This is a genomic window from Paraburkholderia phymatum, from assembly GCF_038900715.1.
Taxonomy (GTDB): Bacteria; Pseudomonadota; Gammaproteobacteria; order Burkholderiales; family Burkholderiaceae; genus Paraburkholderia; species Paraburkholderia phymatum_A.
In genome coordinates, this window is sequence record NZ_JAYMRZ010000004.1 from 1 (window position 1) to 230,686 (window position 230,686).

201 protein-coding genes and 4 pseudogenes (1 of these 205 cut by a window edge) are annotated in these 230,686 nt (G+C 63.0%); 111 read left to right on the forward strand and 94 right to left on the reverse strand.

The window, feature by feature from the left end:
- A partial coding sequence (locus VSR68_RS42775; protein ID WP_342944118.1) for a DUF5372 family protein occupies positions 1-87 on the reverse strand: 87 nt, incomplete at its 3' end.
- 7 nt (positions 88-94) lie between these two features.
- On the opposite strand from VSR68_RS42775, the gene VSR68_RS08725 reads away from it, so the two are divergent.
- From VSR68_RS08725 to VSR68_RS08735, 3 genes are all read left to right on the forward strand, one after another.
- Positions 95-676, forward strand: coding sequence for a LysR substrate-binding domain-containing protein (locus VSR68_RS08725; RefSeq protein WP_428983476.1), 582 nt, complete (start codon positions 95-97; stop codon positions 674-676).
- Positions 677-1,008: 332 nt separating this feature from the next.
- Complete coding sequence (locus VSR68_RS08730; RefSeq protein ID WP_342939449.1) at positions 1,009-1,521, forward strand: response regulator; 513 nt, start codon at positions 1,009-1,011, stop codon at positions 1,519-1,521.
- A 515-nt stretch (positions 1,522-2,036) separates the two neighbouring features.
- The gene (locus tag VSR68_RS08735; protein ID WP_342939450.1) at positions 2,037-2,540 is read left to right on the forward strand and encodes a hypothetical protein; all 504 of its coding nucleotides are present in this window, start codon (positions 2,037-2,039) and stop codon (positions 2,538-2,540) included.
- A 44-nt stretch (positions 2,541-2,584) separates the two neighbouring features.
- On the opposite strand, the gene VSR68_RS08740 is transcribed toward VSR68_RS08735, so the two are convergent.
- Positions 2,585-2,722, reverse strand: coding sequence for a hypothetical protein (locus VSR68_RS08740; protein ID WP_342939451.1), 138 nt, complete (start codon positions 2,720-2,722; stop codon positions 2,585-2,587).
- A gap of 242 nt (positions 2,723-2,964) precedes the next feature.
- On the opposite strand from VSR68_RS08740, the gene VSR68_RS08745 reads away from it, so the two are divergent.
- Positions 2,965-3,432, forward strand: coding sequence for a response regulator transcription factor (locus VSR68_RS08745; protein ID WP_342939452.1), 468 nt, complete (start codon positions 2,965-2,967; stop codon positions 3,430-3,432).
- A 14-nt stretch (positions 3,433-3,446) separates the two neighbouring features.
- Here VSR68_RS08745 and VSR68_RS08750 read toward each other — a convergent pair whose 3' ends face one another.
- From VSR68_RS08750 to VSR68_RS08770, 5 genes are all read right to left on the reverse strand, one after another.
- Positions 3,447-3,626 (reverse strand): hypothetical protein, encoded by a 180-nt coding sequence (locus VSR68_RS08750; RefSeq protein WP_342939453.1) that lies wholly within the window; start codon positions 3,624-3,626, stop codon positions 3,447-3,449.
- A gap of 47 nt (positions 3,627-3,673) precedes the next feature.
- Positions 3,674-3,856 carry an ATP-binding protein gene (locus tag VSR68_RS08755; protein WP_342939850.1) on the reverse strand — a complete coding sequence of 61 codons (183 nt, stop codon included), beginning with the start codon at positions 3,854-3,856 and terminating at the stop codon, positions 3,674-3,676.
- Positions 3,857-3,863: 7 nt separating this feature from the next.
- The gene (locus VSR68_RS08760) at positions 3,864-4,760 is read right to left on the reverse strand and encodes a hypothetical protein (RefSeq protein WP_342939454.1); all 897 of its coding nucleotides are present in this window, start codon (positions 4,758-4,760) and stop codon (positions 3,864-3,866) included.
- 58 nt (positions 4,761-4,818) lie between these two features.
- A complete protein-coding gene (locus tag VSR68_RS08765; protein WP_342939455.1) occupies positions 4,819-4,962 on the reverse strand; it encodes a hypothetical protein in 144 nt (47 codons plus the stop codon).
- Between the two features lie 73 nt (positions 4,963-5,035).
- Complete coding sequence (locus VSR68_RS08770) at positions 5,036-6,439, reverse strand: glycosyltransferase family 4 protein (RefSeq protein WP_342939456.1); 1,404 nt, start codon at positions 6,437-6,439, stop codon at positions 5,036-5,038.
- 829 nt (positions 6,440-7,268) lie between these two features.
- On the opposite strand from VSR68_RS08770, the gene VSR68_RS08775 reads away from it, so the two are divergent.
- On the forward strand, positions 7,269-7,604 hold the full coding sequence (locus VSR68_RS08775; protein ID WP_342939457.1) for a hypothetical protein: 336 nt from the start codon (positions 7,269-7,271) through the stop codon (positions 7,602-7,604).
- A 124-nt stretch (positions 7,605-7,728) separates the two neighbouring features.
- Here the strand turns inward: VSR68_RS08775 and VSR68_RS08780 are convergent, their stop codons facing one another.
- Both VSR68_RS08780 and VSR68_RS08785 read right to left on the reverse strand, forming a co-directional pair.
- Positions 7,729-8,001 carry a hypothetical protein gene (locus tag VSR68_RS08780; protein WP_342939458.1) on the reverse strand — a complete coding sequence of 91 codons (273 nt, stop codon included), beginning with the start codon at positions 7,999-8,001 and terminating at the stop codon, positions 7,729-7,731.
- Between the two features lie 986 nt (positions 8,002-8,987).
- Complete coding sequence (locus VSR68_RS08785) at positions 8,988-12,086, reverse strand: acetoacetate--CoA ligase (protein ID WP_342939459.1); 3,099 nt, start codon at positions 12,084-12,086, stop codon at positions 8,988-8,990.
- A 1,629-nt stretch (positions 12,087-13,715) separates the two neighbouring features.
- Here VSR68_RS08785 and VSR68_RS08790 point away from each other — a divergent pair.
- Entirely contained in the window at positions 13,716-15,539 is a 1,824-nt protein-coding gene (locus VSR68_RS08790) for a hypothetical protein (protein WP_428983477.1), read from the forward strand.
- Between the two features lie 540 nt (positions 15,540-16,079).
- The gene (mdtD, locus tag VSR68_RS08795) at positions 16,080-17,483 is read left to right on the forward strand and encodes a multidrug transporter subunit MdtD (RefSeq protein ID WP_428983478.1); all 1,404 of its coding nucleotides are present in this window, start codon (positions 16,080-16,082) and stop codon (positions 17,481-17,483) included.
- A 17-nt stretch (positions 17,484-17,500) separates the two neighbouring features.
- Here mdtD and VSR68_RS08800 read toward each other — a convergent pair whose 3' ends face one another.
- The gene (locus tag VSR68_RS08800; RefSeq protein ID WP_342939462.1) at positions 17,501-18,418 is read right to left on the reverse strand and encodes a LysR family transcriptional regulator; all 918 of its coding nucleotides are present in this window, start codon (positions 18,416-18,418) and stop codon (positions 17,501-17,503) included.
- 189 nt (positions 18,419-18,607) lie between these two features.
- On the opposite strand from VSR68_RS08800, the gene VSR68_RS08805 reads away from it, so the two are divergent.
- From VSR68_RS08805 to VSR68_RS08815, 3 genes are all read left to right on the forward strand, one after another.
- Positions 18,608-19,567: a hydroxymethylglutaryl-CoA lyase gene (locus VSR68_RS08805; protein WP_342939463.1), complete on the forward strand. Its 960-nt coding sequence runs from the start codon at positions 18,608-18,610 to the stop codon at positions 19,565-19,567.
- Positions 19,568-19,575: 8 nt separating this feature from the next.
- Positions 19,576-20,727: a CaiB/BaiF CoA-transferase family protein gene (locus VSR68_RS08810; protein ID WP_342939464.1), complete on the forward strand. Its 1,152-nt coding sequence runs from the start codon at positions 19,576-19,578 to the stop codon at positions 20,725-20,727.
- 115 nt (positions 20,728-20,842) lie between these two features.
- Positions 20,843-22,288 (forward strand): MFS transporter, encoded by a 1,446-nt coding sequence (locus tag VSR68_RS08815; RefSeq protein WP_342939465.1) that lies wholly within the window; start codon positions 20,843-20,845, stop codon positions 22,286-22,288.
- A 96-nt stretch (positions 22,289-22,384) separates the two neighbouring features.
- Here the strand turns inward: VSR68_RS08815 and VSR68_RS08820 are convergent, their stop codons facing one another.
- Together VSR68_RS08820 and VSR68_RS08825 are read right to left on the reverse strand one after the other, a co-directional pair.
- The gene (locus VSR68_RS08820) at positions 22,385-24,562 is read right to left on the reverse strand and encodes a malate synthase G (RefSeq protein WP_342939466.1); all 2,178 of its coding nucleotides are present in this window, start codon (positions 24,560-24,562) and stop codon (positions 22,385-22,387) included.
- A 47-nt stretch (positions 24,563-24,609) separates the two neighbouring features.
- Positions 24,610-25,026, reverse strand: a complete 417-nt coding sequence (locus tag VSR68_RS08825; RefSeq protein ID WP_342939467.1) for a heme-binding protein — start codon at positions 25,024-25,026, stop codon at positions 24,610-24,612.
- Between the two features lie 346 nt (positions 25,027-25,372).
- On the opposite strand from VSR68_RS08825, the gene VSR68_RS08830 reads away from it, so the two are divergent.
- The 8 genes from VSR68_RS08830 (at position 25,373) to VSR68_RS08865 (ending at position 32,045) form a co-directional block, all read left to right on the forward strand.
- Positions 25,373-26,137, forward strand: a complete 765-nt coding sequence (locus VSR68_RS08830; protein ID WP_342939468.1) for a fumarylacetoacetate hydrolase family protein — start codon at positions 25,373-25,375, stop codon at positions 26,135-26,137.
- A complete protein-coding gene (locus VSR68_RS08835; protein WP_342939469.1) occupies positions 26,134-26,892 on the forward strand; it encodes a fumarylacetoacetate hydrolase family protein in 759 nt (252 codons plus the stop codon). The genes VSR68_RS08830 and VSR68_RS08835 overlap by 4 nt, the downstream gene beginning before the upstream one ends.
- 17 nt (positions 26,893-26,909) lie before the next feature.
- The gene (hpaE, locus tag VSR68_RS08840) at positions 26,910-28,367 is read left to right on the forward strand and encodes a 5-carboxymethyl-2-hydroxymuconate semialdehyde dehydrogenase (RefSeq protein ID WP_342939470.1); all 1,458 of its coding nucleotides are present in this window, start codon (positions 26,910-26,912) and stop codon (positions 28,365-28,367) included.
- 43 nt (positions 28,368-28,410) lie between these two features.
- Positions 28,411-29,274 carry a 3,4-dihydroxyphenylacetate 2,3-dioxygenase gene (gene hpaD / locus VSR68_RS08845; protein ID WP_342939471.1) on the forward strand — a complete coding sequence of 288 codons (864 nt, stop codon included), beginning with the start codon at positions 28,411-28,413 and terminating at the stop codon, positions 29,272-29,274.
- A 20-nt stretch (positions 29,275-29,294) separates the two neighbouring features.
- On the forward strand, positions 29,295-29,693 hold the full coding sequence (locus VSR68_RS08850) for a 5-carboxymethyl-2-hydroxymuconate Delta-isomerase (RefSeq protein WP_342939472.1): 399 nt from the start codon (positions 29,295-29,297) through the stop codon (positions 29,691-29,693).
- Positions 29,694-29,775: 82 nt separating this feature from the next.
- Positions 29,776-30,579, forward strand: a complete 804-nt coding sequence (gene hpaH, locus VSR68_RS08855; RefSeq protein WP_342939473.1) for a 2-oxo-hept-4-ene-1,7-dioate hydratase — start codon at positions 29,776-29,778, stop codon at positions 30,577-30,579.
- A 9-nt stretch (positions 30,580-30,588) separates the two neighbouring features.
- Positions 30,589-31,395, forward strand: coding sequence for a 4-hydroxy-2-oxoheptanedioate aldolase (gene hpaI / locus VSR68_RS08860; protein WP_342939474.1), 807 nt, complete (start codon positions 30,589-30,591; stop codon positions 31,393-31,395).
- 35 nt (positions 31,396-31,430) lie between these two features.
- A complete protein-coding gene (locus VSR68_RS08865; protein WP_342939475.1) occupies positions 31,431-32,045 on the forward strand; it encodes an HAD-IA family hydrolase in 615 nt (204 codons plus the stop codon).
- Between the two features lie 5 nt (positions 32,046-32,050).
- Here the strand turns inward: VSR68_RS08865 and VSR68_RS08870 are convergent, their stop codons facing one another.
- Both VSR68_RS08870 and VSR68_RS08875 read right to left on the reverse strand, forming a co-directional pair.
- Positions 32,051-33,031, reverse strand: a complete 981-nt coding sequence (locus tag VSR68_RS08870) for a helix-turn-helix domain-containing GNAT family N-acetyltransferase (RefSeq protein WP_342939476.1) — start codon at positions 33,029-33,031, stop codon at positions 32,051-32,053.
- Between the two features lie 75 nt (positions 33,032-33,106).
- Positions 33,107-33,703, reverse strand: coding sequence for a molybdopterin-dependent oxidoreductase (locus VSR68_RS08875; protein WP_342939477.1), 597 nt, complete (start codon positions 33,701-33,703; stop codon positions 33,107-33,109).
- 238 nt (positions 33,704-33,941) lie between these two features.
- Here VSR68_RS08875 and VSR68_RS08880 point away from each other — a divergent pair, with 238 nt between their 5' ends.
- Both VSR68_RS08880 and VSR68_RS08885 read left to right on the forward strand, forming a co-directional pair.
- Positions 33,942-34,358, forward strand: a complete 417-nt coding sequence (locus tag VSR68_RS08880) for a cupin domain-containing protein (RefSeq protein ID WP_342939478.1) — start codon at positions 33,942-33,944, stop codon at positions 34,356-34,358.
- A gap of 118 nt (positions 34,359-34,476) precedes the next feature.
- Positions 34,477-35,328: an alpha/beta hydrolase gene (locus VSR68_RS08885; RefSeq protein WP_342939479.1), complete on the forward strand. Its 852-nt coding sequence runs from the start codon at positions 34,477-34,479 to the stop codon at positions 35,326-35,328.
- Positions 35,329-35,346: 18 nt separating this feature from the next.
- Here VSR68_RS08885 and VSR68_RS08890 read toward each other — a convergent pair whose 3' ends face one another.
- Positions 35,347-35,862 (reverse strand): GNAT family N-acetyltransferase, encoded by a 516-nt coding sequence (locus VSR68_RS08890; RefSeq protein WP_342939480.1) that lies wholly within the window; start codon positions 35,860-35,862, stop codon positions 35,347-35,349.
- A gap of 311 nt (positions 35,863-36,173) precedes the next feature.
- Here VSR68_RS08890 and VSR68_RS08895 point away from each other — a divergent pair, with 311 nt between their 5' ends.
- Entirely contained in the window at positions 36,174-37,553 is a 1,380-nt protein-coding gene (locus VSR68_RS08895; RefSeq protein WP_342939481.1) for an MFS transporter, read from the forward strand.
- 99 nt (positions 37,554-37,652) lie between these two features.
- On the opposite strand, the gene VSR68_RS08900 is transcribed toward VSR68_RS08895, so the two are convergent.
- Together VSR68_RS08900 and VSR68_RS08905 are read right to left on the reverse strand one after the other, a co-directional pair.
- Entirely contained in the window at positions 37,653-38,621 is a 969-nt protein-coding gene (locus tag VSR68_RS08900; protein ID WP_342939482.1) for a LysR family transcriptional regulator, read from the reverse strand.
- 166 nt (positions 38,622-38,787) lie between these two features.
- Complete coding sequence (locus VSR68_RS08905; RefSeq protein WP_342939483.1) at positions 38,788-39,867, reverse strand: tartrate dehydrogenase; 1,080 nt, start codon at positions 39,865-39,867, stop codon at positions 38,788-38,790.
- Positions 39,868-40,043: 176 nt separating this feature from the next.
- Between VSR68_RS08905 and VSR68_RS08910 the strand changes: the two genes are divergently transcribed.
- From VSR68_RS08910 to VSR68_RS08920, 3 genes are all read left to right on the forward strand, one after another.
- A complete protein-coding gene (locus tag VSR68_RS08910) occupies positions 40,044-40,229 on the forward strand; it encodes a hypothetical protein (protein ID WP_342939484.1) in 186 nt (61 codons plus the stop codon).
- A 139-nt stretch (positions 40,230-40,368) separates the two neighbouring features.
- Positions 40,369-40,854, forward strand: a complete 486-nt coding sequence (locus VSR68_RS08915; protein WP_342939485.1) for a universal stress protein — start codon at positions 40,369-40,371, stop codon at positions 40,852-40,854.
- Positions 40,855-41,134: 280 nt separating this feature from the next.
- A complete protein-coding gene (locus VSR68_RS08920; protein ID WP_342939486.1) occupies positions 41,135-41,443 on the forward strand; it encodes a DUF1840 domain-containing protein in 309 nt (102 codons plus the stop codon).
- Positions 41,444-41,470: 27 nt separating this feature from the next.
- Here VSR68_RS08920 and VSR68_RS08925 read toward each other — a convergent pair whose 3' ends face one another.
- Positions 41,471-41,917 carry a universal stress protein gene (locus tag VSR68_RS08925; RefSeq protein ID WP_342933934.1) on the reverse strand — a complete coding sequence of 149 codons (447 nt, stop codon included), beginning with the start codon at positions 41,915-41,917 and terminating at the stop codon, positions 41,471-41,473.
- A 384-nt stretch (positions 41,918-42,301) separates the two neighbouring features.
- On the opposite strand from VSR68_RS08925, the gene VSR68_RS08930 reads away from it, so the two are divergent.
- The 4 genes from VSR68_RS08930 to VSR68_RS08945 all read left to right on the forward strand — a co-directional run bounded on the left by VSR68_RS08930 (position 42,302) and on the right by VSR68_RS08945 (position 46,281).
- Positions 42,302-42,820 (forward strand): Phasin protein, encoded by a 519-nt coding sequence (locus VSR68_RS08930; RefSeq protein ID WP_342939487.1) that lies wholly within the window; start codon positions 42,302-42,304, stop codon positions 42,818-42,820.
- A gap of 360 nt (positions 42,821-43,180) precedes the next feature.
- Positions 43,181-43,924 (forward strand): acetoacetyl-CoA reductase, encoded by a 744-nt coding sequence (phbB, locus tag VSR68_RS08935; protein WP_342939488.1) that lies wholly within the window; start codon positions 43,181-43,183, stop codon positions 43,922-43,924.
- Between the two features lie 301 nt (positions 43,925-44,225).
- Complete coding sequence (locus tag VSR68_RS08940) at positions 44,226-44,384, forward strand: hypothetical protein (protein WP_342939489.1); 159 nt, start codon at positions 44,226-44,228, stop codon at positions 44,382-44,384.
- A gap of 241 nt (positions 44,385-44,625) precedes the next feature.
- Positions 44,626-46,281: an alkaline phosphatase family protein gene (locus VSR68_RS08945; RefSeq protein WP_342939490.1), complete on the forward strand. Its 1,656-nt coding sequence runs from the start codon at positions 44,626-44,628 to the stop codon at positions 46,279-46,281.
- 76 nt (positions 46,282-46,357) lie between these two features.
- Here the strand turns inward: VSR68_RS08945 and VSR68_RS08950 are convergent, their stop codons facing one another.
- Both VSR68_RS08950 and VSR68_RS08955 read right to left on the reverse strand, forming a co-directional pair.
- Entirely contained in the window at positions 46,358-47,497 is a 1,140-nt protein-coding gene (locus VSR68_RS08950; RefSeq protein WP_342939491.1) for a hypothetical protein, read from the reverse strand.
- 78 nt (positions 47,498-47,575) lie between these two features.
- Positions 47,576-47,839: a hypothetical protein gene (locus tag VSR68_RS08955; RefSeq protein WP_342939492.1), complete on the reverse strand. Its 264-nt coding sequence runs from the start codon at positions 47,837-47,839 to the stop codon at positions 47,576-47,578.
- 789 nt (positions 47,840-48,628) lie between these two features.
- On the opposite strand from VSR68_RS08955, the gene surE reads away from it, so the two are divergent.
- Complete coding sequence (gene surE, locus VSR68_RS08960; RefSeq protein ID WP_342939493.1) at positions 48,629-49,411, forward strand: 5'/3'-nucleotidase SurE; 783 nt, start codon at positions 48,629-48,631, stop codon at positions 49,409-49,411.
- 8 nt (positions 49,412-49,419) lie between these two features.
- Here surE and VSR68_RS08965 read toward each other — a convergent pair whose 3' ends face one another.
- The gene (locus VSR68_RS08965) at positions 49,420-50,325 is read right to left on the reverse strand and encodes a helix-turn-helix transcriptional regulator (RefSeq protein WP_342939494.1); all 906 of its coding nucleotides are present in this window, start codon (positions 50,323-50,325) and stop codon (positions 49,420-49,422) included.
- A 306-nt stretch (positions 50,326-50,631) separates the two neighbouring features.
- On the opposite strand from VSR68_RS08965, the gene VSR68_RS08970 reads away from it, so the two are divergent.
- The 14 genes and pseudogenes from VSR68_RS08970 (at position 50,632) to VSR68_RS09035 (ending at position 64,861) form a co-directional block, all read left to right on the forward strand.
- Positions 50,632-51,480 (forward strand): helix-turn-helix transcriptional regulator, encoded by an 849-nt coding sequence (locus tag VSR68_RS08970; RefSeq protein ID WP_342939495.1) that lies wholly within the window; start codon positions 50,632-50,634, stop codon positions 51,478-51,480.
- Positions 51,481-51,776: 296 nt separating this feature from the next.
- A complete protein-coding gene (sctV, locus tag VSR68_RS08975; RefSeq protein WP_342939496.1) occupies positions 51,777-53,972 on the forward strand; it encodes a type III secretion system export apparatus subunit SctV in 2,196 nt (731 codons plus the stop codon).
- A complete protein-coding gene (sctS, locus tag VSR68_RS08980; protein ID WP_342939497.1) occupies positions 53,969-54,247 on the forward strand; it encodes a type III secretion system export apparatus subunit SctS in 279 nt (92 codons plus the stop codon). Before sctV ends, sctS begins: the two co-directional genes overlap by 4 nt.
- Positions 54,247-56,346, forward strand: a complete 2,100-nt coding sequence (gene sctC / locus VSR68_RS08985) for a type III secretion system outer membrane ring subunit SctC (protein ID WP_428983479.1) — start codon at positions 54,247-54,249, stop codon at positions 56,344-56,346. Before sctS ends, sctC begins: the two co-directional genes overlap by 1 nt.
- On the forward strand, positions 56,327-57,736 hold the full coding sequence (gene sctD / locus VSR68_RS08990) for a type III secretion system inner membrane ring subunit SctD (protein WP_342939498.1): 1,410 nt from the start codon (positions 56,327-56,329) through the stop codon (positions 57,734-57,736). The genes sctC and sctD overlap by 20 nt, the downstream gene beginning before the upstream one ends.
- A 178-nt stretch (positions 57,737-57,914) precedes the next feature.
- Positions 57,915-58,130, forward strand: coding sequence for a hypothetical protein (locus tag VSR68_RS08995; RefSeq protein ID WP_090870907.1), 216 nt, complete (start codon positions 57,915-57,917; stop codon positions 58,128-58,130).
- A gap of 149 nt (positions 58,131-58,279) precedes the next feature.
- Entirely contained in the window at positions 58,280-58,777 is a 498-nt protein-coding gene (locus VSR68_RS09000) for a hypothetical protein (protein ID WP_342939499.1), read from the forward strand.
- A 3-nt stretch (positions 58,778-58,780) separates the two neighbouring features.
- Positions 58,781-59,731 carry a type III secretion system inner membrane ring lipoprotein SctJ gene (sctJ, locus tag VSR68_RS09005; RefSeq protein WP_342939500.1) on the forward strand — a complete coding sequence of 317 codons (951 nt, stop codon included), beginning with the start codon at positions 58,781-58,783 and terminating at the stop codon, positions 59,729-59,731.
- A gap of 79 nt (positions 59,732-59,810) precedes the next feature.
- Positions 59,811-60,482 carry a SctK family type III secretion system sorting platform protein gene (locus VSR68_RS09010; RefSeq protein ID WP_342939501.1) on the forward strand — a complete coding sequence of 224 codons (672 nt, stop codon included), beginning with the start codon at positions 59,811-59,813 and terminating at the stop codon, positions 60,480-60,482.
- The gene (sctL, locus tag VSR68_RS09015; protein ID WP_342939502.1) at positions 60,464-61,093 is read left to right on the forward strand and encodes a type III secretion system stator protein SctL; all 630 of its coding nucleotides are present in this window, start codon (positions 60,464-60,466) and stop codon (positions 61,091-61,093) included. The genes VSR68_RS09010 and sctL overlap by 19 nt, the downstream gene beginning before the upstream one ends.
- Positions 61,090-62,463: a FliI/YscN family ATPase gene (locus VSR68_RS09020; protein ID WP_342939503.1), complete on the forward strand. Its 1,374-nt coding sequence runs from the start codon at positions 61,090-61,092 to the stop codon at positions 62,461-62,463. Before sctL ends, VSR68_RS09020 begins: the two co-directional genes overlap by 4 nt.
- Positions 62,456-62,965, forward strand: a pseudogene (locus VSR68_RS09025) (hypothetical protein); the annotation flags it as partial. The gene VSR68_RS09020 and the pseudogene VSR68_RS09025, both read left to right, overlap by 8 nt.
- A gap of 38 nt (positions 62,966-63,003) precedes the next feature.
- On the forward strand, positions 63,004-63,807 hold the full coding sequence (gene sctT / locus VSR68_RS09030) for a type III secretion system export apparatus subunit SctT (RefSeq protein ID WP_342939504.1): 804 nt from the start codon (positions 63,004-63,006) through the stop codon (positions 63,805-63,807).
- Between the two features lie 22 nt (positions 63,808-63,829).
- Entirely contained in the window at positions 63,830-64,861 is a 1,032-nt protein-coding gene (locus tag VSR68_RS09035) for an EscU/YscU/HrcU family type III secretion system export apparatus switch protein (protein ID WP_342939505.1), read from the forward strand.
- Between the two features lie 7 nt (positions 64,862-64,868).
- Here the strand turns inward: VSR68_RS09035 and VSR68_RS09040 are convergent, their stop codons facing one another.
- From VSR68_RS09040 to VSR68_RS09055, 4 genes are all read right to left on the reverse strand, one after another.
- Positions 64,869-65,744 (reverse strand): lytic transglycosylase domain-containing protein, encoded by an 876-nt coding sequence (locus VSR68_RS09040; protein ID WP_342939506.1) that lies wholly within the window; start codon positions 65,742-65,744, stop codon positions 64,869-64,871.
- The gene (gene sctR / locus VSR68_RS09045) at positions 65,741-66,409 is read right to left on the reverse strand and encodes a type III secretion system export apparatus subunit SctR (protein WP_342939507.1); all 669 of its coding nucleotides are present in this window, start codon (positions 66,407-66,409) and stop codon (positions 65,741-65,743) included. The genes VSR68_RS09040 and sctR overlap by 4 nt, the downstream gene beginning before the upstream one ends.
- Entirely contained in the window at positions 66,402-67,613 is a 1,212-nt protein-coding gene (sctQ, locus tag VSR68_RS09050) for a type III secretion system cytoplasmic ring protein SctQ (RefSeq protein WP_428983480.1), read from the reverse strand. Before sctQ ends, sctR begins: the two co-directional genes overlap by 8 nt.
- A 270-nt stretch (positions 67,614-67,883) precedes the next feature.
- Complete coding sequence (locus tag VSR68_RS09055) at positions 67,884-69,587, reverse strand: metallophosphoesterase family protein (RefSeq protein ID WP_342939508.1); 1,704 nt, start codon at positions 69,585-69,587, stop codon at positions 67,884-67,886.
- 482 nt (positions 69,588-70,069) lie between these two features.
- Between VSR68_RS09055 and VSR68_RS09060 the strand changes: the two genes are divergently transcribed.
- Positions 70,070-70,375 (forward strand): hypothetical protein, encoded by a 306-nt coding sequence (locus tag VSR68_RS09060; protein ID WP_342939509.1) that lies wholly within the window; start codon positions 70,070-70,072, stop codon positions 70,373-70,375.
- Positions 70,376-70,419: 44 nt separating this feature from the next.
- Here VSR68_RS09060 and VSR68_RS09065 read toward each other — a convergent pair whose 3' ends face one another.
- The 3 genes from VSR68_RS09065 to VSR68_RS09075 form a co-directional block, all read right to left on the reverse strand.
- Complete coding sequence (locus VSR68_RS09065; protein ID WP_342939510.1) at positions 70,420-71,226, reverse strand: alpha/beta hydrolase; 807 nt, start codon at positions 71,224-71,226, stop codon at positions 70,420-70,422.
- 6 nt (positions 71,227-71,232) lie between these two features.
- Positions 71,233-72,738: a type I glutamate--ammonia ligase gene (gene glnA, locus VSR68_RS09070; protein ID WP_342939511.1), complete on the reverse strand. Its 1,506-nt coding sequence runs from the start codon at positions 72,736-72,738 to the stop codon at positions 71,233-71,235.
- Positions 72,739-72,801: 63 nt separating this feature from the next.
- The gene (locus VSR68_RS09075) at positions 72,802-73,017 is read right to left on the reverse strand and encodes a hypothetical protein (RefSeq protein ID WP_342939512.1); all 216 of its coding nucleotides are present in this window, start codon (positions 73,015-73,017) and stop codon (positions 72,802-72,804) included.
- 257 nt (positions 73,018-73,274) lie between these two features.
- On the opposite strand from VSR68_RS09075, the gene VSR68_RS09080 reads away from it, so the two are divergent.
- The gene (locus tag VSR68_RS09080; protein WP_342939513.1) at positions 73,275-74,039 is read left to right on the forward strand and encodes a ParA family protein; all 765 of its coding nucleotides are present in this window, start codon (positions 73,275-73,277) and stop codon (positions 74,037-74,039) included.
- A gap of 64 nt (positions 74,040-74,103) precedes the next feature.
- On the opposite strand, the gene VSR68_RS09085 is transcribed toward VSR68_RS09080, so the two are convergent.
- Both VSR68_RS09085 and VSR68_RS09090 read right to left on the reverse strand, forming a co-directional pair.
- Positions 74,104-74,535 carry a hypothetical protein gene (locus VSR68_RS09085; RefSeq protein ID WP_342939514.1) on the reverse strand — a complete coding sequence of 144 codons (432 nt, stop codon included), beginning with the start codon at positions 74,533-74,535 and terminating at the stop codon, positions 74,104-74,106.
- A 183-nt stretch (positions 74,536-74,718) separates the two neighbouring features.
- On the reverse strand, positions 74,719-75,495 hold the full coding sequence (locus VSR68_RS09090) for an NAD(P)H-dependent oxidoreductase (RefSeq protein WP_342939515.1): 777 nt from the start codon (positions 75,493-75,495) through the stop codon (positions 74,719-74,721).
- An 85-nt stretch (positions 75,496-75,580) separates the two neighbouring features.
- Between VSR68_RS09090 and VSR68_RS09095 the strand changes: the two genes are divergently transcribed.
- The 3 genes from VSR68_RS09095 (at position 75,581) to VSR68_RS09105 (ending at position 79,557) form a co-directional block, all read left to right on the forward strand.
- On the forward strand, positions 75,581-76,474 hold the full coding sequence (locus VSR68_RS09095; protein ID WP_342939516.1) for a LysR family transcriptional regulator: 894 nt from the start codon (positions 75,581-75,583) through the stop codon (positions 76,472-76,474).
- Positions 76,475-76,732: 258 nt separating this feature from the next.
- A complete protein-coding gene (locus VSR68_RS09100; RefSeq protein ID WP_342939517.1) occupies positions 76,733-77,728 on the forward strand; it encodes a ferritin-like domain-containing protein in 996 nt (331 codons plus the stop codon).
- Positions 77,725-79,557 (forward strand): glycoside hydrolase family 35 protein, encoded by a 1,833-nt coding sequence (locus tag VSR68_RS09105; RefSeq protein ID WP_342939518.1) that lies wholly within the window; start codon positions 77,725-77,727, stop codon positions 79,555-79,557. The genes VSR68_RS09100 and VSR68_RS09105 overlap by 4 nt, the downstream gene beginning before the upstream one ends.
- Here the strand turns inward: VSR68_RS09105 and VSR68_RS09110 are convergent.
- The 8 genes from VSR68_RS09110 to VSR68_RS09145 form a co-directional block, all read right to left on the reverse strand.
- Positions 79,544-81,505 carry an enterotoxin gene (locus VSR68_RS09110; RefSeq protein WP_342939519.1) on the reverse strand — a complete coding sequence of 654 codons (1,962 nt, stop codon included), beginning with the start codon at positions 81,503-81,505 and terminating at the stop codon, positions 79,544-79,546. The two genes, VSR68_RS09105 and VSR68_RS09110, sit on opposite strands and share 14 nt — an antisense overlap.
- Positions 81,506-81,517: 12 nt before the next feature.
- Positions 81,518-81,832, reverse strand: coding sequence for an antibiotic biosynthesis monooxygenase (locus VSR68_RS09115; protein WP_342939520.1), 315 nt, complete (start codon positions 81,830-81,832; stop codon positions 81,518-81,520).
- 82 nt (positions 81,833-81,914) lie between these two features.
- Positions 81,915-83,171, reverse strand: a complete 1,257-nt coding sequence (locus VSR68_RS09120) for an MFS transporter (protein ID WP_342939521.1) — start codon at positions 83,169-83,171, stop codon at positions 81,915-81,917.
- A 12-nt stretch (positions 83,172-83,183) separates the two neighbouring features.
- Positions 83,184-84,431, reverse strand: a complete 1,248-nt coding sequence (locus VSR68_RS09125; protein ID WP_342939522.1) for a YbfB/YjiJ family MFS transporter — start codon at positions 84,429-84,431, stop codon at positions 83,184-83,186.
- 78 nt (positions 84,432-84,509) lie between these two features.
- On the reverse strand, positions 84,510-85,220 hold the full coding sequence (locus VSR68_RS09130; RefSeq protein WP_342939523.1) for an SDR family NAD(P)-dependent oxidoreductase: 711 nt from the start codon (positions 85,218-85,220) through the stop codon (positions 84,510-84,512).
- A gap of 138 nt (positions 85,221-85,358) precedes the next feature.
- Positions 85,359-86,285, reverse strand: coding sequence for a LysR family transcriptional regulator (locus VSR68_RS09135; protein WP_342939524.1), 927 nt, complete (start codon positions 86,283-86,285; stop codon positions 85,359-85,361).
- A gap of 161 nt (positions 86,286-86,446) precedes the next feature.
- Positions 86,447-87,070 (reverse strand): ubiquinol-cytochrome c reductase iron-sulfur subunit, encoded by a 624-nt coding sequence (gene petA, locus VSR68_RS09140; RefSeq protein WP_342939525.1) that lies wholly within the window; start codon positions 87,068-87,070, stop codon positions 86,447-86,449.
- The gene (locus tag VSR68_RS09145) at positions 87,067-87,549 is read right to left on the reverse strand and encodes a carboxypeptidase regulatory-like domain-containing protein (protein ID WP_342939526.1); all 483 of its coding nucleotides are present in this window, start codon (positions 87,547-87,549) and stop codon (positions 87,067-87,069) included. Before VSR68_RS09145 ends, petA begins: the two co-directional genes overlap by 4 nt.
- A gap of 365 nt (positions 87,550-87,914) precedes the next feature.
- On the opposite strand from VSR68_RS09145, the gene VSR68_RS09150 reads away from it, so the two are divergent.
- The 14 genes from VSR68_RS09150 to VSR68_RS09215 all read left to right on the forward strand — a co-directional run bounded on the left by VSR68_RS09150 (position 87,915) and on the right by VSR68_RS09215 (position 100,727).
- The gene (locus tag VSR68_RS09150; protein ID WP_342939527.1) at positions 87,915-88,154 is read left to right on the forward strand and encodes a hypothetical protein; all 240 of its coding nucleotides are present in this window, start codon (positions 87,915-87,917) and stop codon (positions 88,152-88,154) included.
- Positions 88,155-88,207: 53 nt separating this feature from the next.
- On the forward strand, positions 88,208-89,413 hold the full coding sequence (locus tag VSR68_RS09155; RefSeq protein WP_342939528.1) for an MFS transporter: 1,206 nt from the start codon (positions 88,208-88,210) through the stop codon (positions 89,411-89,413).
- Positions 89,414-89,646: 233 nt separating this feature from the next.
- The gene (locus VSR68_RS09160) at positions 89,647-90,333 is read left to right on the forward strand and encodes a GntR family transcriptional regulator (RefSeq protein ID WP_342939529.1); all 687 of its coding nucleotides are present in this window, start codon (positions 89,647-89,649) and stop codon (positions 90,331-90,333) included.
- A 281-nt stretch (positions 90,334-90,614) separates the two neighbouring features.
- Positions 90,615-91,202, forward strand: a complete 588-nt coding sequence (locus VSR68_RS09165) for an amino acid synthesis family protein (protein ID WP_090865848.1) — start codon at positions 90,615-90,617, stop codon at positions 91,200-91,202.
- Positions 91,192-92,103, forward strand: a complete 912-nt coding sequence (locus tag VSR68_RS09170) for an alpha/beta fold hydrolase (RefSeq protein ID WP_342939530.1) — start codon at positions 91,192-91,194, stop codon at positions 92,101-92,103. The genes VSR68_RS09165 and VSR68_RS09170 overlap by 11 nt, the downstream gene beginning before the upstream one ends.
- The gene (locus VSR68_RS09175; protein ID WP_342939531.1) at positions 92,096-93,088 is read left to right on the forward strand and encodes a flavin reductase family protein; all 993 of its coding nucleotides are present in this window, start codon (positions 92,096-92,098) and stop codon (positions 93,086-93,088) included. The genes VSR68_RS09170 and VSR68_RS09175 overlap by 8 nt, the downstream gene beginning before the upstream one ends.
- A gap of 22 nt (positions 93,089-93,110) precedes the next feature.
- Complete coding sequence (locus tag VSR68_RS09180) at positions 93,111-94,154, forward strand: LLM class flavin-dependent oxidoreductase (RefSeq protein WP_342939532.1); 1,044 nt, start codon at positions 93,111-93,113, stop codon at positions 94,152-94,154.
- 27 nt (positions 94,155-94,181) lie between these two features.
- Complete coding sequence (locus VSR68_RS09185) at positions 94,182-95,654, forward strand: aldehyde dehydrogenase (protein WP_342939533.1); 1,473 nt, start codon at positions 94,182-94,184, stop codon at positions 95,652-95,654.
- Between the two features lie 43 nt (positions 95,655-95,697).
- Complete coding sequence (locus VSR68_RS09190) at positions 95,698-96,012, forward strand: NIPSNAP family protein (RefSeq protein ID WP_342939534.1); 315 nt, start codon at positions 95,698-95,700, stop codon at positions 96,010-96,012.
- A 74-nt stretch (positions 96,013-96,086) separates the two neighbouring features.
- Positions 96,087-97,118 carry an ABC transporter substrate-binding protein gene (locus VSR68_RS09195; RefSeq protein ID WP_087738298.1) on the forward strand — a complete coding sequence of 344 codons (1,032 nt, stop codon included), beginning with the start codon at positions 96,087-96,089 and terminating at the stop codon, positions 97,116-97,118.
- 86 nt (positions 97,119-97,204) lie between these two features.
- Complete coding sequence (locus VSR68_RS09200) at positions 97,205-98,089, forward strand: ABC transporter permease (RefSeq protein WP_152759383.1); 885 nt, start codon at positions 97,205-97,207, stop codon at positions 98,087-98,089.
- A 1-nt stretch (position 98,090) separates the two neighbouring features.
- Entirely contained in the window at positions 98,091-98,885 is a 795-nt protein-coding gene (locus tag VSR68_RS09205; RefSeq protein WP_342939535.1) for an ABC transporter permease, read from the forward strand.
- A gap of 28 nt (positions 98,886-98,913) precedes the next feature.
- Entirely contained in the window at positions 98,914-100,011 is a 1,098-nt protein-coding gene (locus tag VSR68_RS09210; RefSeq protein ID WP_342939536.1) for an ABC transporter ATP-binding protein, read from the forward strand.
- 8 nt (positions 100,012-100,019) lie between these two features.
- The gene (locus tag VSR68_RS09215) at positions 100,020-100,727 is read left to right on the forward strand and encodes a GntR family transcriptional regulator (protein ID WP_342939537.1); all 708 of its coding nucleotides are present in this window, start codon (positions 100,020-100,022) and stop codon (positions 100,725-100,727) included.
- A gap of 37 nt (positions 100,728-100,764) precedes the next feature.
- On the opposite strand, the gene VSR68_RS09220 is transcribed toward VSR68_RS09215, so the two are convergent.
- Positions 100,765-102,330: a methyl-accepting chemotaxis protein gene (locus tag VSR68_RS09220; RefSeq protein ID WP_342939538.1), complete on the reverse strand. Its 1,566-nt coding sequence runs from the start codon at positions 102,328-102,330 to the stop codon at positions 100,765-100,767.
- Positions 102,331-102,576: 246 nt separating this feature from the next.
- Between VSR68_RS09220 and VSR68_RS09225 the strand changes: the two genes are divergently transcribed.
- Positions 102,577-103,053, forward strand: a complete 477-nt coding sequence (locus VSR68_RS09225) for a RidA family protein (RefSeq protein WP_342939539.1) — start codon at positions 102,577-102,579, stop codon at positions 103,051-103,053.
- Between the two features lie 99 nt (positions 103,054-103,152).
- On the opposite strand, the gene VSR68_RS09230 is transcribed toward VSR68_RS09225, so the two are convergent.
- Complete coding sequence (locus VSR68_RS09230; protein ID WP_342939540.1) at positions 103,153-106,764, reverse strand: indolepyruvate ferredoxin oxidoreductase family protein; 3,612 nt, start codon at positions 106,762-106,764, stop codon at positions 103,153-103,155.
- A 101-nt stretch (positions 106,765-106,865) separates the two neighbouring features.
- Between VSR68_RS09230 and VSR68_RS09235 the strand changes: the two genes are divergently transcribed.
- Positions 106,866-107,771 carry a LysR substrate-binding domain-containing protein gene (locus VSR68_RS09235; protein WP_342939541.1) on the forward strand — a complete coding sequence of 302 codons (906 nt, stop codon included), beginning with the start codon at positions 106,866-106,868 and terminating at the stop codon, positions 107,769-107,771.
- A gap of 20 nt (positions 107,772-107,791) precedes the next feature.
- On the opposite strand, the gene VSR68_RS09240 is transcribed toward VSR68_RS09235, so the two are convergent.
- The 8 genes and pseudogenes from VSR68_RS09240 to VSR68_RS09275 all read right to left on the reverse strand — a co-directional run bounded on the left by VSR68_RS09240 (position 107,792) and on the right by VSR68_RS09275 (position 118,219).
- Positions 107,792-109,234 carry an MFS transporter gene (locus tag VSR68_RS09240; protein WP_342939542.1) on the reverse strand — a complete coding sequence of 481 codons (1,443 nt, stop codon included), beginning with the start codon at positions 109,232-109,234 and terminating at the stop codon, positions 107,792-107,794.
- A gap of 43 nt (positions 109,235-109,277) precedes the next feature.
- On the reverse strand, positions 109,278-111,242 hold the full coding sequence (locus tag VSR68_RS09245) for an aconitase family protein (protein WP_342939543.1): 1,965 nt from the start codon (positions 111,240-111,242) through the stop codon (positions 109,278-109,280).
- A gap of 94 nt (positions 111,243-111,336) precedes the next feature.
- A complete protein-coding gene (locus tag VSR68_RS09250) occupies positions 111,337-112,230 on the reverse strand; it encodes a LysR family transcriptional regulator (protein WP_342939544.1) in 894 nt (297 codons plus the stop codon).
- A gap of 239 nt (positions 112,231-112,469) precedes the next feature.
- Positions 112,470-112,733 (reverse strand): hypothetical protein, encoded by a 264-nt coding sequence (locus VSR68_RS09255; protein ID WP_342939545.1) that lies wholly within the window; start codon positions 112,731-112,733, stop codon positions 112,470-112,472.
- A 350-nt stretch (positions 112,734-113,083) separates the two neighbouring features.
- Entirely contained in the window at positions 113,084-113,254 is a 171-nt protein-coding gene (locus VSR68_RS09260; protein ID WP_342939546.1) for an EAL domain-containing protein, read from the reverse strand.
- 44 nt (positions 113,255-113,298) lie between these two features.
- Positions 113,299-113,760, reverse strand: a pseudogene (locus VSR68_RS09265) (GAF domain-containing protein); the annotation flags it as partial.
- A gap of 552 nt (positions 113,761-114,312) precedes the next feature.
- Positions 114,313-115,104, reverse strand: a complete 792-nt coding sequence (locus tag VSR68_RS09270) for a 4'-phosphopantetheinyl transferase family protein (protein ID WP_342939547.1) — start codon at positions 115,102-115,104, stop codon at positions 114,313-114,315.
- Between the two features lie 16 nt (positions 115,105-115,120).
- The gene (locus VSR68_RS09275; RefSeq protein WP_342939548.1) at positions 115,121-118,219 is read right to left on the reverse strand and encodes an acetoacetate--CoA ligase; all 3,099 of its coding nucleotides are present in this window, start codon (positions 118,217-118,219) and stop codon (positions 115,121-115,123) included.
- Between the two features lie 334 nt (positions 118,220-118,553).
- Here VSR68_RS09275 and VSR68_RS09280 point away from each other — a divergent pair, with 334 nt between their 5' ends.
- Complete coding sequence (locus VSR68_RS09280) at positions 118,554-118,973, forward strand: ACT domain-containing protein (RefSeq protein ID WP_342939549.1); 420 nt, start codon at positions 118,554-118,556, stop codon at positions 118,971-118,973.
- A gap of 52 nt (positions 118,974-119,025) precedes the next feature.
- On the opposite strand, the gene VSR68_RS09285 is transcribed toward VSR68_RS09280, so the two are convergent.
- Positions 119,026-119,925, reverse strand: a complete 900-nt coding sequence (locus tag VSR68_RS09285) for a LysR family transcriptional regulator (protein ID WP_342939550.1) — start codon at positions 119,923-119,925, stop codon at positions 119,026-119,028.
- Positions 119,926-120,129: 204 nt separating this feature from the next.
- Here VSR68_RS09285 and VSR68_RS09290 point away from each other — a divergent pair, with 204 nt between their 5' ends.
- Positions 120,130-121,296, forward strand: a complete 1,167-nt coding sequence (locus VSR68_RS09290; protein WP_342939551.1) for a mandelate racemase/muconate lactonizing enzyme family protein — start codon at positions 120,130-120,132, stop codon at positions 121,294-121,296.
- Between the two features lie 33 nt (positions 121,297-121,329).
- Here VSR68_RS09290 and VSR68_RS09295 read toward each other — a convergent pair whose 3' ends face one another.
- Entirely contained in the window at positions 121,330-122,220 is an 891-nt protein-coding gene (locus tag VSR68_RS09295; RefSeq protein ID WP_342939552.1) for an aldo/keto reductase family oxidoreductase, read from the reverse strand.
- Between the two features lie 98 nt (positions 122,221-122,318).
- Here VSR68_RS09295 and VSR68_RS09300 point away from each other — a divergent pair, with 98 nt between their 5' ends.
- Positions 122,319-123,236, forward strand: a complete 918-nt coding sequence (locus VSR68_RS09300) for a LysR family transcriptional regulator (protein ID WP_342939553.1) — start codon at positions 122,319-122,321, stop codon at positions 123,234-123,236.
- A gap of 123 nt (positions 123,237-123,359) precedes the next feature.
- Positions 123,360-125,066 carry a dihydroxyacetone kinase family protein gene (locus VSR68_RS09305; RefSeq protein ID WP_342939554.1) on the forward strand — a complete coding sequence of 569 codons (1,707 nt, stop codon included), beginning with the start codon at positions 123,360-123,362 and terminating at the stop codon, positions 125,064-125,066.
- A 254-nt stretch (positions 125,067-125,320) separates the two neighbouring features.
- On the opposite strand, the gene kdgD is transcribed toward VSR68_RS09305, so the two are convergent.
- From kdgD to VSR68_RS09335, 6 genes are all read right to left on the reverse strand, one after another.
- The gene (gene kdgD / locus VSR68_RS09310; protein WP_342939555.1) at positions 125,321-126,238 is read right to left on the reverse strand and encodes a 5-dehydro-4-deoxyglucarate dehydratase; all 918 of its coding nucleotides are present in this window, start codon (positions 126,236-126,238) and stop codon (positions 125,321-125,323) included.
- Between the two features lie 152 nt (positions 126,239-126,390).
- Positions 126,391-127,740 (reverse strand): glucarate dehydratase, encoded by a 1,350-nt coding sequence (gene gudD / locus VSR68_RS09315; protein WP_342939556.1) that lies wholly within the window; start codon positions 127,738-127,740, stop codon positions 126,391-126,393.
- 32 nt (positions 127,741-127,772) lie between these two features.
- Positions 127,773-128,906 carry a lactonase family protein gene (locus tag VSR68_RS09320; RefSeq protein ID WP_342939853.1) on the reverse strand — a complete coding sequence of 378 codons (1,134 nt, stop codon included), beginning with the start codon at positions 128,904-128,906 and terminating at the stop codon, positions 127,773-127,775.
- A 52-nt stretch (positions 128,907-128,958) separates the two neighbouring features.
- Positions 128,959-129,852 carry a 2-hydroxy-3-oxopropionate reductase gene (locus VSR68_RS09325; RefSeq protein WP_342939557.1) on the reverse strand — a complete coding sequence of 298 codons (894 nt, stop codon included), beginning with the start codon at positions 129,850-129,852 and terminating at the stop codon, positions 128,959-128,961.
- A gap of 39 nt (positions 129,853-129,891) precedes the next feature.
- Positions 129,892-130,677 carry a 2-dehydro-3-deoxyglucarate aldolase gene (gene garL / locus VSR68_RS09330; protein ID WP_342939558.1) on the reverse strand — a complete coding sequence of 262 codons (786 nt, stop codon included), beginning with the start codon at positions 130,675-130,677 and terminating at the stop codon, positions 129,892-129,894.
- A 412-nt stretch (positions 130,678-131,089) separates the two neighbouring features.
- The gene (locus VSR68_RS09335; protein WP_342939559.1) at positions 131,090-131,848 is read right to left on the reverse strand and encodes a FadR/GntR family transcriptional regulator; all 759 of its coding nucleotides are present in this window, start codon (positions 131,846-131,848) and stop codon (positions 131,090-131,092) included.
- 450 nt (positions 131,849-132,298) lie between these two features.
- Here VSR68_RS09335 and VSR68_RS09340 point away from each other — a divergent pair, with 450 nt between their 5' ends.
- Complete coding sequence (locus VSR68_RS09340) at positions 132,299-133,429, forward strand: GGDEF domain-containing protein (protein WP_342939560.1); 1,131 nt, start codon at positions 132,299-132,301, stop codon at positions 133,427-133,429.
- 50 nt (positions 133,430-133,479) lie between these two features.
- Here the strand turns inward: VSR68_RS09340 and VSR68_RS42780 are convergent.
- Positions 133,480-133,808: pseudogene (locus VSR68_RS42780) on the reverse strand (YqcI/YcgG family protein); the annotation flags it as partial.
- 174 nt (positions 133,809-133,982) lie between these two features.
- Between VSR68_RS42780 and VSR68_RS09345 the strand changes: the two are divergent.
- Positions 133,983-135,197, forward strand: coding sequence for a GGDEF domain-containing protein (locus VSR68_RS09345; RefSeq protein WP_342939561.1), 1,215 nt, complete (start codon positions 133,983-133,985; stop codon positions 135,195-135,197).
- Between the two features lie 211 nt (positions 135,198-135,408).
- On the opposite strand, the gene VSR68_RS09350 is transcribed toward VSR68_RS09345, so the two are convergent.
- The 11 genes from VSR68_RS09350 to VSR68_RS09400 form a co-directional block, all read right to left on the reverse strand.
- On the reverse strand, positions 135,409-137,202 hold the full coding sequence (locus VSR68_RS09350; protein ID WP_342939562.1) for a hypothetical protein: 1,794 nt from the start codon (positions 137,200-137,202) through the stop codon (positions 135,409-135,411).
- A 546-nt stretch (positions 137,203-137,748) separates the two neighbouring features.
- Entirely contained in the window at positions 137,749-138,792 is a 1,044-nt protein-coding gene (locus VSR68_RS09355) for a YncE family protein (protein WP_342939563.1), read from the reverse strand.
- A gap of 134 nt (positions 138,793-138,926) precedes the next feature.
- The gene (locus tag VSR68_RS09360; protein ID WP_342939564.1) at positions 138,927-139,631 is read right to left on the reverse strand and encodes an MIP/aquaporin family protein; all 705 of its coding nucleotides are present in this window, start codon (positions 139,629-139,631) and stop codon (positions 138,927-138,929) included.
- Positions 139,628-140,122: an arsenate reductase ArsC gene (locus tag VSR68_RS09365; RefSeq protein ID WP_342939565.1), complete on the reverse strand. Its 495-nt coding sequence runs from the start codon at positions 140,120-140,122 to the stop codon at positions 139,628-139,630. Before VSR68_RS09365 ends, VSR68_RS09360 begins: the two co-directional genes overlap by 4 nt.
- A gap of 28 nt (positions 140,123-140,150) precedes the next feature.
- Entirely contained in the window at positions 140,151-140,642 is a 492-nt protein-coding gene (locus VSR68_RS09370; RefSeq protein WP_342939566.1) for an ArsI/CadI family heavy metal resistance metalloenzyme, read from the reverse strand.
- Positions 140,639-140,974 carry a metalloregulator ArsR/SmtB family transcription factor gene (locus tag VSR68_RS09375; RefSeq protein WP_342939567.1) on the reverse strand — a complete coding sequence of 112 codons (336 nt, stop codon included), beginning with the start codon at positions 140,972-140,974 and terminating at the stop codon, positions 140,639-140,641. Before VSR68_RS09375 ends, VSR68_RS09370 begins: the two co-directional genes overlap by 4 nt.
- 78 nt (positions 140,975-141,052) lie before the next feature.
- Positions 141,053-144,166 carry an efflux RND transporter permease subunit gene (locus VSR68_RS09380; protein WP_342939568.1) on the reverse strand — a complete coding sequence of 1,038 codons (3,114 nt, stop codon included), beginning with the start codon at positions 144,164-144,166 and terminating at the stop codon, positions 141,053-141,055.
- Positions 144,167-144,207: 41 nt separating this feature from the next.
- On the reverse strand, positions 144,208-145,272 hold the full coding sequence (locus VSR68_RS09385; protein WP_342939569.1) for a metal transporter: 1,065 nt from the start codon (positions 145,270-145,272) through the stop codon (positions 144,208-144,210).
- A complete protein-coding gene (locus tag VSR68_RS09390; RefSeq protein WP_342939570.1) occupies positions 145,269-146,657 on the reverse strand; it encodes a TolC family protein in 1,389 nt (462 codons plus the stop codon). The genes VSR68_RS09385 and VSR68_RS09390 overlap by 4 nt, the downstream gene beginning before the upstream one ends.
- A gap of 80 nt (positions 146,658-146,737) precedes the next feature.
- Positions 146,738-148,051, reverse strand: coding sequence for a HAMP domain-containing sensor histidine kinase (locus VSR68_RS09395; protein WP_342939571.1), 1,314 nt, complete (start codon positions 148,049-148,051; stop codon positions 146,738-146,740).
- The gene (locus tag VSR68_RS09400; RefSeq protein ID WP_342939572.1) at positions 148,041-148,730 is read right to left on the reverse strand and encodes a response regulator transcription factor; all 690 of its coding nucleotides are present in this window, start codon (positions 148,728-148,730) and stop codon (positions 148,041-148,043) included. The genes VSR68_RS09395 and VSR68_RS09400 overlap by 11 nt, the downstream gene beginning before the upstream one ends.
- Positions 148,731-149,010: 280 nt before the next feature.
- Here VSR68_RS09400 and VSR68_RS09405 point away from each other — a divergent pair, with 280 nt between their 5' ends.
- Both VSR68_RS09405 and VSR68_RS09410 read left to right on the forward strand, forming a co-directional pair.
- Positions 149,011-150,558, forward strand: coding sequence for a methyl-accepting chemotaxis protein (locus VSR68_RS09405; protein ID WP_342939573.1), 1,548 nt, complete (start codon positions 149,011-149,013; stop codon positions 150,556-150,558).
- Positions 150,559-150,775: 217 nt separating this feature from the next.
- Positions 150,776-152,305 carry a CHAD domain-containing protein gene (locus VSR68_RS09410; RefSeq protein ID WP_342939574.1) on the forward strand — a complete coding sequence of 510 codons (1,530 nt, stop codon included), beginning with the start codon at positions 150,776-150,778 and terminating at the stop codon, positions 152,303-152,305.
- A gap of 81 nt (positions 152,306-152,386) precedes the next feature.
- Here VSR68_RS09410 and VSR68_RS09415 read toward each other — a convergent pair whose 3' ends face one another.
- Positions 152,387-152,677 carry a hypothetical protein gene (locus VSR68_RS09415; protein WP_342939575.1) on the reverse strand — a complete coding sequence of 97 codons (291 nt, stop codon included), beginning with the start codon at positions 152,675-152,677 and terminating at the stop codon, positions 152,387-152,389.
- A 322-nt stretch (positions 152,678-152,999) separates the two neighbouring features.
- Between VSR68_RS09415 and VSR68_RS09420 the strand changes: the two genes are divergently transcribed.
- The 3 genes and pseudogenes from VSR68_RS09420 (at position 153,000) to VSR68_RS09430 (ending at position 155,590) form a co-directional block, all read left to right on the forward strand.
- Entirely contained in the window at positions 153,000-153,158 is a 159-nt protein-coding gene (locus VSR68_RS09420) for a hypothetical protein (RefSeq protein ID WP_342939576.1), read from the forward strand.
- A gap of 98 nt (positions 153,159-153,256) precedes the next feature.
- A pseudogene (locus VSR68_RS09425) lies at positions 153,257-154,414 on the forward strand (diguanylate cyclase domain-containing protein).
- A gap of 144 nt (positions 154,415-154,558) precedes the next feature.
- Positions 154,559-155,590 (forward strand): XdhC family protein, encoded by a 1,032-nt coding sequence (locus VSR68_RS09430; protein WP_342939577.1) that lies wholly within the window; start codon positions 154,559-154,561, stop codon positions 155,588-155,590.
- 28 nt (positions 155,591-155,618) lie between these two features.
- Here VSR68_RS09430 and VSR68_RS09435 read toward each other — a convergent pair whose 3' ends face one another.
- The 12 genes from VSR68_RS09435 to VSR68_RS09490 form a co-directional block, all read right to left on the reverse strand.
- Positions 155,619-156,551 (reverse strand): LysR family transcriptional regulator, encoded by a 933-nt coding sequence (locus tag VSR68_RS09435; RefSeq protein WP_342939578.1) that lies wholly within the window; start codon positions 156,549-156,551, stop codon positions 155,619-155,621.
- A 192-nt stretch (positions 156,552-156,743) separates the two neighbouring features.
- Positions 156,744-158,309 (reverse strand): UbiD family decarboxylase, encoded by a 1,566-nt coding sequence (locus tag VSR68_RS09440; protein WP_342939579.1) that lies wholly within the window; start codon positions 158,307-158,309, stop codon positions 156,744-156,746.
- A gap of 61 nt (positions 158,310-158,370) precedes the next feature.
- Complete coding sequence (locus tag VSR68_RS09445) at positions 158,371-159,096, reverse strand: enoyl-CoA hydratase/isomerase family protein (RefSeq protein WP_342939580.1); 726 nt, start codon at positions 159,094-159,096, stop codon at positions 158,371-158,373.
- On the reverse strand, positions 159,086-161,437 hold the full coding sequence (locus VSR68_RS09450; RefSeq protein WP_342939581.1) for a xanthine dehydrogenase family protein molybdopterin-binding subunit: 2,352 nt from the start codon (positions 161,435-161,437) through the stop codon (positions 159,086-159,088). Before VSR68_RS09450 ends, VSR68_RS09445 begins: the two co-directional genes overlap by 11 nt.
- A complete protein-coding gene (locus VSR68_RS09455; protein WP_342939582.1) occupies positions 161,434-161,955 on the reverse strand; it encodes a (2Fe-2S)-binding protein in 522 nt (173 codons plus the stop codon). Before VSR68_RS09455 ends, VSR68_RS09450 begins: the two co-directional genes overlap by 4 nt.
- 58 nt (positions 161,956-162,013) lie before the next feature.
- The gene (locus tag VSR68_RS09460) at positions 162,014-162,475 is read right to left on the reverse strand and encodes an SRPBCC family protein (RefSeq protein ID WP_090865914.1); all 462 of its coding nucleotides are present in this window, start codon (positions 162,473-162,475) and stop codon (positions 162,014-162,016) included.
- Positions 162,476-162,502: 27 nt separating this feature from the next.
- The gene (locus VSR68_RS09465) at positions 162,503-163,315 is read right to left on the reverse strand and encodes a xanthine dehydrogenase family protein subunit M (protein ID WP_342939583.1); all 813 of its coding nucleotides are present in this window, start codon (positions 163,313-163,315) and stop codon (positions 162,503-162,505) included.
- Positions 163,316-163,398: 83 nt separating this feature from the next.
- Positions 163,399-164,163: an alpha/beta hydrolase gene (locus tag VSR68_RS09470; RefSeq protein ID WP_342939584.1), complete on the reverse strand. Its 765-nt coding sequence runs from the start codon at positions 164,161-164,163 to the stop codon at positions 163,399-163,401.
- Positions 164,164-164,166: 3 nt separating this feature from the next.
- Entirely contained in the window at positions 164,167-165,513 is a 1,347-nt protein-coding gene (gene fahA, locus VSR68_RS09475) for a fumarylacetoacetase (RefSeq protein ID WP_342939585.1), read from the reverse strand.
- A complete protein-coding gene (locus tag VSR68_RS09480; protein WP_428983483.1) occupies positions 165,510-166,052 on the reverse strand; it encodes a VOC family protein in 543 nt (180 codons plus the stop codon). The genes fahA and VSR68_RS09480 overlap by 4 nt, the downstream gene beginning before the upstream one ends.
- Before the next feature lie 59 nt (positions 166,053-166,111).
- Positions 166,112-167,299, reverse strand: coding sequence for an FAD-dependent monooxygenase (locus VSR68_RS09485; protein WP_342939586.1), 1,188 nt, complete (start codon positions 167,297-167,299; stop codon positions 166,112-166,114).
- Positions 167,300-167,524: 225 nt separating this feature from the next.
- A complete protein-coding gene (locus VSR68_RS09490; protein WP_342939587.1) occupies positions 167,525-168,103 on the reverse strand; it encodes a UbiX family flavin prenyltransferase in 579 nt (192 codons plus the stop codon).
- Positions 168,104-168,418: 315 nt separating this feature from the next.
- Between VSR68_RS09490 and VSR68_RS09495 the strand changes: the two genes are divergently transcribed.
- The 14 genes from VSR68_RS09495 (at position 168,419) to VSR68_RS09560 (ending at position 183,475) form a co-directional block, all read left to right on the forward strand.
- Positions 168,419-169,510, forward strand: coding sequence for a porin (locus VSR68_RS09495; protein WP_342939588.1), 1,092 nt, complete (start codon positions 168,419-168,421; stop codon positions 169,508-169,510).
- A gap of 260 nt (positions 169,511-169,770) precedes the next feature.
- Complete coding sequence (locus VSR68_RS09500; protein ID WP_342939589.1) at positions 169,771-171,165, forward strand: MFS transporter; 1,395 nt, start codon at positions 169,771-169,773, stop codon at positions 171,163-171,165.
- Positions 171,166-171,269: 104 nt separating this feature from the next.
- A complete protein-coding gene (locus VSR68_RS09505; protein WP_342939590.1) occupies positions 171,270-172,607 on the forward strand; it encodes an MFS transporter in 1,338 nt (445 codons plus the stop codon).
- A 302-nt stretch (positions 172,608-172,909) separates the two neighbouring features.
- Positions 172,910-173,614 carry a GntR family transcriptional regulator gene (locus tag VSR68_RS09510; RefSeq protein ID WP_342939591.1) on the forward strand — a complete coding sequence of 235 codons (705 nt, stop codon included), beginning with the start codon at positions 172,910-172,912 and terminating at the stop codon, positions 173,612-173,614.
- A gap of 34 nt (positions 173,615-173,648) precedes the next feature.
- Positions 173,649-174,479, forward strand: coding sequence for an SDR family oxidoreductase (locus tag VSR68_RS09515; RefSeq protein ID WP_342939592.1), 831 nt, complete (start codon positions 173,649-173,651; stop codon positions 174,477-174,479).
- 24 nt (positions 174,480-174,503) lie between these two features.
- Positions 174,504-175,436, forward strand: coding sequence for a 3-keto-5-aminohexanoate cleavage protein (locus tag VSR68_RS09520; RefSeq protein ID WP_342939593.1), 933 nt, complete (start codon positions 174,504-174,506; stop codon positions 175,434-175,436).
- Positions 175,437-175,451: 15 nt separating this feature from the next.
- Positions 175,452-176,237 (forward strand): N-acyl homoserine lactonase family protein, encoded by a 786-nt coding sequence (locus VSR68_RS09525; protein WP_342939594.1) that lies wholly within the window; start codon positions 175,452-175,454, stop codon positions 176,235-176,237.
- A 27-nt stretch (positions 176,238-176,264) separates the two neighbouring features.
- Positions 176,265-177,392, forward strand: coding sequence for a sugar ABC transporter substrate-binding protein (locus VSR68_RS09530; protein WP_342939595.1), 1,128 nt, complete (start codon positions 176,265-176,267; stop codon positions 177,390-177,392).
- Between the two features lie 25 nt (positions 177,393-177,417).
- Positions 177,418-178,956 carry a sugar ABC transporter ATP-binding protein gene (locus VSR68_RS09535; RefSeq protein ID WP_342939596.1) on the forward strand — a complete coding sequence of 513 codons (1,539 nt, stop codon included), beginning with the start codon at positions 177,418-177,420 and terminating at the stop codon, positions 178,954-178,956.
- Between the two features lie 37 nt (positions 178,957-178,993).
- Positions 178,994-180,856 carry an ABC transporter permease subunit gene (locus VSR68_RS09540; RefSeq protein WP_342939597.1) on the forward strand — a complete coding sequence of 621 codons (1,863 nt, stop codon included), beginning with the start codon at positions 178,994-178,996 and terminating at the stop codon, positions 180,854-180,856.
- Positions 180,857-180,868: 12 nt separating this feature from the next.
- Positions 180,869-181,093 (forward strand): hypothetical protein, encoded by a 225-nt coding sequence (locus VSR68_RS09545; RefSeq protein WP_342939598.1) that lies wholly within the window; start codon positions 180,869-180,871, stop codon positions 181,091-181,093.
- 18 nt (positions 181,094-181,111) lie between these two features.
- Complete coding sequence (locus VSR68_RS09550; protein WP_342939599.1) at positions 181,112-182,062, forward strand: 3-hydroxyacyl-CoA dehydrogenase; 951 nt, start codon at positions 181,112-181,114, stop codon at positions 182,060-182,062.
- A gap of 70 nt (positions 182,063-182,132) precedes the next feature.
- Positions 182,133-183,035, forward strand: coding sequence for an SMP-30/gluconolactonase/LRE family protein (locus VSR68_RS09555; RefSeq protein ID WP_342939600.1), 903 nt, complete (start codon positions 182,133-182,135; stop codon positions 183,033-183,035).
- Between the two features lie 290 nt (positions 183,036-183,325).
- A complete protein-coding gene (locus VSR68_RS09560; protein WP_342939601.1) occupies positions 183,326-183,475 on the forward strand; it encodes a hypothetical protein in 150 nt (49 codons plus the stop codon).
- 122 nt (positions 183,476-183,597) lie between these two features.
- On the opposite strand, the gene acpA is transcribed toward VSR68_RS09560, so the two are convergent.
- Positions 183,598-185,343 (reverse strand): acid phosphatase, encoded by a 1,746-nt coding sequence (acpA, locus tag VSR68_RS09565; RefSeq protein WP_428983484.1) that lies wholly within the window; start codon positions 185,341-185,343, stop codon positions 183,598-183,600.
- A gap of 472 nt (positions 185,344-185,815) precedes the next feature.
- The gene (locus VSR68_RS09570; protein ID WP_342939602.1) at positions 185,816-186,019 is read right to left on the reverse strand and encodes a DUF2970 domain-containing protein; all 204 of its coding nucleotides are present in this window, start codon (positions 186,017-186,019) and stop codon (positions 185,816-185,818) included.
- 320 nt (positions 186,020-186,339) lie between these two features.
- Here VSR68_RS09570 and hcp point away from each other — a divergent pair, with 320 nt between their 5' ends.
- Positions 186,340-188,007 carry a hydroxylamine reductase gene (gene hcp / locus VSR68_RS09575; RefSeq protein ID WP_342939603.1) on the forward strand — a complete coding sequence of 556 codons (1,668 nt, stop codon included), beginning with the start codon at positions 186,340-186,342 and terminating at the stop codon, positions 188,005-188,007.
- Between the two features lie 53 nt (positions 188,008-188,060).
- Complete coding sequence (locus VSR68_RS09580; RefSeq protein ID WP_342939604.1) at positions 188,061-189,098, forward strand: 2Fe-2S iron-sulfur cluster binding domain-containing protein; 1,038 nt, start codon at positions 188,061-188,063, stop codon at positions 189,096-189,098.
- 43 nt (positions 189,099-189,141) lie between these two features.
- On the opposite strand, the gene VSR68_RS09585 is transcribed toward VSR68_RS09580, so the two are convergent.
- The gene (locus VSR68_RS09585; RefSeq protein WP_342939605.1) at positions 189,142-189,867 is read right to left on the reverse strand and encodes a GntR family transcriptional regulator; all 726 of its coding nucleotides are present in this window, start codon (positions 189,865-189,867) and stop codon (positions 189,142-189,144) included.
- A gap of 288 nt (positions 189,868-190,155) precedes the next feature.
- Between VSR68_RS09585 and VSR68_RS09590 the strand changes: the two genes are divergently transcribed.
- Genes VSR68_RS09590 through VSR68_RS09600 form a run of 3 tightly spaced genes read left to right on the forward strand, consistent with a single transcriptional unit; the run spans position 190,156 to position 194,104 of the window.
- Positions 190,156-191,499: a cation:dicarboxylate symporter family transporter gene (locus VSR68_RS09590; RefSeq protein ID WP_342939606.1), complete on the forward strand. Its 1,344-nt coding sequence runs from the start codon at positions 190,156-190,158 to the stop codon at positions 191,497-191,499.
- A gap of 24 nt (positions 191,500-191,523) precedes the next feature.
- Complete coding sequence (locus VSR68_RS09595; RefSeq protein ID WP_342939607.1) at positions 191,524-192,690, forward strand: mandelate racemase/muconate lactonizing enzyme family protein; 1,167 nt, start codon at positions 191,524-191,526, stop codon at positions 192,688-192,690.
- A 43-nt stretch (positions 192,691-192,733) separates the two neighbouring features.
- Positions 192,734-194,104, forward strand: a complete 1,371-nt coding sequence (locus VSR68_RS09600) for an adenylosuccinate lyase family protein (RefSeq protein WP_342939608.1) — start codon at positions 192,734-192,736, stop codon at positions 194,102-194,104.
- A 16-nt stretch (positions 194,105-194,120) separates the two neighbouring features.
- Here the strand turns inward: VSR68_RS09600 and VSR68_RS09605 are convergent, their stop codons facing one another.
- The gene (locus tag VSR68_RS09605; RefSeq protein WP_342939609.1) at positions 194,121-195,185 is read right to left on the reverse strand and encodes a LacI family DNA-binding transcriptional regulator; all 1,065 of its coding nucleotides are present in this window, start codon (positions 195,183-195,185) and stop codon (positions 194,121-194,123) included.
- Between the two features lie 195 nt (positions 195,186-195,380).
- Here VSR68_RS09605 and VSR68_RS09610 point away from each other — a divergent pair, with 195 nt between their 5' ends.
- Both VSR68_RS09610 and VSR68_RS09615 read left to right on the forward strand, forming a co-directional pair.
- Entirely contained in the window at positions 195,381-196,745 is a 1,365-nt protein-coding gene (locus VSR68_RS09610) for an MFS transporter (protein WP_342939610.1), read from the forward strand.
- 94 nt (positions 196,746-196,839) lie between these two features.
- A complete protein-coding gene (locus VSR68_RS09615; protein ID WP_342939611.1) occupies positions 196,840-198,003 on the forward strand; it encodes a mandelate racemase/muconate lactonizing enzyme family protein in 1,164 nt (387 codons plus the stop codon).
- Positions 198,004-198,052: 49 nt separating this feature from the next.
- Here VSR68_RS09615 and VSR68_RS09620 read toward each other — a convergent pair whose 3' ends face one another.
- Positions 198,053-198,844, reverse strand: a complete 792-nt coding sequence (locus VSR68_RS09620) for a phytanoyl-CoA dioxygenase family protein (RefSeq protein ID WP_342939612.1) — start codon at positions 198,842-198,844, stop codon at positions 198,053-198,055.
- Positions 198,845-198,900: 56 nt separating this feature from the next.
- The gene (locus tag VSR68_RS09625) at positions 198,901-201,249 is read right to left on the reverse strand and encodes a PAS domain S-box protein (protein ID WP_342939856.1); all 2,349 of its coding nucleotides are present in this window, start codon (positions 201,247-201,249) and stop codon (positions 198,901-198,903) included.
- A 496-nt stretch (positions 201,250-201,745) separates the two neighbouring features.
- On the opposite strand from VSR68_RS09625, the gene VSR68_RS09630 reads away from it, so the two are divergent.
- A complete protein-coding gene (locus VSR68_RS09630; RefSeq protein WP_342939613.1) occupies positions 201,746-202,363 on the forward strand; it encodes a hypothetical protein in 618 nt (205 codons plus the stop codon).
- A gap of 22 nt (positions 202,364-202,385) precedes the next feature.
- On the opposite strand, the gene VSR68_RS09635 is transcribed toward VSR68_RS09630, so the two are convergent.
- Entirely contained in the window at positions 202,386-202,754 is a 369-nt protein-coding gene (locus VSR68_RS09635; RefSeq protein ID WP_342939614.1) for a hypothetical protein, read from the reverse strand.
- 198 nt (positions 202,755-202,952) lie between these two features.
- On the opposite strand from VSR68_RS09635, the gene VSR68_RS09640 reads away from it, so the two are divergent.
- Positions 202,953-203,510 carry a hemerythrin domain-containing protein gene (locus tag VSR68_RS09640; RefSeq protein ID WP_342939615.1) on the forward strand — a complete coding sequence of 186 codons (558 nt, stop codon included), beginning with the start codon at positions 202,953-202,955 and terminating at the stop codon, positions 203,508-203,510.
- Positions 203,511-203,600: 90 nt separating this feature from the next.
- On the opposite strand, the gene VSR68_RS09645 is transcribed toward VSR68_RS09640, so the two are convergent.
- A complete protein-coding gene (locus tag VSR68_RS09645) occupies positions 203,601-204,191 on the reverse strand; it encodes a hemerythrin domain-containing protein (protein ID WP_342939616.1) in 591 nt (196 codons plus the stop codon).
- A 155-nt stretch (positions 204,192-204,346) separates the two neighbouring features.
- Here VSR68_RS09645 and VSR68_RS09650 point away from each other — a divergent pair, with 155 nt between their 5' ends.
- Together VSR68_RS09650 and VSR68_RS09655 are read left to right on the forward strand one after the other, a co-directional pair.
- Positions 204,347-206,650 (forward strand): FdhF/YdeP family oxidoreductase, encoded by a 2,304-nt coding sequence (locus VSR68_RS09650; protein ID WP_342939617.1) that lies wholly within the window; start codon positions 204,347-204,349, stop codon positions 206,648-206,650.
- Between the two features lie 598 nt (positions 206,651-207,248).
- Positions 207,249-211,424: a CheR family methyltransferase gene (locus VSR68_RS09655; protein ID WP_342939618.1), complete on the forward strand. Its 4,176-nt coding sequence runs from the start codon at positions 207,249-207,251 to the stop codon at positions 211,422-211,424.
- Between the two features lie 139 nt (positions 211,425-211,563).
- On the opposite strand, the gene VSR68_RS09660 is transcribed toward VSR68_RS09655, so the two are convergent.
- A complete protein-coding gene (locus tag VSR68_RS09660) occupies positions 211,564-211,872 on the reverse strand; it encodes a hypothetical protein (RefSeq protein WP_342939619.1) in 309 nt (102 codons plus the stop codon).
- Positions 211,873-211,909: 37 nt separating this feature from the next.
- On the opposite strand from VSR68_RS09660, the gene VSR68_RS09665 reads away from it, so the two are divergent.
- Positions 211,910-212,914 (forward strand): chemotaxis protein CheB, encoded by a 1,005-nt coding sequence (locus VSR68_RS09665; protein WP_342939620.1) that lies wholly within the window; start codon positions 211,910-211,912, stop codon positions 212,912-212,914.
- Between the two features lie 128 nt (positions 212,915-213,042).
- Here the strand turns inward: VSR68_RS09665 and VSR68_RS09670 are convergent, their stop codons facing one another.
- Positions 213,043-213,564 carry a hypothetical protein gene (locus VSR68_RS09670; RefSeq protein WP_342939621.1) on the reverse strand — a complete coding sequence of 174 codons (522 nt, stop codon included), beginning with the start codon at positions 213,562-213,564 and terminating at the stop codon, positions 213,043-213,045.
- A gap of 75 nt (positions 213,565-213,639) precedes the next feature.
- A complete protein-coding gene (locus VSR68_RS09675; protein ID WP_342939622.1) occupies positions 213,640-213,882 on the reverse strand; it encodes a hypothetical protein in 243 nt (80 codons plus the stop codon).
- Positions 213,883-214,249: 367 nt separating this feature from the next.
- On the opposite strand from VSR68_RS09675, the gene VSR68_RS09680 reads away from it, so the two are divergent.
- From VSR68_RS09680 to VSR68_RS09720, 9 genes are all read left to right on the forward strand, one after another.
- Positions 214,250-214,558 carry a DUF4148 domain-containing protein gene (locus tag VSR68_RS09680; RefSeq protein WP_342939623.1) on the forward strand — a complete coding sequence of 103 codons (309 nt, stop codon included), beginning with the start codon at positions 214,250-214,252 and terminating at the stop codon, positions 214,556-214,558.
- A gap of 602 nt (positions 214,559-215,160) precedes the next feature.
- On the forward strand, positions 215,161-218,412 hold the full coding sequence (locus VSR68_RS09685) for an efflux RND transporter permease subunit (protein WP_342939624.1): 3,252 nt from the start codon (positions 215,161-215,163) through the stop codon (positions 218,410-218,412).
- A complete protein-coding gene (locus tag VSR68_RS09690; RefSeq protein WP_342939625.1) occupies positions 218,405-219,640 on the forward strand; it encodes an efflux RND transporter periplasmic adaptor subunit in 1,236 nt (411 codons plus the stop codon). The genes VSR68_RS09685 and VSR68_RS09690 overlap by 8 nt, the downstream gene beginning before the upstream one ends.
- Before the next feature lie 38 nt (positions 219,641-219,678).
- A complete protein-coding gene (locus tag VSR68_RS09695) occupies positions 219,679-221,142 on the forward strand; it encodes an efflux transporter outer membrane subunit (protein ID WP_342939857.1) in 1,464 nt (487 codons plus the stop codon).
- A 112-nt stretch (positions 221,143-221,254) separates the two neighbouring features.
- The gene (locus VSR68_RS09700; protein WP_087737510.1) at positions 221,255-221,941 is read left to right on the forward strand and encodes a heavy metal response regulator transcription factor; all 687 of its coding nucleotides are present in this window, start codon (positions 221,255-221,257) and stop codon (positions 221,939-221,941) included.
- The gene (locus VSR68_RS09705) at positions 221,938-223,404 is read left to right on the forward strand and encodes a heavy metal sensor histidine kinase (RefSeq protein ID WP_342939626.1); all 1,467 of its coding nucleotides are present in this window, start codon (positions 221,938-221,940) and stop codon (positions 223,402-223,404) included. The genes VSR68_RS09700 and VSR68_RS09705 overlap by 4 nt, the downstream gene beginning before the upstream one ends.
- A 132-nt stretch (positions 223,405-223,536) precedes the next feature.
- Positions 223,537-223,725 (forward strand): hypothetical protein, encoded by a 189-nt coding sequence (locus tag VSR68_RS09710; protein WP_342939627.1) that lies wholly within the window; start codon positions 223,537-223,539, stop codon positions 223,723-223,725.
- A 241-nt stretch (positions 223,726-223,966) separates the two neighbouring features.
- On the forward strand, positions 223,967-224,482 hold the full coding sequence (locus VSR68_RS09715) for a DUF3280 domain-containing protein (protein WP_342939628.1): 516 nt from the start codon (positions 223,967-223,969) through the stop codon (positions 224,480-224,482).
- A gap of 201 nt (positions 224,483-224,683) precedes the next feature.
- Positions 224,684-225,793: a cytochrome D1 domain-containing protein gene (locus VSR68_RS09720; RefSeq protein WP_342939629.1), complete on the forward strand. Its 1,110-nt coding sequence runs from the start codon at positions 224,684-224,686 to the stop codon at positions 225,791-225,793.
- Between the two features lie 369 nt (positions 225,794-226,162).
- Here the strand turns inward: VSR68_RS09720 and VSR68_RS09725 are convergent, their stop codons facing one another.
- Together VSR68_RS09725 and VSR68_RS09730 are read right to left on the reverse strand one after the other, a co-directional pair.
- On the reverse strand, positions 226,163-226,945 hold the full coding sequence (locus tag VSR68_RS09725) for a polysaccharide deacetylase family protein (protein WP_342939630.1): 783 nt from the start codon (positions 226,943-226,945) through the stop codon (positions 226,163-226,165).
- Positions 226,946-227,004: 59 nt separating this feature from the next.
- Positions 227,005-228,099 carry a glycosyltransferase family 4 protein gene (locus VSR68_RS09730; protein ID WP_342939631.1) on the reverse strand — a complete coding sequence of 365 codons (1,095 nt, stop codon included), beginning with the start codon at positions 228,097-228,099 and terminating at the stop codon, positions 227,005-227,007.
- Between the two features lie 676 nt (positions 228,100-228,775).
- On the opposite strand from VSR68_RS09730, the gene VSR68_RS09735 reads away from it, so the two are divergent.
- A protein-coding gene (locus tag VSR68_RS09735; protein ID WP_342939632.1) for a hemagglutinin repeat-containing protein crosses the window boundary here: on the forward strand, positions 228,776-230,686 show its beginning. The gene runs 7,293 nt beyond the window's last position; the window shows 1,911 of its 9,204 coding nt (coding positions 1-1,911); its start codon is at positions 228,776-228,778; its stop codon lies off the right edge, out of view.

Below are 230,686 nucleotides of genomic sequence, written 5' to 3' on the forward strand. Positions count from 1 at the left end.
GATACCCGAGACGCGTCGCCTCTTCAGCACCGGAAAGCGTTGGCCCTTAAGCGGATGAAATGGATGACAGATCTCCGCCCAACCCAAATGCTCGTTGAGCGCTTGTGCAGTTCGCGCTGACCGTCTCCACGATATTGGATATCCCGTTTGCAGCGAACAGTTTTTCGAGGAGAACTATCGGGGGAAAAACCTTTCGGCGCTTGATTTGCTGAAACACCCGACATTGAGCCTCTCCCCCCTTGGCCGAACGCACCTCGGTGAGCACGTCGACTGGCGCGTGTGGCGAAACTGGTTCCAGCAAGGCGATGTCGGAGAGCAGTTAATAGAAGACGAAAACTTCGAAAGCAACGACTATCGCCTACTTGTATCTCAAGCGGAAGCTGGCGAAGGCACGTTACTGGGGTGGCACCATCTGATTCACCGCCAGGTCGAAGAAGGCCGTCTCGTAAGACCCGTTGAGCAATGCCTGGTCTTCCATGACAGGTATCACCACCTGGTCACACATAAGAGCGCACTGGAACGAACGGAATACCGGCTTTTCCGAGTCTGGATCGCGACGGAGGTCGAGAAGATGCTGTCCAGCTGGCGCGAGCCGGAGGAAGCGCGCGTAGTTGACTCCAGCCTTTCATCAACACCGGTTGAGCGACGGGTTGCTTGTGCGGAGCGGTCGCCCTAATGTCCGATCGATGCTGCGGGCGAATGACTCTTGATGGCCGCATCCGGTCCGCGTCGAACGGGAGCAGTGGTCCATCCTTGCACAATCGGCATCGGGTATTCTGTTCGACGCGAGCCGTGCGACGCTTGTCCAATGCGTCGCGCAAGAGATAGTAAGCGACGGCCAACCAGAGTGGCGTGCACGAAACCGGGATTGCGCGCGCCTTGTACCTTTTACGCTATTTGGCGAAAAGTATTCGGACTGCGCCGCCTTATCGTGTGCGCTGTTGGATTTCAATAAAGGGAATACGAAATGCTCAATGAAGCTGTTGAAGACAGCCAGGGAGCAGTGCCGTGTTTCTCATCCTGTTGGTCGACGACGATGCAAAATTCCTCCTCGCGCTCCGGACGGTGCTTGAAGGAGAAGGTTATCGGGTTCTAAGTGCACCCGACGGGAAAGTGGCCGTTGCCACAACGATGCAGCAGCGACCGGACCTCATTGTGACGGACTGGATAATGCCGCGCGTCGATGGAGTCGCATTCTGCCGATGGCTCAAGTCACGCCCCGCGACCAATAGCATTCCCGTCGTGATGTTGTCGGCTGCGGTGCTTCCGCTTGCACCCGAGCCCCCGTGGAACGTCTTTCTCCGCAAGCCGGTATCCACTGAGTGCCTTCTGGGAGCAATTGCGAGCCTTCTGGACGAACGGGTACGGCTCTTCGGTCGATTCGGTCAGTCTACGCCCGCCTGGAACGAGCCGCCGGTGACGGACGCTCGCGTGCCGCAGCGCACGCACACTAACGAACAGCAGGACCCATGTCTTACTGACGCGATAGCCGGGCGAAGTCCTCACGCGAAGCCGGTTTGATGGGCAACCGTCGAAATCGCTTTCACCGTTTTCACGCAAATCTGACGCCGTGTATTGCGCATGCCGCCCGTTGCCGAAGACGTCGTGCCGGTTCGCGGACGTCTGTGCCCGGCATTTGACTTTCAATGAGGGCAACATCCGGCGTGAACACGCCAGGAGCGCTGACGCGTCCAGCGCGCTTTGCGCGCGTCTCTATCTACGGCTTGCCACATGCCGCAATCACATCTGCGCCACCAATCTCGTTCCACACGGCGGCCGTCGCAATCGCAGTTCCTCGCGATAGCGAATTCACGGCCACGCCAGGCACGGCGCATGCGACGTCGGTTATGCGGCGGGTGCCCGGAAAACCCGCTTTCCGGTACTCCTCGTCAGGGCGCGTCGAATTCGATGGCGACTGCGTGGCGTTCCAAGTGCCTCATTTCCTTCCTCAAGAGACGCGTAACTCCAGCCGTGCAAAGCGGCGGATAGTGCCTGTCTATTCCTCGACGGGACTATTATCGATTTGGAGTTACATCATGAAGGTCATTTTCGCCATCTGGCGAGCGCTCTGCCTGGTCGGCAAGATCTCTGTGCACGTGGCGGTATTTTTCCTCTGGTCTGCGATTGCCGCAGGCGCCGGCTGGATGCTCGTGCATCTGCCGGATGTCTGGTATGTACATCTCGAGAACCAGTCGAGCACGAGCTTCGCTGTTGCCGCCATCACGTCCTACGCCATCGCTGCCGGCGCGCTCTTTCTCGCATTCTCCTGCGGCGCCCTGCGGATGCTGGCGGACGCATATACGGAAATCCTGCTCTTCGCGCGCCAACGGCGCACGCAACGCGCAGTCTCCGCACAGTCCCGTCCGTCAGCACGTGGTCGGTTGAATTCGAATACTCGTTACGTCAACCAGCAGCCGCCAGAAAAAGGCAAGGGACCGGAACTCGATGTTCGTCCGCGCACGACGAAGAACTCGTTGCCGCCGATATCGGTCGATGTCGTGCAAAAAGGTGGGGCCCTGACCTCACAAACAAATAAATAAGCCCCGGAGCACGACGCTTCAAGGGTTTTGTACTGAGCGGGATACTACACAGCGACCAGGAAAACCACGGTCGCCGACGTATCGCCGAGTTCCGATGCAGTGACCATTAGCGAATCGGAGACGGGAAAGCCGATTCGTGCTCCGCGGGTGGACCCGGCGCTATCGACTGTCCAGATCATCATGACTTGCGAATCCAGAAATCCGCCCCGACTACGAGTATTCGCTTTTATTCGCAAGCCATTTCCCGCAACAGCATTGCTACGTCAATTGCACCGCCTGCACGGTCGTCGAGCGGCGCAACACCAGCCACTGGCACACGATGGACGAGGCTAATCATCGCCGGTCTGGCGACGTGGACGCAACGGTGGTACGGTGTCATTCTGGTACAGCAAATGCTGCCGTTTTGACGGGTTGGAGTTCTGACTTGCACCGCCCCGTGATTACGATTCTGCTCGTCGACGACGATACAAAAATCCTTCAATTGCTTCGAATAATTCTCGAAGCCGAAGGCGGCTATCACGTGCTGACCGCGCCAGATGGGGAAGTCGCTGCTGCCATCATCGATGATGCAATGTCTCGATTGCCCGACCTCATCGTGACGGACCGGATGATGCCACACGTCGACGGAGTCGCATTGTGCAGGTGGCTCAAGGCAGACCCCGCGACAGCCAGCATTCCAGTCGTGATGCTGTCGGCTGCGTTGCTTCCACTTCCCTCAGAGCCGTTGTGGAACGTGTTTCTCCGAAAGCCGATATCCATCGCGCGCCTTCTGGAAGTGGTTGCGAGCCTTCTGGACGAACGGGCAAAGCTCTCCGGTCGATTCACGCACTCCATGAACGAGCCGCCGGTGACGGGCGCTGGCGTGCCGCAGCACACGCACCCAAACGAATAGCGGGGTAGGAAGCCTCACTGGCGCAATACGTCGGCGAGCTCTTCGAGCGAAGGCGGTTCGACAAGACAACCGTCGAAATCGCTTTCGCCGTTTTCACGCAAATCCGACGCAGCATCCCAGGTCAGTGCCACCAGACGGGTCGACGCGCATTCTGCCCGATGCCGAAGTCGCCGCGCCAGTTCGTAGCCGTGCATGCGTCACTCCAGTTCCTTTGTTTTCGCCTGCGCTGAATATGGTCACTTCATCCTGCACAGGCATTGACGGGATATCTCACCACCGAAAGCCCGTGGCGCAAGCCACCTTCCGCACGCATGCGTGCGGAAGGTGGCTGAGAAAAAAAGTCAAAGACACGCGGTAGCATGTCCGGCGCGATGCCGATGCCGTTGTCACGCACGATTACCGTGACGTCCCTGCGCAAACACATTGCATAGCTAAGGCCCAACCGTAATCAGGAGCGTGATGTCCACGACGTAATCCGGCGGCGGGGCTCCTGGCCCGAAGTCTCCCGCCAGATAATGGAACCTGCCGCCATAGTGAATGGTGTGTGAGCCTGTTGGCAGGGGCTTCAGAAGCAGGTAGTAGCCGTCAGCTACAGCCGTGCCGGTTCCGTAAACATGTTCCGGTAATCCAAAAACCCAGCGAAGCGCCGCCGTAAATGTGAATTGATCGGTGGCGACGCGATACGCCGAAACATCGGTGACGGGCGCGTTGTCGATAGTGACGAACAAGTCTTGAATGCGGTCAGCAAAGCGGTCGGCAATGACCCGTTCGCCCGCCGCCGTGCCTGGAGTGTAGGTGCCGGGGGGCAGCAGTGTCGAAGAAAAAGTATCGAGCGTCGCAAGCAAGAGCGACGTGCCCGCAGGAATAACGTTCGCGGACTGGTCACAAGTCTGCGGCGTGTTGGGTACGCTGAGCGCGTGAAAGTACGAACTGGGCGTGGCCCAGTACCAGACCTTACCGCTTTGCCCGGATGAAATGGGACGGGTACAGCTAATTAGTGGGTTTGGAAAAAACGGGCCGTTGTCTATCATGTTCACCCACTGCCAGAAGGAGACCACCCACTGGCGGTAGGTTTTCCGCTCGAAGCGTGCATAGCGGGGAACGACTTGATGATTTGCTGACCCCGCATGCGCGGCGGAGTTGTTGACGGCGGCATCGACGGAGTTGATGACTGCGTGGTTGGCAACTGCCGGGCTGGCTGCACCATCGGTGCCGTCCCCGCCGCATCCAGTGAGCGCGACTGCGATCGTTGCGATGATCGCCGACAATCGCAATACCCCCTTGACTCGTGAAATCAGGGGCGCGAGGTCATGATCTGTATCGTTCATCACGCTCTCCTACCGGTCCTACCTGCTTCGTTGCCAGCCGATCGCGTTGTGTGAACAGTTATAGCCCATCGTTAAATGCAGCGCCGGACAAACGAGTGGCGGCCTTTGCCAGACTTTTCCAGTTGGCGCGACCGGCTCGTTCTGCGAGTTGCTTGAGGTGATGGTAGCGTCGATTGAGCGTTGCGCCGGAAATATCGAGCATCGCGTGTTCCTGACGGGAACACCCGTAGCCGGATTGCGAGACCCTCTACGCCACCTGTGATCGTAGCGGCGAGCTATGCCGCGGCGCCTCTACTACGGACGAGAGACGTCGCTGCTCCGGTGAGCGAATCGGTGAGCTCGATAACATTCGTCGCGAAGAGCGTGGGTGTCCAGCCACGGACTGTTGAAACGGCGTTTTGTGAGAATCGCTCTCGCAACGCGTCGTCCGTAGCCAGTCGTACAAGCCGGTCGGCCAGGGCTTCTGCGTCGCCCGGCCGGACGATGAAGCCGTTGATACCGTCGAGCACCAGCTCGTTTGCGACGCCGCAGGTGCTGGTTACGATGGCAGGCTTCGCTGCGGCGAACGCCTCGCTGATGCACAGGCCCCATTGATCGTACGCGCTCGGCAGCACGGCAAATTCGGCGAGTGAATACAGGGCTGGCATTTCGCGGCACGGGACGCAACCGAGGATCTGTATGTACCTGCTCATGCCTAGTCGATCGATTGCATTGCGGATTTCCGGGCCGCAAGGCCCCTGTCCCACCAGCAGCAGGGACAGTCCCGCCGCATGCAACTGTGACTGACAGAATGCCTCGATCAACAGTTCGACGTTCTTGCGCCTTATGAACCGGCTGACACAGATGACGTAGCGCGCGGGAAGACCAAAGTAGCAACGAATTGTCGATGCGTTCTCGAGGGCTGCGCGTGAAGCCGCTGAAAAGTACTCAACGTCAATTACGTCGAAGCCGATTCTGGACCGGCTCATCGGAACTCCTAGCGATTGCGCGTAAGCGCGGTGTTTTTCGCCGGCTACCAGCGCTCCGTCAAACCCCGAAACTAACACCTTCTTCAGGCGCTCCTTGAGCGCGTATCGCCTGCCGTCATCGGCTTTTGAGTCCGACATGTAGATCAGCGTAAAGCGTCTTCCCAAGGCTTTCAGTAACCGCAGGAAAAGCGAATAGTACGTGCTGTAGCCAAGCGTCACGACCACGTCGGGTCTGCATCGACGCAGCGCCGCAAGCAATCCGATACCGACGCGCCACCAATGACGATCTGCCTCGCCGGCATCTTCGACCAGCGTGACAGCGTCCCGCGGGAAGCCCTGGAAGAATGCGATGCGGCCCTCCTGTGGAAAACCATAAGCGCCAGACCGACCGAATACCTCGACAAGGCAGACCTTGTCTCCGCGAGCGTCCGCAAGTTTTGCAAGCGCTTCGTAGCGTGGGACGTGGTAGTCGCCCAGATTGCCGATGACGAAAAGTAAACGCATTAGAACAGTACAGGCACGGTTGAACGACAGGGAACGTTCAACATGACGCAACATGCAGCAGAAATCCTGCCTGGGGTGCGTGCCGCAGACACGGTGGCGAATGCGCGCGCCAACACGCGACTGATCGCGATCCTGGGCGGGTGCGCTGGTGAAATCGCGGATCGGAAATGGGCGCACAACAGCCCAGCGGCGTTCGGGCTCTGACACGCGATGGATTTGCCGGAATTCTGATACCCGTTATCAAACTCGTAGACAGACGCTGCAAGAACACCGGCGCCATTTGACATCGTTGAAAAGCACTGGGAGCGGTGTCTGCCCGAGTGCGTGTTGCGGAGTGGGCGCGTACAGACTGGCCACATACGTACCGACTGTCGCGATATATATGGGTCCGCGGTTATTCGAAATGACAACGCGCGCGTTCGATCAGTGCGGTAGTAAAAGCGTGTCGGTCAGGTCTGAATGGACGGCTTGACGCCCGGGGGTTGCAGGCTCGGCCATGGCTCGTGCCAGATGAGCCTCGTTTGCATTGCCCGTAATGAGCACATGCATTCCTGTCGCGCGGATGAGTTGTGCGGCCGTTTCTCCGAAGTACTCAGTGGGATGGCGGCGCGATTCCGCGCTGGGACCTGGGTGCATGCATCGCGATAAACCGCCGAACGTGATCGAGGCCGCCGCGCGCGAGTTTTACCGCGGGATTGGCGTAATCGTGGTGACGCGGGCTGATCCGCATAAGCGCATCGTTCACCACGCCTCATGCAAATGCTGCGAGGCTTTCGCGATGCATCGTCCTTTGTAGTGCACGACCACGAGTGCAGCACGATGAAGATCCGCGGCGTGAGCAGTCGGCATTTGCGCCAATGCTTCACGCCGGACGTCGCGGCCGTTGTCGAGCAGGATCGTCTTGCATCCGCCGACGCTACCCGCCCCAACTGAGATATTCGCATCCTGCTGCGCAACGCTCGACGGCGTGTACTGGTGTCCGCATTATCCGATAGAACGCACGGCTGAAAGAGCATGCGATGCGCCGAGAATGCGCGTGTCCTCCGTTGCCTTCGATGCACGCAGCCTTTTATTTTTACGTGCTGTCGTGAAGCGCTACGGCGATCCCATATTTACAACGCGACGTGTAAAAAGCGCCGCGCACGCGCGCGAACTGCAAAGCGCAGCGGATGAAGTTCTTCCTGTGGGGTACTGCGTTCCGGGTCGATTGCCACTCGGCGCGATCAGTCTTGTGCTTCGTTTCGATGTGCTTTATATCGGGTGCGAGCACTCTGCCAGCGATGGCTCCCATCTTCACGCCTGGCAGCTTGATCATCGAATCGTCGGGCTTCGCATCCTGTCGAACGTATGCGCGACCGTCCCGGCATCATGAATCAGCGCGTGGGATTCCGAGCCATCCGATCACGTCGAATGCGGCGCGCGGGACGGACCCGATCCGGCCCTGCCACGCGCTGTGCCTCAGCTCGATGGGCGAGCGGTGCGGACGTGCGTCGCGTTCATGGGCGTCTTCTCGCGTAAGCGTCCCGCAGCGCCCACATGGTCCACAGGTCGACCGCACGCGAAGCCGCCGTCTTCAAAAAATCGCTGCTGCTGTGTGGATGCCGGTGCTGCATCATTGCGACATGCTGGCCGTACAGATAACCGGCATGCCACTGTTCCGCGTCGAACATCGCTTCGCTGGCGATGTATGGGCACTCGCATGCCCGGCCAGCAAAGCCTGTTTCGTAGCCCTCGCTGAAGCTACGGTCATAGAGCTTCGCCTCGGTCAATCGTGCTCTCCGTAATACGATGGAAGGTGCTGCCATCCGGCGAATTCGTCGCCGAATGCAGTCCAGAATTGCCGGGCGCCCACGACATGCTGGCGAGCACTCCCGGTGTGCGGCGTGACCCGCTTGCCCTCGTCCGCGATGGTGCCCAGCACGTCACGCGGGGATGACCTGGACGCCGCTTAACGTCCTCGTAGTCGTCGTCGAACTGCACCTGCGGCTGCAGCGTCCTGGAGTAAAGGTTGTCGATCAGCCGAAACGCATTCGCGGCACACAGATCGTCTGAAGGCGGACAGCCAACGGACGCGTTCGAATGCTGCGCTGAGTGCGGCGCGCTTAGGGACATCACGCAGCTCACGGTCCGCACTCGCTCGGACGCTGCTATGTGACCACTATCCGCTGGAGCGGCATAGCGGCCGCAACCTGAACGCGGCACTAACCTGATCGTCGGCGACATTTGCGATTTCATTGAGCGCGTCGAACTCACCGACTGGCCGACTCTCGTCGCATGTCGCGTAAGCGTGACTCAATCGAACGAGCATCGCTCGTTCCTGGTACGCTGAGTCCCCGCAGAATCGCCAGCGCGAGCATTGTGCGCTAGCGACAATGAAGAGCGGCCTTGGAGCGCCCCCCGCACAGCCCCGGGGCTTACCGCTCTGCGTTAAGGTGAGCGTGCTGTCGCGCCATGCGCGAGCGCGTTCTCCAGAGCGAACTCACATATGAACAAGCAGGATCCGACGGGCAGCTGACAGGCGGCGTGTTCGGCATGGCAGCTTATTACGGGAACGTGGTGTACTACGGCGCGGTCGGCGACAACCTCAAGGCTTTCCCAATCACGGCGGCTCGCCTTGCGACAACGCCGTCGTCACAAAGCCCGGGCAAGTTCCCCTATCCGGGCACGGGCCCGGATCAAGTAGTGAAAGAAACGCCGAATCTCGTGCGATTCGCCGCTGTGACGACATCGTGCTGCATGCCAAACGCCCGCCGTGTCACATGTTCGCCAATACCTTGTCCAGCACCGCCGCGACGGCCTGCAGATTCGGTTCGACGAGCATGTCGTAATGGCTACCGGGTACCTTGGCAATCACCAGACCGCCGCGCGCGACGCGCTGCCACAAAAGCATCGGATCGCCACGCTCGTCCAGCCGCGTCGTTGCGCGCACGTACAAGATCGGTCCAGCGTTGTAAGGGGGCGGCCGGTAGCGGGTCATCGCCTGTACCAGTGTTTCGCGCACCTGTCGGAGCGCCGGCGGATAAGCCGCGATCGTCGCGTCCGGCCGCACCCTCGCGTGGCCGAGACGCATTTGCACGTGATCGGCTCCAACGATGAGCCGATCGGCGAGATAACCGGGCATCCGCGACGCAGGCACCGCGCGCAGCTTGCGCCATTGGCCGCGTAGCCGGCCGTAGCACTGGCGCATCCATGCGCTCCACGGCAGCCATCGCTCGTACACGTAGGGATCGAGCAGGCACAGCAGTTCGACTTCGTCACCAGCGCGCCGTAGCTGCTGCGCGATCTCGAACGCGATCAGCCCGCCGAGCGAATACCCCGTCACCGAGTACGGCCCATTCGGCTGGACGGTGCGCATCTCGTCGATGTAGCAGGCAGCCATCTCTTCGACGCGCCGCTGTGTCGGCTCCCCTCCGTCAAGGCCGCGTGCTTGTAGCCCAAAGACGGGGCGCGGGCTGCGCAGTGCCTGTACCAGCGCCCAGCATTCCATCACCGAGCCGCTCAAGCCATGCACGAAGAACAGCGGTGGTCCGGTTCCATCACGCACGGGCACCAGAATCGGCGACGACGGCCGCGGTGCGCCATCTTCGATGATCCCGGCGAGGCGTGCGATCGTCGGCGCGATCACCAGCGTCGCGAGCGGCATCGTGTAGCCCGTCGACTGACGTACTTCGGCGAGCAGCCTTGCTGCGAGCAGCGAATTGCCACCCAGTTCGAAGAAGTTGTCATCGCGACCGATCGGCGCAAAGTCGAACAGCTTCTCCCAGAGTGCCTGCAAATGTCGTTCGAGTTGCTCGCGCGAGTTGCCGGCTGGCGGGAGCTTTCGAGTCGCCAGCTTGAGCGCCGGATGGTTCCGGATCGCATCGAGGCATTCGGGATTGCGCAGCGCCGTGGCATTGATGGCCGGCATGCCGTTGACCGCATCGCAGGCAGATCGTTCGGATAGCTTGCCGTTGTGCGTGACGGGCAATGCATCGACTGCGATGATCCGGTCTGGAACGTGCGCGGGCGATGCGTGGTGCGCGAGATCGCGGCGTATCCGGGCGACCAGCGTGCCCGTCAGCGTCACGCCATCCTGCAGCACGAGCAGCAGCACGATGCGCGAGTCAGGCGGTTGAGCGCGAGCGTGATCGGCCGATGCGTCGCCTTGCTTCTGCTCGACGACCATCGCTTCGCGAATCTCCCGCATATCGTTCAGCACGCGATAGATCTCGGCGGGAGCGATCTTGCTCCCGCGCACATTCAGTATGCCGTCGGAACGGCCATGCAGGCGGGCCGTTCCTTCAGATGAAAACTCGATCAGATCGCCGTGCGTCCACACACCCGGGTTACGGGAAAAATAGGCCGCGTGAAAGGCCGTGCCGTCCGTGTCGCCATAAAAGCCGAGTGGACGCGACGGAAACGGATTGATGCAAACGAGTTCGCCGATTCCGTTAGTGCGCGCTCCCTGATCCCACGCCTGCACGTCGAGCGCAAGACTCTTGCACTGGGCTTCGCCTGCATAGACCGGCAAGTCGGGATTTCCAAGCACGAAGCAGCCGAGGATATCGGTGCCGCCCGAAATCGACTGAAGCGGCAGCGGCTTCACGTGATCGCGTACCCAGTCGAACTGCGTGTCGTACAGCACCGCGCCAGTCGACATCATCGTGCGAAGCGCGCGTGGATCGAACTGCCGGCCTGGCTCCAGGCCCGCGTCCTCGCACATCTTCAGATAAGCGGGGCTCGTGCCGAACACGGTGACACGCTCATCGGCGACGAGACGCCACAACACATCGATGGTGGAGATCGGTCCATCGTAGGTCACGATTTCGACGCCCGATGCAAGCGCCGACAACTGCCAGTTCCACATCATCCATGCGCAAGTGGTGTGGAAGTACATCCGGTCGCCGGGCCGCAGGTCGCAGTGCAGCCGATGTTCTTTCAGATGCTCCAGCAGACTGCCGCCGGCGCCGTGCACGATGCACTTCGGCCTGCCCGTCGTGCCCGAGGAGAACATGATGAAAAGCGGATGATTGAACGGGAAGCGCGGCCATTCGAAGCGCGCGGCGTCGCCCCCGTCGATCAGTTCGACAAGCGAATGGACACGCTGGCCGATCGTGCCCGGCAGGGCATTTGCGTCATCGAGACAGACCAGTCCCTTTAGCGATGGCAACGCAGCCGTCAGCACGCCGACTTTATCCGCCACAGGCATGCCCGTGTCGAAATCGCGCGCTGCGGTGTGCGCGAACAGTAGACGAGGCGCGAGTGGCGTGAAGCGATCGAGGATCGCGTCGACGCTCATTTCGGGTGCAGCGGACGAAAAGCTCGCGCCGAGCGCGGTCACTGCCAGCGCGGTCACAGCTGCGTCAGCGTCGTTGCGCATGATCGCGACCACGCGGTCCCCTTCGCGCAGTCCCAGTTTCGAAAGCGCGTGAGCAAGGCGCGCGACGCGTTCGCGCAGTTCGCCGCGCGTCAGGCGTACACGCTTTCCATCGGCGTGACATGCGGTGATCGCGGGTGCAGTGGACGGTGCCACGGACAGGTTAAGCAGATTGGCAGCGTAGTTGACTTGAGCCTCGGGAAAGAAGCATGCATGCTCACAGTCGTCGCCGACGCAAACCGGCTCGATGCTGCCGGATAGCTCCAGCCCTTGCGACCACTCGACGAAGCATTGCCAGAAGGTGCGAAAGTCTCGCACCGAGAAATCGTGTAACGACTGGTAGTTATTAAAGGCTTTGCCAGTGCGCGCCTGAAGCGCTGCAGCAAATGCCGTCAATTGTGATGTTACCGGGCGCTCGGACGTTTGCTCATAAATTGGAGTACGTCCTGTGGTGACGCTTGCGCACTGCAACGCGTCGGACAGGTAGGAACGAGCCATTGAACGCTCCCTATCAAATTTTTTTGTTGTAATCGGCCTCGTCGCACGGGCACTGAATGCACCGGTTCGACATTCCACGCGGAGGAAGCCGTCGCAGTGCATTGCCGACTGCATTGCCCGTTTTTCGCGCGGCGTGTACCGGTGACTGAGCCCCGCATCAACTGTGCCCACACGCGATGGTTGCTCTCTAGCGGCTCTACATCGCTGTGATCAGCGTCAGTGCGATAGCGCCGGAATTTGCGCGCGAATCGGGTGCCTTTGATTCCAGTGCAATTTGCGACGTTGATGGCGTTGTCTATGTGTGATGCGCGCTTGCGACACCGCGCCTTTAGAATGCCACATCAATTCAATCGCTTGTTCTCTGGGTAGCCGCTTACGTCCGGCGGACGGCGACACGCGTCGCACATGAGACCATCTCTCAGTGGGAAGGGATCGGTGTTCATGTCGCGTCCACGTACGGAGTACATTTCTGCTGCACATGATGGCGGCTGAAACCGGGTGGCGATATTCGATTTAATTTACTTAGCATGACTATAAGAATTCTGATTTACGATTTATTCGACCCTTATAAATATAAAGGGGATCAAATAACTATTTATATTAATATTAGAAAATGGATTTGCTTTCCTTGAGAAGATATCCAGGCCGATGACAGATGTGTCTTTTCTCCGGGACTTTGAGGCAGATCGCCCCCGCGGGCACCATATGTAGAAAATGGGAGGACCATTTCAACGCTCATCATTGGGATCAATCCTTTTCTGCGCTGAAGCGGGTTAACACTACCTGCATGAAGCGCTTATAATTCGTCTGCCCGTGAAGACTTCCGTAACTAATGCCGGATCAGCATTGAAGCTGCCGTCCATGGCGTAATAGGTGCCGAAGAGGGCATTGCGTGTAGCCAGACATCGTTTCGCCGTGAAAACATGGCGAATGAGCGGGATCTAGATGTCTGGTTGTCAATTCCTGCGCCGGTTTCTTTACCGCAGAAACCCGACGCACGGATCTTGGCTGTTCAGTTGCAGAGTTGCGTTGCAGCGTCTTCGAACCGTTAAGGTTCGCTGACAGTGTCGTGTCGACAAGGAAAAGCGAAGGACGTTTCTGATCCGTCAGTCATCCTATGCGCTTGTCGACCGCGATGCGCGCGATGGACGATGGCCGCCGTAACGGCCCTCCCGACTCGCGTCACAAATCAGGTCGTCTGAGTTGCCATTCACCCGCCGATGCGTGCTTCGTCGCTCGTACGGCGGATCGATGGCATGTGCAGACATGTCGGCTGTAGTTCACGCATGAGGTGCGTAAGGCGAGCGCTGCTCGCGTTGCGAGGAATGATTCTTCGAGCGTGTCTGATTTAGTTGAGCAGTAAGGAGTACGTAATACTAGGCGGCGGCTGGCGGAGATTTGCGGGTTTGGGCGTTTTGTGCGCTCGTGCGAACGCTGGGAGACGCAGGCGGCTCAGGCAATTGACGTGGGCTGACGCGTCCTCCAGCGCACTTCTCCTTCTATTTGATAACGCGAAGGCGGGAAAAGACTCCGATCGATCTTGCCAGACCTCGGAGACACTGCTTTCAGCGAAACATACGGACAATGATGAGATATTGGAAACTAGTGGGGGTTGCATCGGCAACTGTGTTGGCATCGTTTGGTGCGGAACACGCGCAGGCTCAAGGCGTCAGCAGCTCGACGCTCTCATGCGGCAACGCGGCGCAACAGGCGGGCGGCACCGCGAACGGCCTGATCTCGGCCGACACGCCGACCAGCGACGGGCTGCGCGTATTCCAGAACAACACGCCGTTCAAGCTCGCGATCACGACAAACGCGCCGAACGCGGATACCGTCGTGTGGTCGATTGCCGATTCGAACGGCGCGATCAAGACGCAGGGCAGCTTCCCCGTGAACTCCGGCGTGCAGACCAACACGATTTCCTGTACGTCGACGTGGTCGGGCTACGGTGCGCTCACGGCCACGCTGCGCGCGAGCGGCGGCACGCTGCCGCACAGCGGCACGCGTCCGACGGGTATCGCGACGTTCGGCGTGCTGCCGAACCTCACGCCTGTGCTCGGCACCGTGAACTACGCGCATCAGGATCAGCACCGCTTCGGCATGCAGGGCTTCAACGGCAACATCGCCGCGCTGCACGCACTCGGCATCTCGTGGACGATCGACGACCGTCAGCAGTCGACGATGGAACCCAACGGTCCGAACACGTACACGCCGAACGTGAGCGACCTCGATGCGTTCTACAAGAACAACCCCGACCAGATGCGCATCGTGCGTCTTGACGGTATCCCCGGGTGGAATTCGAAGACGGGTCAGTACACCGACAGCTACTACGCGCCGAAGGATATGACCGCGTTCCAGAACTTCATGGCGAAGGTCGGCACCGACACGAGCCTGATCCGCGCGGCGAACTATCCGAAGCAGCAGAACAACTACTATCAGGTGACGTGGGAGCCGAGCCTCGGCTGGGCCGATAGCGACGCGAACTTTGTCGCGATGTACAAGGCCGCCTATCAAGGCATCCACTCGACCGATCCGAACGCGGTCGTGATGGGCACGGGCAATCCGTTCGCCTCCAACTGCGATACGTGTACGACGGGCTATCTGAAGAAGTTCGGCGCGCTCGGACTGTGGAATTACATCGACGCGGTTTCGACGCACGGCTACTGGAACGCGGGTACGTATCCGGCGCATCCGCCTGAGCTGCAGGACTCGGACCCCGATCCGGCGAACCAGGCCAACGCGCTCGACAACCAGATGAACCAACTGCGCTCGGTGATGCAGGCCGGCAAGCCGAACATGAAGTTGTTCTTCACGGAAGCGGGCACGAGCTACGACCCGGGCATCAACTACGGCCCGACGACGCCATCGCAGAACCAGCTGTTCGCACATGCAGCCGTTGGTGTTCGCTCGCACATCATCGTGCTGGGCGGCGGCGCGCAGGTGACGACGCTGTTCTTCGGCCCCGACTATCCGGGCGAAGTGGGCTACGGTTCGTTCTTCGACCTGAACAACGCGCAGGGCGCATTCGGTGCGTCGAACCTGTCGCCGAAGCCTGAAGCGATGGCCTTCGCAACGATGACCCGCGTGCTGGACGGCACGAACACGCTGGGCCGCGTCAAGGGCACGCCGGGGGGTACGTTCGCGTATGCCTTCCAGCAGCTCGGCGACGGCAAGGTCGTGACGGCCGCATGGGCGCACAGCAACAGCCAGTGGCCGACGAGCAACGGCACGTACAGCCAGACGTATTCGACGGGCTACTCGCTGCAGGTGGACAATCCGGGTACGTCGGGCAACGTGACGAAGATCGATGGCTATGGCAATACCACGACCGTTCCGTACTCGAACGGCCAGGTCTCGCTGACGCTGACGGAAGTGCCGCAGTACATCGTGTCGAACAACGCGACCGTTGCGAAGGACAATTCGACGGTTCCTGTTGGCTACACGGGCCAATAATCGCTGCAGTCATCGACGACGAAGCTGCCGCTGAAATCTGGCGGCAGCCTGTTTCCTTCTGTATGGAATCCGCGCCAAAGCGGAGGCTCTACGCCGCGGCATCGTGAACGCGATTGCTGGCAATCCAGGCATGGCAAAAAAATCGGTTAATCGTCGAGTTTTCTTTTGCCATTGCCTTTGCCAATGTTGCTGGCGGCAGCCGCTAATCTGGCTTCGACAACCCCAAAAATGGATGAGATTTAGTTTCGCGGACTGCTGCGGCAGTTCGTGACGGTCGCGAACGTCTTGAGCCAGAGAGGATTGAGCATGACGCATTGTCATCGGCTTTCGCGATGACAATCAGTGTCATCAGGCGACTTCCCGATTGCCATTGAAATCGATACCATGACGGCTGATGTGAACGAATCGGCCACGAGGAAACATAGCGGACCCGATTCGGCGAAACGCCCGTTTCCGAGGTGCAACTACCGCGAAGCCGAAACACGTACGTGCTGAACGCAGATGCCTGAACGGCCGGGTCGCACCTCTGCGAATTTCATCATGACCCGGGATTCCTCACACACCGCGCTACTCTGGATCGTCGCCGCTGCATTCTTCATGCAGACGCTGGATACGACGATCGTCAACACCGCGCTGCCTTCGATGGCGCAAAGCCTGCACGCATCGCCGCTTGCGATGCAGCCGGTCGTCGTCGCGTACACGCTGACCATGGCGCTGCTGACGCCCGCATCCGGCTGGTTCGCGGATCGATTCGGCACGCGCCGCGTCTATTTCGCCGCGATTCTCGTCTTCGTGCTGGGCTCGCTGTGCTGCGCCGGCGCGCATACCCTCGATCAACTCATCGTCGCGCGCGTGCTGCAAGGCATCGGCGGCTCGATGCTGCTGCCCATCGGACGGCTTGCCGTGTTGCGCCGGGTGCCCGGCGACCAGTACGTGTCGGCGCTGGCATTCGTGTCGGTCGCGGGACAGGTCGGGCCGATCGTCGGGCCGACGCTCGGCGGCTGGCTCACGCAGTCCATTTCGTGGCACTGGATTTTTCTCGTCAACGTTCCCGTCGGCGTGATCGGACTCTTCACCGTGCAACGCTATCTGCCGCACGATCACGCGACGCATCCGCCGCCATTCGATTTCATCGGCTGCGGACTGCTCTCGCTCGCGATGATCCTGCTTTCGCTCGCGATCGATCCGCCGATGAGCACGCATCGCATCGAATGGTCGGCGGGTCTCGCGGTGGCCGGCGTCGTTGCCGCGCTCGCGTACATTCCGCACGCCCGCTCGTTCACGCGGCCGCTCTTCAGACTCGCGCTGTTCAGCGAGCCGAACTTCAGCGTGGGTCTCGTCGGCAATCTGCTGTGCCGGATCGGATCGAGCGCGGTGCCGTTCATGCTGCCGCTGTTGATGCAGGTGCAGCTCGGCTACTCGCCGTTGCGCTCGGGTCTGATGATGCTGCCCGCCGCGATTGCGGGCACCGTCTCGAAGCGCTGGATCGCGCCGCTGATCAGGCGCTTCGGCTATTCGGCGTTTCTCGCCGTCAACACGGTGATCGTCGGCTCGACGATCGTCGCGTTCGCGCTCGTGTCGAAGCACTCGGCGCCGTTGCTGGAAATCGTGCTGCTTACCGTGTTCGGCGCGGCGAACTCGATGCAGTTCGCCGCGATGAACAGCGTGACGCTCAAAGGTTTGTCGCACGCGGACGCGGGCAGCGGCAACAGCCTCTTCTCGATGGTGCAGATGCTCGCGATCGGCCTTGGCGTGTCGATCGGCGGCGGGCTCGTCAACGTGTTTTCCGCGCAATGGGGCTCGGCGTCGACAGGCTTCATGCTCAGCTTCGTGTGCGTCGGCCTGGTCACGCTGCTGTCGGCGCTCGTGTTCCGTCGACTCGACTTGCCGCCCGCGCAGCCTGCCGTCGCGGCGCGGGCGCGCACGGCGCGCACGGCGCGCTGATCGTGCGGCGCTCGATATCAATGGGCGTCGTGCGTATGCCGCGCCCGCACGACGAGATGATCGACCATCCGCTGCGCCGCGGGCTGTAGCGAGTCGAAATCGCGAAAGCACACGACGAACTTCCGCTTCGCCCATTCGTCCGTCAACGGAATCACGCGCACATCGAGAATGCGCGCATACGTATCGCCGACTACTTGCGGAATCACGCTGATGCCGAGCTTCGCGGCGACCACGCGAAACGCCGCATCGAAGTTCGACACGACCGCCCTGTACGACACCGTGCCGCCTGCTCGCGCGGCGGCGCGTTGCATCATCATGTGTACGGCCGTCGACGGCGGCAGGCCCACATGTTCATAGCCTAGCGTCTCCGCGAAGCGAAGCGTCGAGCGTTTCGCGAGCGGATGGTCCGGATGCACGGCGAGCGCGAGCCGGTCCTCGCGATACGGTCGATGCTCGAGCCCTTCGAGATCCACGTTGTCCCAGCACACGCCTACGGATGCCGCGCCTTCGCGCAGCCGCCGCACGAGATCGTGCGACAGCCACTCCTCGACATGCACGCGGATGTTCTCGTGCGCGGGCATGCTCATGAACGACGCGACATCGTCGAGCAGGCTCTCCGCAATCGCCGACGCCGACGCGCACACGCTCACGCTGCCGCGCAGGCCGCTGCCGAATGCGGCGATATCGCTCGCGATCCGGTCCATCGTGAACAGCACGTTGCGCGCGTGTTCGAGCAGCGCGACGCCGGCGGGCGTCGGCAGCACGCCGCGTCGCGAGCGCGTGAAGAGCGGCACGCCCAGATCGCTTTCGAGCTGCGCGATCCGCTTGCTGACGGCGGAAGGCTCGATATGTTCGTCGTGCGCGGCGCGCGCCATGTTCTTGTGCTCGCAGACGGCCACGACGAGCCGCAATGTTTTCAGGTCGATGTCGCGCAACGGTTGTCTCCTGTCGGCGCCTTGGCGCCCTGGCGCGTTGCTCTGGTCCGAGCCAGAGGGTCGCGCTGCGTTTCCATTTCGGAAATCTGACACTTCCAAAATAGCGCTTTATGTATCGGATGGAATGTCTAAAGTTAGCACAACGCCGGCATTCGCAAAGACCGGCATGCAACACTGGAGACACCCTCGATGCCCTCATTCCCCTCCCGCGTCGTGATCCGCGAAGTCGGCTTGCGCGACGGGCTGCAAAGCATTCAGACCGTTCTTCCCACCGAAAAGAAGATCGAATGGATCGCCGGCGCGTATGCGGCCGGTCAGCGTGAAATCGAAGTCGGTTCGTTCGTGCCCGCGCGCCTGTTGCCGCAACTCGCGGACACGGCGGAACTCGTCGCGTATGCGAAGACGCTGCCCGATCTGTTCGTCTCGGTGCTCGTGCCGAACCTGAGAGGCGCCGAGCGCGCGATCGACACGCAAGCGGACCTGATGCTCGTGCCGTTGTCCGCGAGTCGCGAGCATAGCCTTGCGAACCTGCGCAAGACGCCCGACGAAGTGATCGCCGAAGTCGCGCGCATCCGTGCCGCGCGCGACGCTGCGGGCTCGAAGACGCTGATCGAAGGCGGCATCGGCACTGCGTTCGGCTGCACGATTCAAGGCATCGTCGACCAGGCCGAAGTACTGCGATGCATGCAGGCGCTGCTCGATGCGGGCGCTGACCGCGTGAGCATCGCGGATACCGTCGGCTATGCGAATCCCGCTGCCGTGCGCGATCTGTTCGAGAAAGCGCGGCGCATGGCGGGCGAGCGTTTCTGGTGCGGACACTTCCACGACACGCGCGGCCTCGCGCTCGCGAACGTATATGCCGCGCTCGAAACGGGCGTCGCGCGCTTCGATGCGACGCTCGCCGGCATCGGCGGCTGTCCGCATGCGCCTGGCGCGAGCGGCAACGCATCGACCGAAGACCTCGCGTTCATGCTCGCGGACATGGGCATCGAAACGGGCGTCGACATCGAACGGCTGCTGACGTTGCGCGCGAAGGTCGCGCAGTGGCTGTCGAACGAAACGCTGCACGGCACGCTATGGCTTGCGGGTCTGCCGAAGACATTCAACGGCGGTGCGAAGCGCGCCGCGAATCCCATCGTTACCGCATGAGGTTCAACATGAGCACATCCAGCCAGCTGCCTCTCGAAGGCGTGCGCGTCATCGAATTCACCCACATGGTCATGGGGCCGACGTGCGGGATGATCCTCGCGGATCTCGGCGCCGAAGTCATCAAGATCGAACCGCCCGGCGGCGACAAGACGCGAAAGCTGCCGGGCCTCGGCATCGGCTTCTTTCGCACGTTCAACCGCAACAAGAAGAGCGTCGTGCTCGACATCAACACGCCCGACGGTCACGCAGCCGCTGAAGAGCTGATCGGCCAGTGCGACGTGATGCTCGAAAACTTTCGGCCGGGTTTGATGCAGAAGCTGGGCCTCGACTACGACACGCTGTCGAAGAAGTTTCCACGCCTGATCTACGTATCGCACAAGGGCTTTTTGCCAGGCCCTTATGAAAAGCGGCTCGCGCTCGATGAAGTCGTGCAGATGATGGGCGGCCTGTCGTATATGACGGGACCGGCGGGGCGTCCGCTGCGCGCGGGCACGTCGGTCAACGACATCATGGGCGGCATGTTCGGTGCGATCGGCGTGCTGGCCGCGCTGCGCGAACGCGATTTCACGGGGCGCGGACAGGAAGTGCAAAGCGCGCTGTTCGAGAACTGCGTGTTCCTCGCGGGCCAGCACATGCAGCAGTACGCGATGACGCACGAAGCGCCGCCGCCGATGCCGTCGCGCGTCTCCGCATGGAGCGTGTACGACGTGTTCACGCTCGCGAACGGCGAGCAACTGTTCATCGGCGCGGTCAGCGACAGGCAGTTCGTCACGCTGTGCGATGTGATCCACCGGCCCGATCTCGCGAGCGAGCCGCAATTCGCGGACAACGCGATGCGCGTGGCCGTGCGTCCCGAACTGCTCGCGCGTCTTGGCGACATCCTGAAGCACCATCGCGCCGATGAACTCGCCGCGAAGCTCGAAGCAGCGGGCATTCCCTACGCGCACATCGTGCGCCCCGATCAACTGTTCGACGATCCGCATCTGAAGCAAAGCGGCGGACTCGTGCCGATGCAAACCGACGACGGCGGCACGACAGAAGTGGTCCTGCTGCCGCTGACGATGGGCGGGCGGCGTCCTGGCGTGCGTCAGGCGCTGGCGAAAGTCGGCGAGCACACGCAGGAGATTCTTTCGCGGCTGACGGGGCGCGCCACCGCGTGAGCGCGTCGATGGCCGCGAGAACGCAACCCATACCAACTGACATCAACGAAGCATCGACCATCAGGCATCCAATTCAATCCGACAACCGATGGCGCATTTCAGGAGACAGACAACTATGCAGCGCACGATACCCGCGGCAGCGGACAATCCCCCGTTTGCGCCCTCCGAAACGCAGACCAATCTGCGCGCGGCGGCGGCATTGTCCGCGCGCATGGACCGCTTGCCCGTCACGCGTTACTTGTGGATGCTCGTCCTGCTGATTTCACTCGGCGGATTCTTCGAGGTCTACGATCTGATCTTCACCGGCTACATCGCGCCGGGGATGGCGAAGAGCGGTCTGCTCAAGACGACGACGGATTCGTTCTTCGGGCTTCAGGGCATCGCGGGTTTCATCGCGTCGACGTTCGCGGGGCTGTTCGTCGGCACGTTCTGCTTCGGGTGGCTGCCGGACCGTTTCGGGCGCCGCAAGGTGTTCACGGTGTCGTTGCTATGGTATTCGGTCGGCTCCGCCATACTGGCGTTTCAGCACACGCCTGAAGGGCTGATCTTGTGGCGCTTCATCACGGGCATCGGTGTCGGCATCGAAATCGTGACGATCGACAGCTACGTCACCGAACTCGTGCCGCAGCACATGCGGGGCCGCGCGATGGCGTTCAACCAGGCCGTGATGTTCGCGGCCGCGCCCGCCGCGGCGATTCTGTCGTACTGGCTCGTGCCGACCACGTTCGCCGGCATCGACGGCTGGCGCTGGGTCGTGCTGATCGGCTCGGCGGGCGCGGTGATCGTGTGGTTCATTCGTCTCGTCGTGCCGGAGAGCCCGCGCTGGCTCGCGAGTCATGGGCATGTCGAGAAGGGCGATCGCGTGGTCAGAAAGATGGAAGCGATGGCCGCGCGTCAATCGGGCCGTGCGTTGCCGGCGCCGCTGCCTGCCGTCGAAGTGCCCGCGCATCGACGCGCGTCGCTTGCGGAATTGTGGCAGCCGCCGTATCGCTCGCGGCTCATCATGTTGATCGTCTTCAACTTCTGCCAGGCGATCGGCTATTACGGATTCGCGAACTGGGTGCCGACGTTGCTGATCGGTCAGGGCATCACGGTGACGAAGAGCTTGCTCTACTCGTTCATCATCGCGATTGCGTTGCCTTCGGGACCGTTGCTCGCGATGCTGTTCGCCGACAGGCTCCAGCGCAAATGGCTGATCGTCGGCTCCGCGTTTGCAGTGGTCGTGTTCGGGCTGCTGTTCGGGCAGATGAAAGCCGTCGTGCCGCTGATCGTGCTCGGCGTCCTCATCAGCCTCGCAGGGCAGACCATTTCCGTTTGCTATCACGCGTACCAGGCCGAGCTTTTTCCGACGCGCATCCGTTGCCGCGCAAACGGAATCGTCTATTCGGCGAGCCGCATCGGCGCGATGATGTCGGGCTTCGTCATCGCGCATCTATTGCGGGAGTTCGGCGTCGCGGGTGTGTTCGTCGGCATTACCGCGTGCATGATCGTCGTGATGATTTCGATCGGCGGATTCGGGCCGAAAACGAATGGCGTCCGGCTCGAAGAGCTTTGCCATTGAGGTCGCTGCGCGCTAGTCGCCAAAAAATGAACGCCGGCCGGGTCTTTGGAGACCCGGCCGGCGTTTTGTCGTCACGCAATGGCTAAGCGCAGGGAATTACGCGTGGCCTGCCTTCAGTTGCAAACGGAACTTGTGCAGCAACGGTTCCGTGTAGCCGCTCGGCTGCGCGCAGCCTTCGAATACCAGCGCGCACGCCGCCTTGAACGCGATCGAAGCATCGAAGTTCGGCGCCATCGGCTTGTAGTTCGGGTCGCCTGCGTTTTGCTGATCGACGACCTTCGCCATGCGCTGCAAGGTTTCCTTCACGAACTCCGGCTTGACGACGCCGTGACGCAGCCAGTTCGCGATGTGCTGGCTCGAAATGCGCAGCGTCGCGCGGTCTTCCATCAGGCCGACGTTGTGGATGTCCGGCACCTTCGAGCAGCCGACGCCCTGATCGATCCAGCGCACCACATAGCCGAGAATGCCCTGTGCGTTGTTCTCGACTTCCTGGCGGATCTCGTCGTCGTTCCATTGCGCGCGCTCGACGACGGGAATCGTCAACAGCCCGTCGAGCAGTTCGTCGCGCGCGCTCGCGAAGTCCGTGCGTTCCAGTTCCTTCTGCACGGCCTGCACGTCGACCTGATGATAGTGCAGCGCATGCAGCGTCGCGGCCGTGGGCGAGGGCACCCACGCCGTGTTCGCGCCCGCCTTCGGATGACCGATCTTCTGTTCGAGCATCGCCTTCATCAGGTCGGGCATCGCCCACATGCCCTTGCCGATCTGCGCGCGGCCGCGCAGGCCCGCAGCGAGACCGACGAGCACGTTGCTGCGCTCGTACGCGGCGATCCACTTGCTCGACTTCATATCGCCCTTGCGCATCATCGGGCCGGCTTCCATCGAGCTGTGCATCTCGTCGCCCGTGCGATCGAGGAAGCCCGTGTTGATGAACGCCACGCGCGCCGCTGCCTCGCCGATACACGCGGAGAGGTTGACGCTCGTGCGGCGCTCTTCGTCCATGATGCCCATCTTGATCGTGTTGCGCGCCAGCCCGAGCAGATCTTCGACGCGCGCGAACAGCTCGCTCGCGAACGCGACTTCAGCGGGGCCGTGCATCTTCGGCTTGACGATGTAGATGGAGCCCGTGCGCGAGTTGAGCTTGTGCGTGCGGTCGTGCAGCGCGCACAGCGTCGTGATGACGGCGTCGAGAATGCCTTCGGGAATCTCGCGGCCGTCGCGATCGACCACGGCCGGGTTCGTCATCAGATGGCCGACGTTGCGGATGAACAGCAGCGAGCGTCCATGCAGCTTCACAGGCTGACCGTTCGCGCCGTGATACTCGCGGTCCGCGTTCAGGCGGCGCGTGAACGTCTTGCCGTTCTTCGTGACTTCTTCCGTCAGCGTGCCGACCATCAGGCCGAGCCAGTTGCGATAGAGCTGCACCTTGTCGTCGGCATCGACGGCCGCAACCGAGTCCTCGCAGTCGATGATCGTGCTGACGGCCGCTTCCATCAGCACGTCCTTGACGTGCGCGGGATCGGTCTTGCCGATCGAATCGTTTGCGTCGATCTGGATTTCGAAGTGCAGGCCGTTGTGCTTGAGCAGCACGGCCGACGGCGCGTTCGCATCGCCCTGATAGCCGACCAACTGCGCTGGGTCTTGCAGCGCGGTCGCGCCGCTCTTCAGCGCGACGCTGAGCTTGCCGTTCTCGACGCGGTAGCTGGTCGCGTCCTTGTGCGAACCGTTCGCGAGCGGCGCGGCATCGTCGAGGAACTTGCGCGCATAGGCGATCACGCGCGCGCCGCGCACCGGGTTGTACTTCGCGCCGCGCTCGGCGCCGTCGGTTTCGTCGATGGCATCGGTGCCATACAGCGCGTCGTACAGGCTGCCCCAGCGCGCATTCGCCGCGTTCAGCGCGTAACGCTGGTTCGACAGCGGCACGACGAGTTGCGGGCCCGCCTGCTCGGCGATTTCGCGGTCGATGTTCTCCGTGGTGGCCTTCACGCTCGCGGGCGCGGGCACGATATAGCCGATGCTTTCGAGGAAGCTGCGATACGCGCGCAGGTCGCGCACCGGGCCCGGATTCGCGCGATGCCATTTGTCGAGTTCGACCTGCAGGCGGTCGCGTTCGGCGAGCAGCGCGCGGTTCTTTGGCGCGAGGTCGTGCACGATGGCATCGAAACCGGCCCAGAATGCGGCGCTATCGACACCGGTTCCAGGCAGGGCTTCCTTTTCGATGAACTGTTCGAGGTTCGCGGCGACCTGCAATCCGTCGCGTTGAGTCATTTGGGTCATGGGCTGTTCCAAGAGGGGCGAGATTTCGACTAGCTTCGGGGCGGCGTTCAACCATTCGCAGCGGTGGCAACGGCCGCGGCACCGGCCTTTGCCACTTGCGCATCCTGATCGGCCTTCACGCCGGAAACACCGACGGCGCCGACCACCTGACCATTTACCACAACGGGAACGCCGCCTTCCAGCGTACCCGAGAGCGGCGCGCTCAGGAATGCGGTGCGGCCGCCGTTGATCATGTCTTCATACTGCTTCGATTCGCGGCGGCCCAGCGCGGCCGTGCGGGCCTTCTCAGTCGCGATGTAGGCACCGATCGGCGCGCAGTTGTCGAGGCGCAGCAGCGCGAGTTGATGGCCGCCGTCGTCGACGACGGCAATGGCCACGGCCCACTGGTTGCGCTCGGCTTCGGCGCGCGCCGCTTCGATGATTTTCGTCGACTCGGCGACCGTCAGAACGGATTTTGTCTGCATGTTGCGTTTCCTGAAACGATTGAGGTGACTTCCATCTACAGACCGGTCGCGAGTCGCGGATCGACATGACAGGCGGCGCACACACGCACGATTTACGCGCGAGCGAGGTCCAGTCTTATATATGACTTGGGGTCCATTGTTCCGCGTTCCTGGCTGCTTGTCGACTGGGTGGAACACTGGTCTTACCAGTTTTTTCTGTCCCCATGTACGGCCCTGCGATGACGCAGCAAGGGCACGCAAGCGCCGCGCCAGGGAAAACCCGTGTCGGCCATCGATGCGCTTGACCATCGGTTGAGCTGCGCGAATACTACTAAGATATTAGTGAATCGACGGATGCAGCCAGGCCATGTTCGTAATCCACGATCACCGGATTCATCTCGAAAGCGAGTCGCTCGCACGCGATGTCGATGCGCCCACTGTGAGCGCGCTGCTCGCGGATGGAAAGACCTGTCGCCCGCCCGTGGGCGGTGCGGTCTATGGCACGTTGCTGAACGATCGTGCCGCGCTCGATGCGTTGGGCGACGCCGTCCATGCTCCGCCGTACAAGGCGCCGCCGAAAGCGCCCGTTCTGTACGTGAAGCCGCGCAACACGCTGGCAGGGCACGGCGCGCAAGTCGTCGTGCCTGACGATGAGCACGGCGTGCAAGTCGGCGGATCGCTCGGCATCGTGATGGGGCGCACCGCGTGTCGCGTGAGCGTCGACCAGGCGCTGGAATTCGTCGCGGGATACACCGTCGTTGCGGACCTTTGCGTGCCGCACGCGAGCGTTTATCGGCCGTCGGCGCGGTTTCGCGTGCGCGATTGCTTCTGCGTGATCGGTCCCGCCGTGATCGCGCGACGGCACGTGGCCGATCCGGATGCGCTGCGTATCGCGATCAGCATCGAAGGAAAGCGCGCTTTCGAAGCGAGCACTTCTACGTCGATTCGCAACGTCGCGCGATTGATCGCCGACGTCACCGACTTCATGACGCTTTCCCCCGGCGATGTGCTGACGTTGGGTGTCCCGCATGGTGCGCCCGTCGCGCACGCCGGCGACAACGTGAGCATCGCGATCGGCGCATGGACGCCGTTGCGTTTCTCGACGACGTCGAAAGAAGGAGGCGAACGATGATGCGCGGCCGTGTTGCGTATGCAGGCGCCATTCACGAGGCGTATCCGCACGAGCGGGGCGTTCGGCTCGCCGATGGCCGTGTCTGTCGAGAAGAAGAAATCGTGTGGCTTGCGCCCATCGAACCCGGCACGATCTTCGCGCTCGGTCTGAATTACGCGGAGCACGCGAAGGAACTGCAATTCTCGAAGCAGGAAGAGCCGCTCGTGTTTCTGAAGGGGCCGGGCGGCGTGATCGGTCATCGCGGTGTGACGCGCCGTCCGAACGACGTGACGTTCATGCACTACGAGTGCGAACTCGCCGTGGTGATCGGCCGGTCGGCGAAAGAAGTGAAACGCGATGAAGCAATGCAGTACGTTGCCGGCTACACGATCGCGAACGACTATGCGATCCGCGACTATCTGGAGAACTATTACCGGCCCAATCTGCGCGTGAAGAATCGCGATGGCGGCACGGTACTCGGCCCATGGTTCGTCGATGCCGCCGACATTGCGGACGTCAGGCAACTCGAGTTGCGCACCTACGTGAACGGCACGCTGCAACAAAAGGGCAATACGCGCGATCTCGTTACCGACATTCCCGAGCTGATCGAATATCTGAGCGGATTCATGACGCTCGCGCCCGGCGACGTCATTCTGACGGGCACGCCGGAGGGCGTCGTCAATGTGAATGCGGGCGACGAAGTCGTCTGCGAGATCGACGGCCTCGGCCGTCTCGTCAACGTGATCGTTTCCGACGCGGACTTCAACCGCGACTGACTGTCTGGGACCTGCCAATGCGAATCGAACATCTGATCAACGGCCAATCGACGCAAGCGCGTGACTACTTCGAGACCGTGAATCCGGCGACGCAAGAAGTACTGGCCGAAGTCGCGCGCGGCACGGGCGAAGAAATCGACGCGGCTGTGCGCGCTGCAAAAGACGCGTTTCCCGCATGGGCCGCGAAGCCCGCAGCCGAGCGCGCGAAGCTCGTGCGCAAGCTCGGCGAACTGATCTCGAAGCACGTGCCCGAGATCTCCGACACGGAAACGCGCGACACGGGCCAAACGATTTCGCAAACGCGCAAGCAACTCGTGCCGCGTGCCGCCGACAACTTCACGTATTTCGCGGAGATGTGCACGCGCGTCGACGGCCATACGTACCCGACCGATTCGCATCTGAACTACACGCTGTTCCATCCCGTCGGCGTGTGCGCGCTGATTTCGCCATGGAATGTGCCGTTCATGACGGCCACGTGGAAAGTTGCGCCGTGTCTCGCGTTCGGCAATACGGCTGTGCTGAAGATGAGCGAGTTGTCGCCGCTCACGGCGTCGATGCTCGGCAATCTCGCACTCGAAGCGGGCATTCCCGCGGGCGTGCTGAACGTCGTGCACGGTTATGGCAAGGAAGCGGGCGAACCGCTCGTCGCTCATCCCGATGTACACGCCGTTTCGTTCACGGGTTCGACGGCGACGGGCAATCGCATCGTGCAGACGGCGGGCCTCAAGAAATTCTCGATGGAACTGGGCGGCAAATCGCCGTTCGTTATCTTCGACGACGCCGATTTCGAGCGCGCGCTCGATGCCGCCGTGTTCATGATCTTCTCGAACAATGGCGAGCGCTGCACGGCGGGTTCGCGGATACTCGTGCAGAAATCGATCTACGGGAAATTCGCTGAGCGCTTTATCGAGCGCGCAAAACGCTTGACCGTTGGCGATCCGCTCAACGAGAGCACGGTCATCGGTCCGATGATCAGCCAGGGGCATCTTGCGAAAGTGCGCGGCTATATCGAGCTGGGGCCAAAGGAAGGCGCGACGCTCGCGTGCGGCGGACTCGATGCGCCATCGTTGCCCGACGCACTGAAGAAAGGCAATTTCGTCGCGCCTACTGTATTCGTCGATGTCGACAACCGCATGCGCATCGCGCAGGAAGAGATCTTCGGGCCGGTCGCGTGCCTGATTCCGTTCGACGACGAAGCGCACGCCATTCGCCTCGCCAACGATATCTCATACGGCCTGTCGAGCTATGTATGGACCGAGAACACGGGTCGCGCGCATCGCGTGGCGGCAGCAATCTCGGCGGGCATGTGCTTCGTGAACAGCCAGAACGTGCGCGATCTGCGACAGCCGTTTGGCGGCACGAAGGCATCGGGTGTTGGGCGCGAAGGCGGCACGTGGAGCTATGAAGTGTTCCTCGAACCGAAGAACGTGTGCGTGTCGCTTGGATCGCATCACATTCCGCGCTGGGGCGTTTGAACGATTCAGCGTCGCATGAGATTGAAGCAAAAAGGAGACCGCGATGGGCAAGCTCGCACTGGCCGCCAAAGTCACGCATGTGCCTTCGTTGTATCTGTCCGAACTCGATGGGCCGCACAAAGGCTGCCGCCAGGCGGCCATCGACGGGCATCATGAAATCGGTCGGCGTTGCCGCGAACTGGGTGTCGATACGATCGTCGTGTTCGATGTGCACTGGCTCGTCAATAGCGAGTACCACATCAATTGCGCGCCGAAATTCGAAGGCATCTATACGAGCAACGAACTGCCGCATTTCATCAACAACATGGCGTATGCGTATCCAGGCAATGTCAGGCTTGGCCAGCTGATCGCCGAAGCCGCGAATGAAATGGGCGTGAAAACGCGTGCGCATAGCGAGACCTCGCTCGACCTCGAATACGGCACGCTGGTGCCGATGCGTTACATGAATTCCGATCAGCGCTTCAAGACGGTATCGATCGCGGGGTGGTGCATGTGGCACGACCTGCCGACGAGCGCGCGCTTCGGACTCGCGGTGCGCAAGGCCATCGAGGAACGCTACGACGGTACCGTTGCGATTCTCGCGAGCGGTTCGCTCAGTCATCACTTCGCGAACAACGGCACGGCCGAGCAGTTCATGCACAAGGTGTGGGACCCGTTTCTCGAACAGACTGACCGGCACGTCGTGTCGCTATGGGAGAAGGGCGACTGGAAGACCTTTTGCGGCATGCTGCCGCTCTACAACGAGAAATGCTGGGGCGAGGGCGGCATGCACGACACGGCGATGCTGCTCGGCGCACTCGGTTGGGACCGCTACGAAGGCAAGGCCGAAGTGGTGACGCCATATTTCGGCAGTTCGGGCACCGGCCAGATCAACGCGATTTTTCCCGTGACGCCGTTGCCGGCCTGATTGCTCGATGGAGTCTGAACGTGCCACATCTCACGCTCGAATACAGCGCCAATCTGGCGAGTAACGAAAGCATCGGCGCGCTGTGCAGAAAGCTCGCGCAAAGCCTCGACGCGCAACGCGAGAACGATCAGCGCGTTTATCCGCTCGGCGGCATACGCGTACGCGCGTTGCGTTGCGAACAGTATTGCATCGCGGATGGCAGAGAAGATGCCGCTTTCTTGCATGCGAACCTGAAGATCGGCGCGGGCCGCTCGGAAGCCGTAAAGAAAGCGACAGGCGACGCGCTGTTCGATGTCATCAAGCAGCACTTCGCCGAAGCATTCGAAAAGCAGGGCCTCGCGCTATCGCTCGAAATCAGCGAATTCAGCGAAGCGGGCACGTGGAAACACAACAATCTGCATGCGCGCCTGAAGGGGTGAGCGCGACTGCTTTGCATGGGACCGGAGTAAGCGCTAAAGCGCCAACTCCGGCCGACAGCTTTGCATGGAACGGGACTTGATCATGCTAGACCAGACGACTATTCGCGAACTCGCCGCGCAGCTAGACCACGCCGAGAAAACGCGCACGCAATTGCGGCATTTCTCGGCGGCCTATCCGGAGATGACGATCGAAGATGGATATGCGATCCAGCGCGAATGGGTAAAGATGAAACTGGCCGAAGGCCATGTAATCAAGGGGCGCAAGATCGGCCTGACGTCGCGCGCGATGCAGCGCTCGTCCCAGATCGACGAGCCGGACTATGCGCCGCTTCTCGACAGCATGTTTATCGAAAGCGGCCGGGACATTCGTGCGGATCGCTTCATCGCGCCGCGCGTCGAAGTGGAACTGGCGTTCATTCTCGCGAAGCCGCTCAAGGGCCCCGGCGTGACGCTGTTCGATGTGCTCGACGCGACGGCATACGTGACGCCCGCTGTCGAGATCATCGATGCGCGCATCGAGCAGTTCGACCGCGAGACGCGCGCGCCGCGCAAGGTCTTCGATACGATCTCCGACTTCGCCGCGAACGCGGGCATCGTGATGGGCGGCCGTCCCGTGCGTGCGATGGATATCGATCTGCGCTGGGTCGGCGCGTTGCTGTACAAGAACGGTGCCGTCGAAGAGAGCGGCCTCGCGGCGGCTGTGCTCAATCACCCGGCGACAGGCGTTGCGTGGCTCGCCAACAAGATCGCGCCGTATGACGAGAGCCTCAATGCAAACGATGTGATACTCAGCGGCTCGTTCACGAGTCCCATTCCCGCGCACGCCGGCGATACGTTTCATGTCGATTACGGCCCGTTAGGCGGCATTGCGCTCAACTTTGTCTGAGAGCCCGCTATGGAACGTGTCCAGAATCGCTTCAAGCGCGCATTGGCCCAAGGCAAGCCGCAATTCGGCTTGTGGGCGGCGCTTGCCGATGCATACGTCGTCGAAGTGCTTGCGACGGCGGGTTTCGACTGGCTGCTCATCGACAACGAGCACGCGCCCAATGACGTGCGCAGCACGCTTGCGCAATTGCAGGCAGTGTCGTCGTATCGGTCGCATCCTGTCGTGCGGCCGGTGAAGAGCGATGCAGCGCTGATCAAGCAGCTGCTCGATATCGGTGCGCAGACGTTACTGCTGCCGATGATCGATACCGAAGAACACGCGCGAGCGGCCGTCGCGGGGACGCGTTATCCGCCGCTAGGCGTGCGCGGTGTCGGCAGCGCACTTGCGCGGGCGTCGCGCTGGAACCGTGTGCCCGATTATCTGGCCACCGCTTCGGACGAGTTGTGCGTGCTGGTGCAGGTCGAGACGCTGCAAGGGCTGTCGAATCTGGATGCGATCGCGAATGTCGATGGCGTGGACGGCGTATTCTTTGGGCCGGCGGATCTGAGCGCATCGATGGGTTTTCTCGGCAAGCCTGGCGAACCCGTCGTGCGCGAGGCGATTCGCGAGGGCATTCGCACGGTGCGCGCAGCGGGCAAGGCGGCGGGCGTGCTCGCGCCGGACCGCGCGTTCGCCGCCGAATCTCTGGAAGCGGGCGCGACCTTCGTCGCCGTTGGCACCGATACGGGTCTGCTCAGCCGCGCAGCCGCCGATCTTGCGTCCTCATACATCGGCGACGAGAGGCGCGCGGATACGACGGAGAAGGGCGGGTACTAGCGTCGCGTGGATGCGTTCGATGCGGAGGCGGCACCATGACGTCATCGATCAAGCTCGTGCTCTTCGACATGGAGGGCGTGTTGTCACATTACGACCGCGCCGCGCGGACCAATCGCATGTCGTCGATCACGGGCAAGCCGCACGAGGCCGTTCGCCACGCAATCTGGGGCTCAGGGCTCGAAGCGCGCGCCGATGCGGGCGAGATCACCGACGACGAATATCTGCTCGAACTCGGCAATCTGCTGGGTTGCCCTGTCAGCCGTGACGACTGGCTCGTTGCGCGCCACGCGTCGATCACGCCTGACGCTGAATCGCTCGCCGTCGCCGCGCGAATTGCAACGCGTCACAAGATCGCCGTGCTGACCAACAACTGCCGTCTCGTCACCGATCACATCAGCTATCTCAACCCGCCCGTTGCGCGACTCTTCGGCGCGCATGTTTATCCGTCGGCTGCATTCGGCGCGGCGAAGCCGGCGGCCCAAGCGTATCTCGGCTGTGTCAGCCATCTGTGCGTCGAGGCGCGCGAGACGCTTTTCATCGACGACTCGGAAGCCAACGTCACAGGCGCAATCGACGCTGGTTTGCACGCGTATCAGTTCGTCGACGCGGATGCGCTGTCGCGAGAGCTTGCGCGCTTCGATCTGCTCTAGCGCTGCTATCGAGGCGATTTCACGCGCCGGATGAAACGCTGTTCGACGACCGTCTTTCCCCACTGCGTGCCTTCCGCCTCTTCGGCCAGCGTGAAGCCGAACGCCTCATACAGATGACGCGCGGCGTCGAGGCCCTTGAACGTCCAAAGGTAAGTTTCGTCGAAGCGTTCGTCGACGAAGGCCATCGCGCGTGTCATCAACTGTCGGCCGAGACCCGAGCCGCGCAGCGAATCGTCGACGATGAACCAGCGCAGGTGCGCGATGCGCGTCGATGGGTCCAAGTCGATGGCGACCGACGCAAGCGTGCGCGCGTTGTCGACGACGAGCCACAGTCCCTTGTCGGGATCGGGCAATGATTCTGCGAATGCCGCGAGCTCTGTCGCGACGCGCTTTTCGAAGAACACGCCGAAGCCCGTGTGCTGCGAGTAATAACGCCCGTGAAGACTCGCGACGTCGCCGATGCAGCCAGGGTAGTAGCCCTCGACGATCTGCACGTTCGGCGCCGATGGCGTCTGACTCTCCTTGGCATCGTTGTCCTGCGCGAGCGCGCTCGCATACAGCGACAGCGCGCGCACCAGCGCCTGTTGATCGGAGGGCGCGAGCTTGCGCAATGCGCTCGATACCTGATCGGTTGCGAACTTGTCGATTTTCTTGCGCAACTGCTGGCCTGCTCGCGTCAGGTGAAGCTCCGACGAACGCGCGTCCTCGCTCGATGCCGTGCGCTCGACGAGCCCCGCCGATTCCAGCTTCGCGATCTGTCTGCTGGCGTTGGACTTGTCGAGGCGCAAAAGATGCGCAAGATCTCGCGCCTGCATGCCGGGAGTCGCGCCGATTTCGAGGATTGCGTGCACGGCCGATGGCGCCAGATCGCTTTCCGCGAGCGTGGAGCGCATGAAGCCGAGCTCGCGAACGAGCTTGCGCGAGAACTCCCGCAATTCGAGGATGGTCTTGTCGCGCGATTGAGACGGTTTGTCGATGATATCCACCACAGCTCCTTGAGTTGCGCTTCGCAACTACTATAGTTGCGAAGCGCAACTTATGCAAGGAGTGTGATTTCGCCTCTAGGCCTCGCCCACCTGTATGTGATAGAGCCCCCACGGACATAGCACGAAGCGGTCTTTCAGTGGCTTTGTCGCGAGTTGCGCAATGTTGTCGGCGTCGTAGATCGCCCATAAAGGACCGAGCCCGCCCAATGGCATCGGCTTGTCGTCCATGTGAGTCGCGACGATGAATTTCCACGCACGCACGTTGTCGAGCGTCGTCAGCACCGTATAGCCATCGACTGCGCGCAATGAAATCCTGGTGTCGCCGGAACTGGATGCGCCCGCCTGTTCAAGCACGTTCGTCAGCAGTGGGCCGCTCAGCGTGTGCTGCTTCGCGTCGTATTCGATTGTCGGCTTGATCGTCACGGCGGGCAGGGCGGCGACGGACGGATAATCGAACGTATAAGCCTCGGGGAATTTAACCAGTTGCTTCGCCATCAACTGATCGAATGCCGGATCGAGTGCGCCGCGATTCGTGCGCTTGATCGCACCCGACACGGTCAGGATTGCAGACGCCGCCGCGCAAGCGGGATGCTTCGTGTTCGTGGCGGCGAACGCAGGCGTCACGGCTGCGCCGAATGCAGCGGCGCTGGTCAGGAACTGACGTTTGTTCATGTTCATTTGCTCCGCTGATGAGCCTGTGTCCAGGCGATTGCCGGTCGCAGCGAAAGTCCGCGCTCGCGTGCGCGTCTCATGATGCTCTGCGGTTATTACAGGCGCAACGTCAAGGCCGCAGTCGCCAAACTTTTTACCGATACCTGACGCGGTAACGCGTCGGCGTAGAATCGAATCGCATTGGATGCGGCTTTTCATTCAATCCGCGCCCATTCCACGGAACCAGGGAGGATCGCGCATGGAAGACGAATCGCAAGGCGAACTGGCGCCTCTCGTCGTGGTGCATCCTGACAGGGAGATTGCAACGAGTCAGCGACTGCCGTATTTCGTGGGTATTTCGGCCACGACGGCGGGCGCGCAGGCGTTGTCGATGCACCTGGTCGTCGTCCCGCCTGGCGGACACGCCGAACCGCACATTCACAGCGGCTACGAAACGGGAATCTATGTTCTGGAAGGACGTGTGGAAACGCGTTATGGGCCGGGCTTGCGTCAGTCGGTCGTAACGGAAGCCGGGGACTTTCTCTTCATTCCCCCCGGCGTGCCGCATCAGCCTTTCAATCTCAGTACGACGACGCCGGCTCGCGCGATCGTTGCGCGCAATCATCCTGAAGAGCGCGAGCAGGTCGTGCCCTACGATCCGTCGAGCGCGCCGTAGCAGCGCGCGCAAGAGGTATCAGAAAAGCTGAACGATTCGATGCGGATTACGCGTTTTTCTTACGCTTGCGATTGCGGCATAGTAGTCACACGACGACTTACCCGAGACTGTGACTGCCATGAACATGCGAACCGACCACGCGTTGCTGGCCGATCCCCAACTGAGCTTCGCGAATGTCGCATCGGGCATCTGCATTCCGTACATCGAACGCGGCGCGGGTGAGCCGGTGGTATTCGTCCACGGATCGCTGTGCGACTACCGCTACTGGGACGCGCAGATCGCGCCGCTGTCCGCACGTTTTCGCTGCATCGCTCCGAGCCTGAGCCACTACTGGCCCGCTGCCGATGCGTGCATTCAGAACGATTTCAGTTGGCATGCTCACGTCGCCGAACTGGCGGAGTTCATCGACGCGCTCGATCTCGCGCCCGTTCATGTGGTGGGTCACTCGCGAGGCGGGTGCATCGCGTTTCATCTGGCGCGCGAATATCCGCGTCTTGTCAAAACGCTGACGCTCGCCGATCCGGGTGGGCCGCTGCAAAAGGATGGCGTGCGCGAAGCGTCGCTGCCCGCTGCCACGAACGCGTTGCGCGCGAAAGTCGCGGGCATGATCGAAGAGGGTATCGTCGAGCCGGGACTCGAACTGTTCGTCGATTCCGTCAGCACGCCCGGTGCGTGGAAAAAGAGCACAACCGCCTTTCGCACGATGGCGCTCGACAACGCGAGCACGCTGCCCAAGCAGTTTTGCGATCCGCTGCCCGCCTATTCGCGCGACGCGGCGGCGGAAGTGACGTGCCGGACGCTGCTCGTCGATGGGCAAAAGAGTCCGCGCATGTTCCGCAATAACGTCGACTCGCTTCAAGAATGGATCTATCTCGCGGACCGGGGAACGATTGCGGGCGCATCGCACGGCATGAACGTCGCCAGCCCGGCTGCCTTCAACCGGATGCTTAGTTCATTCATCGACTATTGACGGCCGCAGACGGCGCGCTCATTTAAGGCGCAGCATCATCTCGACTTCACGATCCGTATCGTCGTCGATTCCGTCGGCGCACGGCTCGTTTTCAACCGCCTCGAATCCCGTCGATTGGTAGAGCGCGATTGCGCCGGCGTTTTCGGCGTCCGTATTCAGCGCGATATGGGTCAGGCCCATTGCGCGCGCGTGATCGATGGCAGCAGCGATCAGTTGCCGCGCGACGCCGTTCCTGCGATGCGCCTGCGCGACGAACAAACCCCACAGAAAGCCCTTTTGCTGCACGGGACGCAACGGATAACGCCTGAGCCCCGCCACGGCGATGAGCGTGGCGCCGTCGAAGGCGCCGAACACGATCTGGTTCGACGTTGAACAGATACGCGCCTCGATTTCATCGAGAGAGCGTTTTCCCTCTTCCTCGCGCGTGGACGCGAACGCGTGAGGCGCTTCGTCGATAGCGCACAGGCGCAGCGACGCGTAGGCGATTGCATCGCTCGCACACAGCGGGCGAATGTGAGGGCGAAGTCGGTTCATCGCGCGATTTTAAGGCACGGATACGCGGATCAGCCGGCGATACTCCTGAAATTCCGCAACATACGTCGTCGTATAACATATGTCTGCAAGCTCTTCTCAAACCCCTTGATCGCGAACAGCCTGACATGCTAAGAATCTGCGGAGTGCACTTGAAATGAAGGCCTTGACCCAAAATGTTCAGGGTAAACGCGTTATTGCAAAAATCAGTGTGTCGCTTCATTCTGTCATCAGACAACCTATAAGCATGTGCTTTCATCTCACGGTTGCGAATCTTGCCGGCATGACGCCGGTGCGTCAGGAGGAGACGATTCATGGCCAACGTTGTGCAAGGCGTGTCCGTGGCACAGAAGACGCGAATCCGCTATGGGATCGTCGCGATGCTGTTCCTTGTCACGGCCGTCAACTATGCGGACCGTGCGACGCTTTCGATGGCGGGCACCGCAATGTCGAAAGATCTCGGTCTCGACGCGGTCGCCATGGGCTTCATCTTTTCCGCGTTCGGCTGGTCGTATGTGATCGGTCAATTGCCGGGCGGCTGGCTGCTCGACCGCTTTGGATCAAAGCGCGTTTACGCGGCTAGCATTTTCATCTGGTCGATCTTCACCGTATTGCAGGGCACGGTCACTTACCTGAGTATTTCGCTTGCAGTCAGCACGCTGTTTGCGCTGCGCTTTCTCGTCGGCTTGAGCGAAGCGCCGTCGTTTCCCGCCAATGGCCGCATCGTGGCCGCGTGGTTTCCCGCCGCCGAGCGCGGCACGGCTTCTGCGATCTTCAATTCCGCGCAGTACTTTGCGACGGTGATGTTCGCGCCGATCATGGGCTGGGTCACGCATCGCTTCGGCTGGCCGTATGTCTTCTATTTCATGGGCGCAGTGGGCATTGTCGTGAGCATCGCGTGGATGAAGACGGTCTACAGTCCCAAAGATCATCCACGCATTAGCCGCGCAGAACTCGACCACATCACGGAGGGCGGCGCGCTCGTCGATATGGATGGGCCGAAGAAGCGCAACATCGCCGACGAAGTGCCGATGCGTGAATCGAATGTCGCTGCGCAATCCACCGGCGAAGCGCCGAAGTGGTCATACGTCAAGCAGTTGCTGTCCAACCGGATGCTGCTCGGCGTTTATATCGGCCAGTACTGCATTACGACGCTCACGTATTTCTTCCTGACGTGGTTCCCTGTGTATCTCGTCAAGGAACGTGGCATGTCGATTCTCAATGCAGGTTTCGTTGCCGCATTGCCTGCCGTGTGTGGATTCATCGGCGGCGTGCTTGGCGGGATCTTCTCCGATTTCCTGATTCGCAAGGGATGTTCGCTAACCGTCGCGCGCAAGGTGCCGATCGTGGTAGGCATGCTGCTGTCGACCAGCATGATTGCGTGCAATTACGTCGACTCGTCGGCTGTCGTCGTGGCGATCATGGCGTTCGCCTTCTTCGGCAAAGGGCTGGGCGCGCTCGGCTGGGCCGTTGTCGCGGATACCTCGCCGAAGCAGATCGCCGGTCTGAGCGGCGGCATGTTCAATACGTTCGGCAACATTGCCGCGATCACCACGCCGATCATCATCGGCTATATCGTCAAGCTGACGGGATCGTTTAGTGGCGCACTGGTGTTCGTCGCTTGCAATGCGCTGGTTGCGATCGTGAGCTATCTGCTGATCGTGGGTGAAATCAAGCGGGTGGAGTTGAAGTGATCTTCTGAATGCCCACACTTCGGTTCGACCGATTGCGGGCATTTCGCGCCTGGCCAAAAACACGCGCTCGCTAGCATCCGCATCAATAGTCGCCAACACTTAGCCGAACTTCAGCCCCGTCTGTCTCATCGCCTCTCGCAAACCTAATTGCGGGTACTTCTTCGCGATGATGCGCATATCGTTGCGCGTCTCTTCAATGAGCCAGTCGCGCAGGTTCGCAACGATCTGCCGCAACGGTTTATTGGCCGGCGTGAGAAGACAGCAACGCCAATCCGTCACGATCACTTCGTGCTCGGCGGGCAGCAACGCGCCTTGTGCGAGCCAATGCGAGACAACCTCGAGCCTGCCGGGCGCGATGCCCTGGCCAAGCAGCGCGGCTTGCACTGCGCTTGAATAATCGGCGAAGCTCACCGTACCCGCGATACGTCCATTTCCGACGAACGCGCTAAAGCGTTCGTGCCAGCCCTGCTGTTCGTCGTCCGTTACGATCAGCGTGTCGCCTTGCGTGCGGCCGGCGCTCGCGCGAACCGTTTCCAGATAGCGCTGATTGCAGACAGGCAGCAACGTTTCCGGCATCACGAACACGGCGTGCTCGTCGATCTCGCTGTCGTGCAGAAAGCGCATGCCAAGATCCACATCATCGAGCGGCCCGTCGCTATGCGCGCATATCAGTTGAAACCGCAAATCGATGTGAGGGAAAGCCTGCTTCACGCGGCTCATGCGCGGCATCAGCCAGTGCGTTGCGAAGCCCGTCGATACGGACAGCATGACCGGCTCGGCAACCGTCGCGCGATCCTCGATCTCGCGTATTGCGCTTTCGATGCCATCGAAGCCTTCCGAAATCGCGCGATACAGAATCTTGCCGCTTTCCGTCAATTCGATGCCGCCGCGCACGCGTTCGAACAGACGCACGCCAATGTGGTCCTCCATGCGCGCGAGCATGCGGCTCACGGCCGGCTGGCTTACATCGAGTTCCTGCGCGGCGTGCGTGAAGTTGCGGCAACGGGCGGCCGCTTCGAACACGAACAGCGCATTGGCACTCGGCAGTTTCTTGCGAAGGCTTGGCATGATGATGCCTGATCCATCGAGTTTGAAATCGCTGTCGCGATGCGCCCGACGCCTGCTGCGGTGAGCGATCGCGCGTCGATGAATTCGCCGCCGCGAAACGATTTTCCCGGCGCGCGTCCTCTGTCATAAGAGCACTCGCGCGCGGATGGAGTTCAATCGGGCGCAATCACGCAAGCCGATGCGCAATCGCGGCGCCCACTTCCGCCGTGTTGGCCTTGCCGCCGAGATCGCCCGTATGCGGGCCGTCCTTCAGCACGCCCCCGATGGCGGCGAGAATCGCGTTGTGCGCTTCGCGTTCCTTGCCCTGGCCGTTGCCGAGAAAATCGAGCATCATCGCCGCCGACCAGATCATCGCGATGGGATTGGCGATACCCTTGCCCGCGATATCGGGCGCGGAGCCGTGCACGGGTTCGAACAGCGACGGGAACACGCGGTCGGGATTCATGTTCGCCGATGGCGCAATGCCGATCGTGCCCGTGCAGGCCGGGCCGAGATCCGAGAGGATGTCGCCGAACAGATTGGTCGCGACCACCACGTCGAAGCGGTCGGGGTTCAGCACGAAGCGCGCGCACAGAATGTCGATGTGCTGCTTGTCCCATGTAACGTCGGGATAGTGCGCGGCCATTTCGGCGGCGCGCGCGTCCCACCACGGCATGCTGATCGAGATTCCGTTGCTCTTCGTCGCCACCGTGATCTTCTTCGCGCGGCGCTGCGCGAGATCGAACGCGAATTTCAGCACGCGCTCGGAGCCCTTGCGCGTGAAGATCGACTGCTGCATCACGAATTCGCGCTCGGTGCCTTCGAACATCGTGCCGCCCACCGACGAGTACTCGCCCTCGGTGTTTTCGCGCACGATCATGAAGTCGATGTCGCCCGCCTTGCGGCCGGCGAGCGGCGACGGCACGCCATCGAACAGACGCGCCGGACGCAGGTTGATGTACTGGTCGAACTCGCGGCGGAATTTGAGCAGCGAGCCCCACAGCGAGATGTGATCGGGCACGGTGGCGGGCCAGCCGACCGCGCCGAACAGGATCGCATCGACGCCATCGAGCTGCGCCTTCCAGTCGTCCGGCATCATCTGGCCGTGCTGGGCGTAGTAGTCGCAACTGGCCCACTCGATGTGCTCATACGCGAGGCCGATGCCATAGCGCTTGCTGACGACATCGAGCGCGCGCAGTGCCTCGGGCATCACTTCCTTGCCGATGCCGTCGCCGGGAATCACTGCGATGCGATAGCTACGGGTCATAGTTGCGTCCTCGTTGGGAAGGGTTGGGAATGGATCGGCTTCGGTCAGGCGATATGCGCGAGAGCAATTAGTCTATTCGATTCGCCATTTGCGCACTGCCGCAAAACGCGTGTAACCGGCGGCTTCAATGCGTCCTATCATGGTAATGACAGTATTCATCAGCGCAGGAGCACACCATGCCCTCCAAGCCGTCTGCTGAGCCGACTGACAAGCCTCTCGACCCCGCGCACACCCCAACCGGCACGAAACGCAAAGCCGCCGCGCACGCCCCGGTGAAACCCAAAGACAACGACAAGCTCGATGCCGACGCGGCCGAGCCCGAGCCGCACGAGCATCTTCCGAGCCGAAGCGACGACAACTGATCCGGCCACAAGCGTCGATGCCTTTCGCAACGAATCATGTGGCGAGCCGTGGAGACGATCAAATGCGCTTGCCGGCGATCGACGAATTGTTGCTGACGAATCGAAGCCTTTGCCGGTTCGAAACCGATGGGAGCAGATCATGCAGAACGTACTCGTAGGCTATGACGGGTCGCCGTCCGCGCGACATGCCGTCACTTTCGCGGTCGATCTCGCGAAGCGCTTCGACGCGCGGTTGCACGTTCTCGTCGTCGCACGCGCGCCCGATTGGGGTGCGATAGAGCTGGAACGAAAGGAGATGATCGACTACGAGTTGCGCCACGCAAACGAAGTGCTCGACGAGATCAAGGCGAAGCTCGTGTCATCCGGCGATCAGGCCGAGTTCGATCTCGTGGTCGGGCAGCCGGCGAAGGAGATCGTGCTCTATACCGAGCAACACGGTATCGATCATCTCGTCGTCGGCCATCGCGGACACACGCCGTTCGACCGCTGGCTGATCGGCTCTGTCGCGCGCCAAGTGCTCGCCTATGCACCGTGCGCCGTGACGATCGTGCGCGATCCGGCGTCGATGAAGAAGCGTCGCGCAAAGAGCGAACAACGTTCGACGGAAGACGCCTCGTTCTTCTGAGCGCAACGCCCACCTCGGAAGATCCGGCTCTTCGCCGCGTGCTTACGTCTGATCAACGGACGCGCTTTGAAGCGTCATATCCATTCCCGCTTGAATAGATCACAACATGATATAAGATGAAAGGAAGCCTTCGAGCGGCTGTCGAATGAGCGGGGACTTTGCTGTCGTTACGGACGGGAACAGTCCGCACGGCAAGATCCACTACCTCCATGGAGAAGAGAGCAGTCTCCGCACCAGGGCAACCGCTACGAAGGCCTGTTTTTTACAGGGAGAAGTAGCCTTGCTCGTCACCTTCCAGTCACCAGCAACGCCGGATGTCGTCATGCTTCGCGACCTCGCGCAGTATCTGCTCGGGTTGATCGGCAAGCGTCTCGACCGTCAGGGTGTGATCGTGCATGACGATTTGCCGGAAGCGATCCGGCGTCTCGAAGCTGCAATCGAAGACGATGCTCAGTCAGGTACGGTCTACGAAACGCCGGCATCGCATGCCGATCATCACAAGTCGGGTCTTTCACAGCGTGCATGGCCGTTTCTCGACATGCTGCGCGAAGCAAAGCGGCAGGACGCCGATATTCTGTGGGGCTTGTAGCACCTGTTGTGCGCGCTCCGTGACGATTTAAGGCGCGCTATCCGGCGAAACCTCGAAGAGAATGCCGCAACCGACGCGATCCAGCAGTTGCGCATGCCGCTCGCCCGTCCACCAGCGCGCGAAAGGTCCGAGGTGATGATGTCCGATCACGATGAGATCGGCGCGAAGCTTGTCGGCCATCGTCGCAATGCGGTCGACGGGATCGCCTACGCAGAAATGTCCTGTCGCGTTCACGCCGCACGCCGATAACCGCTCGATGCCGTCGCTCAACACGCTGCGTGCTGCCTGCTCGTCGATCTCGAAGGCCATCGAAGAAAGAACATCGTACCCGCTCGACCACCACGACGAATCCACGACCGACAGCAGATGCGTTTCGGCTCCGAGCTGATGCGCGAGCGCCGCTCCACTGCGAAGCGCGCGACGTCCTTCGGGCGTTCCGTCGTAGCACAGCAGAATGCGTTTGAACGGGATCACTTCGACACTCCCTCACTCGCGGGCCATTCGAGAGTCACTTTCGATTCTCCGTGACGTTGCCTCCCTTCTTCGCGAGGCGAACGGCCTTTGCTCCGAGTATATGTCACGTTGTGAGGTAAGCGGGTGCTGAGCACCGCTGCGCAAGCGATGCGCTTTAGGGGTTCGATCGTCGGGGACATGTAAAAGGGGCCATCTACAACCCAGGGTAACTACCGACAAGACTGTTTAAAAATTGTCAAATGATGTGTTTAGAATGTGGGTTCTAATGGTGCTTCGCACAAGCAAGCACTTAATTACGAACATTCATGCGAATCGCATAGCGCAGCGCGGCCCCGCTGTGCATGTGACATCGAATGACTTAGTAATACTAATGGAGTCTCGTCAATGAGCATTCGGAATTCCGAAGGTGTCATTTCGGCGTGGGAGTCGGGCATCTCCGCTCTCAACGCGTGGGCCAATCCCGTCGTTCTGGAATTGCAATCGGTCGCGGAACTCAATCTGCGCACGATCAACGCCGTGAACGAGGAGGCACTGAAAAGCCTGAGCACGATCGGCAGTACTCGCACTGCATTTCAATGGAATACGCCGGGCGAACTGGTAAGACTATTTGCGGACTACAGCACTGAATTGGGCCGCATCGTTTCGCGGCTGAATGACAGTCTGCAGGACGTTGCGCGCGCTCAGGCCGAGAAGAATGAAGTACTGGCGCGGTCCATGATGGAAACGTTTCAGTGCCGTGCCAATGCGGCTTCGGCGCCGCTGACGTCGGTATTCCAGACGATGCTGTCCGCCGCGCCGAATCCCGAAGCGGATGCCCGCCAGGAAGCCGAACAGGCGATCGCGGCCGCGCGCGTCGATCGTCCCGTATCCACCGCCCGTTCCCGCAAGGCGGTTGTCGATTAATACTACGAATTCCGGCGTTGCCTTGCGCAATGCACGTTGTGTCGCCTGCATGACACACGAATCACGTATTGCGTATTCACGCAGTGCAGTTTGATTGCGAATTACCAGAAGCAGGTATCAGAAGCAGGTCCGCGAGCCGCAAACGACTCGACGGGCCCTGTCGATTCGACCGATGCGCGCGGCTCACGCCGCGGCAACCACCGACACGCGACGTCGCAATGAATAGCGAACGCGCAGGCCAACGCAAAGCGAACGGCCCAATAAAAGGACCAGTCGGGGAGACCAGTCAACGGCTGCAACTGCGAACCAGTCATTGACGATCGGGAAGTTTCGCAATGAAAAGTCTGATAGGTGCAAAGGATGACTAATCGAATTGCTTTGGTTACGGGCGGTATGGGCGGTCTTGGTGAGGCCATCAGTATTCGTCTGCATGACGCCGGCTATCGCGTGATCGTTACGTATTCGCCCAGCAACAAGGGTGCGGACGAGTGGCTTGCCGCAATGGAAAAGGCTGGCCGCGCATTCTATGCCGTTCCCGTCGATGTCGCCGACTATGACTCGTGTCACGAGTGCGTCGCGAAGATCACGGCAGAGATCGGCCCCATCGATATCCTCGTGAACAATGCCGGCATTACGCGCGATATGACGCTGCGCAAGCTCGACAAGGTGAACTGGGATGCCGTCATGCGCACGAATCTCGATTCCGTCTTCAACATGACGAAGCCGCTGTGCGAAATGATGGTGGAGCGCGGCTGGGGACGTGTGATCAACATTTCTTCGGTGAATGGCTCCAAGGGTTCGGTCGGACAGACCAACTACGCTGCGGCGAAAGCGGGCATGCACGGCTTCACGAAGTCGCTCGCGCTCGAAGTGGCGCGCAAGGGCGTGACGGTCAACACGATTTCGCCCGGCTACCTCGCGACGAAGATGGTCACGGCCATTCCACAGGAAGTACTCGACACCAAGATCCTGCCGCAGATCCCCGCTGGCCGTCTCGGCAAGCCGGAAGAAGTGGCCGCGCTCGTTGCGTTCCTCTGCTCGGACGACGCGGGATTCATCACGGGTGCAAATCTGGCCGTGAACGGCGGCCAGCATATGAACTGATCGACAGAAAGCGACTAGAGAAAAGGCCCCGTTCGAATCGAATGAAGCGGACCGAGGGCCCATCAAGAAGGAAGAAGTGGTGGAGACAAAACAACAGTTGTATCAATGCCGGTGCACGAATCGCGTCGTCGTCGTGAACCGGACTTTCGGGCCGCGAACACCCGCAGATCGCGATGCGGGCCGATACCGCGAACTCGTATTCGAGCAGTGCATGAATGCCGCTAACTGTCCGAAGTCGGGCCAATGCCCGCTTTGATCATGCAGCGAAGTACTGCGAGAGTGTTTGCTACAGGGGATGGCAATGAACGAAACATGGATTGCAATCGCGCTAGGCGCGACCGTGCTGCTGTTTGCGTTGCTGTCGATGGTGCAGCACTACCGTCGCGAGCGAATGCGCGCGGAATTACTGAAGAATCTCGATCATCATAGCTGGTGTCGTTTTTCGCGCATGCGGAGGTAGGCCGGTTCTTTGTTCTGGTTTGCAAGGTACTTCAATCGTATTCATGCCATGACGAGAAGTCGTGAATGGCTGCGAATGCCGACGCAAATCAGAACAAAAGTCCGGACCAGATAATCTGATTTCGATTCTCAGGCTTAGGGCAAAACGAAAGCCGCGCTTCATCGTGAGGTCGCATTGAACGTGCACATTACCGCTGCCGTAGCAATTGGTAATCTGGACTGGACATCACGTGAGGTGAACAATGAATCGTCTCTTCAGATGGGTTGGAGCGGGTGCCTTATTGAGTTTGGTGATTTTGCCGGCAGCAGCCGCGCAGGCGGACAACGCGCAAGGTCATGATCAAGGCAACCAGGGCAATGCAATCAAACATGTGCTGCTGATCAGCGTCGATGGTTTGCATGAGCAGGATGTCGCGCGTTGCATCGGTGCGAATACTTGCCCGAACCTCGCGCTACTGGCGAAGTCGGGTGTGACTTACACGAATGCCTATACGCCGGGCTTGTCGGATTCATTCCCGGGACTCGCCGCGCTGGTCACGGGCGGATCGCCGAAAACGGCAGGCCTCTTCTATGACGTGTCCTACGACCGCAGCTTATATGCGCCTGAGGATACCGGTTGCACGGGCAAGCAAGGCTGGAACGTCGTATTCGATGAAACGACAGGCATCGATGCGCAAAACGGTGGGGCGCTGATTCATCTCGACGGTGGTGGCGCATTCAATCCCGATGCGATTCCGCACGCGAAGGTCGGCAACAAGTGCGTGCCCGTCTATCCGCATGACTACATCAAGACGAATACGATCTTCGAGGTCGTGAAGCAGCACATGCGCGACTCGCACACGGCATGGGCCGACAAGCACGCGTGGGGCTACGACTGGCTGAATGGACCGTCAGGCCGCGGTGTCGACGATCTTTCTCGCACTGAAATCAATTCGATCAATCCGGCGACGGGCAATGACTATACCGATGCCTATCAGAACACCGAGATCTTCGATAACTTTCACGTCAATTCGATCATCGACGAAATAGACGGCAAAGATTCGACGGGAAAGCGCGATGCACCTGTACCGACTCTATTCGGCACGAACTTCCAGACGTTGAGCGTTGCGCAAAAGGCGACGGTCGCGACGGGCGGCGGTTATCTCGATGCGAGCTTCACGCCTGGTCCGCAGGTGACGGCGGCAATCGCTTATGTAGACGATGCGCTTGGCAAGATGGTCGCGGAGTTGAAAGCGCGCAATCTGGCGAGCTCGACGATGATGATCGTGACGGCGAAGCACGGACAGTCGCCGAGCGATCATACGAAGCTCGTCAAGAACGGGGACACGGTGACGGCGCTGCTCGAAGCGAACAACTACCTCGATCCGAAGGGCAACTTTGGTCAGAACAACAATGCCAAGGCGCTGAACGATGGAACGGGTCTGGTAGGAACGGGCTTCGTGCAAACGGATGACGTCGGGCTTATCTGGTTGCGCGATCAGAGCCAGGTGCAGGCCGCTGTCGCGACGCTCAAGGCGAATCTGAGCTGCAACGCGCCGGGTATCTGCGCGGACGGCCCGCAGGCGTATATCCTGTCGGGAGCGCGCCTCGCGTCGATGTTCGGCGATCCGTCGAATGGCCGGACGCCTGACATCATCGTGCAGCCGAATCCCGGCGTGATCTACACGACGAGCCAGAAGAAGGATGAAGAGCACGGCGGCAACGCACCGGATGACAGTCATCTTGGCCTGGTCGTGTCGTTCCCGGATGGTCACTTTCATGGTGAGCGCATCGGACGCCATGTGACGACGACGCAAGTTGCGCCGACTATTCTTCGCGCACTGGGACTGAACCCGAACGAACTGCACTCCGTCAAGGTTGAAGGCACGCCGGCTTTGCCCGGACTCGATGCCAACTGATCATCATCGGTAGCCCGGTTGACGTGCGGCGTATGTTCTTTTGTCTGCCGCACGTCTTTTTCGTTTCAGCGGGCGATCACTTCGTCGAGAACACCGAAATGCCGCCATTCGGGAATGCCGCGGCGCCAGGCTGATAAGGCACATAGACCTGGCCGAGGCTGCTATCCACTGCAACCGAATGCGCGCCCGTTCCCACTGCGACCGTGAAGAGCAACTTGCGCGTCGCGCCGTCGATCACACCCATTTGCGGACTGAAGCCCGATGACGCGGCCGTGCCACTTGTCACATAGTGACGCGCAGGCAGGAAATAGCGATTCGACGCGGGATCGTATGTCACCTGGTCGACGCCGCCAAATGGAATCGATGCGAATTGAGCGCCCGTGTTGCGATCGAGTATCAGCGTGATCAACGGATCGCCCGCAGACGGATCGCAACCGATCAGCACGTCGCTGTTAGGGCCGAGTGCAATTCCCGAGGGCCCACACTTGCCGAGCGGAAACGACTTGCTGACGATCGGCGCGTTCGACGTGACAGAACTCGCGGTAATGACGTCGAGTTGGCCGTCGGGATTGGCCGCTGTTCCGTCGTTATTGATCAGGAAGTTCTTTGAGGCCGGATCGTACGTGCAAGCCTCGAGTCCCGAAGAACCGTTGAAGACAAGTTTCGACACGACGGCTTGCGTCGTCGTCGAGATGAAGGTCACGTATGGCGGCGATTCGCCGGGACTTGCGAACATCACCAGATGGTCGTCAGGATCGTAGCAGCCTTCGTCGACGCGCGAGCCTGTGTTGCTGATCGTAATCGTCTTGAGGGTTTTCATCGCGGACGTATCGACGATCTTCACGGAATCCACATCGCCGACATACAGCGTATTCGCTCCCGTGATGCCGACGATACCGTCAGGTCCGGAAGCGTCGGTCGTCGCGCCTATGCCGGTGAAGCCGCCTTGAATCTGCGCAATCAACGCATTCGATTTCGTATCGACGACGTCGACGGATTTGTTGTTGCGGTCGGACAGATAGTATTTGCCTGCTTCCTCATAGCCGATGTCGAAGCTGAACGCGGGGCTCGATGCATTGGGCACGGCAATGTTGGTCAGCAGCTTGGGCGGGGTGGGTGTCGCCGCCGTCGGCGTCGAACTGGAGTTGTCTCCTCCGCCGCATCCGGCGATCACGGCCGTCGCCACGAGTAGAAAGGCCAGTAATGGTTTTTTCATCAGTGAGCTCCTTTGAGTAGCAGAAAACGCAGGTCAACGCCTGAGTACTTCGGAAAATCTGCCGGAGCGCCTCGATGTTCATTGCACACGCGGGCTCACGTTGTCGTTGAAGCGGCTGAATTGCCGTGCTTCGATCTGGACGTAAGGATGCAGAACGCGCGTTGATAACGCATCGAAAATAAATTGATGGTTTCCATATGAAAGTGCGAATGAATGTATGGATGCCGAAACATATAAAAACAGCAAACCGGTCGATTCAGTAAGTTTCCAGTGGGGAATGAAAAATTTGAAAATGATTTTGAGAAGCAATGCGCGATTGGGATTAGCGGACCGCTGCTGCATTGCCGCATTCCTTTTTATCGATTCGCGGACGTAGCATTGGCGATTCACGATCCATTCGTTCGGGTCGAATTGATGCGATGGCACATGGAATCGTCGGCACCCGGATGGTCCGATCCGCCACATCAGCCAGTCATCCGGCGTTGTAAGCCGTGGTTGTCCAACCGAAAGCGCCGCTAACGGCAGGCAGGGAGTCAAGTTGTGAGAGAAGCGTTCGACGCCAGGGAAAACGCCTGGCGTTGCGTTTATTCATCAAATGGATAAACGCACGTTAATCAGAAAGCACCGCTTCGTTTAATGAAATGAATGAATGACTGACGTAAAAACTGCTGTGAAATTTTCCCAAAGTATTAATGCATGGAAGATGGAGTTCCTTAAGCTTAATCTAAGATTGAGAGAATACAATTAGTGATTAAGACTCCGGCACATTCCCTCGCAGATTCCGGCGTCTTCTTGCCGGCGCTACCCGTGCCGGCTTTTTTGTCGATGTTTTTCGTAGTGAGCGGCACATCTATTGCCAATGGCGCCAACATAAAGCGCACCTCTCTGCTCATTTCCCGCTTTGCCAAATCCGTTTCCACTGGACATCAAGGCCATCGCGCATCGATGAATCGCGTACGGCTGAGGGAGCTTGCGTGCAATGTCCGCGATGCTCGTTCTTTGGTACGCTCTGCCCATCGCGGGTGCCTGAGTTTTCCAACGCAAACGCAAACGCCAACGCCAACGCCAACCCGAACGCAAACGGAAGCACAAGCCCGCGCAGACAACGCCACACATAAAGGAGATCCCTCGATGTCCGCTTTTGATTCGAAAGTACCGCGCGTTCTTCTGACCAATGACGACGGTATCGATGCGCCGGGTCTCGCAGTACTCGAAGCCGTCGCCGCCGAACTTGCCGATGAGGTGTGGGTCGTCGCACCTGAGCACGACCAGAGCGGCACGTCGCACTCGATCAGCCTCCATTCGCCGTTGCGCGTGAGCCGCCAGGGCGAACGCCGCTTCGGCGTCGTCGGCACGCCCGGCGATTGCGTCGTGATGGCCGTGCGTCATCTGATGCGCGATGCGCCGCCGACGCTCGTGCTGTCCGGCATCAATCGCGGCGGCAATCTTGGCGTCGAGACGATGTTCTCCGGCACCGTCGGCGCGGCGATGACGGGACTGCTGCTCGGGCTGCCGTCGATCGCGTTGAGCCAGACGTTCACGGACCGCGAGAGCGTGCGCTGGGACACGGCGCGTGCGCTCGCGCCCGGCGTGATTCGCCAGTTGCTTGCGATCGAGCACGACGCGCCCGTGTGCCTGAACGTCAATTTCCCCGATGTCGATGCATCCGCTGCAGGGCCGCTGACGCCGACGAGACAAGGCGTGGGACTTGTCCGGGATATCGAAGTGCTGCCGCAGGTCGACCCGCGCGGCCTCGAATATCACTGGCTGCGTTTCCAGCGCGGCCCGCGCGACAACGCTCCCGATAGCGAAACGGCGGTGGTCGCATCGGGGCGCGTATCGGTCACGCCGCTCTATTTCGATCGCACCGACGAGAACACCTATGCGAAGCTGGCGGCGTCATTGAATACATGAGCACCCGCTCAAATCAATTCCATCTTCGCCGTCAGATAAGTCAGTTCGATCCGGTTCGACACGCCGAAGCGCTTGCGCAGCTTGCGCAAATGGTAGTCGACGTTGTGCGCGCTGGTGTCGAGACGGCGGCCGATCTCCTTGTCGGATGCACCTTCTGCGATTCCCGTCAGCAGTTTCTGTTCGAATGCGGTGAGCCGGTTGGCGGCATGCTCGCGCGCGGTGGCGATCAGTTTCGGTGAACCGAACTTGTGTACGGACAGGCCGATCGACAGCGCCTGTTCGACCGTCGCGGACGTGATCCAGTCGCGATTGCGTCGAGGCGCGGTAAAGCTCATGAACGCATGCAGACGCGTGCCCGGCATCGCCATCGAATACATGATGCCGCTGCACATCGCATCGTCGCGCATTGTTTGCAGGAAATCGTCGAAGGCTTCGCGTTCGTCGGGCAAAGCAAGCCCGTGACGCTCGCCGTGTTGACGAAGATTGCGCAAGTCCCACACGATGGGCATGTTGCACATGCGCGCGCCGAACGTGCGCGGATCGACATCGAAGTGATGACGCTGCACATATTCGCCACGATACGTTGACGGCGTGAACGCCTCGTGCAAAAAGAGCCGTTCCACGCGATCGCTTGCGAATTCGAGCGCGAAGTACGCGAACGTCGAAAAGCCCGTCAGATGCAGCAGGCTCGACACAATGCGCGCGCGCTCCGCTTCGCTTTGCGCACTCGACAATATTTCGGCGACGCCAAGCCGCGGCGCATCCTTCTGCTCGACGGCAGCTGCTGTTGAATCGTTGTACCAGACCACGGGAATACAGCGCGCACTCAGCGCGGCATCGCCATTCGCGCATGCGGTCGCGCCTTGCGCAACGCTGCATGCGGAAGAATGTGGGCTCGACACGACTTCAGACATTGGCGCAGTCCTTGATGCGGCACCGCCGATTTCACGCAGGATCGCCAATCAACGGGCTTTTGCGTAGAGACCGCGCTGCGCGCGTGCAACAGCTAAACGAATGTTAGAGGCAAAAGGAGCAAGCACTAAAGGAAGCACTAAAGCATTCGGGGGCATTGTACATACGAAACCAGGCTCAAGTAATATGTCGCAGGACAAAGTGCGCTAAATGAAAAACGAATGTGCGCGATACATATAAAAGGCCGGTGATATATCGGGGTTCGAAGTGTTGTCAAACAGAACAAGAGAACGAGATAACGGCTCTTTATGACACCCCACGAAGGCGCGCCCATAGTCGAATGGTTTTCACAGGCGGATGTTCACGCGCATCGAAATCATTTGTCGTCACATCATGTCGCCGATGCGCGCGGCGATAGCAATGTCGTTATTACCGGCTCACAGATGGCAGCCGGAAAATCCGACCCGTTCGAACTCGATTTTTGTCAAATCCACGCGCGTATGCGCGCGGCCGGATTCAGCACGCTGAGTTACGGCGCATATGAAATGATTGGCCAGCGCGTATTGCACGCTTATGTACTGCGCGATCTCGCGCCCGTGTCTTTCGTGCAGGCTTATTTCGACGGCATGTGGTACGCGTCCGATCCGCGTTTTGCCGAAGTACAGCAAAGCGGCTTTCCTGTTGCATGGCGGCTCGATCGCATCGACGAAGAGGCGCAGCGCACGGGCGACCGTCGCGCACTCGCGCTCGCCGCATCGTTGCGGGCGCACGGGATGAATAGCGGCGTGATCTTCAGCCTGTCCGCGCCGCAACTCGATTTGAATGTCGGCGTCGGGCTCACTTCCGAGTTGCGCGATGCAGACTGGATCAACGATCGCGTCGTCGGCACGGCACTTGCCGTGAGTCTCGCCGTGCATCGTTTCGCGCAGCCTTATGTCGGGTCGCGCGTGCGTCAGGCGCGCGCGATCACGCTCGACGACGAGCAGGAAGCCGTGCTCGAACGGCTCGTGCAAGGCCTGTCGGATCAGGACATCGCCGATGCGCTGCATGTCTCGCTGCACAAGGTCGGCTATCACATCCAGACACTCGAACGGCTTTTCAACGTGCAGAATCGCGCACAGCTTGCGTACCTCGCCGCGCGGCGCGTGCGCGCGTGAACGTTTCGTGACGCCGCCGCGCGTTTCGTAGTGACGCGCGCGGTTCGCCGTAAAAGCATCCGTGTGCCTACGAGGCGCGCCGAAATTTATAAACACACGCGCCGCTACACTCGATCGCATCCGGATACCCGTCGGGTGTCGGGTCGCGTGCGCGCCGCGAAAACCGTCTCGCGCATGCCTACCGATCGCGCCGCACGGCAAGCCGATCAGGACCGCTTGCGCACAACGGTTCCAACCACGATTCGCCTCAGCAAATATCACAAACCGTGTTTCAAACAGGGAGTGGGCATTCGACGATGGCAGATCTCAAGGCGCTTCCGCGCGGCTGGCAGCGGATGTTTCCCGCTGGCGCGAGCGTATCCGGCGCGCGCCGCGCCGTGGCGCCGCGCGCCGATCTGTTCCTTGCGGCGTTCATCGTCGCCGTCATTGCCCTGTTTATTCTGCCGCTGCCGCAAGCGGCGCTCGACGGGATGATCTCGCTGAATCTCGCCGTGAGCGTCGTGTTGCTGACGGTGTCCACGTATGTGCCGTCCGCAGTGAGCTTCTCGTCGTTTCCGGCCTTGCTGCTGTTCACGACGCTGTTTCGCCTTTCGCTGAACATCGCATCGTGCAAGCTGATTCTGCTGCACGCGAATGCGGGCCACGTGATCGACGCGTTCGGGCGGCTCGTCGTCGGCAACAACGTCGTCGTGGGCGGCGTGGTGTTTCTCGTAATCGCCGTCGTGCAGTTCATCGTGATCGCAAAGGGTTCGGAGCGCGTCGCGGAAGTGGGTGCGCGCTTCTCGCTCGACGCAATGCCAGGCAAGCAGATGAGCATCGACGCCGATCTGCGCGCGGGCATCATCAGCGCGGAAGAGGCGCGCGAGCGGCGCGAAAAGCTCGAACAGGAATCGCAGCTGCACGGCGCGATGGACGGCGCGATGAAGTTCGTGAAGGGCGACGCGATCGCGGGCCTCGTGATCGCGTTCATCAATATCGTCGCGGGTATCGCAGTCGGCACGGTGATGCACGACATGAGCATCGGCGACGCGTTGCAGCGTTACGCGATTCTCACGGTCGGCGACGGCATGGCGTCGCAGATTCCGTCGCTGCTGGTGTCGATCGCGGCGGGCATCGTGACGACGCGCGTCGCGACACGCGATGCGCGCCAGCGCCAGCTCGGCGAGCAGCTCGGCGAACAACTGGGTGCGCATCCGCGCGCGCTGCTGATCGCGGCGCTGGTGCTCGCCGGTTTCCTGATCGTGCCGGGCTTTCCGAAATGGTCGTTCGCGCTGATCGCGCTCGCGCTTGGCGGCGTTGCGATCGTGCAGATGAAGCGCCGCACGGCCGCGCCGTCGTTCAACCTGATCAACATTGCGGGCCGCGTCGATGGCGCGCAGGGAGAAGGGCAAGCGGCGCGCGTCTCGCATGTCGCGGGCGTGACGTCGCTGATCGCCGTCACGCTGGCCGCCGATTTGCGCAGCGCGCTCAACCTCGCGCAGTTGCAGTCCGCGCTGTCGGCCGCGAAGGCGCGCGTCGATGCCGATATCGGCACGGTCTTTCCGCGCATCACGCTGAACGACGACGAAAGCGCACCGGACGGCACCTACCGGATCTATCTGCAAGACGTGCTGGCCGCGCACGGCGCGTTGAAGCCCGGCTGGCTGATGTGGGACGGCGTGTCGCCGTTGCCCGAGAGCGCGGAGCGTCAGCCGGCGGAAGCGTTCGGTCCCTTCGCAACGGCGCTCTGGATCAGGACGGACGCGAACGCGCCCGCGGACGGCAAGCATCTGCCGAGCGAAGCCGTGCTCGCGGCCCACGTCGAACAGATCGTGCGGCAGCACGCGGACGAACTGATCGGCATTCAGGAAACGCAGGCGCTCGTGCATCTGGTGCGGCGCGATCACCCGGAACTCGTCGGCGAACTGACGCGGCTCGTGCCGCTGCAACGCGTGACGGAGGTGTTGCGGCGCCTGCTTGCCGAGCAGGTGCCCATCCGCAATCTGCGCGTGATCTTCGAGAGCCTCATCACGTGGGCGCCGAACGAGCCCGACGATGTGATCGCGCTCGTCGAACTCGTGCGCATCGATTTGCGCAGGATGATCACCGACCGCCACGCGGGCGCCGCGCGCCAGTTGCGCGTCGTGCTGTTCGAACAGAACTTGCAGGAGCGCATCGAGAACGCGGTGATGCGCACGAAGCAGGGCAATTTTCTGGCGCTCTCCAGCGCGATCAAGCAGGACATCTGCGAGCAGGTGCGCGCGATCGTCAATGCGTCGAGCGCCGCGCCGGGGCAGCATGGCAATGCGCGGCTCGCCGTGATGGTCGCGCTCGGCGCGCGCCGCTACGCGAAGTCGATCTTGCAACCGGTGCTGCCCGATCTGCCTGTGCTGTCATATCAGGAGATCGAGGAGGACGTGCAGCTGCACACCGTGGGCTGGGTGAAGAATCCGCCCGACGACGGCACCGTTGGCGCAGGCGCCGAAGTCCGCACGTCACAGGCCACGCCATGACCAGCTCTACGATCCTCGATCTCACGCAGCAGGCGCTCGTGCTCGTGCTGCTGCTGTCGTTGCCCATCGTGCTGACGGCGACCGCCGTCGGGCTGATCGTGGCGATCCTGCAGGCGGTGACGCAGGTGCAGGACGCGAACATCGGCATCGCCGTGCGGCTGATCGCCGTGATGGTCGCGCTGGTGGTGTTGTCCGGCTGGCTGGGTGGCGAGGTGCTGCGTTTCGCGCAGCAGGCGCTGACGCGTTTGTTCGTTTCTTCGACGGGTGTTCTCTGATGCGCCTACGTGCCGTTCCGTTCCAGTTCGACAGAAGGCGCGCGCAGAACGCGCTCGCGGTGCTGTCCGTGGTCGCGCTGCTGTCGATGTCGATCCTCGCTTCGCTCGCGCAGCCCGCGCGCGCGGCCGAGTTGCGCTGGCGCAACCGGCCGTTCACGATCGTCGCGAACGGCCGCAAGATCGCGGACTTCATTCGCGAGCTGGCTTCGTCGCAAGGCGTGACGGCCGTCGTCGATCCGAAAGTGGACGGCACCATCAGCGGACGCTTCTCGGGCACGCCGCAGCAGACGCTCGATACGATCTGCTCGACCTACGGCCTCACGTGGTACTACGACGGCTCGTTCCTCTACGTCGATCCCGCCGATCAGTCGCAAAGCCAGGTCATCCCCATTCCACCGAATTCGGCCGGCGAAATCGGCCGTGCGCTGGAGACGATGCAGATCACCGACAAGCGTTTTCAGCTCGTCATCAACGACCGTTCGAACAGCATCTATGTGTCCGGGCCGCGCCGCTATATCGAACTCGTGCGCCAGGCCGTGAGTACGGTCGGCAATCCGTCGTCGAACGGGCAGCTCGCGGATGTGCGCGCGTTCCGTCTCAAGTACGGCTGGGCGTCGGACTTCACGATCAACCGCTCGGGCAAGGAAGTCGTGATTCCCGGCGTCGCGACGATGCTCAAGCGCCTGTACGGCAAAGGCGGCACGCGCAACAACTACGTGCCGACCAACGCCACGCTCGGCGCTGCCGCGCGGCAGATGAAGCTCGGCTCGGGCGTGACGATCGCAGTGCCGCGCCTCGAGTTTCCGGACATCGCGGGCGGGCCGGCCGGCTACGGCGGCTATGGCGCGACGGGCGCGTCGCCGGACAGCTCTCAGCCGTTTTCGAACGAGTCGACGGCAGGCAGCGATACGCTGCCGCAAATCGAAGCCGATCCCGCGATCAACGCGGTGCTCGTGCGCGATCTGCCGGAGAACATGTACCGCTACCAGTCGTTGATCAACGAACTCGACGTGCGTCCGCGCATTGTCGAAATCAACGTGACGATCATCGACATCGACGAGAACTCGCTCGACAGTCTCGGCATCGACTGGCGTCTGCACACGACGCACGGCGATGTGCAGATCGGCAACGGCGCGAATCCGCTGAACGGCAACACGCAGTTCAACGGCAGCGGCAATCCGCCCCTCACGTTCGGCGTCGGCACGACCGAGCCGGGGCAGACGGGCACCTTCATGCCGACGGGCATCGCACTCACGGCATCGATCGGCGGCTCGCTGCGCGACTATCTGCTCACGCGCGTCAACGCGCTTGCGCAGACGGGCAAGGCCGAACTGCATTCGAAGCCGAAGGTGCTCGCGCTCGACAACACGGAGGCGATCCTCGAAAACCTCACGCAGTTCTACGTACAGGTGCAAGGCTTCCAGGATTCGTCGCTGTACAGCGTGACGACGGGCACGAGCATCAAGGTGACGCCGATGATCGTCGACGATGCCGCCGCGCTGGCCGCCGCCCATGTCGCAGCCGCGCACGGGCCGAATGCGCAGAGCGTGATGATGTCGATCGACATTCAGGACGGCAACGTCGTGCCGGGGCAATCGGTGTCGAACGTGCCCGTGATCCAGCAGCGCAACATCGTCACGAAGACGATGATCGACGAAGGCAGGAGCCTGCTGATCGCGGGCTTCAACAACGATCAGGTGCAACTGAACAAGAGCGGCGTGCCGTGGCTCTCCGACATTCCCCTCATCGGCAATTTCTTCAAGTACACCGACAAGACGGGCGAGCACATGGAGCGCTTCTATCTGCTCACGCCGCGCGTGGTCAGCAATGCGTCGATGTATGGGCCCGATGGTGCGCCCATCAATCCGAACATCGGCAGCGCACCGGATGCGAACGGGCTGACGACGTACCGGCCGCCCGATAACGACATCGCCGTGCCGCTCACGCCGAAGCCGTTGCCGGGCACGCGCTACGGGCCGCCGCTGCCGCCGCCCGAGCCGCCATCGCCGAACGACGCGGCGTCGCAGCCGGCAGCGGCGCAGCAGACAGCGCCGCAGGGCACGCAAGGAACGCAGGATCATGCCTACGATCACCCTTGATCCGCATGCCGCCGCGCTGAGCGCGCCCGCTGCCTCGTCGCAGGACACGGCGGCGTCGCCGTGGAATCTGTGCTTCCTGAGCGGCCCGATGTACGGACGCACGATGTCGCTCGCGCGCGGTGCGAACTGGGTCGGCACGGCGGCCGATTGCGAAGTGATCCTGCCCGATCGCGAGATCGCGGCGAAGCAGTTGTGCCTTCAGGTCGGCGCGCTTGCGGTGACGGTGCAGAACTTCGGCGAGGGCAAGGCATCCGTGCTCTTCAACGACGAGCCGCTCGGCGCGGGCCGCCGTTCGATGACGCCCGCCGACATCGTGACAGTCGGCTCGATACGCCTCGGCATTGCGCGCAATGCGTTCTCGACGGTCGCGTTGCCCGCCGAAAGCGAACAACCGCCGATGGGCCGCGACGCCGCATGGCTCGGCTGGCTCGCGGATGCGGGACGGCGCGTCGGCAGCCGGCGCTTCGTGCTCGTGCTGGCCGCGCTGTGGATCGGCGTCGCGCTCGGCGCGCTGGGCTATGGGCTCGTCGCGTGGTCGGGCGGCTTGCCGTGGCAGCACGAATCGGTGCTCTCGCGCGTGCATCGTTTGCAGCAGGCACTGCGTGTCTATCCCGAACTCGACGTCGCGCCGCGCGACGACGGCGCGCTCGTCTCCGGCTATGTGAAGGATGGCGCGGAGCGCGAGAAGGTCGCGCGGATCGTCGCGAGCGTCGACAACGCGGCGCTCGGCAACATCTATGTCGTCAGCTATCTGCTCGCGACCGCGCAGACCTACTTCAGCGATACGCCGCTCAACGTGACCTACGAAGGGCGCGGCCGGATCGAATTGACGGGCACGGCGCCGCGCGCGCAGATCGCGCAGCGCATCCAGAACTACATGAAGGACGCGCGGCCCGCGCTCGAAGTCGTCGATCACGTGCGCTACGACGATCCGCGCGCGCCGGCCCGCACGGGCATGCTCGGCGGCATGGCGGGCATTCCGGAGATCGTCACCGTGTTCGCGGGCGACGGCGACCAGCGCTACATCGAAACCGTGGACGGCAGCCGCTATTTCGAAGGCGCAAAGATGAAACAGGGGCCGACGATCGTGTCGATCGGCGCGGATGAGGTCGTGTTCGATTCGGATGGGCGCCGCATCACGATGCCGCTCGGCGGCAAGGCAACGGGGACGCCTGTGAGCGCGTCGGCGGCTGCGGCGGCATCGGTGGTCGCGAGCGGCTCGGCGGCGGGCGTTGCGTTGCCGGTATCGGGCGTAGCGGCGTCTTCCGTTGCGGGCGCGAAACCGGCGGCGCAAACGCCGGGTTCGTCGCCGATGCAAACGCCGACACCGACCGCAACGGGAACCCCAGCGCGGCCCCCAACGCAAGCAGACGGAACAACGCAGCCATGAAGGCTCGACAGGATTCGCGCCACACACGCAGCAGCACACGCAGCTGCACATATCGCGCGTGCAGGGTGGCGCAGCAGGACGCAGGCTCGCGCATCGAAGCCGGTGCGAATGCTCGCGTGACGGCTCACGGCATGGGGCCGTGCAGCCGGATGTTTCTTGACGCATGAAGGAGCGACTGATGGGTACGACCAACAACACGGGTCCAGTGACGGACACGGGCGCAGTCCAGAACCAGGCGAACCAGCTGATCCAGGCGCAGGAGAAGCTCACCGAAATCCAGTTCCAGGTGCAAAGCTCGACGAGCACGTTCCAGACGACGGGCGCTGTCACGTCGGCAGCCGGAACGGCGGCGTCACAGGCAGCGGAGCATATCGGTTCCGCAGGACGCTCCTGACGCCGGGCACCGCTGGTCGCCCGCCGCCCGCGCCACCGTGGCGCGCGATGCCCGCATACGCCGATGAAGCGCATCGGCGGCGGCCTCGTGCGCGCGCGTTGCGGCCGGCTGTCCGCGCGTCGACGGGATGAGCACAAGGAGGACAGATCATGAGTGTCTCAGGTGTCGCGCCGCCTTCGACGGCGGCGCTCGCCAATGCCGTGGCGTCGACGAACGCCGATGCGGCCCAGGCGCCCGACGCGGTGCAGGTCAAGCGTTTCGACGGCTTGATGCAGACGCCGAATGCAGGCGAGCCGTCCGCACCGCAAAGCACGTCGTCGGCATCGGCGACGCAGCAGGCGCAGCAGGCGCCGCCCGTATCGACGGATGTCCGCATGACGCCCGCCGACGCGAATCGTTCGTCGCTCGTCGAACGGCTGCGCACGTTCACGACCGATCTCGACACGCGTTATTCGGGCATGCAGAAGCATCAGGAGCAGATGCTCACGTCGATCGCGCAGAACGGCAACGATCCGTTGATGTCGATGGCGCAGGCGCTCGACTTCCAGTGGAGCGCGACGACGACGATTTCCGAATACCAGTTGAGCCTTGCCGTCGCGCAGGCGACCAACGGCTTGACGCATTCGATTCTGAAGAACCAGGAATGACGGATGACGGCTTCATGCAACGCGTGCAATAAGCGCGATTCAAGCGACACGTGCGATCCATGCGATACGCGCAATAGCCGCACGCGAGCGCCGCGCCTCGGGCCCGCCGCGCGCGTCGTGGCGGCGTGCGCGCTCGTGCTGCTGCTCGCGGGCTGCCAGAAGGAGGTGTATTCGGGCCTCACGGAAGCCGAGGCGAACCAGATGGTGGCCGTGCTCGGCGACGCGGGCATCGCCGCGTCGAAAGACAACGATGCGCGCGACGCGTCGGACCGGCAGGCATGGCTCGTCGAAGTCGCCGACGACGACATGCAGTCCGCGCTCACCGTGCTGCACGCGAACGGCCTGCCGAAGCCGCATTACGCGAGCATCGGCGAGCTGTTCCAGAAGCAGGGGCTCGTGTCGACGCCCGCCGAGGAGCGCATGCGCTATCTGTACGGCGTCTCGCAGGATCTGACGCACACGTTGCAGGATATCGAAGGCGTGGTCGTCGCGCGCGTGCAGGTCGTGATACCGGAGAACGATCCGCTTGCGGACAAGATCAAGCCGTCGTCGGCGGCTGTGTATATCCGCTACAAGCCGGGCGTCGATCTGCGCGCGATGGCGCCGATGGTGAAGGATCTCGTCGCGCACAGCATCGAGGGCTTGCAGTACGACAACGTGTCGTTGTTCCTGCAACCGGCTGCCGCGAAGACCGCGCCCGTGAACGGCATCGGCAACGCGCTCACCGACATCGTGCGGCTGCGCTCGCCGCTCGGCTGGCTGGTCGGCGCGCTGATCCTGCTGACGCTCGCGGTGATCGCGCTGTCGGCCGCGCGGCGCGGCATGTTCGGTGCGCGGCTGGCGGGGCTGCTCGGCGGCGCGCGCAGCGACGGCGCGGCATCGAACGGCGCGTCGGGTGCCGCAATCGCCACGCGCGGCGTGCGCATGAGCGACAGCGCGCGTGACAGTGCATGACGGTGCACATTGCGCGCGCGAAGCCCGCGAGTATTCACGACGATGATTCAGCATGACGATGACGCAGCCCTGGACACACATGCTCGCACCACCCGCGCCGCCGCAGCATGTCGCGTTCTACCGGATGGTATGCGAGTTCAATCTGCGGCCCGACACGTATCTGCACGTGACGCGCATTCCCGCCGACTGGCCCGCCGCGTACCGGCATCTATCGCGTTTCGACGACGCGGGCCGCCGCCTGATCGCGCGTCATCTGCTGTCGCTGCATCGCGCGGAGCAGATGGACTTCGATGCGTCGACGCCGCTTGCGCGGCTCGCGCTGCTGCCGGGCGCGGCGCTCGAACAACTGGCGTCGTATGCGGGGCTGCTGCTGCATCGCGTGTGGCTGCGCGACGCGTTGCAGCAGCGGCGCGTGCGCGCGGAGATCGTCGGCAAGCTCGGCGCGGATGCGCTCGAACTGACGCTCGAACGCGCGCCGGAGTTCGGCGCGCTCGGCGAGACGCTCGAACCGTGGCGCGACGACCCCGCCGCGTTGCCTTCGCTAATCCGTGCGCGCGGAGGCCGCCTGCTCGCCGACTTCGTCGGCGCGGCGGGCGAAGCCGTTGAACGGCGTGTGACGCTCAAGTTCAACCTGGCCATCGACAGCGAAGCGCCGTATCTGCTGAATCACGCGCAACGCGACCAGCTTGGCGAACTGCTGTTTCTCTTCCTGATCCCCGAGAGGTTCGCGACATGGGACTGGCTTTTCTGATTACGAGCGACAACCTGCAACTGCTCTCCGAGCGCAAGGTGCTCAAGGAGCGCGAGTACGCGGCGCTGCTCGACGCGTCGGCGGTAATCGCAACCGCGCGCGAAGAGGCGGGGCGCATCGTCGAAGCGGCGCAGCGCGAATTCGATGCGCGGCGCGAGGCGGGCTATGCGGAAGGTTTGCTGCGCGCGCAACAGGAGCACGCGGTGCAGAGCTATACGCAGGCGCTCGCGGCCGCGAAGACGATGGAATCGATGAAGGACGCGATGGCCGAGATCGTCGTGAAGGCCGTGCGTGCGATCGTCGGCGAGATGAACACGCAGCGGCTCTATGAGGCGGCGCTCGCGCGCATCTTGCCGCTCGTGCGCGACGAACCGTTTCTCGTCGTGCACGTCGCGCCGGGACGCCGCGAAGAAATGGAGGAAGCGCTCGCCAGCGCTTCCGCGCAGCACGCGCAGTCGCAGAAGATACGTATCGTCGAGGACGCGCAGATCGGCGCGCAGGCATGCACGGTCGAAACGCCGTCGGGGCGCATCGACGCGAGCCTCGATTTGCAGATCGACGCGCTGCGCCAGGCGATTCGCCGCGAGCCGTTGAAGGGGACCACGCGATGAATACGCCAGCGAGCGACACCGATATCGGCGACGACGACGCGTTGCCGCTCGACAGCGGCCGGCTCGTCGGCGATCTCGATGCGGGGCTCGCGTTCTTTTCGCCCGTGTCGGTGCAGGGGCGCGTCAATCACGCCGTCGGGCAGATATTGAACGCGACGGGCATTCGCGCGCGGCTCGGCGAAATCTGCGAACTGCACACGCCCGGTCAGCCGACGCGTCTTGCCGAAGTCGTCGGCTTCTCGCGGCAAACGACGCTGCTCACGCCGCTCGGCGACGTCGAAGGGCTGTCGCCGGAAACGACCGTCGTGCCGTCGGGCCGCGCGCATATGTTCGCCGTCGGGCCGTCGCTGTTCGGGCGCGTGCTCGATGGGCTCGGCGCGCCGCTCGATGGCCTGGGCCCCGTGACGGGCGGCGCGTGGGTGTCGACGCAACAGCCGCCGCCCAATCCGCTCGCGCGCCGCATGATCGACACGCCGTTCGTGACGGGCGTGCGCGTGATCGACGGCCTGATGACGCTCGGCGTCGGCCAGCGCGTGGGCATCTTCGCGCCGTCGGGCGTCGGCAAGAGCACGCTGCTCGGCATGATCGCGCGCGGCGCGCAAGCCGATGTGAACGTGATCGCACTCGTCGGCGAGCGCGGCCGCGAAGTGCGCGAGTTCATCGAGCATTCGCTTTCGCCTGAAGTGCGCGCGCGCTCGATTCTCGTCGTCTCGACGTCCGACCGTCCCGCGATGGAGCGCGTGAAATCCGCGCTCGTCGCGACGGCCATCGCGGAGCACTTCCGCGATGCCGGGCAGCGCGTGCTGCTGCTCGTCGATTCGCTGACGCGTTTCGCGCGCGCGCAGCGCGAAGTCGGTCTCGCGAGCGGCGAGCCGCCGACGCGCCGCAGCTTTCCCCCTTCGACGTTCGCGGTGCTGCCGCGTCTGCTCGAACGCGCGGGGCAGGGCGAGCGAGGCTCGATCACGGCGCTCTATACGGTGCTCGTCGAAGGCGACGAGGAGTCGGACCCGATCGCGGAAGAAGTCCGCTCGATTCTCGACGGCCATATCGTGCTGTCGCGCAAGATCGCGCTCGCGAACCGCTATCCCGCGATCGACGTGCTCGCGAGTCTGTCGCGCGTGATGCCGCTCGTGACGAACGCAAGACATCAGCGCGCGGCGGGGCGCGTGCGCGAGCTGATCGCGAAGTATCAGGAAATCGAACTGCTGGTGCAGATCGGCGAGTATCGCGAAGGCAGCGACCGTCTCGGCGATCTGGCCTTGCGCGCGCGCGACGCGATCGCCGCGTTCTGCGCGCAGGCCGCGAGCGACAACGCATCGTTCGAGCCGACGCTCGCGCGTCTTGCGAAACTGGCGGACGATCATGTCTGATGCCGACGACGCAGCCGTGCTCGCGACGCTCGCTCGCCTGAAGCGCGTGCGCGAAATGCGCTCGCAACTCGCGCGCGTCGCGGCGGCCCGTCAGCAGCGCATCGCCGCGCAAAGCCGGCGCGCGCTCGACGAAGCGCATCAGCGTCTCGATCAGCAGGTCGCGGCGAAGGCGGCGATCCAGCAACGGCTCGCGCAGGGCGAAGGCGGCTCGGCGCGTCACTTCCAGGAGGCTGTCGCCGACACGCGCACGTTCAACGTGAGCATCGGCAAGGCAAGCGATTCGCTGAAGCAGGCCAGCGTCGCGCACGACGGCCACGAAGCGGAGCTTGCGCAACTGCAACGCGCGGCACGACGCGCGCAGGCCGCCGAGGACAAGCTCCAGAAAGCGGGCGAACAAGCGCAGCGCTCGCGGGCCGCGCGTGTCGAGCGGGCCGCCGAGGAGCTCGCGGACAGCTTCGCGGCGAGGCGCTTCGGCGCATCGCAAGCGGCTGACGCATCCGACGACGGCAACGACGCACTGCCCTTCACCCGCGACGCGCGATGCTAGATCAGGCCCAGCAATTCACCGACATCGCATCGGGCGCGCGGCCTTTGCTCTACGTGATGCCGCGCCTGTTGCCCGTGATGCTGATCGTGCCCGTCTTCAACGAAGAGATCGTGACGGGCCTCGTGCGCAACGGGCTGGCCGTCGTGATCGCCGCCTTCGTCGCGCCCGTGATCGATCCCGCGCAGATCGTCGATCTGCCGTTTCTCGTCTGGTGCCTGCTCGCCGCGAAGGAAGCGCTCGTCGGCGTGCTGCTCGCGGGCGCGATGAGTGCCGTGCTGTTCGCGATCCAGGGCATCGGCTATCTGATCGACTTTCAGACGGGCAGCGGCAACGCGTCGTTCTTCGATCCGATGGGCGGACATGAAGGCGGGCCCACGTCGGGCTTTCTGAACTACGTCGCGATCGCGCTCTTCGTGACGGCGGGCGGCTTGCAGATGATCGTGCAGGTGTTCGCGCAGTCGTATGCGTGGTGGCCGGTCGGCACGCTGCTGCCGAACTTCTCGCAGGTGCTGTCGACGTTCGTCGTGCGGCAGACGGATGCCGTCTTCGTCTGGATGGTCAAGCTCGCCGCGCCCGTCGTGATCGTGCTGGTGCTCGTCGAGGCGGGGATCGGGCTCGTCGGGCGCGGGGTGCCGCAGCTCAATGTGTTCACGTTCTCGCAGCCGGTGAAGAGCGCGCTCGCGATGATGATGATGGTGCTGTTCCTGCCCGTCGTCTACGCGTCGCTGCATGATCTGCTGAGTCCCGACAGCGGCATGGTCGCGTTGCTGCGCTCGCTGTTGCAGTCGGCGCACTGACGGGCCGCCTGGGTCTTTGGCGATGGCGGAAAAGAGCCAGCAACCGACCGCAAAGCGCCTGCGCGAAGCACGCGAAAAAGGCGAGGTGCCGAAGAGCGCGGAGACCATCTCGACGGCGATGTTCGTCGGCGTGTGCGTCGCGCTCGCGAGTGGCCTCTCGCAGATGTTCACGCGCGTGCAGACGCTGTTTCGTCTCGTCTTCGACGCCGTCGGCGCGCCCGACCCTGGCGAGCGGATCGCATCGCTCGTCGGCGCCGCGTCGCACGCATGGCTGATGCCGACGCTCGGCTTCGTCGGCATCGGGCTTGCGTCGGGATTGCTCGCGGGCTTCGTGCAGGTGGGCGGCGTAATGGCCTGGAGCCGGCTCGCGCCGTCGCTGTCGCGGATCAATCCCGCCGAGGGCCTCAAGAACCTGTGGTCGCTGCGCAATCTCGTCAATCTCGCGAAGATGATCGTCAAGACGGTGCTGCTCGTCGCGACGCTCGGCTGGGTGATCTACGCATCGCTTGATCCGTCGGTGCAATCGGGCTTCACGCGGCCGCTGTCGATACTCGCGCTGATCGCGCACCTGCTGCTGTTGCTGTTCGGTTGGGCCGCACTCGTGTTCATCGTGATGGCGCTGATCGACATCGTGCATCAACGGTTCGAGTTCAACCGGAAGATGAAGATGTCGATCGAGGAAGTGCGGCGAGAGCACAAGGAAGACGAAGGCGATCCGCATGTCCAGGCGCGCCGCAAGCAGATCGCGATTGAAATGCAGCTTGCGTCGCTGAGCGACAAGATCGGCTATGCGTCGGCCATCGTGTATTCGTCGCGCGTGGCTGTTGCGCTGTACTACGGCGGGCTCGGCACGCTGCCGTGGGTGCTCGCGCGCGGCGAGGGCGAAGCGGCTGAGCGTATCGTGAAGCTCGCGCAAGCCAGCTTGCGACCGACGCTCGCGAACACAGGGCTCGCCGAAGCGCTGTACGAATCGACGCCCGAGAACGGCACGATCTCGCCGCATCACTTCGAGGAAGTAGCGCGGCTGCTGAAATGGGCGAAGGGCAGCGGATGACGGCGCTTCAATGCGCGTCGAGACAGCGCACGCACAGCGCGCGAATCCGCGCCGCGCTGAGTCCGTGGCAGACGGTCACGAGCGGATGCGCGCTGCACGACGGCGCGTTGTGTTTGACGTTGCTCACAGGTGTGCTGTCATGTGCCGATGAATCCGCGTGGCTTCGCACTTCGTTCAACGTCTCGTCGACTCTTGCATCGAGCGCCTTGGCCTGGTCGCGGCGCGCAAGCGGCGGCGCGTGCGCATCGCTGACGACGGGTATCGGCTCGACGCCGCCGCGCATCGCGTTGATGCGCGCGCTCATCACGGCTTTGCCGACGTAGCCCGCGCGAAAACCCGTCGTGAAGTTGCCGCTGTAGTAGCACGACAGGGCCGCGCGCAATGCCATCTGCTGATCGACGGGCGTGCGGCTCGAACGCGCGAAGCAATCGGTGAGGATGGCCGCGCCTGCGCGCAGATTGCGGCACGGCTCGAATAGCGTCGCCGCCGTCTCGCCGTACTTCGCGAAGTTGCGATTGTTCACTTGCGACAGGCCGACGCTGTAGCTGTAGCCGCGCGCTTCGAGCACCTGTACGGTCGCGAGCGCTTCCGCGAGCGACGCCGGCTGACGCGCGAGATGCGCGCCCACCACGCCGATCGCCAGCGGATTGAAGCCCGACTCCGTGCGCACGAGTGCGGCGAGCGTGACGACATCGACGTTCGGCGCGCAACTGTGCGCGAGCTGCGCGAAGCCGTTGCGCGGATCGGCGTGCGGTTGCGCTGTTGCATCGTTCGCGATGCTTGCCGCGAGCGCGGTGATCGACGTGAGCGACGCGGCGATGCATGACAGCAGACACGCGCAGCGCGACAGCCGCCGCCAGCCCGCGCCGGCCGCGCATTTCATCCCGTCACCCGATACGACAGCACGAGGCCGTGTACGAGCAGCGACCAGCCGTCGAGCGCGACGAACAGAAGCAGCTTGAACGGCACGGAGATCGTCGTCGGCGAAATCATCTGCATGCCGAGCGCGAGCAGCACGTTCGCGACGAGCAGATCGACGACGATGAACACGATGTAGATCACGAAGCCGATCTGAAACGCCTTCGTCAGTTCGGCGAGCGTGAAGCTCGGCACGAGCACCAGCAAGTCGTCGTCCTTGAGACCTTCGGCGCGGCTTTTCGGCCAGACGCTCGTGGCCGTCTTCACGAAGAACTCGCGATCGCGCAGCCGCGTGTGCGCAACGAGAAAGTCCTTGATGGGCGGCAGTGCGGCGTCGGCGAGCGCGCCGATGTCCGCCGTCGAGAGCTGGCCCGAAGGATTGAAATTGCGCTGCTGCAACGCGTCGCGGATGTTCATGCCGACGGGCGCCATGATGAACAGCGAGAGGATCAGCGCGATGCCGTTGAGCACCATGTTCGGCGGCACCTGCTGGATGCCGAGCGCCGAGCGCAGCAGGCCGAGCACGACGACGAGCTTCGTGTAGCTCGTCACCATCAGCGCGGCGAACGGCGCAATGCCGAGCGCGACGATGACGGCGATCAGCGAGACGGGATTCGGCAGATTACCCATCCTGACGCTCGCGCGGCGCGTGCGCAGCGGGCGGCGTGAGCGACGTGACGCGCACGCCGAGCTTCTGGCCCACGGCGATCAGGTGGCCCGTGCCGATCTGCGTGCCGTTCGCGACGATGTGAATCACGCTCTGATTGATGCCCTGCTGCAACTCGATCACGCCGCCCGGCTGCAGCGTGCTCAATTCGCCGAGCGGCATCGTGCATGACGGCAACTGAAACGTCAGCTCGACGGCGAGCCCGTCGAACGGGCGCGCGGACTGCGTGGAAGAGGAAGCGGACGTGGTGTCCGGTTGGGACGATTGCGCGCGCGGCGCTTCTGGCGATTGCGTGGGTTCCAAAGGCATCTCCCTGATTCGCTCGACGACGATACGGTTGCCCGACGGCATGCCGAGAATTTCCCATGCGGGCGTCGCCGGCAGGTGGGCGACGCACAGCAGGTTTTGTCCCTGCGTGCGCCAATGTTCGATCGCGACGATGTCGCCGGCTTCGACGTCGGCGAGTTCTTGCGTGGTCAGCGTCGTGCGGCCCAGCTCGAATGCGAGCGGCACGGGCAGCGTCGCGAACGCGTTGGCGGCTTGCGCGCGCAAGGCGGCATCGTCGGCGGGCGGCGCGGCGAAGAACACGCCGAGCGCGTCCGGCACATCGAACAGCAATGCGCCGTGACAACGCCAGCCGTCGTCGGCGCGGCGCAACTCGAAACGCAGCGCGGCGCTGTCGGTGTGGGCCGGCTGCGTTGGCGGCTCATCGCCTTGAGCGGCGGTTGGATCGATAACGGGCGGCAGCAATTCGACGCGCTGACGCGTGAGCGTTTGCAGCGCCTTCGTCAGCGGCGCGCACAGATCGGCGAGCAGCGCGGCGCGCAATACGGCGGGCACGGCGGGATCGGCTGCATCGCCGAGCCATTCCGCTTCCGCCGACGGATCGATCCACACCGTGCCGTGCGCCGGGCCGACGACGAAGCGATACGCGTGCGCATTCGCGACGGGCTCGGCATCCGCTCGCCAGGCCACCTCGTAACTCTTGTCGCCGAGGCGCAGCGGCAGCGGCGCGCGCGCCGCGTAAGCGTTCGTCAAGCCGCGCGCTGCGGCGGCGCTCAGGCGCGGCAGGAAAGGCGACGCATCGAGCGCGGTCGCGGGCGGCGTCTGTGCGGGTTCGGCACGACGCGTGCCGTGCGCATGCGGGTCGCCCATCACCTGATCCATACGCTCGTCGACGTTGGCTCGCAAGAAAGGCAAGGCATGCACGGCGGAATCAAGTCGTGTTGAGTGTCGTTTGTGCCGGGAACAGGGGGACGCGCTGCCGCAACGGCAACGTGCCCAGTCCGTCGATTGTAGGGATAGGCGCGCGCGATTTTGCGGCGCGACTCGTAGTCTCGCGACCACGCGGCCGCCGCGCGCATCAGGAAACTACGAAGGCGGTTGCGTTGGCATGCCTGCGCTGAAGACATTGCGCAGTGCAACCGCTTTGGATCATCAGCCGTGTCGATGCTTCGACAGCGTGACGGTCTCGAAGAGTTCATACGTCTGCGTCGGCGTCTTGTCGGCGCCCGGCGCGTGGTAGTAGTTCATCGTGATCGTCGTCTTGCCGCCGTGCTGGCCCGGATCGTAGTCGAACACGGCGATGCCGTAGCCCGTGCGCGTGTCGCGCTGCGCGGACCAGATCGCATCTTCGAGCGCGTCGGCGTTCGCGCGCGTGAAGGTGCCCGCCGTCGTGCCCGCTATCGGCCGGTTGGGCTTCGTGAACACCTTCGCTTGCGGATTGCCGTTACCGGTATCGAGGCCGTAGACATCGAGCGGCGCGCTCGTGCCGCCGCCGCCGAGAATCAGATGGATCGTGCCGTGGCTCGTGTCGAACGTGTTGCCGCTGCTCGCGTGCGGATGGACAGCCGGCTTCGGTTGCAACGTGTCGACTTTCTCGCCCGTCGTCGCGTCGATGCCCGCGTGGTGGTTGCAGCCGCGCACGGGGTAGCTGCGCTCGTAGTCGTGATCGTGGCCGCACAGCACGAGGTCGACGCCATAGCGATCGAAGAGCGGCAGCCACGCTTCGCGGATGCCTTTGTCCGAGCCGTTGCCCGTGCTCGACGAGCTCAACGCGTCCTGGTGCATCTGCACGATGATCCAGTCGATGTCGTCATCGTCGGCGGCATGGCGCAGTGTCTTTTCGAGCCAGCGCGTCTGCTCGCCGTTGCTGTAGCCGCGAATGTAGAACGACGTGCCCGGCTGGATGGCGGGGTTGCCCGTGCTCGCGGCAGGCACGAGCGGTCCCGGTCCGGCGACGAAAGCGGCGCCGTCCTGATAGATCACATCGTCCGCATCGAGCGAGACGAACAGCACCGAGCTGACGCGGAAGCTGTACCAGCGGCCCGGAAAGCGCGTGCCGTTGCCCGGCAGCGTGTAGCGCGTCAGATACGAATCGAAGCCTTGCGCGCCGTTGTGGAATTCGACTTCGTGATTGCCGGGGCACGGCATCCACGGACGATTCGCCGCCGATGTCTGCGCGTTGTTGCCGAAGTCGCGCCACACTTCCGGCTGCTGCGTCGGGTTCAGGTTCGCGTAGCACAGGTCGCCATTCAGCAGATGAAAGAGCGGCTGAAAGCGCTCGACGGCTTGCACGGCGAAGCGGCTTTGCGGCGACGACAGCACCCAGCCCGTGTTGGGCGTCGCGAGATCGCCGTAGCTCGTGAAGCGGAACGGCGCGCGCCCGCGCGGCGCCGTCGTGAACGTCGCGGAAAAGGGCGTGCCCGAGTTGCTGTCGTTATCCGCCGTTACTTCGTATTGATACGTCGTCGCGGCATGAAGGCCGTGCAGACGCGCGTGATACGTGAACACCACTTCGCCGTTCAGGCCGTCCGTGTACGTGCGCTGAACGGCATGCACCGTCTCCTTCTTTTCGCCCGCTGCGCCGAAGCGCACGCGCGGATTCGCGGCGGCCGCCGCCGAACCCCACGAGACCACGACTTCATTCGTGGGGTCTTCGCCCCAGGTCAGATGGATCTGTTCCGGCGTGCCGTCGGGTGCCGACGGCGCGGCTTTGGCCTGGCCTGCGAACGTGCCCGCCGCCGTCGCGAATCCGGATGCGCCCGCGAGCTTCAGAAAGCCTCGGCGCGAAAACGTGGTTGACGGGTTGGCGGCTTGCTCGGCTGGCGATGCATCATCGGGTGTGTTCTTGTTCGACATGTCGTTTGTTCTCGCGGTGGAAGGCAGACGACGCAGAAAACGCAGTGGGGCGGGCGCGTCGTGGTGGGTAGGGAACGAGGAATGCAGTGTGATTCCGGGCAACACGATATTCCGAACTGTGTTACCCCGCTGTGACAACGTTTGCGTCGTGCATGCCGTCGTTTATCAGCGGAATCCACCCGCGTATGCGTAGCCGCGATCATGTGATAGACGATCACGCGCGCGCTGTTTTCATGCTGTCGCGCAGCGCGATCGAATCGACGAAGTGTTGTATCGACGCACGCCCGTTACAGTTCGCCCCTTCTGCACGGTGCAACGCGATGGGAATTCACGTTTGCTTACACACGTACACAGATTCCCGATTGCGGTTTGCATATAGTCGCTCCCGAGATCAGAAGCCAGGAGTGAACGATGAAAGCAACACTCGCATGGACGATGTTCGGGCGCTTGCGTCGAAGCGCACTTGCCGGGCGCAATTGATCATGGCTACCTCATACGAACATCTGCACGACGGGGACGCGATCGTTAGCGTGGAGGAGCAACCGTCGTCGAAGGGCACGTGCGTGACCGTGCATCTGAACGGCAAGTCGATGTCCGCCGAGTTCAGCGAACTGACGGGGCAATTATGTCTGCGCGAAAACGGCGCGATGGTGCAGGAGTGGTTTCCGCCGCATTCGTGGTTCGCGATTGCGTCGGTGGCGGGCGCGAGCAGATGGGGCACGCAGCCCAGCGCGGAAGATCTGCATGCGCTCATTCGCAATGAAATGCTGGCAAGGCGGGTTGGCTGATCCGAAGTCGCGTTGGGTGGGCCGGTCGATGCAGTAGTTCGGCGTTAGCTCGCGCCCAACCATAAAAGCACCTGCTGCCAGCGCTCACCCTTCATTGCATCGAACCAGTCGTCGTGGTTCGCGTCCGTCAACAGCATCAGATGAGCGCCCCGATGCGCGCTCGCGAGCGCGCGGGCGTGCGCGACCGGGATCAGCGTGTCCTCTTGCGCGCCGATCACGACGACGGGGCCCGCATAATGCGCGAGCGCATCGACCGAATCGAACGGCTCATGTAGCATCCAGCGCACGGGAAAGAGCCATAGCGTTTCTGCTGCGACGCTTGCAAGCGTGTCCCACGGCGTGACGAGCACGATGCCCGCGGCCATCGACTCATTGCCTCGAATGACCTGCGCGGCCATCCCCGCGCCCAGCGATTCGCCCACCAGATAGACACGCCCATTCCATTGCTCGCGGACCGCCGCCAGCGCGTCTCGCGATGCGTTCAACGCGGCCTTCATCGTGCGCGAGCCCTCGCGCTTGCCGTGGCCAGGATATTCGGCCAGCACCACGCGATAACCCGCATGCAGGAAGACTTCGGCGAGCGGCAGCTTGTTCTCCGCCGATTCCGCATTGCCGTGATAGACGATGAACGTGCCGCGCGGCTTGTTGGTAACAGGTGTCGCGACATACCCTGCGTATTGGCCGCTCGCGAGCCACGGTTCGACGTCGTAGCCGGCGTGATGCCCCGTCGGCGGCTCGGCGTCATACAGCGTGGCGGGCAGCAGCATCCTGTCCTGCATGAAATACAGCGCGATCAGCGCGATTACGTACGCGGCCAGCGCGAGTCGAATACATAGAACGAGCAGAGGCATCGACCACTACACGTCGAAGTACAAATAGAACTCCCACGGATGCGGCCGCAACCGGATGCTGTCGACCTCTCTCGCGCGCTTGTACGCGAGCCACGTGTCGATCACATCGTCGGTGAAGACATCGCCTTTGCGCAAGAACGCGTGATCCATTTCGAGCGCGGCGAGCGATGCATCGAGCGACCCCGGCACCTGCCGAACCTTGCGCGCCTCTTCGGGCGGCAGATCGTAGATGTTCCGATCGAGCGGCTCGCCGGGGTCCATCTTGTTCTCGATGCCGTCGAGCCCCGCCATCATCATCGCGGCAAACGCGAGATAGGCATTCGCCGACGGATCGGGACAGCGGAACTCGACGCGCCGCGCATTCGGCGAATCCGAGTACATCGGAATGCGCGCCGCAGCCGAGCGGTTGCGTTGCGACATCGCGAGATTCACAGGCGCTTCGTAGCCCGGCACCAGTCGCTTGTACGAGTTCGTTGTCGGCGCGCAGAAGGCCATCAGCGCGGGCGCATGCTGAAGCAGGCCGCCGATGTACCAGCGGCACAGCTCGGATGTGAGCGCCCAGCCTTGCGCGTCGTAGAAGAGATTTTCGCTGTCGCGCCACAGGCTCTGATGGCAATGCATGCCGCTCGCGTTGTCGGCGAAAAGCGGCTTGGGCATGAACGTCGCCACCTTGCCGTAGCGCCGCGCGATGTTCTTGCAGATGTACTTGTAGATCATCACGTTGTCGGCCATGCGCGTGAGCGTCGCGAAGCGCATGTCGATTTCGTTCTGTCCTGCCGTCGCGACTTCATGATGATGCACCTCGACCTGCACGCCGACCTGTTGCAGCGTCAGCGCGATGTCGCTGCGGATCTCCTGCAGCGTGTCGTGCGGCGGCGTCGGGAAGTAGCCTTCCTTGTAGCGCGGCTTGTAGCCGAGATTGCCGCCGCCGTATGCACCCTCGTCGCGGCCCGTGGTCCAGTCGCCTTCCGCCGATTCGACGTAGTAGTACCCGCTGTGCTGATCCTGGCCGAAGCGGATCGAATCGAAAATGAAGAACTCCAGCTCGGGGCCGAAGTAGCAGGTCGTCGCGATGCCCGTTTGCCGCAGATAATTCTCCGCCTTCTTCGCGATGTAACGCGGATCGCGCGAATAGGGCTGTCTGAGCACGGGGTCCACGACATCGCAGATCACCGACAGCGTGGGCGTGTCGCACATGGGATCGACGAAGGCCGTCGACGGATCGGGCCGCAACAGCATGTCCGATTCGTGAATCTCCTGAAAGCCGCGAATCGAAGAACCGTCGAAGCCGATGCCGGCTTCGAACAGTCCGTCGTGAACTTCGGGGAGCGTGATCGAGAAGTGCTGCCACAGTCCGGGCAGATCGGTGAACTTCAGGTCGACGATCTGCACCTCGTGCTGCCTGATCAGATCGATGACGGCGTCGGCGCTGTCGGGCCGCGTGACCCGATAGCTGCCCGCGTCGACCGACACGCCAACGGACGATCCTGACTTGTCTTTCTTGCTGGCCATGGGATGCTCCTTGTGCGGCGCCTGGCCGGTGATGCTGGCCCCGTGCTGACGGGCCGAAGACGGCTATGCGTGCGCCTGACGGTCCTGCTCGAGCGCTTTCAGGCGCGCGTCGCCGGCGTCTTTCGCGGCGGCGCGAGTCGCGTATTTCTCGTCGGAGACGAGCGCGCGCTTCACCTCGCGCGCAGTGAAGTCGACGAGCGCGATGACCCAGACGTAGTCGCCTGCCTGCTCAGCCGTTTGTACGAAGGCGTGCATGTCGCCTCTTTCGTCCGCTTTCATGGTGACCTCCACATAAAGTTCGAATGCAATAGATGGCGCAATCGGACGAGCGGGTCCGCCACGCGCCTAAATCGATTCTAGGCGATGAATCCGCGCTGTACGAATGCACGTAACCGCGTATGAAAAAGCGCGCTGCAAGCCCCAAAACCGTGCGCTTCGACGAAATTCGCGGCCGTGACGTGATGGCGTCCCGGTCCGGTAATCTGGCTGATGTATGCTGCTGGTTTTTCAGGCAGATTGACAGCGAGAGGGGACACATGCGGCGCGTGGTATTCAATCAGAAAGGCGGTGTCGGCAAATCGACCATCGTGTGCAACCTGGCGGCCATCAGCGCGAGCGAGGGCTTGCGTACGCTCGTCATCGATCTGGATGCGCAAGGCAATTCGAGCCAGTATCTGCTCGGCGCGCGAGCCAACGAGGTGAGCCCCACGGTTGCCGGCTTCTTCGAAACCGCATTGACCTTCAGCTTCAAGCCGGTGGACGTGACGTCGTTCATTCATCGGACGCCGTTCGAGAATCTCGACATCATGCCCGCGCACGCCGATCTCGACACGCTGCACGGCAAGCTCGAATCGCGCTACAAGATCTACAAGCTGCGCGATGCGTTGAACGAGCTCGACATGTACGACGCGATCTACATCGATACGCCGCCCGCGTTGAATTTCTACACGCGCTCGGCGTTGATCGCCGTCGAGCGCTGCCTGATTCCGTTCGACTGCGACGACTTTTCGCGCCGCGCGCTCTATACGCTGCTCGACAACGTGAAGGAAATCCAGCAGGACCACAACGATGCGCTGCAAGTGGAAGGGATCGTGATCAACCAGTTCCAGCCGCGCGCGAGTCTGCCGCAGCAACTCGTCGATGAACTCGTCAGCGAAGGGCTGCCCGTGCTGGGTTCGAAATTGTCTTCGTCAGTGAAGATCCGCGAATCGCATCAGCATGCAACGCCCGTGATCCATCTCGACCCGCGGCATAAGCTGGCGCAGGAGTATCTCGCGCTGCATCGCGAGCTGGCGGGCTGAACCGTTGCCTTGGCGCTGTGAACGAGCGCACGCGCGCGGCGGTCGGCAGGCCGCGCGCATACGTTCATGTCGATCCAGGATAAGGTTCGATGATCGCGTGATTCAAACCGAAGGCTTTCAGCCGTTTTAATGCCCGCTCTGAAACGACGAGGCGCGAATCATCGGCGATGCCTAAATCGTCCTTGCCGGCTGTACCCGGCACACATAGCCAGAGAAATTCAGGCAATTCCCGGTCGGGATAAATTTCCTGAAACGAGTCGCTAACCGTTATTTCAACGGTGCGATACGCCGTTCCGGTTGTTCCCATTGCCTGCAACGCATCAGCGGCCTCGCGGGTGATGATCAGTGCCGGGAAGCTTTCCAGTAGCGCGTCGCCGAGCCAATTGATAATCCGGTAATGCAATTGCGTGACGTTCGGCGGATACACGCTTGAATCGAGAACGGTATGTTTTCCGAGGCCGCCAGCCACTTCGGGTTCGACATAGTAAAACGCCATATGACATTCGAGATCGCACTGATCGTTTGGCTCAATGTCCCGTTTATAGCATAACGCCGATCAGAATTACTCTCTCGATGCTAAAAGGCCGCCGAAAATGGCTGCAATGCGTTTCAATGTAATTTACGCATCAGGCATAAAAGCCAACCGTTATCGATGTGAGCGAGTGCCTATGCGACGCCGTCATCCAATGTGGGCGGAGAAGCCCGATTGTTCCGGCGCAATGTGGGCGCGCAGTGTGAGAGCCGGAATGTCGTATGCTCCGGCGTTTTGAGGCCGGAACGGAATGGGCGCGGTGGTCCAGAGGTTATCCAGCCGGTTTGCGAGGGCATCGCAGGTTTCCGCGTACCTTCTTTCGTCCATCCGGTTCGTCCGATAGAGCACGAATGGCGGCAGTACATCGAAGCCGGGGTAGTACAAAATCCCGTGCTGAATGGGGAAAAGAATATCGTCGATCGGGCCGTTGATGCCTCGCGAGCCGTAGTGAGATTCCCAGCCGCCTGCCGTGACCATCAGCATCGCGCGCTTGCCGGCGAGCGTGCCCTCTCCGTAGCGGTCGCCCCAGCGCGTGTCCGAATGTTCGCCCACGCCGTATGCGAAGCCATACGCAAAGACGCGCTCCACCCAGCCCTTCAGAATGGCGGGCATCGAGAACCACCAGAGCGGGAATTGCAGAATCACGGCGTCCGCCCACAGCAGCTTTTGCTGTTCTCGCGCGATATCTTCGCTTTGCAGGCCGTTTTCGAAAGCTTGCTTCGAATCGGCGCTCGGATCGAAGCGTGTGCTGCCGGTTCGCTCGATGCTGTCGTTCGCGTCGAGCGACGCTTTCCATTTCATCGCGTACAGGTCCGATACCTGCACGACGTGTCCGGTGCGCTCGAGACGTTCGATCGAAAAGTCCTTTAGTGAACCGTTCAATGATCGCGGCTCGGGATGTGCGTAGACGAGCAGAACATTCATGTTTCAACCTCCGTTTTTCGTAGCCAGCAGGTTAGGCGTTCGTCAGGTATATTGGAAATGAATTTCTGATATCCCCGGTATTGCGATGAATAATCTCAGACGACTGGACCTGAACCTGCTGGTCACGCTCGACGCGTTGTTGTCGGAACACAACGTGACGCGTGCGGCGGAGCGCCTGAACTTCTCTCAACCATCGGTGAGCGTCCATCTCGCGAAGCTGCGGGACATCTTCGGCGATCCGCTGCTGTTGCCTGGGCCGCGCGGCATGCGGCCGACCGCGCGAGCCGACGAGCTGCGCGAACCGTTGCGAGAGGCGCTCGAAGCATTGAATCGCGTGATGTCGTCGCCGAAGACGTTCGACCCCGCCGAGGCGACCCATATGTGGAAAGTCGCCGCGACCGATTACAGCGAATCGACGGTTCTGCTGCCGGCGTTGAATGCGTTGCGCGCAGCGGCACCGCGCACGCGGCTCTCCGTGGTCGAAATGGTGCCGACGCGCATCGTCAGGCAGGCGGAACAGGGCGAGATCGATCTGGCTTTTCATACCAGCGACGAATCGCCCTCGGGTCTGCATCGCCGGGTGCTATTCGCCGAGCGCTATGTTCTGGCTGGCCGCGCGGGGCATCCGCGTCTGAAGCGGCGTCCGACGCTTGCGCAGTTTTGCAAACTGGAGCACGTGATCGTGTCGCCGGATGGCGGCGGGTTTCGAGGGGTCACGGACGATGCTCTTGCGCAAGCGGGCCTTACGCGGCGGGTCGTGCTGTCCGTGCCGCACTTTCTCTTCATGATGTCGGTGCTCGCGAGCACCGATCTCGTCGCGATGTTGCCCGCACGGCTCGTGTGCAATACGGGCGCGTTGCGAATCGTCGAGCCGCCCGTCGCCGTCCCCGGCTATCAAATGGCGATGCTTTGGCACGAGCGTTGTCATCGTGACCCGGCACATCAATGGCTGCGCGAGCACATCGCGAGTTCCGTCTGACACGTCACGGCGACGCCCGCAATCCAATCGCGAACGCCCGTACGAGAAAAACTTCCGACGCTATGGCATGTTAGCTGCGGTCGCCGCCAGGCCGCCGATGGCTGCTTGAATGCGCTGGTCTTGACGCTGGCATAGACTGATGGCCGGCTGATCCGTCGACAAGCATCGTGACGTGCAGATGACACGCGTTCATTCCGATGCACAGAACGCGGATTTCGTCCCAAGCGACAACGCAAGTGTTCTCTGGTGGAGCTCTCCATGAGCGAGCAGACGCTTGATACATTCGACGTCGAACAGATGATTCCGGACTTCACTGCGCCGGCACTGGCGCAGTGCTCACCCGACCGGCAAATGGTCGATGCCGCTGAAATCAACACGCGACACTGGACGAGCCACGTCGAAGGCCCGTTCAAGCCCGGTTCCCAAATCCACTTGCGCGAAACGTGCCGGATGTTTCGCGAGACGTTCAATCCTTATCGGCCGTCGGTACTGGACTGGCCGAAGCTCGAGCCGGATGCGCTCGAACGGATCGTCTCGCTGCCGATCTGGGATATCGCCGTTCAGACGGAGGGCAAGGCGCGACTGCGCATGGCAGCCTACGCCGCGACCATCGACGAACCCGAGATGCGCAGCGCGCTCGCGTTGAACGCGTGGGAAGAAAACCGCCACAAGGAGGTCTTGTCGCGGATGGTCGCCGCGTATGGCATTCCGCTTGCGAGCGAGGCGCCTTATGTGTTCCCGAAAGACGCCGAATGGGCTTATCTGGTCACGGGCTATAGCGAATGCATCGACAGCTTTTTCGCATTTGGGCTGTTCAAGATTGCGCATCGCTCCGGGCTCTTTCCACCCGAATTGATCGACACGTTCGAGCCGGTGATGCAGGAAGAGTGTCGCCATATTCTTCTGTTCGCGAACTGGGTGGCCTGGCATCGCGCGAAGCTCGCATGGCGGCAGCGCATCCAGTTCGAGCTGAAAGTCGTAGCCGTATGGCTGTTTCTCGGCTGGGAGCGCATTGGCCTCGCGCGCACGATGGACGCGGAAGGAAACGAACAGAAGCAGGACAACAACTTTACGGTGAACGGCGCACAGGCCGTATCCGGCGCTGAAATCGACTTGCGTGATTTGATGATGTTGTGCCTCGAAGAGAACGACCGGCGGTTCTCGGGGTACGACGAGCGCCTGCTGCGTCCGGACACGATGCCAAAGCTCGTGCGCTTCGCATTGCGCTTCATGCGAGAAAAGAAAGCGAAATGAACACCGCGCATGTCTTTTCCTTTGCGAAGAACAGCGACGGCTTTCTGCTCGACGGCCAGCCGTTTCAGATCCGCAGCGGGGAAATGCATCCGGCGCGAATTCCCGTCGAATACTGGCAGCACCGCATCCGGATGGCGAAGGCGATGGGGATGAATACCATTGCTCTGTACGTCATGTGGAATTACCACGAGCTGAGCGAAGGTACATTCGACTTTCACACCGGCAATCGCGATATCGAGGCGTTCATTCGCCTTTGCCAGAGCGAAGGCATGTGGGTGCTGTTCAGGCCGGGTCCGTATGTCTGCGCCGAATGGGATCTCGGCGGAATTCCGTCTTATCTGCTGCGCTACCCGGACATTCAGTTGCGAACCGATTCGGCGAGTGATTCGCGCTATATCTCGGCTGTCGTGCGATACATCGATGAACTTGTCCCGCGCGTCAGGCCGCTAATGTCAATACACGGCGGCCCGATTCTAATGATCCAGATCGAAAACGAATTTGGATCGTATGCGAGCAATGCCGCTTACCTCGAAAAAATCAGGCAGATCTGGATTCGCGGCGGAATTGAAGGCCCGTTCTATACAGAAGACGGTCTGGCGCAACTCGAACAGAACCATACGTATGTCACCGATGGCGCGATTGCATTGAGTAATGGAAACGCCGCGCAAATCGAAGCGGCGCGCAAGACGTTTCCTGCGGTTCCCGTGATGGCAGGCGAAGTCTATCCGGGTTGGCTGACACATTGGGGCGACAACGCGCTGCAAGGCGCGGCTGTCGATCTCTCAGCGACGCTCGAAGAACTGATGCGAAAGAAGGTGTCGTTCAACCTGTATGTGATTCACGGTGGCACGAGCTTTGGCTTCCATGCCGGTGCCAATGTGGATGCCGATACGGGCGAATATCAGCCGGACATTACGAGCTACGATTATTCGGCGCCGATCAGCGAGCAAGGCGTGGCGACTGCGAAGTACATGAAGTATCGCGAGATCATTTCCAGGTATCTGGCAACACCACTGCCTGACGTGCCCGATCCTGTCGCCACGCTCGCTACCGATAGCCGCTCTTTGGTTCCGCAGCGGTTCGCGTCCATCTGGGACAATCTTCCCTCCTCTTTGCCCGCCGGGCAGACGGTCAATCCGCAGCCGTTCGAAATGTACGGCCAGGTGTCCGGCTTCGTCGTCTACCGGAAGCGGCTTGAACATTATCGAGGCGGCGTGCTGGATATCGGCAGCGTTCACGACTATGCGAGTGTTTTTGTCGGTGGCGAATATGTGGGCGGCGTGTCGCGTGCGCGCATGCCGAGAGATCGCGCGCAATCGCTGAATATCATGCATCGCAGTCCGTTTGCGCTTTCGTCGTCTGGATCGAATGATGCAGCAGTACTGGACATACTCGTCGAAGGCATGGGCCGCGTGAACTATGGGCACGCGATGATCGACCGAAAAGGGCTTGTCGATCCTGTCACGTTGCGCGACCAGTCCGGAGTGGCAGAGGTCTTGACGGGTTGGGAAGTTTTCCTTCTGCCGATGAACGCTGCGTTTATCGAAGATCTTCGCCCTGTATGCACCGAGCCGAACAGAGCGGGGCTATTCTTTCGCGCGGTGCTGTCGCTGGATACAGTTGGCGATGTGTATCTGGACATGAGCCAATGGATGAAAGGCGTGGTCTGGGTCAATGGACACAATCTCGGACGATACTGGAATATCGGCCCGCAAATGCGGCTCTATTGTCCCGCTCCGTGGCTCAAGCCCGGCGAAAATACGATTACCGTGTTCGATCTGCACCAGACGGAAGCCAAGCCGATCGATCTGGCGCCTACGCTGACGTAGGCGTTATCGGTGATAACTCAAGCGTCAGTACCTGGAACGGATCGAGTCGAATTGACTGAGGATGGCCGACGTCGCAAAGCAGTGGAAAGTGCGCGGGCGGTTCGATAAACGGAAAACGTGCATTGAATTTGCCCGTCACGCCTTGCGGCAGTTCGAGATGCTCTCTCAGGTCGAGCAAAAAGCTTTGCTCGCGATCAGCCGGATTGCGCAGCGTGACGATCGCTTTCGAAGGCGTCCACGCGGCCCAACCGTAAACGTCGAGATCCGGCGCGCCGCCGATCCAATGGGCGTCGCGAAGTACATCCGCATTGGCGCGCGCCCATTGTGAGGCCTCGGCGAGAACATCCCAATCGCGTTCCTTTAGCAGCGACGGCGTGACATAAAGCTCTTGCAACTGCGTGCCGCTGCCGAAGTACGAACGCACTTCGCTGGCGAACGCATGCGTGGGATCGGTGTTGAGCCGCGTGTTTTCCTGCGCGTAGATGATGCCGTGAAGCATCAGCGAATTGAGCGGAAAGAGCGGACTCTTGCATACGACATTGCGATAAGTCTGCGCATCGCGATAGGTGATCCATTGTTCGCGGTCGCTGCCTGTGCCGGCAAAGCCATAATCGGCACCATCACGCCAGATCGAATCGACGTAGCGCAGCCAGAAGGGCGACGGCAGCGTTCCAGTCGACAGATTGACGAATACATCACGTTTCGCGCGACGCATATCCTCGATGAGTTCTATCGCGGCATCCCAATCGCTGTTGAAGCGGCTGCCGGACACGACGATGTTCGCATTGCCCGTGCCGTCCAGCTTGAAGTAATTGACGCCGTATCGCATCAGCAGGTCCATCGCGGCTTCGTGAAAGCGTCGATAGTACCTGGGACCGGAGAGCGCGAATCCATCGCCGACAGTCTCGTATCCGGCAGCACGGCCGCGCGTCACGCGTTCCTGTCGAGGCAGACCATAGCCGCCCCACGGCGACAACCACACGCCAGGTGCGGCGCCATAGCGCGCGGCGGCATGCTTCAAGGGCGCGAAACCATCGGGAAACGTGCGATTGAATCGCCAGGCGCCGCTGTAGTCATCCCATCCGTCGTCGAACAGGTATGAATCGAGTTGTACGCCGCGCTTTTCATGCAGTTCGCGGCCTACGGCGTGAATGCGTTCTATCGCCTGATCCTGCGTATAGGCGGTGAGAAAGCCAATGTCGTACCAGGAGTTGTAGTGAAGAAACGGGCGATAAGGATGCGCTCGCTCCTGTTCGAGATAGGCGGCGAAATCGCGGCGCAATTGACCTTCGCGAAACACGCCTGCGACGGCGGAATAAACGAGCGTCTTGCCCTTGTCGAGCGGCAACTCGCGCGTGACCTTGAAGCTGGCCACAGCGTCGCGCACTTCGCTTTCGGCCATTGGAAGCTCGAAGCCCAGATAGACATTGCCATCGACGATGGGCACCGCTTCGAGTTCGCCGATCTTTCGTGCGAAAGGCGCGCGAGTCTGCAATAGCGAAACGGAGACAATGTGCTCGTCCTGCGCCAGTGCGGTAATCGACAGACGCTGCCGCAAATAAGGCGAGTTCTCGCGCTGCTCGATATCCCATTCGACCCGCAGACGCCGCTGCCTGTCGCAAAGCATGGCGATCACGCGTCGGCCGGCGATGCGCTCCGCTTTTCGCGATGCTTCGGCATTGGCTAGCAGTGCTTCTTCGCGCAACGGCTCGACAATCTGCAATTCGTCGATGCCGAACGTGTGTCCGTCAGCCATTGCAATCGTAAACGGCACATCGACCGAAAGCGTTTGCGCATGCGCGTGATCGACGATACGACATTCGCCGAGAGATCGATCTGCAATCGTCCAATGCAATGCGATGACCGAATTGCCGAACGCGCATTCGCTGCCATTCGACTGAAAGACGGGCGCGCCCGGACTATCGAGTGCAAAGCGATTCGCAAGCATGTGAACCGCCCGTCACTTCACGGTCTGGATAACCTCGAACCCCTCGAATTCCGGATGCCCCAGATATAGCGCACGTGCTTCGTTTCCGGCGTTCCGATGCGCGGCGCGGAAGGCCTCGGACTGCGTCCATGCTTCGAAGGCCGCGCGATTCGTCCAGATCGTGTGGCTCGAATACAGCACGTGATCGTCGCGTTGCGGGCCTTTCAGAAGATGAAACTCGATGAAGCCGGGGACGTCTTTGAGGTGTGTGTCGCGCGTCGTCCACACTTCCTCGAACGTCTTTTCCGAGCCCGGCGCGACCTTGAACCGGTTCATGGCAATGAACATGACTTCGCTCCCGAGTAGTGGCGATGTTCCGAAGAACATCGAAAGTCTACCGACGAAGTATAGGCATAACACAGCACGCGCGTTATCGTCCGCGCGCCCACTGCGCGAACGCGGCACACGCGACTAGCAGCGAGCCGGTCGCGAAGAACACCGGATGCAGTCCGAGATGCACGGCAATCTGGCCGCCGATAACGGGGCCGAGCACCTGTCCGCTGAATTGCGCGGACTGCAGATAGCCGAGCATTTGACCCGTCTTGCTCTCGTCGACGGCGTGCCGCGCGAGCTTCGCGATGGCGGGCAACAACCCCGCAAGCGACATGCCCATCAGCGCGCGCAGTGCGGCCAGTTGCCACCATTGATGGACGAACGCTTGCGGAATCATCAGCAGGCCCGTCGCCACGAGACACCCGACAATCACGTTCCAAGCGCCGATGCGATCCGCGAGCGCGCCGAGACGCGCCGCCGTCAACATGCTGCCGAACGCGGAGCATGCCATCACGACGCCTGCAACGCGGGTCAGTCGATCCGGCTCGACACCGAGGCTGCCGACATACACGGTGATGACGGGCTCGATCGACATGTTGGCGAGCAGGACCATCATCGCCGTCGCGAGCAGCGCGCCGATCACCGCGTATCGCGTGCGTGACGCATGCGACGAGGCGTCGACGCTCGCGCCGCGCTTCGCATCGGTGGCGGGCTGGAAGTCTTCTTTGACGACGAAGATCGTGAGCAGCGCGGCCACGGCGATCACCGCGCCGCCCGCGAAGAAGGTGCCGCGAATGCCGATCAGTCCGGGCAGCAGGCCGCCGATCAGCGGCCCGACCAGATTGCCCGCGAGCGCGCCCGTCGACAGCAAGCCGAGCGCCCATCCGGCGCGCTCGCGCGGCGCCTGCGTGCCGACCATCACGGTCGAAGCCGACGCATAGCCGCCGACGAGTCCCGCGATCAGGCGCAGCCCGACCAGTTCGTAGACGTTGTGCGCGATGCCGATCAGCGACATCACGACGGCCATGCCGACGGCTGCGCGAATCAGCATCGGCTTGCGCCCGTAGCGGTCGGCGAGCCTGCCCCAGATGGGTGCCGTCACGGCCGTGCCGAGAAACGTCGCGCCGAACGCGACGCCCGACCACTGGATGACATCGGCCTGCGATTCGACGCCGAGCTGCTTCACGTAGAGCGGCAAAAACGGCAACAGCATGCTGAGACTGACGAGCGTCGTGAACGAACCGAATACGCAGACGAACAGATTGCGTTTCCAGTACCTGTCGTTGCGTTGCGCGTAGCTGAGCGCGGACGTGTCGGGTGTTTCGCGCATATCGAGTGTAGTGGGCTGGCTCATGCCGGGTATCCTTCAATTACGCGTTTGCTGGTGCGTTCGTTGCCGCGTTTGTTGCTGCGTTCGGCCGCGCAGTGCGGTGAACAGATCGATACCCAGCGCGAGTGCGATCGATGTCACGCCGATCGCGAAGAGCATCCGGTAATTGCCGCCGCTTTGCGTGAAGAGAAACGAGAGCCCGTATGCAGCGCTCGCCTGCAAGATCGCGAAGCCTGTGGTCGCCGTGCTCCATGCGCCTTTTTGCATCGACGGATGGTGGGCGAGCAGTTCGTTGACGCGGCCAAGCGCGAGCGGCACGATGCCCGGCACGGCGGCGCCCATCAGTACGCTCGATGCGATCAGCGCGGCAGGCTCCGTGCTGATCAACGGCAACAGCACCGCGACGATCTGGATCACGAAGCCCACGCGCAGCGCGGGACCAAAGCCCGCGCGGTCCGCGAGATGGCCACTCAGCAACGGACCGGCAATCGCGCCGAGACCGAACAGCACCCAATATTGCGCGCCCGTATCGAGACCTTTGCCGAGTCCGCGCGATACGAAGTCGACCAGAAACAGCATGTGCGGAACGAGACCGACTGCGTTCAGCGCGTACTCGGCATATAGCGCGCGCAGCGTGAAGCCCGGCTGCTTCGCGTGCTTTGCTTGATGCGTCTGCGGATGATGAGCGGGTGCGTTCTGCTTCGGCCACCCGTTCCATGCGGAGACCGTCAACAGCAGCGCGATCACGCCGAGTCCGAGCCACGTCTCCTTGACGCCTTCGCGCAGCAGCAGCGGAACGACTGTGCCCGACGCGGCGATGCCGAGACCAATGCCCGCAAAAATCGCGCCGCTCACGAGCCCACGACGCGCAGGCAGCACATGCGCGAGGATGGTCGGCGCGGCCAGCACCATCAGCGCGCCGCCCGAAAGCCCCGACGCGAAGCGCCACACGAAGAACCACAGAAACGACAGCGGGAACGCACAGGCGACGAATGCAACTGTTGCGAGCAGCATCATCGCGCGCAGCACGTGAGTGATGTTCGCGCGCTTGGCGAGGTAGCCGCCGAGCAGCGCGCCCGCCAGATAACCGCCCAGATTCGCGGCACCGAGATACGCGGCCGTCGATGCGGCGAACCAGTGTGCATCGATGATCGCGGGCAAGAGCGGCGTGTAGGCAAAGCGCGCGAGGCCGATGCCGACGAGACTCGCGCTCGCGCCCGACACGGTGCCGCGCCATACGCTGAATGCGGGCTGTGTCGATGCGTTGAGAACTGCGGGCTGCATTGTTTTCTCCGTGTTCCTTCGTGCTTTTCAGCGCGAATACGAAAAGGTGTGGTGGCAAATGCAATGGAAAGAATCGAATCAGGCTCCGACATTGCTGCCGCCATCCACGTGCAGGATCTCGCCCGTCACGAATGCCGCCGATTCCAGATACAGCACGGCTTCGGCGATATCGGCCGCTTCGCCAAGACGCCCTAGCGGAAGCAACCGCGCGAGTGCGTCATGCTTCTCGCGCGGATGCATCGGCGTCTTGATGATGCCGGGCGCGATGGCGTTCACGCGAATGCCGCGCGACGCGTATTCGATCGACAGCGAGCGCGTCACGGCATTCAGGCCGCCTTTCGTCAGCGCGGCCACTGCAGCGGGCCGCGCGGCGAGCGGGCGATCGACGAGGCTCGCCGTGATATTGACGACGTGGCCGCTGCGCTTGCTGCTCATCTCGGCGAGCGCGCGCTGCGTGATGTGAAAGAAGCCGTGTACGTTGATCGACATGACGGCTTCAAAGTCTTCGGGCGTGTACTCTTCGAAAGGCTTCGCGATGAAGAGGCCCGCGTTGTTGACCAGCGTATCGATACGGCCGAAACGTTCGAGCGCGACGGCGATCACTTTATGCGCGGTCTCAGGGGCTGCGATATTGCCTTGCACCGTCGCGATATCCGGATCATCGCTTTCGCGGATCGTGCGCGACGTCGCGACGACGCGATAGTTGCGCTCGCGAAACGCGTCCACCAGTGCCGCGCCGATGCCTTGCGACGCGCCCGTGACGATCACCACTTTCTGTTCGGCACCCATGGCCTGCTCCTTGAACGGATCGGGCCGCGCACGGCCCGTTTCGATGGAGCAAGTCTAGATTCAACCGGTCACAGAGAGAATCCACGCAGTGCGGCAGACATTATTCCGCAACGCGGTTCAATGGAGCGAGTGGAGGGATCAGCGCGCGTCGGTGATGCGCTGTAGCTGCTTGAAGTGCCGGCGCAGACGCGGCGCGGCGAAGTCGACGAACGCGCGCACCTTCGGCACCGACAGGCGGCCATGCGGCGTGAGCAGATGAACGGGCAACGGCGCGTGTTCGCTGTCGCGCAGGACGATTGCGAGCTTGCCGTCCTTCACCTGCTGCGCGACGTGATAGGAGAACACGCGCGTGACGCCGCGCCCTTCGACGGCAGAGGCGACGGCTGCATCGATGCTGTTGACGATCAGCCGTGGCGAGAAGCGCACGACTTGCGCAACGCTCGAGCCTTCTGCTGGCGGAAAGCTCCATGAATCGAGACCGAAGTGCGTCATCGAGATGATCGGGTGTTGCTCGAGGTCGGCGGGTTCGCGAATCTTCGGATGTGTCGCGAGATAGCGCGGCGATGCCGTCACGACGCGCCGCGTTTCGCCGACAGGAATCGCGATCAGCGTCGAATCGGGCAGATGCGCGATGCGCAGCGCGACGTCGATCCCCTCGTCGATCAGGCTGACGGGACGGTCGAGCATGTGCAGGCGGACAGAGACGGCGGGGTGTTGATCGATGAAGGCGTCGAGGATGGGCCGCAGCAAATCCTGGCCCGCAGCCACAGGTGCCGTGACCGTGAGCAGGCCGCGCGGCGCGGAGCGCTCGCTTGCGACCAGCAGGTCGGCTTCTTCGAGATCGGTCAGGATGCGCCGGCATGCAGCGGCGTAGCGCTCGCCGGCTTCGCTGAGCTTGATGGTGCGCGTCGTTCGATGCAGAAGCGGCGACCCGACGTGCTCTTCGAGAAACGCTATGGCGCGGCTCACGGCAGCGGGCGAACGGCCGAGGCGCCGGCTCGCGCCCGCGAGGCTCCCTTCGTCCAGCGTCGCGACGAACACTTTCATTGCATCGATCCGGTCCATGGTGCATCGCTCGGGAAGCGTCGGCGGGGCGACGTTGCCCGGAAGTGTACAGCGGCGTATGTTCTCGCGAGGCTAGTGAGCCGTCGTGATCTCATCTCCTGGCTGTTCTCGTGCAAAAGGATTGCTGTTATCGAAAAGTCAAAGTCCAGCATCGACGCTTCCTACGCCGCTTCGCCCTGCTCATCCGCGCCGATCACGACGCTGTTCGCGCTCTCGTATCGGTAGCGCGGCACGTCGAGATTCTGCGGCGCGGGCTTGTCCTTGAACACGCGACCCGCAAGGTCATAGGTCGAGCCGTGACACGGACAGAGAAATCCGCCGGGCCAGTCGTCGGGCAAATTGGGCTGCGGGCCCGACTGAAAGCGCGGACTCGGCGTGCATCCCAGATGCGTGCAGACGCCCACCACGACGAGCAGGTTCTTGCGTTCCGCGCGCGAGCGGTACTCGTTGCGGCAATACGCGGGCAATGGCATCGAGAACGGCCGCTCGCTATGAGGATCGGCGACGAACGGATCGGCGGCGCGTACAGCGGCCATCATCGAATCAGTGCGATTGACGACGAAGACGGGCTTGCCGCGCCACGCGACCGTCAGCATGTCGCCGGACTGAAGACGGCTGATATCGACCGTTACGGGTGCGCCCGCCGCCAGCGCGGACGCGGGCGGCCGGAACGAATCGACGAAGGGCGTCACGAGTGCGACGCCTGCAACGCCGCCTGCTACTGTCGTCGCGATCATCCATCGGCGTCTTGCCTCGTCGGGCGGCGCGTCGACGACCGCGCTCACGTCGTGCTCCCATCCGCTCGCGCTGCTTGTGTCGTCGCTTGTGTCGTTTCCGCCGGCCACAGGAACAGCGTGCGAACATGCGTCGACGGCTTGACATCGACCACGCGCTGCTGCGTCTTGCCTTCGTAGCTGACGGTGATCCTGTAGCGTCCGTCCGGTAGCGACGCGAGCATGAATGGTCCATGCGAAGTGGCCTTCAGCAAGGTCGCGCCGTGCATGTCGGTGATATGAACAGGGATGTCCGCGAGATATTCGTTACCCTGATGCGTCTTGCCCGCGAATTCGAGCACGAGCGGGTACTTGTGCATTTCGTCCTTGAGCGCGGCCGATTGATCGCTGCCTACGCCGCCCGACAGATACGCGACGTTGCCCTCATGCTGAAGCGGCGGCAGGTTCGGCGTCGCGGCGAACACGACATTCGAGGTCTGCGCAAGCACGAGCGTGATGGCAAGAAGACCTGTTTTGGCGTATGAGTTCATGACGATCTCCATCGTGAAGATAAGTGCGTCGATGACGCGGCATTGCTTTTCGAATGCGCGCGATCTGAGCGAGCGGAGCGGTTGGCGAAATACCGTGTGTGGTTGCAGCGTCGCGGCGATTTCAATCTAGGCGGGGCGGATTAAACGAGACTTAAACGCTGTGGAGATGCGGTTGGTCATCAAGCGGGCGTTTTGCACTGACAGAAAGCTTTCTTATCGGCTTGTTAAAATGGCACGCCAGAAACAGCATTCGTTTTCTCGACTCATGGACAATTGCAATTGCTCGAAACGCTCTCGTCGTTGCACTATTCACGCAGCAGCGGCTGAACCTGCAATAGCCGGACTCGCGAATACAGCGCACTGATATGGAACGATCGCATGTTCTGCTGGGCATTCTCGCGTGGACGTTTTTCATCGGCGCGCTCTCGCTGATGTGGATCACCGTCAACGCGGGTTCGTTCTATTCCCGATACGCGCGCTGGTGCCGCGCGTGCAACATCACGCCGCCGGCGCAAAGTGTCGCGTTCTGGCTGAACTTCGCGGCGAGCGCGATCACGCTGATCGCGGCGTTGTTCTTCGCGGCAATGTATCTCGCGGCCAGCTAGCTTCATCGGTGCCGTGCCATCTGACCGAGCATTGATCCGTCATCGAACGCCTGATGCAAACACCGTCACGACTCAGTACGCTTCGACAGATACCCAACAGCGTCTGGGTGCTCGGCTGTGTCAGCCTGTTGATGGACGTGTCGTCCGAGATCATCCATAGCTTGCTGCCGATGTTCATGATGGCGAGCCTCGGCGCGAGCGCGGCGACGATCGGCATCATCGAGGGTGTTGCCGAGGCGACGGCGCCCGTCGTCAAGGTGTTCTCCGGCGTGCTCAGCGACTATCTCGGCAATCGCAAATGGCTCGCCGTCGCGGGCTACGGACTCGGCGCGCTGAGCAAGCCGCTGTTCGCGATTGCGCCGACGCTCGGCTTCGTCGTGACCGCCCGCGTGATGGACCGGATCGGCAAGGGCATACGCGGCGCGCCGCGCGATGCGCTCGTCGCCGACGTCACGCCGCCGCATCTGCGCGGCGCCGCGTTCGGGCTGCGGCAGTCGCTCGATACGGTGGGCGCATTTCTCGGGCCGCTGTTCGCCGTCGTCATCATGCTGATGTGGGCCGACGATTTCAGGCTCGCGTTCTGGCTTGCCGTGATTCCCGGCGTGCTGGCCGTCGTGCTGCTGACGCTCGGCATCGACGAGCCGTTGCGGCATGAGGGCGCAAAGCGCGTCAATCCGATTCGCCGCGACAACATCCGTCAACTCGGACGTGCCTATTGGTGGGTCGTCGCCGTCGGCGCCGTGTTCGCGCTCGCGCGTTTCAGCGAGGCCTTTCTCGTGTTGCGCGCAATGAACAGCGGCGTGCCGATCGCGCTCGTGCCGCTCGTGATGGTCGCGATGAACGTCGTCTATTCGTTGTCCGCGTATCCGCTCGGCAAGCTCGCCGATTCGACGAGCCATATCCGCCTGCTGATCGTCGGGCTCGCGATTCTCTGCGCAGCCGATGTCGTGCTCGCGCACGCTGTTCACTGGGGCATTCTGCTCGTGGGCGTCGCGTTGTGGGGCCTGCACATGGGCATGACGCAAGGGCTGCTCGCAGCGATGGTGTCGCATAGCGCGCCCGCGCATTTGCGCGGCACGGCATTCGGCATCTTCAATCTGTCGAGCGGAATCGTGACGCTGATATCGAGCGTGATCGCGGGCGCGTTGTGGGACCGGATCGGCGCGGCTGCGACGTTCTACGCGGGCGCTGCGTTCTGCGTGATGACGATCCTGTTGCTCGTGGCCAGTCCCGCGCGACGCATCGCGCAATGGCGATAGGCGGGCCGGCTGACGCTGCCTCCAATCGCCGATCAGCCGATCAACCGATCGCACGCAGCGCTCCGGCGTGATGAGCGCGCGACCGCGCGACGATTCGATGCTGCAAACCCACCGCGCTCTGACTTGCAGATCGGCATCATAGTGAGATGAACGATAATATGGCATTCCAGCCGGCGCGCTTCGGCGCATCGAACGCGCGGCGGGACCGTCGTCCTTTTTCCTCTTTGCCGCCTATGTCCGACCTCAAAATCGACCGCAACGCCAAGACGCTGCGGGAACTCACGCTAGACAAGCTGCGCGGCGCCATCGTGCAAGGCTATTTCCGGCCGGGCACACGGCTCGTCGAGCGCACGCTGTGCGACGAACTGGGCGTGAGCCGCACAGTCGTGCGTGAAGTGCTCCGGCATCTCGAGACGGAAGGACTCGTCGAGATCGTCGCGCAGAAAGGGCCGATCGTCGCGCGGCTCGATCCCGAGCAGGTCGGCGAGATCTACGAGCTGCGCGGCCTGCTGGAGGCAAACGCCGCGCGCGCGTGCGCCGAACAATCGACGCCTGAGCTCGTCCGGCAACTGCGCGACATCCGCAAAACCATCGAGGATGCATTCGAACAGCGCGACATGCCGCGCGTGCTCGAATTCACCGAGCGCTTCTACGAGGCGATGTTCGACGGCGCGCAAAAGCGCGTGTCGCTGGCCGTCGTCAAGACGCTGAACGCGCGCATCAACCGGCTGCGCGCATTGACCATCGCGACGCCGGGCCGTGGCGACGAGTCGAACCGCGAGATGAACAAGCTGCTCGATGCGATCGAGCGGCGCGACGGCGACGCGGCATCGGCGGCGTCCTTCGCGCATATCAGGCGCACGGCGGAGCTGGCTTTGAGCGCGCTCGCGCAGCAGCAGGAAGCCGCCGACAACGGCTGATCTTTTCGCCCGCCAACACTGACGAACCAAAGGCCGCCGGCGCTCCCGGCGGCCTTTTTCATTTGATCCGCCGTTCTCGCCCGTAGACGCCTGCCGTCCGCCGCCCTGGCGATCTGCCGCGCTGCACAACGCCCCGCGCGCCGAAAACCGTGCCTGAAATCGCGCGATCCATATCATGGTATTCCATAATACTTTGCTGCTTGGTGTAGTCCATAAGATGGCATACCATAATCTCAACGAATCGCAGATCACGGCCTCGGGCCCACTCAGGAGAAATCGATATGAAGCTGGAAGTGCGCAAGCTGGTCACTTACATCGAAGAGACCTTTATCGAAGGCGGCAAGGAAGCGGCCCGACCGTTGAAGCTGTTCGGCGCGGCAGCCGTGCTGCGCAATCCGTGGGCGGGGCGCGGCTTCGTCGAAGACCTGAAGCCGGAGATCCACGCGCTCGCGCCGCAGCTCGGCGAAATGCTGACGGCGGAAATGCTGCGCGTCGCGGGTTCCGGCGACGCGATCGAAGGCTACGGCAAGGCGGCCATCGTCGGCACGTCGGGCGAAATCGAACACGCGTCCGCGTTGATTCACACGCTGCGTTTCGGCAACCACTACCGCAAGGCCGTCGGCGCGAAGAGCTATCTGAGCTTCACGAACTTGCGCGGCGGCCCGAACTGCCCGATCTCGATTCCGCTGATGCACAAGCACGACGAAGGCATGCGCTCGCACTATCTGACCGTGCAGTTTTCGATCGTCGATGCACCCGCGCCCGATGAACTCGTGATCGCGCTGGGCGCATCGATTGGAGGCCGTCCGCATCACCGTATCGGCGACCGTTATCAGGATCTGAAGGAACTCGAATCCAATGAAGCCTGAACTGGCGCCCGAGCGGGCGGTGTCGCAGGGCGAGGCCGCGGGCACGAGCTATAGCGTCTACGCGCCGCGCTGCGACGAGAGCGGCGAGACGGTCGTGCTGATCCACGGCGTGGGCATGAACCAGAGCGTATGGGCGCCGCAGATCGACGCGTTGACGGCGTCGTTCCAGGTCGTCGTGTACGACATGCTCGGTCATGGCGACAGCGCGCTGCCGACGCCCGCGCCGACGCTCGACGAATACGCGGCGCAACTCGAAGCGCTGCTGGACACGATGCGAATCGGGCGCGCGCATATCGTCGGGCATTCGATGGGTGCGCTCGTCGCACTCGAATTCGCGCTGACGCATCCGCAGCGCACGCTGAGCGTCGCGGCGCTGAACGCGGTGTACGACCGCACGCCCGCGCAGCGCGAAGCCGTCATGACGCGCGCCGCAACGCTGGACGACGACGCGCCTGCCGGTGTGAGCCCGAACGCGGGCGTCGACGCGACGCTGTCGCGCTGGTTCGGCGATCCGATTCCCGTTCATCTGACGCAGGCGGCGCAGGCCGTGCGCGAGCTGCTGCTGTCCGTCGATCCCGTCGGCTATGCGCGCACTTACCGGCTCTTTGCCAGCTCGGACGATGCGCACGTCGGCCGCCTCGCGAGTCTCGCCGTGCCCGCGCTCTTTCTCACGGGCGAGTGCGATCCGAATTCGAGCCCGTCGATGTCGGTAGCGATGGCGGCCGCCGCGCCGTTCGGCCGCGCAGAGATCATCGCGAACGAGCGCCACATGATGAACGTCACCGATCCGGCGCGCGTGAACGAAAAGCTGCTCGCGTTCCTCGCCGAAGCATCGGCGGCGAACCCGGCGCGAGCTTTCAACCCGAAGCACCGAACGATTCCTGGAGAACGCCATGACTGAGCGGACCAATGAGCGGACCACTGAGCGAAGCAACGAGCAAATCGCGGAACAGGCTTTCGACATCGCCGGGTTTCGCCGCGCGCTCGGCGCGTTCGTGACGGGCGTGACGGTCGTCACGACGATCCAGCCGGACGGCTCGCCACGCGGCTTCACGGCGAATTCGTTCACGTCGGTGTCGCTCGATCCGCCGTTGATTCTCGTGTGCATCGCGAAGACGGCGTCGAGCTACGCGGTGTTTTCGCAGACACGCAGCTTCGCAGTCAGCGTGCTCGCCGAAGATCAGAAAGCGGTGTCGGGCGTGTTCGCATCCAAGGCCGCCGACAAGTTCTCGCAAGTCGCGTGGCACGCGCGCACGACGGGCGCGCCCGTGATGGACGATGCGGCCGCGAGCTTCGACTGCACGACGCATGAAGTCGTCGATGCCGGCGATCACATCATATTGATCGGACGCGTCGTCGATTTTGTTCATACGAGCTCGTCGCCGCTCGGCTATTGCCGGGGCGCGTATGTGAACTTCAGCCTGTCGCAGGATGCGTTGGCGGCGGCCAGTTCGCGCGCCCAAGTGGGCGCGATTCTCGAACATCGCGATGGACTCGTGCTGCTCGACACGCCAAAGGGATTGCAGTTGCCGACAGGCATCAAGCTCGAACCCGCGAGCGACGCGGCGAGCCTGCGCGGCGTGCTCGCGAAGCTCGGTCTCGACGCGCATCTCGACTTCATTTTTGCCGTCTTCGAATCGGGCAGCGGACAGGCGCCGAGTGTACAAATCTATTATCGCGGCCGCGTGATCGACAGCGGCGCTGCATGGATCGATAGCTCGATCCGCATCGTGCCGTTGTCGCAGATTCCGTGGGACGAATTGCGCGACGAAGCCGTGCGCTCGATGCTCGAACGCTATGTGCGCGAACGCAGCGAAGACGCATTCGGCATTTACGTCGGCGATACGGAAGCCGGTACGGTGCAGACGCTTGCGCTTGCTCACTGATCCATACGAGAGGCCACACATCATGAAATTTTCGCTGTTTCTGCACATGGAGCGGTACGACAACACGACGTCGCATCGCGAGCTGTTCGACCAGATGACCGAGCTCGTGCAGATCGCCGAGCGCGGCGGGTTCGAGACGGCATGGATCGGCGAGCATCACGCGATGGAGTTCACGATCGCGCCGAACCCGTTCGTCAATCTGTCGTATCTCGCCGCAAAGACGGAGCGCATTCGACTGGGTACGGGCACGGTGATCGCGCCGTTCTGGCATCCGATTGCGCTCGCGGGCGAAGCGGGCATGGTCGATGTCGCGAGCAACGGGCGGCTCGATCTCGGCATCGCGCGCGGCGCGTACTCGTTCGAATACGAACGCTTGCTGCCGGGGCTCGATGCAATGAGCGCGGGCGCGCGGATGCGCGAGCTGGTGCCCGCGCTGCGCAAGCTCTTCGAAGGCGATTACGCGCACGAAGGCGAGTACTGGTCGTGGCCAAAGAGCACGCCGGTGCCGCGTCCCGTCCAGCAGCCTCATCCGCCGATGTGGCTCGCCGCGCGCGATCCGAACTCGCATGCGTTCGCCGTCGCGAACGGCTGCAACGTGCAGGTGACGTCGCTGGCTTCCGGCGATGCCGAAGTCGTGAGCCTGATCGAGCGCTTCAATGCCGCGTGTGCCGCGCATCCGGACGTGCCGCGTCCGCAGGTGATGATGCTGATGCATACGTTCGTCGGCGCGAACGCGGCCGAAGTGGATGCGGCCGTCGAGGACCTCGCGCGCTTCTATCGCTACTTCAGCAAATGGTTCAAGAACGAGCGCCCCGTCACGCAAGGTTTCATCGAGCCGCTGACGGACGCCGACGTCGAGATGTTCCCGCAGTACTCGGCCGAGTCGATTCGCAAGAACCTCGTGATCGGCGAGCCGAAGCAGGTGATCGCGCGGCTCAAGGGTTACGAAGAACTCGGCTATGACCAGTACAGCTTCTGGCTCGACAGTCACATGAGCTTCGAGCGCAAGCGCAAGTCACTGGAGCTGTTCATCTCCGACGTGATGCCCGCTTTCGACAAGCATTGAAGCAATCCTCTGATTGGAGTGGCTGACATGGTCCAGCGGTTCCAGCAATACATCGACGGTGCATTCGAAGATGCGCGCGAGCATTTCGACAGCGTCGATCCGTCGACGGGCGACGTGTGGGCGCGCATGCCTGCCGCGAGCGCCGAAGATGTCGACCGCGCGGTGCGCGCCGCGCATCGTGCGCTGAACGATCCGGCGTGGGCGAACCTGACGGCGAGCGCGCGCGGCAAGCTGTTGTACAAGCTCGCCGATCTCGTCGCGCAACATGCGCCGCGTCTCGCGGAACTCGAAACGCAGGACACGGGCAAGATCATCCGCGAGACGCGCGCGCAGATCGGCTATGTCGCCGAGTACTACCGCTATTACGCGGGCGTCGCCGACAAGATCCAGGGCGCGTGGCTGCCCGTCGACAAGCCCGATATGGAAGTGACGCTGCGTCGCGAGCCCGTCGGCGTCGTCGCGGGCATCGTGCCGTGGAATTCGCAGCTTTTTCTGTCGGCGGTAAAGGTCGGGCCCGCGCTCGCGGCGGGTTGCACGATTGTCCTCAAGGCATCCGAAGACGGCCCCGCGCCGCTGCTCGAATTCGCGCGGCTCGTGCACGAAGCGGGCTTTCCGAAGGGCGTCGTCAACATCGTGACGGGCTTCGGCAACAATTGCGGCCGCACGCTGACGAGTCATCCGCTCGTGTCGAAGATCGCTTTCACGGGCGGCCCCGAAACGGCGCGTCACGTCGTGCGCAATTCGGCGGAGAACCTCGCGGCGATGTCGCTGGAACTGGGCGGCAAATCGCCCGTGCTGGTCTTCGACGACGCCGATCTCGACAGCACATGCAACGCCGTCGTCGCGGGCATCTTCGCGGCGACGGGGCAAAGCTGTGTCGCGGGCTCGCGTCTCGTCGTGCAGCGCGGCATTCACGATGCGCTTGTCGAGCGTCTGATCGCAAAGGCACAGGCGATCCGCATCGGCAATCCGCAGGACATGGCGACTGAAATGGGACCGCTCGCGACGCGCCGTCAACTCGAACACATCGAGCGCGTGCTGCGCGCGAGCGTCGAAGCGGGCGGGCGCATCGTGACGGGCGGCAAGCAGCCTGACGGCGCGAGCAAGGGCAACTACTTCATGCCGACCATCGTCGATTGTCCGAGTGCGCAAGTGCCGAGCGTGATGGAAGAACTGTTCGGGCCGGTGCTCAGCGTCGTCACATTCGATACGGAAGCCGACGCGGTCGCGCTCGCGAATGACACGCGCTATGGCCTCGCGTCCGGCGTGTTCACGCGCGACCTGACGCGCGCGCATCGACTGACGCGTGCGTTGCGCGCGGGCATCGTGTGGGTCAACACGTATCGCGCGGTGTCGCCGATCGTGCCGTTCGGCGGCTACGGTTTGAGCGGACTCGGACGCGAGGGCGGCCTCGAAGCGGTGCTCGATTACACGCGCACGAAATCGGTCTGGATTCGCACATCGGATGAACCGATCGCCGATCCGTTCGTGATGCGCTAATCGCGATCAACGCTCGAACACGAAGCGAGGAACAGGAGCCCGCATGTTTTACGAAATCCGCACGTACCGCATCAAGACGGGCGCCGTGCCCGCCTATCTGAAGCTCGTCGAGGAGGAGGGCATCGAGTTGCAGAAGCGGTATCTGGGTCAACTGGTCGGCTACTTCTTTTCGGAGGTCGGTCCGCTGAATCAGATCGTGCATATCTGGGCCTATCCGAGTCTCGACGAACGCGAGCGCCGCCGCGCCGCGCTCGCCGAAGACGCTGCATGGCAGGCCTTTGCGCCGAAGATTCAGGCGCTGATGGAAGAGATGGAAAACAAGATCATGAAGCCGGCGCGTTTCTCGCCGCTGACCTGAGAACCTGAGAGAGAGCGTCCGGCTGGCCGCCGTACACGTTGCCCCGATACAAAACGTATTTCATGGAGACAGACATGAGCAGCAGAAGCACTTCTTTCATTGCGCCGCTGGTCGCGCTGTGCGCGGCGACGCTGGTGTCCGCGCCCGTCCTCGCCGCGGACCCGATCGTCTTCACGAGCTGGGGCGGCACCACGCAATCTTCGCAACAGAAGAACTGGGCGCAGCCGTTCACGCAGGCGACGGGCATCAACGTGCTGATGGACGGCCCGACCGACTACGGCAAGCTGAAGGCGATGGTCGACAGCGGCAACGTGAACTGGGATGTCGTCGATGTCGAAGGCGACTTCGCCTACGCCGCGCAACAGGCAGGACTGATCGAACCGATTGACTATTCCGTCGTGAAGAAGGACGAGCTCGACCCGCGCTTCGCGACGCAGGCCGCAGTGGGCAGCTTCTACTACTCGTTCGTGCTCGGCTACAACAAGGCGAAGTACGCGGGCGCGCAGCCGTCGACATGGGCCGATCTGTTCGATACGAAGAAATTCCCCGGCAAGCGCACGCTCTACAAATGGTCGGCGCCCGGCGTGCTCGAAATCGCGCTGCTCGCCGACGGCGTGCCGCCGAACAAGCTCTATCCGCTCGATCTCGACCGCGCGTTCAAGAAGCTCGACACGATCAAGAGTCAGATCGTCTGGTGGAGCGGCGGCGCGCAATCGCAGCAACTGCTCGCATCGGGCGAAGCGCCCATCGGCATGTTCTGGAACGGCCGCCTGCATGCGCTCGAACAGACGGGCGTGCCTGTCGGCATTTCATGGAACCAGAACCTGACGGCCGCCGACATGCTCGTGATCCCGAAGGGCGCGAAGCACAAGGCCGAGGCGATGAAGTACCTCGCCGCCGCGACCAGCCCGCAAGCGCAAGCGAAGTTCGCAACGGACACTGGCTATGCGCCGATCAACGTCAAATCGGCCGCGCTGATGTCGCCCGCGATCGCGAAGACGCTGCCCGATCAGTACAAGTCTTCGCAGATCAATCTCGACATGAAGTACTGGGCAGAGAACCGCGACGCGATCGCGAAGCGCTGGTACGCGTGGCAGTCGAAATAAGCGCGCTTTGCGTGAGCGTCGACATCAGCGTCGACACAAACGTCGACATGAGCGCCGCATAGTCATCGGAGTGGATGGGAGACACCATGCCTAATGTTCTGAGTACCGTCGCGCATCCGCCCGCGACGGCCACGCGCCGGCGGCGCGACTGGCGCAGCATTCGCCTGCTCGTGCCCGCGCTGTTGCTGCTCGTGATCTTCTTTCTGCTGCCGGTGCTGTCGCTGCTGTTGCGCAGCGTGATCGAGCCGACGCCGGGTCTGCACAACTACGAGCAACTGCTCGGCTCGACGACCTATCTGCGCGTATTCGGCAACACCTTTCTGGTGGCGACGGTCGTGACGGTCGTGACGCTCGCGATCGGCTTTCCGACTGCGTGGCTGCTCGCCATCGCGCCGCGCAAGCTGAGTTCGTTTTTGTTCGCGATCCTGCTGCTGTCGATGTGGACCAATCTGCTTGCACGCACGTTCGCATGGATGGTGCTGCTGCAACAGACGGGGCCGATCAACCGCATGCTGATGGCGCTCGGCATCATCAGCGAGCCGTTGACGCTCGTGAACAACCTCGTCGGCGTGACGGTCGGCATGACGTACATCATGCTGCCGTTTCTCGTGATGCCGCTGCACGCGACATTGCGCAGCATCGATGCGTCGACGCTGCGCGCGGCCGCGATCTGCGGCGCGAGCCGCTGGCAGGCGTTCTGGCGCGTGCTGGTGCCGCTCGCGATGCCCGGCGTCGCATCCGGCGCGCTGATGGTGTTCGTGATGGCGCTCGGTTACTTCGTCACGCCTGCGCTGCTCGGCGGCCCGTCGTACATGATGCTCGCCGAACTCGTCGCGCAACTCGTGCAGGAACTGCTGAACTGGGGCCTCGCCGGTGCTGCCGCATTCGTGCTGCTCGCGGTGACGCTCGCGCTCTACGCGTTGCAACTGCGCTTCACGGGCAGTGCGCGCGCAAGTATTGGAGGACGGTGACATGCTGCTCGATTTCGATCGTCTAGGCTCGCTGCGCTGGCTGCTGCTCGCCGTTGGCGCTGCCGTCGCGCTCTTTCTTCTGCTGCCGATACTGTTCATCGTCGCGCTGTCGTTCGGCGATTCGCAGTGGCTCATCTTTCCGGCGCCGGGCTGGACGCTGGAGTGGTATCGCCAGTTGTTTACCGATGCAGGCTGGCTCGACTCGCTGCTGACGAGCGCGAAGCTCGCGGTGATCGTCACGGTGCTGTCGGTGCTGATCGGCTTTCTCGCGTCGCTTGCACTCGTGCGCGGCAAGTTTCGCGGACGCAACGCGGTGCAGGCGTTCTTTCTCACGCCGATGGTGCTGCCCGTCGTCGTGCTCGCCGTCGCGCTGTATGCGTTCTTCCTGCGCATCGGGCTGAACGGCACGATGACGGGCTTCGTGATCGGCCATCTGATCATCGCGTTGCCGTTCTCGATCATTTCGATCAGCAACTCGCTCGCGAGCTTCGACACGGCGCTCGAAGATGCCGCGATGGTTTGCGGTGCGTCGCCGCTCGAAGTGAAGCTGCGCGTCACGCTGCCCGCGATCCGGCTCGGGCTCTTCGCTGCGGCGATCTTCTCGTTCCTTGCGTCGTGGGACGAAGTGGTGGTGTCGATCTTCATGGCGAGCCCGACGCTGCAGACGCTGCCCGTGCGAATCTGGGCGACGCTGCGACAGGACCTGACGCCCGTCGTTGCGGCGGCGTCTTCGTTGCTCGTCGGACTGACGACTGTATTGATGCTGGCGGGCGCCGTGCTGCGCCGCGCGCGCTAATGGACGTAACCAGCGAGGTGAACCAGACATGACTGAATTCCTGCAAATCCAGCGCTTGCGCAAGACTTACGACGATGTCGTCGCCATCGATCAGGTGTCGCTCGATGTGCGCAAGGGCGAGTTCATGACCTTTCTCGGGCCGTCCGGCTCGGGCAAGAGCACGACGCTCTATATCGTCGCGGGTTTCCAGGAGCCGAGCGAAGGGCGCGCGCTGCTGGACGGCAAGCCGCTGCTTTCCGTCGCGCCGAACAAGCGCAATATCGGCATGGTGTTTCAGCGCTATACGCTGTTCCCGCATCTGACCGTGGGCGAGAACGTCGCGTTTCCGTTGCGCGTGCGCCGCCGTCCCGATGCGGAAGTGAAGGCGAAAGTCGACAAGATGCTCGCGCTCGTGCATCTGTCCGAGTGCCGCGACCGGATGCCCGCGCAACTGTCGGGCGGACAGCAGCAGCGCGTCGCGATTGCGCGCGCGCTCGCCTACGATCCGCCTGTGCTGTTGATGGACGAGCCGCTTTCCGCGCTCGACAAGAAGCTGCGCGAGGAAATCCAGCTCGAACTGCGCCGCATCCATCAGGAGACGGGCGTCACGATTCTCTACGTGACGCACGATCAGGAAGAGGCGCTGCGCCTGTCGGACCGCATCGCGGTGTTCAACAAAGGGCGCATCGAGCAGGTCGGCACGGGCGAGGAACTGTATGCGAATCCTGCATCGCGCTTTGTCGCGAGCTTTATCGGCAATTCGAATTTCCTGCCGGTGCGCCTGAAGTCGAACAACGATGGCGTGATGAACGGCGTGTTTCCGAACGGCCATGAAGTGGCGTCGGGTGCGTTCAATCCTGCGCTGACGCCCGGCGACGATGGCACGCTGATGATTCGCCCCGAGCAGATGCACATTCGCTCGCTGCACCACACGAGCCGTGCGCGCAACGCAGCGAGCTTGCCCGTCACCGTGCGCGACATCACGTATCTCGGCGATGCGATGCACTACGCCGTTGCGACGCCGTGGCAGCAGGAGATTTCGATTCGCATGCCGGCGGGGCATCGCCATGACAGCGGCCTCGCGATCGGCACGCAGGCGCTCGTCGATTGGGATGCGCGCGATGTCCGTCTGTTTGCTCAGGCTTGACGATTGCGATGAGTGACGCGCTGCCTTCGCTGAAAGTCGAACGCCGCACGACGACGTTGCGCGAACTCGCGCTGGAGAAGATGCGCACCGCGATTCTCGACGCGCATTTTCATCCGGGCGAGCGGCTCGTCGAGCGCGCGCTATGCGAGGAACTGGGCGTGAGCCGGACGGTCGTGCGCGAAGTATTGCGCCATCTGGAGACGGAAGGGCTGGTGGATTCGATACCGAACCAGGGGCCGATCGTCGCGATACTCGATCTCGATACGGCAGCGGAAATCTACGAAATACGCGCGTTGCTGGAGGGCGAGGCCGCGATGGCCTGTGCAAGGCACGCCGAGGAAAGCACGTTCGAGGAACTCGCGGCTTGCATCGACAGGATTCAGCACGCGTTCGATACGCAGGATCATCAAGCCGTGCGCGCATTCACGACGGCGTTCTACGAGCGCATGTTCACTGGAGGAAAGAAGGTGGTAGCGTGGGATATCGTGCAGTCGTTGACCGCACGCATCAACAGGCTAAGAGCGTTGACGATCGCATCCGACGATCGCGGGCGCCAGGCGGTTCAGGAAATGCGCCGGATGCTCGCTGCCATTCGCGCGCGCAAGCCGATGGAAGCACGCGAGGCCGCGATTGCGCACGTCGAAAGAGTGGCCGAGATCGCGCGTCATTTGCTGTGCGAAGGGCAGGAAAAGGCGTCGTGGAGGCGCGCGGGATAAATCATGCCGAGCGGCGCCTTGCACTGATGCCCTGGCGTCACGCGAACGCCTCTTCGCGAAGCCGGAACTGCGCGACCGCATCGTTGAGCCGCGCGCTCTGCTCCTCGAGCGAGAGCGCCACGGCTGCCGCTTCCTGGACGAGCGCAGCATTGCGCTGCATCGTCTGCTCCATTTGCGTGACCGTCGTGTTCACCTGCTCGATGCCGGAAGACTGCTCATCGGACGCGATGCTGATTTCGCTCATGATCGTATTGACGCGCTCGACCGCGACGACGAGTTCGCCCATCGTCGAGCCCGCCAGCGCGACGAGGCCGCTGCCGTCGTCGACGCGACGCGCCGAATCGCCGATCAGCTCCTTGATTTCCCTCGCCGCCGACGCGCAGCGCTGCGCGAGTCCGCGAACCTCGGTCGCGACGACCGCGAAGCCGCGTCCCTGTTCGCCTGCACGCGCGGCTTCGACGGCCGCGTTCAACGCGAGGATGTTCGTCTGGAACGCAATGCTTTCGATCACGCCGACGATGCCCGAGATCCGCGCCGAACTCTCGGCGATCGCGGACATCGTCTCGACGACGCGCTGCATCGCCTCTCCGCCGCGCGACGCGATATCGGCGGCACCCTCGACGTAGGTGCGTGCATCGCGAGCGTTGTCCGCATTCTGGCGCACGGCAGCGGTCAGTTGCTCCACGCTCGCCGCGGCCTGTTGTAGCGACACGGCCTGCTGCTCGGTACGTTCGGAAAGATCGACGTTGCCGCTCGCAATCGCGCGGACGTCGCCGACGATCGTCTCCGTGCTCGCACGCACCTGCTTCACGGTATCGATGAGGCCGTCCTGCATCCGCCCGAGCGCATTCAGCAGCCAGGCCATTTCGTTTTCGCGGGAAATGACGACGGTGCCCGTCAGGTCGCCTTTCGCGATCTTTTCGAAGTGGTCGACGGCCAGATCGATCGGCTCGACAATCGCCTTCGCGAGCGCGTGCTGCGCGAAGAAGCCGACGACGAGCGCGAACGCGGCCACCGCGCCCATCGCCCAGACGACCCGGTGGAAACGCGTGGCGGCCGCATCGTAGCGGGCCTTTTCGCGCGCAACCTGGAACGCTTCGAGCGCGCCGATCGCGTTCTGGTAAGCGGCGAACAGCGCGGGCGGCGCGTCACGCTGCGTGCTGAGGAAATTGAACGCGTCGTCGTGGTCGAGTTGGGACAGCGCCTTCAGGAAGACCTGGTCGAGCACTGCCTGACGGTTGTGCTGGAGCGCGTCGAAGAGCGTTTGCTCGGCGGCGTCGCGCCGGTGCAGACGCGCGTAGGCCGCCAGTTCGTCGTTGCTCTGCGTGAGGAGCGCGTGAGCTTGCGCGATCTCTTCTTTGGCAGGCTGGCCGGCGCTGATGATCCGCGCGACGTCGCTCAGGCGCTCGCGCAGCACGAGCATGCGCTCGGAGCTTGTCTTCAGGTGCAGCAGCGAAGCGGTGTCGTCGCGATACATCGCCTCGAGCGAAGCATTGCCCACATAGAGGCCACCGATGCACGCACCAACGACCAGCACGAGCAGCACGGTATAGCCGGCGATTGTCGCGACGAGTCCGCCGCGGATAGTCAGTTTTTTTCGCACGAGGAGTCCCCTGGCCGGCAGCCGGGCGCGGCCAGCGGCGGATGTGATTTCCGGATCACGAACGACGGGCACCGTCTTGCAACGCGTGGCGATCCTGGGTTGCGAACGAATTAACGACCGGGCGGATGGAAAGATTTTGCGTGCAGGCGACGCGGATATGGCGGATTACGACACGCCCCGTATGCGACAAACGCAACGCACTCAATCAACTATCCTTACGCTTTCGACAGCGTCGGTGAAAGTGCGATGACAAGAGACGACAAGTTGCGACAGATCGCGGCCGAGTTCGGATTCGATCCGGACGAGGAAATCAAGAAGGGTGGAAAGTACACGCCTGTTTTGATCGACGGGAACGTGGCCTATATTGCTGGCCAGATTCCGCGCGTGGGAGACGTGGTGCGCTTCGTCGGCGTGGTGGGCGAATCCCTCTCGCTGGAAGAGGGGCGTCGCGCAGCAGGGACATCGACGCTCCGCGCACTGTCGCTGATCAAGAAGGCTTGCGGAACGCTCGACGCGATATTGGCGGTGCCGCGCATCACCGTTTTCGTGCGAAGCGCGCCGGACTTCACGATGCAAAGCGAAGTCGCCGATGGTGCATCCGACGTCCTGTATGCGGTGCTTGGCGACGCCGGCATGCACACTCGCTCGTCTGTCGGCGTGTTGCAATTGCCGAAAGGCGCATCGGTGGAAGTGGATTTTATTTTCAGCGTGCGGCCTGCGTAGCCAGTTCGACAGAGCCGTTCGCACGACGCGGACTGCGCTAAAGCAGCCCTCCGGGGGCTGCTTTGTTCTCTCGCGTCGTTGCATCGAGACACGCACCCGTCATGCGCATGCGGTCGATTGCTCTGGCATCAGGTACTCGCGCAGCAAGCGCTCCTTCTTGTTCGCGGCTGCGCGGACATTGCGCTCCTTGACGTGACCGAACCCGCGTATGTCGTCGGGCAGATTAGCCAGTTGCAGCGCCACAGGAAGACGTTTCGCATCGAGCGTCGCGCGGAACTCATCGACGAGCGCGATATATTCGGCGATCAGTTGACGCTCACCGCGCCGCTCAGCGGTTCGTCCGAACACATCGAGCGCCGTGCCGCGAAGCCCCTTCATCCGTGCGAGCGCGCGAAAGACGGGCAGTATCCACGGGCCGAAGCGCTTCTTCTGCAAGTGCCCGTGCTCATCGCGCTTCGCGAACATAGGCGGCGCGAGATAGAAGCTCAGCTTGTAGTCGCGTCCCGGTTCACCGTCGAACTGCTGACGCAGTTTCTCCATATAAGCGGGATCGGCGTAAAGACGAGCGACTTCGTATTCATCCTTGTAGGCCATGAGCTTCGCGAGATTCACGGCAACCGCTCGCGTAAGCGGCAGTTTCGAGTTGCCGGCGATCTCCATTTCCTTCGCACGAATCCCGTCGATCACGCGGCGATAGCTTCGTGCATATGCTTCGTTCTGGTAGGCGGTCAGCAATGCTTCTCGCGCCGTGATCAGCGTGTCGAGCGATTCGGGCATCTGCACGACGATGCGCTGAGGCGCGGCAGCCGGCTTGATCATCGCCTGAACGGCGGCATTGCCGTGATGCGCGACATAGCGTCCCCAGTTGAACGCCTGCCGATTCTTCTCGACCGACACCCCATTGAGTTCGATTGCGCGTACAAGACTCGTCAGTTCCAGCGGCAGCCAGCCCTTCTGCCATGCAAAGCCGAGCAGCAGCGGATTGCTGTAGATCGTGTCGCCGAGCAGCGTCAGCGCGAGCGCGTTGGCGTCGATGAACGCGCAGCCGTCTCCAATGCTCTCGCGCAGTTCGGCTTCCGTCTGCGTGCCCGGGAAGGTCCACTTCGGGTTCTTGATGACGTCCGCGGTCGGCGTTGCGCCGCTGTTGATCGCGGCGAATGTCACGCCATGCTGCGTGCGCGACAGTACGTCGTTCGACGCCGACACGATCGCGTCGCAACCGATCACGAGCCGCGCTTCGCCGGTTGCAATGCGCGTCGCGTGAAGCGCTTCGGGCGCGGACGCGATCTGCACATGGCTGAGAACCGCGCCGCCTTTTTGCGCGAGGCCGGCCATGTCGAGCACGGTGACGCCTTTGCGTTCGATATGCGCCGCCATGCCGATCAATCCGCCAATCGTCACGACGCCCGTGCCGCCGACGCCCGTCACGAGAATGCCATACGGCCTCGCGAGCGCGGGCAACGAGGGCATCGGCAGCGCATCGAAATCGGGCATGCCGCTTTTCGTGCCTGCGGCAAGCTCGGCTTGAGGCTTGCGAAGCTGCGCGCCCTCAGCAGTCACGAAGCTCGGACAGAAGCCCTTCACGCACGAGAAGTCCTTGTTGCACGACGACTGGTTGATTTTCCGCTTGGTGCCGAGCGGCGTATCGAGCGGCTCGACGGACAGGCAGTTCGACTGCACCGAGCAATCGCCGCAGCCTTCGCAAACGGCGTCGTTGATGAATGCGCGGCGCGCCGGATCGGGATACGTGCCGCGTTTGCGGCGGCGCCGCTTTTCGGTCGCGCAGGTCTGATCGTAGATCAGCACGGTGGTGCCGGGCATGTCGCGCAACGTGCGCTGAACGGAGTCCAGCTGATCGCGGTGATGAACGTCGACACCCGCGGGCAGCACGATGCCCGAGTGATACTTCTCCGGCTCGTCGGTGACGATGACGATCCGCTTCGCGCCTTCCGCGTGGACCTGATGCGCGATCTGCGGCACCGTGAGCACGCCGTCGACGGGCTGGCCGCCCGTCATCGCGACGGCGTCGTTATAGAGAATCTTGTACGTGACGTTCGCATTCGCCGCGATTGCCGCGCGGATCGCGAGCAGGCCCGAATGGAAGTAGGTGCCGTCGCCGAGATTGACGAATACGTGCTTGTCGCCGGAAAAGTGCATTTGCCCGAGCCACGCGACACCTTCGCCGCCCATCTGGCTGAAGGTTTCCGTCTTGCGGTCCATCCACATCGACATATAGTGGCAGCCGATGCCCGCGAGCGCGCGCGAGCCTTCGGGCACGTTCGTCGACGTGTTGTGCGGGCAGCCGGAGCAGAACCACGGCTTTCGCTCGACGGCGACGCGCGGCTTCGCGGCTTCGCGTTCTTTCGCTTCGATGATCGCCACGCGCGCGAGCATGCGCGCACGCACGTCCTCGGGCAAATCCGCACGCGCGAGCCGCCGCGCAATGCCCTTGGCGATCAGCGCCGGCGACAGTTCGTAGTGCGCGGGCAACAGCCAGTCGCCGCGCGGCACGGACCATTCGCCGCCTTCGTTGTCGCGCTCGTCGAACTTGCCGTAGATCTTCGGGCGAACATCCTCGCGCCAGTTGTACAGCTCTTCCTTCAACGCGTATTCGAGAATCTGGCGCTTTTCTTCGACGACCAGTATCTCTTCGAGCCCCGTGGCGAAGGCGCGCGCGTCCTGCGCGTCGAGCGGCCACACGCAGCCCACTTTCAACAGACGCAAGCCGATCTGCGCACACGTGTCGTCGTCGAGGCCGAGGTCGCTCAGCGCCTGGCGCACGTCGAGATAGGCCTTGCCCGCCGTGATGATGCCGAAGCGCGGCTTCGGCGAATCGATGACGACGCGGTTCAGCTTGTTTGCGCGCACGTAGGCGAGCGCGGCATACCATTTCTCGTCCAGCAGCCGCGCTTCTTGCGCGAGCGGCGCATCGGGCCACCGGATGTTGAGACCGCCGGCAGGCATCGTGTAGTCGGTCGGCGTGACGATCTCGACGCGATCCGGATCGAGATCGATGGAAGCAGTGGATTCGATCACATCCGTCACGCACTTCATCGCGACCCACAGGCCCGAGTAGCGGCTCATCGCCCAGCCGTGCAGGCCGTAGTCGAGGTATTCCTGCACGTTCGCCGGATAGAGCACGGGGATGCCCGCCGCGATGAACGCATGCTCGGATTGATGAGCGACGGAAGACGATTTGGCGGCGTGGTCGTCGCCTGCCAGCACGAGCACGCCGCCACGCGCGTCGCTGCCTGCGGAGTTCGCGTGCTTGAACACATCGCCCGTGCGATCGACGCCCGGGCCCTTGCCGTACCACATGCCGAACACGCCGTCGCGCGTCGCGCCCGGCCACAGGTTGATCTGCTGCGTGCCCCACACGGCCGTCGCGGCCAGATCTTCGTTGACGCCTGGCTGAAAGACGATGTCGTTTGCCTGCAGATGCTTTTTCGCTTTCCACAGCGACTGATCGAGCGCGCCGAGCGGCGAGCCGCGATAGCCCGAAATGAAGCCGGCCGTGTTCAACCCCGCTTTCAGATCGCGAGCCTTTTGCAGCATCGGCAGACGCACGAGCGCCTGCGTGCCGCTGATATACACGCGGCCTTTGTCCAGCGTGTACTTGTCGTCGAGCGTCACAGGCGTGGCAGGCGTTTCCGTCGCCAGGTCGGATTTGTCGAATTGATCAGACGTAGCGGCTAGGTCGGGCGCATTCATGGGGGCTGTCTCCGGCGGAATCGTGATTTTTCCGCCGAGTATAGAAAGCCGAATTGCTATCGTAAAATCACAAATAGACAATTCTGGTATCCGAAAATCAGATGGCATTCGATCTCACGCTCCGGCAGTTGCGCTACTTCGTGGCGGCAGCGCACACAGGGCAGTTCTCGATGGCGGCCGCCAACGAGCACGTATCGCAATCGGCGATCACCAATGCCGTTCTCGCGCTGGAGAGCGGGCTCGGCACGCGCCTGTTCGAGCGGCTGCCGCAGGGCGTGGCGCTCACGCCGGATGGCCAGGATTTCTACAATCACGCGCGGCGCGTGCTGGACGCGGCGCGCGATGCTATCCACAAGCCGCCGTTCCGTTCACACGACATGCGCGGCACCGTGCGGATCGCCGCGTCGTATACGGTGCTCGGCTACTTTCTGCCGGAACTGCTCGCGCGTTTTCGCGCGACCTATCCGTTGATCGACTTCGATTTGCGTGACATGGAGCGAGCGGATATCGAAAGTGCGGTGCTCGCCGGCGACGTCGAGATCGGCGTGGTGCTGCTTTCGAATGTCGAGAACCTCAACCGCTTCGGCAAGCAGGTGCTGATCCGCTCGCGTCGGCAGCTATGGGTCGCGCCGACGCACCCGCTCGCGCAACTCGACGCACCGTCGCTGAAGGACATTGCCGCGCATCCGTACATCCTGATCACAGTCGACGAAGGCGAGCAATCGACGCTGCGCTATTGGAAGAAGAAACGCATCGAGCCGAATATCGCGTTTCGCACGAGTTCGATGGAAGCGCTGCGCGGACTGGTTGCCCACGGCTTCGGCGTGACCGTCCTCTCGGATATGGTTTTCCGCCCGTGGTCGCTGGAGGGCAAGCGTATCGAAGCACGTCCGATTCTGGACGCCGTTCCGCAAATGGATGCGGGCATGATCTGGCTGAAGAGCGCGCGACTGAGTGGACCAGCGACTGCGCTACAGCAGTTTCTGATCCACGCGTGCGGCGGTTGAACGGCGACGCGACGCGCCGCTCAGTGCGAGATGCTTTCGAGCGATTTGCCGAGCGTTCGCGGACCCATCAGGCCGATCGCGACGATGACGAGCGTCATCGCGCCCGCGATGAAAACGAACACGCCCGTCACGCCGAATTCCTTCAGCGTGAACGCGATAACGAAAGAACTGAACACGGCCGAGAGCCGGCTCCACGAATAGACGAAGCCCACCGCGCGTGCGCGGATCGCGGTCGGATAGAGTTCCTGCTGATACGTGTGATAGGTGAACGAGATGCTGTTGCCAGCCAGCGTCAGCAAAACACCGAGCGTCACGATCGCGACCGCCGACGCCACCTGGCTGAACAACAGTCCGCTGACAATATTCAGCGCAGCCATGCAGACGATCACATGCTTGCGCTCGAAGCGATCCGCGATCCAGTAGCCGAGCAGCGGCCCGAGCGGCGCCGCAAGGCCGATGACCGTCGTGTACAGCAGGCTCGACGTCACCGTGATGCCTTGCTTGACGAGCAGCGTCGGCACCCAGTTCGCGAAACCATAGAAGCCGACCGTCTGGAAGATGTGAAAGACGATGAGCATCACGGTGCGCTTGCGATACGGCGGTTTCCACATATCCGCGAAGCCTGCCTTGCGGGGCACGGGGTCGGACGGTCCCGGTTCGGGCAGCGGCTGTCCGTGCTCGCTCGCGACTTTTGCTTCGAGACGGGAGAGGACTTCGTCGGCTTCGCGAATTCGTCCCTTGCTCGCCAGCCAGCGCGGACTTTCCGGCAGGTTGCGCCGGAAGTACCAGATAAAGAGCGCGCTGATACCGCCGAGCAGCACGACCCATCGCCAGCCATCGATGCCGAACGGCGCGTTCGGTACGAGCAGATAAGAAAGAAACGCAACGACAGGCACCGCCGAGAAGCCGAGTGTCTGGCAGATCGCGAAAGCCCTGCCGCGCAGATGTTTCGGCGCAAGCTCGGACATGTAGGTGCCGATCGTCACCAGCTCGACGCCGATCCCCATGCCTGAAACGAAGCGCCAGAAATTCAGGCCGCTCGCGGTGTCCTGGAAGGCCATCACGGTGTTGGCCGCCACGTACCACAACAAGGACCACGTGAAGATCGCTCTGCGGCCGAAACGGTCGGCGAGAAAGCCGCATGCGATGGTGCCGAGAAACAGTCCGCAAAAGAGCGCGGCAATGAAGCTCGCGACCCCCGATGTGCCGAACAGGCCTGACGTCGTCGACGTGAGAATGCCGCTCTTGACGAGGCCCGGCGCGACGTAGCCGGTAAAGAGAAGATCGTATAGCTCGAAGAAGAATCCGAGGCTGAGCAGCACGATCAGCTTCCAGACCGCGCGTGTTGCAGGCAGCCTGTCCAGACGCGCGGAAATCGAGCCGGTGTCGACGGCGGAAGCTGTTTCGGCTAGCGCGGGATGATCTGCGGCGCGCAGTTGTGACGCGCTCTCGAGCATGGCCATGTCTGTCTCCAGTATCGTAGTTGTATCTGTTGCGAGCGGGGCATCAGGCCCGCTGCGCGTGCGCCTTCAATTCATCGAATGAAGCGATGTGGCCGGCGAGCGCGCTGGCCACCACGGTCGGCGGACTCGCGAGCCAGACCTGGCCCGGACCCGAGCGGCCCGGAAAATTGCGGTTGATCGCGCTGATCGTGACCTGGCTCGCGTCCACGGAAGCGCCCGGCCCGCAATTGGCGCATGCGCCGCATGACGGTTGCAGCAGAATGGCGCCCGCCTGCTCGAATGCGTCGATGTAGCCGCGCCGCACGCAGTAGTCCCTGACATCCGATGTGCCGAACTGAAGGTACAGCTTTACGTTCGACGGGACGCGCAGGCCACGCGCGGCAGCCCATGCGAGCACTTCGTGATAGTGGTCGAAGTCTTCGCGCTTGCCAGCGGTACACGAGCCGCCATAAGCGATATCGACGCGCGGGCGTTCAACGAGATCGCGCAGCGCGATGCCGTTGCCCGGATCGCCGGGCGAGGCGAGCATCGGCGTGATGCCCGCACAGTCGATCTCGATCACATCGGTGTAGCTTGCGCCCGCATCGCTGCGCATCCACGGTTCGATCACGAAGTCGATACCGCGCCGCGCCTTGAGAAAGCGCACGGTTTCTTCATCGGGCGCGACGATGCCGGTCAAGCCGCCGAGTTCGGCTGTCATGTTCGTCAGCGTGGTGCGTTCATCCGTCGTGAGTTGCGCGATCGCGGAGCCCGCGAACTCGAACACTTTTCCGACGCCTGCGCCCGCGCGGATTCTCGGATCGGCGAGCAGATGCAGCACGAGATCCTTCGCCGTGACGCCGGCCGGAATGGCGCCGTTGAAATCGACACGCAGCGATTGCGGCACGGTCATGCGCACTGCGCCGGTGACGAATGCATTCGCCATATCGGTGGTGCCGACGCCGAACGCGACGCACCCGAGCGCGCCGCTATGCGGCGTGTGCGAATCCGTGCCGACGATCAGCTGGCCGGGCAGCGCGTAGCGCTCGGCCATCATCGCGTGCGAGATGCCTTCGGAGCCTTCGCTGAATCGACCGTCGATCTCGCTGAGATAGCCGTGGTTCTTCAGCCCGTGGTCTTGAGCGAATTGCCTGTGCGCCGCGGACAGTTCGTTGACGTCAGGCAGCAGACCGTTTCTGATGTGAAGCTCGCTCTTGTGCGAATAGGAGAGGTGATCTTCGAAGGCAAGAATGGTGTCCGGCTGATGCAGCGACAACGGCTTGCCGAACGTCGCATGCAGCATGTGCGTCGCCATGCCGGTGTAGTACTCGTGGATGAAGCGCCAGTCCGCGCGCACGAAAGCGCCCGAGCCGGGCGCGAGCGATGCGCCCGTTCCTTCCGTGCGCAGCGCGTGACGCTCGATGATTTTCTGCGCGAGCGTGCGCGGCTCGCCATGCGCGGCGCGATCCGCGACCTCGATATGCCGCATGTGCTGCGCGCCATAGCGCAGCAAGCCGCCGCTTCGAAGAATCGCTGCCGACAGCGCGTCGCGCGAGGCGACGAGTTCCTCGATGTCGATCGGCTCGCCGCGCCGGATGCGGTCGATCAACCCGAAATCCGTCGACGTGAAGAGTCCGAGGTTGTCCGCGTTCTGACGATAGATCCGTTCGAAGCTCTTCGCGATCACGAGCCGGATGCCCGCGCGATATTCCGCGAGCGGACTATGCTCGCGCGACGATCCTTTGCCGTACCGGTTGCCCGCGACCGTCACGCAGAAACGGCCGTTGCGGATCGCGTCGGCACCGATGGGATTGCGTCCTCCCGTGCGAAAGCCGAGATAGGGAAAGCGGCCGAGACGTTCGTCGAAGCGGGTGAGCACGCTCATCGGCGTGATCTCGTCGGTCGACACGTCGTCTCGCAGCGCGCCCGCTGTCGCCCCCGTCAGATCGAGGCCATTCAGTTGCTGCTCGATGCGCTCCGGGTCCTGGCAAAGAAACAATAGTCGGCCCGTCAATTCCAGTGTCGCCATCCGATTTCTCCTTGAACGGAAATCTAGACGGCGGCGCGAGTGGGCAAGAAGTGCTCGATGAGCAAAGGGGGCATCGCAAACCGCGATGTCCTCGTTAACCCTCGGCGTGCGTCAGCGAGTCGATCAATGCCTGCACGGCTTTCAAGCGTGAAGACTTTCTCAGCGCATGAACCCGCAGGCTGCGACGGGTTGCCCACGGCTCATCGAGCGGGCGGCGCACGAAGCCGTGCGATCCGGCGAAGGCGGACGCGGCACTCGTCGGCACGATGCCGATGCCGAGTCCCGCTTCGACCATCCGGCACTGCGCGTCGAAGCTGTTGACCGTCACGGCCAGCTTGAGCGGCGTGCGAATGGCGTCGGCGCGCTCGTTGATGACCTGATCGAGCGAGCCGCCCGCCTGAAGCGCGACGAGCGGAAAGCGGATCACATCGGCGAAAGCAGGCGCATCGAGCGCGGCAAGTTCATGATCGGGCGGCAGCACGACCATCAGCGGATCATCGGCGAAGTGCCATGAATCGAGGCCACCCGGTATCTTTCCGCTCGCGCAGATGCCGACGTCGGCGCGGTCGTCGACGCACGCGCGGATCACTTCATCGCTGATCTGTTCCGTCAACGCGATCTGAACGAGCGGGTATCGGGCCTGAAACGCTTTCAGCCGCTCGGGCAGGAAGCCGACGATCGCCGATGCATTTGCATACAGCCGCACGATGCCGGCGACCTGGCCGCTGAGCGACTGTACTTCGCGCGCCAGCGATTGCAACTGGTCATGCAGCGACACTGCGCGCGCGAACGCGTGACGGCCCGCCTCCGTCAACTCGACACCCGACGGTGAGCGGATGAGCAACGTAAGGCTCATGGCGGTTTCGAGATCCGCGATGCGCCGGCTGAGCGCCGAAGGGGCGATGTGATTGCGGCTGGCCGCACGAGCAATGGAGCCCTCCTGCACCACGGAAATGAACAGTTCCAGGCTGTATGGATCGATTCGCACGACGCCAGAATCCTTGTCGAGTTTGATGGCTTGTCGTACGGGCACATCGAAGCAGCGGGTCAGCGTGCGCTTCGACGGCCCGACAGCGGCAATAGTAGCAGCCGTGCTTTTGCGATCGTGGGCGGCTGTTGCTCAGCCGCCAGTGCTTACCTCTCTGCTATGGGCTGGCGATCGGTTCGTCAGTTTTCTGCCGTCCGATGGCGCGACCGCAGTCCGTCGCGGCAATATGGATGTTGCTTCTACGGCTTGCTCCAGATCTGTTTCCAGCACATGAGGAACGTGCCGCGAGCGTCCCTCGATACGGCTCCTTCGACCGGGCACGCGGAGCCCGTCAGTGCGGGGCCATAGTGGGCGGCTTCTCTGTCGGCGTCGGCGAGTACATCGGCGGGCACGCGGCCCCAGATCGACAGGCTGGCAAGTATGCCCGCACAGCCAGCCACGATAACGACAGTACGCTTGAACCGGGGTGTGGGGTGAGCGATCAGATTAAATGCGAATGACATGGGGAGCCTCGTCTGCAGGGGACTTATGAGCGCTCTTATCGGCACCGGTTTGCGAAACCGTAGGCCTTCGTCAATTTATTTTTCTTGTGCCAGATCGCGAGGAGAAAACGGCAAGCGCCACGTAATTTTTGCGTCTGTTTTATAGGGCTTTAGCTCACGTTCGTGAAGCGTTGAATTAGAAATTCGACAAGGCTCGCGCCCTGGCCGACGGGTGATGGTGGTCATGCTTTCATGCGTACAACGGCGTGCTTCTTTTCGTCGAATGCGATCACCCGTTCGAGCATTCCCTCGCCCGAACTTCCGCGAAGGATTTGCGTTCGCTACCGCTGCGTGACATGGCGATCTTGCGATCAGGGAGGGGGTGGCGTGATCCCGAAGGCATCGGCGAACCTCAACGCAGATAGCGGCCGGCCGAACAGATAGCCTTGGCCCTCTTCACATCCCAGGGCCGCAAGCGCGTCCCGCTGCCTTTCGTTTTCGACACCTTCAGCGATTGTCTGTACGTGGAAGCTGCGTGCCATACCGACAATGGCGCGAACGGCTCCAGCCTGTCAGCGGCCATTTGAGCCAGGTCGCGCAAGCGGGTCCGCTCATCCTGCGAGAAATCACTGCGAGGCTTTTGGTCAATGACGCAGAGGGCTCCCACAGCGTGTCCCTGCGGGGAGACAAGAGGTACGCCGGCATAAAAGCGTATTCCAGCGGGGCCTGTTACCAGCGGGTTGTCGTGAAAGCGATCGTCGAGCGTTGCGTCCGGCACGACCATGATCCCTTCCTGTGCAATCGCGTGTGCGCAGAAAGAAACGTCCCGGCGCAGATCGACTTCTACGCTATCGAGGCCGGTGCTTGCGGCCAGGAAAACGTGGTCATTCCCGATCATGTTCACTGCGGCGACAGGCATATCGAGTACGCGCGCAGCAATCTGGACCACGGGGTCGAGATCGGGCAATGCCCGATTCTCCGACAGTCCATATGCGGATAGCGCCTTGAGCCTCAGTTCCTCGGTGGGCAATACGGGCGGACACTTCATGAATGTGGTCTCTCACAAAGTATTTATCTGCTGTTGTTGTGTTAACCGCGCAAGAACAGGCCGCCGATATGCCGGCACGCCTGAAAATAATGATTTGCCACTGTCTCGCTGGCTTTGACTGCGTCACGCGGTCGATTATTCGATGGGCGTTACTGGCTAACGCCTGACTTTTATAACGAGCATTAAAAGATGCTTACTTTTTCGTTATCGGCCTTCCGGGATCTCGTCAGCTATTTTATTGATCAAGCCGCGGCGCGCGCTGAAAACAAAGGCGCGGCGGGAAACCAGACTAATGCGCGCTGATATTACCAAAAGAAGTGCGGGCTTTGCATGTTGTAAGTTTGCCAGTCGGATTGAAATTTTGCCGTCCCGCGAATGAGTCGGTAATTAATGCGGCGTCAGGTAAAACGCGCGTAGTCAATGATCGATTATTAGTTCTGTCATAGGTAAAAAGTACTGTCGGTAAAAGCGATTTCAGAAAGAGATGCTTGCTTGCGAATGCCGCACCGATTTGACTGGTAACCAACCTCAAACCCGCATTGCCATGAATGACTAGTCGTTTAACCAGACCGAAGGCGAGCAACGGCAAAGCGTGACGTGTGCATCATCGAGCGACACGGCAAGGGCGCCCTGAACTTCCGGTCCGAGGCCCAGGTCCAGGCACGTCCAGCCCGACATGCGCGTGCCCTTTTTCGAAGCGTGCCAGCGGCCTTCGCCGAGCGCGGAAGCATCTTCTGTCGTGTACGAGGTCGGCTCGACCAGAAAACCGCTGCCGAGCGCCTTGAGCAGCGCTTCTTTTCGTGTCCAGATGCCAAGGAACGTTGCGGCCGGATCGGTTCGCGCCATGGCAAGCGCGCTTTCTTCTACTGGAGAAAAGATTCCGCGTGCGACGCTCATAAGGTCGATGCAGTCAATCCGCCGCTCGACGTCGATGCCGACGCGGCAATTCAATGCAAACGCAAGCACCGCGATTCCGTCGGTATGGGAAACATTGAATGCGAGCCTCGTACCGCGTGGCCACTGCAACGCGGGCTTTCCGAACCGCGTCACGTCGAAGCTCAGCGATTCGGGTTTGCTGCGCAGATAGACGCCGATCAGCCACCGAAGCATGCTTCGTCGGGCGATAAAGTTGTTGCGATCGCTTTCATGTCTGTACGCTCGTGCGTGCTGTCGCTCGTCCTGTGAAAGCGTGTAGGCGAGGGACGAACATGCCTGTCCGATGGCGTGCTCGTCCAGTATCCATACGTGAACGGCTTTTTCATGCAAAAAGATCTGGCCGGGATCTGGCAGTGAAAGAGCCCCCGCATTTCGTGCGATTCGCGTTGTAACTGCATCGTGCTGCATGCCAGACTCCACTGTGTCACGCGTTCGCCAATGCCCTGTCCAGCACCGCCGCGACGTCCTGCAGATTCGGCTCGACGAGCATATCGTCATGGCTACCGGATACCTCTGCGATCACCAGGCCACCGCGCGCGACGCGCTGCCACAAAAGCATCGGATCGCCATGCTCGTCGAGCCGCGTCGTTGCACGCACATACAAAATCGGTCCGGCGTTGTAAGGGGGCGGGCGGTAGCGGGTCATCGCCAGCACTAACGTTTCGCGTACCTGTCGGAGCGCCGGCGGATAAGCCGCGATCGTCGCGTCCGGCCGCAGTCTCATGCGGCCGCGGCGCATTTGCACGTGATCGGCTCCAACGATGAGCCGATCGGCGAGATAGCCGGGCATCCGCGACGCAGGCACCGCGCGCAGCTTGCGCCATTGGCCGTGTATCCGGCCATACCAATGGTGCATCCGCGCGCTCCACGGCAGCCAGCGCTCGTAGACATAGGGATCGAGCAGGCACAGCATGCCGACTTGGTCGCCAGCGCGCTCCAGCTGCTGCGCAATCTCGAACGCGATCAGCCCGCCGAGCGAATACCCCGTCACTGAATACGGGCCATTCGGCTGCACCGCGCGCATCTCGTCGATGTAGCAGGCAGCCAGTTCTTCGACGTAGCGCTGTGTCGGCTCTACACCGTCAAGGCCGCGTGCCTGCAACGCAAAGACCGGGCGCGGGCTGCGCAGTGCCTGGACCAGCGCCCAGCATTCCATCGCCGAGCCGCTCAAGCCGTGCACGAGGAACAGCGGCGTTCCCGTTCCGGCGCGCATGGGCACGAGAATCGGCGACGACGGCAGCGGCGTGCGATCTTCGATGATCCCGGCAAGGCGTGCGATCGTCGGCGCGATCACCAGCGTCGCGAGCGGCATCGTGTAGCCTGTCGACTGACGTACTTCGGCGAGCAGCCTTGCCGCGAGCAGCGAATTGCCACCCAGTTCGAAGAAGTTGTCATCGCGACCGATCGGCGCAAAGTCGAACAGCTTCTCCCACAGTGCCTGCAAATGTCGTTCGAGTTGCTCGCGCGAGTTGCCGGCTGGCGGGAGCTTGCGAGTCGCCAGCTTGAGCGCCGGATGGTTCCGGATCGCATCGAGGCATTCGGGATTGCGCAGCGCCGTGGCGTTGATGGCCGGCAAGCCGTTGACGGCATCGCAGGCAGATCGTTCGGATAGCTTGCCGTTGTGCGTGACGGGCAATGCGTCGACTGCGATGATCCGGTCTGGGACGTGCGCGGGCGACGCGTGGTGCGCGAGATCGCGGCGTATCCGTGCGACCAGCGTGCCCGTCAGCGTCACGCCATCCTGCAGCACGAGCAGCAGCACGATGCGCGAGTCAGGCGGTTGAGCGCGAGCGTGATCGGCCGATGCGTCGCCTTGCTTCTGCTCGACGACCATCGCTTCGCGAATCTCCCGCATATCGTTCAGCACGCGATAGATCTCGGCGGGAGCGATCTTGCTCCCGCGCACATTCAGTATGCCGTCGGAACGGCCATGCAGGCGGGCCGTTCCTTCAGATGAAAACTCGATCAGATCGCCGTGCGTCCACACACCCGGGTTACGGGAAAAATAGGCCGCGTGAAAGGCCGTGCCGTCCGTGTCGCCATAAAACCCGAGCGGACGCGACGGAAACGGATTGATGCAAACGAGTTCGCCGATTCCCGTAGTGCGCGCTCCCTGATCCCACGCCTGCACGTCGAGCGCAAGACTCTTGCACTGGGCTTCGCCTGCATAGACCGGCAAGTCGGGATTTCCAAGCACGAAGCAGCCGAGGATATCGGTGCCGCCCGAGATCGACTGAAGCGGCAGCGGCTTCACGTGATCGCGTACCCAGTCGAACTGCGTGTCGTACAGCACTGCGCCAGTCGACATCATCGTGCGAAGCGCGCGTGGATCGAACTGCCGGCCTGGCTCCAGGCCCGCGTCCTCGCACATCTTCAGATAAGCGGGGCTCGTGCCGAACACGGTGACACGCTCATCGGCGACGAGACGCCACAACACATCGATGGTGGAGATCGGTCCATCGTAGGTCACGATTTCGACGCCCGATGCAAGCGCCGACAACTGCCAGTTCCACATCATCCATGCGCAGGTGGTGTGGAAGTACATCCGGTCGCCGGGCCGCAGGTCGCAGTGCAGCCGATGCTCTTTCAGATGCTCCAGCAGACTGCCGCCGGCGCCGTGCACGATGCACTTCGGCCTGCCCGTCGTGCCCGAGGAGAACATGATGAAAAGCGGATGATTGAACGGGAAGCGCGGCCATTCGAAGCGCGCGGCGTCGCCCCCGTCGATCAGTTCGACAAGCGAATGGACACGCTGGCCGATCGTGCCCGGCAGGGCATTTGCGTCGTCGAGACAGACGAGGCCCTTTAGCGATGGCAACGCAGCCGCCAGCACGCGGACTTTATCCGCCACAGGCATGCCCGTGTCGAAATCGCGCGCTGCGGTGTGCGCGAACAGTAGCCGGGGCGCGAGTGGCGTGAAGCGATCGAGGATCGCGTCGACGCTCATTTCGGGTGCAGCGGACGAAAAGCTCGCGCCGAGCGCGGTCACTGCCAGTGCGGTCACAGCCGCGTCAGCGTCGTTGCGCATGATCGCGACCACACGGTCCCCTTCGCGCAGTCCCAGTTTCGAAAGCGCGTGAGCAAGGCGCGCGACGCGTTCGCGCAGTTCGCCGCGTGTCAGGCGCACACGCTTTCCATCCGCGTGACATGCGGTGATCGCCGGTGCAGTGGACGGTGCCACCGACAGGTTAAGCAGATTGGCAGCGTAGTTGAGTTGAGCCTCGGGAAAGAAGCATGCATGCTCACAGTCGTCGCCGACGCAAACCGGCTCGATGCTGCCGGATAGCTCCAGCCCTTGCGACCACTCGACGAAGCATTGCCAGAAAGTGCGAAAGTCTCGCACCGAGAAATCGTGTAACGACTGGTAGTTATTAAAGGCTTTGCCAGTGCGCGCCTGAAGCGCTGCAGCAAATGCCGTCAATTGTGATGTTACCGGGCGCTCGGACGTTTGCTCATAAATTGGAATACGTCCTGTGGTGACGCTTGTGCATCGCGGCGCATCAGCCAGTTGGAAACAGTCCATTTAAAGCTCCCTCAACGTCTTTTTTCAAATCGAATTCGTCGAACGGGCACGAATGCACCGGTCGCTATCCCACGCAAAGGAAGCTGTCGTTACTGCATTGCCGACTGCGTTGCCCGTTTCCTTGCGCTCGCTTACCGGTACTGTGACGGTTGCATTTGTTGTGCCCACGCGAGATGACTGTCTCTGACTAGTAACGATGTACTTCGGCTGCGGCAAGATCAGATGAATACTGCGAATCGATGTCAACAAAATATAGACAATGTTCTGCGCACCCTTTTCGTGATGAAAATGACGACGTCTCTCTTCAATCCATTAGCGCACAAAGAGGTTTTCGATGAACCAGCCCATTAGCGATCTCGATCAGTTGCTGGCGTCTATGCATCCCGAACTGAACGACGGTGTCTATGTATTCGCGTCGGTTCCATTGGAAACCGATGTCGAGGCGTTGATGCCTGTCGCGACCTTCCGCGAGAAAGAAGGTCTGACGCTTGTGGTGGAAGAGAAAATAGCAACGCGAGCGGGACTGAATGTTCTTTTCCGCTCTGCGTGGATTACGCTCACCGTGCATTCGGATTTACACGCAGTGGGACTGACGGCAGCTTTCGCAAAAGCACTCGGGGAGGCGGGCATTAGCTGCAACGTAATAGCAGCCGCGTATCACGATCATGTCTTCGTGCCCGTCGATTCGGCAAAGAACGCAATGGCGCAATTGGTTCTGTTGCAGAAGCGGGCGCAAGAGAGCGCATCACGGTAGGCGGGATCAGTTCATTGATGGCTGGCGTGATCGGAAGAAGTACATTGCGGGTTCAGCTTCCGTCCGTAAAGCACTGAACAAGAAAATCGATGAAGGCTCGTGCTCGTGCAGACTGGTTGCGACGGTTCGAGTAATAAACGAAAAGATCGGCAGAGGGCTGAGTGTATTCGGGCAATACGACGCGCAGCCGTCCGCTTTCAATGTACTTCGCGAGATCCCATTCCGAGCGCACGAGAATGCCGTGTCCATCCAGCGCCCAGCCAAGAACGATGTCGCCGTCATTGCTGGAGAGCTTGCCGTGAACCTTGACCGTTTCGGTACGGCCGTCGCGCTCGAACCGCCAGATCCCATAAGCGTCGTCGTTCTGACGATGAACGATGCACGTGTGTCGTGCGACGTCGGCGAGTCGCTCAGGTATACCGTGCTGTTCCAGGTAGCGCGGCGACGCGCACATGAAGCGGCGGTTGGGCATCACGCGCCGCGCGTTGAGCCGTTGATCGGGCAGCGTACCGAAGCGAATCGCGAGATCCACGCCACTTTCGACCAGGTCGATCGGCCGGTCTGTGAGATCGAGCTGTACCTCGACCTGGGGATACTGCTTGATGAAGTTCGACACGATCGGCGCAATGGTTGTCCTTCCAAACCCCAGCGTTGCGTTGATGCGTAGAAGTCCCTTCGGCACTGCATGACTCGACGAAACCGCGTTTTCCATTTCGCGGATTTCTTCAAGGATGCGGGTCGCGTAGTGCAAGTATGTTTCGCCCTCTGCGGTCAGGCTGACGTGCCGCGTGCTGCGGTTGACGAGGCGCACGCCCAGCCGTGCCTCCAGTTGAGCGAGCCGCTTGGTCGCGGCGGGTGGCGTGAAGTTAAGCTCGCGAGCCGCCGAAGTCAGGTTGCCGTAGCGGGCCAGCAGTACAAAGAACCTCAGATGCGATGCGAGATCTGATTCCACTTATAGTCAAATAGAAAGTGAGTCTGGGCGAAACACAACCGCCGCTGCAAAGCCTGTCGACAGTCGGCGGCCGAGTGCCGCGGTTGTGGCGGTTTTCACCCAAAGTTAATAAAGAAGTGAGTTTCAGTGAATCATAGCGCGCGGATTCGCGCATAACCTAGCGGCTTCCAACGTTCATCAACGTCAATTGCATTCGCCGTCACTATGAAAATCGTTGAAATCCGCGAGAAGACTTTCCCGATCAGTTCCCCCATTCGCAATGCGTACATCGACTTCAGCAAGATGACGCTGAGCCTCGTCGCCGTCATCACCGACGTGATGCGCGACGGCAAGCCCGTGGTCGGTTACGGCTTCAACTCGAACGGCCGCTATGGGCAGGGCATGCTGATGCGCGAGCGCATCATTGCGCGACTGACGGAAGCGGACCCTGCATCGCTCGTCAACGATGCCGGCGACAATCTCGACCCGCACAAGATCTGGGCGACGATGTTCAAGAACGAGAAGCCGGGCGGACACGGCGAACGCTCGGTGGCGATCGGCACGATCGACATGGCCGTGTGGGACGCCGTCGCGAAGATCGAAGGCAAGCCGCTGTTCCAGTTGCTCGCGGACCGCTATGGCAACGGTCAGCCGAACCGCAAGGTGTTCGTGTACGCGGCGGGCGGTTACTACTATCCGGGCCAGGACCACGAGAAGCTGAAGGACGAGATGCGCAGCTATCTGGACCGCGGCTATACGGTGGTGAAGAAGAAGATCGGCGGGGCGTCGCTCGACGAGGACCTGCGCCGCATCGATTCGATTCTCGGTGTGCTCGGCGATGGCCAGAAGCTCGCCGTCGACGCGAATGGCCGCTTCGATCTCGACACGGCGATCCAGTATGCGAAGGCATTGTCGCAATACGATCTGTTCTGGTACGAAGAAGCGGGCGATCCTCTCGACTTCGAATTGCAGGCCACGCTGCGCAACTACTACGACAAGCCGATGGCGACAGGCGAGAACCTGTTCTCGATGCAGGACGCGCGCAACCTGATCCGCTATGGCGGCATGCGCGCGGACCGCGACTGGCTGCAATTCGACTGCGCGTTGAGCTATGGGCTCGTCGAATATCTGCGCACGCTTGACATGCTGCATCAGCATGGCTGGTCGGCGAGCCGCTGCATTCCGCACGGCGGGCATCAGATGTCGCTGAACATCGCGGCGGGGCTCGGGCTCGGCGGCAACGAGTCGTATCCCGATCTGTTCCAGCCGTTCGGCGGCTTCCCCGATGGCGTGAAAGTCGAGAACGGCTATCTCACGATGCCGGATCTTCCCGGCATCGGCTTCGAAGGCAAGACGGATCTCTACGCGATCATGCAGCAGCTGTCCGCATGAAGTCCGCCTCGTAGACACGCGGCGGCACCACGCTCATTCGTCTCGCTGATTCTCGCTGCGTCGTCCGATCGCATCGAGTTCGGCGAGCGTCGCGTCCGTCAGTTTCAATTCACCGGCCTGCAAGTTCTCGCGCAGATGCGCGACGGACGACGTGCCGGGAATCAACAGGATGTTCGGCGCACGATGCAGCAGCCACGCGAGCGCGACCTGCATCGGCGTCGCGTCGAGTTCGCCTGCGAGGTTCGACAGCGCCGACGACTGAATCGGCGTGAATCCGCCGAGCGGAAAGAATGGCACGTACGCAATGCCTTTGGCCCCGAGTTCGTCGACGAGCGCATCGTCCTCGCGATGAACGAGGTTGTAGTGATTCTGCACGCAGACGATCGCCGCGATGCGCTGGGCTTCGGCAATCTGCGTCGCGGTGACGTTGCTCAGGCCGATGTGCCGCACGAGTCCTTCGCGCTGAAGCTCGGCCAGCGCCACGACCTGCTTTTCGATCGAGCCTTCGCTCGGGCTATGGACGCTCCCCATGATGCGCATGTTGACGACATCGAGTGCTTCGACGCCGAGGTTGCGCAGATTGTCGTGCACGGCGCGGCGGATATCCTCCGGCTCGAACGCGGGAAGCCACGCGCCGTCGTCGCCTCGCACCGCGCCGACTTTCGTGACGATCAGCAGATCGTCGGGATACGGATGCAGCGCTTCGCGGATCAACTGGTTCGTGATGTGCGGCCCGTAGAAATCGCTCGTATCGATGTGATTGACGCCCGACGCGATCGCCTCGCGCAGCACGGCGATGCAGGCGTCGCGGTCCTTCGGCGGCCCGAATACGCCGGGCCCCGCGAGTTGCATCGCGCCATAGCCCATGCGGCGAATCTGGCGGCCGGCAAGCGTGAAGTGATCGGCTGACTTGAACTTCGACATGACGCTCTCCTTGTTGAACGCCGCCAGTTTGATCCGGTTGCGCTGTTGAATAAAGCGACCTAAGGTGTACGGGTTGTTGAAAATTTCGAACAATGGACATGGAACTCAACGATCTCGCCGCCTTCGTCTCGGTCGCGCGTGCCGGCGGCTTTCGCGACGCCGCGCGCATCAGCGGCGTTTCGGCGTCGAGCCTGAGCATCGCCGTTCGCCGGCTCGAAACGAAGCTCGACTTGCGGCTGCTGAACCGGACCACGCGCAGCGTCGCGCCGACGGAAGCGGGGCAGCGCCTGATCGACAAGCTGACGCCGCTCTTCAGCGAAATGGAGGCCGCGCTCGATGTGCTCAACGTTTTCAGGGACAAGCCGACGGGCACCCTCAAGCTGAACGTGCCGTCGAGCGTCGCGCGCATCGTGTTGCCGTCCGTCATCGCGTCGTTTCTCGACGCATACCCTGACATACGCGTGGAAGTCGTGGTCGAGGATGGTTTCGTCGACGTGCTGTCGATCGGCTGCGATGCGGGCATCCGCTACGACGAGCGTCTCGAGCAGGACATGATCGCTGTTCCGATCGGGCCGCGTGTGCAGCGTTTCGCGACGGCCGCGGCGCCGGGCTATCTCGACGCGCACGGCAGGCCCGAGCATCCGCGCGATCTGCTCGCTCACGCGTGCCTGCGCGGCCAGTTCGCGGGCGGCGCGCTGCCGACGTGGGACTTCGAGCGCGACGGCGAAGTGGTGCGGCTCGATCCGTCGGGGCCGCTCGTCGTCAGGCCGGGCGCGGCGATCGACCTTGCAGTCAGCGCGGCGATCGCGGGCATAGGCGTCATCCATCTGTTCGAGGGCATGCTGCGGCCGCATCTCGACAGCGGCGCGCTGGAGCCGATTCTCGAACCTTGGTGGCAGCCGTTTTCAGGGCCGTTTCTGTACTATCCGGGCCGCCGCCATTTGCCCGCGCCGTTGCGCGCATTCGTCGACTTCCTGAAGGCGCAGGATGCACCCGATGCACCTTCGCGCCGCTGACGCTAGAGTTATCCCTTTCGTTATCCCTTTCGACGGATGGACCCGCCCACGCGCACGGCGTTCGCTGCCGATGCGGCTGCTCCATCCGTTCGTCCGCAACCCGATCCGCCGAGGTTCACTGCCATGAAGAAGCTGTTGAACGATCCGTCGCGCGTCGTGCGCGAAATGCTCGAAGGCCTTGCGATGCTCGCGCCCGATACCGCGCTGCTGCATGACGCGAACGTCGTCGTGCAGCGCGGTCTCCCCGCGCCGCACGCGCGGCGCGTCGCGGTCATCTCGGGCGGCGGCAGCGGGCATGAGCCGGCGCACGCGGGCTACGTCGGCGAAGGCATGCTCGCGGCGGCCGTGTGCGGCGAAGTGTTCACGTCGCCGTCGACGGATGCCGTGCTCGCCGCGATCCGCGCGTCGGCGGGACCGAATGGCGCGCTGCTGGTCGTCAAGAACTACACGGGCGACCGTCTCAACTTCGGCCTGGCGGCGGAACTGGCGCGCGCCGAAGGGATTCCCGTCGAAGTCGTCGTCGTCGCGGACGACGTGTCGTTGCGCAACACGGTCGAACGCGGCCGGCGGCGCGGCATCGCGGGGACCGTGTTCGTGCACAAGGTCGCGGGCGCGGCGGCCGCGGCGAGCAGGACGCTCGGCGAAGTCGCGGCGCTCGCGCGCGAAGCGGCGGACGCGATCGGCACGATGGGCGTCGCGCTCGACGGCTGCACGCTGCCCGCGACGCGACAGGCGAGCTTCTCCCTCGCCGACGACGAGATCGAACTCGGCCTCGGCATTCACGGCGAGAAGGGCGTGCGGCGCACGCAGCCGATGCCCGCCGACGAACTGACGGAAACGCTGCTCACGGCCATCGCCGACGATCTGCAACTGGCGCACGGCGAGCGTGTCGTGCTGCTCGTCAACGGACTCGGCGCGACGCCGCCGATGGAACTGGCCGTCGTCGCGCGCGCGGCGATCAACGGACTTCGGCAACGAGGGCTCGTGATCGAGCGCGCGTGGTGCGGCACGTTGCTGTCGGCGCTGAACATGCCGGGCTGCTCGATCTCGGTGATGCGTGTCGACGACGCGCGCCTCGCGCTGCTCGATGCGCCGACCAGCGTCGCCGCGTGGCGGAACACGGGGCGCGTGAACGTCGACGGCGCGGTGGGCGTGACCTTGCATGCGGACGTCGGTGCCGTGACGGGTGAAGCCACGGCGCCGCGTGCCGCGCAACGCTCGACGTTGCAGCACGCGTTCGATGCGGCCGCGCGCGCGTTGATCGACGCCGAAGCGCGCCTCACCGATCTCGATTCGAAAGCAGGCGATGGCGACCTGGGCTCGAGCATGAAACGCGCGGGCGAAGCGGTGCTCGCGTTGCCGGATACGGCGTGGCTTTCGGAAGCTGACGCGCTCGCGGAACTCGCCGTGACGTTGCGCCGCGCGATTGCTGGCAGCTCGGGGCCGTTCTATGCGACGGCCTTGCTGCGCGCGTCGCGCCGTCTCGCGGAAAGCCGCGCGCCTTCGGCCTCCGATTGGGCCGACGCGTTCGATCTCGCCGTCAGCGCAATTGCGGAACTAGGCGGCGCGCAGCCCGGCGAACGCACGATGCTCGATGCGCTGCGGCCCGCGGCCGACGCGTTTTCGGCCGCCGTTCGCAACGGCTGGCCGCTCGCCGATGCGTGGGCCGTCTCCGTCGAGGCCGCGCAGAAAGGCGCGGACGCGACGGCGTCGATGATGCCGCGCGTCGGACGGGCGAGCTATCTCGGCGAGCGCGCCGTCGGCGAACCGGATGGCGGCGCGGTGGCGGCCGTTTGCTGGCTGCGTGCGCTGTCGCCGTTTATTCGCTGATTCGTTGGCTAAGCGCTGCGCAAGCTGATCGACGATCGGCGTCGATATGCGTTGATGCAAGCAGCGCGGCGCGATGGGCAACGGGCCTCGCAGCGAAGCGCTGACGCTTCAATTTCTTTCACGCTCACATGGGGCCGTGCAGATAAGGGTTCGTCAGCCTTGGGACGACAACGACATGAGCCGTTACACGATCGTTGCGTTGCGCGTAAGCCTTCGCGGCGGCGCGCAACGCATCGCATCGCTTCACATGGACGTCACTGAGCGCCGAGCTTCTTGATCAGCGCATCGAGCTGCGCCATTTCGTCTTCCGTCAGATCGGTCAGCGGCGCGCGCACCGGGCCCGCGTCACGGCCGACCAGTTTCGCGCCCGCCTTCACGATGCTGACCGCGTACCCTTGCCGACGATTGCGGATCGCGAGATACGGGAGGAAAAACTCGTCGAGCAGCTTGCCCGTCGTCGCGTGATCGTCGGCGGCGATTGCGCGGTAGAACGCCATCGCCGTCTTCGGAATGAAGTTGAACACGGCCGACGAATAGACGGGGACGCCCAGCGCCTTGTACGCGGCCGCGTAGACTTCGGCCGTCGGCAGGCCGCCGAGGTACGAGAAGCGGTCGCCCATGCGCCGGCGGATCGTCACCATGCTTTCGATGTCGCCCACGCCGTCCTTGAAGCCGATCAGGTTCGGGCACTTGTCCGCGAGACGTTCTAGCGTGTCCGCGCTGAGCTTCGAGTTCGCGCGGTTGTAGACGATAACGCCGATGTTCTTCACCGCGTTGCACACCTGCTCGACGTGCGCGGCGATACCTTCCTGCGGTGCTTCCGTCAGATAGTGCGGCATCAGCAGCACGCCGCTCGCGCCGAGGCGCGCCGCTTCCTGCGCATATTCGATCGCGACGCGCGTCGGGCCGCCCGCGCCCGCGAGGATCGGCACCTTGCCCTTGCAGGTCTCCGTCGCCGTGCGGATGACGTTCGTATAGTCGGACTTCGTCAGCGAGAAGAATTCGCCCGTGCCGCCCGCCGCGAAGAGAGCCGTTGCGCCATACGGCGCGAGCCATTCGAGGCGCGCCGCGTAGGTGTCGGCGCGGAAGTTGCCATTGCTGTCGAAGTCCGTGACGGGGAACGACAGAAGGCCGTCGGAAACGATCGCTTTGAGTTCTTGAGGCGTGGTCATGTTCGCTTTGAATGTCGGTCGATGTGGGGCGGCCTTGCTGGCCGCGTTGTTTCGGCGTTCGGGTTTGATTCGCTGTCAGCGCGCGACAGGCGTGCAATGAACAGGCCATCTGTACGCAATCAGCGCGCAACCAGCACGCAATCAGCCCGACATCAGCGCACGAGGCAGGGGCGCTTGTTGTCGAACTTCCAGTTCGGAATCAGGTACTGCATTGCGATGCCATCGTCGCGCGCGCCCAGTCCGTGCTGCTGATACAGCGCGTGCGCCTGTTCGAGCGCATCGATGTCGAGTTCGATGCCGAGGCCGGGCCTGGCCGGCACCTTCACCTTGCCGCCGACGATCTGCAACGGATTGCGCGTCAGGTACTGGCCGTCCTGCCAGATCCAGTGTGTGTCGATTGCGGTGATCTTGCCAGGCGCGGCGGCCGCGACGTGCGTGAACATCGCAAGCGAAATGTCGAAGTGATTGTTCGAGTGCGAGCCCCATGTGAGGCCCCAGTCGTTGCACATCTGCGCGACGCGCACCGAGCCTTGCATCGTCCAGAAGTGCGGATCGGCGAGCGGAATGTCGACCGATTGCAACTGGATTGCATGGCCCATCTGGCGCCAGTCGGTCGCGATCATGTTGGTGGCCGTCGGCAGGCCCGTCGCGCGGCGGAATTCGGCCATCACTTCGCGGCCCGAATAGCCGTTCTCCGCGCCGCATGGGTCTTCGGCGTAGGCGAGCACATCGTGCTTGTCGCGGCACAGGCGGATCGCTTCTGCCAGCGACCAAGCGCCGTTCGGATCGAGCGTCACGCGCGCATCGGGGAAGCGTTCGGCGAGCGCCGTGACCGCTTCGATTTCGGCGTCGCCGGAAAGCACGCCTCCTTTGAGCTTGAAGTCATTGAAGCCATAGCGCGCCTGCGCCGCTTCCGCGAGGCGAACGACGGCTTCGGGCGTCATCGCTTCTTCGGTGCGCAGGCGTTCCCAGTCGTCGCGGCCTTCGGCGCCGCTTGCATATGGCAGGTCCGTTTTGTTGCGGTCGCCGATATAGAACAGATAGCCGAGCATTTCGACTTCGTCGCGTTGCTGGCCTTCGCCGAGCAGCGCCGCGACGGGCACGCCGAGATGCTGGCCGAGCAGATCGAGCAACGCGGCTTCGAGCGCCGTCACCGCGTGGATGGTCGTGCGCAGATCGAAGGTTTGCAGGCCGCGGCCGCCCGCGTCGCGATCCGCGAATTGCTTGCGTACCTTGTTCAACGCCGCGTGCAGATTGCCGACGGACTGGCCGACGACGAACGGGCGCGCATCGTCGATGGTCTTGCGGATATTCTCGCCGCCCGGCACTTCGCCGACGCCGGTGTTGCCCGCGCTGTCGCGCAGAATGACGACGTTGCGCGTGAAGAACGGGCCATGCGCGCCGCTCAGGTTCATCAGCATGCTGTCGCGGCCGGCGACGGGCACCACGCGCAATTCGGTGACGGTCGGCGCGCCTTGGGTTTGGGATGCGATCGTAGACATGAAAGTCGGTCCTGAGGTTCGGTGCGTGGAGATCAATGAGTGGGTTCAGCAGACGTCGTGCGCGTGGCCGGCTGCGTTTGCGGAACGATTTCGACCCAGTTCGCGCCGCGTCCGCCTTCGCAGCGCGACAGCAGGGCAAGCGCGCCTGAGCCGGCGTCGATCGCATACACGGCGACGTGCGTCGATTGCTCTCCGCACGCGACGAGGAAGCGTCCGCTCGGGTCGATCCGGAAGCCGCGCGGTTGCGTTTCGGTGTCGGTGCAGCCTGCGTATTCGAGCGATCCGTCGTCCGTCACGCGGTAGCCGATCAACCGGCTCGTCGTGCGCTCGGCGACGAAAAGGAAACGTCCGTCGGGTGTGAGCTGAATGTCGGCGGCCCAGACGAGCGTCGATGGATCGACTTGCGCGCCCGCCGTGCCCGAAGCAAGCGGACGCGCGCGACCGTCATGCAGACGAGCGAGCGCCGGCGCACGCGGCGCGATCGAGCGGGCCGTGAGCGCGCCCGTTGCGCTGTCGCGCGCGAACACGGCGACCGTTGCGCGAAACTCGCTCGATACATAGAGCGTTTTGCCATCCGGCGAAAAGCGCAGATGACGCGGACCGAAGCCCAGCTCGACGCGCACCGTCTGCACGAGTTCGAGCCGTGCATCGGCGTCGCGCTCGACGATCGCGTAGCACGACACCGTATCCGAGCCGAGCGACGCGACGTACGCAAAGCGGCCATCCGCGGATGCCACGATCGAATGCGCGTGCTCGATGCCGTCGATCACCTGGAACGGATCGACTTGCGCATTCGCGTGAACATCGGCGGCGCGATAAAGGCTCACCGAATGCTCGCCATACGATGCGCCGAGCAGCCACGCGCCGGACGGTGTCAGCGACAGATAGGCGAGGCTGGATGCAATGGACGTCGTTCGCAGTCGCGTGAGATTGCCCGTGCCTGAATCGACGGCATACGTGACGATGGTCCGCTTCGCTGCGCGCGTTGCGGCGTGGAGCCGGCTGCCGTCGGCGGACAGCGTCATCGGCATGACGGCCTCGCCAGCGGGATGACGCGCGACGCGCTCGATGCGGCCCGTCGATGTGTCGACGCGAAACACGGCAAGATCGCCGTCCGCCGCGTTCGAGACGATCGCGAAGAACGACGCGGAAGTCGGCTCGCTCATCATGTGCGTGCGTTCATTCGACGATCCGGCACGCGCGGTGGACGTGTCGTTATCATTTCTGCTGCTGTCCGATTTCGTGACTGGCGAGATACTCCAGCGCGCGGACCATGCCCGAGTGATCCCATGCGTTACCGCCGTGCGCCGCGCACGCATTGAAAAGTGCCTGACAGGTGGCCGTATTCGGTAGCGACACGCCGAGCGCCTGCGCCGTCGAAAGCGCGAGGTTCAGATCCTTTTGATGCAGCTCGATACGGAAGCCCGGATCGAACGTGCGCTTCGTCATGCGTTCGCCGTGCACTTCGAGAATGCGCGACGAAGCGAAGCCGCCCATCAGCGCCTTGCGCACCTTCTCGGCATCGACGCCCGCTTTCGACGCGAGCAGCAGCGCTTCGCCGATGGCTTCGATCGTCGCCGCGACGATGACCTGATTGGCCACCTTGCAGATCTGGCCCGCGCCCGCTTCGCCGATCAGCGAGACGTTCTTGCCCATCATGTCGAAGAACGGCTTGACGGCATCGAACGCGGCTTGCGAGCCGCCCACCATGATCGTCAGCGACGCGGCCTTCGCGCCGACCTCGCCGCCGGAGACGGGCGCGTCGAGATAGTCGGCGCCTTTTTCGCGCACGCGAGCCGCGAAGTCGCGCGTTGCGATCGGTGAGATCGAACTCATGTCGACGACAATCTGGCCTTGACGCAGCTTGCTTGCCACGCCGCTCTCGCCGAACAGCACGCGTTCGACGTCGGGCGTGTCGGGCACCATGATGAAGACGACATCCGCTTTTTCGGCGACTTCGGCGGGACTGCCGCACGCGAGCACGCCCGCTTGCGTCAGCTCGTCCGGCACGCCGCTGCGCGTGAAGGCGGCGAGCTCGACACCGTTCTTGCGAAGATTGGCCGCCATGGGCTTGCCCATGATGCCGAGTCCGATGAAGCCTGCTTTTTTCATTCGCTACTCCAGATAGTGTGAGGTGAGGGGGCGTTCCGCTCAGTCCGGCATGAAATGCTTTCGGACGTTTAGTGCGGCGTTGCGCAGAAGCCCCATGTCGGCGCAGACGGAAACCAGCGTGCTGCCCATCGCGAGATAGCGTTCTGCGTCCTGCTGCACGGGCGCGAGGATGCCCGAGGCCTTGCCCGCCGCCTTCGCCCGCTCGAACACATGCGCGATGGCCTGCTGGACATCGGCGTGCGCGGGATTGCCGAGATGGCCGTAGGCGGCGGCGAGGTCCGACGGTCCGATGAAGACGCCGTCGATGCCTTCGACAGCCGCGATTTCGTCGATCGCCTCGACGGCAGCGCGGCTCTCGATCTGCACGACGACGCAGATGTTTTCGTTGGCGACGTGCAAGTAGTCGGCCACGGTGCCGTAGCGATTGCCGCGCTGACTGACCGACACGCCGCGAATGCCCTGCGGCGGATAGCGGGTGGCGGCGACCGCGCGGCGCGCATCGTCCGCGCTGTCGACGAACGGAATCAGGAAATTGAAGAAGCCCAGGTCGAGCATGCGCTTGATGATCACGCTGTCGTTGGCGGGCGGCCGAACCACGGGCGCCGAGCGGCTGTCTTTCAACGCCATCAGCTGCGGGATCAGCGTGAGTTCGTCGTTGGGCGCGTGCTCGGCGTCGAGCAGCAGCCAGTCGAAGCCCACGGTGCCCAGCAGTTCGGTCGTGATCGGGCTGGCAAACGACGCCCAGCAGCCGATGAGCCGCTCGCCGTTTCTGACGGCGGCGCGAAAGCTGTTCGGCAGCGGTTGATACGGGGACGGCTGGGTCATCTCTTTCTCCTGTCGGCCAGAGTGGGCGCTTTGGCGCTTGCTCGGCGGGAACATGGTATGTCATAGGACGTCTGAACACAAGATAAGTCGTCAGTTGACCTGGAGAAAGGCTGGTAAACCCTGAATCGGGCTGCAAGGAGTCAACAGGAAGGCTGGAGGGCCGGGGTGCGAGACGGCCTGTGGTGCCTTGTTCGCAACTCTTGTTGTACGATGACCGATGCCGGTCGCTGGACGGAGAAGAGAAAGCGCGTGACGAATAACTTCCGGTACAACCGCTGCTCAGCGTCCGCGCAGCGAGCGGCGGCGGCGCCACGTAAGACGTGGCACCAACGCGCGATCATCAAAATGCGCTGGCAATAAAAAAGCGGCCACGTTGGGCCGCTTTGCTGACGCATGCTCGCGACGGATCAACTCACGTCGTGCGAGTCGCCGCTTCTTCTGCCTGAGCGCTTGCACGGCGCAAGCGTTCGCGGCTGCTCGACAAATGCATGCGCATCGCGGCGCGCGCGCCGTCGGGGTCCTTGCGCGCGATCGCGTCGAGAATGTTTTCGTGTTCGAGATTGACGCGCGCCATATACGCGCTGAGATCGCTTTGCGCGAGCCCCGGCGAATCCACGCGATGCCGCGGAATCAGCGCCGTACCGAGTTGCGTGAGGATGTCGACGAAATAGCGGTTGCCCGTCGCGCTCGCAATCGAAATGTGGAATCGCAAGTCGGCGGCCGTGCTGTCGCCGCCTGCGCGGCTCGCTTCTTCGACGGCGTCGAGCGCCTCGCGTATCTTCGCGATGTCGCGTTCGCTCGCGCGTTGCGCCGCGAGGCCCGCACACTCCGTTTCGAGGCTGATGCGCAATTCCAGCACCGAGAGCACGTCGTTCAGCGTGGTCGCGGGGACCATCTCCAGGCCCAGCGGCTCGCGACGCGGTTCGAGCACGAAGCTGCCGATGCCGTGGCGCGTTTCGATCACGCTATTCGCCTGCAGCCGCGAAATGGCTTCGCGTACCACGGTTCGGCTCACGCCGAGCAACGACATCAGCGTGGTTTCCGTCGGCAGTTGATCGCCGGGCTTGAGCGCGTGCGAGGCAACCTGCTCGTTCACATAAGCGACGACCTGATCAGCAAGACTCCCGCGTGGTCGCCTCGGGGTCGAACCTGGTGCTGCAGACGCGGCCATGAAACGCTCCTCGGGGATTCAGATTTGTCTTTATTATACGTTGTCCTACAACGCGAAAGCGGGGCGTAGTTACGAATTGACCGGCCGTCAAAACGCGAATAGGCACAGGTCGTTATCGCTATTCGTGGCCTCGTCGCGCGTCTCGTCGGACATCGCATTGCAAGCGCGCTCTCTGCGCGCGGTGCGCGTTTTGTTGCAGCAGCAAGCATCCGCAATCCGGCTCGCGCATATTCGAAGCGATGCCCGGAGAACACGCGCGTGAGACCGTCCGCGCCGCGCGGACGTACATGCGGTCTGCGTTCGCCGTGCGGTATATTGCGAGCCTGATCTGCAGCGCACATGAGGCGGGCAAATCCGTCGCCTCGCGGCCCGCGAGCCGGGACGGTTCTCATGTCGCCAGACCGCTATCGGAACCGTATGCCAGCCTTTGATCTTCGCACCGTCATTCTCATGTCGTCAGTCATGCCCGGGCTGATGTCGCTCGTGATGTTTTCGCTGGGCCGCGGTTTTCCGACGAACATTCGCGGCGTCGGGCATTGGGCGTCGGGGGCGCTGATCGTGTCGGTGTCGGCGATCATGCTTGCGCTGCGCGGCGGCATCGCCGACTGGCTTTCGTTTCTCGTCGCCAATGTCGGCATGATCCTCGGCACGGGGCTGTGGATGATCGGCAGCCAGCTGTTTTTCGGGCGCCGTCCGTCGCGGCGCTTCATTGCGTTGCTGCTGCTCGTCGGCGTGATCGCGATGAGCTGGACGACGTGGGTGCAGCCATCCGCATCGGGCCGCACGCTGTGGATGTCGGTGATCCTGACCTTGACCTACGGAACGCATTGCGTCGTGATGCTGCGTTTCGGCCGCGGCAGCAACACGGCGCTCTTCGTCGGCTCGATGCTGCTGGTCCAGGCGGTCGTGACGGCTGCGCGAGTTGCGACGATGTTCATCCCGTCATGGGCGAACGCCGGGCTCTTTTCGGCGGACCTTTTCCAGAAGATTTATCTGACGACGAGCGCGCTGATGTCGCTGACAGTGACGGTCGGCCTGCTGTTCGCGGCGATGGACCGGCTTCGCAATCAGCTCGAGCAGCAATCCTTCATGGACCCGCTGACGGGCCTGCTGAATCGCCGCGCCTTTCTGAGCGCGCATCAGCAGGAACGCGAAAAGACGATGCGCGCGGGCGGGCTTCTTTCGCTGTTGCTGATCGATCTCGATCACTTCAAGCAGGTGAACGACAGGTACGGGCACGCGACGGGCGATCGCATCCTGACCGACTTCGCGCGACGCGTCGCCGACATGCTGCCGGAGCACGGCCACTTTGCGCGCTGGGGCGGCGAGGAATTCGCCGTGCTGCTGCCGCGCGCGCAACCCGATGAGGCGCGAGAACACGCCGAAATCATCCGGCGGCGGGTCGAGCAGAAAGAGGATCAGTCGCTGCCCGGCTACACGTGCAGCATCGGCGTTGCGTGCATGGCCGCTGCCGATGCGACGATCGAGCAACTCGCGCGCGATGCCGACGAAGCGCTGTACGGCGCGAAGCGCGGCGGCCGGAACTGCGTGCGGATCAGCGATCACGTGATCCTGCTTTAGGCGCATCGTCGCAACGAACTTCATGAAAAGCCGGATCTGCGCGGCGCGTGTCAGCGGCTCGCGAACGGGCAGTGTTCTGTAACGAGCGCGTTGTCGTCGGGCAGGCAGTACTGCTTCCACTCACGCGTGGCGGGATTGCCATAAAAGCCGATGTCCGATGCACGGGCATCGCGTCATACGCGACCATTCGCGCATGGATCTGCCGGCGCACTTCGGCGCTGATTGGCTTGCCGGTGGCGACGTCGGTGAACAGCTCGCGCGGCTGGAATAGCAGCAACGTCCCGCTGCCGATCACGCGGCTGCGTCGCTTGCGATAGGTCGGGCTCGTGCCGACGACGAACGTCTTGCGGCGCCGAATGAGAACTCCCACCGATGGGTCATCGGGATCGGATTACGTCGAGTGCTATCTACCCTGAAATGCCGGCGCATCAGTACTTCACTATTAAAACAGGACGCTTGACTATCCATCTTGCTGTCGAAAGATTCGGCGTAAAATCCGGCTTTCACCGCGATGTGGCGGCCTAAAGCCATCACATCGGGCCTCACGTCAGCGATGCATGTGGATCTTATAACCCTTTATTTCCTCGCGATCGGAACCCTTCTCGCCAGTTGCGGGATGACGCTCTGGGAGCATCGCACGCATCCCAGGCGCAGCAGGGAATTGAAAATACTGGCGGCGGGATACGCCACGCTTGCGATCGGCTGTGCGGTGGCGCCGTTGCGCCACAAGCTGCCCGGCGCGACGGGCTCTGCGCTAAGCAACCTGATCATCGTCACCGGCTATCTGCTGGTCCTGCACGGCGTCGCATCGTTGAGCAAGCGGCAATACCGTGCCGGTTCGATCGGCATGCTCGTTTTACTCGCGCTGGCGTGGGCGGTTGGCGGCACGCGCGGGCAAGAAGCGATGTGGAGCTACGTGAGCGCGTTCCCAATTGCGGTGGCTTGCGGCATGACGTCCCGCGAACTGCTGCGTTGCGACGGCATGAAAGGGATGCAATCGCGGCACATCGCTGCGATCGTTTCGGGCGTACATGCATTCCTTTATGCCGTGAGAGCATTTGTGTTGCCCGGCCTGGTGGCGCTGTATGGGCAAGGCGTGCTGCTGGTTGTCGGCAAGATCACGATCTACGAGGGCGTGCTCTATTCGGTTGTTCTGCCGATGACCTTGTTGAGGCTCGTGCGCGACGAAGCTCACGGTCAGCTTCTAAAGGAATCGCAGACGGATTATCTGACCGGTCTTGGCAATCGCAGATGGTTTTTCGAAGAGGGCGCGCGCGTCATCCGCGACGGCGAATCATCCCGGCCCGTTTCTTTGCTTGCGTTCGACCTCGATCAATTCAAGGCGATCAACGATCGATACGGCCACGAGACAGGCGACGAAGTTCTGAAGTCGTTTGGAGAAATCGCCCGCAGCGTATTGGGACGTGACGCGATTCTCGCGCGCATCGGCGGAGAAGAATTTGCGGCATTGCTGCCTCGACACGACAGCGTTCGCGGCAAAGAGGTGGGCGAGGCCATCGTCAGGCGTTTTGCCGACACCATCGCTCACAGGAAGAACGGCGTCGAGATCAGGGCCACGGTCAGCATCGGACTCGCGCAGTCCACAAGCGAAACGCTCACCCTTGCCGATTTGCTCGCAGCCGCCGATCAGGCGTTGTACAGCGCTAAATCGCATGGCGGGAACAGGGTTGAACTGGCGCAGACGGTCGCACGCGTGGGCGCATCCGATGATGATGAAGTTGCGTCTCGCCGCAGAAGTGCTGTTTAACGCGATTTAAACGCGGGAATTGCTAAGCCGTTGCCGTCGGATGGTTTCGGTCATTTCTGCCGGTTGAATGCCAACTTTAGAACATCAGCTTTAGAACATCGGCTTTAGAACATCGGCTTTAGAACACCAAGGTCGGCCGCAATTCAAAACGGCCCGCCAGGTGGCGGGCCGTTGAGACAGCTTCGTCGATGCTCGACCGGTCTGTGCGAGATCAGGTGTCGGCGTTTGCCGAAATGAAGCTCGAAAGTGCCGAGTAGGGCTGACTCACGGGAGTACCGTTGATCATAATGCCGTACGTTGTATTGCCGCTGTCCAGCACGTAGTACATCACAGATTGAATGTTGTGGCTCTTTCTCGACCGGTAGAAGCTCGCCAGCGTCGACGAAATGTAGGACGCGCGGTAAGCCTCGGTTTTCTCCGGACCCGTATTCCATTCGGAGATGATGAACGGCACACCGTATCGGGCCTTGCAGTACGTCGGCAGATCGAAGCCCGGACCTGCACCGTCGACGCCGATGTTGAAGATGTCCCCGTACACTTCGTAGTTGTGCCACGTCGTGACGTCCCAGCGTACTTTCGGATAGCCGCCGCTGCCGTCCGGCTGCATGCCGTCCCACAGCGCATCGGCTGCGCCGACGTCCGCAACGCAGAAGTTGATGCCGCACTTCGCCGACGGTTGAACCGACTTCACGCCGTCGATCATCCCGCGCATCACGCCGCGCATGACGGGCCAATTGGCGTTGTTGAAATCGGAGGCCTTCGTTCCGGCGTACGTGAAGTCCATGACAGTTGCGTCCTGTCGCGTCAGCTCGTTTCCGCATTCATAAAGCGTGACGCCATACGGCTGGAGTGCTTTTGCGATCGTCATCCCGACCGCGAATCCGCGGTTGTATGCGGCGCCTTCGCCGGGAAGCAGCTTGCCGGTTGCGTCATACACGCCCTGGTTGACGAGAACGAAGAGCGTGAGTCCGGCAGCCTGGAAAGCCTGCGCCAGCTTCGTGACGGCATTGATTTGCACCGGGTCGTCCGTACATCCGACGCGATATGACGTGCAGCCCATGCTCTTCATGATCGCGACGAGCTGCGCGGGCGTGTACGTGTAGTCGAAGTGTCCGTTGACGCCGTAAAAGCTTCCAGCCGTCGTCAGCGACGTGGCGAGGCGCGGGTCGTCACACGGCAACCATCTGTCGAGGTCCGCGAGCACATAGAACTGCCCGCCCGTGCCGCGATGCCAGATCTTGCCGCCATACCAGAGCAGAAGCGAAACGTTATACGTGTTGCCGACGGTCGCGCGGTTGCGATAGATGACGCCATTGACGACGGTCCAGATTGCGCCCGTCTTGTCGATGATGTACGAAGCGGAAGGAATGGTCGTGCCGTCAACCGACGTGCCGCCCAGACGCGGATCGTTGCAGGCGGTCCACGTCGTGCCGTTCCATGCATAGAACTGGCCGCCCGTGCCCTGGTGGTACATGCTGCCGCCATACCACAACAGAAGCGAAACGTTGTACGTGTTGCCGACGCCCGATCCGTTTCGATAGATCACGCCGTTGACGACGGTCCACACTGCGCCGGACGTGTCGGTGATTTGCGAGGCCGGCGGAATCGACGTGCCGTCGCTGGATGTGCCGCCGCCGCCCAGGCGCGGATCGCTGCTCGCGAGCCAGGTGGTGCCGTTATACGCGTAGAACTGACCGCCCGTGCCCTGGTGATAAACGGTGCCCCCGTACCACAGCACCAGCGTGACGTTGTAGTTGTTGCCGGCCTTTACGCCGTTCAGATACACGGAACCGCCGGACAGCGTCCACACGGAACCGTTGTTGTCGATGATGTACGACGCGGACGGAATAGTCGTGCCGTTCGCCGATGCAGCGCTTGCGCGGGCCGTCGATTTGGCAACAGGCGAGCTGCCGCTGATGTCTTCACCGCCGCCGCCGCAAGCGGTCAGAATGTAGCTGCCACCAAGGGAAGTTAGGAGTCCGAGAAATTGACGTCGTTTGACCATGGCTAACAAGATCCTCGCCGTGAAACTCACCGGCAGAAGTTGCGTAATTCGTCTGGGAGATGCGAGGAAAAGCGCAGATCGTCCGCTTCAGGGTTTGGAATCCTTGAAGCGCAAACGTTTGACCGACGCGGTGCGTTCCCGTGACAGGTTAAAAGAGCGCGGCAGGTGTCCCTGCCCGCATTACCGCTTTACAGGCAACAAATAAGCAAATGTCACAGACTCGATCAGCAACGAAAACAGCGAATCGGTATTTAATGCCGTCTAATCAGTCCGAACAGCGCAAAGTCTACCGGGTTCTGGCGATCGTGCGTAATATCATAAGAAAAAACAAAGCAATCGCATTGATTTGTCGCATTGGAGAAGCGTTTTGCGCGATGTGCTTTTTGGTAAGAGGGTCTTTGCTGAATCATTTGGAATGCGACCCCTTAGATAAGAATCGGGCAAAATAACCGGCAAGAAGAGCGCGAATTATTACCGATTTCGGTTTGAAGGGAATAAGTATTTTTTTCGGCCCGTGAATCGCCGTTGAGTGCATCGGAACGGTATTCACCGAGGCGCCATGACGCGCAACACCGGATGTCCGTCGACGCTCTTCAGTGGAAAGTAGACCCGATGCGTCGATGGATCGACGGCCACCACGTGTGCGTTGGGTCCGATGCTGCCTTCGCCGATCTTCGACACGGTTGACGAACTTGCGGCAAACATCGACACGATGCCTGCTTCGCCCGCGACGTACAGCATGCGCGAAGCGGGATCGAACGCGAGCACGTCGGGCTCACTGCCGACATCGAATGATTGGACGACCTGTTTCGTGAGCAGGTTTAGCGTCAGCAGTTTGGCGTTGTCTTCACAGGCGATAAACGCGAGATGCAATTGCGGATCGATATAGAGACCGTGATTGCCTTTAGCGCCAGGCAAGTCAATGCGAGCGACGATCGCATCAGTTGCCGGATCGATTTCGACAAGTTGTCTTCGCGTCTGCACATTGACGAAGATATGACGCGACGCGGCGTCGTACTGCGTATTGCCCGCTTCGCCGCCGAGCGCAATCGTGTTGATTCGTCGATTGGCGCGCGTATCGATCACCGTTTCAGTCCCGCCCGTCTCATCGGAGACGTAGAGCTTTCCGGATTCGGCCGCATAGGCCATTCCATCCGGATAGACGCCACCCGGCATGCGTGCGGTGATTTTCAGCGTGCTTTCGTCGATGGCGACGATCTCGTTCGTGCCCGTCGCGGACGCGTACACGCGCGACAGTTCGGGGACGACAAGTACGCCGTGCACGGCCGCGACGTTGCCGATGCGTGCAACGACGCGCGAAGCCTGCGTATCGAAGACGATCACTTCACTGTCGCCGAGATGCGCGATGAACAGCAGATGCCGCCCCGGGTCATCGCTTTCGTAGTCGAGCCGCGATGCGCGGCCTGGCAACGGAATGTCGGCGACGTGCGTCAACGGCAGATTCGCGACGGCAGGTTTTTCAGCGGCAGCCACGCTGTGGCGCGCGGTCGATGCCGCCGCCATGACCATTGCAACAACGACGACCAGCAGGGCAATACGAAGACGATTCGTGTCGATCGGACGGACCATGAATAACCTCCGTCGGGCCTGACAGCTATTACGAGGAAGGACTCCTCGCTGCACGCATCAACAATGCCTGCGATTTGAACGCGCGAAGCAGGGGACGATGCGCGCGTGCCTCGACATGCCCTAGGTTAACGCATTCAGTGACGCGTGCCAGAGGACTCGATGACGTTGGGGCGGGCAGGGCGTCGACGGGACTCGAAGGTGGTGTGAAGCGCGAGGCCGATCGCCGCGCCGATCAGTTCGGCGATCACGAAGCCAGGCACGCTGGAGGGCGCGATGCCTGCGAAGCTGTCCGTGAACATGCGGCCGAACGCGGCCGCCGGGTTTGCAAACGACGTCGATGCCGTGAACCAGTATGCAGCGCCGATGTACGCGGCGACCATGATCGACGCGCGTCCGGCCGGCGCTCGCAGGATAACGAGCAGCAGGCCGGCCGTGGCCACCGCTTCGGCAATCCATTGGCCGGTTCCCGCGCGAATCTTCGCTGAAAACTCGACGATGGGCAGATCGAACATCGCGTGCGCGAGCCATGCGCCTAGCAGTGCGCCGATCAACTGCGCAGCGATGTACGGCAGCAACTCGTGCGCAGGCAGTTCGCCACGCAACGTCATCACGGCGCTGACGGCGGGATTGAAATGCGCGCCGCTCAATGGCCCGAAGACTTCGATCAGCACATACAGTCCGCCCACGGTCGCCAGCGTGTTGGCGAGCAACGCGATCGCGACGTTGCCGCCCGCGAGCCGCTCGGCCATGATGCCGGAGCCGATCACCACGGCGAGCAGCAGAGCCGTGCCGATCAGCTCGGCGAGAACCTTGCGCTTGAGATCGATCGCTGCGGTCATGATTCTGAAATCGCTGTGAGCGCGCGCTGGAGTTCGTCGTTGCTCATCGTTTCCAGTGGCAGTGCGAGCAACTGCAAGATCCGGTATCCGATCGCCTGACGCGTGAGCTCGAATGCAACGCGCTTGCCTTCGTCGCCGCCGGGCGCAACGGACGGGTCCGCATAGCCCCAGTGAACCTTGACGGGACTGCCTGGCCAGTACGGGCACGTCTCCGCGGCCGCACTGTCGCAGACGGTAATGACGATGCGCATCGCAGGCGCATCGTCGCGTGCAAACTCATCCCAGCTCTTGCTGCGATAGCCGCTTACGTCGATGCCCGCTTGCGTGAGCACCTCGACGGCGAACGGATTCAAACGGCCGCCCGGCGCGCTGCCCGCGCTGAAAGCGCGAACGTCCTTGCCGAGCTTCGCGGCGAGATGATTCAACATCGCCTCGCCCAGCACGCTGCGGGCCGAGTTGTGCGTGCACAGGATCAGTACGTTGGTCGTCATATGTTGCCCGTCGAATCGCGCGCAGTACTCAGCAGCACGAGGAAGACGAAGAAGACTTCACGGGAACACCGACGGGTTTGCCCGACGACGGCGCGCAGCATGCGGCGGGTTCTTGGGCCGACGCACTCGTCTGCACCTTGCGCGATTCGCCGAACATGGGAATCTCGTTCAGCGTGTGATACGACTCCCATGCAATGCCCTGCGGATCGACGGTCCAATACTTGTTCGAATTCGCGTAGCAGCAGGCCGTACCGATCTGCTCGTCGACGGGCAATGCCGCGCCTTTCAGCCGGTCGTGCATCTCGTCCAGTTCGGCTTCGCTCTCGACTTGCACGCCCAGATGATCGAGGCCCGGCGTCGCGCCGCGCTGCGAAATGGCGAAATTCACACGCGGATCGTCGAGCATCCACTTCGCGTAATCGCTCTTGACGACGCTCGGCTCGGACGCGAACAACGCGGAGTAAAAGCGAACGCTTGCTGCGAGATCTTCGACGGCGACGTGAATGTGAAAGCGCTTCATGATTGCTTCTTCCTGGAAGGGGAACACGCTGTCGTTGGCGTGCAGGGATTGCCGCCACAGCAGTTCTCGGTGAGATAGGCCAGCAGGCCGTTCATCGTTGCAAAGTTCGCGCAGTAGAAGACAAAGCGCCCTTCCTGCCGGCTCGTGACGAGTTGCGCGTGAGCCAGCTCCTTCAGATGAAAGGAGAGCGACGACGGCGCGATGTCGAGCAGCGCGGCGATCTGGCCCGCCGGCATGCCTTCGGGGCCCGCCTGCACGAGGGCGCGAAACACGGCAAGCCGGGACTCGTGCGCGAGTGCCGCCAGAGCGGCGACGGTCTGGTTCGTTTCCATATTTCAATGATAGTCGAAATGTAGGGCAAAGAGCAAGGAGCGCATGCGCTCATCAGCGTTCCGATTCTCTCGTGTACCTCAGGCACTCGCGATTCCGGATTCGGCCAGCGCATCGCGCTCGAAGCGCCCGTAACGCAGCGCGAGCGTCGGAAGCACGATCAGGTTCAGCGCCGTCGACGTGAGCAGACCTCCGAGGATCACGATTGCCATCGGCCCTTCGATCTCGTTGCCCGCCGCGCCGCTCGTCACGGCGAGCGGCAGCAGCGCGAGTGCCGTGACCAGTGCCGTCATCAGAATCGGCACGAGCCGCTCCGATGCGCCGCGCACGGCCGTGTCGATGCCCCATGACAGTCCGTCCACATGCACGAGGTGTTCGTAGTGGCTGATCAGCATGATCGAATTGCGCAGCGAGATGCCGAAGAGCGTCACGAAGCCCACCATGCTGCCCAGCGACAGGTTGCCGCCCGCGAGCAGCACGCTGACGACTCCGCCCACCAGCGCGAACGGCAGATTGGCCATCACCAGCACGACGCCACGGCGGCTCTTCAACGCGAGAAACAGCAGCAGCGCAATGCCGACGATCGACATGACGCCATACGCGAGCAGATCGCGCTGAGACTGCGCGCGTGCTTCGCTTTCGCCGGCAAAGACGGCGTAGGTGCCCGAGGGCATCGCGATCTCGCGGTTCACGCGCGTTTGCGCTTCGCGAACGAAGTCGCTCACCGCGCGTCTGCCGAGATTGACCGACACGGTCTGCATGCGCTGCCCGCCGTCGTGCGTGATCTGATAGCGACCTGAAACCTGGCTGATCGTCGCCAGTTCGCGCAACGGCACGGACAGGCCGTCCGGATTGCGCAGCATCAGCGCGCCGATATCGCCGAGCGTCGCGCGCGCGGACGGCGCGAGCACCACGCTGACGTCAGCGGTACGGCTGCCCTGGTAGATCTGCGATACCGTCGTGCCCTGGCAGGCCGCCTGGATCGTATCGAGCACCTCGACGGGCCTGAACCCCCAGCGACTCAGCTGGTTGGGCTTGAGTGTCACTTGCAGTTCGGGGATGCCGGGCGGCGATTCGACGCGCACGCTTGCCGCGCCGCGTATCGTCCCGAGCAGCCGCGCAATCTGCTGTGCGTTGCGATCGATGATGTCGAGGTTGTCGCCGAACACATTGACGACGACGGGCGCCGTCACGCCGGAAATTGTCTCGTCGATACGCTCGACCAGAAACGTATTGACCGATACCGACAAGCCCGGAAACTTCGCGAGCGCCTGCTGAATGCGATAGAGCGTGCGGCTTTGTTGCGACGCGCTCATTGGAGCGAGATCGACTTCGAATTCGGAGAGCTGCACGCCGACGGGATCGACGACCTCGTTCGCGCGGCCCGCGCGCTGCGCGACGAGGCGCACGCCCGGCACCTGGAGCAGCGCCTTCGACACCTGCGTGCCGATGCGCATCGATTCGGCAAGCGACGTGCCGGGCGCGAGCCCCATGTGCACGATGTAGTGCCCTTCGCGCAGTTCGGGAATGAAGTTGCCGCTCATGAACGGAAGTGTCGCGAGCGCCGCGACGCACATCACCGCGACCACGACCATCACCGTCTTGACGCGCGCCTCGACCTTCATCAGCAGCGTGACGTAGCGCGCCTTCAGCCTTGCGATCATCGGCGGTTCGTCGGCGGGCAGCGGACCGCGCACGAGCAGCGCGAGCGCCATCGCGGGCGTGAGCGTGAGCGCGACGCCGAGCGACGCGAGCACGGCAAGAATGTACGCAATGCCGAGCGGCGCAAAGAGCTTGCCGGCTACACCGGAGAGCGTGAGCACGGGCAGGAAGATCAGCATCACGATGAAGGTGGCGAACACCACGGCGCTGCGCACTTCGAGCGACGCGCGCAGCACGACGCGCCATGCAGGCAACGGAGCAGGCAGGGCGCGGTTTTGCCTCAAGCGCCGGTAGATGTTCTCGACGTCGATGATCGCATCGTCGACGACTTCGCCGAGCGCGATCGCAAGGCCGCCGAGCGTCATCGTGTTCAGGCTCACGCCGAACGACGTCAGCACGATGATCGCGACGAGCAGCGAAAGCGGAATCGCAACGGCGGAAATGAAGGCGGCGCGCACGTTGAGCAGAAACAGGAACAGCACTGCGATCACGAGCACCGCGCCGATCAGCAACGCGCTGCGCAGATGGCCGATCGACGCATCGATGAAATTGGCCGGCCGGAACACATCGGCGTTGACGTCCACGTGCTCTTTCGCGAGCACCGGTTTGAGCGAGGCTAGCGTCTTCTCGATGTCCTTCGTGACAGCGAGCGTATTCGTGCCGTACTGGCTTTCGAGCACCAGCATCACACCCGGCTCGCCCATGATCGACGCCGCGCCGACGGCAGGCGCGCTGCCCCACGTCAGCTTCGCGACATCCTGGAGACGGACGGCCGCGCCATTGCTCCAGCGCAGCACCGTTTCGCCGAGCTTCTGCGGCGTAGTGATCTGCCCGTCCGCGTTGATCGCGATGCGCTGATTGTCGTTTTCGACGAAGCCCGCGCCGCGCACGCCCGTCGATACACGTGCCGCCGCAATCACGTCCTGGATCGACAGCCCATAGCGAAGCAGCTTCGACGGATCGACCTGAATCTGTAGCTGGCGCGTGTCGCCACCGAACACGATCGCGTCGGCGACGCCGGGAACGCTCAATAGTTGCGGCCGCACCGTCCACTGCGCGATGTCGTACAAGTCCATCAACGAGCGCGTCTTCGACGTGAGGCCGATGGTTCGCACGACACTCGTCGTCGTCGTGAGCGGAAGGAGTCGCGGCGGCATCACGCCTGCGGGCATCGTCGCCCCAAGCGCGCTCACACGCTCGGAGACGAGCTGGCGGATCTGCATCACGTTCGCGTGCGCGTCGAATACCAGCGTGATCGACGATAGCCCCTGCATCGACTTCGATCGCATCGACTGAAGCCCGACTAGCCCGCCGAGGCCGTTTTCGAGCGGCTGGGTCACGAGCGTTTCGACCTGCTCGCTGGTCAGGCCCGGCGCTTCCGTCTGGACGATGCTCATCGGCGGAGCGAACTCCGGAAACACGTCGAGCTTCGCGCGCGTGAGCGTAAAGAGACCGTAGCCGGCCGCGATGACGGCAAGCGCATAGATGATGCCGCGAAAGCGCAGCGAAAACCGGATGATCGCGTTGAGCATGAGGACGAATGTGTGCGTGTCGTGCGAGGCTGGCGAGCAGATCAGTCATCGCATTCGGGCGGGTCCTTGCAGGCGGTTGCGATGCCCTGCGGTTTCAGTTCCTCGGACAGCAGAAGCTGCGCGCCTTGCGTGACGACGGCATCGCCCGCATGGAATCCGGACGTGACGACGAAGCCCTGATCGCCTTCGTTGTCGGCGGGCACGTAGCGCCGCGTGAAGCGGTCGGGCGCGGTCTGCACATAGCTCCATGCCTGGCCGCCGTACCAGATCACCGCGCGTTCCGGAATGACGATCGCCTGCGTCGCCGGACCTGACGACGGCACGCGCGCGCTCGTGCGGGTGCCGACGGGCAGCGCGTGGTCCGTTGCATAGAACCACGGGTTGCCCTGTACCGACGGGTCGCTCGATGGCGAAGCCGAGAGCTTCTGCGCGGGCACGGCTTGACGATCGGGCGTATCGATCGTGATGCGAGTGGGCGCGGGGCTCGTGTAGTCGGAAGGGAGCGTGACGCGCAGCACGACCGCGCGGCCCGCAAGCAAACGCTGGAAAAGACTGGAGGCGGGCGTCATCGCGGCTTCGGCGAGCGCATCGCCGAACTGCTGTCTCATCGTCGCGTCGAGTCCGCTGACAGTGGCTTCCGCCGACCGCCGCTTCGCCTCGTCGGCCTGCATCGTTGCACGCGCATCCTGCAGGCTCTTTTGCGACACGTTGCGGTCATCGTCGAACAACACGCGGTTGCGCTCATACTGGGTGTGCGAGTTGCCGGCTTGCGCAGTGAACGTGTCGAGATCGGCGCGCGCAGCCGCGAGGCGGGTGCGCAAATCGAAGAGCGGCTGCAGGTCGACGACGCTCGCATAGGCGGTGCGCTCGGGGCGAACGGCGAGCGCGGCGAGCCGCGTCGCCTCGATATGACTGGCGCGTTGCGCAGCGGCGCTTACGACGATCACCGTTTCGCCGTTCACGGTCTGTACCGTCGACTGTGGCGCCGTCTGCGCAGCCGCAGCGGTCGCGAAGGAATCCGGGTAGAGCGCCTGATAGAGCGTCCAGCACGCGCCCGCCGCCAGCGCAAGCGTGCCTACGGACCAGAACAGAAAGCGGTATTTCATCGGCTTGTCTCCTGGCCGGTCGCGGCGGCATCGAGTGGTCCGGCGGCAAGCGGTTGCTGCATCGCGTCCTCGAGCGCGCCTGCCGCCTGCCAGGCTGCAACGACGGCGTCGACATGCGTGAGCTCGCTTGCCTCGTAGTCGGCTTTCGCTTGCACGAGGGTCAGGCGGTCCGCGTTGCCGGCGGCGAAACTCGCAACCTGGCTATCGCGTTGCTTGCGCGCGGCCGCGAGGTGCCGGGCCGAAATCTGCATCGCGTCGATGCTCGCGTGATAGCGCTCGAGCGCGTGGTCCAGGTTCCCGAGGATCGAGTCCTGCAACGCGGCTGTGCGCGCGGCCGCTTCCTTGCGCTTCGCTTCGGCCTGGGCAATGCCGCCCTGGTTCTGGTCGAAGATGGGCAGTGAGATTCCGGCCACGCCGAACGCGATCTTGTGCGTGCCCGTGTCGTATGTGTAGCCGGGGCCGAGATGGATGTCCGGGTACTGCTTCGCGACTTCGAGCTGCAACGCCGACTCGGCGGCGGCATATTCGGCCAGCGACGCAAGCAGGTCCGCGCGATGGAAGATCGCGTCGCGGCGTGCGTCGTCGGCGGGCGGCGCAGGCGGTGCGGCGCCGAACGCATCGAGATCGAACTGGATGGCGTCGAGCGCGGCGACGGGAACGCCGATTGCCGCGCCGAGCTGCGCACGTGCATCCTGCCGGGCGCTGACGGCCGTGGCCAGATCGGCTTGCGCTTGCGTCTCGGCGAGCACTTGCGCATCGACATCGGGTCCCGCGTTTTCGCCGACCGCGCGCCGCTTCGTGACCATCCGCACGATCTGCTGCTCGTCGTCGGCCTTGCGCGACAGGAACGCCGTGCGCTCGCGAGCCGCGTAAAGCGCGATCAGCGCGTCACGGACCTGTCCGCGTACTTTCCATGCTTCGCTGCCGATCGCAAGGCGCGCCGCTTCCGACAGATGCGACGCCTGGTCCATCCGGTAGCCGCGCTTGCCGGCCGTCTCGATCGGGATATCGAGCGAGGGGCCCGTTATGTACGGCGCGCCGGGGCCCGGGTTCGGCGTCGCGTACTGGAACGGCAACTGGAGCACCGGGTTCGGAATCGCCGCCGCCACGTCGATACCCGCTTTCGCGGTGCCCCATTGCGCGCGCGCAATATCGAGCGACGGGCTGTAGTACCACGCGGCGAGCGTCAGCATCTGCTCGTTCCAGCTCGCCAACGGCCACTCGAGTTCGTGGCCGAGTTCGCGTGTCATGTACTGGCGCAGATCGTCGGCCGTGAGGGATCTGTCTTCGAACTGTCGGGCAAGCTGCGTCGGCGCGATGGGCTGCGCATGATAGGTGGCGCAGCCCGTCAGCAAGGTAAAGGCAATCAGTAGGGCGCGGCGCATTCCGGCATCCGTGAGTCTCGCTTCCGCCCGCGTGGGCGGTTCCAGACCAGGATGCTACGCAAGCGCTTGTGAAGTTTTCGTCAAGACGCTGCGGAACGGGCCTCAGGCGTCGCGCTGCCGGGACTCGCGGGCGGCAGACGTAGCGAGACGCGCGTGCCTCGGCCCGGCTCGCTGTCCAGTTCGACGGGCCAGCCATAGCGGTCGCAGATCTTCTTCACGATCGCGAGACCGATGCCGACGCCGTGCCCCGATGTCTGCTCCGGACTCGCCTGATAGAACCGGTCGAACACATGCGGCAGCGCGATCGCGGAGATGCCCGAGCCCGTGTCCTCGATGCGCAGCCAGCCGTTCGCGTACGAGAACCGCAGGTGCCCGCGATCGGTGTGGCGCGACGCGTTGTCCGCGAGGTTCGACAGCACGATGGCGAGCGCGGAGCGATTCGCCGCGACGTGAGCGTTGCGGTCCATGTCGATCACGGTCTTAACGCCCTTGTTGGCAAGACGGTCGGCGAAGGGCGCGAGCGCGGTTTCGATCATGCGCGCGAGGCGAACGGGTTCGACATTCTGCGTCGACTCTTCGCGTGCGAGCAGCAGGAGCGCGTTGACGAGTTCGCGCATGCTGTCGGCTGCGCGTTCGATCTGCTGAATGCGGGCCCGCGATTTCGTGCCGGGTGCGGCGTCCTGTTCCAGCAATTCGCAACTGGTCTTGATCGCGGTGAGCGGCGTGCGCAGTTCGTGACTGACATTGCTGGTGAATTCCTTCTCGCGATCGATCATGTCCGCCATGCGCCGGTGATAGTCGTTGAACGCTTCGACGAGTCCGACGAGTTCGACTTCATCGTATTTGCCGGGATTGATCGGCGTCGATCCGCCGAGCCTCAGCGCCTTGACCTGCCGCGCGAGTCCGGCCACCTGCCGCACCAGCAGCCCCGATAGTCCGTACGCAAGCCAGATGGTCAGCAGCGCGAAGATGCCCGTGCCCGCCATCAGCATGTCGATCACATGCCGGAACTGCTTCTCGTAGACGCTGAAGTTGTAGACGCGGTACAGACGTTCCGCGCCGAACGGCACGACCGCGATGTGAATCTCGCGGTCGTCGAGCACGATTTCGTGCGTGCCGGCGGACAGGTTCCTGATCGAAGCAGGCAATGTCGCGGGCGGTTGGTCTGCCGTGGACACGTATCCGTTCAGGCGCGTGTCGAAGGGCGGAAGCAGCGCGGGATTCGCGCGATAGCCTTGCGTCACGTTGGCGATGTCGTCGCGGATCAGCGCGGTGATCAGCTTTTCTTCCTGGGCCTCGGCAAGGGCCTTGACGCCCAGCGCCTGAGCGACGAGCAGTACGATGGTCAGCGCGGAAAAGACGAGCGCAACCTTGAAGCGCAAGCTATGACGCATGGCCATCGCTCACGATGAAACGGTAGCCCAGGCCGTGAACCGTCTCGATCAGGTCGTCTTCGCCCGGCGTGGTCAACGCCCGGCGCAGCGTATAGACATGTGTTCGCAGCGTGTCGCTGTCCGGGAGCTGTTCGCCCCATACCTCGTTTTCGAGTTCGGCGCGGCTGAACACACGGTTCGGCGACTGCATCAGAATGCGCAGCAGTTGCAGGCACTTGGGCGGCAGCTTGATCGCGCGGCCCGCGCGTTCGACAGTCAATGTCGTCAGATCGAGCTGCACGTCCGCGCAACGGATCACGGCCGCTGCGACCTGGCCTTTGTAGCGCTTGATCAGCGCACTGACTCGCGCGCCGACTTCCTTCAGCGAAAAAGGCTTGACGAGGTAATCGTCGGCGCCGTGCACGAAGCCCGCGAGCTTGTCATCGAGCGTGTCCTTGGCCGTCAGCATCAGCACGGGCGTGTCGCGATGCGCCTCCTCACGCAGCTTGCGGCACAGCGTCAGCCCATCCATTCCGGGCAACGCGAGATCGAGGAGGATTGCATCCCACGGTCCCGCCATCGCGAGTTGCAGTCCGGCGGGGCCACTCGATGCAAGATCGACTTCATAGCCGGCATTCTCGAGGTAGTCATAGAGGTTGGTCGCGATGCTCACATCGTCTTCGATCACGAGGACCCGCACGATACGTTCTCCCAGTCGTCAGGCGACATCCATTTTGCCACGCGTCTCGCGATGCAAAGGCGTGTGGGAAAGCGACCGATGCGATTGACTGTCGAGCACGCGATGACCTGCGGCAGTCCATCAAATGCACTGCATCGGTGCGCATGGTCATAAAAACTTCATTCAAGTATTCGCGCCTGGCGCCGTAAAAAAGGCGCGTTCCTTCAAAAGGATTGTCTTCTCTCCGTGCGTCGCGGCCGCGCACGCATGCCGCCGCGACGCATTGCCAAGCAGGTCTCCAATGCGCAAGTTAAGTATCAGAACCCGCCTTCTTCTTTTGACTGGCGCCGTTACCGTCATTGCCCTTTGCATCGGCGCGGCAGGATTGATGGGTGTGTCGAGGTCGATCGACACGCTGCAGCAGATGTATGAGGGTCGTGCCCAGGCGTTGCAGACGATATCGACCATCAACGAGCTCGTCACCGAAACGGTCTTCGCGGTGAGCGACGCGATTCTCGATCCGTCGGCGCAGAAGACGCAGGCGGTCGCCGCAAGCGGTGTCGCGCGCATCGAGCAGGTCGACACGCTGATGAAGCAGTATCTCGCCAGCAGCGCATCGGCGGACTCGCGTGAACTCGCGACGAAATACGCTTCGAACTGGGCGAATCTGCGCGACAAGGGTTTGCGGCCCGCCGTTCAGCAGCTGAGCGCAAACAGTCTCGCCGAGGCGCAGTGGGTGCAGACGCAAACCGTCGATCCGCTGTCGCGCACGTTGAAGCAACAGGGCGCGGAACTGCGCAAGATCGAGTTGACGGCCGCGCAATCCGAATACGAGCAGGCGACAAAGGCGGGACATGTCGTCGAATTGCTTGTCATCGGCTTTATCGTCGTCGGCCTGGGCATCGTGGTGGCGCTGTGCGCATCGATGTCGAGAAGCCTGTTCCGCGAACTGGGCGGCGAGCCGCAAACGGCGGCGGAAATCGCCAATCGCGTTGCGTCGGGCGATCTCTCCGTGGACGTGCCTGTGAAGCCGGGCGACACGCATAGCGTGTTGTTCGCGATGAAGTCGATGCGCGAACGTCTTGCATCGATGATCGGCGAGATTCGCCACTCGACGGATACGATCGCCGAAGCGAGCGCATCCATCGCGAGCGGCACGGGCACGCTTGCGACGAGCGCAGAGGAACACGCGGCGAGCATTCAGCAGACTTCGGCGAGCATGCAGCAGCTTGCGTCGATGGTCAGAGCCAACGCGGAACATGCGACGGAAGCGCGCACGCTGGCAGGCATCGCGTCGGGCAAGGCCGGCGACGGAGACCGCGCCGCGAAGGACGCCGGCGCGCGCATGCGCGCGCTCGCGGATCAGTCGGGCCGCGTGCGCGACATTACGTCGGTGATCGAAGGCATCGCATTCCAGACGAACCTGCTGGCCCTCAACGCCGCCGTCGAAGCCGCACGCGCGGGCAATCAGGGGCGCGGCTTCGCCGTCGTCGCGCAGGAAGTGCGCGCGCTCGCGGAGCGAAGCTCGAAAGCGGCAAAGGAAATCGGCGCGTTGATCAAGGAGATGACAGCCGAGGTGGACCAGAGCGGCGTCGCAGTGGAAGCAGCCGGGGCCACGATCGTCGATTTGCTGGCCGCCGTTCGCGGCGTGGCGGATCTGGTCGACTCGATCGCGGATGCCTCACGCGAGCAGAGCAACGGCATCGAACAGGTCAACGCGGCCGTTCTCGTGATGGACCGCGCGACGCAGCAGAACACCGCTTTCGTGCAGGACGGCGCGCAGGCGTCGGGCGACTTGCGCGCGCAGGCGGAATCTTTGCGGTCCGCCGTGCGGGCCTTTCAGCTTTAACGCGAACGCTTCTCCTTGTTATGCGAGCCCCGGGCGCTGCGCGCTGCCCGGTTTCTCATGATCGAAGGACTATGCCGTCGGCAGTCCCGAATCGAAAACGCGTATCACGAATCGCGTATCGCGCTGGCCTGCCGCATGCATCAAATGCACCCGCGTTGACCCGCAATCCGGCGGATTCGGTGTAGCCTGATAGTCCCGAGCGCAAATGGGAGCCGGCATGGAACAGGAGCTGAAGCTGCGGGTCCGCATCGAAGATCTCGACGCGTTGCGCCACGCGCCTTTGTTTGCGCAATCCAAAAGCGCAGCCGAGGCTCCCCGGCTGCTGACGAGCACCTATTTCGACACGCCCGAGCTTGCCTTTCACGGATGCGGGGCTTCGCTGCGCGTGCGTTCCGTGGGCGACGAGCGGCTCCAGACGTTGAAGCTGGAAGGATCGGTGCAGGCGGGCCTGTTCGACCGGGATGAGTTCGAGATGCCCGTCGCTGGCGATACTCCCGATCTGAAGCTGCTTCATGAGCCGATACCCGAAGCAAGCGACTGCGGAAAGCTGATCCGCGACGAGTCCACGGCGGCCCAGCTAAAGCCCGTGTTTGTCACGCGCATCAATCGATCGGTGTTTCCGCTGCACTTGCCGTCCGGAGATGAAATCGAAGTTGCACTCGACGAAGGCACCGTCGAAGCCGATTCGGGTTCGGTGCCCGTCGCGGCGCTCGAACTGGAGCTGAAGCAGGGGCAGCCGGAGAACCTGTACGGCGTCGCACTGGAACTGCTCGACACCGTGCCGCTGCGCATCGACCGTTTCAGCAAGGCCGACCTCGGCTATGCGCTGCTGATCGCGGAGCGCCGTGCGGCGGTGAAGGCGCAACCCGTGCATCTGCACAAGAGCGATTCCGTCGAAGACGCGTTCTGCTGCATCGTGCGCAACTGTCTCGCTCAGGTTCATGCGAACGAACGCGGCGTTGTGTCGGGTCACGATCCGTCAAGTGTTCATCAGATGCGCGTGGGGCTGCGTCGCTTGCGCTCGGCGCTCGATCTGTTTGCGACGGCCATTCCCGCTTATGCCGGTCTTGACGAAGAACTGCGCTGGATCGCCTCGGAACTCGGCGCCGCGCGCGACTGGGAGGTGCTTGCGGGATCGACGCTCGAACATGCGGGCACGAGCGGCAACCCCGAAGAGCTTCTGCCCGTGCGCGACGCCTGCTTGAAGGTGGCCACCAACAACCGGCAGCGCGCGGCCGAGGCCGTCGAGTCGGTTCGCTACACGCGGCTCGCGCTGCAACTTTCGCTATGGTTGAGCCGAAAGGGATGGCGCGAGCAAATGTCCGACGAGCAGCGCGAACCGCTCGGCCGGCCCGCGAGGCTCTTCGCCGTGGATGTGCTGCGTCGCCGGCACAGGAGTCTGCTCAAGCGAGGCAAGGGGCTCGCGGATATCGACGATAGCCGTCGTCATCGCGCGCGCATCGCGGCGAAGAAAGTGCGCTATGCGACCGAGTTCTTCGCGTCGCTGTGTCCCAGGCGCGTCGTGCAGCACTACGTCGGCGCATTGGCCGAGCTACAGGACGATCTCGGCTGGCGCAACGATGCCGTCGTCGCGGATCGGCTTTTGAAGTCGCTGCCGCGAACGTCTCCCGAGACGGCTGCGGGCGCGGCCTTTGCGCGCGGCTTTCTCGCGTCTCGCGTCGCCGCCGACCATCGGACATTGCAGAAGCTCTGGAAACGCTTCAGGCGTCTTTCGCCGCCGCATTAACCCGAGTACATCGTTATCACGTGTCCGGCGGTCCGAGGCGCGAAGCGCACCTGACAGATGCTTTCCACCTCGGATTCGACATCACGCGGCTTCGGGCCGAAACGCGTGATGCGGGATGTCGTGCGCAACGCTCGGCTCGCGTGTGACTGTGCTTTCGCTCTGGCGATCCATCGGTGGGGAAGAAGCTTCTGGCTCCAGCGCGGCGAGCGGGTCCAGAATGCTCGATGCGTGATGCAGACAGACCCATTCCATATGATCAGGCGTTTGCGGATCGAATTCGCGCATCCAGTTCGTCCCGCAGACGCGGCACTGGTAGTTCTGTACGAACACGGGACTGCGACCGAGCGGACGCAGCTTTTTCGGCTTGTGCAATGCCCGCAATCCGTCATGTGGCACGGTTGCATCGCTGCAGTGCATTCGGTCACAGGCGTCGCAGGACATTTCAGTCGGGCTCCGCGAAAGAGAAGCCAACTATAGCAGCGTAAACGCCCCATGTGCGCAACCAGTACGAGCCGATAAATATCGCATAAGCAGTGCATAAATAGCGGATCGAAGGCAGGCATGCATGTGCCATGCAAGCCGCGCATTGGAACTACCTCTGCTGTCCATAACATCGCAAGTTGAGGGAGAATGCGTCGGCGAAGCTGCAAAGCGTGACTCGATCACAATTACACGGACGACTTTGGAGCGACTCATGTCACTCGTCGGGGCCGAATGCCCGAAGTGCGCCGCCGGCATCGCCGCGATGACGGCGGTCCTCATCTCAGGCTGCTCGGGTTCGCCCTCCATTAGCGTGCCCGGCGCGTGCTTTCTTGCCCGGATCGCCAGCGTCGGCTCGCTCCTCTATCATTAGACATTTGATTCCTGAATGCTTGGGGGAGCGCGTTGCCTGCGCGTCTGTACAAAGCCGCGAGCGCTGACCGGTGGCGCTTCATTGTGCTTTACCTCTTCATGACCTTCGGTCTGCTGATCGCGGCTGGGTTGTTCCTGTATGAAGCCCGCGTCATCATCAGCGACAGTCTGCTCGATGAAGATGCCGTTGCTGTATTGAGTCAGGCAAATCGTGTTCTTCACGATCTGGAAGATGCAGAGACGGGGCAACGCGGCTATCTGCTGACGGGTGACGAAAGCTATTTGCAACCGTATCGACAGGGTGTTCGCGATCTCGACGACACGGTGCTCCGTCTGCATCGGGTCGTGGCTGGCGACGAGCCGTCCGAAGCGCTCGTCGATGCCGTCGAACATGTGAAGACGGACAAGATCGGCGAACTGGCGCGAACCATCGAGCTGGTCCACACGGGTCACAGGGGCGACGCGGTAGCGCTGGTTCGCACCAACGAGGGCAAGCGCTACATGGACGTGCTTCGCGACGACATGGGGCAACTGCTGGACCGATGGCAGCAGAAGCGCAAGGCGGCCGCACGCGATGCGCACGAGCGCCTCGTGTTCGGAACGGCCGCGCTGGCGGTCGTTGCCGTTCTCGTCGGCTGCCTGATGATCTACACGCTGCATATCCAGCGTCGCGCGTTTGCGAAAGTTCACGCGTGGTCTGCCGCGCTCGACCGCGAGGCCGCGCACGATCCGCTGACGGGTCTGCCTAACCGGCGACGCCTGTTGTCCGCCCTCGATGCGCTGAATGCGCAACTTCACTTCGACCCCGAACGACGCATCGCGCTGCTGTTCCTCGACATCGACGGCTCCAAGAGCGTCAACGACACGCTCGGCCACAGCGCCGGCGATGCGTAGCTTCGGCGCCTTGCCGATGCGCTGCGCGAAACGACGAGACAGAGCGACGTGCTCGCACGCGTGGGCGGCGACGAGTTCGTTCTGCTCGCGCCGGATTGCGGCGACGACGCGCAACTGCGAGAGCTTTCGGAGCGGCTGATTCGCTGCGTGTGCGTGGTCGGCGAGAAGGAGTTCGACGGCCGCTTCGAGATCGGCGTGAGCATCGGCATCGCGACATTCCCCGATCGCGTGCAGTCGGTCGAGAAACTGCTCGATGTCGCCGATGCCGCGATGTATGTCGCGAAGCGCGGCGGCCGTTCGACGTGGAGCTTCGGTGTTTTGTCGGAAGAGCATCCGTCGAATGTCGTGAGGCTGAAAAGATGAGGCACCGGGCAACGAATGCCCGTCGCCATCGCGCGACTCACTCTTCGGCAATTTCGATTGCTTGATCGATATTCACCGATTCACGCTGCCGATTCCGGCAATTAGACTGTCTGCAAGACGGATTGCAGGAATCAGGTATCGAACGTGGACAGTGTCAATCTCGAAGTATTGAAGTCCAGCGCGCGCTGGCTCGCGCAGGGACATCGCGTGCTGCTTGTGACGGTGGTGAAGACGTGGGGCTCGTCGCCGCGTCCCGAGGGCGCGATGCTTGTCGTGCGCGACGATGGCGCGGTGGTCGGCTCGGTGTCGGGCGGCTGCATCGAAGACGATCTGATCGATCGCGTGCGTCAGCGCGGCATCGAGCACACAAGGCCCGAAGCGGTGAAGTACGGCATCACGGCAGAAGAAGCGCATCGTTTCGGCTTGCCGTGCGGCGGCACGATTCAGCTCGTGCTGGAACCGTTGAAGAAAGCGAGCGGCATCGCCGAACTATGTGAAGCCGTCGAAGGCGGCCGTCTCGTTGCTCGCACGCTCGATATGGATACGGGCGTCGCGCATACGGAATCGGCACAGGCGACCGATGGCGTCGACTTCAACGACAAACGCCTGCTGACGATACACGGCCCGCGTTACCGAATGCTCGTGATCGGCGCGGGGCAACTGTCACGTTATCTGTGCAATATCGCGGTGGGGCTCGATTATCAGGTGACGGTGTGCGATCCGCGCGAAGAGTACACGGATGAGTGGAACCTGTCGGGCACGAAAGTGGTCCGCACGATGCCCGACGATACGGTACTCGACATGAAGCTCGACGAGCGCTGCGCGGTGATTGCGCTCACGCATGATCCGAAGCTCGACGATCTCGCGTTGATGGAGGCGTTGAAAACACCTGCGTTTTACGTCGGCGCGTTGGGCTCTCGGCGCAATAACGCGGCGCGGCGCGAACGGCTGAAAGAGTTCGACCTCACGGAAACGGAACTCGCGCGGCTGCATGGGCCAGTCGGGATTTATATCGGCAGCAGGACGCCGCCTGAAATCGCCGTGTCGATTCTCGCCGAAGTGACGGCAGCGAAGAATGGCGTGATCGTGCCGCAGTTGTTGCAGGTTGGCGCTGCAAAGACAGCGCACGGCATGGTGTCGTCGTTCGTCGATTCCGAACTCGCGTGCTTCGCGTAGTCCCAGTCACCCGCAACGCCCGTGACGATTACTTCGCGTTGGCCGCCGTATCGAAGGGACTCAGCTGCGCGGCCGCGGCGAACATCTGTGTGAACTCATCGAGCGCGGCAAGCGTATCGCGGCCGCTGCGCGTGATTCTGTAAAACGAAAACTCCACCTCGGGACGAATCACGTCGATCCGCACCTGATAGTGGCGGCAGATATGCTCGCAGAACGACGGCATGATCGCGACGCCGAGTCCTTCATGCGCCATCGCAATCGCCGTTTGCAGATGCCCGACGACCGTGCGCCTTCCCGTCGTCACTTCTTCCTTCGACAGCGACGCCTCGATCAGGCGCTGCAACGGGTTGTCCTTGGGCAGCGTAATCATCGGCAGCCCTTCCAGCGCGCGCCACTGCACGCCGTCGCGCGGCACCTTGCCGATGCCGTGCGCGCCATCCATCGTCGACGACACGACGACGAGCCGCGTCGGAAAGATCGGCACGCGATCGATACCGGACAGCTGCGAGAAGAACACGCCGAACGCCGCATCCAGATCGCCTTCCTCGACCATCTTCAGCAGTTCGCTCGGCGGACGATCGACCAGTTCGATCTGCGCTTGCGGACTGGTCTCGGCGAAGCGCGCGAGCACTTGCGGCATCAGGCTCGCGGCGATCATCGGCGTGCAGCCCAGCAGCAGTGAAGCCTTCTTTTGCCGGCCCAGCTCGTTTAGCTCGATGACGGATTTCTCGAGCGTCTCGACGATCTTCATCGCCGTCGGATAGAACAGGCGGCCCGCTTCCGTCAGCGCGACGGTGCGTGTCGTGCGCTCGAACAGCCGGCAATTGAGCTGCGTCTCCAGCTCGCGAATGATCGCGCTCAACGCCGCCTGACTCAGATGCATGCTCTGCGCCGTCTTCGTAAAGCTCGATGCGTTCGCGACGCCAAGAAAGACTTTGAGTTGTTTGAGGGACAGGTTCATCGACGGCGATCCTCGAAAGCAGGGCAGGACAGGACTGCCCGGATTCTATCGCCGTGCAGGCGTATCCGCGACCGGGACAAGCCCGATCACGGATACCAGGCCGCGATCACGCGGCGGCCGATTTTGACGTGCGTGACGTGCGTGCCGCGCAAACATTGCGACAGCGCGTGACGTGGGCTTCGACAGCACCCGTTACGCGAATGCGTAGCGGCCCTCGCTGTCGCGGACGATCGCGCGCGTGGCGCCCGCATCTTCGAGCCAGCGCACGATCTCGCGGCCGTCGCGCGTGCCCGTCGCCGACATCAGTTCGGTGAAGCGCTTCGGTCCGTGCTCCAGTGCGGCTTCGAGCGAGTCGAAGCGCGCGCCCGTGAACGCGGGCGGCGTCGGCACGCGATGTTCGAGATCGCGCTCTTCGCCGGGACGCAGCAGCGGCAGCGTCAGATCGAAGCCGACCTTTGCCGTCACCGTTGCGCCGCCCAGCGACGGATCGAGCGGCATTGCGCGCATGCCGGTGTGCATCACGAGATCGCGGTCGGCCTGGAAGCGCGTCGCGAGCGCCCAGTCCATCTGCTCGTCGGAGAAGATGTCGATATCGGGGTCGACGACGAATACGTGCTTGACGTTCGCGAGCGACGCGAACACAGCCGCGATCGCATTGCGCGCCTCGCCCGGCACGCGCTGTTGCATCGCGACGCGCACGTTGAACATGCCGCCCGTCGCTGGGCTCGCATAGACGCCCCTGATTTCGCGCACGGCCGTTTCGAGCGCGCGCCAGACGGTCACTTCCGTGCGCAGCGCGGCCAGTTGTGCCGTATCGGTGCGGGCCATCGTGCGGCCGCCGATCGTGCACGTCTGGAACACCGCGTCCTTGCGATGCGTGATGGCCGTCAGATGAAACACCGGGTTCGTCTTGATGCCGCCGTAGTAGCCGAGGAACTCGCCGTAAGGCCCTTCGGGTTCCGCGTGGCCGCGCTCGTCCAGATAGCCTTCGAGGATGAACTCGGCGTCGGCGGGCACGAGCAGATCGTTGGTCACGCATTTGACGACGCCCATCGGCGCGCCGCGCAGCGCCGCGACGAGTTCGAGCTCGTCGGCGGGAATGCGCATCGTCGCGCCGACGTGATCGATCGGATGCGTGCCGACGGCGAACGCGATCGGCAGCCGCTCGCCGCGCTTCGCATGCGCAAGCGCGATCGCGCGCAGATCGGACGGCGCGACGAGGTCGATGCCCGCCGTGCGTCTGCCACGCAGCATCAGACGGCGAATGCCGACATTGGTCCAGCCGGTGTCGGGATCGACGGCGAAATCGATCGACGCCGAAATATACGGCGCGCCGTCGAGATCGTGCTGCAGATGCACGGGTAGCGCGGTGAAATCGCAGTCATCGCCCGTCAGCACAACCTGTTGCACGGGTGCTTCTTCGCGGCGCACTTCGACGAGCTTGCCTTTCGTGCGCAGACGTTCGCGCACGACTTCGAGCAGTTGCGCCGGCGTCGTGTCGAACGCTTTGGCGAGGCGCGAACGGCTCGCCGCGACGCTGCCCGCGAGCGATACCGCGCCGCCTGACGGCTGCAGAAACCACACCGCGCGCGGATTGCCTTCCATGATGCCGGCGACGTCGGCGAGATCGACGGGCTCATCGCGCCGTTCGAGTTCCGTTTCGTCTAGCGAAGCGAGGAAGCGGCGCAGCCGGAAGCGTTCGAGGTCGGGCAGTTCCGCGCCTTGCGCGGTCGAAGGGATGGCGGTCTTGGGTCTCAATGTAGTGGTCCTTAGGCTGAGGGCGGCACGCTGTGCGCTGTCGTTATCGTTATCGCTATCGTTAGAAACGCGCCGACAGCGCGGTCGCGGCAAGATGCGCGGCAAAGCCGCTCGCGCCGCTTGCGGGCATTTCGGGCGCGAGATGCAGGAACTGCTTGACGGCGCGCAGCGTGACGGCGCTGCAACCAAGCAGCGTTTCGGTGAGCGCATCGGCTTCGTCGTCGAGCAACGCGGCGGGCACGACGCGGCTCACGAGCCCCGCGACGAGCGCTTCCTGCGCGGACAGCCGTGCGCGGCTCAGCACCATGTGCGCAACCGTCTTCACGGGCACACGCCCGATCAGCGCGGACATCACGAGCGTCGGCGGAATATCGCGTTCCATTTCGGGAATCTGGAAGATCGCGTCGTCGGCGGCGAGCGCGACATCGCACACGCCCGCGAGCGCGCAGCCCACGCCGATCGCCTCGCCGCGCACCACGGAAAGCACGGGCACGCGCACGGCCTTCAATGCGTCGTAGAGCGCGAGCGGCGGCGCGGCCACCACGCGCCGCAGCGTTTCCGCCGACGGCTTCGCGCCCGCAGGCGGCATCGGCGACTGGCGTCCCTTGCAGAAGTCCTTGCCGCTGCTGACGATGCGCACGAGCTTCGTGTCGTCGTCGATCGTGCTGACGGCGGCGATGATGGCATCGCTCATCGGCTGGTCGATCAGGTTGCCGTTCTCGGGCCGGTCGAGCACGACTTCGAGCAAAGCGCCGTTGCGGCGGATAGCGACGGATTCAGTTGACATGTGCGCCTCCTTGCGCGCGATGGATGTATTCCCAGACGACCTTCGGCGTGGCGGGCATCGCGAGTTCGTCGTTGCCGTAGGCCTTGAGCGCGTCGGCCAGCGCGTTGAAGATCGTGGCCGTCGCGGGCGTGATGCCGCTCTCGCCGCCGCCTTTCACGCGCAGCGGATTTCCGTGCGTCGGGTCTTCCGTCAGCTCGACGTTGAGCGGCGGGATCACGCCGGCACGCGGCATGCCGTAGTCCATGTACGAGCCCGTCAGCACCTGCCCCGTGTCGCGGTCCATATAGAAGCCTTCGGACAGCGCCTGGCCGATGCCTTGCGCGAGACCGCCATGCACCTGGCCCTCGACGATCAGCGGATTGATCGGCTGTCCGACATCGTCGACGGATGTGTAGTTCACGAGCTGCACGACGCCCGTATCGGGGTCCACTTCGAGTTCGCAGATCGCGGCGCCCGTCGGATGCGCGGGCACGCGCGTGTTGACTTCGGCGTGCGCGTACAGCTTCTTCGTCGACGGATCGCCGGGCAAGCCGTCCTTCGACACATAGTGCGCGACTTCCGCGAGCCCGATCCGCTGGCCGGAAGAGGGCGTGGTGAACCATGCGTCAGCGAACGCGACCTGCGCCGGCTCCACGCCGAAGAGGCCGGCGGCCACCTGCTTGCCGATCGCGATGATCTGCTGCGCGGTATCGACGAGCAGCATGCCGCCCAGACGCATCGTGCGGTCCGAGTGGCTCCCGCCGCCGACGCTCACGAACGCGGTGTCGCCCGTGCGCAGCTTCACGGCTTCCATCGGCACGCCGAGGTGATGCGCGATGACCTGCGCGAACGTGGTCTCGTGGCCCTGGCCCGTCGACTGCGTGCCCGACACGATATCGACGCTGCCGTCCGCGCGCACCGTCAGTTCGATCCGCTCGCGCGGCGCGCCGACGGGCGACTCGATATAGTTCGCGAGCCCGATGCCGCGCAGCCGTCCGTTCGCGAGCGATTGCGTGCGGCGTTCCTCGAAGCTGTCCCACTGCGCGAGCGTCAGCGCGCGCGCCATGTTGCGCGCGAAGTCGCCGCTGTCGTAGGTGAGTTCCATCGCGCTGCGGTATGGCAGCTTGTCGCGCGGCACGAGATTGCGGCGGCGGATTTCCGCGCGGTCGATGCCCAGTTCGCCTGCCGCGAGATCGAGCATCCGTTCGATCACATGCGTCGCTTCGGGCCGGCCTGCGCCGCGATACGGCGCGGTCGGCACCGTGTTGGTCAGGACCGCGCTCACGTGCACGGCGGCCACGGGCACGTCGTAGACGGACGTCATGATGCGCGTGCCGTTCGACATCGGCACATACGAGACGGTGTGCGCGCCCACATTGCCGATCCACTCGTTGTCGATCGCGAGAATGCGGCCGTCTTTCGAAAAGCCGATCGCGGAGCGGATGATCGCGTCGCGCCCCTGGTAATCGGAGAGGAAGGCTTCGCTGCGATCGCTCGTCCATTTCACGGGACGCCCGACGCGGCGCGCGGCCCATACGACAGCGAGTTGCTCGACATAGATGAACGAGCGAGGCCCGAAGCCGCCGCCCGTGTCGGGACACACGACGCGCATCCGCGCAGGCGGCACCTTCAGTGCGGCGGCGAGGCACAGTTGCTGACGCACGGCGCCCTGGCTGCCCGAGATCAGCGTGTAGACATCGGTGGCCGCGTCATGCATGCCGATCGCGCTGCGCGGTTCCATCTGGCAGTTGACGAGCCGGCTGTGATGAAACTCGCGGCGCATGACATGATCGGCTTGCTCAAGTATCTTGCGCGCCGCTTCGCGATCGCCGATCTGCGTCTGGAAACACAGGTTGCCGTGCGCGCCGTCCCACAGTTGCGGCGCATCCGCTTGCATTGCATCGGCGGCATTGACGACGGCGTCGAGCACGTCGTAATCGACTTCGATCAGCTCCGTTGCATTGCGCGCCTGCAACGGCGTTTCGGCGATCACCATCGCAATCGCTTCGCCGACGTAGCGCACGCGGTCGATGGGCAGCGGCACGTGAAGCTGGTTGAAGATCGAACCCGTCAGCGAAGTGAGGAAAGCCTTCTTCGTCGCGTCGACGGCATCGACGGGATTCGGCACATGGTCGACGCCCTGAAAGCCGTCGTCGAGATAATCCTGGCCGATCAGCACGGCGATCACGCCGGGCGCTTCCTTCGCCGCGTTGATGTCGACCGAGCGCAGCGCGGCGTGCGCATGAGGCGAGCGCAGAAAGGCCGCGTGCAACTGGCCGTCGACGTGAATGTCGTCCGTGTACTGGCCGTTGCCGGTGACGAAGCGCTGGTCTTCGACGCGAGGTATTGGTTTGCCGATCATGACGCGTGTTCCTCCGTCTTCGCGAACGGCGCATCGGGGTACATTTCGCGCGCGGCGTGGCGAACGGCTTCGATGATGTTCACATAGCCCGTGCAGCGGCAGATGTTGCCTTCCAGCGCGTGACTGATGCTCGCCGTATCGAGCGCGGGCGCCTCGCGCAGATAGAACGCGCTCGCCATGATCATCCCCGGTGTGCAGAAGCCGCACTGCAAGCCGTGGCATTGGACGAACGCGTTCTGCACGGGATGCATCTTGCCATTGCATGACGCGCTGCATTGTTCGCCGAGGCCTTCGATCGTGACGACCTGTCCGCCGCTCGCCTGGGCGGCGAGCACAGTGCAGGACTTGACGGCGTTGCCGTCGAGATGGACCGTGCAAGCGCCGCACTGGCTCGTATCGCAACCGACGTGCGTGCCCGTGAGCCGCAAGTGCTCGCGCAGGAATTCGACGAGCAGTGTGTTGTCGGGCACGTCGCGCGTGACGTCCGTGCCGTTCACCTGCAATTGGACTTCAACCATGATTCACCTGTATGTCCCCGTTCATGCGTTCGTGCGTTCGTGCCTTCGTGCGGTAAGCTCATTCGGCGGCGGCTTCGCTGGCGGCGCTCAGCGTCGCGTTGAAGCGCTTGAAGAACTCGGCGGCGAGCTTGTTCGCCACCGACGTCACGAGCCGCGAGCCGATCTGCGCGAGCTTGCCGCCGACCTGCGCTTCGGCGACGTAGGTGAGCAGCGTGCCGTCTTCGGCATCGGCGAGCGTGACGGTGGCCGTCATCTTGCCGAAGCCCGCAATGCCGCCCTCGCCCTGGCCGACGAGCCGGTAGCCGTTCGGCGCGTCGCGCCCGGACAGTTCGAGCGTGCCTTTGAAGCGCGCCTTCACGGGGCCGACGGACGCGACCACGACGGCCTTGTACTGGTCTTCGTTTTCAGCCGTAAAAGCTTCGCAGCCGGGAATGCATTCCTGCAGCACTGCCGCGTCGTTGAGTCCTTGCCATACCTGTTCGCGCGATGCCGCGATGGTTTGCGATCCGGTGAATTCCATCCTGTTCTCCTGATTGAGCGGGCGTCCTTACGACGCGAGCAGCGCCTGCAGTGTGCGGCGGGTATAGGTTTCGATCAGATGCGCGCGATACGACGCCGACGCGTTGTCGTCGTCGGGCAGCGTTGCGCGGTCGATGAAGAGCGACGCGAGCGCCGCTTCCGACAGATCCTGCTGCAACGCGGCCTCCGCCTCGAACCAGCGGAACACCGATGCGCCCGCGCCCGTCACCGCGACGCGAATCGCGTCGTCGTACTGCGCGATGAATACGCCCGCGACCGCGTAGCCCGATGCGGGATGCCGGTACTTCGCATAGGCGGCGCGGCGAGGAATGGCAAATTCGATCGCGGTGACGAGCTCGGCCGGTTCAAGCGCGGTTTCGAATGTGTCGATGAAAAAGTCGTCGGCGGGAATGCGGCGCTGCGACGACGTGATGACATGCGCGTTCAGCGCGAGCACGGCGCAAGGGTAGTCCGCTGCGGGATCGTTGTTCGCGACGGAGCCGCCCATCGTGCCGCGATTGCGCACCTGCGGATCGGCGATCAGGCTCGCCAGATGCGCGAGCGCGGGAATCGCTTCGCGCACGACGGGGGACGCGGCGACTTCCGCATGCTTCATCAGCGCGCCGATGTGCAGCGTTTGCAGCCCGTGGCCGCGCACGTCGATCCCGCGCAGTTCGTCGAGTCGCGTCAGATCGATCAGATGCGACGGCGCCGCGAGACGCTGCTTGAGCGTCGGAATCAGGGTCATGCCGCCCGACAGCGGCCGCGCTTCGTCATGCTCGCGCAGCCAGTCGACCGCTTCGGCAAGTGATGCTGCGCGCAGATAGGTAGTCTCGTACATGTTGTCTCCTGCAGCATGCGCGTCGTCGCGTCTTCGTCGCGCGCATGCCTGACATCCGTATTGACGGCTTCGCCGTGTGTCTCTTACGGCTCCGAGAGCCAGTTTTCCAGTGCGGTGGCGAGCGCCACGGGCACCTCGAACATCGCGTAGTGTCCCGCGTTGCGCAGCGTTTCCAGCGTGGCGTTCGGATACCACGTGAGCCATGTGCGCGTCATCAGGTCCGCCGTGATGGTCGGATCGTGCTCGCCGACAAACAGCTTCACGGGCGTCGCATTCCCTTCGACCTGCGCGGCGAAGTCGCCCGTCGCCCATTGCGGCAGGTATGCGGCGAACGCTTCGCGCCGCGACTCGCGCAGCGAAGTTTGCGCGAGCTGCGTGCTCCATCGCGCGGCAAGCCGGCTGCCCGTCGAAAAATGAATGATGCCTGCGCGCTTCGCAACATCGTCGATTGCAGCGGAGAACATCGCGATGCGCGTTTCGTCCATTCGCGAACCGCACGCGGGCACGGCGGAAATGCCCGCCATCTTCACAACGCGCCCGGGCGCGGCGACGAGCACGCGCTGCATCGCCATGCCGCCCATCGAATGACCGACGAGGCTGAAGCGCGGCCAGTCGAGATGATCCGCGAGTGCGAGTACATCGCTCGCCACTTCGTCGAATGTGAATTCGCCGTCGAGATCGCGCGAAAGCCCGTAGCCGCGATAGTCGAAGAATGCATAGCTGAAGCGTTCGGGATCGAGCGCGGACGTGAGCGCGTCCCAGTCGGCCGAACTGCCGAACCAGCCGTTCAGCGCGATCACCTTGTGCGGCCCGTTGCCGAACTGCCGGAAGCCGTTGAACGTCGTCATGATTCAATGCTCCTCACGCGATGCGTCGAACGGATAGGGCAGCGCAGGCGCGATGCGTCCGCGGCATTCGCCGAAGCCGATCGACACCGCGCCCGGCGCGCTGGCGCGCGCGCTCAGCACGATTTCGTCGCCGTCTTGCAGTTCAATGCGCGTCTCGCCGTTCGCAAGCAGCAGCGGCTTCTTGCCCGCTTCGCTGAGTTCCGTCAGACACGCACGCGATTCGTCGTTCGCGCCAGAAATCGTGCCGCTGCCGAGCAGATCGCCCGTGCGCAGATTGCAGCCGTTGCTCGTGTGATGCGCGACCATCTGCGCGAACGTCCAGTACAGGTTGTCGAGATGCGTGTGCGTGATCTGCGCGGGTGGCAGGCGGTCGCTGCGCATCGCGGCCGTCGACAAATGCGCGAACAGCTCCAGATGCAGGCCGCCGTCGCGCTGATCGCGTGCGCCGTTTAGATGCGGCAGGATCGCGGGATCGCCGGCCGCGCGCGGTGGCGCGGCCTTGCGGAACGGCGCGAGCGCTTCTTCGGTGACGATCCACGGCGACACGCTCGAGTGGAAGCTTTTACCGAGGAACGGCCCCAGCACCTGTTCGAACCATTGAATGCTTTTCGCCGACCAGTCGTTGAGCAGGCAGTAGCCGAACACGTGCTCGCGCGCGCTGTCGACGGAAATGGCGCGCGTCAGTGCGTTGCCGTGACCGATGACGGCCGCGAGTTCAAGTTCGAAGTCGAGCATCGGCGCGGGACCGAAGCGCACGTTGCCGTCCGCGTCGCGATACTGGCCGTAGGGACGCCGCACGTCGCCGCCGCTTACGCGCAGCGACGACGCGCGGCCATGATAGGCGATCGGCAGCGACTTGAACGCGGCAGGCAGCGGATCGGCGAGACCCTTGTAGCGGCCGTGACGCTCGGTGTGATGCAGCGACGTCAGAAAGTCGGTGTAGTCGCCGATCGTCCAGGGCAGCGTCAATTCGACATCCGAGATGAGCGGCAGCACCGCATCGATCGACGATGCGAGCCGCGAGTGCGCGGGCGCATCGTGTTTCAGCAGGTCCGACAGCGCGGCGCGCAATGCGCTCACGTGACGGGCGTCGAGCGCCATCAGCGCGTTCAGCGTGCTGTCGTAAGCCGATGCGCACGCGAGCGCCGCATCGCCGTCGAGCAGGGCCATATCGTGCAGCGCGCGCAGATCGACGATGCGATCGCCGATTGCCACACCCGTGCGGGTTTCGCCGTCGCGCACGAATGCGCCGAACGGCAGGTTCTGTATGGGGAAATCCGTGTCGCCGGTATTCGCCGACTCGATCCAGCTTCGCCGCGCCGGATCGTGCGTGAGATTCAGTGCACTCATGCGGGGCGTGTCTCCGATACTGCCTTGCTTTTCTCTGCGGTCCACGCATCGAGCGCGGGCCGAGCACGCATTTTATAACCTTCGAGTTCTTCGACGGGCGCAACGGGCACCGTCAGTTCGACGCGCAATCCGTTGGGGTCGAAGAAATAGATCGAGCGCACGAAGTGATGGTCGGTCACGCCGAGCACTTCGATGCCGTTGTCGATCAGCCGCGCTTTCATCGATTCGAGCTGATCGAGCGTGTCGAGCCGCAGCGCGATGTGATTGACCCACGGCGGCGTATTCGGTGAAGGCAATGCGGCCTTGTCGTCGCCGAGATCGAAGAAAGCGATGTTCGATCCGTCGGCCATTTCGAAGAATACGTGCACGTAGGGGCAGTATTCGCCCGTGCTCGGCACGCGGTCGAGACGGATCACATGGACGAGCGGCAGGCCGAGAATGTCTTCGTAGAAGTGGCGCGTTTCTTCGGCATCGCGGCAGCGCCACGCGAAGTGATGCAGGCCGAGCACGGGCGCCGGACGGTTAGAGTCGATGGACACGGAGTCTCCTTGTAATGCCTGGTTCTTACGATCAGTCGTGAAATGCGGCGCGCGCCGTATCAGACTTCGACGGTATCGACGTTGTACTCGAAGAGCCAGTTGTAGCGCTCCTTCACGCGCTCCTCGCTCCACTCGCGATCGACGTAGGCGGCCGCGCCTTCCGCATGCGCAAGCTGCGGATTGTGAAAGCGCGTCGCGTTCGCCGCCGAGCCGCGCACCACGCGCGCGGTACGATCGAGCCGCAGCGCTTCATAGCGTTGCAGCGCGTGAGGGATATCGTCTGCGTATCGTTCGAGGCACCGCGCGAGCAGATAGCCGTCTTCGATCGCCATGCCCGCGCCTTGCGCGAGGAACGGCAGCGTCGGATGGCAGGCGTCGCCGAGCAGCGTCGCGTGGCCCTGGCTCCAGCGCGCCATCGGTTCGCGCACCATCAGCGCCCACTTGTACGGAATGTCGATGGCCGAGATCAGCGTGCGCACGTCTTCGTGCCAGCCTTCGAAATCGGCGAGGCATTCTTCGAGCGTGCCGCGCTCGGACCACGATTCGACTTGCCAGCCGGACTTCTCGATTGCACCGACGAAGTTGATCAGACGCGCGCCGCGCAGCGGATAGTGAATCACGTGCGCGCCCGGACCGACCCAGTTCGCGCCATACGGCGAGCGCAGATGCTCGGGCAGCTTCGCCGCGTCGATCACGCCGCGCCACGCCATCACGCCGGAAAATACGGGCTCGTCGGGACCGAAGAGCGCACGGCGAACGCGCGAATGCACGCCGTCCGCGCCGATCAGCAGATCGCCTTCACTGGTCTCGCCGCCCACCGCCTGCACGACGACCTTGCCGTTCTGCTGCGAGAAGCTTTCCACCTTGTGATTGAGCCGGATGGCGTCGGGCTTCATCGCGCGCACGGCATCGGCGAGCGCCTGGTGAAGGTCGGCGCGATGCAGCGTGAAGTACGGATAGCCGTAGGCCTCGCGCGATTGCTCGCCGAGGTCGAACAGACGCCAGCTCTGGCCGCTGTTCCAGAGCCGCACGCGTTTGCCGAGCGGCTCGCATGCGAGACCTTCGAGCGCATCGCCGACGCCGAGCTGGTACAGCACGCGCGTCGCGTTCGAACTCAGCTGCACGCCCGCGCCGATTTCCTTCAGCGCCTGCGCCTGCTCGAAAACCGTGACATCGAAACCTTTCTTCAATAACGCGGCGGCGGCCGTCAATCCGCCGATACCGGCGCCTGCAATAACTATCTTCATTCGACGATTCGACCTCTTTCGTGATGGGCGCTTTTATCGATATTGGCTATCAATCAATCGATAATTCTTGTCAGTGATAAACCCGGTGAAATCGGGATTCACTTTAAATCAGCGGATCACGCGAAAGAAGCAAATTAATCCGAATGAGTTATCAATGAAATTTGATAATTCGCAGACGCCTGGGATAAACCCTTTATTGGCGAAACAATAAAGACGATTGCACGCTCACATGCCCCAGCGCTGCACCGTCGCGGCATCGAGTCCGTACAGATCGAGCACGCGGCCGAGCGTGTGATCGACCATGTCGGTCAGCGATTCGGGATTCGCGTAGAAGGCGGGCACGGGCGGATAGACGATCGCGCCCGCTTCCGTCACGGCCGTCATGCTGCGCAGGTGGCCGAGGTGCAACGGCGTTTCGCGCACCATCAGCACGAGGCGGCGGCGCTCTTTCAACGTGACGTCGGCGGCGCGCGACAGCAGGCCGCCCGTCATGCCCGTCGCGATCTCCGACAAGGTCTTGATCGAGCACGGCGCGACGATCATGCCCATCACAGGGAACGAGCCGCTCGAAATGGACGCGCCGATGTCGGTGTTCGAGTGGCAGACGCTCGCCATCGCGCGCACGTCGGCGACGTTGTAGTCCGACTCGTGCGCGAGCGTGACCTGCGCGGAGCGGCTCATCACGAGGTGTGTCTCGATGTCCAGCTTGCGCAGCAATTGCAGCAGCCGCACGCCGTAGATGACGCCGGATGCGCCGCTGATGCCCACTACCATGCGCCGCGGCGGCATGCCTCTCATATCCATAAGACTCTCCCGAATGCCAATCCCTGTTCGCGTGACGCGGCGGATGTTAGCACCCGGTTTCTGCTAAAAGAAGCTTGAAGCGCGATTAAATACGCGGCCCTGGTGTTTTTCCCGATCCTTTAAAGGCTTTGTTCGTTTTGTTCGATTGGTTGATAAATAATTCGCGATTCAAAGCTGTAAATCGGTTCGCTACACTCTCGCCAACATATGACAGGCCATGCGCATCCGCACGCCGGGTTCGCACGGGCTCGATGCCATGTGGGGATCAGCGGGCATGCAGCCGGCTGGCGATAAAAAAGACATTGGAGACACTGGTTGAAAACGACGAGTCTGCTGTTAGGCGGCTGTGCGTTCGCGTTGTGTTGTCCCGCGTTCGCGCAGTCATCGGTGACGCTGTACGGGAGCGTCGACGTGGGTGTCGATTTCGTGACGAACTCGCGTGGCGCACACCTGTATCAGGAATCGGCGGGCAAGCGCACGCCGGACCGCTTCGGCTTTCTGATCAAGGAGGATATCGGCGGCGGCAATACGGTCTTCGCGCGGCTCGAATCGGGCTTCCTGACCAACACGGGCGCACAGATCAATCCGACGAGCTTCTTCAATCGCGATGCGTACGTGGGCATCACGAACGACCGGTTCGGCTCGCTGAGCCTCGGCCATATTCCCGACTACGTGTACGAGTACGTGGGCGGGCTGAACAACTCGGTGCCCGGCATCTCGTCGTTCTATACGGTCGGCAACCTGGACGGACTGGCCAACACGCGCGCGCTCGACAACTCGGTGAAGTACGAAACGATCGACTATCGCGGCTTCCAGGCGGGCGTGATGAACAGCTTCGGCAACCAGACGAACTTCAGCGAGGGACGTCAGTACAGTATCGGCGCGCGCTACCAGAACGGAATCGTGAAACTGGGCGCAGCGTACTCGATGTCGCACGACCGCACGGCGGACCTCTTCGGCATTTTCGGCGTGACGTCGGTGCTCGGGCAGACGCTGAAGCAGGGCACGCAGTTCGTCGCGGAGCGGTATAGCACGATTGCCGTCGGCGGTTCTGTTGCGGTCGGCGATTTCATCCCGCACGCAACTTTTACCGATGTGAAGCTCGAAGATCCGCAGGGCTCGGTGACGGAGCGTAACTATCAGGTCGGCGTGAACATCGATCTGAGCGGCGGCAAGCGCTTCTATGTGCTCGGTATCTCGTACAACCGTTCGATGTTCGAAGGACTGACGTACAACCAGTACAACCTGTTTCTGACGCATTACCTGTCCAAGCGCACGCAGATCTACGCGGGCGTCGGCTTGCAGCGCGCGTCGGGCACGGGCGCGAAGGCGGAGCAGTTCGGTTATCAGCCGTCGAGTTCGAGTGCGCAAACAGTCGGGCGCATCGGTCTCAATCAGATGTTTTGACGCGGCACGCCCGGGGGCGACCTGGCGTGAGCACGGCGATGTAGATGTGGATGAAGGAACGGCATCGGGCGGGAAAGGCAACGGCGCAACGGGGTACGGCTTTTTTCACCTTTTTCGATCTGATCATCGAGAATTTTTGATTCTGTCGTCTGCTGGCGGGCCTGTATATTGAGGCTCCCGGCGGCGGCGCCAAAGGGAAGCAGCAGGGCGGCGACGCGACGCAAACGCGCCGCTGCCCGATCAGGCACATTGGGACGCACATGCAAGCAGACCGCACTTTCAACATATCGACACTGATAGAAGAGCAAAAAACAGGGCGTTTCGCCATCGGCCTGCTGTTCTGGTGTTTCCTGATCATGCTGATGGACGGCTACGACCAGACGGCCGTTTCGTTCGCTGCGCCCGCGATCATCAAGGAATGGCACGTCGCGCGCGGCGGCTTCGGTCCCGTTTTCGGCGCGGGGCTGTTCGGCACGCTGATCGGCTCGTTCATCTTCGGCTTTCTCGGCGACCGCTTCGGCCGCAAGCGGGCCATCGTGTCGGGCAGCCTGTTTTTCGGCCTGCTGACGCTGGCGTCCGTATGGGCCTCGTCTCTTCAGGAACTGATGCTGCTGCGTTTCATCGCCGGTCTCGGCATGGGCGGCGTGGTGCCGAATTCGGTCGCGCTGGTCGCCGAATACGCGCCGAAGCGTTTGCGCGCGACGTGGGTCACGTTGATGTTCTCGGGCTTCTCGATCGGCGCGGGCTCCGGTGGTCTCGTGTCTTCCGCGCTGATTCATCGCTACGGCTGGCCCGTGATGTTCGTCGTGGGCGGTGTCGGCTCGCTCGCCGTCGCGCTGCTGCTGATCATGACGCTGCCCGAATCCGCGAAGCTGCTGGTCGTGCGTCAGCGCAGCGTCGAGACGGTGCGCAAGCTGGTTGCGCGTCTGCGTCCCGACATCGCGCTGCCTGCCGACGCGCAGTTCGTGCCCGGCGAAGTGCAGGAGAAAAAGCGCTTCGTGCTCAAGCTGATTTTCTCCGACGGCCTGCGCGCGATCACGCCGCTGCTGTGGATCGTCTTCATCGTCAATTCGATGGCGCTGTACTTTCTGCAGAACTGGCTGCCGATCCTGATGGAAGGCGTCGGCATCAATCCGCAGAGCGCGGGCATCATCACGACGATGTTCTCGGTGGGCGGCGTGCTCGGCGGACTGATCCTGTGCCGCTTCGTCGATCGTCATGGCGTGCTGGCCATCATCTCGCTGCCCGCAATCGGTTGCCCCGTCGTCGCGTTCCTTGGACACGGCATGTCCGAGGCGTGGCTGATGTTCGCCGTGTTCGCGACCGGCTTCTGCGTGGTCGGCGCGCAGTACGGGCTGTACGCGGTCGCGGGCATGATCTATCCGACTGCGTTCCGCTCGGCGGGCGTGGGCAGCGCGATTTCGGTCGGCAAGATCGGTTCGGTATCGGGACCCGTGATCGGCGGCATTCTGCTGTCGATGCATCTGCCGTTCGCGCAGATGTTCTACGCGGCGTCGGCGCTGTTCCTTGTCGCGACGATTTTCTCGACGGTGCTCGCCGTGCTGTACAAGGCGCGCTTCGGCGAGCCGCGCGAGAAGGACGTGAAGGAAGACGCCCCCATCAAGGAAATGCGTTCGGCGCTGGGCGATTCGTGATCGCAGGCCGTGCATTGCTTGCGACGTTTCAGGCAACGTACTCGTTAAAAAAATAATCGACGGGCAGGTGAAGCGCGCCGGTGTCCGTCGCTAAAGGAGACTGGATGCAGACCGCCCGCACCATCGACGTTACCGCGCTGATCGAACAGCAAAAGCTGCGCGGATTTTCTTTGTCCCTGATCGCGTGGTGCTTCCTGATCGTGCTGATAGACGGCTACGATCAGGTTGCCGCGGCGTATGCGGCGCCTACGCTGATCCGCGCGTGGCATGTGAACGCGACAGGCTTCGGCCATGTGTTCGGCGTCGGCCTGTTCGGCGTGCTCGTGGGCTCGTTGCTGCTCGGCTTTATCGGCGATCGTATCGGAAGGCGGCTCACGATCATTTTTGGCTCGCTATGGTTCGGCATCCTGACGTTCGCGTGCAGCTACGCGACGTCTCTGGATCAACTGACCGTGCTGCGCTTTTTCGCGGGAATCGGTATGGGCGGCGTCGTGCCGAATACTGTCGCGCTCGTGTCCGAGTACGCGCCGAAGGCACGTCGCGCAACGTGGATCACGCTGATGTTCTCGGGCTTTTCGATCGGCGCCGGCGGTGGCGGCGCGATTGCATCGTGGCTGCTGCCGCGTTTCGGCTGGCCCGTGCTGTTCCAAGTGGGCGGTCTTGCGGCTGTCGTCGTTGCCGTCGCTTCGTTTCCGCTGTTGCCAGAGTCCGTTCGCTTTCTGATCGTCAACGGACGCGCTGCGCAAGAGATCGCACGCATCGTGCGCAGGCTGGACCCGCATTCGCATGAAAGCGGCGAAGCGGTGCGCTACGTCGTCGACGACGAGAAGCGGATTCGCGCGACGCCCGTCGCATTGTTCAGCAACGGTCTCGTTCGTGTGACGCCTTTGCTGTGGTTGCTGTTCGTGCTGAACTCGCTCGCGCTGCATTTTCTTCAGAACTGGCTGCCGATTCTGTTCAGCATGAGCGCATTGCCGTCGGCACAGGCAGCGAAAGCAGCGATGATGTTCCCGGTAGGCGGCACGGTCGGCGCGCTTGCGTTGAGCCGTTGCGTGGACCGCTATGGCATCGCTGTGATCTTGCTGCTCGCGCTGCTGGGCCTTCCTGTTTGCGTTTCGCTCGGCATGCCGATGCCCGCGGCCTGGCTCTATGGCGCCGCGTTCATGAGCGGCGTCTGCGTGATCGGCTGCCAGTTCGCGCTCTACGCAGTGGCGGGCATGGTCTATCCGACGATGCTGCGTTCGGCCGGCGTCGGGTCCGCGATCGGAATCGGCAAGCTCGGATCGGTCGTCGGGTCGGTGCTGGGCGGCGTGCTGCTCGCGATGCATCTGCCGATCGCGCAACTCTTCATGAACGTGTCGATCGTTTTCGTGTTCATTGCGCTGCTGTCGGTCTGGCTGGGCTGGAACCGGCGGCGCGACGCGCGTGAGTCGTTGGCGTGACGGGCGCTTTGCCCGCTTACGCGCGGGCTGGTGGCTCAACGTCGCAAGCCCGCGCGTGCTTATAGATGGGCTTATCGCATCAGCCACGTACCCACCTTTCCCTCGACGCCAGCTTCATCGTAAAGCGCGGTCATCAGGCGCGAACCGATGACACCAGAAGCGAACTGGCGGCCCATCGCTTCCAAACCGTTTGAGTATTAACCCTGGTCAAGCACGGCTTGACTCATCCATCCTCGCGACGCACACTGTTTTCAACGCAACTGTGATCACAGGTCACAGATCGCAATACAGGAGACACCTGAATGGCGACACGCTCACCCCGTGGCGAGCTGCCCGAGCTCGAACTCGTGGCTCGCGAGACGATGGCAGGCCGCGTCTACGCGCAGTTGCGCGAGGCGATCATGATCGGCCGGTTCGCGCCCGGACAACTGCTGAGCCTGCGCAGCGTCGCGGAGGCGGTCGGTTCGTCGACGATGCCCGTGCGCGCCGCGCTCACGCGCTTGCAGGCCGAAGGCGCGTTGATCGACGGGCCGGCTCGCGCGCTGATGGTCCCGCCGATGACGCTCGAACTGCTCGACGAACTGCGCGACGTGCGCATCGCGCTCGAAGGCTGTGTCGCGAAACGCGCGGCATCGCGGATGACGCAGGCGCATCTGTCCGAGTTGCAAGCGATCTACGACGCGATGGATGCCAACGTCGAAGCAGGCGACGTCGCCGCCTACTTGCGCAGCAACTTCCAGTTTCACATCGCCATCTACACGCACGGCGCGAGCGACCTCACGCTCGCGACGATCCAGAACCTCTGGTTGCGCATCGGGCCGTTTCTCAATCTCGTCGCCCCTGACATTCCGCACATGCGCCACTCGATGGACGCGCACCGCAAGATCGTCGAAGCGCTGTGGCGCGGCGACGGCGAAGGCGCGCGCGCCGGCATCGCGCAGGACATCGGCGAGGCGGCGGCAGACCTCGCCGAGCGATTGCAGGGCAGGGAAGCGGCCAGCGCCTGACACGCTTCACCGCATCACAACAACGGAGACAAGCATGACGGTTACACAGATGCTGCAACCGCGCGCGGGCTTGCGCGTGCTCGTCACAGGCGGCGCATCGGGAATCGGGCTCGTGATCGCCCGCGCGTTCGCCGATGCCGGCGCGCGCGTGCATGTATGCGACGCGAGCCGCGAGACCATCGATGCGCTCGCAACGGCCGAAGCCAATCGTGGCGCGAGCGGTGGCAAAAGCGGCAACGCAGGCGCGATTACGGCGACGCTCGCCGACGTGTCCGATCGCGACGCCGTCGAGCGCGTGTTCGCCGACGTACACACGCAACTCGGCGGACTCGACGTGCTGGTGAACAACGCAGGCATCGCCGGTCCGACGGGCGGCGTCGATCAGATCGATCCCGACGAGTGGGACAACACGATCGACGTGAATCTCAACGCGCAGTTCTACTTCGCGCGCCGCGCAGTGCCGTTGCTGCGCAATGCGCCGGATGGCGGCGCGATCATCGCGTTGTCGTCGGTGGCGGGGCGTCTCGGCTACGCGTATCGCACGCCCTATTCGGCGACCAAATGGGCGATCGTCGGCCTGACGAAAAGTCTTGCGATCGAACTCGGGCCCGCGGGCATACGCGTCAACACGATCCAGCCCGGCATCGTCAAGGGGCCGCGCATCGAGCGCGTGATCGCCGCGCGCGCGCAGCAACTCGGCCTCTCATACGACGAGATGGAGAAGCAGTACCTCGAAAAGGTTTCATTGCGGCGCATGACGACGCCCGAAGAAGTGGCGGCCACTGCGCTCTTTCTATGCTCACCTGGCGGCAGCGGCATCTCGGGACAGGCGATCTCCGTGTGCGGCAACGTCGAAGTGCTCTGACGTCATCCAGCGAAGAGGAAAACAATGGCAAGCAAACGCAAGGTCATCATCACCTGCGCGCCGACGGGCGCGATTCACACACCGTCGATGTCGCCGTATCTGCCCGTGACGCCGCAACAGATCGGCGACGCCGCGCTCGCAGCCGCGAAAGAAGGCGCCGCGATCCTGCATCTGCACGCGCGCGATCCGAACGACGGACGGCCGACGCAGGACCCGGCCGTGTTCCAGCAGTTCCTGCCGCGCATCAAGGCCGAAACCGATGCGGTGATCAACATCACGAGCGGCGGCAGTCCGCACATGACGGTCGCCGAACGGCTCAGGCCCGCGCATCACTTCAAGCCCGAAGTCGCATCGCTGAACATGGGCTCGATGAACTTCGGCCTCTATCCGATGCTCGATCGCTTCAAGGAATTCAAGCACGACTGGGAACGCGAGCATCTGGAGAACAGCCGTGACCTGATCTTCAAGAACACGTTCGCCGACATCGAATACATCCTCACGTCGTGCGGCGCGAACGGCACGCGCTTCGAGTACGAGTGCTACGACATCTCGCATCTGTACAACCTCGCGCATTTTGTCGATCGCGGTCTCGCGAAGCCGCCGTTCTTCGTGCAGAGCGTGTTCGGTCTGCTGGGCGGCATCGGCGCGCATCCGGAGGACCTGATGCACATGCGCCGCACAGCCGACCGCCTGTTCGGCAGCGACTACGTGTGGTCGATTCTCGGCGCGGGCCGCAACCAGATTCCGCTCGGCTCGATGGGCGTCGCGCAGGGTTCGAACGTGCGCGTCGGTCTCGAAGACTCGCTGTGGATCGAGCCGGGCAAGCTCGCCGAATCGAGCGCGGACCAGGTGCGCAAGATCAGGCAGGTGATCGCAGGGCTCTCGCTCGATATCGCGACGCCCGCCGAAGCGCGCGCGATGCTGGGCCTCAAAGGCGCGACCGAAACCAACTTCTGACGCGCGGAGGCCATCATGAGCAGCGCATCTGCGCCACGTCTGAAGGTCGTGGCGATGCCGACGGGCTGGCTGACGGTCGACCGCTCGTCGCAAGTCCACGGACGCTATTTCGGGCAGTCGATCCGCGTGCCCGTGTGGTCGACGGCGATCGTCGGCGCACAGAAGAAGATCGTCGTCGATACGGGCATTCACGATCCGGCGTGGGTCTCGAACTTCGTGTGCCCGTGCGACCAGGCGCCCGAAGAACGGCTCGAACGCGCGCTGAAGGAGTACGTCGGCTGGAGCGCGGACGATGTCGATATCGTGATCAACACGCATCTGCACTACGACCACTCGGGCGGCAACACGCTCTTTCGCAACGCGAGGTTCGTGATCCAGGCAGCCGAATGGGAATACGCAGGCCATCCGCTGCCGACGCAGGCGACGTACTACCAGGAGTTCCTGATCGGCCGCGAGCCGCTTGCCTGGTTTCGCTGGCAGTTCGTCCACGGCATCGCGGACATCGTGCCCGGCGTGCGCGTCGTGCCGACACCGGGGCATACGCCCGGTCATCAGTCGGTTGCCGTCGATACGGAAGACGGCGTCGTGCTGATCGCGGGCGATTGCGCGAACTGCATGGAGAACATCGTCGATCTGGTGCCCGTCGGCATCGTCCACGAAACGCAGGCGGAATTCGCGTCGCTCAGGCGCATTCGCCAGATCGCCGACTTCGTCATCCCCGGACACGATCCCAACGTCGTGGCCGGTTCGGCAGGCATCGTCCTGCCGAGTGAATCACGCTTGCCGCACGTCCAACCCTGAAAAACAAAGACGGTACTGGAGGAAGACATGAAAGCAGTGACTCGCATCATCCGCCGTGCGGGGCAGGCGGCGTTCGCAGCCGTGCTGGCCGGCGGACTCGCTTTTTCCGGCAACGCGGTTGCCGCCGGCAAGTACAAGATCTTTCTGTCGATGAGTTACGTCGGCAACGACTGGCAGACGGAAGCCGCGAACATGGTCAAGGCGATGGCCGAGACGCCGGCGCTGAAGGACAAGGTCGATCTCGAAGTGCAGGTCGCGGGCACCGACGCGCAGAAGCAGATCCAGCAGATCAACTCGATGGTGCAGGCGGGCGCGAAAGCGATCGTCATCTATCCGATTTCGCCGACTGCGCTCAACCGCGCGATCCGCAACGCGTGCTCGAAAGGCGTGGTCGTCACGGCGTATGACGGCGAAGTCACCGAGCCGTGCGCGCACAACGTGACGATCGACCAGAAGCAGGCGGGCACCGTCACGGCCGAATGGCTCGCGAAGACCATCAACGGCAAGGGCAACATCGTGCTGATCAACGGCGTGCCGGGCACGTCGGTCGACCGCGCACGCACCGAGGCCGCGAAAGCCGTGTTCGCGAAGTACCCGGGCATTCACATCGTCGCGGAAGGCACGGGCATGTGGAGCCAGGCGACGGCGCGCACCGAGCTGTCGAAGATTCTCGCGACCAACAGCTGGGACAAGATCGACGGCCTGTGGATGCAGGTCGGCTGCTTCACGGCTGCGTCGATGCAGCTCGAAGCGGGCATCGCCGACGACAAGATCAAGCCGTGCGCGGGCGAATCGTCGAACGGACACCGCGTGCAGATGCTGCCGCCCGGCACGGTGAAAGGCGAAGGCACGTATCGCTCAATCGGCTACCGGTCGATTTCCTATGGCGCGCCGCCGTACTCCGGTGCGATGGCGCTGAAGCTCGCCGTGGCGAAGCTCGACGGCAAGGACTTTCCGCAACGCGTGACGCTCAAGCTGCCGCTCGTCGAGAGCGCGCAGTCGAAGCTGTGCAAGACGGGTTCGATCGACGAGCTGAAGGCAGGCTGCACCGCGTTCCCGCAAGACAAGGTGCCGCCGGGCTGGTTCGCGGACATCTATTCGGACGAGACGCGCGAGGTCGGTTTCAACGCGGCGCTGAGCGGCAAGCAGGACTGACGCTCGCCGCAACGGAGGTATTCCGATGGCAAGCATGAGCATGCAGGCGAGTGCGGCGGAAGGCGGTCTCGCGATCGATCTCGCCGGCATCGTCAAGCGCTTCGGCGCAACCGTCGCGCTCGACGGCGCATCGTTTCGCGTCAGGCGCGGCGCGGTTCACGCGCTGCTCGGCGAAAACGGCGCGGGCAAGTCGACCACCGTCAAGCTGCTGTCCGGCCTGATGCGGCCGGACGCGGGCAGCATGCGCGTGATGGGGCAAGAAGTGTCGATGCACGGTCCGAAGGACGCGCACCGCGCCGGCGTGCAGACCGCGTACCAGGAGATGACGCTGGTGCGCGATCTGACCGTCGCGCAGAACCTCTTGATGGCCTATGAGCCGACGGGCTGGTTCGGCCGCATCAAACGGCACGACGCGCTGCGCAAGGCGGCCGAGTGGCTGGAGCGGCTCGAACTCGGCGACATCCGCCCCGGCGCGTACATCCGCGATCTGTCGCTGCCCGTGCGGCAGAAGATCGAGATCGCGAAGGCGATCGCGCGCGAGCCGCAAGTGCTGCTGCTCGACGAGCCGACTTCGGCGCTGTCGGGCCGCGACGTCGCGTGGCTCGCGCGGCGCATCGACGAACTGAAGGCGCGCGGCGTGACCTTCGTGTTCATCTCGCACCGGATGCAGGAAGTGCGCGAGTTCTGCGACAGCCTGACTGTGTATCGCAACGGCAAGGACGTCGGCGCGTTCGACGCCGCCGACATCTCCGACGACGAAGTGATCCGGCTCGTGATCGGCCGCTCGATGGACGCGAAGTATCCGCCGAAGGTGACGGCCCCCGCGAACATCGCGACGCCCGCGATCGAGGCGCGCGGCATTCGCGTCGACGGCATGGTGAACGACTTCGACCTCACGCTGCGCGCGGGCGAGGTGCATGGCATCGCGGCGCTGCAAGGCATGGGGCAGCGCGAACTGTTCGAGGCGCTGTTCGGCGCGACGTATATCGACGCGGGCGAGATCCGCATCGACGGCAAACCCGTCACGCTTACATCAACTGCCGATTCGCTGAAGGCGGGCGTATCGACGGCACTGCTGCCCGAGGATCGCAAGACGGAAGGGCTGTTCCTGCGACTGCCGGGCGGCGAGAACATTTCGCTGCCGATGATCCGCCGCTACACGCGCTTCGGGCTGATCGACCGCAAGCGCGAGCAGGCCGCGATCCGCCGCTCGATCGAACAGATGGAAGTGAACCCGCGCGCGCTGTACAAGCCCTGTCTGTCGTTTTCGGGCGGCAACCAGCAGAAGATCGCGATGGCGAAATGGCTGCTCACGCAAAGCCGCGTGTGGCTGATGTTCGATCCGACGCGCGGCATCGACGTCGGCACCAAGCATCAGATCTTCGTGCTGATGCGCGCGTTCGCGGCGGCGGGCGGCTCCGTGCTGTTCTATTCGACGGACGTGCCCGAGCTCGTCAACGTGTGCGACCGCGTGACGGTGGTCTATCGCGGCCGGCACGCAGGCGAACTCGAAGGCGACGCGCTCACCGAAGAAAACGTGATGCGCAGGATGCTGTCGAGCTGAGACCGGCCCTGATCCATCGTTCTACGAGAGGGATTTCATGAACAATGCAATTGCGTCTCACGAAAGCGAGATCGCGCGGCCGGGCGCGCACGTCGGCTTCGGCGCGCGCATCGATCACCATCGCGGGCTGATCATCGCGGTCGGCGCGCTCGCGGCGATGATGATCGCGTGGGTCGCGCTGTCGGCGACACCTGTTGGTCTCTACGACATCGGCTCCGTGATTTCGAGCAGCACGACGCTCGCGCTCGCCGCAATCGGCCAGACGATCGTCGTGCTGAGCGGCGGCTTCGACCTGTCCGCATCGGCGGTCGTATCGCTCGCGAACGTTCTTGCCGTGCGCTTCGTGCAGGGCACGCCGGTCGAGCAGTGGGCGGGCGTCGCGTTGATCCTCGCGATCGGCGGCGGCATCGGCCTCGTGAACGGCGCGCTGATCGCGTGGTTCCGGTTGCAGTCGATCGTCGTCACGCTGGCGACGATGTTCATGGTGCAAGGCATGACGCTGCTGATCCAGAACAAGCCGGGCGGCAGCATCGGCGACCAGTTCGCGGGTGCGCTCACGGCCGACCTGATTCCCGACAAGCTGCCGATGTCGGCGGGCGTGCTGGTCGCGGCGCTCGCCGTCTGGGCTTTCTTGCGGCGCACGCGGCTCGGCGTGGGCATCTACGCGCTCGGCAGCGAGCCGGACAGCGCATACGCGAACGGCCTGCCCGTCACGCGCTATCGCATCGCCACTTACGCGATCGCGGGCATGTTCTACGCTGCGGCGGGCCTCTATGTGTCGGCGCAGACGGGCTCCGCCGATCCTCTCGTCGGCAGGCCGCTGCTGCTGTCGATGTTCACGGCCGTCGTGCTCGGCGGCACGCGGCTCGGCGGCGGACGCGGCGGTTGCGTCGGCACCGTGTTCGCCGCGATGACGCTGATGATCACCGTCAACATTCTGCTCGTGCTCAACGTGTCGGCGTTCTTCACGACGATCGCCGAGGCCGTGATCCTGATCCTCGCCGTGCTCGGCTCGTCGATCGGCAAGCAGTCCGCGGCGCACGAAAGCGCGCGTTACCTGATGCAATGCGTGAAGGCGCTGCGAACCCGTAGCCGCGCGCAAGACGACAGGCGCGCGCGGCGCGTCGATTTCGCCGTCGCCGACTTTCGCGCGGTCGAGAACACGGAACTCACAGGCCGCTTTTTCGCCGACTGGATCGAACGCAATCGCGAATGGGCGCGCTACGTCGTGCCCGCGTATCTGCTGTTCGTCGCGGTGATCGTGTTGACGGGTTTCGTCTACGGTCCGGGCGTGCTGGCGAGCGCGAACTTCTACAGCAGCCTGCTCACGCTGACGCTCTTTCTCGCGATCCTCGGCCTGGGCCAGGGCGCGGTGATCCTGACGGGCGGTCTCGATCTGTCGATGCCGTGGCTCATCACGCTGTCGGGCGTGCTGCTCACGGGCCTCACGCACGGCGTCAACGACACGGCCTGGTGGGCCGTGCCCGTCGTGCTGGGCGCGGGGGTTGTCGTCGGCGTCTTCAACGGCGCGGGCGTGGTCGTGCTCGGGCTGCCGCCGATCGTCGTCACGCTAGCGGCGAACGGATTGCTGCAAGGGCTGACGCTGATCTATTGCAACGGCTCGCCGCAGGGCTGGGCGCCCTCCGCGCTCAGCGCGTTCACGAATGGACGCATGGGCTGGCTGTCGCTCGCGGCGTGGTGCGTGCCCGTGTTTCTCGCGTTCGCGCTGCTGCTGTTGCATCGCACGGCGTTTGGCCGGCGCGTGTATGCCGTCGGCAATTCGCCCGTCGCGGCGAAGCTGTCGGGCGTGCGCGTGGGCCCGACGCTGATCGCCGTCTACTGTCTGTCGGGCGTGTGCTCGGCGCTCGTCGGCCTGCTGCTCGCGGGCTTCAGCAGCTAGGCGTTTCTCGGCATGGGCGACCCTTATCTGCTGCCGTCGATTGCCGTCGTCGTCGTGGGCGGCGCGCTGATCACGGGCGGACGCGGCCACTATCTCGGCGTGTTCGGCGGCGCGCTGCTGCTGACCGCGCTCGGCACGCTGCTCGCGGGCACGACGGTGCCGCCCGCGGTGCGCGACATCATCAACGGACTCGTCGTGCTGGCCGCTGTCATCACGCTGCGCGACAAGAAGGCCTGATTCATGGGAGAAAGCACAATGACGCAGCGACAGGTTGCAGTGATCGGTTCGGGCCGCATCGGCCGCGCATGGGCGATCGTTTTTGCGCGCGCGGGTTTTCGGGTGAATCTGCACGACGCGGTGCCCGCGATGCTCCAAGGGGCAGTGCCCGCGATTCGCGAGAGCGTGCAGGACCTCGCGTCGTTCGGGCTCGTCGATGAGCCGGTGGATCGCATCGTCGAGCGGATCGCCGTTTGCGCGCAGCTCGCAGACGCGGTGCGCGACGCCGATCTCGTGCAGGAGAACATCGCGGAAGTGGTCGACGACAAGCGCGCGTTGTTCGCGAAGCTGGACCACATGACGCGCCCCGATGCGTTGCTCGCAAGCTCGACGTCGGGCCTGCCTGCATCGACGTTCACCGAAGGGCTTGCGAGCCGCGCGCGCTGCCTCGTTGCGCATCCCGTGAATCCGCCTTCGCTCGTGCCGCTCGTCGAGCTGTGCGGCGCGCCGTGGACGGCGCCCGACACGCTCGCGCGCGCCCGCGCGATCTACGAGGAAGCGGGCCAGAAGCCCGTCGTCGTGAACCGCGAGATACCGGGCTTTCTGCTGAACCGTCTGCAAGGCGCGTTGCTCGACGAAGCGTTGAGCCTCTTCGAACAGGGTTACGCCGATGCCGCGGATCTCGACACGGTGATGCGCGACGGGCTCGGCCTGCGCTGGTCGTTCATGGGTCCGTTCGAGACGATCGATCTGAATGCGCCCGGTGGCGTGACCGATTACGCGCAGCGCTATGGCGGCACGTATCGCTCGATCGCGGCCACGCGCGTGCCGTTCGAATGGTCCGCCGACGTCGTCGCTGCGCTCGACGCGCAGCGTCGCAAGGTGCTGCCGCGCGATCAGATCGAGGCGCGCAGCGCGTGGCGCGACCGGCGGCTGATGGCGTTGCTCGCGCATCGGCGCGCACTCGCGGCGAAATCCGGCGACGAATGACACTGTGCTACGTGCGATGCGCGGCGAACGGCATCGCGGATACATCACGCAAACGAATCGGGAGACGACGATGGTCGAGACAAGCTTGCTGGTCGATGCGAACAATCATCTGGGCGAAGGGCCGCTGTGGGACGTGCGCGAAGAGCGCCTCTACTGGATCGACAGCACGGCGGCGGAAATCTACAGTTGCCGCGCGGATGGCTCCGACGTGAAGCGCTATTTCGTGCCGCGCCATATCGGATCGATGGCGCTGCGCGAGCAGGGCGGTGCCGTCGTCGCGCTCGCAAACGGGCTTCACTTCTATGACTTCGATGCGCAGACCGTCGAGCCGATCGGCGATCCCGAAAGCGACGATCCCGAGACGCGCTTCAACGACGGCAAGGTCGATCGCAAGGGGCGTTTTATCGCGGGCACGATGGCGTACGATTTCGATCGCTTCGACGCCGATCGCGGCCAGCGACCGACGCGCAGCGGCGGACTGTACCGGCTCGATGCGAACCGCGCGATCACGCGGCTGGACAGCGGCATCAGCTGTTCGAACGGGCCGTGCTGGAGCCCCGACAATCGCACGCTCTATTTCACCGACACGTACGAGAAGCTGATGTACGCATACGACTACGACATCGAAACGGGCAGCGTGTCGAATCGCCGGGTGTTCGCATCGGCGCGCAACATGGCGGGCACGTTCGACGGCGCGACCGTCGACGAAGAGGGGTATATCTGGTCGGCGCTCGTATTCGGCGGGCGCATTCTGCGTTTCGCACCGGACGGCAGACTCGACCGCACGGTGCCGTTTCCCGTGCGCAATCTGACGAGCGTGATGTTCGGCGGGCCGAAGCTCGACGTTCTCTATCTGACGACGATGGGCCGTCCGATGTGGGGCGTTCCGCAGAAGGAACGCGACAAGGGCGGCCTCTTCGCGGTCCGTGGACTTGGCGTACGCGGTTTGCCGGAGCCGCGCTTTGCGGGGTAGCGTCTGACGAAAGACTTACTTCTGCGAGGCGTTATGGCGTTGTCCGTAGGGGACTCGCCGTGCGCTGGCAGATTCAACAGGCGATCATTGCCGTGACCTGGCGGCAACACCTGTTGTAGCGGTTTTTTGACGGGCGTAGGCTTGCAGTACGTCAGACATGAACACGTCTGACGCACATAACAAGTACAGCCAATCGGGAACGTTTCAACGGGGAAGTGGCGATGAAGAAATCTCACACATTGCCGACGCATCGCGCTGGGCCAATCTGGGGCCTGATTTTCGGAGCCGTCATGACGGCGATCGCGGCCGCTCTATGGATGTACGCGAAGACGCGCGCCGGTTCGAATCATCTGGACGAATCGCTGGCCGTGGGCGCCGCGCTTGTCGGCGTGTTTGTCGCTGTGTGCGCCGCCCGGGAAATCCGTCATCACAAGCATTGAAGAACACCGGGCGATGATCTCGCGCCACGCGTTGTTGCAACGCGTGGCTGCTCGTGATGTTGCCTCGTGTTTGCCTGGTGTTCGCCGGAGGGCCACAGGCGCCGCCGGCGCAGATGCTCTCGTTATGCGGACAGATCCAGCGCGTTGGTCAAATCGCCCATCACCGGCTGACCGCGCGACTGCATCGCGGCATCGCGCGTGCGAAAGCCGTCGAGTGGCTCGAGGTCGAACACGCGCGTGATCAGGCGCAGGATCGATGCCGTGTCATACACGGTGTGATCGACATAGCCTTTCTTCGCGAACGGCGAGACCACCAGCGCGGGCACGCGCGTGCCCGGACCCCAGCGGTCGCCCTTCGGCGGAGCGACGTGGTCCCACCATCCGCCGTTTTCGTCGACGGTCACGATCACCAGCATGTTTTCCCATTGCGGGCTCGCGCGCAGCGCTTTCACTGCATGCACGACATGGCGATCGCCCGATGCGACGTCCGCGTAGCCTGCGTGCATGTTCAGGTTGCCCTGCGGCTTGTAGAACGTGACGGCGGGTAGCCGGCCCGCGCGCGCGTCGGCTAGGAAGCGATTGGTGCTCTCGTCGTCGCCTAGGCCGCCGTCGCGCAGATGTTTCGCGCGCGCAGCGGTGCCCGGTCCGAGATTCGCGAAGTAGTTCAACGGCTGGTGGTGATACTGGAAGTTCGGTATCACGGGCGTGCCGTCGTTCGTGTTCTTGCCGTGCATCTCCAGCGTCTGCTGGAACGCACCCGCGTACCACGCCCAGTCGATGCCGCGCTTGTCGAGCTTGTCGCCGATGTGCTCGTGCGTCTGCGGCGGCAGGGCCATCGCGTTGCTGTCCTGCGTCAGGTCGACGACGCCGTTCGCGCCGACCTTGTATGGCGTGGGCGCGAAGGGCGGCATCATCGTGTTGACGGCATAGCTGATCGCGCGTCCGTCCGCGAGCGTTTCCGGCGGCGTCAGCGCGCTCGGACCGAACTTGGGGACGCCGTCCATCGCGCTGTTCGGCGAAGTGGCGAGCGGTTTCAGATTCGGATCGTCGTGGCGTCCGCTGACCGTCTCCGCAATCTGCGCCTTCGCGATGCTCTGCTGCGGATTCGGATATACGGGAGGCGTCGCCGCGACCAGGTACTGATGATTCAGGAACGAGCCGCCGAACGCGCCCTGGAAGAAGTTGTCGCACAGCACGTATTCGCTGGCGAGATCCCACAGGCGCAAGTCGTAGCTGGTGTTCGCGTAGTGACCCATCGTGAAGCCACCTGAGTCCGCCCACGCGGCGAACATATCGTTCTTGCCCCCGTTGATCTGCATCTGGTTCTGATAGAACACGTGCCACAGATCGTGCGTGACGAGCGACAGCGGCAGGTTTTCGCCGTGCGGGCCCTTGAGCGCAAACGGCGCGTTCGGCAGATCGGTCTGATATTGCTCGCCGGACTTGTATGGAACGCCGTCCGCGATCTGATCCTTCAGCAGCCAGCCGCCCGGCACTTTCGGCAGGCGAGGCAATACGGTCTTGCCGTCGCGGTCGCGCTGCACGCAGTCTTCCGGCTTCACGGCGGAGAGCGGCCGCTCGACGCCCGGAAAATTGCCGAACAGATTGTTGAAGCTACGGTTTTCCGCGAAGATCACGACGACCGTCTTGACCTTCGAGCGCAACGCGCGGTCGAACTGCGGTCCAGCCGCGACGCCCGTCACCGACGCGTCACGCGATGGCGGCAATGCGCAGCTTGCCAGTCCGCCGCCCATCGCCACAGCGGCGACTCCGCCGAGGAAGTGGCGGCGGCTGGGGCGCTCGGGTGTTTGCGCGGGATCGACGTCTTCATTCACGGGCGGAGAAGAGGGCGGTTCGGTGCGTTTCATCTGGATGTCCAAGGATGAGGGAAGCGATCGAAGAGGCTTGCGCGAAGCATAGCGTATGGCGGCGATGGGCGGGCGGTCGCAACAGGCGGCGCAGTCGGGGCGGCAGTCGGGGCAATATCTTTGCGTACCTGTCGTGTCATTTGCGTGACAGGGAAAATCGCTCGATGGCATTCCGCTGTCATGCGGCGAATTCAGCGTCGATCAATGTTCTTGTTGCCTGGAGGCCGGTCAGTGCGTTACGCACCGGCCGTTGGGATGCGTGCGGAGAGTCGCTCGGCAAGAGACGGGACGACGGCTCGATGCGAGGGGCGTCGTTCGCGAGATGGGGCGGAAGGTTCGACGTGCTCTTCGAGAAGAAAGGCTGGATAGCCAGTCGCCTCTCGAAGGCAATCTGCGTGATGCAGATTCGTGCGTCGTGAAATCAGCGGAACGTGACGCGCTATTTTCGTTTCGATCGTGTCTGCTGCAAGGATCAGAAGCCTTGAAGCGTGCGTGTCGCGTGTGCAACGAGGTGTACGACGGTGAAGATCGTGCCGCCGATAAACGCCGCGAGGATGACGGCAACGAACGGCAGCAACACGATGTTCACGTTGGCAAAATCGGCCTCGTGCGAAGCGCTTTTGCGCACGCCGAAAAAGCTCCACAAAACGATACGAATGAGCTTGAGGATTTCCATGGCTCCCTCCATCAGGGTCAACTAAGAGTACGGCTCATCATCTTCCTTCGACAGAAGCGAAGGAAGGAGCAGTTGACGCTAATCCGATAGAAGCAGAGCGCATCCCCATTCATCGCTGCACAGGCCTCGTTCAACCGGGTGCGACAAATGTTCGCAATAAACCCTTTAAACGCGTATTGAAGCGGTCTCGCCTGCATTCGCTGATCCAGATCATGATCAACAAACCTTCGTATCCCGATAATAAAAACATACTTATATGATGCATCTTAATGCAGTGCGATAGCACGCCTTATCAACGCCTCAACGAGAACGGAGAAACTGTGTTTTGCTACCAATGTGAACAAACGGACCGCACGGGTGTCCAGCCCGGCTGTGCATCTTCAAAGGGCAATTGCGGCAAGGACGCAACGACGGCTGACCTGCAGGATCTGCTGGTGCATGCAGTCAAGGGCCTCGCGCAATACAACACGCTTGCGCGCGCAACGGGGCACGCGAATCGCGAAGCGGACAGGTTCGCTCTCTACGCGATGTTCACGACGCTGACGAACGTCAATTTCAACGCGAGCCGCTTCGTCGCGATGCTGAAGGAAGCCGCACAGCTTCGCGACCGTGTCCGGTCGGCGTATGAAGATGCAGCGAAGGCCGCGGGCGAAGCCGTCCAGCAGCCTGCCGGCCCGGCCGCATGGCAACCGGCTGGCGATCTTGCCGGTCTGCTTGCGCAGGCACAGACGGTCGGCATCAATGCGGGGATCGAGACGGTGGGCGCGGATGTCATCGGACTTCGCGCATTGGTGATCTATGGCCTCAAGGGCGTGTGCGCGTACGCGCATCACGCGCAGATGCTCGGCAAGGAGAGCGACGAAGTCTACGCGGGCGTCGAAGCGGCGCTTGTGTTCCTCGCCAGCGAGCCGAGCGACGTCGACGCGTTGCTCGCGCAAGCGCTCAAGCTCGGCAGCCTGAATCTCAAGGTGATGGAGCTGCTCGACGACGCCAACACCAGCCGCTTCGGCGCGCAACAGCCGACCGCCGTGCGCGTCACGCCTGTGGCGGGCAAGGCCATTCTCGTGTCGGGACACGACTTCGGCGATCTGCAAGCGCTACTCGAGCAGACGGAAGGCACGGGCATCCAGATCTACACGCATGGCGAAATGCTGCCGGCCCACGCGTATCCGAAGCTCAAGGCGTATCCGCATCTCGCCGGCAACTTCGGCGGCGCGTGGCAGGACCAGCAGTCGGACTTCGCGAATTTCCCCGGCCCGATCCTGATGACGTCCAATTGCCTCATCGAACCGCGGCCGCAGTATCGCCAGCGCATTTTCACGACCGGACCGGTGGGCTGGGCAGGGCTGCGGCATCTGGAGCATCACGACTTTTCGGTGCTGATCCAGGCGGCGAAGGCACTGCCGGGGTTCCAGGAGACGGCTCCTGAAAAGACGATCACCGTGGGCTTCGGACGACATGCTGTCCTCGGTGTCGCCGACAAGGTGATCGACGCGGTGAAAGCGGGCGCGATCCAGCACTTCTTCCTGATCGGCGGCTGTGACGGCGCCGCGCCTGGCCGCAACTACTACACGCAGTTCGCCGAGCAGGCGCCGAACGACACGGTCGTGATGACGCTCGGTTGCAACAAGTATCGTTTCAACCAGCACGAGTTCGGCGACATCGGCGGCATTCCGCGTCTGCTCGATCTCGGGCAGTGCAACGACGCGTATTCGGCGATCCGCATCGCGATGGCGCTTGCCGATGCATTCGAGTGCGGTGTCAACGATCTGCCGCTGTCGCTGATCGTGTCGTGGTTCGAGCAGAAGGCGGCCGCCGTGCTGCTGACGCTGCTCGCGCTCGGCATCAAGAACATCCGCCTCGGGCCGACGCTGCCTGCCTTCCTGACGCCGAACATCCTCACGATCCTGGTCGAGCAGTTCGGTATTCAGCCGATCGGCGACGCCACTTCGGATCTCGCCGCCGCGCTTGCCCGCAAGGCAGCCTGAGTCCCCTACGCCAGGCGTCGTCAGGCGCCTGGTTTTTCCTTGCGCAGAATTTCATGACATTCCAAATCCAGCTCACGACACGCGATGAGCAGCAGCTGAGTTTCGACTGCGCGCCTGATCAGGATCTGCTCACGGCCGCGGCGCAAGCCAATATCATGCTGCCTTCGCAATGCAGAAAGGGCAGTTGTGGCGCGTGCCATGCGTCCGTCACGCACGGCGATTATCAGATGGGCGAACACAACGCCGATGCGCTTTCGGCGGGTCAATCGACGGCGATCCTGATGTGCAGGACCACGCCGTGCAGCGATCTGCGTATCAACGTTCCCTACGACCACACGAAAGTGCTGCGTCACGCGGTGCCGCGCCGTTCGACGACGATCGTGGGTCTCGAAACGATCGCGCAGAACACGGTGCGCCTGGAACTCGCAATTTCTCCCGACGCCGACGGCGGCAATGCCGCCGAGTTCGAACCCGGGCAGTTCATGGAAATCGAAATTCCGGGCACTGACGAGCGGCGCCCTTATTCGCTTGCGAACACAAGCAACTGGGACGGACGGCTCGAATTCCTGATCAGGTTGCAGCCGAACGGCCGCTTCTCGACTTATCTGCGCGAGCGCGCGGAGGTGGGTCAGCAGTTAGTGGTCCGCGGGCCGATGGGCGGCTTCGGCATTCGCGAGGGCAGCATTCGGGCGCGCTGGTTCGTCGCCGGCGGCACGGGCGTGGCGCCGATGTTGTCGATGCTGCGCCGCATGGCCGACTTTCAGGACATGCAGGACGCGCGGCTCTTTTTTGGCGTGAATCAGGAAAACGAACTGTTCCTGAAAGACGAGCTGGACGAGCTGAAGGCGCAGTTGCCGCAACTCGAAGTCGATCTGTGCGTCTGGAAGCCCGAAGAGGACTGGGACGGCTTCAGCGGCACACCGGCCGATGCGTTGTCCGCTGCGCTGGTGAATACGGCCTCTCAGCCGGATATCTACGTCTGCGGACCCGCCGCGCTGATTCGTGCCGCCGAAAAGATTGCAATCGATTCGGGCTTGCCGTCCGATCAATTCGAAAGCGAGCGGTTTGTTTCCAGTTCCGGCGCGGTGTGATGAGCTTGCTGCAAGCTGTCTGCTGATGGTCGCCCCGCCATCCTCACCCCTGCCTCGTAAGCTCCAGCGCGTACGAATATCGATCGGCGGGAAACACGCTCACGGTGGCCTCGAACACGAGGCCACGCGCATCGAAGTAGCGCCTGACGATCTCCAGCGCGTGAGAGTCGGGCTCCACACCGAGCGGTTCGGCGACATTCGCGGGCACGCCGACCGCCCTGATCTCCTGACGCACGTTCTGCACCGACCGGCCGAAGCGCCGCTCGACCATCTCGCATATCAGCCCAGTGCTGTTGCGCAGCTCGCGCTTGATGCCCGTGCCCAGCGCCGCTTCCAGATAGACGTCGGTCCAGCATAGCGGCGCGTCCGGCTTGGACGGGTCGACGCGCAGCATTTCGACGCGCAGCAAGCGGGTTCCCGTCTCGACGCCGAGCTTGAGCGCAAGCGAAGGACTCGCCGACAGTTCCGCGATCGAGCGGACATGGCGCTCGGTAATCGCGGCGAACTGAACGAGATCGTCGACGCTCGACATGCTCTGCGTAAAGGCCACCTTCGGCTTCGTCGCCTCGACGCGGATGCCGGCGCGCTTGCGCCGCGAAATCAGTCCGAGTTCCTGGACCCGCTCCAGTGCCGAGCGAACCGTCGCGCGGCTGACGCCGTACTGTTCCGACAAGTCGACCTCGCTCGGAAGCGATGCGCCGACTTCGAACTTTCCTTGTCCGATTGCCTCGATCAGTTGCTCGGCCAGTTCCGCGTATCGGGGTTTCATGCGTGTGGTCTCTTGCCTCAGGCAATCTCGTTTTCGGGCTACGGCGCGATTGTATCGCGCGCGCGACGCGTCGATGCCCATCGACAGAATACGGCGGCATCGAGCGGCTGGCAGCCGTCGTTAGTCCGGGGTTGACGCCGGGAACGCGTTCTTATAAAGTCCGTACATATTAATAAGTTCGGACTTTACGGCGCGCCGCGCCATGTCGGCAAACGTGAGCCGACGGATCAGCCGACAAGCAAGCAGACAATTCAGCCGACAGGTTCGCGGTCAAATGTGGAGACAGGAATGACCCAGCAGAGCGAAATTGCAGGAAGCCCAACAGTGGAGCGTCACGCTTCCGCGAAACGCAAGCCACCCATTTATCTGAGGCTCGGATTTCAGATCGTGGCCGGAATCGTTTTGGGGCTTGCGCTCGGGTTCATTGCGCCGAAGATTGCCGTCGACATGAAGATCCTCGGCGATATCTTCCTGCGGCTCATCAAGATGGTGGTCGCGCCGCTGGTGTTCCTGAACGTGGTGCTCGGCATCGCGGCTGCTGGCGATCTGAAGAACGTCGGGCGCATCGGCCTGCGGGCGCTCGTCTATTTCGAAGTGGTGTCGACGATTGCGCTCGCTATCACGATGGTCATCGCGAACTTCTCGGGCGTCGGCACGGGGATGCATCTCGCGCAGAACGCGCAGGAGGCGGCCGCGGCGCATGCGCAGTACAGCAAGGGCGCATCGACCACGCTCGAGCACTTCCTGTTGACGATCTTCCCCGACAACTTCATCGGCGCTTTTGCAAACGGCTCGCTGCTTCAGGTGCTGGTCATTTCGATCGGCATCGGCGCCGCGTTGCTGATGCTCGGCGATCAACAGCGCGCGAGCGTCGAGGGCGCGCTGAACCGGATGTCGGATCTGTTCTTCAAGTTCGTCGACGTCATCATGAAGTTCGCGCCGCTCGGCGCATTCGGATCGATTGCGTTTGCGATCGGCAGCAGCGGAATGAACGCGGTGATCTCGCTCGGTTATTTGCTGCTGGTGCTGTATCTGTCGCTGGCGTTCTTCGTGGTCGTCGTTCTCGGCATCGTGCTTCGGCTGTACGGCTTCAATATCTTCAGATTCCTGCGCTATTTCAAGGACGAAATCTTCCTGCTGTTCGCCACGGCTTCTTCCGAAAGCGCGCTGCCGCGATTCTTCGACAAGCTCGAGCGTCTGGGCTGCTCGCGACAAGCGACGGGTCTCGTGCTGCCGACGGGCTATGCATTCAACCTCGACGGCACTTCCGTCTACATGCCGCTGTGCGTGATGTTTCTCGCCAACGCTTACGGCATTCCGCTCGACCTGCATCAGCAGCTTGGCCTGCTCGTGCTGATGCTGCTGACGTCGAAAGGCGCAGCGACGGTTTCGGGCGGCACCTTCATCGTGTTCGCGGCCACTGTCACGGCGTCCGGTCTGCTGCCCGTCGAAGGTCTGCCGCTTCTGTTCGGCATCAACCGATTCACGTCACAGGCCGTCTGCATCTGCAACGCGATGGGCAACAGCGTCGCCACGCTCGTCATCGCGAAGTCGACGGGCGAGTTCGATCCGAACGCCGCGCGCAACGAATACCAGCGTGTGTTCGGCACGCCCATCGGCAAAGTCATCTAAGTGTTGAATCAACGGAGAGAAGGGATGCGTATTACCGCGATCAGAGAAGTGTCGGTCCCGATGGAGGGGAACGTCGCCAATGCTTACGTGAACTTTTCCGAGCACACGATTTCTCTCGTCGCGCTTCAGACGGATGTGATTCGCAATGGCAAGCCCGTCATCGGCTATGCGTTCGATTCGATCGGTCGATATGCGCAAGGCGGCATCTTGCGCGACCGCATGATGCCGCGCCTCGAAGCCGCCGCGCCTGAATCGCTTCTCGATGCATCGGGCCGATTCTTCGATGCGTCCAAGGTGCTCCAGACCATCATGCGTAACGAGAAGCCCGGTGGTCACGGCGATCGGGCGGCCGCTGCCGCCGCCATCGAGCTTGCCGTGTGGGACCTGAACGCAAAGCTCGCCGACGAACCGGCGCACGTGACCATCGCCCGTCACTTTGGGCGCGCGGGCAAGAGCGACGGCGTCACCGTCTATGCAGCGGGCGGCTATTACTACCCCGGCGAGAGCGTCAAGCGCTTGCAGGACGAAATGCGCGCGTATCGCGAGATGGGCTATGCGGCCTTCAAGATGAAGATCGGCGGCGCGGCGCTGAAGGACGACCTCAGCCGGATCGAAGCCGTGCTCGCGGTGGCGGGAGACGGCCAGCGCGTTGCCGTCGATGCGAATGGCCGCTTCGATCTGCAAACGGCGCTCGACTACGCGAAGGCCATCGCGCCGTACAACCTGCGCTGGTACGAAGAGATCGGCGATCCGCTCGACTACGATCTGAACCGGCAAGTCGCGGAGGCCTATCCCGGCCGGATCGCGACGGGCGAGAACCTGTTCTCGGTTCAGGACGTGAACAATCTGACGCTGTTCGGCGGCATGCGCGCCGGGCTCGACATCTTCCAGATGGACCCGGGGCTCTCATACGGGCTCACCGAGTTCGCGAAGATGATCGATGTGATGGAGAAGCGCGGCTTTAGCCGACGCGAACTGCATCCGCACGGCGGCCATCTGATCAATCTGCACATCGCGGCGGGGCTCGAACTCGGCGGCTGCGAAGCGTACCCGGGCGTGTTCCAGCCGTTCGGCGGCTATCCGGATCGCTGCGGGGTCGGCGGCGGCGTCGTGCGCCCGACGGATGCGCCGGGCTTCGGGCTCGAAGAAAAAGACGGTCTTCGTCCGTGGCTTGCGCGTCTTGCCGACTAGGAACCGTCCGTTGGAACACTCTCGCAGCAAGGTCCAGACCGCCATGAATACCCGCAACATTCCCTTTTCGAGCACTGTCGTCGATTCGATCCTTTTCCGCGACGCGTTCGGCACCGCGAAGATGCGCGCGCTCTTTTCCGATCACGCGCTCATCCAGCGCTATATCGATGTCGAAGTGGCACTCGCGAAAGCCGAAGCGCAAGCCGGCGTGATTCCCGCCGATGCCGCCGAAGTGATCGCGCGCGAATCGCAGATCGAACGCATCGACTTCGATCACATGCGCGAGGAGACGGACATCGTCGGCTATCCGATCCTGCCGCTCGTGCATCAGCTGGTCGCGATGTGCGGCGACGCGGGACGTTACGTGCATTGGGGCGCGACGACGCAAGACATCATGGATACGGCCGTCGCGCTCCAGGTACGCGACGCGCTCGATTCGATCGACGCCGATATCCGCGAGCTGCGCGGCACCCTGGCCGGTCTTGCGAAGAAGCATCGCGATACGCCGATGGCGGGCCGCACGCATTTGCAGCAGGCGCTGCCCGTCACGTTCGGCTACAAGGCCGCGATCTGGCTCGCGATGTTCGACCGGCATCAGCAGCGCATCGCGGAGTTGCGCACGCGCGTGGCCGTCGTCGAATTCGCGGGCGCGGCGGGCACGCTGGCATCGCTCGGCGACAAGGGCTTCGACGTGCAGACGGCGCTCGCCGCCGAACTGAAACTCGGTGTGCCTGCAACGACGTGGCACGTCGCGCGCGACGGCTTTGCCGAGGCCGTCAACCTGCTCGCGCTCGTGACAGGTTCGCTCGGCAAGATCGCGATCGACATCATGATCATGGCGTCGAACGAATTCGGCGAAGTGTACGAACCCTTCGTCAAGGGACGCGGCGCGAGCAGCACGATGCCGCAAAAGCGCAATCCCATTTCGAGCGAGCTGATGCTCGCCGCCGCGAAAGCCGTGCGGCAACACGCGGGCCTGATGGTCGACGCGATGATCCAGGACTTCGAACGCGCGACGGGTCCGTGGCACGCCGAGTGGATCGCGATTCCTGAGAGCTTCATTCTCACGTCGGGCGCGCTGCATCAGGCGAAGTTCGCGCTCGGCGGACTGATCGTCGATAGCGAGCGCATGAAGCACAACCTCGGGATCAGCAAGGGACTCATCGTCGCCGAGGCCGTGATGATGGAAATGGCGCCGCACACGGGACGCCAGCAGGCGCACGACATCGTCTACGACGCATGCCGCGCCGTGAACGAGCAGGGCGGCACGCTGGCCGATGCGCTGGCCGCGCTGCCCGAGGTCACGCGCCATTTCGATCGCGCTGCAATTGATCGGATGACCGATCCTTCGAACTATCTGGGCCTCGCGCCGAGGATGGTCGATCGGGCCATCGCGCTGTCGGGTGAGATCTGAGGGGCGGGACCGTGCGCTACGCGCGTTGCAGCTTTTTGGCGGCGGTCGCGCGAGCGGCGGCGCCGCAGCTTGGCCGTGGCGCGAACCATGTCGGAAGGCTCACTGTCTCCGGCTCGCCCGGCGCCTCGATCTGCGCCAGCAGTATCTGCGCGGCGCGCGCGCCAAGCAGCGCAGCGTCGCGCATCACAGTCGCGATGGCCGGCTGATGGAAACGGCAAAGGGGAACGTCGTCGCAACTGACCAGCGACAGATCGGTTCCGAGTTGCAGGCCGCGTCTGTGGACCACCTCCAGCGCGCCTTCGAGCAACTGATTGCCGCCGAGCACGATGGCGCTCGGCGGCCGCTTCGCATCGAGCATTTCTTCGAGCGCGGCCTTGCCATGTTCGGGCGACAGCGTGCCGCGATGCACGATCAGATCGCGCTTGACGCCGTATGTGTCGAACGCCGATTCCATCGCGCGAATCCTCTCTCGCGTCGGGCGCACGTCGCGGCCGACGACGAGGCCGATCCGCCGATGCCCGCTCGCGAGCAGATAACGCGCGGCGTCGCCGACGCCCTGATAGTGGTCCGACAGCACGTAATGCGCGGGGATGTCCGCAGGCAACTCGCGGTCGATCAGCGCGATGGGCGCCTTCGTCGCGCGTAACGCCGCGAGTGTCGCGGGATCGTCTTCGAGCGCGGGCAGCACGATGAGGCCGTCGACCTGCCGCTGCATCAGCACTTCGATACGCTCGGCATCCACGCTCGGCACGCCGCCCGAGTTGGTCAACAGGACGGAGAAACCGGCCACGCTCAGCACGCTCTCCGCGCCGCCCACGATCGATGCGATCAGCGGATTCGTGATGTCCGATCCGACGAAGCCGATCGAGCGAGTCGCCTTTCTGCGCAATCCTTGCGCCAGCGCGTTCGGCGTGTAGCCGAGCGTCCGCGCAGCGTCCAGCACGCGCTGCGTCAGCTGCGGACTCGACCCCGGCTGACCGGACAGCACGCGCGACACCGACGCGATGCCCACGCCGGCCAACGCCGCCACCGCCTTGATTCCAGGCCGCGCCTTCGGATGGCCTGGCAGGTTGTCACTCATCGACTGTTCTCCTCTTGACACGACAGTCTACAACGACTATCGTCTGGAAACGTTTCCGGGAAACGTTTCCAGACCCCGGAGCGAGGAGAGACCAGGAGAGGGAAGCCGCGAGCAGTGAGCGAAGGGCGGCGTCCATCATGGAGCGAGACGGCGCGCGGCGCACACGGGCAGCGCGCAAAGACAAAGAGGTGATACGTGGAAAGCGCAGCACGTATGACGCCGGAAATCCGGCGGGCGGTTCGCAACGCAACCCTGAGCGCGATCGTGGGCACGGCGATGGAGTGGTACGACTACTACCTGTACGCCACGGCCGCGGCGACGCTATTCAACCATCTGTTTTTCCCCAAGTACGACCACCTGACGGGCACGCTGCTCGCGTATGCGAGCTTCGCGATCGGCTTTATCGTGCGGCCTGCGGGCAGCGTCATCTTCGGGCGCCTGGGCGACCGCATCGGACGCAAGGCCGTATTGATCATCACGCTGCTGCTGATGGGCGGCTCGACCACGCTGATGGGCCTGTTGCCGACGTATGCGGCCGTCGGCGTATGGGCGCCGCTGCTGCTGTGCGTGCTGCGCGCGGCGCAAGGTCTCGGCTCGGGCGCCGAGTACGCGGGCGCGGTGCTGATGGTGATCGAGTACGCGCCCGCGAAGCGGCGCGGCCTGTACGGCTCGCTGCCTTATACGGGCGTCGCGCTCGGCCTGCTGATGTCGCTCGCGACTTTCCACATTTCGTCGTCGATGTCGAAAGGCAGCTTCGAGGCATGGGGCTGGCGCATTCCGTTCCTGCTCAGCGCAGTGGTCGTGGCGATGGGTCTGCTGCTGCGCAGCCGGCTCAAGGAAACGCCCGTATTCGAGGAACTGCGCCGTAACAAGGCGGTGGTGCGCGCGCCGATCACGGAAGTGCTGCGGACCTCTTTGCGGCCGATGCTGTGCGCGTGGGGCGCGCGTCTCGGTGACAACTCGCTCGCGTACATCTACGAATCGTTCGTGATCGTCTATGTGACGCAACAACTGCACATGTCGCGCGACACGATCGTGACCGCGCTGATGTGGAGCACCGCCGCGCAATTCATCACGGTGCCGCTATTCGGCTGGATCTCTGACCTCGTCGGCAGAAAGCCCATTTATATGGGCGGCGCGCTGCTCTCGGGCATCGCCATTTTCCCGTTCTTCTCGATGTTGCAGACGGGCGAACTCGTGTGGATCTATACGGGGCTCTTCCTCGTGTCGTCGATCGCCAAGACGATGATGACCTCGGCGCAAAGCCCGTGGCTCGCGGAGATGTTCCCGTCGCGCGTGCGCTACACGGGTTTCTCGCTGGCCCGCGAAGTGACCTCGCCGATCTCGGGCGGCATCGCGCCGATGATCGCCGTCGCGCTGCTGGCCGCCGGACAAGGCTCGCCGCATCTGGTCGCGTGGTACGTGGTGGCGCTCGGCGGCATTACGGCGGTGTCGGTGTTGCTCGGTCCTGAAACGCGGGGCCGCACGCTCGAAGGTCCCGCGAGAGAAGAAAGCACGGTGTCGGGTGGCCCGGTCGCCGTCTCGCACGATGCGCGCTGATCCACGCTGATCCGCACACACGTACAGCGTTTTTCGGATGTCAGAAGGTAATGAACACAAGCAATGAACACAAGCAATGAGCACAGGAGCAGAAATGAAGATCACCAAGGTTGAGCCGCTGCACGTCGGCCAGTTCATGTTCGTGCGCATCGATACGGACGAAGGCATCACGGGCTACGGCGAAGCCGGCATCTGGGGGCATATCGAAGCGGCGGGCACGGCGATCCAGCGCTTTGCCGAATATCTCGTCGGCAAGCGGGCCTTCGATATCGAGCATCACTGGAACGTGATGCATCGCTTCAGCTACTTCCAGGGGCTGGCGATCAACGCGGCGATCTCGGCCATCGACATCGCGTTGTGGGACATCAAGGGCAAGGCGCTCAACGTGCCGATCTACGAACTGCTCGGCGGCCCGGCGCGCAAAAAGGCCCGCATTTACGGGCACATCTACGAAAGCACGATCGAAAAAGTGCTGGAGGAATGTCAGCGCAAGATGGAGGCGGGGTTCAACGCGTTCGGCCATATCAACCCGTTCCTCGACGAAGGCAACGACAAGGTCTACTTCAAGACCCATATCCGCAAGATGCGCGATGCAATCGAGAACGTGCACCGGATGCGCGAAGTGGTGGGCGACCGCGTCGATCTGCTGGTCGAACTGCATCGCCGTCTCACGCCTGCCGAAGCGGTGACGTTCACCAACGGCATCGAACAGGACACGCCGATGTTCGTCGAAGATCCGATCCGCCCCGAGAACGCGGACGCGATGGCGCGTGTCGCGGACCGGATCCGCGTGCCGATCGCGACGGGCGAACGTTTCTGCACGATCTATGAATTCCAGGCGCTGCTCGCGCGCAACGCGGTGGAATATGCGCGCGTGGATGTCGCCGTGTGCGGCGGCATCACGGGCGCGAAGAAAGTGGCGGCGATGGCCGAAGCGCATCACGTTCAGGTCGTGCCGCACAATCCGCTGTCGCCGATCGGTCTTGCTGCTTGTCTGCAAGTGGCCGCGGCCATTCCGAACTTCGCGATTCAGGAATACGCAACGGGCTTCGAGGCGGGCGTGTTCGAATCGACTGGCAAGCATCTGGGCAGCGATATCGTCGACAAGGTGCCGCTGCCGCGCGAAGGCTTCGTCGATATTCCGAGCGGACCAGGGCTCGGCATGGCGCTGCTGCCCGACGCGCAAAAAATCCGGCCGCCGCTCGTCAAGCCGATTTCGATGCGGCCGCACTTCGACGGCTTCGTCATCGACCAGTAAAGCGCTCGCGGACGATGCGCCGTTTGTAGCTTTGCAGGCGCATCGTCGGTCAATAGGCGAACTTCGTGTAGCTCTCGCCGGCGGCATTGCCGTCGGCACTGTCCACGCGCGGCATGTACCGGAGCAGTCGCCGGGCTCTGGCGCTCAGCGATCGATAGACGCTTTCGGGAACGTCGATGCGCACTTCGGGCCGGAAGTACCAGCTTCGGCTGTAGCCGATCACGATCATCGGCCGCGGGATCTGCGTCCGGTTGGGCGTGCCTCTGTGCAAGGCGCGCACGTCTCTGATCATCACGTCGCCGAGTTCCATCGTGATCGCCTGCAACGGCGCGTGTCCTTTCGCATACGCTTGCATCGCTTCATCGGCGTGCATCCGATGCGTGCCGATCGTCGTTTCGAATGGCCCGTTGTCGAGCGTCACGTCGCACAGCGGGAAGTTGACCGCCAGCTGGAACGACGGCGTTTCAGCAAAGCCGTCGAAGAGCGCCGGCGTGTCGCGGTGTATGTCCTGATAGTCGGAGCCGTGCAGCGGCGTATCGGAGGCAAGCTGGCACATGACCGGGTCGTCGCCCGCGACGCGCTCGACGATGCCCAGCACGTCGGGGTCCGCGAAAATCGTCTCGTCGGCGAAAGTGCCCGTGAAAGGCAGCGTGATGTAATGCCGGTTCTGCCCTCGGACGGCCGTCGCGTTCGACTGGATGCGTTCATCGAGCAGCGCGTCGAATGCCTCTTGCCATCGGCACAGCGTTTCCTTCGGAAAGTGCTGGCGCAAAATCACCATGCCGTCTCTGTCGAATTGCTGCGCGAGCGAATCGATTTCCGTAGTCGTATAACGGCTCATTCGATGTCTCCTGCGATGTCATTGTCGACGCAACAGGCCACGGGCCGGTCCGCGCGTCAGTCGCTGAAGCCCTGCAATACGGCGCCGAGTTCTTCGAGCGTGAATGGCTTGCGCAGCGCGGCCCAGCGAAACGGCAACGCTGGCACAGCCGGCATCTCGTAGCCCGACGAAAACACGAGGCGTATCGACGGCTGAATCTCAGCCGCCTGCCTGGCGAGTTCGATGCCATCGATGCCCGGCATCCTGAGATCCGTGATCATCACGTCAAACGGCTCTTCGCGCAGCCAGCCGAGCGCTTCTTCAGGCGACGTGGTGAATTTCGGCGCGTGGCCGAGCAGGCTGATCAGTTCGTTGATCGCTTCCGACAGATTCCCGTCGTCGTCGACGAGCAGGATGCGCAGCGTCTGCGCGCAATCGGCCCGCTCGATGACGGCACCGTTATTTGCGAGCGCGTCTTTCCCGCTGTCGAGCATCTGCCTGACTTTGTGCGCGAGCTGCTCGCGGCTATAGGGCTTGCTGAGCAGTTCGACACCCGGGTCGAGCCTGCCGCCGTGGACGATTGCGTTGTGCGTATAGCCCGATGTGAACAGTACCTTCAGACGCGGCAGCAGCATGGCGGCCTGTGCCGCCATGTCGGTGCTGCGAACGGGGCCGGGCATCACGACGTCGGAAAACAGCAGATCGACGTCCACGCCGCTTCGCAGCACGGTCAGCGCCTGTTGCGCATCGTCGGCCTTCAGCACGTGGTAGCCGAGTTCGGAGAGCGTGTCGATCGCGGTCGTCTGCACCTTCTGATCGTCCTCGACGACGAGGATCGTCTCCGTTCCTCCCCTCACGGGCGCGCGCGTTCGCGGCGGCGGCTCGATGGCCGGCTTCGCCGAGCGGGGCAGATAGATCTTGACCGTCGTGCCGTGGTCGATCTCGCTGTAGATCTTGATGTGGCCGTCGCTCTGCTTCACGAAGCCATACGCCATGCTCAGCCCGAGACCCGTGCCCTGGCCTTCGGGCTTGGTGGTGAAGAACGGATCGAATGCGCGCTCGACGACGTCTTGCCGCATGCCCGTTCCCGTATCCGTGACGGCCAGCATCACGTATTGTCCGGCAGCGACATCGGGCACGGTCGCGATGTATTCGTCGTCGAGCATTGCGTTCGACAGTTCCATCGTCAGCCTGCCGCCGTCGGGCATCGCGTCTCGCGCATTGATCGCGAGATTGAGGATCACGTTCTCGAGCTGATGGATGTCGACCAGCGTGTTCCACAATCCGCCCGCGACGACCGTCTCGACACGTATCGTTTCACCGAGCGCGCGCCGAAGCAGATCGTCCATGCCGCGAAGCGCCGCCGCCAGATTGATGACCACCGGCTGCAACGGTTGCTGGCGGCCGAACGCCAGCAGTTGCGACGCGAGCTTCGAGCCGCGGTCGACCGCGTCGATGGCCTTGCTGACCCGCTCGCGCGTCCACGAATCGCGGTGATGCCGGCTGTCGAGCAGTTCGAGATTGCCGCGCAATATCTGCAGCAGGTTGTTGAAATCGTGAGCGACGCCGCCCGTCAGCTTGCCCACGGCTTCCATCTTCTGGGCGCGAAACAATGCCGTGCGGGTCTCTTCGAGCTGCCGGCTGGCCTCCAGGCGTTCGGTGATGTCCCGCGTGATCTTCGCGAAACCGACGAGCGCGCCGTCTTCGCCCTTGATCGCGTCGATTACGACGTGTGCCCAGAAGCGCTTGCCATCCTTGCGCACGCGCCATCCCTCGGATTCGAAGCGTCCTTCCTCTGCGGCGGTCGACAGCCCGCGTTCCGGCAGTCCGGCTGCCACATCTTCGGGCGTGTAGAAACGGGAGAAGTGCGAGCCGATCACTTCTTCCGCGCTGAAGCCCTTGATTCGCCACGCGCCGGCGTTCCAGTTCGTGATCGTGCCGTCAGGCGACAGCATGAAGATCGCGTAGTCCGTGACGCCGTTGACGAGCATCCGGAAGCGCTGCTCGCTTTCGACGACGGCTTCGTGAGCGATTCGCTTGTCCGTCATGTCGCGCACGATTTTCGCAAAGCCGGCAATGCGGCCCTGTTCGTCTTTCAAGGCCGTGATCACGACGCTGGCCCAGAAGCGCGAGCCATCCCGCCGGATCCGCCAGCCTTCGGAATCGGAGCGTCCCGTGCGCCGCGCCGTTTCGAGGGCGGCCGCGGCGGCGCCTTGAGCACGCGCTTCCGGCGTATGGAACATGTCGAAATGCCGGCCGATGACTTCCTCGCGCGCGAAGCCGTGAATCTGCTCGCCGCCGACGTTCCACGTCCTGATCGTGCCGTCGCGTGACAGCCCGATCACTGCATAGTCGCGAACGGAGCTGACCCATCGCCGGCACCAGTCTTCCGGGAGCGAAAGATCGCCCTGGTCGTCGTCTTGCATCGTCGTCTCCCCGTTCTTCCGGTGGTTCATGTCGAGCGTCGCCAATGGCGAATCGAAATTTTCAGCACGTTTCATGCCTGAGCTTCGAGCTTCAGTTTGTTGCCCTTGAGACGATCTCGCCCGGCTCGAACCTGCCTATCGTAGCGGAGATGGCGCAGCCCGTCGTGCAGCGCTGGCCCGCCGGCCATGACGGCATCGTCGTGAGCCGTTGCGTCGGCGGATTTTTGCATTAGGATACAACTTGAGCATTGGCCTGCTTTTCGCTAACGAGGCCACACGGTAAGGCATTCGCCGGCTTGCGACAGAAATCCGTAATGTGCGTGAATAGTCGGCGCGGGGTTGTCGTCCGCTATTCGATGCGGGCGATTCCTGCCGGCATTCGTTCGCAAGCCTTCGATCCATGCCTGACCGATCGCTCACGACGTCAAAGGCTCTTAACAACGAAGTCGTTTCGTTTCGGCGACCCATGGATGCTGCGAACGCGGATGGCGATGCAGTGCACAAACAATTTGACGTAGCGCTCGCGCGTCTGGAGCAGGCTTTCGAGCGCGTGCAGCGTGTGGCCAGTTGCTATCCGGCCGATTCGCTAGCGGTCGTCGAGGCCCGGCAAGCGTACGAGCGGGCGAGGCTCGTCTGGCTGTCGGCCGAACTGGCCTTGCGCGGCAATGCGCTCTTGAACGCGCCGCGTTCGCGCGTGCCGCGCAGCAACGTCCTGGTCGTGGGCCGCTCCGATCAGGTCGTGCGATCCCTGGCCGTGCTGCTGAGGACACAAGGTTACGCGGCGGTGGGATGCAGCGTCGCCGAGCTTTACGGGGCGCTGCGCGAGTCCGCCTATGCGGCGGTTCTCGTGAGCGTCGATCGCGCGATGGCCCGCGACCGGGCGCTTCTCGACGCAATCACACATGCCGTTTTGCCGCTGCCCATCGTCGCGCTGATACGCGGCAGCCTGGCGAATTTGCAGCCCGTCGCGTTCGACCGCGTGGTGAGCGATCCGGCGGGCATCGCTCAGATAGCGATTGCACTCGATCAGGTCATCGCCGGCCACGTCGCCGTAGTCCCTCCTTTCACGATCGCGCCGCAAGGTGACGCAGGACTTGCAGTCGCGCAGCAGTGAACGCATCTGGCGGTGAACGCAGCTAGAAGCGGTGCGGCGCGTCGGTCGGGCCTGTCGACGGCGGCACGGGTTCGTCGAGCACCAGCACGACGGAAGGGCATCCTTCGAGCAGCGCGTGCGGATGTTCAGCCGCCACGGCCGTAAAGAGTCCATCGAGATACTCGAACATGAGCAGCGGTTTCAGCGCGGCGAGCGCGCTCTCGGGATCGGGCTGCGGCGGCGTCGTGATTCCGTCTATGTCCAGACGAACGACGCAGCGATCGCCGTCGCGAGTCATTGCGCCGATGCCGATCAGCTTGCCATCCGCGTTTTGCGCGAGTACCCGGTCATCGAGCGCGAACAGGCGGAACGGGCGCCGCGGCGAATGGGTGACTGCGTTTCGATCTGTCATGGCTTTATCCCCGGTTGAATGCCCCGGTTCGCGCAACGGCCGTTCCAGCCCGACCGCGCGCGAGCCGCGCGGCCTCACTGTGATTCGTTTGCCCGCGAGGTACGCCCATTGCTGATTCGACGCGACACATCACGCGTCGCAGCGGCCAATACACGCCGCCGCAATTCCTCACAGCAAACGCACTTCACGGAGCCAATCATGAATGAGGCCGCACACAAACCCGTTGCCGCGCCGACGGCGCACAGCCCCGGACGGGACGCGATCGAATTGCTGAAGAGCGATCATCGCGCCGTCGAAAAGCTATTCGATGCATTCGAAAAAGCACGCGACGACGATCTCGAAGCGAAGGGCACGCTCGCGCAGCGCGCATGCGAAGAGCTGACCGTACACTCGATCATCGAGGAAGAGATTCTGTACCCCGCTGCGCACAAGGCGCTCGGCAAACACGACGTGCTCGACGTGAACGAAGCCTATGTCGAGCACTATCTCGTGAAGACGCTCGTCGAAAAGTTCGATTCGCTGAAGCCCGGCGACGAAGGCTTCGACGCGTCGTTCAAGGTGATGTCCGAACTCGTTCGCCATCACATCGAGGAAGAAGAGTCGGCGCTGTTTCCGGAATTGCGTCAGCGCGGAATCGATCTCGTCGCACTCGGCGACAAGCTCGGCGCACGAAAGGCCGAACTCGTGAAGAAGCTCGAACAGGCGGGCAGCAAGCTCGTCGGCGACAGGTCGCTTTCGTTCGGCCGCTCGGCGTGAGCTTCGTGCATGCAGTCACGCGTCGCCGCGCGCAGCGTCGGCGCGCGCGGATGCCGCGCGTCTATCTGATAAGCGGCCCCTCAAGCACGCTCACGCATGCGACGCCCGCGCACGGTGATTGCCGCTGAACAGCTTGAGCATTCCGCATGCGACGACTGTTGCGAGCAACGCCGTTGCGACGGGGAACGTGCCCGCCGTATTGACGGCGATTTCGACGGGACGCTCGCCGAGCAACTGCATGCGCCTTTGCGTCATCTGTGCGCCCAGCGTTCTTAGCTCGTGTTTCAGCGAGCGTTCCGCTATCGGCAGCAATGTCGTTTCCTCATCGGCGACGTGATGCAAGGTCTCGCGGATCAGTTGCATGAAGAGCGCATCGTATGCAGCATTCTCCGGGCCCATGCCGCGCAACGTATCGATCACCTCGCGCATCGCATCGTGTTCGGCACGGCTGCTTTTCAGCGTGTCGTTGTCCGGATCGACGCGGGCCAGTGCGGGGTAGAAGATCTCTTCCTCCAGTTGCGCGTGAATCTCGAGTGCCGCGCAAACCGAATTGACGATCGCGCGCTTGCGCCACCACGCGGTTTCGTTCCGGTATCGATGAAACGCGGAAATCACGTGCGTATGGTCGAGACGGATCATCGTCGTGATCGTCGGGGACATGGAGCTGTTCGTGGTGGACATGGCATCAGGTATCGAAGGGATCAGGCAAAGCGTTGAGCATGTCCCGTTCCACTCAACCACGCCGATGAATTCGTGACGATGAATTCGATGGCCGCGCCGAAGGAACATCGATTGCTCGGGCATCACGTTGTGAGGTAATCGACGCGGAGCGACGAATGAGCAAGGAAACGAAGAACCCGGCCTACCCGTGGGCATCGGGCGGATGGGGTTCGCTGAAGTCCGTGGTGAGAATCCTGACGCAGGAAAAAGTCGCATTGAAAGACAGTGCGATCCTGCTGCGCCAGAACAAGCCGGATGGATACATGTGCGTCAGCTGCTCCTGGGCGAAGCCCGCGTCGCCGCATGCGTTCGAGTTCTGCGAGAGCGGCGCGAAAGCGACTGCATGGGACACGACGGCCAAGCGCGTCACGTCCGATTTTTTTCGCGCCTATACGGTTCGCGAACTGCTGACATGGCACGATCACGATCTCGAAGAAGCGGGGCGCCTGACGGAGCCGCTGCGCTACGACGCATCGACGGACCGCTATGTGCCCGTCAGCTGGGAACACGCATTCGAGGAAATCGGCCGCGAGCTGCGCGCGATCGATCCGGGCCGCGCGGTGTTCTATACATCGGGGCGCGCATCGCTCGAAACGTCGTACATGCTTCAGTTGTTCGCGCGGATGTACGGCACCAACAATCTCCCCGACAGCTCGAACATGTGTCACGAAAGCACGAGCGTCGGACTGAAAGAAGCAATCGGCGTGGGCGTGGGCACGATCTCGCTGGAGGACTTCGAAAAGACCGATCTGATGTTTTTCTTCGGGCAGAACACGGGGACCAACAGCCCGCGCATGCTGCATCAGCTCGAAGATGCGCGCAAGCGCGGCGTGCCCATCATCACGTTCAATCCGCTGAAAGAGCCGGGTCTCATCAGCTTCGCGAATCCGCAATCGCCCGGCAAAATGCTGACACCCGCCGAAACGCAGATCAGCACGCAATACCATCAGGTGAAGACGGGCGGCGATACGGCTGCGATTCTCGGCATCTGCAAGGCCGTGATCGACGCCGACGATCAGGCCGTTCGCGAAGGCCGTCCGCGCGTTCTCGACGTGAGCTTCATCGACGAGCATACGAAAGGCTTCGAAGCATTCGCGCATTACGCGCGCGAGACGAGCTGGGCCGACATCGAGCAGGTGAGCGGCCTGTCGCGCGATGCACTCGAAGCAGCCGCGACCGAATACGCGAAAGCGAACGCCGTGATGGTTCACTACGGCATGGGGCTCACGCAGCATCGGATGGGCGTGCAGAACGTGCGCATGCTGTGCAACCTGCTGTTCCTGCGCGGCAACATCGGCAAGCCCGGCGCGGGACCGTCGCCCGTGCGCGGCCATTCGAACGTGCAGGGACAACGCACGGTGGGCATCACCGAGAAGCCCGAGCTCGCGCCGCTCGACAAGCTGGCCAAGCAGTTCTCGTTCGAGCCGCCGCGAGAGAAAGGCATGAACATCGTCGAAGTGTTCGAGGCGATGGTGAAGGGCGACGTGCGCGCCGTCGTCAACCTGGGCGGCAATCTCGTGCGGTCGGTGCCCGATCGCGGCCAGACGGAACCCGCGTGGAGCCGTCTGCGCATGACCGTCAACATCGCGACGAAGCTCAATCGCAGTCATCTCGTGCACGGCGAGGTGTCGTACATCCTGCCGTGCCTGAGCCGCATCGAGATCGACCGGCAGGCGAGCGGCGAGCAGGCGGTATCGATGGAGGACAGCACGGCGTGCATCCACGGCTCGAAAGGCGTCATCGAGCCGGCGGGGCCGCACATCCGTTCCGAGCCGTTCATCATCGCGGGCATCGCGAAGGCGACGCTGCAGGAACGCTCGACCGTCGACTGGGATGCATGGCGCGACGATTACTCGCGCGTGCGCGCGGCCATTGCGGAGACGTATCCGGAAACCTTCTACGACTTCGATGCGCGCATGTGGACGCCCGGCGGCTTTCCGCGACCGATGCCCGCGCGCGAGCGCAAGTGGCAGACGAAGAGCGGCAAGGCCGAGTTCATGGTGACGGAGGCATTGGGCGAAGACCCGGACATGCCCGAGCGCGAGCCCGGCGCCTTGCGCCTGATGACGCTGCGCGCGGACAGCCAGTTCAACACGACGATCTACAACCACGACGATCGCTTTCGCGGCATCAAGGGAACGCGGATGGTGCTGCTGATGAATCGCGCCGACATGGCGCAGCGCGAGTTGCGCGAAGGCGATCGCGTGACGCTGGAGACCATCGCCGATGACGGGATCGAGCGCAAGGTGCAAGGACTGTCCGTCGTGCCATACGACATTCCGGCTGGCTGCATCGGCGGCTACTATCCCGAGTGCAATCCGCTGCTGCCTCTGTGGCACTACGCGAAGGAAAGCAAGGTGCCGGGCGCGAAGTCGATACCCGTCAGGGTGACGGCCGTCGAGCGGATGTCGGCCGCGTAGTGGCTGCGGCCTGACTGGCACGTGGCGCGGCGTGCCGCTCGCACCGCGCCACGCCGCGATGTTTTCAACGAACCGTGTAGCGTTTGCAAGCGGTCACAGCCGCTCAGGTCGCTCACAAGCGTTCGCAGCCGCGCGGCCAGAGAGCAGCGGCCTGCGGCCACAGCCGTGATGACCCGCTGGCTCCCGCCCGTTCCCGCTGCGCTTCGACGTGAGCGAATACAAGGAGCGTCGCTGGCGACGCTCCTTGCCGACGCTGTTCACCCATCGTCTTGCTGCGCTGCAACTACTCACCCCGGGCGCACAGCGCATCGGTACGACCAGCACGCGTTCCCGCTGCCCGTCGCCGCCTTTCCCCTTCCGTTGACTGCAAACGCATCGCACTTTGCGCACGTCGGTCGATTTGATCGACAATGATCGGTGGCCGTCACGAGAAATTTGTTATAAAGGCTCCGATTGCAGCCGCCGTTCGGCTCCCGGCTCGCGCCGCCGCCTTCCCGAATGGACGCGCATTTCCCAACATCCATCGGCGCGCTTGCGAACTGCCCGTCATCGACTGAACCGGGCACGCGCGGAATCCGAGTAAAGGGTAGGTTTCAGTATGAGCAAAAGCACATCGCAAAGCCCGGAAGCGAGCGGTTCCGGCACGGCCTCCTCGCACAGCACGCTGCCGTTTCCCGTCGTTGGGATAGGCGCGTCTGCGGGCGGCGTGCAGGCATTGATCCGGTTCTTCGAGAATGCGCCCGCCACGATGGACATGGCGTTCGTGATCATCCTGCATCTGTCGCCGGAGCACGCCAGTCACGCCGACGAGATCCTGCAACGCGCGACGCGCATGCCCGTCACGCAGGTCACGAGCACGACGGCCATCGAGAAGAACCACGTCTACGTGATCGCGCCCGGCAAGCAGCTATGGCTGTCCGAGGGATATCTGCGCGTCGGCGAGCGCGAAAAGCGCAGCCACGCGACGGTGACGATCGACGAGTTCTTCCGCACGCTCGCGGATGCGCACGACATGCACGCCGTCGGCATCGTGCTGTCGGGTACGGGCTCGGACGGTGCGGCTGGACTGAGCCGCGTGAAGGAAAGCGGCGGCGTGACGATCGCACAGGAGCCGAACGACGCCGAATACCCCGAAATGCCGAATCACGCGATCACGACGGGCCAGGTCGACATCGTGCTGCCCGTTGCAGAGATGCCGCAGCGGCTGCTCGAATTGTGGAACAACGCGCAGAAAATCCGCTTGCCGTTGCCCGACAACGCCGAGCTGGCGGCCGAGCAGACCGACGACCAGCCGCGCGGCGGATCGGAGCGCGCGCTGCAAGACATCCTGATGCATTTGCGCGTGCGCACGGGCCACGACTTCCGGCACTACAAGCGCGCGACCGTGCTGCGGCGCATCGAGCGGCGCATGCAGGTCAACGGCGTGCGCGACCTCGAAGCGTATCGCACGTTCCTGCGCAACACGCCCGAGGAAACGACGGCATTGCTCGCGGATATGCTGATCGGCGTGACGCAGTTCTTCCGCGATCGCGAGGCATTCGACGTGTTGCAGCGCGTGGTGATGCCGTCGCTGTTCCGCTCGGCGACGAGCGAAGCCCAGGTGCGCGTATGGGTGGCCGGCTGCTCGACGGGCGAGGAAGCGTACTCGATTGCGATCCTGCTTGCGCAGGCACGCGAAGCGGCGGGCTCGGCCGCCGCGATGCAGGTGTTCGCCACCGACATCGACGACTCCGCGATCGTGCGCGCGCGCACGGGCTCGTATCCGAGCACCATCGCGAGCGACGTGCCGGCCGAGCTTTTGCGGCGCTATTTCACGCAGGAAGGCGCGCGCTATCTGATCGTGAAGACGGTGCGCGAACGCATTCTGTTCGCCGCGCACAGCCTGTTGCGCGATCCGCCGTTCTCGCATCTCGATCTGATTTCGTGCCGCAACGTGCTCATCTATCTGGACCGCGCGGTGCAGCGGCAGATTCTGGAGCTGTTCCACTTCGCGCTGCGCCCTGACGGCTATCTGTTTCTCGGCACGGCGGAGTCGGCCGATGCCGCCGACGATCTTTTCGCGATCGTCGACAAGAAGAACCGCATCTACCGCGCAAAGCCGGCCGTCAATCGCGTGAAGCCGGCCGTCGGCTTTCCGTCGCTGTCGGTGACGACTTCGACGTTGCATGAGGAGGCGCCCGCGAGCGGCGCATCGGCGCCGCCCCCGAGCACGCCCGAGCGCCGCAACTTCTCGTTCTCGGCGCTGCATCAACGGGTGCTCGAAGAGTATGCGCCGCCGAGCGTGATCGTCGATCGCGACTCGACGATCGTGCATCTGTCCGACAACGTCGGGCGATTCCTGCGGCACGCGGGCGGCGAGCCGTCGACGAACATCATGGCCGTCGTCGTGCCCGAGCTTCGGCTCGACTTGCGCACGACGCTCTTTCGCGCGCTGCAAACGGGCGCGAGCGTCGAGGCGCGGCGTGTCAAGATGATGCGCGACGGCCGCCCGACGTGGATCAACATGACCGTGCGGCCGTTCCATGACACGGGCCTGAACGCGGACTTCTTCATCGTGCTGTTCGACGAAGTGCAGGAGCGGATGACCGACGAAGGCGAATCGGAGAACGAAGGCCAGGACCCCGTGCTCGTGCAGCTCGAACAGGAGCTGCAGCACAGCCGCGAACAGCTGGCGACCACCATCGAGCAGTATGAAACTTCCGTCGAGGAATTGAAGGCGTCGAACGAAGAGCTTCAGGCGATCAACGAAGAACTGCGTTCGGCGACGGAAGAACTCGAAAGCAGCAAGGAGGAATTGCAGTCGGTCAACGAAGAGCTGACGACCGTCAACGCCGAGTTGCAGGCGCGCGTCGAAGACACCGCGAAGGCCAACGACGATTTGCAGAACATCATCGTTTCGACCGACATCGCGACCGTGTTCGTCGACAAGAAGATCCAGGTGAAGCGCTTCACGCCGAGCGCAACGCGCATCTTCAAGCTGATCGATTCGGACATCGGGCGGTCGCTGTTCGACATCACGCATTCGCTCCAGCATCCGACGCTCGCGGAAGACGTCAAGGAAGCGTTCGAAAGCCTCAAGCTGATCGAGCGCGAAGTGCAAAGCCACGACGGCAAGTGGTATCTGATGCGCCTGCTGCCGTACCGCACGGCCGATGACCGGATCGACGGCGCGGTGCTGACGCTGATCGACATCACGAAGCGGCATGAGGCGGAAGAGCAGGCTCGCATCGGCGAACAGCGGCTGCGGCTCGTCGCGCAGTCGACCAACGACTACGCGATCATCGTGCAGGACCCGTCGGGACGCATCGTGAGCTGGAACGCGGGCGCCGAGCGGATTTTCGGCTACGGCGAGGCCGACGTGCTGGGCAAGGATATCGAACTGGTCTATCAGCCCGACGATCGCACGGCAAACGTGCCCGCGCACGAGCGCGAAACAGCCGCGAAGGACGGACGCGCGGACGACGAGCGCTGGCACGTGACGAAGGATCATCGCAGGGTCTATTGCAGCGGCGTCGTGACGCCGATCCGCGATGCGTCGTTTACCGGCTTTGCGAAGATCGCGCGCGACCTCACCGAGCGCAAGGAGCGCGAGGACGCGCAAGAGGCCGCGCTCGCGAGGGAACGCACCGAGCGCCAGAAAGAGTCGCTGTCGAATCAGTTGAAGGACGATTTCATCGCCGTGCTGTCGCACGAGCTGAAACATCCGCTGAACCTGATCGGCGTGAAGGCGGAAATGCTGCCGCGCCTGCCCGAGACGCGCGGCATCGAAGCCGTGCGCGAAACGGCGGACGCGATTCGCCGGGCGATGCGCAGCCAGGCGCAGATCATCGACGACCTGCTCGATTTCTCGCGCGTGAACACCGGCAAGCTCACGCTCGATCTCGGGCCCGTCGATCTGGCCGCCACGGTGAACGGCATCGTGCAGTCGTGCGAGGCGGACGCGGCCGAACGCGGCGTCGTCGTGTCCGCGACGGGCGTCGAGCAGCCCGCGATGGTGCTCGCCGATTCCGTCCGGTGCGAGCAGATCATATGGAATCTGGTGTCGAACGCGCTGAAGTTTTCGCGCGCAGGCGGCCGGATCGATCTGCGCCTGACGCGCGAACAGGGCATGATGCGCGTCGACGTCGCCGATACGGGCGAAGGCATCGAACAGTCTGAGCTGTCCTCCGTCTTCGACATGTTCCGCCAGGGCGCGCGCAGCCGCATGCGCGGAGGCCTCGGCATCGGCCTTGCGCTCGTCAGGCAGCTCGTCGACATGCATGGCGGACGCGTCGCCGCGCACTCGGACGGCCCAGGACGCGGCACGACGATGAGCGTCTGGCTTCCGGCGATGGACGAGACCCATGCGCCGCCGCGCGACGAGTCGTCGGCGCAATACACGATTGCGGGCGCGCGCGTGTTGATCGTCGAGGAGGATGCGGACTTCGTGTCGTCGTTGACGGCGTTGCTGGAACTGGAAAAGGCATCGGTGACGGCCGTGCCGGGCGAAGCGCAGGCATGGGACGCACTCGCCGACCGACCCGTCGACGTACTGATCGCGGACGTGCGCGCGTCGGCCGGCGACGCGTACGCTCTCGTGCGGAAGATCAAGGCCGATCCGCAACGCGCGCGCATCGGGACGGTCGCGATCATCGGACTCAACCGCGAGGCGGACAGGCAGGCGGCCATCGACGCGGGCTTCGACGCGCTGGTCGGCAAGCCTATCGACTTCCAGGAACTGCTGCAAAAACTGCATGCATTGCTGACCTCCACTGCGCCGGCCGCCGGTTCGTGATGGCGCAATAGCGGCGGGAGCGGGCGGCGCGTCGACGCGAACGCGATGTCGCCGCGCCCGTCGTTTCCTCGTCGGCGACGGGTGTGGCTCGCCTCTGTCCGACGCGGCCGCGCGACGACGCAACGCGCGAGCCTCGCGACTATCGTCGCGCGTCCGCACCGTTCGCCAGCGACTGCTGCGCGTTCTCGGCGGCGCGGCGGTATGACTGAAACTGCGCGAGCGTTTCCTGCATCAGCGCGAGCAGCGATTCGGCGTGTGCCTTGACGCCGTCGTTGCGCGCGAGGTGCTCGATGAACAGCTGTTGCGTCTCGATGCGTTTCTTTGCGGCCGCGATGTGCTGGTCGGCCCGCGTCAGATGATCCGCGTCTATCGACGCAGGGAAGCGGTTCGCGTTTTTGTCGACGCGCGGAGCCGTTCCCCGCGACGTTGCATCCGGTTCTTTGCGCACAGGTTCGATTTATGCTGGTTCGTACCGAGGAGGGTCTATGAAGCAGCGAGATATTGTTGTCATTGGCGGATCGCGTGGCGCGTTTGCGGTGCTCAGGACGCTGGTATCCAGGTTGCCCAGGGATTTGCCAGCCGCAGTGTGCATCGTCTTGCATATCGGCCGGCACGAAAGCGTGCTGCCCGAGTTGCTGTCGAAGTGGGGGCCGATGCCCGCACGCCATCCCGTCCAAGGCGAATCGCTCGTCAACGGCACGGTCTATGTCGCGCCGCCTGGCCGGCATATGGTCCTGTCGCACGGATCTCTGGGGCTCAACGAAGGCGCGGCCGAAAACTTCGCGCGGCCGGCAGCCGATCCTCTGTTCCGCTCGGCTGCCGTGCACTATGGCCCGCGCGTGGTCGGCGTCGTGCTCAGCGGCGACCTGGACGACGGCGCAGCGGGGCTAGCGACTGTCCGCGCGCACGGCGGCTTTTGCATCGTTCAGGACCCAGCCGATTGTGAAGCGCCGTCGATGCCGCGCTCGGCGATGAAATCGGCGGGCGCGGACAGCGTCACGACGGTCGACGATCTCGCGCGCAACATCATGGCGGCGATCGGGGGCGCGGCGCTTCGTCAGCAGGAGGAACCAGCGATGAGCAGCGAGCAGCAGCTTGATCTCGAGGCCCGCCTGGCGCAGCAAGGGATCGTTACGCCCGAGGAACTCGATCGCATCGGGGTGCGTTCGTCGTTGACGTGCCCGGACTGCGGCGGCGCGTTATGGCGGGTCGGCGACGACCGGCCTCTGCGCTACCGCTGCCATACGGGGCACGCATTCAACGCACTTTCGCTTGCCGACGGGTACTCGAAGGAATCGGAGAACGCGATACGCGCCGCGATACGCGCGGTGCACGAGCGCGTAATCTTTGCAAGGGAGCGGCAAAGGTCGGCCGAGCGCACGGGTGATGCCGCTCAGATCGGCATCGAGCAGGCGCGGATCGAAGAAGGCGAAAAGCTCATGCGCATGCTTCGCAATGCCGTGAGCGAGGAGCTGGCGCACGATCTGTAGGTTGCTGTGCTGTGCTGCGGCTCGGCGATAGCCGCCGCCATGCTACACACGTTCGGTCGACTCGATGTGCGACCGCGCGGACGCGCGTGAACCGAAGCGAATTGCGTACTTAAGCGCCATTCGACAGTTCAGCGTTTGCGCGGTGGCCTCGCATTCAAAAACGGATTGAAGCCTGTGGACGCTGGAGAATCAGACGGCGCGTCAGACGCACGACCGCTTGCCGGGCGCGCACGCTGTTTCGATCGCTTCGGCCGTCCCGGTCTCGCTGCGCCGAGTTGTTGCTCCAGTGTTTCGTCTTGTTCCGAGGCCTCGCTTTCATCCTCTTCGTGCGTATGTCCGGACGATGCGTTGGCATCGGAGGCTGACTCGCCATCCGTGCCGACCGATCCGATATGTGCGATGACCTGCGCGAAATCGCCCGCGGCATTGCGCAGCGCGCGTCCTGGCATCATCGTCATCGCGATGATCTCGTGCAACGTGTGACCATCGGCCGAGCGAAGCTGAAGCTCGGCGTTCCAGTTCGCCTTCGCGCCGACGAACGCTGTCAGCACGCGCTCGAGCACCGCCGGCGACAGCACGCCGCCGTCGTATAGCGCGACCACCGCCCATTCGACGACGCGAAACAGCGAGGTCTCATCGCGCGTGGGCATGAGTCGTCCTTCCGTCGCCCATCGCTGAGGTGGTGCCATGTCCACGCGCCCGACAGGGAAGTGGCCGCGCTCGCATTAGCCGCGTCTCACGTAGTGGTCCGACACGATGTTGCGTCGTTGAATCCATGCGATCGCGAGTTCCATCGCCTGGTCCCGAGCCTCCTGCGAATCGGCGAAATCACCGTCGACGCCGAGCGTCCGCGTCTCGCCCTCGCGGTCCGTGACGATGGCGGCCGCCGCATAGCGACCGCCTTCGGTGGCCGTAACGACCGGCCGGATCACGCAACCACGGTACTCAGTAACGTCTTCCGTTTGCATGTTGCCTCCCGGTAGCCAAAGAAGCGCCGTCGTGACGCATCGCGCGAATGTCGAGTCAGACAGCGCATTGGGTCGGGCGCAAATCCCGCGCCCGATGCGATGGGCCGCGCTTGGCGGAAAGCGAGCCGCTGGTTCGCTGCCGGTTCGCTGCTGGTTCGTTGCCAATCAGTCGCCAATCAGCCGCGAATCAGCCGTCGCAAATCGAGGGCCACGACAGCACGCTTCGCACCAGGGTTAACCCGTCCGCCACAACAATCCTTTCCTGGTAACCGTCTTAATCTTAAGCGGCTACATACCTAGACTGTCGTCACTGATTACGAACAGGGCTGTTCGTAAAGGACCAAAGCAAAGTCTGGAGGTAGTCACCATGAAGTCGCTGATTCAAGCCGTCGTCGTTGCCGCTGCATTTGCCGCTCCCGTCGCCGTGTTCGCGCAGTCGAACCAGCCGGTCACGCGCGCACAGGTGCGAGCCGAGTTGATCCAGCTCGAAAAGGCCGGCTACAACCCGTCCCGTGGCGAAGATCCGAACTACCCTGCCGACATCCAGGCTGCCGAAGCCAAAGTGGCTGCGCAGAATGCGGCGACGGGCGTCGGCGGCGTGACGGGCGGTTCGTCGGCAGCGGGCCGCCCGGCTGTGTCGCAAGCCGACTGGAACGCGATGTATAACCGTCCCTGACATGGGCTTGCGCACGCGTTCCACGAGACATTGATCGGACATTGATCGCATCCTGTCGTCGCTGCATCATCGCTGCTTTGAACGCGCGGCTCCGCCCGCGCGCATCGTTTAGAAAAGGGCTCGCTATAACGTGACAACGCGCGCGTGACCATCCGCGCTAGAACACGATAGCGGGCCGAACATGTCGAATACCTCCGTCGTCGGGCTTTCTCGACGACTTTGCACAGACCTTCGTGGTCTGTGCGCTTTTTGATGCACACGTATAGCGGTTTTTCTTCGTCGCGACGTGTAGCACTCCAAGTCGATCGGCCAGCGCACGCGCGTGTAGCGAGGCGTCATCGAACTGTCCCTCACCCGATCCGTCGAGCACGAACTCCAGCGTCCACCGTCAATTCACGCGACGTTGCTTTCTGTTTGTTGGCCTTTCGTTTGCACTCGAAAGATCCCATCTCGCGAAGATGGCAAAACTGCCATTTTCGCGTCACCGGTTTGTTGGGCCTGACGCACTAGCATGAACACCTGGTTGCCGCGGACGCGCAGAGAAAAGTGACGCCGCTGCCGGACGTCACCATTGCGCGTTCTTAACGGATACCCAAGCCTGTATGTGGATCGTCAATCTCGCATTGAAGCGGCCGTACACGTTCATCGTGATGGCCATCCTGATCGTACTGGCGACACCCTTCGTGCTGTTCACGACGCCTGTCGACGTGCTGCCCGAAATCAACATCCCCGTCGTCAGCATCATCTGGAACTACACGGGTCTGTCCGCCCAGGACGTGGCCAATCGCATTACGTCCGTCAACGAGCGCAGCCTGACGACGACGGTCAACGACATCGAGCACATCGAGTCGCAATCGCTCGCGGGCATCGCGATCATCAAGCTGTTCTTGCAGCCGAACGCGAACATCCAGACGGCGATCGCGCAAACGGTCGCCGTCGAGCAGGCGCAACTGAAGCAGATGCCGCCGGGCGCGACGCCGCCGCTCGTGATCAGCTATTCGGCTTCGAGCATTCCCGTGATTCAACTGGGCCTGTCGAGCACGCGGCTCTCCGAGCAGGATCTCAACGACACGGCGCTCAACTTCCTGCGTCCGCAGCTCGTCACGATTCCGGGCGCGGCCGTGCCGTATCCGTATGGCGGCAAGACGCGCCTGATCTCCGTCGATCTCGACACGCGCGCGATGCTCGCGAAAGGGCTGACACCCCTCGATGTCGTCAATGCCGTCAACGCGCAAAACCTGATTCTGCCGACGGGCACCGCAAAGATCGGACCGAAGGAATACACGATCAACATGAACGGCTCGCCGACGACGGTCGCCGGCCTGAACGAAATTCCCGTGCGCACGGTGAACGGCGCGACGACGTATCTGCGCGAAGTCGCGCATGTGCGCGACGGCTTTTCTCCGCAGACGAATATCGTGCGCGAAAACGGCCGGCGTGGCGTGCTGATTTCGATCCTGAAGACGGGCAGCGCATCGACGCTTTCGATCGTCAACGCATTGCATTCGCTTCTGCCGAACGCGACGGCAGCGCTGCCGTCCGATCTCAAGGTCACGCCCCTGTTCGATCAATCGGTGTTCGTGAAGGCCGCGATTCGCGGCGTGGTGCGCGAGGCCGTGATTGCCGCCGCGCTGACGGCCGCGATGATTCTGCTTTTTCTCGGCAACTGGCGCAGCACATGCATCATCGCGATTTCGATTCCGCTTTCGATCCTCACTTCGTTGATCGCGCTGCATGCGCTCGGGCAGACGATCAACATCATGACGCTGGGTGGTCTCGCGCTCGCGGTCGGCATTCTGGTCGATGACGCGACCGTCACGATCGAGAACATCGAGCGCCATCTGCACATGGGCACGAATCTGCACGACGCGATTCTCGACGGCGCGGGCGAGATTGCGATTCCCGCGCTCGTGTCGACGCTGTGCATCTGCATCGTGTTCGTGCCGATGTTCTTCCTGACGGGCGTCGCGCGCTATCTGTTCGTGCCGCTCGCGGAAGCCGTCGTGTTCGCGATGCTCGCATCGTATGTGCTGTCGAGAACGCTGGTGCCGACGCTCGCAATGCTGCTGATGGGCCACGCGCACAAGCGCGAAGCGCGTGCAAAGCCGAATCTGTTCATGCGCCTGTATCACCGCTTCGACTCAAGCTTCGAGACGATGCGCGCGGCGTACATCATGGTCCTGAGCAGTCTGCTCGTGCGGCGCCGGCTGTTCGGCTCGATGTTCCTTGCGTTTTGCGTGCTCTCGCTGGGCCTCGCGTTTGCGCTTGGCGAGGACTTCTTTCCGCGCGTCGACGCGGGCGAGATACGTTTGCACATGCGCGCGCCGACGGGCACGCGGATCGAAGAAACGGCGCGGCTCGCCGACGAAGTCGAGAAAGTGGTGCGCGAGGTCATTCCTGCGAAGGAACTGAGCACCGTGCTCGACAATCTGGGCCTGCCGTATAGCGGCATCAATCTTTCGTACAGCAATGCGGGCACCATCGGCACGCTCGACGGCGAAATCCTGCTCGCGCTGAACGAGGACCACAAGCCGAGCCTCGGCTATATCGACCGCTTGCGCGCGTTGTTGCCGCAACGTTTTCCGGGCACGGAGTTCTTCTTTCAACCCGCCGACATCGTCACGCAGATTCTCAACTTTGGTTTGCCTGCCGCGATCGACGTGCAGATCGTCGGGTCGAATCAGGAAGGCAATCTCGAGACCGCGCGAAAGCTGTTGAAGCAGATTCGCACGATTCCGGGCGCCGTCGATGCGCACATCCAGCAGAAGCTCGACGAGCCTGTCATCAATCTGCAGATGGACCGCACCCGCATGCAGCAGCTCAATCTCAATGCGAACAACGTCGCGCAGAACGTGCTGGTCTCGCTGTCGGGCAGTTCGCAGACGTCGCCGGGTTTCTGGTTCAATCCGCGCAATGGCGTCGAGTACAACGTCGCCGTGCAGACGCCGCAATACCAGATCTCGTCCGTCGATCAACTGCTGCGCACGCCCGTATCGGCGACGTCGACGGCGCCGACGCAACTGCTCGGCAATCTCGTGCAGGTCTCGCCGCAAACCCAGTTCGCGATGGTCACACACTACAACATCCGTCCCGTGATCGACGTGTATGTGAGCGTGGAAGGGCGCGATCTCGGCGGCGTCGACACGCAGGTCCAGAAGCTCGTCGATCAGGCACGCGCAACGCTTCCGCGCGGCAGCGGCATCACGATACGCGGCCAGGTCCAGACCATGCGCACGTCGTATTTCGGGCTCGGCATCGGTGTGGCAATGGCGATCGTGCTCGTCTATCTGCTGATCGTCGTGAACTTCCAGTCGTGGATCGATCCCCTCATCATCGTCAGCGCATTGCCGGCGGCGCTGGCGGGCATCGTGTGGATGCTGTTCCTCACGGGCACGCATCTGAGCGTGCCCGCGTTGACGGGCGCGATCATGACGATGGGGGTCGCGACGGCGAACAGCATTCTGATGGTCGCGTTCGCGCGCCAGCGTCTGACGGCGGGCGCACCGCCGTTGACGGCCGCGCTCGAAGCGGGCGCGAGCCGGATCAGGCCCGTGCTGATGACGGCATTCGCGATGATCATCGGCATGATCCCGATGGCGCTCGGACTCGGCGAAGGCGCGGAACAGAACGCGCCGCTCGGGCGCGCGGTGATCGGCGGGCTGCTGTTCGCCACGGTATCGACGCTTTTCTTCGTGCCTCTTCTGTTTGCGGGCATCCACAGCCGGCTCGCGCATCGCAAGGCAAGGCGCGAGCAGGACAATCAATCAGAGGACCGCGACGCTCATGAACGAGATCAGCGACACGACCGAAACGGAAACGGACACAGCTCGACGACGGACGGCCGAGATGACTGAGAACACGCATTCTTCGCTAGCGATTCCCGCGCGGGAAACGGAGGATGGCCACGCGCTGCCGCCGCGCCACATCGAATGGCGGCGCGCGAAAATCGCCGTCTTGATCGTGCTGATTCTGCTCGCCATCGGCGCGTTGCGCACGGTCGTCGCAAACATCATGCAGAACCGCTCGGTCGCGCAGATGACGCAGCAGAACGCGAAGCAGTATGTCGATGTCGTCACGCCGAAGGACAACGACGGCAGCAACATGACGGTGTTGCCGGGCACGCTGCGCGGCTATGTCGAGTCGCCGATCTATGCGCGCGCAACGGGCTATCTGCTGCACTGGTACGCCGACATCGGCGCGCGCGTGAAGGAAGGGCAACTGCTCGCCGAACTCGATACGCCCGAGATCGATCAGGAACTCGCGCAGGCCGTCGCGCAGCGCGATCAGATCCAGTCGAGCCTCGGGCTCGCGAAGAGTTCGTTCGAGCGCTGGCAGCAATTGCGTCAGCGCGACGCCGTCTCGCAACAGGAACTCGACGAGAGGCAAAGCACCTACTTGCAGGACGTTGCGAATCTCGCCGCTGCCGAGGCCAACGTGAAGCGCTTGCGCCAGCTCGAAGGCTTCAAGCGGATCGTCGCGCCGTTCGCGGGCGTGGTCACGCAGCGCAACGTCGATGTCGGCGATCTGATCGACGCGGGCAGCGGCACGAGCCGCGCGCTCTTCGCGCTCGCGCAGTCCGATCCGTTGCGCGTGTATGTGCAATTGCCGCAGGCCTACGCGCAGAACATCAAGGTCGCCGAGGACGTCGTCGTGACGCAGGCCGAGTTGCCGGGGCAGCAGTTCGATGGACGCATCACGAACATCTCCGGCGCGATCGACGTGACCACGCGTTCGCTGCAAATCGAAGTGACGTTGCGCAATCCGGACGGCAAGCTGCGGCCGGGCGCCTATGTGCAGGTGGCGTTGCCGTCGGGCGCACGCGCGCAACTGACGGTGCCGGGCAATGCGCTGCTGTTTCGCGCGGAAGGGCCGCGGCTCGCCGTCGTCGACAGCAACGGCGTCGTGCATCTGCGCAAGGTCGTGATCGCGCAGGACCTCGGGCAAACGCTCGAAATCGAAAGCGGGATCGAGCCGACCGACCGCGTGATCATCAACCCGAGCGATTCGATCAACGACGGCGATCATGTCGAGGTGATGCATCCGCAGACGCCGTCTCAGTCCAAGGGCAAGGCGGCGTCGTGAACACGGTACACGCTGCGCAAATCCGCACCATCGGCACGATGACACTCGCGTTCGCGTTGTGCGCGTGCACGGTCGGCCCCGACTACAAGACGCCGCTGACGGACGCGCCGCCCACGTGGCACACGGATTCGTACTGGCGTCTCGCGCAGCCCTCGCATGCGCCGCTCGCGCCGGACTGGTGGAAGTCGTTCGGCGACGCGACGCTCGACGGTCTCGAAACACAGGCGCTCGCGCAGAACCAGACGCTCGCCGCGGCCAGCGCGCATTACGCGCAGGCCCGCACGACGCTCGCGAACACGCGCGCGCAACAGGTTCCCGAAGTCGATCTGTCGGCGTCGGCGGCGCGCGAGAGAACGTCGAAGAACCGGCCTCTGACAAATTACGCGTCGCCGAATCAATCGACGGTGCAGAACAATCTGCAACTGGGATCGACGATCAACTATGACGTCGATCTGTTCGGCCGCATACGCCGCGAAGTGGAAGGCGCGCAGGCATCGGCGGAACAGTCGCGCGACGATCTCGCGAACGCGCGGCTCGTGCTCTCCACCGATCTCGCCACCGACTATTTCTCGCTGCGCGAACTCGACTCGGAAATCGACGTGCTGAACCGCTCGGTGCAACTGCAACAGAAGGCGCTCGACTACGTGACGACGGAGCACGATCTCGGTTCGGTGTCGGGGCTCGACGTGTTGCAGCAGAAGTCGCTGCTCGATCAGACACGCGTGCAGGCGCAACTGCTCGTCACGCAGCGCGATCAGTTCGAGCATGCGATCGCGGCGCTCGTCGCGGTGCCCGCGCCGCAGTTCGCGATCGAGCCCAAGGTGGTCGACTATCACGTGCCGGCGATTCCGCTCGGGCTGCCGAGCGATGTGCTTCAGCGGCGCCCCGATATCGCATCGGCGGAACGCGCGATGGCCGCCGCCAATGCGCAGATCGGCGTCGCGAAAGCGGCGTTCTTCCCGAGTTTGACGCTGACGCCCGGCATCGGCTGGCAGAGCACGGAGTTCGCGAATCTGATCAGCGCGCCGAGCCTGATGTGGTCGCTCGGCGCGGCGCTCAGCCAGGTCGTGTTCGACGGCGGACGGCGCGCGGCCAACGTGGACTTTGCGAGCGCCGGCTATCAGGCCGCGCAGGCGAATTACCGGCAATCCGTGCTGACCGCGTTCCAGCAGGTGCAGGACGGCATCACGGGGCTCTCGGTGCTCGACAGCGCGGCCGCGCAGTCGCGCGATGCCGTCGCCGATGCGCAGCGCCTGCTCTCGCTCGCCAACGATCGCTATTCGGGCGGTCTCGTCGCCTATCTCGACGTGATCACCGCGCAGCAGTCGCTTCTGACGAGCCAGCGCCAGGACGTGCAGATTCACGGACAGCAGATGACGACATCCGTCGCGCTCGTGAAGGCGCTGGGCGGCGGATGGGACGTGCAGGAGACAGGCGCGCAGCCCGCGCCCGCCGCTGCCGCGAACAATCTCGCGCCATCCGCCGCGCGCGCGCCGGACTGACGCGAAGCGACGCGCATCGGCGGAGGCCATGCCGTATGGAGGGTGACGCAGGCCGGGCTGAACGCGTTTGAAAGCCTACTTATAATGATCGAGAGAAGAGAGAGGAGCGCCCATGAAGCTGCTCATCGTGGAGGATGAATTCAAGGTCGTCGACTATCTGCGTCGCGGCCTGACGGAACAGGGCTGGGTCGTCGACGTCGCGCTCGACGGCGAAGAGGGCCTGCATCTTGCATCCGAGTTCGACTACGACATCATCGTGCTCGACGTGATGCTGCCCAAGCGCGACGGCATCAGCGTGCTGAAAGCGCTGCGCATGCGCAAGTCCACGCCTGTCATCATGCTGACCGCGCGCGATCACGTGAATGATCGCGTGCGTGGCCTGCGCGAAGGCGCCGACGACTATCTGACAAAGCCGTTTTCGTTTCTCGAACTGGTCGAGCGTCTGCATGCGCTTGCGCGGCGTACACGCGTGCAGGAGTCGACGCTGATCTGCGTCGGCGATCTGTATGTCGATCTGATCGGCCGGCGTGCGACGCGCGGCGGCGTGCGGCTCGATCTGACCGCAAAAGAGTTCCAGTTGCTTAGCGTGCTCGCGCGGCGGCAAGGCGATATCCTGTCGAAAGCGATGATCACCGAGCTGGTCTGGGACGTGAATTTCGACAGCCACACGAACGTCGTCGAGACGGCCATCAAGCGGCTGCGCGCGAAACTCGACGGCCCGTTTCCCACCAAGCTGCTGCACACGATGCGCGGCATGGGCTATGTGCTCGAAGTGCGCGAGGAAGCGGAGGCATCATGATTCGCTCGAACCGTTCGATTGGGCGGCGGCTTGCGTTGCTGTTCGCACTCGTCGCCCTGACCGTTTTCACGCTGGTCGACACGGGGCTCTTTCTCGTGCTCCGCTCGCAACTGGAGCAGCGGCTGCGCGAGTCGCTCGATAGCCGCACCGAGGTCGCGCGGATCATCGTGCATCACGCGATCAATCGCGACAAGTGGCGCATCGCGCAAGAAAAGCTCACGGACATGACGCCGCGCGACGGCACGAGCGTCTATTCGATTTCGAGCGACGCGCCGCTCTTCAACTATGGGCATCCGGTGACGGGCAGGGTTATCGCGCAATGGCCGGGCGGCTATGCGCGCGTCGCCGACAACGGCACCCGTCACGACTTGCTGACCCGCACGCTGACGCTCGTGCCGAACGGCGAGCGTCCGCAGGTGCAGTTGCAGGTGGCGACCAGCTACGCGCCGACCGAGCAGGCGTTGCGCGAGTTCGGGCTGGCGCTGGCGGCGCTGTCCGCGTTGGGTGCGATCGGCGCTTCGCTGTTGAGCTATTGGGTCACGCGGATCGGCCTCGCGCCGTTGCGCCGGCTGACGGTCGATGCGTCGGAAGTGAGCGCCGATAATCGCTCGCAACGTTTGCGCACGACCGAGCTGCCATACGAGCTGAACGATCTCGCGCATTCGTTCAACGGCGCGCTCGAACGGCTCGATGAGGCATACGTGCGCCTCGAATCGTTCAACGCGGACGTCGCGCACGAATTGCGCACGCCCGTGACGATCCTGATCGGACAGACGCAGGTCGCGCTGACGCGCAACCGTTCCGTCGACGATCTGCGCCGCACGCTGCAATCGAACCTCGAAGAGTTCGAGCGGATGCGCGGCATCATCAACGACATGCTGTTTCTTGCGCGCGCCGATCAGGGCGAGCAGGCCACGGAACTGGTCGAAGTGTCGCTCGCGGCGGAGATCGCGCGCACCGTCGAATTCCTCGAAATGCCGATGGAAGAGGCGCAGGTGCAGGCCGAACTGCACGGCGATGCCGTCGCGCGCGTGAACCGTTCGCTGTTCGGGCGCGCTTGCGCAAATCTGCTGATCAACGCGATTCATCATTGCACGCCGGGATCGTCGATCGCGGTCACGATTTCGCGCGAAGTGGGCCGCGTGTGGATCGCCGTCGCCAATCCGGGCGAGCCGATTTCGCCTGACGTCCTCGATCACGTGTTCGACCGCTTTTACCGCGCCGAGCTTTCGCGCACGAACAGCCGCGAGAATCATGGGCTGGGCCTTGCGATCGTCAAGGCCGTCGCCGAAATGCATGGCGGGTTCGTGTTCGCGCACAGCCTCGACGGCGTGAATACGTTCGGGTTTTCGATCAGAGGCGTCGACAGGGCGCGCTCTTCGAAATCCGATGCCGTCGAGAAGGAAGCGCCTGTGGCTACGCGGACCATCGCCACCGCGTCCGCGCCGGTCAAGTCGCCGTGACGCGTGCCGTAACGCGTGCCGCGCGAACAGGTAAATTGGTCTCATCATTGGCCTCTGTTCGACCGAATGACGGTCAAATTGACCGGTTACGCTGGATCATCGCGTCCAGTTTGTAATCGGCAAGGGGGCAGTGTGGATCTGATCGAAATGGCAAAGAAGTCCGGCATGCAGGTGCTGCTCGACGCACAGATCGGCAGCCAGTCGTATCACAGCGTGTGCGGGCCGCTTTCCTCCTTGCAGCGATTCGCCGATGAGGTCGGCAAGGCGCTCGCCGCCGAAGCGGCCGCCCAGGCCGCGGCGCATTCCAGCGTGGAAGCGTAGGCGCTGTTCTCGCGAGGCAAACGCAAGCCTCGCATCCGGGTCCTGCATGCGGGCCCTGCATTCGGGCCCGTTATCTGCTTCACGATCGTCGCCCGGCCCAGGCGGGCATTGCCGGCGCGCTGCTTTTCGCGCTTGCTGTCGCGCCCTTTCCACATGACGCTCCGATCGTGGAGGACTCTCTGCGTTGACCGTTCGCGACTCCCTCTTTTCCCGCACCGGATGGCGAAGGAAAGCGCGTGCATTGCTCCGCGCGTTCGCCGCAGGCGCCGCACTGTGTACCGTTTCGGTGACAGTGTTCGCCGCGCCCCGCACGGCCGCGTTGCTCGACTGCGCGGTGATCGACGACAACGCGCAATATAGCGAGCCGGCTGCCGCGCAAGCCGAACAGGCGCGCGCCGCGATGGTCAGCGAACGATTGCGCTCGCAGGTGGACCAGCGCGGGCTCTACCAGGTCGCCGACAACCGGCCGGCCGCGTCGCTGATCGACGGATTCAAGTCGACGCAGGACCTCAACGCGTGCAACGGCTGCGAACTGGAGATCGGCCGGCGGCTGGGCGTTCAGCGCGTCGGCGTATGCTGGGTGCAGAAAGTCAGCAATCTGATTCTCAACATCAACTTGCGCATTGAAGATACGTCAAGCGGACAGGTCGTGTTTCAACGCTCGGTCGACATGCGCGGCAATACCGATCAGTCCTGGCGGCGCGGCGCGGATGCCCTCGTCGGCCTGCTCGCCGCCGATCCGGACGCGGCGCATTGAACATCGCACGTACATCGCACGCACATCGATTTCGGGAAAAACTCCCGGGCGCCCGCGCTGTCATCCGGCCGCGCGATGCGCTAACTTGAGCGTGGGTGAATTCGCCCTTGCGGCAAAACGCAGATGGCCTGAATGACCCGACCGGGCCTGTCGAACAACCAACCGCAGGAGACATCGATGCATTGCACAAGACGTACACGCATGACGGCATCCGTCGCGCTCGCCGTATTGCTCGGCGCGGGTGTGGGTCATGCGTTCGCGGCAACCGCGTATGTGACGAGCGAGACGAACGGCGTCGGCGTGATCGACCTCGACCAGATGACGCTGACCAAAACCATCGGCCTGGGCAGCGACGGTCCGCGCGGGCTGAGCCTCACGGCGGACGGCCGTCGGCTGCTGGTCGCGAACAAGACGGGCGACCTGTCGGCGATCGACACGTCGACGGACAAGATCGTCGCGCGAGTGAAGATCGGGAAGAACCCTGAGTTCGTGCGCGTGCATCGCGGATACGCCTACGTGACGTACGAGCCCGGCGAAAGCGGGCCGCCGCAGCAGGCTCAGGGCGCTGGCAAGCCCGAGGGCAAACCCGAAGGCAAACCCGAAGGCAAACCCGAAGGAAAGCCGGAGGGCCAGGCGGGCAAAGGCCACGACGACGATGACGATGCGAACAGCCCGCCCGCCGAAGTCGCCATCGTCGATCTGAAGACGATGAAGGTGATCCGCTCGGTGAAGAGCGGGCACGAAACGGAAGGCGTCGAGTTCTCGCCGGACGGGCGCGAACTGCTCGTCACGAACGAGGGCGACGATACCGTGTCGGTGTATCGGACGGGCAGCGGCGCGCCCGTGCGCACCGTGAAGCTGAACAAGGGCTCGCGGCCGCGCGGCATCAAGTCGACACCGGATGGCAAGCACTATGTCGTCACGCTGGAGAACACCAGCAAGTTCGTCGTGCTCGATGCGCCGACGCTGAAGACCGTGAAAACAGTCGATACGAAGCTCGGGCCATACGGCGTCGCATTCGATCCGTCCGGCAAGCATCTGCTGATCGCCGCCGCGCGCGACAAGACCTTGCAGGTGTTCGACGCGAAGACCTATGAGCACGTGACGGATGCGCCTGTCGGTCAGCGCTGCTGGCACTTCACGTTCACGCCGGATGGCTCGAAAGTGTTGATGGCGTGCGGGCGCTCGAATGCCGTGTATGTGCTCGACGCGAAGAACAATTATCAGACGCTCAGTCAGATCGGCGATTTGCCGCTGGCGTGGGGTATCGTGACGTCGCCGCCGAGTCAGGGGTCGATTGAGTCGCGGTGACGGGTGGTTGTGTTGGTGGATTGAGCGTTGCCGTGTTTGAGTTAGCCCGCCTTCACCTTTGGCGGGCTTTTTTTGTCGTTCTTCGGGGAATGGATGGCGCTTGTCGACCATTCCCACCGCTCGACATCGAAATAGAGCAAAGGCGGCTATCAAGCTGAAACTGCCATTCATCAGTGATGTCCGCATCAACAGTACCAAGCAGTTCTGGGCAGTGATGTGCTTGCCGGCGTTGCGCGATCGTTCGCTCGGTGTTGCACTATTCATCTGCTTCGGGGGCTGTGCGTCATTGACACCAACGGCAACACCAGTCGTTCGCATTCGGCGGCGTACTGCGTTCACAAACCTCAATCAGGCCGGCCATTCGGGTACTCAGCGCTTGATCCGCAGGTAGGCGCGGCTGATCGCGGGCCGTGTGTGAACCCACAGGCGGCTGGCAAGCCAGGACGCCGGTCGGTCGCGGACTTCGAGACGGTTGATCGAGCGTCCCGCATTCCCCGCATGCGTTTCGTCGCTCTCGTTGGTGCCCGTATGGCAGGTGTAAAAATGGCGGAAGCCGGCGTCGAGCGCGATCTCCCGATAGTCCTCGTCGTAGTAGCCTTGCGGCCAGCAAAGATGATCTGAAATGTTGCCCAATCGTTCAGCAAGCATCTGGCGAGCGGTAATCAGGTCGTTGCGCAAACGTGTGCGCTTCTCGTCGCGACTTCGCGTGACCCGATCCCAACGTATATGGGTATGCGTATGGCTATGAAACTCGAACGTCCCTGCTGCGCGCATCGCGTCGATTTCCGACCAGCGCAGGATCGCTTCATCGGCGCGGCCGTCTTCGATCGCAAGCTCGCCTTCGCGATGATTGAGCAAGCGCGGAAGTTCCGTGGGACTCGACACACTCGTCGCATTTGCCCGCACTTCACCCTCGCCCGGCCAGGCACTCACCAAAAAGCAGAGGGCCGTAAAGCCGTGCCGTTGCAACACGGGATGTGCGTGGACCCAGTTGTCGAGATAGCCGTCGTCGAACGTCAGCACGACAGACTTTGCGGGCACCGGCTCCCCCGCGAGAAAGGCCGAAAGTTGCCGCGAGCCAAGGGTCCGATAGCCGGCACTTGCCAGATACGCCATCTGTGCCGCGAAATGTCCAGGCGTGACAGTGATCATGCCAGGCGAGCTACTGATGTGGTGATACATCAGCACAGGAACCGCACGCGCGCAACCCTTCATGCGTGCGCTTCCCGCCGGCGCAGACTGCATCGATAAAATTCGATTGTCTCGTCCGCCATGTCGTCGATTCCAAATCGGTCTTCGGTAGTGCGGCGCCCCGCCTCGCCCAACCGGGTGCGCTGCTCCGGATTGTCGATCAGTTGCACGAGCGCTGCGCGCAATGCGTCAGGGCTCTTCGGCGGCACCAGCAAACCGTTCACGTTGTGTTCGATCAGTTCGGGCACGCCGTCGACGTCGGTACCGATCACCGGCAGCCCTGCAGCCATCGCCTCGATATATGACTGGCCGAGCGCTTCCTGATGCGTGGGCAGCACGAACAGATCACAGCCACGCAGTACGTTCGGAATATCCGTACGAAACCCGAGCAAATGAATACGTCGTCCGAGCCCGAGACTGTCGACGATACCTTTGATTCTATCGAGGCGTTCCCCATTGCCTGCCATCACGATGTGCAGGTTCGGACGCTCAGCCAAAAGAGGTTGTGCGGCCGAGATCAGGTCTTCGTGCCCCTTCTTGTCGCGCATGATCGCGACCATGCAGCAAATCACCGCATCGGACCCGAGCCCGAGCTCGGCGCGCAGCGTCGATTGTGGAATGTGTGCGTGCTTCACGATGCCGTCATAGATAGTCTGCACGCGGTCGGCCGATACGCCAGCCGAGATCAAGTATCGCCGCACGTACTGGCTGACTGCGATCACGCGATGCGGGATCCAGTTATAAGTGGCGAGCGAACTGATAGGCAGCGCAAGATGGCGAGTCCTGACCACTAGTGGCGTACCCGCGAGTCGCGCGGCCGAGCCGGCGACGAGACTGTCGTGACCACTGTGCGTGTTTAGCACGTCGAAAGCACGGCGCCGCAAAAGTGCCTGGACAGACATCATCGAGCGAACGTCCCCGCCGCCTCTCATACGCGCGTGGTGTACCTTGAAACCTAGCTCTGCGGAGCGCACACCGATCGCCGCGTCGCGAGGACAAACGACTTCAACAATGTGCCCGCGTTCACGCAATGCGAGCATCTCCTTCAACGTGCGAACTTCCTGACCGCCCCATCCCCTGGACGACTCGCTGTGCAACACCTTCAATTCTTTCATCGTCCCTGCCGATGCAATTTAAAATGGTTAGGATGGTGTAATATACCGTAACAAATAGATGTGTTACGCCTTGGGTTTATAGGGATTATCCCGATGGCTGATTCGAGGCAGACCGCCGCTTCAAAAGATTCAGTCTTTGCCGACCGATCCCGTGGCGAATTCGTTAGTGATTCGACATTTATACGAGCACCGTGAGAAGGAAATGCATTCGCATATAACAAGGTGTTTGTAATATCCGGAGATGGCTGCAATGCCAATGCGCGTTACGATCGGCAGATCTTCCCAACCAGTGTCGACGGCGTGAGGCAGCGTCTTGAGCAGGTCAACTTCATATTTCCAGTGTGGCTGCGTAGTACGACAACGCTAGCAACTCGTGGGGCGAATGGCCGTTTGGCGCGCGTAGCGGCCGTCAGAATATCTGTGCGAGGGGGCGCGCGAATGACGCCTCATGGCCCGAACTCAGCGGCCTCTCCGGTGTTTCCCGATATTCCACGATGAACCTTTGGTTGTTGCCCGATTTATTCGTCCGCTAGACAGATTTTTAGCAAGCTGCAATCGAAAGAATTCTATTTGTCACAAAGCGTTGCGCTCACGCGCGCAATGACAAACCTTGACAGAACTGATGTGAATATTCGAATAGGGTTACGGGTTTGGTTTATCTGTAATCCATAAGAATATGAACAACAGGTCGTACCGGCTGATCTTTAGCCGGATTCGCGGAATGCTCGTGGCCGTCGAGGAAACCGCAACCGCTTCGGGAAAATCGGGCGAGACGTCCGCTTCAAAGTGCAAGTCGGGCGTACAGGTGATTGCCTTGTCGCTGCGCAGTCTCGTCGCGCTGCTGATGGCCGTCGCGCCCGTGCTTGCGTTCGCGCAGATCGTGCCGGGCGGCGCGCATGCGCCTGGTGTCATCACGACGCAGAACGGTATCCCGCAGGTGAACATCAACAAACCCTCGGGCTCGGGCGTGTCGATGAACACCTATAACCAGTTCGATGTGTCGAGCCGGGGCGCGATTCTCAACAACTCGCCGACGATCACGAACACGCAGCTTGCGGGCTACGTGAATGGCAATCCGAACTACGGGCCGAACGATTCGGCTCGGGTGATCGTCAACCAGGTCAACAGCAGTTCGCCGTCGCAGCTGCGCGGCTATCTCGAAGTGGCGGGCCGCAGCGCCGAGGTTATCGTCGCGAATCCGAATGGGCTGCTATTAGACGGCGCGGGCTTCATCAACACGTCGCGCGCGGTCATGACCACGGGCACGCCGAACTTCGCACCTGACGGTTCCGTGTCGGGGTTCAATGTGACCCAAGGCAACATCACCGTGCAGGGCGCGGGGTTCAATGCTTCGAACGTCGATCAGGTTGATCTGTTGGCGCGTGCCGTACAGGTCAACGCCGCGATCTACGCGAAGAACCTGAACGTCATCACGGGTTCGAACAACGTCGACTATGCGTCACTGAACGCCACACCTATTGCGGGTAACGGCCCCGCGCCTGGCGTGTCCATCGACGTGAGCAAGCTGGGAGGGATGTACGCAAACCGTATCTGGCTGGTGGGCACGGAGAACGGTGTCGGCGTATCGAACCGGGGTGTGCTCGCAGCACAGGCGGGCGATTTGATCCTGACGACACAGGGCAAGCTCGTGCTCGCGGGACAGACGAACGCGAGCGGTAACATCGCGGCGAGCGCGCGCGATGGCATCGACAACAGCGGCACCACTTACGGGCAGCAGAACGTCAGCGTGAACACGTCGGGCGCGCTCACCAACAGCGGCACACTCGCCGCGCAGCAGAACACGACGCTCAGCGCGGGCAGCGTCGCATCGACGGGCACGCTCGGCGCGGGCGTGAACAGCGACGGCACGATTGCGAGCGCGGGCGACCTGTCCATTTCGTCAACGGGCGCGGTCACGGCTACGGGCCGTAATGCGGCGGGTGGCAATGCTGCACTGAGCGGTACGTCAGTGGATCTCTCGGGCAGCAGTACATCGGCGAACGGCGCGTTGACGCTTTGGGCGAGCGCGGGTGACGTGAACCTGTCGGGCGCGACGACGACAGCGGGCACGACGCTCAACGCGAGCGCAACGGGCACGCTCACCAACGACAAGGGCGCGTTGTCATCGGGCGGTGCGCAGACCCTCACGGCAGGCGCGCTGTTGAACCGCAACGGACAGATCGTGTCGGGCGGCGCGCTGACGGCGAACGTCGCGGGCGCAATTTCGAACCGGGGCGGCACGATGCAGGCTGCGGGCGCGCAGACGTTGCACGCGGGTTCGATCGACAACACGAGCGGTCAGATTGCCTCGCTGAACAGCGACGGCCTGAATCTGACGACGACCGGCCTGCTGAACAACGGCGCGGGTGGCACGGTCGGCGGCAACGGTAGCGTGACCTTGCAGACCGGCCAGTTCGTGAATGCCGGTTCGATCACGGCGGTACAGACGCTTATCGCGAGCACCACGCAGACGCTCTTCAACAGCGGAACGCTTGCGGCCAACAACAATGTGACCCTGTCGGCAGGCACGACACTGAGCAATACCAGCACCATCGCGGCCGGTCATCTTGCAACGCTCACGGCTGCA

Bases quoted from the DNA above. Each gene is read 5' to 3' on its own strand.
- VSR68_RS09325 (WP_342939557.1), bottom strand. From the start codon at position 129,852: ATGAAAAAAGCAGGCTTCATCGGACTCGGCATCATGGGCAAGCCCATG.
- VSR68_RS09305 (WP_342939554.1), top strand. From the start codon at position 123,360: ATGAAGAAGCTGTTGAACGATCCGTCGCGCGTCGTGCGCGAAATGCTC.
- sctL (WP_342939502.1), top strand. From the start codon at position 60,464: ATGGGACTGGCTTTTCTGATTACGAGCGACAACCTGCAACTGCTCTCC.
- VSR68_RS09640 (WP_342939615.1), top strand. From the start codon at position 202,953: ATGAATGAGGCCGCACACAAACCCGTTGCCGCGCCGACGGCGCACAGC.
- VSR68_RS09365 (WP_342939565.1), bottom strand. From the start codon at position 140,122: ATGACGACCAACGTACTGATCCTGTGCACGCACAACTCGGCCCGCAGC.
- VSR68_RS09205 (WP_342939535.1), top strand. From the start codon at position 98,091: ATGCTGCTCGATTTCGATCGTCTAGGCTCGCTGCGCTGGCTGCTGCTC.
- VSR68_RS09230 (WP_342939540.1), bottom strand. From the start codon at position 106,764: ATGAATGCGCCCGACCTAGCCGCTACGTCTGATCAATTCGACAAATCC.
- VSR68_RS08885 (WP_342939479.1), top strand. From the start codon at position 34,477: ATGAACATGCGAACCGACCACGCGTTGCTGGCCGATCCCCAACTGAGC.
- VSR68_RS08970 (WP_342939495.1), top strand. From the start codon at position 50,632: ATGACACCCCACGAAGGCGCGCCCATAGTCGAATGGTTTTCACAGGCG.
- VSR68_RS09035 (WP_342939505.1), top strand. From the start codon at position 63,830: ATGGCGGAAAAGAGCCAGCAACCGACCGCAAAGCGCCTGCGCGAAGCA.
- VSR68_RS09210 (WP_342939536.1), top strand. From the start codon at position 98,914: ATGACTGAATTCCTGCAAATCCAGCGCTTGCGCAAGACTTACGACGAT.
- VSR68_RS09320 (WP_342939853.1), bottom strand. From the start codon at position 128,906: ATGAGCGAGCCGACTTCCGCGTCGTTCTTCGCGATCGTCTCGAACGCG.
- VSR68_RS09120 (WP_342939521.1), bottom strand. From the start codon at position 83,171: ATGAGCCAGCCCACTACACTCGATATGCGCGAAACACCCGACACGTCC.
- VSR68_RS09190 (WP_342939534.1), top strand. From the start codon at position 95,698: ATGTTTTACGAAATCCGCACGTACCGCATCAAGACGGGCGCCGTGCCC.
- VSR68_RS08880 (WP_342939478.1), top strand. From the start codon at position 33,942: ATGGAAGACGAATCGCAAGGCGAACTGGCGCCTCTCGTCGTGGTGCAT.
- sctJ (WP_342939500.1), top strand. From the start codon at position 58,781: ATGACGGCTTCATGCAACGCGTGCAATAAGCGCGATTCAAGCGACACG.
- VSR68_RS08755 (WP_342939850.1), bottom strand. From the start codon at position 3,856: ATGTGTTTGCGCAGGGACGTCACGGTAATCGTGCGTGACAACGGCATC.
- VSR68_RS09625 (WP_342939856.1), bottom strand. From the start codon at position 201,249: ATGCAAGACGACGACCAGGGCGATCTTTCGCTCCCGGAAGACTGGTGC.
- VSR68_RS09370 (WP_342939566.1), bottom strand. From the start codon at position 140,642: ATGAAGCGCTTTCACATTCACGTCGCCGTCGAAGATCTCGCAGCAAGC.
- VSR68_RS09100 (WP_342939517.1), top strand. From the start codon at position 76,733: ATGAGCGAGCAGACGCTTGATACATTCGACGTCGAACAGATGATTCCG.
- VSR68_RS09405 (WP_342939573.1), top strand. From the start codon at position 149,011: ATGCGCAAGTTAAGTATCAGAACCCGCCTTCTTCTTTTGACTGGCGCC.
- VSR68_RS09500 (WP_342939589.1), top strand. From the start codon at position 169,771: ATGCAAGCAGACCGCACTTTCAACATATCGACACTGATAGAAGAGCAA.
- VSR68_RS08915 (WP_342939485.1), top strand. From the start codon at position 40,369: ATGCAGAACGTACTCGTAGGCTATGACGGGTCGCCGTCCGCGCGACAT.
- VSR68_RS09260 (WP_342939546.1), bottom strand. From the start codon at position 113,254: ATGGCACGCAGCTTCCACGTACAGACAATCGCTGAAGGTGTCGAAAAC.
- VSR68_RS09580 (WP_342939604.1), top strand. From the start codon at position 188,061: ATGACATTCCAAATCCAGCTCACGACACGCGATGAGCAGCAGCTGAGT.
- VSR68_RS09420 (WP_342939576.1), top strand. From the start codon at position 153,000: ATGTCACTCGTCGGGGCCGAATGCCCGAAGTGCGCCGCCGGCATCGCC.
- VSR68_RS08750 (WP_342939453.1), bottom strand. From the start codon at position 3,626: ATGCACGGCTACGAACTGGCGCGGCGACTTCGGCATCGGGCAGAATGC.
- VSR68_RS09605 (WP_342939609.1), bottom strand. From the start codon at position 195,185: ATGAGTGACAACCTGCCAGGCCATCCGAAGGCGCGGCCTGGAATCAAG.
- VSR68_RS09090 (WP_342939515.1), bottom strand. From the start codon at position 75,495: ATGAATGTTCTGCTCGTCTACGCACATCCCGAGCCGCGATCATTGAAC.
- VSR68_RS09105 (WP_342939518.1), top strand. From the start codon at position 77,725: ATGAACACCGCGCATGTCTTTTCCTTTGCGAAGAACAGCGACGGCTTT.
- VSR68_RS09725 (WP_342939630.1), bottom strand. From the start codon at position 226,945: ATGATCACTGTCACGCCTGGACATTTCGCGGCACAGATGGCGTATCTG.
- VSR68_RS09510 (WP_342939591.1), top strand. From the start codon at position 172,910: ATGGCGACACGCTCACCCCGTGGCGAGCTGCCCGAGCTCGAACTCGTG.
- VSR68_RS09300 (WP_342939553.1), top strand. From the start codon at position 122,319: ATGGAACTCAACGATCTCGCCGCCTTCGTCTCGGTCGCGCGTGCCGGC.
- VSR68_RS09690 (WP_342939625.1), top strand. From the start codon at position 218,405: ATGACTGAGAACACGCATTCTTCGCTAGCGATTCCCGCGCGGGAAACG.
- VSR68_RS09390 (WP_342939570.1), bottom strand. From the start codon at position 146,657: ATGCGCCGCGCCCTACTGATTGCCTTTACCTTGCTGACGGGCTGCGCC.
- VSR68_RS09730 (WP_342939631.1), bottom strand. From the start codon at position 228,099: ATGAAAGAATTGAAGGTGTTGCACAGCGAGTCGTCCAGGGGATGGGGC.
- VSR68_RS09225 (WP_342939539.1), top strand. From the start codon at position 102,577: ATGACAAGAGACGACAAGTTGCGACAGATCGCGGCCGAGTTCGGATTC.
- VSR68_RS08930 (WP_342939487.1), top strand. From the start codon at position 42,302: ATGAGCATTCGGAATTCCGAAGGTGTCATTTCGGCGTGGGAGTCGGGC.
- kdgD (WP_342939555.1), bottom strand. From the start codon at position 126,238: ATGACCACGCCTCAAGAACTCAAAGCGATCGTTTCCGACGGCCTTCTG.
- VSR68_RS09040 (WP_342939506.1), bottom strand. From the start codon at position 65,744: ATGAAATGCGCGGCCGGCGCGGGCTGGCGGCGGCTGTCGCGCTGCGCG.
- VSR68_RS09150 (WP_342939527.1), top strand. From the start codon at position 87,915: ATGGAACGATCGCATGTTCTGCTGGGCATTCTCGCGTGGACGTTTTTC.
- acpA (WP_428983484.1), bottom strand. From the start codon at position 185,343: ATGAAACGCACCGAACCGCCCTCTTCTCCGCCCGTGAATGAAGACGTC.
- VSR68_RS09525 (WP_342939594.1), top strand. From the start codon at position 175,452: ATGAGCAGCGCATCTGCGCCACGTCTGAAGGTCGTGGCGATGCCGACG.
- VSR68_RS09410 (WP_342939574.1), top strand. From the start codon at position 150,776: ATGGAACAGGAGCTGAAGCTGCGGGTCCGCATCGAAGATCTCGACGCG.
- VSR68_RS08910 (WP_342939484.1), top strand. From the start codon at position 40,044: ATGCCCTCCAAGCCGTCTGCTGAGCCGACTGACAAGCCTCTCGACCCC.
- VSR68_RS09520 (WP_342939593.1), top strand. From the start codon at position 174,504: ATGGCAAGCAAACGCAAGGTCATCATCACCTGCGCGCCGACGGGCGCG.
- VSR68_RS09010 (WP_342939501.1), top strand. From the start codon at position 59,811: ATGCTCGCACCACCCGCGCCGCCGCAGCATGTCGCGTTCTACCGGATG.
- VSR68_RS09185 (WP_342939533.1), top strand. From the start codon at position 94,182: ATGGTCCAGCGGTTCCAGCAATACATCGACGGTGCATTCGAAGATGCG.
- VSR68_RS09290 (WP_342939551.1), top strand. From the start codon at position 120,130: ATGAAAATCGTTGAAATCCGCGAGAAGACTTTCCCGATCAGTTCCCCC.
- VSR68_RS09000 (WP_342939499.1), top strand. From the start codon at position 58,280: ATGAGTGTCTCAGGTGTCGCGCCGCCTTCGACGGCGGCGCTCGCCAAT.
- VSR68_RS09655 (WP_342939618.1), top strand. From the start codon at position 207,249: ATGAGCAAAAGCACATCGCAAAGCCCGGAAGCGAGCGGTTCCGGCACG.
- VSR68_RS08905 (WP_342939483.1), bottom strand. From the start codon at position 39,867: ATGACCCGTAGCTATCGCATCGCAGTGATTCCCGGCGACGGCATCGGC.
- VSR68_RS09340 (WP_342939560.1), top strand. From the start codon at position 132,299: ATGTCGTCAGTCATGCCCGGGCTGATGTCGCTCGTGATGTTTTCGCTG.
- hpaH (WP_342939473.1), top strand. From the start codon at position 29,776: ATGCTAGACCAGACGACTATTCGCGAACTCGCCGCGCAGCTAGACCAC.
- VSR68_RS09635 (WP_342939614.1), bottom strand. From the start codon at position 202,754: ATGACAGATCGAAACGCAGTCACCCATTCGCCGCGGCGCCCGTTCCGC.
- VSR68_RS09585 (WP_342939605.1), bottom strand. From the start codon at position 189,867: ATGAAACCCCGATACGCGGAACTGGCCGAGCAACTGATCGAGGCAATC.
- VSR68_RS09490 (WP_342939587.1), bottom strand. From the start codon at position 168,103: ATGGATATGAGAGGCATGCCGCCGCGGCGCATGGTAGTGGGCATCAGC.
- hpaE (WP_342939470.1), top strand. From the start codon at position 26,910: ATGCGAATCGAACATCTGATCAACGGCCAATCGACGCAAGCGCGTGAC.
- VSR68_RS09530 (WP_342939595.1), top strand. From the start codon at position 176,265: ATGAAAGCAGTGACTCGCATCATCCGCCGTGCGGGGCAGGCGGCGTTC.
- VSR68_RS09550 (WP_342939599.1), top strand. From the start codon at position 181,112: ATGACGCAGCGACAGGTTGCAGTGATCGGTTCGGGCCGCATCGGCCGC.
- VSR68_RS09240 (WP_342939542.1), bottom strand. From the start codon at position 109,234: ATGGCCATGCTCGAGAGCGCGTCACAACTGCGCGCCGCAGATCATCCC.
- VSR68_RS08735 (WP_342939450.1), top strand. From the start codon at position 2,037: ATGAAGGTCATTTTCGCCATCTGGCGAGCGCTCTGCCTGGTCGGCAAG.
- garL (WP_342939558.1), bottom strand. From the start codon at position 130,677: ATGACCCAGCCGTCCCCGTATCAACCGCTGCCGAACAGCTTTCGCGCC.
- VSR68_RS09515 (WP_342939592.1), top strand. From the start codon at position 173,649: ATGACGGTTACACAGATGCTGCAACCGCGCGCGGGCTTGCGCGTGCTC.
- VSR68_RS09450 (WP_342939581.1), bottom strand. From the start codon at position 161,437: ATGATCGGCAAACCAATACCTCGCGTCGAAGACCAGCGCTTCGTCACC.
- VSR68_RS09110 (WP_342939519.1), bottom strand. From the start codon at position 81,505: ATGCTTGCGAATCGCTTTGCACTCGATAGTCCGGGCGCGCCCGTCTTT.
- VSR68_RS08995 (WP_090870907.1), top strand. From the start codon at position 57,915: ATGGGTACGACCAACAACACGGGTCCAGTGACGGACACGGGCGCAGTC.
- VSR68_RS08765 (WP_342939455.1), bottom strand. From the start codon at position 4,962: ATGCTCGATATTTCCGGCGCAACGCTCAATCGACGCTACCATCACCTC.
- VSR68_RS09020 (WP_342939503.1), top strand. From the start codon at position 61,090: ATGAATACGCCAGCGAGCGACACCGATATCGGCGACGACGACGCGTTG.
- hpaI (WP_342939474.1), top strand. From the start codon at position 30,589: ATGGAACGTGTCCAGAATCGCTTCAAGCGCGCATTGGCCCAAGGCAAG.
- VSR68_RS09165 (WP_090865848.1), top strand. From the start codon at position 90,615: ATGAAGCTGGAAGTGCGCAAGCTGGTCACTTACATCGAAGAGACCTTT.
- VSR68_RS08965 (WP_342939494.1), bottom strand. From the start codon at position 50,325: ATGTCTGAAGTCGTGTCGAGCCCACATTCTTCCGCATGCAGCGTTGCG.
- VSR68_RS08895 (WP_342939481.1), top strand. From the start codon at position 36,174: ATGGCCAACGTTGTGCAAGGCGTGTCCGTGGCACAGAAGACGCGAATC.
- VSR68_RS08835 (WP_342939469.1), top strand. From the start codon at position 26,134: ATGATGCGCGGCCGTGTTGCGTATGCAGGCGCCATTCACGAGGCGTAT.
- VSR68_RS09270 (WP_342939547.1), bottom strand. From the start codon at position 115,104: ATGCAGCACGATGCAGTTACAACGCGAATCGCACGAAATGCGGGGGCT.
- VSR68_RS09375 (WP_342939567.1), bottom strand. From the start codon at position 140,974: ATGGAAACGAACCAGACCGTCGCCGCTCTGGCGGCACTCGCGCACGAG.
- VSR68_RS09155 (WP_342939528.1), top strand. From the start codon at position 88,208: ATGCAAACACCGTCACGACTCAGTACGCTTCGACAGATACCCAACAGC.
- VSR68_RS08815 (WP_342939465.1), top strand. From the start codon at position 20,843: ATGCAGCGCACGATACCCGCGGCAGCGGACAATCCCCCGTTTGCGCCC.
- VSR68_RS09720 (WP_342939629.1), top strand. From the start codon at position 224,684: ATGACGGCATCCGTCGCGCTCGCCGTATTGCTCGGCGCGGGTGTGGGT.
- VSR68_RS08810 (WP_342939464.1), top strand. From the start codon at position 19,576: ATGAGCACATCCAGCCAGCTGCCTCTCGAAGGCGTGCGCGTCATCGAA.
- sctR (WP_342939507.1), bottom strand. From the start codon at position 66,409: ATGGGTAATCTGCCGAATCCCGTCTCGCTGATCGCCGTCATCGTCGCG.
- glnA (WP_342939511.1), bottom strand. From the start codon at position 72,738: ATGGCCAGCAAGAAAGACAAGTCAGGATCGTCCGTTGGCGTGTCGGTC.
- VSR68_RS09065 (WP_342939510.1), bottom strand. From the start codon at position 71,226: ATGCCTCTGCTCGTTCTATGTATTCGACTCGCGCTGGCCGCGTACGTA.
- VSR68_RS09280 (WP_342939549.1), top strand. From the start codon at position 118,554: ATGAACCAGCCCATTAGCGATCTCGATCAGTTGCTGGCGTCTATGCAT.
- VSR68_RS09195 (WP_087738298.1), top strand. From the start codon at position 96,087: ATGAGCAGCAGAAGCACTTCTTTCATTGCGCCGCTGGTCGCGCTGTGC.
- VSR68_RS09170 (WP_342939530.1), top strand. From the start codon at position 91,192: ATGAAGCCTGAACTGGCGCCCGAGCGGGCGGTGTCGCAGGGCGAGGCC.
- VSR68_RS09435 (WP_342939578.1), bottom strand. From the start codon at position 156,551: ATGAACCTGTCCCTCAAACAACTCAAAGTCTTTCTTGGCGTCGCGAAC.
- VSR68_RS09350 (WP_342939562.1), bottom strand. From the start codon at position 137,202: ATGGTCAAACGACGTCAATTTCTCGGACTCCTAACTTCCCTTGGTGGC.
- fahA (WP_342939585.1), bottom strand. From the start codon at position 165,513: ATGAGTGCACTGAATCTCACGCACGATCCGGCGCGGCGAAGCTGGATC.
- VSR68_RS09470 (WP_342939584.1), bottom strand. From the start codon at position 164,163: ATGACGACGTTCAACGGCTTCCGGCAGTTCGGCAACGGGCCGCACAAG.
- VSR68_RS08740 (WP_342939451.1), bottom strand. From the start codon at position 2,722: ATGATGATCTGGACAGTCGATAGCGCCGGGTCCACCCGCGGAGCACGA.
- VSR68_RS09675 (WP_342939622.1), bottom strand. From the start codon at position 213,882: ATGCAAACGGAAGACGTTACTGAGTACCGTGGTTGCGTGATCCGGCCG.
- VSR68_RS08785 (WP_342939459.1), bottom strand. From the start codon at position 12,086: ATGGCTCGTTCCTACCTGTCCGACGCGTTGCAGTGCGCAAGCGTCACC.
- VSR68_RS08820 (WP_342939466.1), bottom strand. From the start codon at position 24,562: ATGACCCAAATGACTCAACGCGACGGATTGCAGGTCGCCGCGAACCTC.
- VSR68_RS09670 (WP_342939621.1), bottom strand. From the start codon at position 213,564: ATGCCCACGCGCGATGAGACCTCGCTGTTTCGCGTCGTCGAATGGGCG.
- VSR68_RS08890 (WP_342939480.1), bottom strand. From the start codon at position 35,862: ATGAACCGACTTCGCCCTCACATTCGCCCGCTGTGTGCGAGCGATGCA.
- VSR68_RS09455 (WP_342939582.1), bottom strand. From the start codon at position 161,955: ATGGTTGAAGTCCAATTGCAGGTGAACGGCACGGACGTCACGCGCGAC.
- VSR68_RS09200 (WP_152759383.1), top strand. From the start codon at position 97,205: ATGCCTAATGTTCTGAGTACCGTCGCGCATCCGCCCGCGACGGCCACG.
- VSR68_RS09245 (WP_342939543.1), bottom strand. From the start codon at position 111,242: ATGGCGACACTGGAATTGACGGGCCGACTATTGTTTCTTTGCCAGGAC.
- surE (WP_342939493.1), top strand. From the start codon at position 48,629: ATGTCCGCTTTTGATTCGAAAGTACCGCGCGTTCTTCTGACCAATGAC.
- VSR68_RS09465 (WP_342939583.1), bottom strand. From the start codon at position 163,315: ATGTACGAGACTACCTATCTGCGCGCAGCATCACTTGCCGAAGCGGTC.
- hpaD (WP_342939471.1), top strand. From the start codon at position 28,411: ATGGGCAAGCTCGCACTGGCCGCCAAAGTCACGCATGTGCCTTCGTTG.
- VSR68_RS09085 (WP_342939514.1), bottom strand. From the start codon at position 74,535: ATGGCGTTTTACTATGTCGAACCCGAAGTGGCTGGCGGCCTCGGAAAA.
- VSR68_RS09215 (WP_342939537.1), top strand. From the start codon at position 100,020: ATGAGTGACGCGCTGCCTTCGCTGAAAGTCGAACGCCGCACGACGACG.
- VSR68_RS09055 (WP_342939508.1), bottom strand. From the start codon at position 69,587: ATGTCGAACAAGAACACACCCGATGATGCATCGCCAGCCGAGCAAGCC.
- gudD (WP_342939556.1), bottom strand. From the start codon at position 127,740: ATGTCTACGATCGCATCCCAAACCCAAGGCGCGCCGACCGTCACCGAA.
- VSR68_RS09235 (WP_342939541.1), top strand. From the start codon at position 106,866: ATGGCATTCGATCTCACGCTCCGGCAGTTGCGCTACTTCGTGGCGGCA.
- VSR68_RS09700 (WP_087737510.1), top strand. From the start codon at position 221,255: ATGAAGCTGCTCATCGTGGAGGATGAATTCAAGGTCGTCGACTATCTG.
- VSR68_RS09145 (WP_342939526.1), bottom strand. From the start codon at position 87,549: ATGAACTCATACGCCAAAACAGGTCTTCTTGCCATCACGCTCGTGCTT.
- VSR68_RS09160 (WP_342939529.1), top strand. From the start codon at position 89,647: ATGTCCGACCTCAAAATCGACCGCAACGCCAAGACGCTGCGGGAACTC.
- VSR68_RS09645 (WP_342939616.1), bottom strand. From the start codon at position 204,191: ATGTCCACCACGAACAGCTCCATGTCCCCGACGATCACGACGATGATC.
- VSR68_RS09445 (WP_342939580.1), bottom strand. From the start codon at position 159,096: ATGTCAACTGAATCCGTCGCTATCCGCCGCAACGGCGCTTTGCTCGAA.
- VSR68_RS09135 (WP_342939524.1), bottom strand. From the start codon at position 86,285: ATGGACCGGATCGATGCAATGAAAGTGTTCGTCGCGACGCTGGACGAA.
- sctQ (WP_428983480.1), bottom strand. From the start codon at position 67,613: ATGGATCAGGTGATGGGCGACCCGCATGCGCACGGCACGCGTCGTGCC.
- VSR68_RS09665 (WP_342939620.1), top strand. From the start codon at position 211,910: ATGAAGCAGCGAGATATTGTTGTCATTGGCGGATCGCGTGGCGCGTTT.
- VSR68_RS08760 (WP_342939454.1), bottom strand. From the start codon at position 4,760: ATGAACGATACAGATCATGACCTCGCGCCCCTGATTTCACGAGTCAAG.
- VSR68_RS09115 (WP_342939520.1), bottom strand. From the start codon at position 81,832: ATGTTCATTGCCATGAACCGGTTCAAGGTCGCGCCGGGCTCGGAAAAG.
- VSR68_RS09695 (WP_342939857.1), top strand. From the start codon at position 219,679: ATGACACTCGCGTTCGCGTTGTGCGCGTGCACGGTCGGCCCCGACTAC.
- VSR68_RS09130 (WP_342939523.1), bottom strand. From the start codon at position 85,220: ATGGGTGCCGAACAGAAAGTGGTGATCGTCACGGGCGCGTCGCAAGGC.
- mdtD (WP_428983478.1), top strand. From the start codon at position 16,080: ATGACCCGGGATTCCTCACACACCGCGCTACTCTGGATCGTCGCCGCT.
- VSR68_RS09355 (WP_342939563.1), bottom strand. From the start codon at position 138,792: ATGGTCCGTCCGATCGACACGAATCGTCTTCGTATTGCCCTGCTGGTC.
- VSR68_RS09095 (WP_342939516.1), top strand. From the start codon at position 75,581: ATGAATAATCTCAGACGACTGGACCTGAACCTGCTGGTCACGCTCGAC.
- VSR68_RS09380 (WP_342939568.1), bottom strand. From the start codon at position 144,166: ATGCTCAACGCGATCATCCGGTTTTCGCTGCGCTTTCGCGGCATCATC.
- VSR68_RS09680 (WP_342939623.1), top strand. From the start codon at position 214,250: ATGAAGTCGCTGATTCAAGCCGTCGTCGTTGCCGCTGCATTTGCCGCT.
- VSR68_RS09540 (WP_342939597.1), top strand. From the start codon at position 178,994: ATGAACAATGCAATTGCGTCTCACGAAAGCGAGATCGCGCGGCCGGGC.
- VSR68_RS08875 (WP_342939477.1), bottom strand. From the start codon at position 33,703: ATGAACAAACGTCAGTTCCTGACCAGCGCCGCTGCATTCGGCGCAGCC.
- VSR68_RS08900 (WP_342939482.1), bottom strand. From the start codon at position 38,621: ATGCCAAGCCTTCGCAAGAAACTGCCGAGTGCCAATGCGCTGTTCGTG.
- sctS (WP_342939497.1), top strand. From the start codon at position 53,969: ATGACCAGCTCTACGATCCTCGATCTCACGCAGCAGGCGCTCGTGCTC.
- sctC (WP_428983479.1), top strand. From the start codon at position 54,247: ATGCGCCTACGTGCCGTTCCGTTCCAGTTCGACAGAAGGCGCGCGCAG.
- VSR68_RS09080 (WP_342939513.1), top strand. From the start codon at position 73,275: ATGCGGCGCGTGGTATTCAATCAGAAAGGCGGTGTCGGCAAATCGACC.
- VSR68_RS09615 (WP_342939611.1), top strand. From the start codon at position 196,840: ATGAAGATCACCAAGGTTGAGCCGCTGCACGTCGGCCAGTTCATGTTC.
- VSR68_RS09335 (WP_342939559.1), bottom strand. From the start codon at position 131,848: ATGGCCGCGTCTGCAGCACCAGGTTCGACCCCGAGGCGACCACGCGGG.
- VSR68_RS09505 (WP_342939590.1), top strand. From the start codon at position 171,270: ATGCAGACCGCCCGCACCATCGACGTTACCGCGCTGATCGAACAGCAA.
- VSR68_RS09535 (WP_342939596.1), top strand. From the start codon at position 177,418: ATGGCAAGCATGAGCATGCAGGCGAGTGCGGCGGAAGGCGGTCTCGCG.
- VSR68_RS09545 (WP_342939598.1), top strand. From the start codon at position 180,869: ATGGGCGACCCTTATCTGCTGCCGTCGATTGCCGTCGTCGTCGTGGGC.
- VSR68_RS09275 (WP_342939548.1), bottom strand. From the start codon at position 118,219: ATGGACTGTTTCCAACTGGCTGATGCGCCGCGATGCACAAGCGTCACC.
- VSR68_RS08865 (WP_342939475.1), top strand. From the start codon at position 31,431: ATGACGTCATCGATCAAGCTCGTGCTCTTCGACATGGAGGGCGTGTTG.
- VSR68_RS09595 (WP_342939607.1), top strand. From the start codon at position 191,524: ATGCGTATTACCGCGATCAGAGAAGTGTCGGTCCCGATGGAGGGGAAC.
- VSR68_RS08830 (WP_342939468.1), top strand. From the start codon at position 25,373: ATGTTCGTAATCCACGATCACCGGATTCATCTCGAAAGCGAGTCGCTC.
- VSR68_RS09360 (WP_342939564.1), bottom strand. From the start codon at position 139,631: ATGACCGCAGCGATCGATCTCAAGCGCAAGGTTCTCGCCGAGCTGATC.
- VSR68_RS09685 (WP_342939624.1), top strand. From the start codon at position 215,161: ATGTGGATCGTCAATCTCGCATTGAAGCGGCCGTACACGTTCATCGTG.
- sctV (WP_342939496.1), top strand. From the start codon at position 51,777: ATGGCAGATCTCAAGGCGCTTCCGCGCGGCTGGCAGCGGATGTTTCCC.
- VSR68_RS09060 (WP_342939509.1), top strand. From the start codon at position 70,070: ATGGCTACCTCATACGAACATCTGCACGACGGGGACGCGATCGTTAGC.
- VSR68_RS09175 (WP_342939531.1), top strand. From the start codon at position 92,096: ATGACTGAGCGGACCAATGAGCGGACCACTGAGCGAAGCAACGAGCAA.
- VSR68_RS09555 (WP_342939600.1), top strand. From the start codon at position 182,133: ATGGTCGAGACAAGCTTGCTGGTCGATGCGAACAATCATCTGGGCGAA.
- phbB (WP_342939488.1), top strand. From the start codon at position 43,181: ATGACTAATCGAATTGCTTTGGTTACGGGCGGTATGGGCGGTCTTGGT.
- VSR68_RS08940 (WP_342939489.1), top strand. From the start codon at position 44,226: ATGAACGAAACATGGATTGCAATCGCGCTAGGCGCGACCGTGCTGCTG.
- VSR68_RS09345 (WP_342939561.1), top strand. From the start codon at position 133,983: ATGCATGTGGATCTTATAACCCTTTATTTCCTCGCGATCGGAACCCTT.
- VSR68_RS09570 (WP_342939602.1), bottom strand. From the start codon at position 186,019: ATGGAAATCCTCAAGCTCATTCGTATCGTTTTGTGGAGCTTTTTCGGC.
- VSR68_RS09650 (WP_342939617.1), top strand. From the start codon at position 204,347: ATGAGCAAGGAAACGAAGAACCCGGCCTACCCGTGGGCATCGGGCGGA.
- VSR68_RS09295 (WP_342939552.1), bottom strand. From the start codon at position 122,220: ATGTCGAAGTTCAAGTCAGCCGATCACTTCACGCTTGCCGGCCGCCAG.
- VSR68_RS09705 (WP_342939626.1), top strand. From the start codon at position 221,938: ATGATTCGCTCGAACCGTTCGATTGGGCGGCGGCTTGCGTTGCTGTTC.
- VSR68_RS09600 (WP_342939608.1), top strand. From the start codon at position 192,734: ATGAATACCCGCAACATTCCCTTTTCGAGCACTGTCGTCGATTCGATC.
- VSR68_RS09075 (WP_342939512.1), bottom strand. From the start codon at position 73,017: ATGAAAGCGGACGAAAGAGGCGACATGCACGCCTTCGTACAAACGGCT.
- sctT (WP_342939504.1), top strand. From the start codon at position 63,004: ATGCTAGATCAGGCCCAGCAATTCACCGACATCGCATCGGGCGCGCGG.
- VSR68_RS09460 (WP_090865914.1), bottom strand. From the start codon at position 162,475: ATGGAATTCACCGGATCGCAAACCATCGCGGCATCGCGCGAACAGGTA.
- VSR68_RS08825 (WP_342939467.1), bottom strand. From the start codon at position 25,026: ATGCAGACAAAATCCGTTCTGACGGTCGCCGAGTCGACGAAAATCATC.
- VSR68_RS09255 (WP_342939545.1), bottom strand. From the start codon at position 112,733: ATGTCATTCGCATTTAATCTGATCGCTCACCCCACACCCCGGTTCAAG.
- VSR68_RS08950 (WP_342939491.1), bottom strand. From the start codon at position 47,497: ATGAAAAAACCATTACTGGCCTTTCTACTCGTGGCGACGGCCGTGATC.
- VSR68_RS09560 (WP_342939601.1), top strand. From the start codon at position 183,326: ATGACGGCGATCGCGGCCGCTCTATGGATGTACGCGAAGACGCGCGCC.
- VSR68_RS09180 (WP_342939532.1), top strand. From the start codon at position 93,111: ATGAAATTTTCGCTGTTTCTGCACATGGAGCGGTACGACAACACGACG.
- VSR68_RS09125 (WP_342939522.1), bottom strand. From the start codon at position 84,431: ATGCAGCCCGCAGTTCTCAACGCATCGACACAGCCCGCATTCAGCGTA.
- sctD (WP_342939498.1), top strand. From the start codon at position 56,327: ATGCCTACGATCACCCTTGATCCGCATGCCGCCGCGCTGAGCGCGCCC.
- VSR68_RS09385 (WP_342939569.1), bottom strand. From the start codon at position 145,272: ATGAAATACCGCTTTCTGTTCTGGTCCGTAGGCACGCTTGCGCTGGCG.
- VSR68_RS09395 (WP_342939571.1), bottom strand. From the start codon at position 148,051: ATGCGTCATAGCTTGCGCTTCAAGGTTGCGCTCGTCTTTTCCGCGCTG.
- VSR68_RS08805 (WP_342939463.1), top strand. From the start codon at position 18,608: ATGCCCTCATTCCCCTCCCGCGTCGTGATCCGCGAAGTCGGCTTGCGC.
- VSR68_RS09485 (WP_342939586.1), bottom strand. From the start codon at position 167,299: ATGAAGATAGTTATTGCAGGCGCCGGTATCGGCGGATTGACGGCCGCC.
- VSR68_RS09590 (WP_342939606.1), top strand. From the start codon at position 190,156: ATGACCCAGCAGAGCGAAATTGCAGGAAGCCCAACAGTGGAGCGTCAC.
- VSR68_RS08955 (WP_342939492.1), bottom strand. From the start codon at position 47,839: ATGCAGCAGCGGTCCGCTAATCCCAATCGCGCATTGCTTCTCAAAATC.
- VSR68_RS09620 (WP_342939612.1), bottom strand. From the start codon at position 198,844: ATGAGCCGTTATACGACTACGGAAATCGATTCGCTCGCGCAGCAATTC.
- VSR68_RS08945 (WP_342939490.1), top strand. From the start codon at position 44,626: ATGAATCGTCTCTTCAGATGGGTTGGAGCGGGTGCCTTATTGAGTTTG.